This is a genomic window from Aurantiacibacter marinus, assembly GCF_001021555.1.
GTDB lineage: Bacteria > Pseudomonadota > Alphaproteobacteria > Sphingomonadales > Sphingomonadaceae > Alteraurantiacibacter > Alteraurantiacibacter marinus.
Genome location: NZ_LDCP01000001.1, coordinates 114,642 through 339,290, shown reverse-complemented (window position 1 = coordinate 339,290; position 224,649 = coordinate 114,642). Strand labels below are relative to the sequence as shown.

Below are 224,649 nucleotides of genomic sequence, written 5' to 3'. Positions count from 1 at the left end.
CGCGGCAGCGTTGCGGCGGCGGCGCGATCCTCAGCCGAAAGATAGGCATTGCGGCTGCTCATGGCGAGGCCGTCTGCCTCGCGTATGGTCGGGACACCGTGAATTCGGTCGACGCTCGGCAATACGAGATCGAGATCGCGCGCCATGCGGCGGATCACGGCGAGTTGTTGCCAATCTTTCTCCCCGAACAGGGCGAAATCGGGCCGGACCTGATTGAACAGCTTGCATACCACCGTTGCCACACCGTCAAAATGGCCGGGCCGGTTTCCGCCGCACAGTCCTGTGCTGACGCCGGACACGCTGATATTGGTCGCATAGCCTGGCGGATACATCACCTCTGCATCCGGCGCCCATAGCAGGGAGACGCCTTCCGCCTCCAACTTGGCAGAATCTTCAGCCAATTGGCGCGGATAGGCATCCAGATCTTCATTGGGCCCGAACTGGCGCGGATTGACGAAGATTGATGCGGCGACATGCTGTCCCACTTTCGCGGCCTCCCGCATCAGGGTCAGGTGGCCTTCGTGCAGCGCGCCCATCGTCGGTACGAGAGCAATCCGCCCGCTCTTGCGCAATTCATCCACAGCTTGGCGCAGTTGCGGCAGGGTGGTCACGGTTTGCATGGGTTAGTCTCTCCGGTAGAACACGATTCCGAGGCTAGCCGCCTCCTCAACCAAGAGAAAGCCCACCAGTGCCCGATTTGCCGATCACTCCCTTGCCATCCGGGCCCCACCGCATCGTATTTGCAAATGAAAAGGGCGGGACGGGCAAATCAACCACTGCTGTGCATGTGGCAGTTGCGCTGGCGTATCAGGGGGCGAAGGTCGCCGCACTTGATCTGGATACGCGGCAAGCCACTTTCTTCCGCTATTGCGAAAACCGCGCCACAACGCAGCTTCGCCGCAATATTGCGTTGCCAGGTCCAGTGTTCGACACCTGCCACGGCGACACGATAGAGGCGCTGGAAGAAGAGGCCGCGCGGCTTTCCGAAGGCGCAGATTTCCTGATTTTCGACACGCCGGGACGCGACGATCCCTTCGCTCGGCATGTGGCTGCCAGCGCCGATACGCTTGTCACCCCAATGAACGACAGCTTCGTCGATTTCGATCTGATCGGGCAAGTCGATGCGGAAACTTTCAAAGTGCGCAAATTGTCCTTTTATGCAGAGCTGATCTGGGAAGCGCGCATCAAGCGCAGCCGTGCCCAGCTGGAAGAACACAGAAGCGAGATGGATTGGGTCGTGGTGCGCAACCGCACCGGCTACACCGACGCGCGCAACCAGCGGCGTATCGAACAGGCACTGACCGAACTTTCCAAACGCGTTGGCTTCCGCGCGGTGCAAGGCTTGTCGGAACGGGTGGTATACCGCGAACTGTTTCCGTCCGGTCTGACCTTGCTGGACAAGGGGCAATTGGGCGAACTGGGCACCAGCCATCTGGTAGCCCGGCAGGAACTGCGCAATCTGGTGCAGAACTTGCGCCTCAAGATGCCGGCAAGGCAGCAGGTCGAAGCGCCAAGTCTGCCAGCCACCAAGCCCGCGCCGGTGCCCGCTTGAGATGTTGAAATTTATTGTTATCGGCGGCGCTCTGCTGCTGTTCTTCCGCTGGATATTCGGACGCTGGCCGTGGCAGCCCAAGGACAGCACCCGCAATCATGCGCTTTCCCGCGCGCGCCGTCTGCTGGGCGTGGAAGCCCGCGCCAGCAGGCCAGATATTATCGCAGCGCACAAGCGGCTTGTCGCAATGGTTCACCCTGATCGCGGCGGATCTAACGAACAGGTGCATGAAGCCAATGCGGCACGCGATCTGCTTCTGGATGAGTTGCCCCGCGAAGTACGCTGAGTTATCGCGCAGCATCTTCGGAAAAGGTGCCTGCTTCTTATGACTTACGACTTCCACCCGACAGTTCTGCGCGAATACGATATTCGCGGTATTATTGGCGAAACGCTCGGGCCGGATGACGCGCGCGCGATTGGCCGCGGGTTCGGCACGCTATTGGTGCGTGATCTGGGGGGCGCAAAGAAGCCACTTGTCGCAGTCGGTTACGATGGCCGGGTCAGCTCACCCATTCTCGAACGTGCCTTGATCGAAGGCCTGACCTCCAGCGGCTGTAATGTGCGCTGCATTGGCATGGGCGCTACCCCGATGCTGTATTATGCTGAAGCCTCAGCCGAAGAGGTGGATGGCGGCATTCAGATAACTGGCAGCCACAATCCCGCCAATTACAATGGCTTCAAAATGGTATTTCGCGGGCGACCGTTCTTCGGCGTCGATATCCAGACGCTCGGCACAATGGCCGCCGAAGGGGATTGGGTCGATGGGTTCGGCGAAGTCGAAAGCGTCGACATCATTGACGCCTATATCGACCGGATGCTGACCGCGCTGGACGGGATCAACCCGGGTACGCTGAGCGGTCTCACCGTGGCGTGGGACGCTGGCAATGGTGCCGCCGGGCCGGCGCTGGAAAAACTGGCCGCGCGCCTGCCCGGAACACATCATCTGCTTTTCACCGAAGTAGACGGAGACTTTCCCAACCATCACCCTGATCCCACTGTTGAAGCTAACCTTGAAGACCTGCGGGCCCTGGTTGCCGAGAAGTCCTGCGACTTCGGAATAGCCTTTGACGGCGATGGCGACCGGATCGGCGCTATCGACGGCGAAGGCCGCGTCATCTGGGGTGATCAACTACTAATGATTTACGCCGAAGACCTCCTGGGGAATCTACCTAATTCGACCATTATCGCCGATGTGAAGGCCAGCCGCGCACTGTTTGACCATGTCGAAAAGCACGGCGGCAAGCCGATTATGTGGAAAACCGGCCACTCGCTGATTAAGTCCAAAATGAAGGAAGTTTCTTCGCCTTTGGCGGGCGAGATGAGCGGGCATGTGTTTTTCGCAGACACTTATTACGGCTTTGATGATGCGCTGTACGCCGGGATTCGCCTGATCGCCGCCGCGGCGCGGCTGGGCAAATCGGTGACGCAGCTGCGCGGCGAAATGCCTGCCATGCTCAATACGCCCGAATTGCGATTTCAAGTGGACGAAAGCCGCAAATTTGCCGCGATTGGCGAAATCGCCGCGCGCATTGCTGCCAGCGACGCGGTGGCTGACACGACTGACGGCGTGCGGGTGACGAACGCGGACGGATGGTGGCTGCTGCGGGCATCCAACACGCAAGACGTGCTGGTTGCCCGCGCCGAAAGCGATACGCAGGAAGGATTGGACCGCCTGCTGGCCCAGATCGACCGGCAATTGCAATTGAGCGGACTGGAACGTGGTGAAAGCGCCGGGCACTGATAGAGTCAAAATCTTGAAGAGCTGGCTCATCGCGGCCGGATACGCTGCAACTATGGACAAATTCCTGGAAAGCGTCATTCTCTCCTGAATTGGGGGGACTTCATGGCAAGCATAGCACTGGCCGGTGATCGGCTTATTCTTACACGCAGCAAGCCGTTACGGCTTCTGACGTTGTTTTTGTTCTACTTTACGCAGGGTTTTCCGCTCGGCGTGTTCTTTTACGCAGTTCCGGCGTGGATGGCTGCCGGGGGTGCCGGTACGGCGGAAATCGCCACTGTAGTGGCTGCTGCGAACCTTCCATGGACGCTGAAGCTGATCGATGGCTTCATCATTGATCGCTACACCTATCTCCCTATGGGCCGACGCCGCGTCTGGATCATAGGTGCACAATCGCTGATCACACTTAGCTTCCTTGCGCTGGCGTTGTTCAATCCTGTGCCGACCGAAGTCACACTGATTGCGGCCATGGCCTTTGCCGCGAATGTCGCGGTCACTTTCCAGGATGTCGGCATAGATAGCCTCGCTGTGGACATAATGGAGGAGGAAGAGCGGTCGTACGCGGCCAGCATGATGATGGCATCGCAACTTCTCGGTCTAGCCCTTGCGACCTGGGCTGGCGGGCAGCTGTTCGAGGCGTTCGGCCTGCCGATAGGCATTGCTATCCTGTCCATCGTACCGGCAACGGTGATGCTTTACGGGATCGCCATTCGGGAGCGTGGGGGAGAGAAGCGGCTGCCCTGGACCAGCGGTCAAAGCCACCGGGAAAATCTGGAGGTCCAGGTGGATGCATGGCGGCCGTTGATCAAGGGTGCGGCGCTGGCCATGATCCCCTTGCTCAGTATCATCCTTATCCCGGTGATGGCCTCGCGTTCAGTAGCCTATGGCGTGATAGAAGCCTATTTCCCCGAACTCTTCACCCAGCAGGCCGGTTGGACGATGAGCGAGTATACCGACCTCATCTCGCTATCGTCATTATTCAGCGGAATACTTGGGCTGGTTTTGGGCGGCTATGCGGTTCAGAAGATCGGCACACAGCGCGCACTCATCGTGGCAATTTTCGGTTGCGCGGCACTGCCAGCCGCATTCGGACTGCTGCCCGGACTGTGGGCGGAAACGTGGTTCCTGCGCAGCTACGTATTCGCATTCGATCTACTCGCCTTCTTTGTCTTGGCGAGTGCCATTCCCCTATGCATGCGGATGTGTGTGCCGGCCGTCGCGGCAACGCAGTTCACCCTCTACATGGGACTGGGCAATTTGGGGCGACCTGTCGGCAATGCGATGGCCGCCTGGGCTGACGGAATCGGCCAACCGACTCTGATGTTCTTCGGCGCATCCGCAGTATGCGCCGTGTCCGGCACGGCGCTGCTCTTCGTTCGCTATCCGCGGCGCGAATCCATTCGCAAGGCGGTTGCCCAAAAACTGGTGCAGGGCGAAGGCATAGTGCCCCGCCGCGATTAAAATCAGGGCGCTGCATCAGATTCAGGCCGTTCCCTAAAGTGGCTTCCTCTGCGACAAGGGGTTATGATTCCTTGCCGAATTCCTGCTTCATCCGTGTGCCCTTCAAATCAGATCGCGAGTGCGGCACATATTGCCTCGTGGCCCCGTCACACCCGTGCAAGAAAATGCATAGCCGGATGAGCGAGCCCGGCGTCCCCCCGGAGATCACGGCGTGGTTCAAAGGGCGCGGATGGCGCGTCCGCCGGCATCAGGCCGAAATGCTGGGCACAAGTGATGCAGGCAAGCACGCCATGCTGGTGGCCGACACGGGCGCGGGCAAGACATTGGCAGGATTTCTGCCAACGCTCGCTGCGTTCTGCCCCTCGCGCATTGGTGATGGCGCGCCTCCCGCAGGCCTGCACACACTATACATCTCGCCGCTGAAGGCCCTGGCGCATGATGTGCAGCGCAACCTGATCACTCCGGTGGAGGAGATGGGGCTGGACCTGCGCATTGAGACGCGCAGCGGCGATACATCGTCCGACAAAAAGAAGCGGCAACGCAGCAAGCCGCCGAATATCCTTCTGACAACGCCGGAAAGCCTCTCTCTGCTGCTCAGTTACCCTGAAAGTTTTGAGTTGTTTGCTGGGCTGAAGCGTGTGGTGGTGGACGAAATCCACGCCTTTGCCACGCAGAAACGCGGTGATCTTCTGGCGCTGTCGCTATCCCGCCTTCAGGCCATTGCCCCAGATATGCAGCGCGCGGCGCTTTCTGCCACAGTCGCCGATCCTGAATCCTTCGCTGCTTGGATCGCGCCGTGGGGAGACATGGATGCCGTCGATTTGGTGCGAGGCGAACAAGGTGCCGAGCCGGAGGTTGAAATCCTGCTGCCCGTTGAAGAGCGGGTGCCGTGGGGCGGCCATGCGGCGACATGGGCGATTCCCCAGCTGTATGAGCGTATCCGCAAGAACAATACGACGCTCGTTTTCACCAATACCCGCTTTCTGGCCGAATATATCTTCCAGAACCTGTGGGATGCGAATGACGACAATCTGCCCATTGGCATCCATCATGGCTCGCTATCAAAAGAAGCCCGCCGGAAGGTCGAAGACGCTATGGCGCGCGGCGAGCTGCGGGCGCTGGTGTGCACGGCCAGCCTCGATCTGGGGGTAGATTGGGGCGATATTGATCTTGTGGTGCAGATGGGCGCGCCCAAGGGGTCCAGTCGTCTGCTCCAGCGGATAGGGCGCGCCAATCATCGGCTCGACAGCCCCAGTCGCGCGTTGTTGGTGCCCGGCAACCGCTTCGAGTTTCTCGAGGCTACTGCGGCGATGGATGCCGTCGACGAAGGCCAGCGCGATGGCGAAGATTTCCGCCCGGGCGGTCTGGATGTCCTGGCCCAGCATGTGATGGCCTGCGCCTGCGCTGCACCGTTTGAAGAGCGTGCGCTGTTGAATGAAGTGCGATCTTGCTGGCCCTACGCTCAAGTGGATGATGCCACCTGGATTCGGGTTCTCGAATTTGTGGCGACCGGGGGATATTCGCTCAAGGCTTATGACAAGTTCAAGCGTATCACCCGCGACAAGGACGGCACATGGCGGCTGACCCATCCTGATCAAGCTTACCGGCACCGGATGAATGCGGGCATCATTATTGATTCAGAGATGTTGGAGGTGCGCTTTCGCAACGGGCGTTCGCTTGGCCGGGTGGAGGAGCGCTTTGGCGCCGGCCTGAGGCCGGGAGACACATTCCAGTTCAGCGGCGTAAATGTTGAGGTCGAGCAGATCAAGGACATGGAACTGATCGTGCGCGCCAGCAAGAAGTCCGCGATGATCCCTTCCTACGGTGGCCTTCGCCTGCCGCTCACCACCCATCTGGCGGAGCGTGTGCGCGGATTACTGACCAACCGCGCAGGATGGTCCCGCTTCCCCGATGATGTGCGCGAATGGTTGGAGGTACAGGATTGGCGCAGCCAGATGCCGGGGCCGGACAATTTGCTCGTGGAAAGCTTCCCCCATGCGAAGCGGCATTATACGGTATATTATACTTTCACCGGCTGGAACGCGAACCAGTCGCTCGGCATGCTGATTACGGCCCGGATGGAAGCTATGGGCCTGATGCCCGGTGGTTTCGTGGCCAATGATTACTCACTGGCAGTGTGGGGGCTGAAGCCGGTGGAGGATCCGCGGCCGCTACTATCGCCCGATATCTTGACCGACGAATTCATAGACTGGGTGCAGGATTCGCACCTGCTGCGCCGTGCCTTTCGCGAAGTCGCTGTGATCGGTGGATTGGTGGAGCGGCAGCATCCTGGCAAACGCAAGAGCGGGCGCCAGGTCACTTTCAGCACCGACCTTATCTACGATGTGCTGCGCAAGTATGAACCCGATCACGTGCTGATCGAGGCGGCCTGGGCCGATGCGCGGGCGCGGATGACTGATATCGGGCGGTTGGGTGATCTGCTGGATACTGCGGAGGCAAGGCTGGAGCACGTTGTCCTCGATCGTGTCAGTCCGCTAGCGGTGCCGGTAATGGTAATGATCGGGCGCGAGTCCGTGCCTCAAGGCGGGGCCGATGATGAATTGCTGCTGGAGGCGGAGACGCTGGCAGGCGCTGCCATGCAGGTGGAAGGTTTGCCCGAGGGGCTGGAATGAAATCAGTATCCGCTGGGCATATCGCAATCCCGACGCTGGAAAGTCGGCAATTCTGAAGGCTGTGGACTTTCATATTGACGATAAAGTGGAGCGTTCGAGAAGCGGAAGCAGCGATCGAGCAGCTGCTTTTCACGCAAGAGCGCTAGCACATGTGCCGCGCTTTCGTATGATGCGTCTCCATCGGGTTCGAACCATAATGCAGGTTGCGGAAATTCGACCATCGTTTGATCGAGCAACTTGCTGAGTTCGCCTTCGCTGACTAATTGCGAATTCCAATAAAGAGTTCCGTCTCGCGCGATAGAAAGTCTGTTACCCACTGTAGAAAGCGACCCCAGATCGCCACTCATCGTCGGCAAAGGCAAGTCGACCAGAATCGCGTGGGCAGGATTGGTGTAAACAGCCATCACCATTGTCGCGCTGATCAGCCAGATCGCCGCCAATGGTGCAAATGAGGGCCGCCAGATCGGCTCGCCATGATCGAAAGGAGGCTGGTGCCTGCTGCGACGATTATTACTCCGCATGGAAGGAGCGGTACTGATGGTTTCGGTCAAAGGCAAAGCGGTGGATATTGGCCTCCCCTAGCAATTGGAGGACCTGCACGGCATCGTTTTAGCTGGTGCTCGCATCGGGTTCGAAACGAATAACCGTCTCCTCTGGGCCGGCCGCGGCCAGCGCGAGACGGGCTTTCAATTCAGGACGGTTCACCTGCTGGCCATTCCATAGCAGCGCGCCTGTGCGGGTTATTGCCAAGGCAATCTCTTGCGTGTCCGTTGTCTGGCGGTCACCCACTGGCAGATCTGCTTCGAGCAGACGGGATCTAATGGCCATGCGCTTCCCCTTTCGCTAACAACGCTGCGCCGGAATGTGATAGGATAACATCACGTCCGAAGGGGTATGTCAAATTGTCAATCGGGGCTTGGGCGAGGCTGAGGCGGGCCACATCGCATTGGCCCAGGCACAAAAAAGGGCGACCTGGGCCGCCCTTTTTCAAACCGATCGGTACGGAGCGACTATGCGCCGCTACCGAACTGGCGGTATTTTTCATTACCCACAAAACCGAACTTCGTGACGCCCGAGGCCTTGATCAGGGTCAGGACCTGGGCTGACAGATCGTAGCTGGCATTCGCTTCCGGTTCGAACTGAAGCTCTGGCTCAACCGCGAACGCCATCGATTGCTGCAAATTGCTGACCAGGCCGCCCTGTGTGATGGATTCGCCGTTCCACAGGATCTGGTTATCTGGTGTGAGCACGATCTTGTTGGTGATCGGGTCAACCTCTGGTGGGTTGCTGTTGGGGTCGGGCGCAGGCAAATCGATGTTGATTGCGTGCGTCGCGACCGGGATGGTGATGATGAACATGATGAGGAGAACGAGCAGGACGTCGATCAACGGCGTCATGTTCATTTCCATCATCGGCGAGCCGTCGTCGCTGCCGCCTGCCATTGCCATGAGTGCGTACTCCTAAAAAAATCGTCAGCCGAGGCCGATGATCGAAGACCGATTAACCGCTGGGGCCGTTCGGATCGACCGGGTTCGAAATGAAGGCGATGGTTGGGTAACCAGCTGCCTGCACATTGAAAATGGTACCAGCAACGCAGCGCCAGGGCGCGTTGATGTCGCCGCGGATGTGCACCTGCGGGATCAACTCGGGATCTGCCATGATGGCTTCGGGGCCGCCGGCACGCTGAACGATCGCGTCCAGACGTTCAAAAGCAGCATCGTACAATTCCGTCGAATCAACCAGCGTGGTGTTGTTGAAGAACACCCGGCATTCGCCATCACGTGTGGCGCCCTCAAACCCGGAACGAATAGTTCCTGGCGTGCGGCCATTCACGTCCGTGGTGGTCACGGTGATCAGAAGGTTTTCGACTTTGTCATCCGATTCCTGAGTCGCAATGATCGGAATCTGCAGTTCTTCGACCGTCTGAATGGCCACCGGAACCGCAATCAGGAAGATGATCAGCAGCACCAGCATGACATCCACCAACGGCGTGGTGTTGATGTCAGACATCGGCCTTTCTTCGCCGCCAACACTGATTGCCATAGTTTCGTCCTATCTCACGTAAGCAGGGAAGCGGCGGGCACCAGCATGTGAAGGTGCCCGCCCTTTCGTATTCGCCTGGATCAGGCCTTGTTCGTCGGCGTGGCCGAGCCAGCCGGACGTGCCGCTGCCGGAGCAGTCTTCGCGGCCTTGGCCGATGCCTGTGTGGAGCTTGCAGTCATGACGGCAGGCTTCACTTGGCCATGCGAAGTGATGTTCGCCTGAAGGTCGGTCGAGAAGCCCGAAAGCATCGCTGCGATGCGACGGTTGCGCGACTGCAGGTAGTTGTAAGCGAACACAGCCGGCACAGCGACGAGCAGACCGATGGCGGTCATGATGAGTGCTTCACCAACCGGACCAGCAACCTGATCGATCGAGGCGGAGCCGGTTGCACCGATCTTGATCAGTGCGCGGTAGATCCCGATCACTGTACCGAGAAGGCCAACAAACGGCGCTGTTGCACCAACCGTTGCGAGGAACGGCAGGCCGCCTGCAAGTTTGGCATTGATGGCAGATTCGGAACGCGCAAGCGTGCCGTGCAGCCAATCATGCGATTCGAGGCTATCGGTCATCTTGGCCGATTCGTCGCCGGCACGGATGCCGTCATCGACGAGCTGGCGCCATGCGCTGTTCTTGTCGAACTTGGTCGCGCCTTCTTTCATGGAACCGGCGCGCCAGAAAGCGGCACGGTTTGTGCGATATTCCTTCATCACCTTGTTCTGTTCAAAATACTTGGTGATCAGGATGTAGAACGATCCGACCGACATGATGATCATGACGGTAAGGATCGACCATGCGACAGGGCCGCCTTCTTCCATGGCTTCCATGAAGCCAAAGGAAGTTTCCGGCGCCGCGTCCGAAGCGGCAGTGGCCAAAAGTTCGATAAACATGCTGTTTAGTCCTCTTCCTAGAGAAAATTCGTATCAGTTAAGCTGGTAAACGATGTTGGTAGCCCAACTTCCCGAAATCGGGTTGCCGGCATCATTGAGAGCGGGATTAAAGCGACCATAGCGTGTGAGATCGTCGCACGCGGCCTGGTCAAGGATTGGGTCGGCTGACCGGGTTACGCGGCAACTCGCCACGCGCCCGTCGGGGCCAACTGTAACCGCAACACCCACCGTGCCTTCGATTTCACGGCGAAGTGCCCGCGAAGGATAGTTCTCGATGATGCGACGGGTCCAACGAGCCTGACCGTCCGGCGACACACCACGTGCCTGCGAAGGCGGTGCTGGTGGCGGTGGCGGTGGCGGCGCGGGCGGCGCTGCTGGTGCAGGCGGCGGAACAATACGCGCAGGCGGTGCCGGCGGCGGAATGTTCGGCTGCGTGCGTACCGGCGGCGGATTCGGCGCGATGCTGATCGGCGGCGGAGGCGCGACCGGCGGCGGCGGAGCCACATTTTCTTCCGGCGGCGGAGGTTCATCCTCCGGCTCCGGTGGTTCCGGTTCGTCCTCAATGTCCACTGTAGTCACCCGCTCTACCGCTTCTTTCACCGCCGAGTAGGCGAGTCCGGAAATCAGCAAATAGCCAATGCCAACGTGGATGAGGGCAACGATGATAATCGCGATAATGCGATTACCGCTCATTTCTTGGTCAGCGTAAGCCATCCAGTCCCTTCACTCCGTTTCCAATGCCGGCAAAGCCGACTTTCGCGACAAACAAGATTCGCACCCTGCCAGTCACAGTGATTTGTTGTCCAGCCAAACTTTCATGGCAGAGGTTTTAACAACCCGCGACACAAAACGTGCCCGTATGGCAACAGCCCTGTTATTTTTCTAATGTTCTCGGGCTGAGGAGGCGCGTCTTAACGTTCCATAAGGATATGGGCAAACGCTTTATCCGTTCAGTGGCAATTCACGGCCGTTTCGCTCAGTACTACCGACCGGCGGCAGCCCGCACTCGATTGCCAGCGGAATTGTCTGTGCTCTTGCCAGCAAAGGGACAGTCGGGGCAGGAGAAGCGTCATGAACAACAGCATCCCAAACTTCCGCATGCCGCAGTTCCGGCAAATCGCCTTCATCATGCTGGCTGGTGCGGTTCTTGCCGCATGTTCCACCACCGTGCCTGCGCAATCGCGCGGCAACGACAGGGGCCCGGTCACTGCCGAACTGGGTCCCGGTGAAGATCCGACCTACGTCGATCTCGTCACCTTCGCGCAGGCTGCTGATCTGGTTGCGATTGTTGGGGTAGATAAGCAGGCAGCTTTTCCACCCGAACGCGTGCCCGACGTGCCGCCGGAGCGCGTACGGCTGTATCTTGAAACGCTCACACGCAATCTGTTGGCCTCCGGCACTGGCGTTGGCCAATCGCTGATTTTTGTGACTGATGTGGACCGCGAGACGGATGGTGATGCGCCCGATCTTGAAGAACGTGACTATATCATTTTTGCCGATCAGGCGCGCGGCAGGCCAGGCGAAGTGCAACTTGTATCCAGCCGGGCGATGTTCCCCGCAGGCCCTGTTTTGGAAGGCCGCGTGCGCCGGGTGCTGCGCCAACTGGCTGCAGCCGATGCCCCTCCTGCGATCATCGGATTGCGCGATGTGATTTCTGTGCCGGGCAATCTGGCGGGCGAATCGGAAACGCAGATGTTCATCGAAACGCGCGACGGAACGCCAGTGTCGCTTAGTGTAATCCGGCGCCCCGGAATGACCCCGCAGTGGGGCGTTTCCCTTGGCGAAATCGTGGACACGTCCGCTCGGCCACCGGAACCCGAATCGCTGGCGTGGTATCAATTCGCGTGCTTCCTGCCCGCTCAGCTGCCCGACAGTTCTTTCTTGCAGGGAGACCGCGAATCGCAGGAGCGCGCACGCCGCGACTACGCCTTCGTGCTGGCCGAGCTTGGCCCATGCGCACGGCGTTACAGCTGAGGGATTAGTCGCGTGCATTCGTTTGCACGCTAGCCAAGCCAGGCATCGCCGATTACCTCGCCACGCAAGTGACATGGCAGGCCATTGGCCGCGCATTATGGAAACAGGGGTCATCATGGCAGAGACATTGCGAATCGCTCTTGCAGGGCTGGGTACAGTCGGGGCGGGCGTGATCCGGCTGCTTGGCGAAAATGGCGGATTGATTGCGCAGCGTGCGGGCAGGCCGATCGAAATCACCGCTGTTTCCGCGCGTGACAGGACGAAAGATCGCGGCATCGATATCTCTTCCTATGCGTGGGAAGACGACATGACCGTGCTTGCCGCGCGTGAAGACGTGGATGTGGTTGTCGAACTGGTTGGCGGCTCTGACGGGCCAGCGCTTGCTTTGGCGCGCAAGGCTTTGGCAGCTGGCAAAGACCTCGTCACTGCGAACAAGGCGATGGTGGCCCATCATGGACTGGAGCTTGGCGAACTTGCCGAATCGCAGGGCGCTGCCATGCGGTATGAAGCTGCGGTGGCGGGGGGCATCCCGGCGATCAAGGGGCTTGGCGAAGGCGCTGCGGCAAACCGGATCGAGCGGATTTACGGCATTCTCAACGGCACATGTAATTATATCCTGTCCGAAATGGAAAGCACAGGCCGCGACTTTGCCGATGTGCTGGGCGAGGCCCAGGCGCTTGGTTATGCCGAGGCCGATCCGACATTCGATATCGAAGGTGTGGATGCCGCGCACAAACTGTCGCTGCTGGCGGCGCTGGCTTTTGGAACGCGGCTGGATTTCGATGCCGTCGCAACCACAGGTATCAGCCGTATTCGCGCTGCTGATATCGCGCAGGCACGCGCTCTTGGTTATGTGATTCGCCTGATCGGGCTGGCCGATTGCGAGAACGCTGATGGCAGCCGCCACCTGTTCCAGCGGGTCGCGCCATACCTCGTACCCGTCAGCCATCCACTTGCAGGAGTTGGCGGGGCGACGAATGCCGTGGTTGCGGAAGGCAATTACTCCGGAAGACTGCTGTTCGAAGGCGCGGGCGCCGGTGACGGGCCGACGGCCAGCGCCGTTGTTGCCGATCTTATCGATATTGCGCGCGGCAATGTGCCGCCGCCTTTTTCCTTGCCCGTCTCCCAGCTTGAAGCCAGCGCTCCTGCTGATCCGGGAAATCGCCGCAACCGCGCGTATCTGCGCTTTCTGGTGGCGGACCGCCCTGGCGTTCTGGCCGAGATTACTGCTGCCATGCGCGATGCGGGCGTTTCGATCGAAAGCATGATCCAGCAAGGCCAGCCGGGTGACGAAGATGATCCTGTCCTGGTCGCCATGGTGACCCATGAAGGGCCCGAAGGCGCTGTCGAACGGGCGATGGAACTGCTTGCGGGTTCTCCTAGCCTGGCTGATGAGCCGCTGGTGATGCGGCTGCTCGGGTAAGGGCTAGCCGCCTTCGGAGAGGTCTATCGGGATCCGCCTGCCACGCACACCTGCGGCATCGGGTTCAGGCTCCACTTCAGACACCAATGCGGCGTCTTCCGCGCTGAGCGGCTCGGGGAAAGCGGTTACGTCGATCATCAACGCAGGTTCCGGCGCATAGCCGAAGCGGATGCAGGATGCTGTGCCGACGGAGGCAGGGTTGGTGACCCAGCATGGCGGATCGGTGAGGCCCGGAATGATCACCCTGTCCGACCGTGTAGGGCGCGGCAGAGGCGACATGTAGCGTTCCGAATCGGTCAGTTCCCGGCACACCAAGATCACGCCTTCTTCCTGAACCTCGGTGTTGCAGGGCTCGGTTGCGTCGGCAGGCAGCGGCGCATCTTCGTCCACTTCAGCTTCGTCAGCGGGGCCATAAGCCTGCTGCGCGTGGGCGCTTGCCGGATAAAGCGGTGCCGCAGCAATCAGCGCGGCCAAGATTCTCGACATTACCGCCCCTCCTGCTTAAGCGAGCCCGGATTGCGCATCGGAGGCTGAATTACCCATGAATTCCACATCAGGCAGCGCCAACGGCGGCGAACAAAGTGTTATCGATCGTGTTCTGGTACTCGAGCTGGTTCGCGTGACCGAAAGCGCGGCGATTGCCGCATCCGCGCTGATCGGACGCGGCGATGAAAAGGCCGCCGATGCTGCTGCTGTAGAAGCCATGCGCCGCGCCTTCGATTCGCTTTATATTGATGGCACCGTCGTCATCGGCGAAGGCGAGATGGATGAAGCGCCGATGCTGTTTATTGGCGAAAAGGTTGGCGGCGCACCGGGCAAGGGGCCGAAGATCGATATCGCTCTCGACCCGCTGGAAGGCACCACCATAACCGCGAAGGCTGGTGCGAATGCGCTTGCCGTGCTGGCGGCTGCGGAAGAAGGATGCCTGCTCAACGCGCCAGATGTATACATGGACAAGATTGCCGTCGGGCCGGGCTATCCCGATGATGTCATCAGTCTGGAAAAAACCGCCACGCAGAACGTTCAGGCCGTGGCAGCAGCCAAGGGTGTGGAACCTGCCGACATTGTCGTTTGCGTGCTCGACCGGCCTCGCCATGCGGACATGATTGCAGAGCTGCGCGGGCTTGGCTGCGGTGTCTATCTGATCGGAGACGGTGATGTCGCTGGCGTGATCGCGACAACCAATCAGGATACGACAATAGACATGTACATGGGCCGCGGCGGAGCGCCTGAAGGCGTGTTGGCTGCTGCTGCGCTGCGCTGCGTCGGCGGACAATTCAACGGGCGGCTGATATTCCGCAATGCCGATGAACGCGCCCGCGCCGAAAAATGGGGCATCGAAGACCTCGACCGCATCTACAAATTGGACGACCTTGCGAAAGGCGACTGCATTTTTGCCGCCACCGGCGTGACCGACGGATCGCTCCTCCAAGGCGTAAAACGCATCCACCGCCCCAATGGCGAACGCAAGATGACGACCGAGACAATCGTGATGCGCTCCAGTTCCGGCACCATACGGTGGGTCAAGAGCGAACATAAGATCTAGCGCCGCCTGCGCGGCTGCCGCAGGGTGATAAAGGTTACACCCTGTCACCATGTAATAATCGCTGTAAATTACTGACTTGAAACACATAATCGCCAAATCCCGAAGGTGACACCCTGCCGGAAATTTCCCGGCCGACGCCGCCACGCAAACAGGACTGCCTATCGATTTTTGGCAAGCTGTAGGAAAGTCGCCCGTCCTTCGTGCGGGAAAACCTCTGCCGCCCTCTGTTGCAATCATGGGGCGCTGGGCTAGGGCGTGCGCACCAGCCAACTACTCAGGATTCGCGCGCCATGAAGATCATGTCCGGCAACTCTAACCTGCCGCTTGCCCGCGCTATTGCCGCATATCTCGAAGTGCCGCTGACCGATGCCAGCGTGCGCCGGTTTGCCGATGAGGAAATCTTCATCGAAATTCACGAAAACGTGCGCGGCGAAGATGTGTTTATCGTGCAGTCGACCAGCTATCCGGCAAACGACAATCTGATGGAATTGCTGATCGGTATCGATGCGCTGCGGCGCGCCTCGGCGAAGCGGATCACGGCGGTTGTGCCCTATTTCGGATATGCGCGGCAGGACCGCAAACCCGGCCCGCGCACGCCGATTTCGGCCAAGCTGGTTGCCAACCTGATTACCGAGGCCGGGGCCGACCGCGTGTTGGCGGTTGATCTGCATGCGGGCCAGATTCAGGGCTTTTTCGATATTCCGACGGACAATCTCTACGGCGCGCCGACCATGGCTGCCGATATTCAGACGCGTTATGGCGGTGAAGATTTGATGGTCGTGTCACCTGATGTCGGCGGTGTTGTGCGTGCCCGGTCCCTGGCCAAACGGCTGGACAATGCCCCGCTCGCCATCGTGGACAAGCGCCGCGATCGCCCCGGCGAATCCGAAGTGATGAACATCATCGGCGACGTAAAAGGGCGCAGCTGCATTCTGATAGACGACATTGTCGATTCGGGCGGCACGCTGTGCAATGCCGCGCAGGCGCTGCTGGATCAGGGTGCGAAAAGCGTCGCGGCCTATATCACCCACGGCGTGCTTTCGGGCGCGGCAGTGGCGCGGGTAAATTCATCCGCGTTGAAAGAACTGGTGATTACCGACACGATCAAGGCAACCGATGCTGCTTTGGATTCGGATCGCATTCGCGTGCTGACGATTGCGCCAATGCTGGGCGAGGCAATCCGCCGCATTGCCGATGAAAGCAGCGTGTCGAGCCTGTTCGACTGATCAATCGGGCTGTTGAAGCGAGCGTGGTTCCGCGTTGGGATCGCGCCACGGACCGATTTCGTCGGGCCTCAGCCGATTAAGCGCATCCAGCCGCCGTCGCTGCCGCACTTCCAGTGAAAGCCGCACGAAAGGGTGCGCGCCGTTCTGCAATTGCGTGGGCGACATATCGAAGAAGCTGCGAACTTCCTTCACGCGGTGTGATTGGTCGAAGTAGCGCAGTTCTATTTCCGGGCGGTCTTCGGGGCGCGCCACTTCCAGCAAGGCAGCCCCCATATCAAGCACCCGTGCGCGCCGCAGCGCCTGTTTCGGGGTCACCCCAAAGGTCTGTTTGATAATGCGTTCAATCGTGCGTTTGGACACAGCATGGCCAGCCGCAAATTCCTCCACCGTGATTTTAGGATCGGAGAGGCACTGGCGTTCAAAATCCACGGCAATCGGATCCGGCAGCTTGTGATTCGCAGCTTCGACCAAAGGGCGCAGGAAACGGTCTTCCAGCGTGGACAGCCATACCTCATAATCCTGATCGAGTGGCACTATCGCGCCCAGCGGAGTTTCGTGACCGAACAATTCATCGATATCGATCACGCGGTCCAGCATTTCGCAATTATTCGGAAAGCCCAGCAAGTTTGCAGCTCCGGCGTTGAAATGCAGCGTTATCGCCACATATTTGCCGGTAATGCTCAGTGGCATACACCTGGTCTGCGGGCCGAAATACAAGGCGCGCCCATGCTCACCCGGTTCCCACACTTGGCTTCCATCAGCGCTGCCCGCCGTCCATGCGTCGTGGTAGATGATGGTCATGCAAGGGTGATCGACTACGCGGCCACAATCGATCTGCATTCCGTCTGGCAATTGGCCTTCGGCGATGCTCCACCAGTAGGCCCAGGGCAGAAGGTCGCTGGCCGGCGCGCGTGATAATGCAAGCGGTGATCCCCCACGCGTTGCGCCAGTCTGCGACTTTATCAGCGGCCCCTTGTTCATTGCGTTAAAGAATGCGGTACAATTGTAATCAAAGCAACTTTTATCAAGTTTTTGAGGAATAAAGATGGTTTCCAGGTCCGATATTGCGCTTCTACATCGGTTGGCCGATGCGGCTCGAGACGAGATACGTCCGCTGTTCCGCACTGCTTTGCAAAGCGAAGCAAAAGGCGATGCCAGCCCGGTAACGATTGCAGATCGCAACGCCGAAGCCGCGATGCGCAAGATTATCGAAGCGGAATGTTCGGCCGACGGAATTCACGGCGAAGAATACGGCGTGAAGGATGGCAAGTCCTCGCGCCAATGGGTGCTCGATCCGATTGACGGGACGACCGCCTTTCTTGCGGGCCGACCGATTTTCGGCACGCTGATCGCGTTGCTGGTCGATGGCTTTCCTGTGGCGGGCGTGATCGATCAGGCAATTCTTGGTGAACGCTGGCTCGGGATTACAGGGCAAGGCACGACTTTCAACGGAGAGCCGGTGAAGGCGCGGCTGTGCACCAAGCTGGCAGAGGCAACCATCGCCACGACCGGCCCGCATTATTTCAGCGTGGAGCAGGGTGACCGCTTCATGGCGCTGGCCGGGCAGACCGATCACAAACGCATGGTGATGGGCGGCGATTGTTATAATTATGCCGCTTTGGCGAGCGGCCATATAGATATCGTCGCAGAGGCCGGATTGAAGCTGCATGACTACGCTGCACTTGTTCCGGTGGTAGAAGGTGCGGGCGGTTTCATGTCCGATTGGGCAGGCGAACCGCTTCATGCAGGCAGCGATGGCACGGTGTTGGCGCTGGGCGATCCGGCCCGGCTGGAAGATGTGCTGGATGTGATCGGAAACGCATAAGGCGTAAATCACCTTGCATTCGCGGCGCAAGACGCTAATTGCGCGGCTTCACTTACACGTGATTCATCTGCCGGTCTGGCCGTTAGGGCTGCCAGGGCTGGTTGGACGTGTTCTAGAACTTAGGAGACGAAAATGCCCAAGCTGAAGACCAAGAGCGGCGTCAAAAAGCGCTTCAAGCTCACCGCCACAGGCAAGGTCAAGCATGGTGTCGCTGGTAAGCGCCACCGCCTGATCAGCCACAATGCGAAGTATATCCGCCAACAGCGCGGCACCAAGACGTTGGCCAAGGCCGACTGGGCTGCCGTGAAAAAGTGGGCCCCCTACGGGCTCGGTTGATTGGAAGAGCGGTCCGTCAGCGGACCGGCACCCAGCATCTGAACAAGGATATACGAAATGCCACGCATTAAACGCGGTACTACCACCCGCACCAAGCATAAAAGACTTTTAGAACAGGCAAAGGGCTATCGCGGCCGCCGGAAGAATACGATCCGCGTTGCTCGTCAGGCCGTCGAAAAGGCCGGCCAGTACGCTTATCGTGACCGCAAGGTTAAGAAGCGCACGTTCCGCGGCCTGTGGATTCAGCGCATCAACGCTGCTGTCCGCGAACAGGGCCTCACTTATTCGCAGTTCATGCACGGCGTGAAGCTGGCCGGGATCGAGCTGGACCGCAAGGTCATGGCCGACCTTGCAATGAACGAAGGCGAAGCTTTCGGCCTCATCATCAAGCAGGCGAAAGACGCGCTTCCAGCGTAAGGCGGTTTCGCTGCCTTATCGATTACAGTGATCGAACATTTCAGGGCGCCGGTATCGATTCCGGCGCCCTAATTGTTTGTGCCGGACACAAAACCTTGTCACTAGGCGCCCTATGGCGTCGCAATCATCGCAAGAATTGACAGGGGCCGGTGCGCCCGCGGTGGAGAGCCGATTCTTCACGCCGCCTGCCGAATTCGAAGGCTGCTTCACCACCTTTTACCGGATGACGCTGATACTTCCCGGCGATACCGTGGTTTCCGATTACATGCAGCCCGAATGGGCGAGCCTCCGTTTCTTTTCCGGCGCTCTCCCGACGGCCAAAATCGGGGACGATGTTCTTTCAGAGTCTCGCTACGCCGCTACCGGTCCGAGTTCAAACCCTGCCCATTTTACCATCGGTTCCACCAGAATGTGGGGAATAGGCGTCTTGCCGCTCGGCTGGGCGCGTCTGTTCGATGCCGATGCCAGCGAATTGGCAAACAGGATGGTGGATGGAACACACCATCCGGCATTTTCCCGCTTCAAACCTCTGGCCGACATCCTGTGCGATGATACCATATCCGACGAAAAGCACTTCTTCGCCATTGTGGAAGCGATGCGCCAGAACATGCGTCCCCACCGTGACGAAGACCGCATCCTGCGCGTGCACCGCGCGCTTCTTGATGAGACTATAAGGACGGTTGCCGACCTGGCAGAACGCACGGGCATCAATCCCCGCTCCCAGGAACGTTTGTGCTGCCGGTACTTCGGTTTCACGCCCAAGATATTGCTGCGCCGCCAGCGCTTCGTACGCAGCCTGTCGACCTTCATGCTGGACAGCGGCGGGAAATGGACCGGCGCAATGGACGCGCACTATCACGACCAGGCGCAGTTCAGCCGGGAGTTTTCCAATTTCATGGGCATGAAGCCAAGCGAATATGCCGCGATGGATCACCCGGTCATGAATTCCTTTGTCGCCGCTCGCGCCAGAATGCTGGGCTCGCCAGCGCAGGCATTGGACGCTCCGGGCGGCTGAGCCTGCGGTGAACCGGCATTGCCACTTTGCCATCGGGGCGATTTAACGCTAGCGGAGCGCCCTTCACGCTGGAAACTGGTTCTCATGACTGAAATGCAATCGAAGACCGAAACTGCCCTCGCTGCTATCGCTGCTGCCAGCGACGTGGACGCGCTGGAAGAACAGCGCCTCGCCGCGCTGGGCAAGAAGGGCTGGGTCAGCGCCGCGCTGAAGACGCTGGGGCAGATGTCACCGGAAGAGCGCACCAGCGCAGCGCCCGCCATCCAGGCCGTGCGTGCACAGATCGCCGATGCGCTTGCCGCGAAAAAAGCCCAGCTCGAAGCCGCTGAGCTTGAGGCGCGGCTGGCGACCGAAACGCTCGACCTGACCTTGCCCGCACCAGAAGCGCCGCGGGGCAGTGTCCATCCCGTTAGCCAGGTGATGGATGAACTGGCGGAAATTTTCGCGGACCTTGGTTTCGCCGTAAAGACCGGGCCGGAAATCGAAGACGACTGGTACAATTTCACCGCGCTCAACATGCCCGAAAGCCATCCTGCGCGCGCGATGCATGATACGTTCTACTTCCCGGACACCGCCCCGAAAGGAGGGCGGATGTTGTTGCGCACGCACACCTCGCCCGTGCAGATCCGCACCATGATGGCGGAAGGCGCGCCGGTGCGCATCATCGCACCGGGCCGCGTATACCGGTCGGACAGTGACGCAACGCACACGCCGATGTTCCACCAGATTGAAGGTCTGGTGATCGACAAGGGCATTCACCTAGGCCATTTGAAATGGACGCTGGAAACCTTCCTGAAGGCGTTCTTCGAAACGGACGATATCGTCCTGCGCCTGCGCCCGAGCTACTTCCCCTTCACGGAACCTAGCGTCGAAGTCGATGTCGGCTTCGCAATCGAAAATGGAAAGCGCATCCTCGGCGGCAGCGGCGATGCCGAAGGTCACGGCTGGATGGAATTGCTGGGCAGCGGCATGGTCAATGCCCGCGTGATTGAAATGTCCGGCCTTGATCCGGCGGAGTGGCAGGGCTTTGCCTTTGGTGTCGGTGTGGACCGGCTGGCGATGCTGAAATACGGGATGGACGATCTGCGCGCCTTTTTCGATGGCGATGCCCGCTGGCTGAAGCATTATGGCTTCTCCGGGCTAGACCAGCCGACACTCTCTGGCGGTGTGGGAGTCATGCCATGAAGTTCTCTCTCGAATGGCTCAAGTACTTCCTTGAAACAGATGCCGGAACCGCGGAAATCGCGGCCAAGCTGAACGCTATCGGCATCGAAGTGGAAGACATCGAAGACCCGGCGCAAAAGCTTGCCGGCTTCTGCGTTGCCGAAGTGCTCACCGCTGAAAAGCATCCCGATGCTGACAAATTGCAGGTGCTTTCCGTCAGCACTGGTGAAGGCGCACCCCTGCAAGTCGTGTGCGGCGCGCCCAATGCGCGTGCTGGCATGAAAGGCGTGCTCGGCCTGCCGGGCGCACAAGTGCCTGCCAATGGCATGAAGCTGAAGAAAAGCGCCATTCGCGGTGTGGAATCGAACGGCATGATGTGTTCCGTGCGGGAACTGGAGTTGGGTGAAGAGCATGACGGGATTATCGAGCTTCCCGCTGACGCGCCCGTCGGTCAGTCTTTCGCCGATTACCATGCTACCTCGCCCGTCTTCGATGTGGCGATCACGCCCAACCGGCCCGATTGCATGGGCGTGCACGGCATTGCCCGTGATCTGGCGGCGGCGGGCCTTGGAACGCTGAAAGCGGTGGAACCTTCGCAGATTGCGGCGAGCTTCCCGTGCCCCGTCGAGATCCGCACCGATGATCCGCAAGGTTGCCCCGCTTTCTATGGCCGCGTCATTCGCGGTGTCACCAACTGCGCTTCGCCTGACTGGATGCAGCGGCGGCTGAAGGCCGCAGGCCAGCGCCCCATTTCGGCGCTGGTGGACATCACCAATTACCTGATGCTCGCCTTTGGCCGTCCGGCGCATGTCTATGATCTTGCCAAGCTGTCCGGCCCGGTGGTTGCCCGCCGCGCTACGGATGGCGAGACCGTCGAAGCGCTGAACGAGAAAACCTACACGCTGGACCCCAGCATGACGGTGATCGCGGACGACAATGGCGTGCACGATATTGCCGGTATCATGGGCGGGGAGCATTCCTCGGTGCAGCCGGCAACCACCGATGTGCTGCTGGAAGTGGCCTATTTCGATCCCGAAGCCATCGGGGTGACGGGCCGCAAGCTTGGCCTTGCCACTGATGCCCGCACGCGGTTTGAACGCGGCGTCGATCCGGCTTTCCTCGATGACGGCCTCGCCATTCTCACCAGCCTGATCCAGCGCATTTGCGGCGGTGAAGCCAGTGAAGTCGTGCGCGCCGGTTCGCCTCCTGCCGATCCAAAAGTGGTCGCGTTCGATCCTGCGCTGACGGCGAAACTTGGCGGTGTGAACATTGCCGATCCCGAGCAGAAGCGCATTCTTGAGGCACTCGATTTCGTTGTGGCTGATGATTGGAAAGTCACCTGCCCGCTGCGCCGCCATGATATTGAAGGTCCCGCCGATCTGGTGGAGGAAGTGGTGCGCATTCACGGGCTGGACGCGGTGGAAAGCATCGCCTTGCCCCGGATGGACGGCGTTGCCCGGCCCACCGCCACGCCTGAACAAAAGCTGGAACGCCGCGTGCGCCGCGCCGCTGCTGCGCGCGGGCTGAACGAAGCGATCACATGGTCCTTCCTGCCCACCGATCAGGCGGCACATTTTTCGGATGGCCAGCCGCTGTGGGTGCTGGACAATCCGATCAGCGAAGACATGAAGACGATGCGCCCCTCGCTCGTCCCCGGCCTGCTGTCTGCCGCCAAACGCAATATGGACCGCGGCGCTGACGGCCTGCGCCTGTTCGAAGTGGGTCGCCGTTACTTGCGCAGTGCTGACGGATCAAGCGACGAGCATCCGACGATTGCGGTACTGCTTGCTGGCGAAAAGACTGCGCGCGGCTGGGCCGACGGCAAGGCGCGTATGTTCGACGCTTATGATGCCAAGGGCGAGGCCGAGGCGCTGCTCGCGGAAGCTGGCGCTCCGGTGGACAAGCTGATGGTGATGGGTGAGGCCGGCGGCCAGTTTCATCCCGGCCAGTCCGGCACTTTGCGGCTCGGCCCGAAAAAAGTGCTCGCCCGCTTTGGCGCGCTGCATCCGGCCACGCTTGCTGCATTTGATGTCGATGGTGCCGTGATGGCGGTGGAAATCTATCTCGATGCGATCCCGCCCAAGAAGGGGAAAGGCGGTTTTGCCAAGCCCGATTACGCCCCGCCCGCACTGCAAGCGGTGAAGCGCGACTTTGCCTTCCTCGTTCCTGCCGATCTGGCGGCTGGCGAATTGCTGCGGTCTGTAAAGGGCGCGGACAAGAACAACATCGTCGATGCGCGCGTGTTCGATGTGTTCGCCGGACAAGGCGTGCCGGAGGGCAAGAAATCGGTCGCGATCGAAGTGACGCTCCAGCCGGGCGAGAAATCGTACAAGGATGACGAGCTGAAGGCGATCACCGCAGCGGTGGTTGCCGCAGCGGCCAAGCAAGGCGCGGAACTGCGCGGATGAGCGGGGCTGTCAGCACGATACGCTCCGGCGGTCTTGAAGCGCAGATTGCGCATTTCGGGGCGGAGCTGGTGTCGCTGAAAGACGGCGAAGGCCGCGAATTCATGTACGACGGCGATCCGGCAGTCTGGACCGGGCGCGCGCCGCTCCTGTTTCCGATGGTCGGGCGCTTGAACAACGGCCAGTACAGACATGCCGGCCACAGCTATGCGATGGACACGCATGGTTTTGCGCGCCGCAGCACTTTCACGCTCGTTTCGCAAACCGGCAGCAGCGTGCTGTTCCGCCTTACCAGCAATGCCGAAACGCGGGCGTCATATCCCTTCGCGTTCGAGCTCGACATGCAGTTTGAACTGGATGGGCTGACGTTGAAGATGCGCGCAACCGTGCGCAATCCGGGTGAGGAGACCTTGCCTTTCAGCTTCGGCTACCATCCCGCCTTTGCCTGGCCCTTGCCCGGCGGCGGGGAGAAGCTGGAGCACCGGATTATCTTCGCCGAAGATGAACCGGCGGATATCAGGCGGCTCGACACCAATGGCGTGATTGTGCGCAGCGAAGCCAGTCCGGTCGCTGACAAGACGTTTGCGCTGCATCCCGATCAATTCGTTGAAGATGCGATGATCTGGGATGAACTTGCCAGCCGTGAACTGGTTTACCAGTCACCCGGCGGACCGGCCTTGGAAATAGCATTCGGCAATCTGCCTATGCTCGGCATCTGGCAGAAACCGGGCGCGAACTATATTTGCATAGAGCCGTGGGCGGGCATTGCGGACGATGCCGGCTTCACTGGCGAGTTTTCCGAAAAGCGCGGGATCATGTCCTTGCTGCCGGGCGCGGCGCGGCACTTCACCATGGACGTTACACTTCGCCCCCGCTAACCGCGCAAGCCATGTCCACATCCGTAAATCCGCGCCGCACCTTCGCCATCATCTCGCACCCCGATGCGGGTAAGACGACGCTGACGGAGAAGCTGCTGCTGCAAGGCGGCGCTATTCATTTGGCGGGTGAGGTCAAGGCGCGCGGGCAGGCGCGGCGGGCGCGGTCCGACTGGATGAAGATCGAGCAGCAACGCGGCATCTCTGTCACGTCCAGCGTGATGACATTCGAAAAAGAGCATGAAGGCCAGGCGATCACCTTCAACCTGCTCGATACACCGGGGCATGAGGATTTCTCCGAAGACACCTACCGCACGCTGACCGCGGTCGACAGCGCCATCATGGTGATCGATGCCGCCAAAGGCATAGAGCCTCAGACGCGCAAATTGTTCGAAGTCTGCCGCCTGCGCAGCGTGCCGATCATCACTTTCGTCAACAAGGTAGACCGCGAAGGCCGCGATCCTTTCGAGACGTTGGACGAAGTTGCGGACATGCTTGCGCTGGATGTCAGCCCGCAGATGTGGCCCATCGGCATGGGCGGACTGTTTGAGGGCATTCTGGATTTCCGCACCGGCGAAGTCGCGCGGCCCGAAGGCGATTCGAAGGAATATCTGGGCAAGCGGGAGGCCAATGCGACCATTCCTGAGCAATATGTCGAGGAATATGAGCTGGCGCAGGCGGGCTATCCGGAATTCGATCTGGAGGCATATCGCAACGGCGATCTGACGCCTGTCTATTTCGGCAGCGCGCTCAAGAACTTCGGGGTGGAGGAGCTGATCGACGCGATTGCCCGCTATGCCCCGCCGCCGCGTCCGCAACCTGCTGGCGAGCAGCAGATCACGCCGGATCATGACGAAGTGACCGGTTTCATTTTCAAGGTGCAGGCCAATATGGACCCGATGCACCGCGACCGTATCGCCTTCATGCGGCAAGTGTCGGGCACGTTCAAACGCGGCATGAAACTGACGCCGAGCGGGCTGGGCAAGCCCATCGCGGTGCATTCGCCAATCCTGTTCTTCGCGCAGGACCGCGAAATTGCCGATACGGCAGAGCCTGGCGATATCATCGGCATTCCCAACCACGGCACCTTGCGCGTTGGCGATACCCTGAGCGAGAAGAACCAGATCCGTTTCACCGGCCTGCCCAATTTTGCGCCGGAAATCCTGCGCCGCGTGCAATTGAGAGACCCGACCAAGACCAAGCAGCTTCGCAAGGCCCTGGATGATCTTTCCGAAGAAGGCGTCATCCAGGTATTTTATCCGGTGATCGGCGGATCAAGCATCGTCGGCGTGGTCGGGCAGTTGCAGCTGGAAGTGCTGATCAGCCGGCTGGAAGCGGAATATAAGGTGGAAGCCGCACTGGAAGCTTCGCCCTTCGCCACGGCGCGCTGGCTGAAAGGCCCGGATGCGGCGCTGGATGATTTTGAACGGTTCAATCAGGGCAATCTGGCGCGCGATCGGGACGGCGATCTCGTGTTCATGGCGAAAAGCCCATGGGATGTCGGCTATCAGGAAGAGAAAAATCCCGATTTGAAGTTTTCGGCAACCAAGGAACGGTGACAGGCGCGGCATTGCCGCGTAGCTTGCGCTGATGGCAGACTTCACCGACACGCTCACCGATAAACACATCGCAATGATCGAAGGCCAGCCGGTCTTCTTCGTGGCCACTTCTGCGCCCGATGCGCGGATCAATTTGTCGCCCAAAGGGTATGACGCGTTCCGCGTGATTTCGCCTGCCCGCGTCGCCTATCTCGACCTGGCGGGTTCGGGGAACGAGACAAATGCCCACCTGCTGGCTGATGGACGCATCACCGTGATGTTCTGCAATTTTCAGAACCCCGCCTTGATCCTGCGTATTTATGGCCGGGGTACGCCGGTGCTTCCTGCGGACAGCGGGTGGAGCGAATTGTCGGAGCAATTCACCTTGCTGCCGGGAACGCGGCAGATTTTCGATATCGCTGTCGAAAGCGTGCAGACCAGTTGCGGCTGGGGCGTGCCGGTTATGGAAATGGAAAAGCCGCGCGACACGCTAGTCAAATATCATTCCGGCAAAGAGCCGGATGTGTGGGCAGATAAGTATTCTCAGTCCAAGCCATCGATAGACGGCCTGCCAACACGCGCCACAGACCGGTACATCGCGGGCGAATAGCGCCGCCTGCCAAGCTCCCGTGCAACTTACCTTCGCCAGCTATAACATTCACAAGGCTATCGGCAGCGATGGGCGACGCAATCCCATGCGCACCCTTGATGTTATTGACCAGCTCGAAGCAGACATTGTCGCCTTGCAGGAAGTCGATATCCGGTTTGGCGACCGGCAAAGCGTGCTCGATCTGCAAGATATCACGCAGCGCGGCTGGCAGGTCGCTGCCATGCCGACGCTGCCGCAAAGCCTGGGTTGGCACGGCAATGCGATATTGGTGCGTGGCGGCATCGAGATTGCTGAAGTCCAGGCGGAAAATCTGCCGCAGATCGAGCCGCGCGGTGCTGTTCGTGCGAAACTGCGAGCGGACACAGCTGAGATTTGCGTCACCGCCATGCATCTCGATCTGTCCGGACTGCGGCGAAAACGGCAATTTGCGCATCTTTGCACTGCCAGCCGCGCACCGGGCCTGCCCGCAGTCATGCTGGGCGATTGCAATGAATGGTTGCGCCCAATTGGCGGGGACCGCGGGCTCGCCGCGCACTGGGAGATGATTACGCCCGGGCGCAGCTTTCCTGCACGCCGGCCGATGCTCGCGCTCGACCGGGTCATGCACACGCCGCATTGGGACGTGATCGATATGCGGGTTCACAACACCGCCTTGGCGCGGGCCGCTTCGGACCATCTGCCGATCCGTGTGACCCTGTCACTATAAGCCCGTCCCTGTAAGCCCGCCCCTGTATACCCGCCCCGGTAAGGCCGTCCCTTCAAGTCTGGCCCTTTAGCCTGGCATATCGGCAGTCTCTGCCCGATTCTTGAGCGGCCATGCACGTTTTTTGTGCGCTGCAATAAAAGCGTGTTCCGAAACCCTTGGGCATTCCCCTGCGAAATCGCGTGATCGCGCGTTTGGCACGAGCTTTGCAGCGTGGTCCTGTGGCCGGGGCAGTCACCGGCACAATATCAGGGGCAGCGCATGAAATTTGTCATCGCCATTATCAAACCATTCAAGCTCGACGAAGTGCGTGAAGCGCTCGCCGCAGTTGGTGTCGCCGGGATGACCGTCTCGGAAGTGAAGGGGTTTGGCCGCCAAAAGGGCCAGACCGAAATTTATCGCGGTGCCGAATATTCGGTCAACATGCTGCCGAAGGTGAAGCTCGAAATCGCGGTCAGCGACGAGATGATGCCGAAGGTGGTGGAAGCGATCCAGCAAACCGCCAGCACACAAAGCATCGGCGACGGCAAGATCTTCGTGCTCGACCTCGCGTCGACCACGCGCATCCGTACCGGCGAAACCGACGAAACCGCGCTGTGATCAGCCACATTGTGACCAGGGGGTCAGGCAATATGAAAAGCACTTTTCCAAAATTCGGCACACTTTTGAAAATGGGCGGAGTTGGCGCGGCAGCGCTGCTTGCATCCAGTCCGGCACTTGCTGCTCCTGTGGCAGAACTTGCAGCACCGGCCGCAGACGCTGTTGGAGGTGGCACGGCCTACATTCTCAATACCCTGCTGTTCCTGATCGGCGGGTTTCTCGTCATGTGGATGGCGGCGGGTTTCGCCATGCTGGAAGCGGGCCTTGTCCGTTCCAAGAACGTGTCGACCCAGTGCCTGAAGAACATCGGCCTGTATTCGATCGCCGGCCTGATGTTCTGGGTCGTGGGTTATAACATCGCCTATCCGGGCTTTGACGGCGCCGGCTGGTTCGGCATGGCCGGCACGATTTACCCGATGCAGGAAGTCGGCTCGGCTGATCTGGATACAGGTTATTCGGTCGCGTCGGACTGGTTCTTCCAGATGGTCTTCTGTGCCACGACAGCTTCGATCGTTTCGGGCACCGTGGCAGAACGTGTGAAGATCGTACCGTTCTTCATCTTCGTGACCGTGCTGACGGGCTTTATCTATCCGGTTGTAGTCAGCTGGGAATGGGGCGCCGGTTCGCTTGATGCGATGGGCTTCTCCGACTTCGCTGGTTCCACACTGGTCCACTCGACAGGCGGCTGGGCCGCACTGATGGGCGCGATCATCATCGGCGCGCGCATCGGCCGCTACGGTCCCGACGGCAAGGTGAACGTGTTCCCCGGTTCGAACATTCCGCTCGCAACCCTGGGTACGTTTATCCTGTGGCTCGGCTGGTTCGGCTTCAACGGCGCGTCGCAGCTTGCGATGGGCACAGTTGGTGACGTGTCGGACGTGTCGAAGATCTTCGTGAACACCAACATGGCTGCTGCTGGCGGCGTGGTGACTGCGATCATCCTGACGCAGCTGCGCTACAAGAAGGCCGATATCACCATGGCGCTGAACGGCGCGCTGGCCGGCCTGGTATCGATCACGGCAGAGCCGCTGGCACCTTCGGTCGGATCTTCGATCCTGATCGGTGCTGTGGGCGGTGCGATCGTTGTCTTCACCGTTCCGCTGCTCGACAAGTTCAAGATCGACGACGTGGTCGGCGCCATCCCGGTTCACCTGTTCGCAGGTATCTGGGGCACGCTTGCTGTGGCCTTCAACACCCAGTCCGAAGTGGACGGCGCGGTGCTGAGCATGGGTGCACAGTTCGGCGTTCAGGCCATCGGTGTGGCCGCGACCGGCGTGTTTGTCTGCCTCGCCTCCGGCATTCTCTGGTTCGCTCTGAAAGCAACCATCGGCGTACGGCCGAGTGAGGAAGTCGAACTGGCGGGCCTCGATGTCCACGAAACCGGCGTCGAAGCATATCCGGGGTTGGCCAACCAGGGCTGATCCGAAACCTAGTTTGGCGGGGCCGGGAACTCTCTCCTCTCTCCCTCTCGATCTCGCCTCACATCGTTCCTCCTGCGAACGTACAACTTTGATGGGCCGGGGCTGACGCTCCGGCCCCTTTTTTTGCACTTTTGGGTTGCCAGTCGGGGGCGTTGCGCCGCAGTAACCTGTGGCCGGACCAAGTTACCGTCGCCAGGGAGAGCCCGAAATGAAGTTTGTTGTCGCCATCATCAAGCCACACAAATTGGAAGCCGTGCGGGAAGCGCTGGCCGCCATCGGAGTATCTGGCATGACCGTGTGCGAGGCGAAGGGTTTCGGACGGCAAAAAGGCCAGACAGAAATCTACCGTGGGGCCGAATATGCCGTGAACATGCTGCCAAAGGTTCGGCTGGAAATCGCCGCGAGCGATGACCTTGCGCCGAAAATCGTCGAGACCATCCGCGAATCGGCAAACAACGGGCAGATCGGCGATGGCAAGATTTTTGTACTGGAACTTGTTTCTGCCACACGGATCCGCACTGGCGAAGAAGGTGAGCTGGCGCTCTAGCTGGCAATTGTAAATATTGCTGCATGCGGCACACGCCGATTGCCCCCCATCGCTTAGGTGCGTAGGGGGCCGACAATCAACGATAATGTTGAAGGAGATTGTCTGTGCGGTACTGGATTAGTAGTGTTAGTGTAATTGCGGCAATGATCGCATCGCCAGCCTTGGCGCAGGACCAATCGGTGGATCGCGGAGTATATGTTGGCCTGGAGGCAGGGGCAGTGCTTCCTGATGATTATCGCACAGATATCGGCCGCTTCCTGAAAGACGCAAATACCTCCAGCGACATAGGCTGGGAAGCCGCGGCCTTGCTCGGCTATGACTGGGGCCGCTTCCGCACCGAAATCGAAGGCAATTACCGGACTTGGGGCGCGGACGAAATTACCTCCGCGCAGGCAGGTATCCCGCAGTCTGCCACAACCACAGCCACTGGCACGTTCGATTATGAAGGCGATATTTCGCTGAAATCGCTCATGGCCAATGCTCTTGTCGATTTTGGCGATGCCGACGGCTTGCAGTTTTCGTTGGGCGCCGGTGCGGGCCGCACGTGGATGGATATCCAGACCAACGCTGCAAACAGCAGTTCCGATTTCCTGGACACAAGCGACAGTGAATGGGCGTGGCAAGGTATCGCGCAGGCTCGCATGCCGGTTAGCGATCGGGTCGATGTGGGTTTGAAATACCGTTATTTCAGCACGTTGGAGTTTGAACCGCAGGACACTCGTGGCCGTGCAATCGATTTTGAAGTCGCTTCGCACTCGGTATCGCTGAGCCTGATGATGATGCTTGGCAGCCGGCCTGCCCCAACGCCGCCGCCGCCAGTTGTGCTGCCTGAGCCGGCCCGCCCTGCGCCGCCTCCTCCCCCGCCGCCACCGCAGGCGCTCCCGTCATGCAACACCGGACCGTACATCGTGTTCTTCGATTTTGACCGATCGGATCTTACGCCTGAAGCTGCGAGCGTGCTCAGCAGTGCATTGTCCGCCTATTCGGTGTGTGGAAGGGCCAATGTCATGCTGGCAGGCCACACAGACCGGTCAGGTAGTGCAGCTTACAACATGGGTCTCGCAGAGCGGCGGAACACTGCAGTGCAGACCTATCTCTCCGGACGCGGCATCCCTTCGGCTGACATCATGACCGAGGCATTCGGTGAAACCATGCCGCGGGTCGCCACGGCAGATGGCGTGCGTGAACCGCAGAACCGCCGCGTGGAAGTGACCTTCGGGCCGGGTTCAGGAAACTAGTCTTTTTGATCCGTCGCCGCTGCGTTCCAGCGGCGGCGGATCATATCTGACGTTTCACGGCTGCCGTCGTGGCTCCAGCCGGGTTCGCGCCACAGGTAGGATAACTTATGCCGCCATGGCGCGCGCCACACGTCGCGCGCTATCGCCAGCCATTCGTGGAACACCACTTTCAGCGGATTAAAGCTGCCGATTTGGTGGACGATGCCGTATCGGATCTGGTCCGCATCGTCTTCGGCTGCAAAAGTGCCGAACAGCTTGTCCCAGATGATGAAAGTCCCGGCGTAATTGCGGTCCAGATACCGCGCGTTCACGGCATGATGGACACGGTGATGGCTGGGCGTGTTCATCACCGCTTCGAACCAGTGCGGCATTCGTTTGATCGATTCGGTATGTATCCAGAACTGGTAGATCAGGTTGAACCCGCCGCACGCCAGGATCATCCCCGGCTCGAACCCTGCAAAAGCCAGCGGCAGGCGGAAGATGAAGGATGCGGCGAAAAAGCCGGTCCAGCTTTGCCGCAGCGCCGTCGAAAGATTGTAGTGTTGGCTGGAATGATGATTGACGTGGCTCGCCCAGAACCAGCGGACCCGGTGGGCGCTGCGGTGGAAGGTGTAATAGGCCAGATCGTCCAGCACAAAACATAGCGGCCAGGCCCACCACGCCCAGCCGATCGACAGCGGTGTTGCCGAATGCGCCCATACCAGCATCGCCAGCACCGCTGCGGCAGTCAGCCCGCCGGCAACCGTGCTGCCCAGCCCGATCGCAAGTGATGTCGCCGTATCGCGAGATTCATATGCCCTTGGCTGTCGCCGCCTTGCCCAGAGCAATTCAGCGACGATCAGCGCCACGAACACGGGTATCGCAAAGGTGACGGGATTAAATTGCATGGTCTGCAGGATAGCAGCACGGCCGCGCGCCGCCCATAGCCATCAGTGTGGTGCCGTTAGTGAAGTGCCACCAGTGTAGGGCCATGAGCGTCAGGCCTGGTTCGTCCAGCCTTGGGCCGCGTTTCCCAAATGCAGGGTGACAGGCTTCCTGCCAGAGGCACTTCCCTCGATCGACAGGCGGTCACCATCGGCAGTCAGCCGCGCGCCCGGTTCCAGAACTCTCGCCACAAATTGCCCACCATGTGGTAGAAGCACAGCCAGCCGCCCGGCACTATCCCGTGCAATCGCGCCGCGCCCCTCTTCGTCAAGACACAGTTCGACAGTCTCGAACCCTCCGGGAGCGAGCGCGAACAGGGCCCGTGCCTCCGTTTCGGTTGCGACTCGGCCTCCGCGTGAAAAGCCAAGAAAGTGCGCCAGTGCAATGACGGCCGCAATCGCGGCCAGCGATCCGGCAAATTGCAGCATCTGACTGTCCATCGCTTGGGCCATTATGTGGCTCAGTCGTCGGCGCGCGCAGCCAGCATATCCAGCGCCTGGCGGATGGGCGTCAGATCGTAACCTGCGGCCATGGCAGCAGCGGCGATTTCGTCCGGGTCATTACCGGCAGTGGCCTGCGCCAGCGCCCACAGAAAGGTGGAGCGTGTGCCGGAGCGGCAATAGGCCAGCACTTTTCCGTCCTTGCCCGCCGCCGCCAATGCAGCGGCCATGGCTGCAATCTGCGCGTCGCCGAAACCTGTGTGATCAACCGGGATCGCCCGGTAATCCATGCCCTGCGCGCGCGCTGCGGCAGCGATCACATCGCCTTCGGGCTGGCCCGCATCTTCGCCATCGGGCCGGTTGTTGATGACCATGGCAAAGCCCTGGGTGCCCGCCTCGGCAACATCTTGTTCGCTGATCTGGGGGCTGGCCCAGAAGGATTCTGACAGTTTGCGAAACTCGCTCATCTAACAATCTCCGTAATTGAATGCGCCGAACACTGCCGCAATAGCTTCCCATGCCAAACGGGTGCGCCGCCGGGCAAGCAAAGTTGCGGATTCGCTACACTGGCAGACCTGCAACCTTAAAGTGTTCGCGTCACCCCAAATTTACGGCTATAAGCCTATGGCTGAGGGAAGTGGGTAGATCCACTGCCTCTGGGCCGGCGGATAATTCGTCCGCATCGCTGGCCAAAGTCGAAGGACGGGATTGAAGGTTTTTTAGGTTCATGGGTTACGACAAAGGACGTCGCGGACGGGGACGCGACAAGCGGGATAACATCGGTGAAGACGGCTTTGACCCGTTCATGGACGGCGCAGCCCCGCCGCCAATGGATGGCGGCGGCGGCGGCTGGCGTGATGGCGGTAACGACCGATTCGGCGGCGGCGGCGGTGGAGACCGCTTCGGCGGCGGAAATCGCGGCGGCGGCGGTGGTGGCGGCTACGGCGGCCAGCGCAGCGGCGGCGGCGGCGGCGGATTTGGCGGCGGTGATCGCGGCCCCCCTCGTGGCGGTGCCGGCGGCGGCGGCGGAATGCCCGCGCAGGTCGTGGGAACTGGCCAGGGCAAGGTCAAATTCTTCAACACGGAAAAGGGCTTCGGCTTCATCCAGCGTGACGAAGGCGGCGAAGATGTGTTTGTTCACATCAGCCAGGTCGAACGTGCCGGTCTCGCAGGCCTCGCCGAGGGACAAGAACTGCAGTTCAATCTTGTCGATCGCGGCGGTAAAGTGTCGGCAGCAGATCTTCAGGTCGTTGGCGATGTTATCGAAGTGAAGGCAGCCGCCGCTCCTCAGCGAGAGCTGACGGGCGAAAAAGCTGTTGGCACAGTCAAATTCTTCAACGCCATGAAAGGCTTCGGCTTCATCACGCGTGACGATGGCAAGGAAGATGCCTTTGTCCACATCAGCGCGGTGGAACGTTCAGGCCTGCAGGGCATCCAGGAAGGCGACCGGTTCGAATTCGATCTCGAAATGGACCGACGAGGCAAGCATTCGGCTGTCAATCTGGTCCCCGTCCAGGCCTGATCAGGCCTGCTTTCGGGAACTACGCGGCGGCCGTTCGTTTGACCGGCCGCCCGCTCCCTCATAAAGAGAGTTCGCAGGCGGTCGGTCCAACAGGGCTGGCCGCCCTTTCTCTTTGTTTCGTTTGAAGGAAACCTGCGATGTCGATTACCCCGTTGATGCCCGTCTACCCCCGGTGCGGCGTACGGCCGGTGCGCGGTGAACACTGCCACCTGATCGACGAGGACGGCACACGCTATCTCGACTTTGCATCGGGCATTGCGGTCAACTTGCTTGGTCATAGTCACGAAGGACTGATCAGCGCGATCCAGCAGCAAGCCGCCACATTGATGCATGTGTCCAACATGTACGGCAGCCCCCAGGGTGAAGCGCTGGCGCAGCGTCTGGTCGACAAGACTTTCGCCGATACCGTGTTCTTTACCAATTCGGGCGCCGAAGCGGTGGAATGCGCGATCAAGGCGATCCGCGCCTATCACCAGCATGACGGGAACGAAGAAAAGTTCGAAATCATCACTTTCAAGAACGCTTTCCATGGCCGCACGATGGCCACGATCAGTGCGTCGAATCAGGATAAGATGCACAAGGGGTTCAGCCCGCTGTTGCCCGGCTTCCGCTATGTCGATTTCGATGATCTCGAAGGCGCAAAGGCCGCCATCGGTCCGCACACTGCGGGATTTCTGGTTGAGCCGGTTCAGGGCGAAGGCGGCATCCGTCCCGCATCCCAGGAATTCATGAAGGGCCTGCGCGATCTCGCTGATGAGCACGATCTGATGCTGGCTCTGGACGAAGTGCAATGCGGTGTTGCGCGCACCGGCACGCTGTATGCCTACGAGCAATACGGGATCGAGCCGGACATCATGGCGAGCGCCAAGGGCATTGGCGGCGGCTTTCCGATCGGGGCCTGCCTTGCCACCGAAAAGGCCGCACGCGGCATGGTGTTCGGCACACACGGCTCCACCTATGGCGGGAACCCGCTGGGCATGGCTGCCGGAATGGCCGTGATGGATGCGGTCGCGAATGACGAGTTTCTTGCCGAGGTACGCGAAAAGGGGGATCGCCTACGCGGCCGGTTGGAACAGTTCATCGGTAATTATCCCGATCTGTTCGAAGAAGTGCGCGGAATGGGCCTTATGCTCGGTCTGAAGATGAAGGGTGAACCTCGCCCGTTCATGGTGCATCTGCGTGATTACCATCAACTGCTGACCGTTGCGGCTGGCGATTCGACGCTGCGCCTGCTTCCACCGCTGGTCATCGGTGACGCGGAAATGGACGAGTTCTTCGACAAGCTTTCTGCTGGAACCGCGAGCTACCACGCTGAAGCTGCTGCATGACAGGCGCGCGTCACTTCCTCGACCTGTCCGATGCTGGTGGCAATACCCTTGCCGCAATGCTGTCCAATGCCATCGACCGCAAGGCCGTGCGCACAGGCTGGCCAAAGGGTCAGGCCGATGCGGACGCTCCGTTGGCGGGCCGCGTTCTGGCGATGGTATTTGAAAAGAATTCCACCCGCACCCGCGTCAGCTTCGACATGGCCATGCGGCAACTTGGTGGAAGTGCGCTCATTCTCGATGCGAGCACATCGCAGCTGGGCCGGGGCGAATCGATTGCCGATACGGCGCGGGTGCTCAGCCGGATGGCCGATGCGATCATGGTGAGGACGGATGATCACGCCAAGATTGAGGAGATGGCGCGATTTGCCACCGTACCGGTGATCAACGGGCTGACGGATCGATCCCACCCGTGCCAGATCGTTGCAGATCTGCTGACTGTGATCGAACATCGCAAAGCTCTGCCGGGTCTGGAAGTGGCCTGGTTCGGAGATGGCAACAACGTGCTGCATTCCATTCTGGAAGCAGCTGCGCTGATGAAGTTCAACGTGCGCGTGGCGACGCCTGCCGGTTTTGAGCCGGAGGATGAATTTGTCATCATGGCGCGGGAGGCGGGCTGCACAGTAGCTCTGACGCAGGATGCGCGCGCCGCTGCTGTTGGTGCCGATGTGATCGTGACCGACACCTGGGTCTCCATGGGTCAGGCCGACACTTCTGAAAAACTGTCTGCCATGCAACCGTACCGCGTAGACGCCGCACTTATGGCGCAGGCCAGGCCTGATGCGATCTTTCTTCACTGTCTGCCTGCGCACGTGGGCGATGAAGTGAGCCAAGAGGTGTTCGAAGGCGCACAATCTGTTGTCTTCGATGAAGCGGAGAACCGCATACACGCGCAGAAGTCCATTTTGCTCTGGTGTTTCGGCAAGCTGGACTGACACGCCTTTCAAAGCGGCGCGCGCTTCCCATATTCACGGACATGAGCACCACACTTAGCCAGACTTTCACCGACCAACTGCTGTCCTTCACAATTCCCGAGCGCGATTGTCGTGGGAGAGTTGTTCGTTTGGGCCCAGTGCTTGAAGAAATCCTCGGTGCGCACGATTACCCGACTGCTCTCACACACTGCTTGTCAGAGGCATTGGTGCTGACCGTACTGATGGGCGGATTGCTGAAAGAAGAGGGTGACCAGCTTACCTTGCAGGCACAAAGCGAAGGCGGCCTCGCCAATCTGCTGGTGTGCGACTACCGCAATGGGGAGTTGCGCGGTTATGTCGAGCACGATGCTGAAAGCGATAATGCGCACGGCGCCAGCGCCTCGCTCGCTACGTTGTTCGGCAAGGGCCACCTGGCCATCACCTTCGATATTGCTAGTACGGGCAAACGGTATCAGGGGATTGTGCCGCTGGAAGGCGAATCTCTGTCTGCTGCTGTCGAAAGCTACTTCGCTCAGAGCGAGCAGGTGCCGACACGGATCAGGACGGCTATAAGAGCAGGACCGGATGCTGTGCTGGCTTCGGGCCTTCTGGTCCAGCACTTGCCAGACGGCGAAGAAGGGCGCGAACGATTGCATGCCCAGCTCGATCATCCAGAGTGGGAACATGTTTCCATCATGGCTGACAGCTTGCGACACGAGGAGTTGGCAGATCGCAATCTGTCACTGGAAGATTTGGTCTGGCGTCTGTATCATGAAGAACGCGAAGTGCGGGTTTCGCCAGGTGCGAAGATCGGCAAGGGGTGCCGCTGCACTGTCGAGCACTTTGAAGAGGTTTTGGCGCGGTTTCCCAAAGCTGACCGGCGAGACATGGAAAATGGCGACGGGATAATTGTCGTCGATTGTGCGTTTTGTTCGAAACAGTTCGAAATTCAGGACTGATTGCCAGTTTCGGCACTGTCGACATTTAACGGCTCATCGTAGAAAAAGGTCAACTCGCCGTTCATGTGTGATGTGTTAAAAGCGAAAACGTACAAGATAAGGATGAGTTCGATGCGTGTAGCAACTGCAGCAAAGATTGCCGGAGGCGCCTTGGCGGCTGCGTTTGCAGTCCTGCCTGCGAATGCACAAAACGCCGAACTAACTATGCTGGATAGCCTCGCTCGCGGGAGCTGGGCGCTGGAGATGCGGGGCGGCGATGCCAGCCAGCGCATTTGTGTGCGCACGGGCCGCGAGTTTATCCAATTGCGCCACCGGCAACCGGGTTGCGAACAATTTGTTGTTCAGGACGGCCCCACCCAGGTGACCGTGCAATATACTTGCCGCGGCAATGGATATGGCCGCACGACTATCCGAAAAGAGAGCAATTCGCTTATTCAAGTCCGCAGTCAGGGCATTCAGGGCGGCTCGCCGTTCTCGCTCGAAGGCGAGGCCCGGCGCGTCGGGAATTGCTGACGCCCAAGCGCGCACTTGCCGCTGGCGAGCGACGCGACTAGCGAAGCGCCATGTCAGAATCAGGAAAAATAGCGACTGTTCTGCTTTCGGGCGGACTCGATTCCATGGTGACCGCGGCCATCGCGCGTGAAAGCGGGTTCAGGTTGCATGCCCTCACGATCGATTACGGTCAGCGCCATGTGCGTGAGCTCAAGTCTGCTTCCAGCATTGCAAAGAAGCTGGGCGTCGAACGCCATGTCACACTGCCGCTTGATCTGCGCGAATTCGGTGGCTCTGCGCTTACGGCCGACATCGACGTACCCAAGACCGGCGTGGCAGATGATATCCCCGTCACTTACGTTCCCGCTCGAAACTTGTTGTTTCTGGCGCTGACGACAGCATTTGCGGAAAGTTCGGGTTCCAGTGATCTGTTTATCGGGGTTAACGCACTGGATTACTCAGGTTATCCTGATTGCCGGCCAGAATTCATTGCCAGCTTCGCCGAAACCGCACGCCTGGGGACGAAGCAGGGGGTAGAAGGCGTTCCGTTCCAGATCCATGCCCCGTTACAGCACATGACCAAGGGTGATATCGCGCGGGAATGCATCAGGCTCTCGCTTGATCCTGCGTGGAGTTGGTCCTGCTACGATCCCAGTCCGCAAGGGATCGCATGCGGCCTGTGCGATAGCTGCCGCCTTCGGCGCAAAGGTTTTGCCGAGGCGCGTGTTGCAGATTCCACGCCTTATGCGGCCGATACTGATGATTGAACGTCAGTTCTGCGCAAAGACGCCGCAGGCAATCCGGCCCCCGGCAGCGCCGGTTGGGTCAGTGCGATAATCGTCCTCACTTTCGTGCACCACGATTGCGGTGCCGTCAGAGTCGAAAATATCACTTCCGACGGAGTTCAGCGTGCCGCGCAAGATCGCGCTCATTGTACCTGATCCGTCAGGCGCAATTGAGACGTTGGGCAGATCGCCCAAATGTGCGCCTTGCGGGTTGCGCGTCCCGTGTTGGTTGCCGCCGGGGTTGAGATGCCCTCCGGCAGAGGTGAAATCGCTAGCGCTGCAATCGCCCGAAGTGTGCAGATGCACAGCCTTGGTGCCTTCAGGAAGCCCGCTAAAGCTGGCGTTAAGGGTTATTTCGCCGCCTAGGGAGTACATGCGCGCCACGCCGACCTGCGTTCCTTGACGATCGAGGATTGCGGCAGATCCAATTGGCGTGGCGGCGCTTTCATAGGCGGTCTGGCAACCAGCCAATGCCAACAGGGCAATCGGAGCAGCAGCGGCGATCAAACGATGGGGCATGAGGGCAATCCTTCTTCTATTCATGCAGTTTAACCGCACAAAACGCGAAAAGGTCCCTCAAACGGCAGGCAGAATGCCCGCGCCCACCAATGCTGTGATAAGTTGGTTGATGGCTGTGCGCGCTTGGATGTCTTCGATTGGACCGCCAGCAGGTTCCGCAATCGTGGCGGCTCTCTGCCAGATGCCATCGTACCGGGCTACGCAAGCCGCGGCCAGGTCATAGACCGACATTCCGGGGGTCGGTTCGACAAAGAGCCAATTTTGCGCCTGCCATAAAGCGATCGCGCCAGGATGATCGGCCCAGTCGCCTATGGGCTGCGCGCCTACAAGCCAGGCCTGCCCTTCATCTGGCGCTGCGGGAGGAACATCGGCTTCAGCTACGATGGCTGGATGCAGCAGACCATCGAGCCGCGCGAGCGCCTCGTTCACGGTGAACTCCTTCTGCGCCTGCGCCACGAAAAGGTTGGGCAGGCCAAAACGCGGTGTAGCGGAAGTGAAACTGATCGGATCTGTCATGGCGTTCCTTAGGAAATTATCGTCAAGAAAAGTGGGTGGGAGCGAGCGAAAGTGCCAATCTGGCGCACCCAAATTACGGCTCCTGAGTGCGCGCTTTGCAGTCGGCTCATGGTTGCGGGGTCAAACGCCAGACTTGGCGAAGATGTTTGCCACGAAAGGGCCGGTGCATCGGCATCGCCGAGGCCCACTTCATAAGCTTCTGTCTGTTCATTGAGCGGCACCTCGACGGTGCCAGCCCAAGTCCACGCCCCGCGAGAGCGGCGGGTCCAACTCAGCAAGAGCGAGCCGTCCGATTGCCTTGCTATGCCGGGATGGACGGGCGTAAGCGGGCGTAAGGCAGTGCCGCTTCCGGCAATCTCGGAAGTGACCGGGTCTGCATCTGCGATGCCGATCGCCGCAATTGCAGCAGCTTGCCCCAATTGTGCGTTGTTGAATACCAGAGGCGCGTCATCAAGCAGCACAAAGCGCGATCCCGCAGGAGAACCAAGCATCGCCTCGTGCTCGCTCCCGCCTCTGCCTCTGATCAAGGTAGATAGCTGCCAATTGCTGTCGCCAAGATGCGTGGCATCGCCGAACTGGATGATCTCGTGGCCGACAAGTGCCCTGTTCGCACCTTGCGCAAGATCTTCGATGCTGCGGCTTTCTAACATCTGATCGACTGATCCAAGTCCGACGACCAAACGGGAGTGACGATCGATTAGCACAGCAGGCATGGCAGGCAGAGGCTGTAATGTGGTGCCGATCACGCTTCGCTGCGTTCCTGTCACGCCGATAGGCGAGAGGCTGCCGCCGCTTTCGGCATACAGCGCCGCCCCTGTCCAACCGGAAGAGGAAGACGAAGCTGCGACGTAAACCTGCCGCTGATCAGATACACCAACTCCATCCCACGGCAGTTCGAACGCTTCCAGCAACGTCGGCGTGGCGATATTGTCAGGCTGGGTAAGCGATCTGCCCGCTGCTGTCGGGCTCGGGATGCCCTTGCGTTGCGGCAAGCGCATCAATTCCAGTTCAAGTCCGTTTTCGCGCCATTCCCACGCCTCGATGCGCCACTTGCCTGGTTTGCCCGGCAGTGCCACGACATCGCCCGGAGCAATTAGGGGATCAATCTGGGCGATACGATACGCGAGCCGGTCCTGCGACCATCTGGCGCGTGCAGCCGCATTATCTGCAAGCGACTTGGCGTTCGCGGCCTGCAACGCTCCGGGAAACTCGATAATGCGGTTGCGGCCAGGACTTGCACGTCCTCCCGCCCGCTGCAATCCCGCCTGAAAATCGCGTCCGACATCATAGTATCGCAGGCCCGCTGGGATATTTGTTTCATCTGCACGCGTGCGCTGCGCCTTGCCGCTGGCACCGCCAAAACTGTCTCCCTGCCCGTCGACAATCGCTTCGGGTAAGGTCGCAATCGGTGCGCCAGAAGGATCGCCATCGCCAAGCACAAGGCGATCGTTTCCGGCATTGCTGGCGAGCGGATACAGACGATCAATGGACGCCAATATTTCGACCAGAGAGCCTCCATCGTCAGAATATCCTTCAAGCGCGGGTAGCGCTCTGCCGATTGTCACATCGGCCGCCGCCGGCACCACGAGCTCGGTCAGGCTGACATCGCCATTGTCGGCCACTACTTCAAAAGTAAGAGCCGGAATGCGGTTGCCGAAATCGGCGAGTTGCAGTTCTTCAAACACACAATAGGCAAAGCCGCGAAAGCCCGGCGCTTCGTTTCCTTCGGCACTGGCGATCAGCGGATCGGGCTGCTGATCGCCCCTGCCGGTGTAGAGACGCATCTGGCCGCCAACTTTCAGGTCGCCTGCTGCCCCGCGCAGCAGATTGCCATCGGCCCAAATCCGTCCAAGGCTTGCAATAGGGCGGCTGGCCAAAGCTACGGCGAAGGATGAAGAATAGCTGAAGGTTGTCGTAGAAGGACTTCCTTTGCCTCCGCTGGTTTTCTCTTTGTTTTCCTTGAGATCAGTCGCCCAGATGATTGTCCCGGCAGCCCGCATCCTTCCAAAATGGCGCGATATCGGTGCGCCATAGCTTGAGGTTGTGACCTTCAACTCGGACAGGCGCGGGCCTTCGCGGTCGGGCGGGCCGAACAGTGAGGCATCGATTTGGCTGCCAATCAGCGAACCAATGGAGCCTCCGATGGGCCCGGCGATTGCCGTGCCCGCCGCAGAGAGTATCAAAGTAGCCATGAAAGGCCTTTCAATTCAGAAGAGGCGCCAGTGCTCTGCGTTCAGAAGTGGAGCAGGCGCGGGAGTAACGACGACACGGCCCAGCCCTGCATGGGCGTGGATCAAACGTGCGCCAGTTTCTGCGATAGCGAGATGGTATTGGCCAGGAGACGGTTTCAGGATCACAAGATCACCCGTTTCCAGTCCTCCACAGGTCTTGCGAAAACCCGCTTTGGGAACCAATTCCAAGAGGGGGCCAGCTTCGATATTGCGCAAGGTGTAATGCGGCGTGCGCGGCGGCGTGCGTCCAATTGCCGCAAGTGCGCAAATGACCAGTCCCACGCAGTCTATTCCTGTCACAGGGTTGCGCCCGCGCAGACGAAAGCGGCACCCCACCAAAGCGCGCGCCGCTATTGCAAGCTCATGAGATTCCCGGGTCATCCTGAACTGGTCGGATACCGGGCGAGCAGATCGTTGCCGGGTAAATGCGGCTCCCCCCGAAAATTCACGGCATTGCCAAAACGCGTGTTACAGGTAGAAATGGTGTGGTCGCATCCTTCGCGCAGGTAAGCGAGTTGGCCTGGAAGTACCTCCACCGAAAGCGGTTTGTCCAGCACGACACCTGCCGCATCAGCATCGATCACCTGCATTGTCACACCGGCAAGCGCACCATCAAGCCATTTGACCTGACCATCGCGCATGTCTGCAGCATGGGGCGCACCTGCAAAGCTGACGCTGTTCCGTTCCAGATCGACTGAGATGACCGGGCACAGATGAGTAAAGCGCGCGGCATTTGCTCCGCATTGGTAGTCACAGAAACTGGCGCGGCACGTCGGGCTGGTGCGCGGCACGAGGTCGATTTCCAGACGCGCCTTGGCTGATCGCAGTTCGGCGGAAAAGGCCCCGTCTTCTTGCGATACGCTGCCAAGAGTGCCGTGGAAAAGCGTGGCGTGTTCCAGAGTCTCCCAATCCACCAGGCCAATGGCCACACGCGCGTCAGCAAAGCGGCCAGCCTCCAGATCTTTTTGCGAGATGGAGTTGTGGGAAAGAACGCCTTCAACCTCGACTGCATCGCGCTCAAGACTGGCAGTGCGGCGTATGGCGGATGGGATCATGCCCGGTGCAGCGCGATAGATCATGTCGCCAAATGCAAGGTTTTGGTTATGGCTGGTAAAACCCAGTGACACGCCGTCGCGCCGCTTGATGCTCCACCATGTCACTACGCCTTCAAGTTCGCGGGCGAAGAAAATATGGCTCATATTTCCTCACGCAATTCGATCAGCGGTACTGAAGGCGCTTCGCCTGCAGCAAATGTGGTTCTGGAAATATCGAGACGATCTTCGGCAAAGCGAACCGGAACATCGAAGAGGAAGCCGGCGCGAATTTCGGCGTTTTGTGCAGGCGCCATTGTGAATATGATTTTCCCGCCATCAACCAATGTCCAATCATTCGTCGCGGCGCCGTCGATGCTGATCAAGATTGTTTGGCCACGTGGGCGAGTTATGAAGCGGCGCTGAGGATCAACGCCTCCGCCATAGGATTTGGCCAACCGGAAGGTGGCGGCAAGTCCGTCGCCAATGCCAATGATCTGGTCGGTCATCATCGGCGTGCCGGTCAGGCCGTTGGAGCTGTAATCGAAGGGATCGGAAAGGCGAAAGCCCCGTGCTGGCCCCCTGCGGGCTCGAAAGAATTCCAGCAGCACGCCCAGTTCCGCTTCAGAGCGAATGCCTGGCCCCACATCGAAATTCAGACGAGCGTCGCTCCACTGGCTGTTGCGCCGTTCGTGGCCAGAAGCTGTGAGCGAAATGGAGGTTGAGAACTCTGGACTTACACCGGTGTCCCGGCCCAGGTTCAGCGGGTAAAGCACATCATCGAAGGCTTGCATTTCTTTCTCCTCGAAAGGCAGGCGGACATATCCGTCACGGGTGATTTGCGGCAGCGCCCAGACAAAGGCGCGATCCACGCCGCGGGCCAATGCTTCATCAATCCCCGCGTCGATCCGGGCCCAGAATGTGTTGGCATCTTCCGGATCCAATACGAAGCCGCCAAGATAATGCTGTGCGGCGAGCGGGTAACCGAAGCGATTGTCCAGTTCTGTATAGGCGGCTCTTCGCAACGCTTCGGCACCGTCTGTAAGCCAGTCGTAATCCTCGACCTGCAGCACGTCGAAAGCGTCCCACGAAAGGCTCGCATCGAGATTCATTGCGGCGATTGCTGGTCGCTTCGGGTCGAGCAGTGTGGGTGTGAACAGCAGCACATGCGTTTTGGCTTCACCTTGCGCGGTCAACTTGGCGCGGCTTGCCATGCGCTGCACTGCTGTTGCCAATTGCAACGCACACCAATCGAGGAAGTCACGTTCCCGAGAAACATAGTTGACCGAGAGATCGGAAATTTCCGGTGGGTCGCCATAGGCTGCCCGTGCTTCACTATCATAAATGCACGGTAGGCCATCGGGGTTGACCCACCACCACGGCTCCCCAACCTGAAACTGGGCCTCCAGCCCGCTTGCCAGCTGTATTTCCGTGAACGCCTGAGCGACGTCTTCGAGATAACTGACCGCATCGTTCACTACGGGAGAAAGCAAGGTCGAAGGCGGCTCCCACCCGGTCAGTGCAGGATTGCCATTCCAGTCGCGCTGCTTCCAGCTTTCAGGGCAATGCGCATTGAACAGTTCGAACGATAGCGAGATTATTGGCTGCATTCGCAGCGCCACGCAGCCTGCGAAAAAGGCCTCGTGCCATTTTACGCATGGCGTACAAAGCAATGTGTCAGGATCGGCAATAAGCTTGCCGTTTGCATCAGCTGCCAGCCTGAAGAAATGGCTCATTCCGACATAATGCACCAGCGTGCCGCGATACCCCAGATGCAGCGCATTTCGCAGCATGCGAGCAGGCGTCTGGTTGTAGCTGTCGTCATAGGCAGTCGAAATGCCGATGCCATGCGGGGGCAGCACTGCATCGCCAATCGTCAGCATTGCAAATTCACCGTCACAGGCAATTTCTGTCAACTCCACCCAGCCATCCTGGCGCGATGGCAAAAGGTCTGCGTTGGCCGGATCGTAATCAGTGGGCGCCAGCGAAATGAACAGCCGGTCTATGTCACCCATGGGCACCGGCGCGCCTTCTGCCGTCCAGCCTTCGCGCAGTTCCGAAAACCGCAAGGTGATCCGTGCATCGTCGGGGTCGCCGGCGGCATAGTTCCACAGACGGACGTACCAAGTGCGGGCCGTGCCCGCCGCATCGCGGCCTTCGATTGTCAGCGTTGGCCCGTGCACGGCATCCAGTGGAAGTACGCCCGAAGACCGCCAAAGGAATGTTACCGTAGTGTTCCCGTAATTACGATTCGTATCGTAACTGAGCAACGGGTGGTCGAAGCGGTCTTCGCTCTCCCAGATCAATCCGGCAAGAGCATCGTGGTTGTGAAATTCACAGTCCACCCGCAGCGCTGCGGGACCGGTTGTGATGACACTTGCGATCATCGGGCGCGGGAAGTCGACCGTCCAGAAGCGCGGGTCAAAACGCTGGATTGTATCGGTGTCCTGCCCTTCACGGGCTTTCGCTAGCCAATATGCCATCGTCCAGCCTCCTCAGCCTTCACGCATTGCGCGGGCAACGGCGCTTGCCACTTGACGTGACGAACGCCGCAGCATGATTGGTCCCTCCGTTCCGCGTGGTGCGGCCAGGTTGATCGCCACATGCACATCGCGGCGGCCGCCATTGCCGCCCATCCCGTTTTCGACCCGGCCGGCGCTGGTGGGAACGAAAACTTCCGGGCCGCGCTCGCCGACAAGATAGGCAGAGCCAGGCGATACCGGCCCGCCGGTGGCGCGTCCCGGCAGACCCATCAGGGAACCGAAAAGACCGTTCAGCAGAGACCCGATGCTGGTGCCGCCGCCGACTGGCGAAGAGCCGCCGAACAAGCTGCCAATGCCGGATTGGATGGCCTGGGCTGCAACCTCGTTCATCGTGCTGAGTGCGATGGATTTAAGTTCGTCAAAGCCAAGCTTCCCGCGCCGGATGGCCGACAGAAGGCTGCGTTCCAAAACGTTGCCTGCCTTTTCGAATCCGTCGACAAGTGTCGTATCCATGGCGCTGCGCATCGTTTCGATATCCGAACGGAACCCGCTGGTGCTGGCCCGGACTTCAATCATCAGTGTTTCGATTTCATCGTCCATCGCGCTCATTCTCCATCATCTGTTCAAGTGTCTGGCGGCTCATTCCGCTGTCCGTATCCTGGTCTTCGGCGCACAGGATCGCAGCCAGTTCGGCTGGGGTTGCATCCCAGAACCAGTCTGGCGGCCAGTTCAGCAATCGCCCCGCAATTCCCGCAAGGCGGCGCGCCCCGGCAGCAAAGCTTTCGCTCATGCACGGCCCTGAAGGATTTGCGCGAGCAGCGTCCGCAGGGGCGCACTTGCGGCAGCAAGGCCTGCTTGCATGACTGCTTCGCCCACATCTTCACGAGTGATCGCGCCGGGTTCTGTCAGGCAATGCCAGAACAATGATGTGATCTCGCAAAGGCGAAGCTGACCTTCACTTGCCCGCTCCACGAGCGCAAACAGCGGTCCAAGTTCCTCTTCGGCAGCAACCATGGCGGCAAAAGTCGGGCGAAGAATGCGCGGGCTTCCGGCAACCGCGAAGGCAGCTTCACCGCGCTGGATGTTGGCATTGTTCTTGGCGCTACCGCCTGCAACTGCTTGAACGCTGTTCATGCAGGCACCACTGCGCCAGAGCTTTCAAGCTGCATGGTGTAATTGCGCTCCCCGTTGAAATCGCCTGCGTAATCGAGGCGTTGCACAAGGAAGCGCCCGCGCAGACGTTCACCGTCTTCGAATGACAGTTCATATTCTTCGATCGTGCCTGCGAGTGCATGGGCGCGGATGGAATTTTCGGCATCGCTGGCAAGGAAAATGCCTGCAGCACTGACCGAAACAGAGCGCACTCCAGCTCCCGAAAGCAGATCGCGCCAACCGCCCGATTCCTTGTGCGTGACGACGACGGCATCGCCATTGATCGACATTTGCGTGGTTCTTAAGCCCGCGACGGTTTGATAGGTGGGAGGCTGTGCGCCATCCCCGATTTTAAGAAGGAAGGCAGAGCCTTTCTGGGCTGTCATGGATCAGTTCTCCGTTGGTAGGAATCGTGTTTCGAACAGGCGGAAACGGTATTCGAGCAGGACAGCGCGGCGATTGGGCTGGCGCTGCTCTGCCCGGGCGCGAAGGAACTGTGTGGTCACTATGTGGAAGCTTTCCTGCATTCGCGGCAGCAGCTCGATCCGTTCCTCAATGGATGTGACCAGCAATGCGGTTTCGGCCGCCTCCTCGCCGCGTGTGTGCAGTTCGAATGCGATGCGCACTTCGCGCCCTCTTTGTTGCTTTGTGCTCCAGTCCGCGCTGGCGCTGGCCGATATGCCAAGCCAGGGCGGCGCGCTGCGTGAAGGAGCTTCTTCGGTGATATCGTTGAGCGTAGCGGACAGCGCCGGATCTGCCGCAAGCCACGCGATCAGCGCGGTTCGTAACTGTGTTTCCATAGTCAATTATCCCTGCTGAAAAGCGGCCAGAGCAGCCGGGCGTTGCGCCAGCGGGAGCCTTCTTTCTGGTGACTGCGAACTCGGGATTCCGCACCCGCCGCGGCGAGGAGGCGGGCACGGTAGGCAAGGCGCACGGCAAAGCTGCCACGGATGTTCGTCTTTGCCTTGATCATGCGATCCGCATCCGCCGCCATGGTTGCCAAAGCGCGGCAATGGCAGCTGGCGGAGAACGGCTTGTGCTGCCTTCATTGCGTTCACGGTAAGCGTATGATGCCAACCGGATCATGCCGTGGCGCAGCCCTTCGGGAAGGGTATTCCAATCGGATGCCAGCCCTGCCGTAAAACGCACAGCCACCCGGTTTTCAGCCGGCGGTGCGAGCAGATTGATCCGTCCGCAGCCATCAGCCGTGATATCAAACAGATAATGTCCCGGATCGACATCGGTCCGGGTGCCATCTGAACCGATGGACACAAGCGATGTGATGGCTTGCACTGGTGTGGTGGCAATATCATGCCAACCACGTGTGGCAGGCAGCACTTCTTCGCATGAGGTTGACAGCGGGATTTGCCGAGTGAACCCCTCGCATGTGTCGAGAGATGAACGCAGCAGCGCAGTAAGCGCCGCATCATCGCGGGTAGTGGTAATCGCGAGCCATTGTTTTAGCTCGTCGAGGGCCTCGACCGAAAGCGTCGGGGAGGAAATCAATTTTCGTCTCATGAAGCTGCCCTCTCGTGGGAACCCAGTAAAATGGTCCCATTCGGGCGGCGCAGCTGACCGCAAGGCCAACCGGCCGCCCGCAGGTGCCCCGCAGTGAAGCGGAGGGAACGGCACCAGTGGCGCTCACGCGGATGCGTGAGCGCAAAGGTGATTACATCTCGATCTTCATCAGTTTGATCGCAGAACTGTCGAGCACCTGGCCTCCAACGCGCTTCGTGGCGTAGAAGTGCACGAAGGGCTTGTTGGTGAAGGGATCGCGCAGAATCTGCGTCGCGCTGCGTTCGGCGATGATGTAGCCCGCCTTGAAATTGCCGAATGCAATCGGGAACGCGCCCGCTGCCACATCCGGCATATCCTCAGCTTCGATTACCGGATAACCAAGCAGGCGATCCGGCTGGCCTTCGACCATGCCCGGCTGCCACAGGAACGCGCCATCGCTGGTCTTGAGCTTGCGCACGTCGGACAGGGTGGATGAATTCATGACCCAGCTTGCGCCCTGGCGATGACCGGCCTTCATCGTGTGAACCAGATCGATCAGGCGGCTTTCCGGATTGGCATCAAAGCCGTCGGCATCGCCAGAACCGATGTATTGCAGTGAGCCGAACGGCCGCACAGCATCACCGGCCAGCGAAGTTGGCGAAGACAGGAAGCCGAGCGGCTGATCCACGCCATTGCCGCCGACAAAGGCAGCGCCTTCTGCGCGTGCAAATTCCATCGCGACTTCGCTCGCCAGCCAGCCTTCAAGGTCGAAGGCGGCGTCATCCAGCATGGACTGGCTTGCTGCCGGATTGGCATAAAGTTCACCTGATGGCGGGGCGATTTCGGCAAATTCCGGCGTGTCGGTTTCGGGCCGTCCAGCGGTCTCGCCAACCCAGCCCGACGATGTCCCGCCGGTGGTGATAAGCTTGCGGTACCCTGCGCTGCCAACCTGCACGACCTGAGCCAAACTGCGGATCGGAGAGATTTCCTTCAGTTCGCTGGCGATCATAACGTCGATTTCGCGAGGGACGGCATAGCCGCCATCCTGCGGCACCGCGCCGGAAATGGACTTGATCTCGGTTTCGCGGCCACGGCGCAGATAGCCATCGACGAAGCCTTTGACCTCGGCGCTTGGTTCAACCGTTGCAGCGCCAGCAATGGCCGGACGGGCAGCTGCACGGCCAACCTTTTCGAGGCGGGCCTTCACTTCATCGACATCGGACCGCAGGACGGTGATCTTTTCGTCAGCTGCATCCTGGCGGGCGACGATATCAAAGCTGCCAGCCATCGTATCGCTGGTTACGGTTGTGGTGGTGGGGATTTGAACTTCCATAGGGGTATTGCCTTTCTTGGGGGATGATTTTTGACGTGACATTCGGATGCGCAGCGTCCGCAAGCGCGAAGGCGCGCCCGGAGCGAGGATAGCCAAGCGGCCGAATGGCTCCGCTGGCGATTGAGGCTAAGAGACGAAGTGCACCCGCGCCCCGTGCTGGAGCGGGTGCGTGACGAGGCTGATTTCAAACAGGTCGATATCTTCGAGCACACGGCCTTGCGGGCTGCGCCTGAATGCGCGCGCCCGGTAGCCGAAGCTGAGCCCGTTCACGGATTTGGAAAGCAGGGCGCTGGCCGCTCGGCTCTGCGGATTGTCGATCCTGGCAATGACGCGCAGACCGCGCGTGTCTTCCTCCACCAGTTCGACGGAGCCGATCTGTTGTTCGGGCCGGTGCTGCCAAAATAGCGGTAAAGGATGGCTGCGCTCGCTGAGAGACCGCGCAAAGGCGCCAGGGCGGATGGTATCCTTTGCTCCGTCAGCAATGTCGAACAGGGCTGCGTAACCGGCGATCTTCAACGCAGCATTCCCGGCACGCCAAGGCGCACTGCAATGCCGATCAGCAGCAAGGCGCCGACAATGCGGACGAACCAGTCCACCGCCGCCTTCCACGCACTGGTCTTTGCCACCCGCCATGCGCCGAGCAGATCGCGCAGTTCGTCCAGATCGCCCTGCGCATTGTCATCCGCCAGGCCGAGCCGGTCGAGCACGCGGCGCGCACCCACTTCGCTCGATTCCTCCACGATGGCGCGCAGGGTAACCAAATCGGCCCCGCCGCCCTGCGCCTGCGCCATCAGCGCAGTCAGCATAGTGTCACGGTTCATTTCAAGCCTCCTTCTTTGATGCCGAGCATCGCGCGTTTCTCTTCCGGCTCGAGGAAATCAGCCTCGCTCACCTGCTTCCACAGGCGCTCCCGGTCTTCGGAAAGCGCCGGAATACGGTCGAGATCGATGGTCAGGTCGAGATCGGGGAACCACGGCCCGAGGCCCTCCTCCAGACCCGACAGGATCTTGGTGGCGAGCGGCAACAGCGTGAGCCGCCACAGGGCGCGGTTAGCCTCCCGGTAATTGGCGTAGGTGTTGTCACCCGGCAGGCCGAGCAGCATCGGCGGCACACCAAATGCCAGCGCGATGTCCCGCGCCGCTGCCGCCTTCAGCTCGGCAAAGTCCATGTCTGCGGGGGAGAGCGAGAGGCTCTGCCATTTCAGCCCGCCTTCCAGCAGCATGGGCCGCCCGGCATTGGCGCCGCCCTGATAGGCCTGCGACAGCTCTGCCTTCAGCCGGTCGAACTGATCAGTGGTAAGGCCCGCCGCGTCTGCGCCGCCATCATAGACAAGCGCCCCCGAAGGCCGCGCCGCGTTTTCCAGCAGCGCACGGTTCCAGCCAGCCGCAGCATTGTGAATGCCCACCGCTTGCTCCGCCGCTGAAAGGCAGCCTGCGCCGTAATGATCGTCTACCGGGTGGAAGGCTTTCAGATGGATCAGGCACGGCCAGCCATCCTCATCCTCCACCGGAATTTCGAGCGTGCGATCACCCAGCTTGTACCGATAGGCGCGCGGCCAGCCATCATCGCCTGGCACCACCGAGACACGTTCTGGCCGCAGGGCAAAAAGCTCCACCGGCTTGCCAGCGCCGTCACGCGCAATCTGCACAAAGCCATTGCCATGCAGCAGCAGATGCGCGGCGAGCGTTTCCAATAGCGATTGCCCGGCGCTTGTCGCGCGGACCAGGGACAGCGCCTGCGGATCAGCATCGTTCAGCGGCGCGCTGCCCACGCCCTCCGCCACAATCCGCACCGCACGCTGCGCCACGGGATTGTCGAGAAAGGCATGGCGGACGGCGGTGCGATATTCGAACGGAGCCCGCGCGCCGCCGTTTTCGAATGACCATCCCCAGGGGGACTGAAATGTGCGCGCCAAAGGCACACGTTCCCCGCCACCGCCCTTAAAGGCGGTGCGGAGCGTGTCGATGAAGGACATGCTGTTTCCTTTGCTATTGTCTCTTAAATCTGGCGGACAGCGGGCTTTGCCTGCCTGCCCAACATCAATTCCGTCAGCGCCCACACCAGCGCATCCGCCCTGTCAGGCGAGCGTCCCGGCCCTTCGTACGAGCCGCCGGCCATGATCCCGCAAAGCTGGTCCTCCAGCTTTGCAAACTGGCCGACATGCGCCACGCGGCCCGTCTCATACAAAGCGGCGACCGGCTCTGCGCGGGCTGACTTGCCGCGGCTTGCGTGGACCAGCTTGATCGGCATCTGGCAGTCGGCGGCGCGCAGCACGCTGGCCACCATATCGCCGCCCTGGTTGGCTTCGGCGACCACGCGGTCTGCTTTCCATGTCTCGCACACAGCCGACACTTTGCGCGCCCATTGCTCCGGGCTGGCGCGGGCGAAGGATGCATCGTCCAGCACATGCGCCTGCCCCTCTGCTGTAACGCCAGCGACCACGATGCCGCATTCATCCCCGCGCGCAGAGGCCGGCGGATCGACTGCCACCACGATGCGAACATGATCCTCCAGCGTAGCCGGTACGCGGCACCGCTCTATCATGGAGCGAGTCCACAGCGCGCCTTCCACGTCGGTCAGCAGTTCCCCATCCAATTCCTGCCGCCCCAGCGCAGTCTGGCCGTATTGCCGCTGCATCGCGCGAACAAAGTCCTGCGGAAGGTTTTCCGCATTGTCATAGGTGCTACCTCTCAGCACCGCGATATCCGGGTCGGACGGGTCGCCCATCAGGCGCTGCATGATCGGCACCGCCCGCGGGGTTGTCGTTGCGAGAATTCGCGGACGCTCTCCCAATCTCAGGCCGAGCTGAAGGTTGTCCCAAGCCATCATCGCCCGCTCCGATGCGTTGTCCCACTTGGCAATTTCGTCACACCATGCATGACTATGCTGAGGGCCGCGGAGGGATTCCGGTTCGCCTGCTGAATACAAGGTGGCCTGGGCGCCGCTTGGCCAGCTCAATCGCCGCAGCGATGGTTCGAAAATCGGGCGGTCCTCCTCATCATGGCAGGCGAGCAACCCGCTCTCTCCCTCGACCATCACCGAACGCGCTTCGCCCACGCTGCGAGCAACCAGGGCGATATGGGCTTCCTCATTCTCCTCTGCGATATGGCGGACCCATTCTGCGCCTGCCCGTGTCTTGCCAAAGCCGCGTCCAGCGCAGATCAGCCAGATGCGCCATTCACCGGGCGGCGGCATTTGCTCGCGCCGCGCCCACAATGGCCAGTAGGCCTGCAGCCGCTCGCGTTCGGCCCCCGACAGTTCGCCGAGGAAATCCATGCTCTCCCGTGTGTCCAGGCTGAGCAGGGCCTCCCTACGCTCAATCGCGGTCATCGTGTACCTTGCCTTCATGGGTCAACAGCAACTGAGTGGCCGCTTTACGCTCTCGCATCCGGTCCAGTTTGGCGTTTAGGCTTGCGAGAACGGCGTCCTTATCCCGCTTACCGCGCCGTGCCTTTTCCTTCGCTGCGGATTCGCGGTGTACGGTGAGCAGCCGAAGGGCATTGGGTATGTCGAATTTCCTGTCGTCAGGGCTGGTGCCGAAGCGCAAGCGTTCAAGCGTCTCCATTTCCAGATGTTCGTATCCTTCCAATAGCGCTGCACCCCAATTCTTGCGGAATTCGGTGTTCTCGCGGCGCAGCTTGTATGCGCGGGAGGGACTTGCTCCAGACACTCTGGCCGCTTCGCTGACATTCGATGTTTCGGCGAGAGTTTCCAGAAACAGCCCGCGCCAGTGGCGAGTGAGGCCTCTCTCTGTTGCTTTCTGCTCCGGGCGCAATTTGGTTCGCTTGGTTCGTTTTGGCATTCGATCCCGTTTCGTTTGGCGCGGGTCCGAGCCAGACATGCAAAAGGGCAGCTCCCTCTCGGGGCCGCCCTGAATGCCGGTCTTGGCCGACTCGGTTTATCGCGATGTTCCGTTTCTATAACCAAACAGTGTCACGATGTCAATGTAAAAGTGCCATATAGGTTACTTTGTTGGATTACGTGCAGACTTGCACGCCGACTTGCGCGGGGGGGCTGGCTGGCCTAGTGGCGCAAAACTCTCCGCAAGAAACGGGATTACGGCGTATGATGGGTTTGCTGCGCGGCCTTTACGAATGGACCATGGCCAAGGCCGCCCATCCCAAGGCGGAATGGTGGCTGGCGTTCTTCGCGTTTGTCGAATCGAGCTTTTTCCCGATCCCGCCGCATCCGCTGCTTGGCCTGATGTGTCTGGCGGAGCCGAAGAAGGCGATCCGCTTTGCTCTGGTCTGTACCGTTGCATCGGTTCTGGGCGGCCTGTTCGGCTATGCCATTGGCTATTTTCTGTACGAAGCTGTTGGCGTGTGGCTGATCGGCGCGCTTGGCCTGACCGAAAGCTTTCCGGTTGCCGCATGTTATATTCGTGAACAGGGGGCGGCTGCGGTATTCCTGGCGGCTGGAACGCCGATCCCGTTCAAACTGATGACGATCACCGCCGGCTTTATCGAGATGAACCTGCTGACCTTCGTGCTCGCCGCCATTGCTGGGCGCGCGCTGATTTTCATGGTGGTGGGGGTGCTGTTTCAAGTCTTCGGCGCGCCGATCAAGCGCATCATTGATGAGTATTTGGGCACGGTGACAACGGTTTTCGTAGTGCTGGTGGTCGCGGGCATCTTTGCTGTCACGCAGCTGGCCGGCAGCGATGACGGGGCTGATGCATCCGCCGATCCCTGTACCCAGGTCACCAGCCTCGAGCGAAGCTGAATCAATAAGCCTGCCCGTCTGGCCACTTAACATAGTGGTCTAGACGGGCGGTTCTTCAATCAGCCTTCAAAGCTGGTTTCCAGAGTGATCTGTGTATCAAGCAGCTTCGAAATCGGGCAGCCTTCCTTCGCTTCGCCCGCAAGCTTTTCGAATGTGGCCTGGTCCATGCCCGGCACTGTGCCCTTCGTGGAAAGCGCCGATTTGGTGACCGTGAAGCCGCCATCATCCTTTTCCAGCGTCACTTCGGCCTTGGTTACGACCGTGCCGTTTTCATGTCCTGCCTCTGCCAGCTTGAAAGACAGGGCCATCGTGAAACAGCTGGCATGTGCCGCAGCGATCAGTTCTTCCGGATTGGTGCCGGGTTCATCTTCGAAGCGGGTCATGAAGCCGTAAGGCTGCGCCGCGAGCGCGCCTGAGCCGGTGGACACATGGCCCTTGCCGCTCTTGCCGAGGCCTTCATATGTTGCGCTGCCGGTGTTGATGGTTTTCATAATATGGGGATCTCCGTTGCCAGAGAGAGACGCTTGAAACGACAGATCCGTTCCGCTCGTCGGCATGCGAGGCGTTCCTTTACGATTTAGCGGTATAGCGGAGCACTCCAACTATGCCGAAGATATTCGAACTCCTCACGCCCTTCATGCACATCGCGCGCGATGTGGAAGGCGAGAATCAGCGAAGCCGGGATGCCTTTGCGCCATACGCCGACCCTGACCTGTCCTGGACGGCTCAAAGAGCGGCATTCAACGAATTGCAGGACATTCTTCAACACAAGTTGCCTCGGCATGCACCGAACCTTGAAGCAGAGTTGGCTGGCATTCTCAAAACTCTACCCGGCCGGCTTGAAGACGCTGCCCGGCACATAGCTGAGCGGCTGAGTGTAGCGGCCCAAACGCCCCCCTATGCGAGCAAACCGGGAAACAGGTTGCATGCTCTTTCGGACCTGCAAGCAGAGCATTCGCTTGATTGGCATCTCGGTGGCGCGAGGCATCGATGGCAGCGATCGATGACCAGCTTGGCTCTTGCCGGACAAAAAACTGCTCAAGAGGCCAAGGATGCGCTTCAAAGGGAGGTGAAGGAATGCACTGTCCGGTCTCGGCAGACTCCATTTCTTCATCGAATGGCGCGGCATTTCAATTTCGCCGCGTCTGGCGAGGAGGCAATGCGTCAGTTAGACATCTTACTCCACGCGTTCCTTGAAGCGATAGCTGATACGGAAGAATGGGCCGAAAGCCATTTCGCAACTTATGGCGCGCAGCAAATGGCGTTCATTGCTGCCGAATATGATATATTGAAAACGGATTGCGACCCTCTGAACTTGGCAGAATACCTTTCACATGCGCGCCCTGCGCTCGCCATTTTCCGCGCTCATATACCCACATTTCCGCTACCCCGATCGCGCAGGGGAGGCTTGCCATGGCTGCCGCGCGATACTCCGTGGCCGGTGGGCAAGCATGGCAAGCCGCTGAACTTCCTGATGCAGATAGACCTTTCTGAAAATGAGGATGGTCCGCCGACGCTTCCTCGGTCCGGTACGCTGCTGTTTTTTGCCGATGCTGAAAACAGGTCTGAGTTCGGCGGCGGGGCAGTAATCCATGATCCGGAATCCTCCGGCTTGGAAAGGCCCGCGCCCGCCGATCTTCCGGAGGTGCGGGGCGATGTTTATAGCCAATCGATGTTCGAAAAGAACGAGCCACTCAAAACAGCCATTTTTCCGCTGGTTGGCATGCGATTGCGATCAATCACGACTTTGCCTTTTCCAGCAGCGCATGAGTCCGGCGCCGTTTACAATCCCGCGTTTGCTGCGCGCTTTCGCGCCTTTCATCAGAGTTTGCGAGAGGCAAGCCCTGATCCTGGAAGCATGGGAACGTGTTTTTACGAGCCTCCGATCCCTGCTACAATTGATCTTTGGCGGCTTGTCCACTTTGTGTCGGCACGGTTGGCCTTGGCCTATGATGATAAGGAATTGGGCGCAGAATTTGCCATCTGGGCGGAGCGTGCGGCGCAGCAGAACCCGTATGGGAAACTCTCGCCTGATGACCTCGCAGATTTTGCCATTCCTTTATCGCAGGCAGCAAAGCTGGATATACTTGAAACCCGCAAGGACTATCACAGGGTCTTCCATTTGCGCGATGCATCCGTCGCTGCGTCAAACGCTGCGTATCTTGAAGCTGAAAGCAATCCGGCAATGGCCGAAGCTCTGGCGTCGCAGCGGTCGGAGCCTTCGCCGGACATTCAGCGAATAGCGTCTCAATATTCGCAGATGATGGGCCATAGCTGGGCGCCTGGGTCCGATGCAGGTGAGGGACCGGATGACGAATTGCTGCTGCAGATCATCCCCGACTGGGCGTTCGGCATCAAGCATGAATACCGCTTCACAATTGCCAAACGGGACCTTGCCGACACCAATTTTTCGGCGGCGAAGGTAACGCGGCACCCTGCTTACATGGGACCGTTGCTGATCTAGCAGAAAACGCCGCGATGCATCAGATGATACCCACGGCCTTTCCGGCGCGTTCGAACATGCCAAGGATCGTTTCGACTTCCTCTGCAGTGTGTTCAGCACAGAGCGAACAACGCAGCAGCGTCATATTCGCTGGCGTTGCCGGGGGACGGGCGAGATTGACGTAAAGCCCCTCGCTCAGCAGCGCGCTCCACATGGCGGCGCCCTTCTCCAGATCGGGCATGATGACCGCGACAATGGCGCTTTGCGGGATATCGGTGCCCAGCGTGAAGCCCAGGTCTTGCAGGCCGCCATGCAGCCGCCGTGAGCTCTGCCACAGGTTTGCCCGCTTGTCCGCCGCACCCATCAGCTTGCGGATAGAGGTAGCAGCTGTCGCGACCACGCTCGGCGGCAGGCTGGCAGTGAAGACGTAGGGACGGCACATCAGCCGCATGATTTCAAACTTGGGATGGTTGGAAACGCAAAAACCGCCCACGGTCCCTACGCTTTTGGAAAAGGTGCCGATGATCAGATCGACATCGTCCATGACGCCAGCGTCTTCCACAACGCCGCGGCCATTCTCACCGATGAAGCCCATGGAATGCGCCTCATCCACCAGCACCATTGCGCCGTTTTCCTTGGCGATCTTCACCATTTCCTTCAGCGGTGCGACATCGCCCAGCATCGAATAGACGCCTTCGAGCACAACCAGCTTGCCAGCGCCTTCAGGAATTCGCTTCAGGCGCTTTTCCATCGCGGTGATATCATTGTGCTTGAACGGCACGATTTCGGCATTGCCCATCGCGCAGCCGTCCCAGATGCTGGCATGGCTATCGATATCAAGCACAACATAGTCGCCCTTGCCGGCGATGGTGGAGATGATGCCGAGGTTGGCCTGATAGCCGGTCGAGAACACCATGGCATGATCCATGCCATAAAATTCACGCAGTGCGTCTTCGCATTCCTTGTGGCCCTGGTAGGTCCCGTTGAGAACGCGGCTGCCGGTAGTGCCGGTGCCAAAATCGCGCAGCGCCTGGATCCCCGACTCGATCACTTCGGGATCGAACGTCATGCCCATGTAATTATACGTGCCGAGCAGGATCGTATCGCGCCCGTTGCACACCGCCCGGGTAGGCGAGAGCACCTTTTCCATCACCAGCGAGAACGGGTCTTCGACACCGCTCGCCAGCAGATTTGCCCGCATTGCGATCGTGTCATCGAATTTGGAGAAAAGGTCTGTGCCTTCGCCGTCCAAAACCTGCGGCTTGTCAGCCTGCATCACGCCTTCGCTCATGAAATTACTCCGCCGCCATCTTGGTAACGGCATCGACGAGCTGCCCGTAGGTCTCGATTTCAGCCTGCTGGTTCATGGAAATGATGATGTCGAATTCATCTTCGATTGCAGCGACGAAATCCATGACGGTCAGGCTGTCAAATTCCAGATCGCCTGCAAAGGTGGTCGCGTCTGTGACGGCGACTTCCTTCTTGTTGAAAGGCTCCAGTATCGAACGAATACGTGTATCGATTGCGGCACGGTCCATGAAAGGTCCAATCCTTGATAATTGTCTCACCCGAACTTTAGGGCAAGGTGTTCCGCGGGCAAAGCTTTACCACCGCCGCTTGTCAAGCACGCCAGGTGGTGGCAGCGTTCCCGCCCTGTCCAACAAAACATGCCGAGGGGGCACGGAATGGACGATAAGTCACTGCTGTCAGATCAATTGTCGGCGGGCAATACCGCACAGGGTCCAGCGACCTTCAGCCTGCATTCTGTGCATATGCTGCGCACGGTACAAAACAATACCCTGCAACTGTCACAGATGGCGGACCAGAAAGCGTCCATTCTGATGGGGGCAACATTCCTTGTGTTTTCCATCGCCGTCAGCCGGTCGCTGACAGGAGATTTGCCGTGGTCGTTGGGAATCCTTGCCGTCTTCGCTTTCCTCAGTTCGCTGCTGGCGGTGCTGGCTGTCCTGCCGTCATTTCGGCCACCCACAGAGGCCGTAACGCTCAATCCACTGTTCTTCGGGCATTTTTCAACGATGGATGAGGAGGAGTGGACTTCCGCCATGTTGGACACGTTGGGTGCGGACGAGACGGTATTCCGGTCCATGTTGCATGATATCTATCAAAACGGAGCGGTCTTGCAGCGGCGAAAATACCGATATCTGGGGTATGCCTACCGCGTCTTTATCGTTGGATTGGTGGTCACGCTGGCCACCTTCGCAGTGGAATTTGCCACATCCACCTAGGCGGCAGCGTCTACCAGGCCTTTAACTGCGGCCATGAAAGGTCCGATGCTTACGGGTTTGGAAAGGTAGCCCTCGGCGCCTGATTCGCGAATGCGCTCTTCATCGCCTTTTCCGGCGTAGGCTGTCACAGCCAGAACCGGCACGTTCGACAGATCGCTGTCATGTTTGAGTATTGCGATGAGATCGAGACCCGAGACATCCTGCAGCTGAATATCCATCACCACGAGGTTGGGAGCGAAAATGCGCGCACGTTCAATCGCCATATTGCCATCAGCCACAGGCTCCACGGAGAATCCGCCCGCCTGCAGCACATCGCAGAAAAGTTTCCGGTTCAGATCGTTGTCCTCGACAACAAGGATTCTCTTCGTCATTGCGCCCCCGTCTGCTTCGTTTGGTCAGTCCATGCCCAGAAGCCTCTCACGCTCATTACCCCTTAACCGGAAATGTTACAATTCGCGGCGATTGTAAAAAAATGTATAAAGACAGCTCATCTTTAGCACTTGGTGCACTCGCATGGATTCTCGCCGATCAGGCCCGTGCAGAGCGTTTTCTCGATTTGACGGGTCTGACACCTGATGGCCTTCGGGGTGCTGTGGGCGAAGTTTCGACGCACCGCGCAATATTCGATTTTCTGGCCTCTCATGAGCCTGATCTGGTCGGCGCTGCGCAAGCATTGGACGTATCTCCGGAAATCCTGATCCGTGCGCAAGAGGAGTTGACGCGATGAACCGACCGCTAGTGGTAACCGATTGCGATGAAGTGCTGCTGCACATGGTGCGCCACTTTCGCGACTGGCTGGATACGCAGCACGACATCACTTTTGCATTGGAGGGCAACCCCTTTGTCCAGTCGATGACCCGGCGCGGTAGCGGTTCTCCGATAGAAGAACGTGAAGTTTGGCAATTGCTGGGCGGTTTTTTCGACACTGAAATGCACACCCAGGAACCGATTGTCGGCGCGCTGGAAGCCATGGCGGAATTGCGCCGCGATGCGGAGGTCGTGGTGCTGACCAATCTGACCGATGAGCGAAACGCTGCGCGCACACTGCAATTGCAAAAACTGGGCATGGATGTGCCGGTCTTCACCAATCAGGGCCCAAAAGGCGGCGCGCTGAAGCGAATCGTGGAAGATCACGTCGCCAATCATGGGGCGGGCCGAGTGGTCTTTATCGACGATATCGCGCAGCATCACGCTTCCGCCAAGGCAGAAATCCCGCATGTGAAACGGCTGCATCTGTGCGGTGAACCAGCCATTGCCCCGCATGTCCCGTGCGCCCACATTGCCGGCGATGCTGACGCACGGATAGACAGCTGGGATATGGCTCTGCCATGGGTGCGCGAAGCATTGCACGCAGGAGAATGACATGGGTATCGAAGCACGCTTGACTGAGCTTGGCATTACATTGCCACAGGCCGCAGCCCCCGTGGCGGCGTATGTCCCGGTCGTGGTTGCGGGCAATATCGCCCATGTTTCCGGTCAGCTGCCCTTCATTGATGGCGCGCTGGTGACAGGGCGGCTGGGCGATGATGTTTCGCTGGAAGAGGGCCAGGCGGCCGCCCGCGCGTGCGGGCTGATGATCCTGGCGCAGCTCAAGAACGCGGGGATAGAACTCGACCGGGTGGAGCGGATCGTCAAGCTAGGCGCTTTCGTCAATTGCACTGGCGATTACACCGATCAGCCGAAGGTCGCCAATGGCGCATCGGAATTGATGTTCGATGTGTTTGGCGAAGCTGGCCGCCATGCCCGCGCCGCAGTTGGCGTACCAGCGCTGCCGCTTGGCGCTGCGGTAGAGGTTGATGCGGTGATTGCGCTCACCGATGGCTAAGACCCCAGGGTGGCTTCAGCGGCAGGCCTATGCCCACCGCGGGCTGCACGCAGCTGCCGTACCGGAAAACTCGCTTGCTGCTTTCTCTGCCGCGATCGATGCAGGACTTGGCATTGAATGCGACCTGCGGGTCAGCGCAGACGGACGCGCAATGGTGTTCCACGATGCCGAGCTGGACCGTTTGACCGGGACGCCCGGCGAGCTTGCGGCGATGACCGTAGGCGATCTGACGGCACTAACCTTTACCGGCAGCGCTGAAACCATCCCCACATTGCGTGACATGCTGGAACTGGTCGCTGGCCGTGTGCCGTTGCTGCTTGAACTCAAGACAGAGGCGCGGACTAGCGTTCACAAGCTGTGCCGTGCGGTCCGGCGCGATGTCGAAGGCTATGGCGGCGAAGTCGCTGTAATGAGCTTCGATCCGCGCATCGCCAGCTGGTTCCGCTCCCATATGCCTGATGTGCCGCGCGGGCTTGTGATTACCGAGCAGGACGCGCGCACGCTTTCGGGCGCGTTGAAACGGCGCATTGCCCTTGCCAAGGCAAGACCGGACTTCCTGGCTTACGATATTCGCGACCTGCCCAGCCGGTTTGCGAAACAGCAGGCGCGGGCCGGATTGCCGGTGCTGACGTGGACGGTGCGCAGCGCAGCCCAGCTTGAAACTGCATCGGGATGCGGCGCTGTGCCGATTCTGGAAGGTGCAGGGGTGGCGGCTTGGGGGCAGGCTTCCTAAGTTGCTGCAATGCCCGAAGCCGCGCTGACTGCACGCATACTCCCGTCCGTAAGTGACATCCCCAAGCTGGACTGGAACCGGCTGGCAGGAGATGCGAACCCGTTTGTGTCCCACGATTTTCTCACTCTTCTTGAACAATCGGGAAGTGTGGGGCGTCTTGATGAAGGCGGGAGTACAGGCTGGCAAAGCGCGCCGCTGGTGCTGGAGGATGAGGCTGGCAAGCTGATCGGCGCGATGCCCAGCTATCTCAAACAGCACAGCCAGGGCGAATATGTCTTCGATTACGCATGGGCCGATGCCTACCAGCATGCTGGCGGGTCCTATTATCCCAAGCTGCAAATCAGCGCGCCATTCACGCCTGCCACGGGGCCTCGTCTGCTGCTTGAAGATCCGGCCCATGCCCCGCATCTGCTGCGGGCAGCCGAGCAATTGGTGGCCAGCAATGGCTGGTCCAGCGCCCATGCAACTTTCGTGGAGCCAGCGCAGGTTCCGCTGTTCGAGGACGCAGGCTGGCTGCGGCGGGAGGACATCCAGTTCCACTGGACCAATCACGAATATGGCAGTTTCGACGATTTCCTCGCCACGCTGACCTCTCGCAAACGCAAGGATTTGCGCAAGGAACGGCGCGCGGCAAATGAGGGAATTGCGATCAAAGTGCTGAGCGGCGCAGATATTCGCCCGGAGCATTGGGACGCATTCTGGCTGTTCTATCAGGATACCGGCGCGCGCAAATGGGGCACGCCCTATTTGACGAGAGCCGCATTCGATATGTTCGGGGAACGGATGGCCGACAGCATCCTGCTGTTACTGGCGTTTGACAATGGTCTGCCGATTGCAGGCGCGCTCAATTTCATTGGCGCAGATGCGCTTTATGGCCGGTATTGGGGCTGCCTTGCGGACAAGCCCTTCCTGCATTTCGAGCTGTGTTATTATCGCGCGATCGACGCCGCGATAGAGCGGGGCCTTAAGCGGGTAGAAGCAGGCGCACAGGGCGGGCACAAGATGGCGCGCGGGTACGGACCTGTGGCGACCACATCGATGCATTACATCCGCGATCCCGGCTTCCGCGATGCCGTGGCCGAATTTCTTGTCGCAGAACGACGCGGGGTCGCGATGGACCGGCAGCACCTGTCGCGGCGCATGCCTTTCCGAAAAGGCTGACTTGTCTCGAATCAGGCGGCGCGGGAAATGCCTGCACGAAGCCATTCGCGCGCACGGCGCTGGGCTTCGGAAATTTCCACTGCGGTCATCTCGTCCGAAACATCGGCGCGGCACCAGCTGGCAGCTTCGTGGCCGGTGGATGCGGCAAGGTTGAACCATTTGTGCGCTTCCACAAGGTCGCAGTTCACACCGTGGCTGCCGGTCGAATAGGCGACGCCGAGGTCGTAGTAGGCGTTCACATCACCATCGGCAGCAGCCGCAAGGCAGCGCGCTACCATCATGTCGGCGCCGCTCGTATCGGCGGTCTCGACCTTGGCAAATGTCTCGATCTTGGTGAGTTCCATGATCGTTAGTCCCCTGTTTCATACCCGGGCACTGTGTTGCCGGGCTTCCTGAGAACCGATGTTTTGACGAACGTGGTCAAGAAATGGTTAACGCCGGCGCTACTTTCGCATCGATCGAATTGGCGATCAGGGCTGAATGGCCTCCCCAAACCAGCCGATTGCTCCCTGATGGGGGTCACAGCCAGATTCGCGCTTGTGCCAGTAGGTTGCGATCCTTATACGCCCGCCGGACCAAGGCCTTTGCAATGCGCGTTTTCAGAGCTGAAAAACCGGGAATGCGTCACCGCAACAGGAAAGGCCAAGTGGATGGGATCGGGAGTATCTGATGGCCGCTGCCACATTTGACGATATTGATATTCTGACCAAGGCGAAGCGGTCCCTGCCGCGCGATTACACGCCGGTCGAGGATGAAGAGTTCATGTCTGCCAAGCAGCTCAACTATTTTCGAGTGCTGCTGCTTGAATGGAAAAAATCAGTGGTTCTGGCGTCCGAAGGCACGTTGCAGAGCCTGCAGGATGGCCCGATCCGCGAACCCGATCTGAACGACCGCGCATCTAGCGAGACCGATTGGGGCATCGAGCTGCGGACACGCGATCGCCAGCGCAAGCTGATTTCCAAAATCGATGCAGCTTTGCGGCGGATTGATGACGGTGAATACGGCTGGTGCAAGGTGACCGGTGAGCCCATTGGCATCAATCGGCTGATTGCCCGCCCTATCGCTACCATGACAGTGGAAGCCCAAGCAGCGCACGAAAGACGCGAAAAGATTTCCCGCGACGATTGACCCGCTTCGGGACAGTTTTACAACTTGTAACAGAAGTTAACTCTCGGTTAGCCTCTGCCCCTGCATTGCCATGGCACGGCAAATGTCCGCGAGGCCGAACGCGCGTTGCGTTGAGAGCGGTTGGATAGCGAAGACACGAGAGAGCACCATGAGCAATGTCGATACCCGTCAGGTCGGCCGTGACAGCCTGTTCCTGTTGGCGCAGGTGCGCATCGATGGTCAGGATAATCCTGTTCGTGTGAAAGTTCGTAACCTGTCTGCCGGCGGCATGATGGCCGAAGGCGATGCCCGTGTCCTGCGCGGCGCGCGCGTTGATGTTGAACTTCGTAACATTGGTTGGATTAACGGTTCTGTCGCCTGGAAGCAGGACAACCGTTTCGGTATCGCCTTTGCTGATGAAATCGATCCCAAGCTTGCCCGCGCCCCCGCCGGCAGTGCTGTTCCGCATCCAGTCAGCGATTTTGAGAAGCGCGGGCCAATTATGGCTGCGCCCAAAGGTGATGGATCGCTGCGCAAGCTTTGATCGCGCAGTTTCGGTTGAAGCGCGTCGCGCACCGGCCTAACCATCACGGATGAAAGCCGCTTCACGTATCCTCTCCACTTTCGTCAGTATTGTGTTGCTTGCCGGATGCGGCGGCAGCAATGATGGCGCGCTGGATGTTGCGCTGATCGGCACACAGGACGCGGTATTTACCGATAGTGCGCGCCTTTCCATAGGTGCACAGCACCTCCGTGCTGCAACGGACAGCGGCCTGGTAACTTTCAATGCCCAAGGCGAAACCGTTCCTGCGCTGGCAGAACGCTGGATCGTAACCGAGGACGGCCTCAGCTTCATTTTTCGGCTGCGCGATACCACTTGGCCTGATGGCAGTCCGATGACAGGCGAAAGCGCTCGGGCAGCGCTGCTTTCGGCAATCGGCCAGCTTGAGGGGACATCGCTGGCATTGGACCTTGCTCCAATTGAAGAAATCCGCGCGATGGCGGGCAGGGTGATCGAAATCCGCCTGACCTCACCCGAACCTTACCTGCTGACCCTTCTGGCCCAGCCTGAGCTTGCCTTGCGCCGCGATGGCGGGGGCACTGGTCCGATGGTGCTCGACCGGATTGACGAAGCGCATGATGGAGGCCGGCGCCAGATTGCCCGATTGGATTTCAAGCCGCCGCAGGAGCGCGGTTTGCCGATTGATGAAAACTGGGAAGAGGACGTGCGCCAGATCGACCTTTTCGTTGTAGATGAGCCGGAAGCCATCCGCATGTTTGACGCTGGCGAAGTCGAACTGGTGCTGGGCGGAGATCTCGGCGGCTTCCCGCTGGTCGATACCGGCCCGCTGGCAACCGGCACGTTGCGTGTGGATTCGCCAGTTGGCTTGTTTGGCTTGCAAGTTCGCAGCGAAACCGGCCTGCTTGGCAATGAAGGCGTGCGTGAAGGCATCGCTATGGCGATTGACCGCGAAGCGCTGCTGGCGCGCTACAACGTCGGCGGCTGGAATCCCACTACGCGCCCGGTTTCGCCCGGTCTTCCCGGCGATCCGGGCCTGGTTAGCGAACGCTGGCTGGACATGGACATCGAAGATCGCCGCACAGAGGCATCCGCGCGCATTTCGGCGTGGCGTCGGCAATTCGACGATGGCGACACGTCCCAGCCTGTGGTCGTTACCGTGGCGTTACAGGAAGGGCCAGGCTGGGACCTGCTGCTGCAAAACCTTGCCAATCAACTGGCTGGTATCGGCATTACGATCGAGCGGGCTGAATCCCGCGCTCAGGCGCAGCTTGTGGTGATCGACCGCATCGCCCGGTTCCCGGCCCCTCGCTGGTTCCTCAACCAGTTCAATTGCACTTTGCGCCGCGGCCTCTGTAGCGAGGAAGTGGATGCACTGGTGGCGCAGGCCCTGGCCGAGACAGACACGACTGCGCGGGCTATGCTAATGGCTCAGGCAGAGGCTGAATTCACGCTGGAGAATGTGTATATTCCAATTGGTTCACCGCTGCGCTGGTCGCTCTTGAGAGGCAGCGTCGATGGGTTCGAAGCCAATCCTCACGCTTTCCATCCCTTGCCGCCACTGGCGGAAATACCCAGATAGGCGCTGAGGAGACCTGCCGATATGGCCGAATTTCAGAAGCCTGTACCCATCCAGCCCGATCCGGTTCGCCCTGAGCCTATCCGCCCCGACCAGCTTGGCATTGACTTGCCGCTGGGCAAGGATGTGCATTCGATCCGCCGCCGGATCGAAGCGATGGAGGTGGTGCTGGAACGCAGTTTTGTGATCCCCGGTATCAACCGGCCCGTGGGCCTGGATTCCATCATCGGCCTTGTGCCTGTGGTCGGCGATATTATCGCCATGGGAATGGGCGCCTATATCGTTTGGGAAGCGCGTAACCTGAATTTGCCCAAGTGGAAGCTGCTGCGCATGGCGAGCAATGTCGCGTTCGATACTGCCGTGGGCGCGGTGCCGGTCGTGGGCGATGTGTTTGATTTCATGTTCCGTTCAAACACCCGCAATTTGCGGATCGTGAAGAAACACCTCGACAAGCATCATCCCGAAACTCGGGTTATCGATCAATAATCGCAGCGTAGTTTCATTCGTGACCGCTCTGGCCTAAAGCTTGCGCCTATGGCGAAAACCGATGTCACCTATGCCTCGTATCTCGATCTCCCCCGCATCCTGTCGGCGCAGCATCCTGCGTCGGATGCGCATGACGAGTTTCTGTTCATTATCGTCCACCAGGCGAGCGAGCTGTGGCTGAAGCTGTGCTTGCATGAGCTGGAAGCTGCGCGTGAGCTGATCATTGCCGATGACCTCGCGCCGGCCTTCAAGATGCTTGCCCGCGTGGCGCAGGCGCAGCGGCAGCTGATTTCCAGCTGGGACGTGCTGGCGACGATGACGCCGCATGATTATTCGCTGGTCCGTCCGCATCTGGGCACATCGAGCGGGTTCCAGTCTGCGCAGTACCGCCTGATGGAATTCATCCTGGGCGGGCGCAATCCCGACATGGTGACGATGCACGAAGCGGTCCCTGAAGTGGCGGCGAAGCTGACTGCGGAACTCGACCGGCCAAGCCTGTACGACGAAGTGCTGCGCCTGCTGAAACGGCGCGGCTTCGCTATTCCAGAAGATGTTCTGGCACCCGATATCCGCGCGCCGCATGTTTCAAACGATGTCGTGGTTAAAGCTTGGGCAGAGGTCTATCGCCACCCCCGCAAACATTGGGATTTGTATGAACTGGCAGAAAAGCTGGTCGATCTGGAATATCACTTCCAACGCTGGCGCTTTGGTCATTTGAAGACTGTAGAGCGGGTAATTGGTTTCAAACGAGGCACCGGCGGAACCGCAGGTATTCCGTATCTGGAAAGCGTTTTGAAACTGGGCTTTTTTCCTGAATTGCTGGCAGTGAGAACCGAGCTGTGAAGACGCTGATCGAACAGGCCGCCAACCTCGACGCGGCCGACCCGCTCGCGAAATGGCGCGGTGAATTCCTGCTGGATGATGCCATCGCTTATCTTGATGGCAACTCGCTGGGCGCGCTGCCCAAGGCCACGCCTGACCGGATTGCGGAGGTTGTGCGACGGGAATGGGGTGAAGACCTGATCTCGAGCTGGAATACCGCAGGCTGGATCAATTTGCCGCAGCGGCTGGGCGCCAAGATCGCTCCGCTGGTGGGCGCGAAATCCGATGAAGTGATCGCGGCAGACAGCGTATCTGTAAACCTGTTCAAGCTGATCAGCGCGGCGCTGAAACTGCAGTCCCAGAACGGTCAGCGCCGCAAGGTCGTGCTGTCCGAACCGGGCAATTTCCCGACTGACCTCTACATGATCGAAGGGCTGGAAAGCCAAGGTCTTGCGGAGCAGAGGCTGGCGGACCGCGGGGATATCGAAAGCGCTTTAGGCGATGATGTCGCGCTGCTGATGCTGACCCATGTGCATTACAAATCGGGCGAGATGTTCGACATGGCCCGGCTGACCAAGGCAGCGCATGATGCGGGCGCTTTAGTGTTGTGGGACCTTTCCCATTCGGCAGGCGCAGTGCCGGTCGATTTGAACGGCGCAGGCGCGGATTTTGCGGTTGGTTGCGGGTATAAATACCTCAACGGTGGCCCGGGTGCGCCTGCCTTTGCCTATGTGGCGCAGCGGCACCAAAGCGGCATTGAACAGCCTTTAAGCGGCTGGATGGGTCATGCAAAGCCGTTCGACTTTACCGATGAGTATGCGCCTGCACCCGGCGTGGACCGATTGCTTTGCGGCACCCCGCCAATCCTTTCGATGAGCGCGATGGAAGTGGGCGTGGACCTGATGGCGAGCATCGGCATCGCGCCGCTGGTCGAGAAATCGAGTGGCCTGTCAGAATTCACCCGCGCTGCGATGGCAGAACATATTCCCGAACTGGAGTGCATCTCCCCCGCCGATCCGGCAGTGCGCGGCAGCCAGCTCTCGTTCCGGCATGAAAACGCCTACGAGCTATGCCAGGCCCTCATCGCCCGCAAAGTTATCGGAGACTTCCGCGCGCCTGACGTACTGCGCGTAGGCTTCGCGCCAGCCTACGTCCGCTACGCCGACTGCGCGCGGCTGGTGAGTGAACTGCGCGATATGCTGGACAGCGGCGAGTGGCGGAAAGCGGAATATGCGGAGCGCGGGGCGGTGACTTGAGCGGGCGGCTCTGGCCTTATCTTCGTGTTTGGCATGAGTGTGGACTGGGTCGCTTGGCTCGTATTCGCCAAATGGATGCCTTGGTACTACGTGGCTGTAATTGCGCTGATCTGGCCTTGGATAATGGTGCGGCTCACCTGAGACCAACCCCTCAAGCCTCCAGCTCGATATCCCAGTACAGCCAATCGCGCCAAGTTTCGTGAAGGAAGTTCGGCGGGAAGCTTTTGCCTTGCTGTTGCAGCTGCCACGAAGTCGGGCGGATCGGCGTGTATTGCAGGTGCATCCCGGCCTCTTTCGGCGTGCGGCCACCCTTCTTCATGTTGCACGGCGCGCAGGCGGTGGCGATGTTTTCCCATGTGGTCTTGCCGCCCTGCCGCCGGGGGGTGACGTGATCGTAGGTCAAATCCTTCGGACTGCCGCAATATTGGCAGGCGAAGCGGTCGCGCAGGAACAGGTTGAACCGTGTAAAAGCCGGAAACTGGCTCGGCTTTACATATTGCCGCAGGGCGATCACGCTTGGCACCGCCATGTCGAGCGATTGCGAATGCACCGCGCGGTCATAGGTCGCAACGATATCCACCCGCTCCAGAAACACCGCCTTGATCGCGGTCTGCCACGGCCACAGGCTGAGTGGATAGTAGGAAAGCGGCGTGTAATCCGCGTTCAGCACAAGGGCGGGGCAGCTTTCCAGAGAGCGCACAGGATCACCCTCGGCGCTTTTGAATACCGCAGCACGTTCAATCAGTTCGGTCTTGAACACTTTTGGTGTCCTCCGTGATTCTGCTTGAAATGTGCATTTACACAGCGAAGCGTCAACCCTGTTACAGACAGGCTTTCCACAGGGATGTGCACAGCGCGCGCGATCTGGCATGAGCTTGCGAAGCCATGATAACGCCCATGACCACCACGCGCTTTGCCCCCAGCCCCAACGGCCCGCTGCATCTGGGCCATGCCTATTCTGCCATAGTGGCGCACGATCTTGCGAAGGAGGCGGGCGGACGTTTTCTGCTGCGGATCGAGGATATCGACGGTGCGCGGTCTCGCCCGGAACTGGCCGATGAATTCCGCCGTGATCTGGAATGGCTGGGGCTGGAATGGGACGAAGTGCCCGCGCAATCGACTCGGCTGGATAGCTATCATGCGGCGGCGGAGCGGCTACGAGAAATGGGGGTTTTGTATCCTTGCACCTGCACCCGTGCGGAAATTGAGGCGCTGGCGCCGCGTTTATCGCCCGGTGGGATGATCTATCCTGGCAGTTGCAAGGGAAGCCACCATGACCTGACCCGCCCGGCAGCGATGCGGCTCGATCTGGAAAGCGCGCTGGCGCTTGCAGGCGAACTGGAGTGGGAGGACGATAACGCAGGTATCCAGCGAGCCGACCCGCGCGAATTTGGCGATGTGGTGCTGGTGCGCAAGGATGCGCCCGCCAGCTATCATCTGGCCGCCACGCTGGACGATGGGGCGGATGGGGTAACGCTGGTTACGCGCGGGGCAGATCTGTTTTCGATGACGCACATCCACCGCCTGCTGCAACAGCTGCTGGGTCTGCCCGTGCCGCGCTGGCACCACCATGCGCTGCTGCTGGATGATACGGGCGAGAAACTGGCCAAACGGCGCGGCTCGCCGTCACTTTCGGATCGCAGGGCAGCGGGTGATGATGGCAAGAAGCTGGCGCAAAGCCTCCGCATGGGCCAAATGCCGTGTGGTATTACCCTGTCCGGCTTCCCACATGGTGTCTTATGAACGCACTCTTTATCATCCTGATCGCCATTTTCTGTATCATGGTCGTGGTGTCGCTGGTTCGCGGCATCATCGCCTTCTTGCAAACCACGAAGATCGACCTCGAAAACGGGACCGATAATTCGCAGGCCATGCAGGCGAAGCAGAACCAGGCGATGTTTGCCCGGATCAAATATCAGGCGCTGGCAATTGTTGTGGTTGCCGTCCTTCTTGCCGTAAACAGCTAATTTGTTTTGCGCACCCGCATCCGCGGGTGCATCCTCGCAGCTGTTCCTTTCCCCTGAAACAAGTTCAGGGTGCGGGGCTGCTGCGGGCGGGCCTTCGCCCTTGCGGTTTGTTTTCAACCAACCGTTTGCATCGCAATTTTCAGGGCTTAGTGAGAGACCATGGTCAAGCTGAACAAGATTTACACGCGCACCGGGGACGATGGCACCACGGGTCTGGTCGATGGATCGCGCCTGCCCAAGCACGCCGCGCGCATGGAAGCGGTTGGCGCAGTGGATGAGGCCAACGCGGCGCTCGGATTTGCAGCTGAGGCGATGGACGGCGCGCACCGCGATGACGTGGTGCGGCTTCTCAATGATATGTTCGACCTTGGCGCTGATCTGGCCACGCCTGCGGGCGAGGACGAGGACTTTGCTCCGTCGGAAATGGTTCTTCGAATTGTGCCCGCTCAGGTAAAATGGATCGAAGACCGGATTGACGCCGTGAACGCCGAACTGGAGCCGCTCACCAGTTTCATTCTGCCAGGCGGAAGCGAAGCTGCCGCGCGCCTCCATCTGGCCCGTACTTCGGCGCGCCGGGCGGAACGTGCGGTGTCTGCGTTGGCGGCGCAGGAGCCAGTCAATCCAGCAGCTGCCCAATTCATCAATCGGCTGTCGGACTACCTTTTCGTCCTCTGCCGCGCGGTCAACAATGGCGGAGCGGGTGATGTTTTGTGGACTCCCGGCGCGAACCGGTAATTTGGAACCAGCTCCGCTGCCTGCCCGTTGGTAAAGCAAAGGAGATACCACATGACCGATACAAAACCGCAGAGCCCCAACCTCAGCCAGGAACAGCGCCAGGCAGGCCTCGCGCCCGAAACGCATAATGATGAGCAGGATGATCACCGCTCCCAGGCGCAGGAAGTTGCCGAGCAGGCGAAGGCTTTGACAGAAGAGACCGGTAGCCCGACCGAAAGCACCAAAAGCAAGAATCCATCAGGCTTGATGGGCGATTCCACGCAGGACACCGTCGATCACATGCGCGACATGGAAAGTTCTGGCCGGATCGACATGCACGCGTTTGACGGAGAGCCGAACCACGATGACAATGTCGACAAATACGGCAAGGGCCACAATCCAGACGGCCTGCGCGGTGACGGCAGCTAATCGCCTGCTAACCGCCCGCTATCCACTTTGCGCTAGCGTTCCGTCATTGAGCAGCCACAGCGCTACGATCAAAACAGCGGCGCCTGCCGAAATCGAATAAGCGACCAGCTTGATATTGGGCAATTTTGGCGCGTCTACCGCGTGTGAGGACAATCGTTCGAACGCGCGGCAGGCGCGCCTTTCCGCGCTTATCGCAAACACGATGGCCAGCACGATGAACATTGTCGCGATGGCCTTGGCCAGCCATGGCGGATCAAATTCCCCGAACAGCGCGCGAAAACCGATGCCGATTGCGATGGCGGCGAAGGCAGTGCGCATCCATCCGGCAAATGTCCTTTCCAGCGCCATGATCGTGCGATCTTCCGCCCAGTCGGTGCGGTTTTCCGCCCATCTGGTGGATTTGTCATCACTTTTGAGCTCGGGATCGTCCTGTGCCATGACCGCAGGATAGGTGACGCAGGCGCGAATGCCAATGCGGTCAATCAGTTATCGCCGGCCTCGCGTTTCAGGCGATACAGCATGTCGAGTGCATCGCGCGGTGTGAGCGCGTCGATATCGAGCGAATTGAGAGTATCGCGCAGCCCGTCGCGTTCTACTTCCGCAGCTTCCAGAGCCGCAGCAAACAGCGGCAGATCACCAAGGCCAGCGGCCAGCCCGCCCGTTTCGGCGCGACCTTTTTCAAGCTTGTCGAGCACGGATTTGGCGCGTTTGACCACCGGCGCAGGCACGCCCGCCAGCTTCGCAACCGCGAGCCCGTAACTGCGATCTGCCGCCCCTTCCGAAAGCTCGTGAAGCAACACCAGATCGCCTTTCCACTCCTTCGCGCGGACATGGTGCAGACTAAGCGCGTCGCAGGTTTCCGCCAATCGCGCCATCTCGTGATAATGCGTGGCGAACAGACAGCGGCAGCGGTTGGTTTCGTGGATGGCCTCAGCCACAGCCCACGCCAGCGCCAGCCCGTCATAGGTTGATGTACCGCGCCCGACTTCGTCCAGGATCACAAAACTACGCTCGCCCGCTTGGCTAAGGATCGCAGCAGTTTCGACCATCTCGACCATGAAGGTGGAGCGGCCTCGCGCCAGATTGTCCGACGCGCCAACACGGCTGAACAATTGATCGACAAGGCCGATATGTGCTGACCGGGCAGGTACGAACCCGCCTGCCTGCGCGAGCAGAATGATGAGCGCGTTTTGCCGTAAGAACGTCGATTTACCGCCCATGTTCGGTCCGCCCACCAGCCACAGCCGGTCGTTGCTCGACAGAGCGCAATCATTGGCGACGAAGCGTTCTCCGCTGGCTGCAAGTGCCGCTTCGACAACCGGATGGCGGCCGGCCTCGATATCGAGCACCGGATCATCGCTGATCTGCGGGCGGCACCATTCGCCTTCGGATGCGCGCTCTGCCTGCCCTGTCGATACGTCGAGCCGCGCCAGGGCGGCAGCGGTGCCAGCGATGGCTTCACGGCGCGCGGCCACCGCTTCCATCAGCTCCTCGAAATGCGATTCTTCCGCTGCCAGAGCGCGCCCGCCAGCCTCGGCAATGCGGCCCGCTTCTTCGTGCAGGGTGAGCGAGTTGAAGCGCACCGCATTGGCCATCGTCTGGCGGTGAGTAAAGCCGCTGTCAGGTGCCATCAGCTTGTCGGCATGTTTGGCAGGCACTTCGATAAAGTAACCGAGCACGCCGTTGTGCTTGATCTTGAGCGAAGGCGTGTCGGTATCCGCCCGGTAGCGCGCTTCCATCGCGGCGATGGCGCGGCGGGCATTGCCCGATACCTCGCGCAATTCATCCAGCGCGTGATCATACCCTTCGGCGATGAAGCCGCCGTTTTGCCGTTCTGTTGGCGGGGACGGCACCAACGCGCTGCCCAGCAGATCGGTAAGCTCCGCATGGCCGGTCAGCGAAGGCAGCAGCGCCTCCAGCATCGCAGGCCGATCAGCCCTGTCTTTCAACATATCATGAATACGGCGCGCCCCGCTCAGGCCATCGCGTATCTGGCCAAGGTCACGCGGACTGCCGCGGCCTGCAACCAACCGGCCCAATGCGCGGCCAATATCAGGGAGCGCTCGCAGCAATCCGCGTAAATCCCCGCGCAGCAGCGGATCACTGAAAAGATATTGCACCAGTGCCAGCCGCGCCTCGATCGCGGGCTTGTGCGCCAGCGGAGCGGAAAGGTCTTCAGCAAGCAACCGTGCGCCAGCCCCGGTAACGCAGCGGTCCACTGCCGCAATCAGCGAATGGGCGCGCCCGCCTTGCTGGCTGGCGAGGATTTCAAGACTGGCGCGCGTGGCCTCGTCCATTGCCATGTGCCCGTCATGAGACCGTGCAAAGGGTGGCAGCAGGAGCGGCATATTGCCGCGCCCGGCATGGTCCAGATAGGCAAGCAATCCACCCGCTGCGGCCAGCATCGCTCGGCTGAACCCGCCAAACCCGTCCAGCGTCGCGACGCCGTGAATGGCCTTCAGCTGAATCTCGCCCGCGTCGCTCGAGAAGGTGCTTACCGCACGCAATACCATTTCGGCATTTTCGCCCAGAGCGCGCGTTGCCCAACCTTCCGGTGCCACAATCTCGCTCGCCCCGATCCGCGCCAGCACAGCAGGCAGCCGTTCGGGGATGCATTCTTCCAGCATCATTGCGCCGGTCGAGATATCGCATGCCGCCACGCCGCAGGTGCCGCGCACATCGCACACAGCCGCCAGCATATTTGCCCGGCGCGGTTCGAGCAGCGCCTCCTCAGTCAGCGTGCCCGCCGTTACGAAGCGCACGATATCCCGTTTCACCAGCACCTTTGAGGAGGGTGTGCCTTCGCGCTTGGCCCGCGCCTTGGCCTCGCCAGGTGTTTCCACTTGCTCGGCAATCGCGACCCGGCATCCGGCCTTGATCAGCCGTGCGAGATAGCCTTCGGCTGCGTGCACCGGCACCCCGCACATCGGCACGGGCTGACCATTGTTTTCGCCCCGCGCGGTCAACGCGATATCAAGCACGCTGGCCGCCTTTTTCGCATCGTCGAAGAACAGTTCGAAAAAGTCGCCCATGCGATAAAACAGCAAACAGTCCCCCGCCTCGGCCTTGAGACCGAGGTACTGTTTCATCATCGGAGTAGCGGTGCTGGCCATACTCCTGCGGCGGTAGCGTGCCAGCGTCCGATTCGGGAAGGCGTGCGCGCAACCTTTCCCCTATCCCCGCCGCGCACATGCCTCTATGCGGGACGCCATACAGGAGAGCGAGCCTTGGACGAAAAAGAGAATAAAGGTTTCACCGAGCGCGAAGCGCTGTTTTATCACGAAACCATCCGCCCCGGTAAGATCGAGATTATCGCATCGAAGCCGATGACGACTCAGCGCGATTTGTCGCTCGCTTATTCCCCCGGCGTTGCTGCACCTGTTGAGGCCATAGCCAGAGATCCTTCGCTCGCGGCAAAATATACCGCCCGGGCCAACCTTGTGGCGGTGATTTCCAATGGTACGGCCATCCTCGGCCTCGGCAATCTGGGCGCGCTTGCATCCAAGCCGGTGATGGAAGGCAAGGCCGTTCTGTTCAAACGGTTCGCGGATGTCGATTCCATCGATATCGAGCTCGATACCGAAGATCCTGAAAAGTTCATCGAAGCGGTTGCCTTGATGGAGCCGACTTTTGGCGGCATCAATCTTGAAGATATTGCTGCGCCCGAATGCTTTATCATTGAACAGGCTCTGCGCGACCGGATGAATATCCCGGTCATGCACGATGACCAGCACGGCACGGCGATCATCGCCGCCGCGGGCTTGCTGAACGCGGCATTCCTTACCGGGCGCGAGCTTAAAGATTGCAAAATGGTGGTGAACGGTGCGGGCGCATCTGCGCTGGCCTGTACCGCGCTGATCAAGGCGATGGGCATCCCCCACGAAAATGTGATCGTGTGCGATCGGACCGGTCCGATTTATCCCGGCCGCGAGAATGTGGACCAGTGGAAAAGCGCCCATGCCGTTCCGACGCAGGCGCGCACCCTGGAAGAGGCGCTGGACGGCGCGGATATCTTCCTCGGCCTGTCTGCTGCCGGTGCGTTGAAGCCGGAATGGGTCATGAAGATGGCGGACAGCCCGATCATCTTTGCGATGGCCAATCCCACGCCCGAAATCATGCCCGACGAAGCGAAGGCCGTGCGCCCCGATGCGATCATCGCAACCGGCCGCAGCGACTTCCCCAATCAGGTGAACAATGTGCTCGGCTTTCCCTTCATCTTCCGCGGCGCACTGGATGTGCGTGCGACTGCGATCAATGAAGAAATGAAAGTTGCCGCTGCAAAAGCTATTGCGGAACTGGCGCGGGAACGTGTGCCCGAAGAAGTGGCTGCCGCATATGGCATAAACCACAAGTTTGGGCGCGAATACATCATTCCAGCCCCTTTCGATCCGCGCCTGATGGAACGTGTTTCCTGCGCTGTCGCCAAGGCCGCGATGGATTCTGGCGTAGCACAGGACCCGATCGAGGATTTCGACGAATATACGCTGCGCCTGCGCAGCCGCCTCAATCCCACGACTTCTGCGCTGACCCGCGTTTACGAAGACGCGAAGGCCAACCCCAAACGCATGGTATTTGCCGAGGCAGAAGAAGATGTCGCGCTGCGTGCGGCCATACAGTTCCGCGATTTCGGTTACGGCACGCCTATTCTGGTCGGACGAACCGAGAAGGTGCTGGAAAAGCTGCGCGAGCTCGCAGTGGACGATCCGGAAAGCTACGAAATCGCCAATTCGGCCAATTATCCCGATATCGAACCGATGGTGGAGTATCTTTACAAAAGGCTCCAGCGGCGCGGTTATACGAAGCGCGACGTGGGCCGCATGGTCAATCAGGAACGTAACGTGTTCGCCGCTCTGCTGGTGGCGCTTGGGCACGGCGACGGGATGATTTCCGGCCTTACCCGCACATTCAGCCAGACTGCGCGTGAAGTGGCCCGGGTGCTTGATCCCAAGCCAGACGCAACGCCGTTCGGTATCCATATGATCGTGGGCAAGAACCACACCACTTTCCTTGCCGACACGACCATCAATGAACGGCCAACCGCGCCGCAGCTGGCCTATATCGCCAAGGAAACAGCCGCTGTTGCACGCCGGATGGGGCATGAACCGCGCGTGGCCTTCATGTCCTATTCCACCTTCGGCAATCCTGCTGGCCAATGGCTTGGCAATGTGCGCGATGCCGTGGCCATTCTGGACGCTGAAGATCCCGGCTTTGAATACGAAGGCGAAATGGCGCCCGATGCCGCGCTGAACCCGAAGGTCATGGAGCTGTATCCGTTCAGCCGCCTGTCGGGCCCTGCCAACGTCCTGATCATGCCCGGTCTGCAAAGCGCCAATCTGTCAGCGAAGTTGCTGCGTGAATTGGGCGGCGATGCGACGATCGGGCCGATGCAGATCGGTATGGAAAAGCCGGTGCAGATCGCTGCGATGACTGCCATTGCTCCAGAGGTGCTGACACTGGCCGTTTTGGCAAGTGCGGGCATCCTCGGCTGACGAGACAATCTGCGACAATTTGGTACGCCTGTATTCAGGTGGATGCGGTATGTGTGTGTCCATGACGGACACAGCAAGCATCGCGAATGATCGGTTTGGACTGGGTGCGACACCGCAAACACGCGTGCCGGGTGACGTCCGCGGCTGGCTTGCCCAGCAATTGCAGGACTTCGATCCTGCGCCAGCCGGTATGCCGCGATTGCTTTCTATCGAAGACTTGATCCTTGGCGTTGCAGACGTCCGCAACGAGACGCAGATGGCGCGCCGGTCAAACGATATGGCGGAGCAGGAGGCGGCGAGAGAGAGCCGCCGCGATGTCAGGCAGCGCGACCGGCGTAATTTGTTCGAGGCCAGCGCTGCACGGCTGCGTATTGCAGCGCAAAGCGAAACACCATTTGCAGAGCGTCTGGTACATTTCTGGTCCAACCATTTCGCCGTGTCGGCAGAGCGGCTGCCAGTATATTCGCTTGCCGCCGAATATGAATTTTCGGCCATCCGGCGCAATCTCAGCGGAAATTTCGCCGATTTGCTGCGCGCTGCGGTTTTCCATCCTGCCATGCTGCTGTTCCTGGACCAGACCCGATCGGCAGGCCCCAATTCTACCCTGATACAGCGGATCAACAGGCGTCGCCGCAATGCGCAATTGGGCCTGAACGAGAATCTGGCGCGCGAAGTTCTGGAACTGCATACGATGGGCGTGCGAAGCGGATACACTCAGGACGATGTGGTCGAGCTGGCGCGCGCGCTGACCGGCTGGACCGTTGCTGGCCTTGGCCCCAACGGCATGCGCCGGATCATTGAAGGGGCACCTGGCGAAACCGCGTTTGTGGAAGATCTGCACGAACCCGGTACACGCACCGTAATCGGCAACCGGTATTCCCAGAATGGCGCTTTGCAAGCGATCGCGATTCTTGGTGACCTGGCAATGCATCCAGCCACAGCGCGTCATCTGGCGACTAAGCTGGCGCGCCACTTCATCGCTGATACTCCGCCCGAAAGCGCCATTGCGCGGCTCGAGCGCGCTTATCTGGACAGCGGCGGGGAGCTTTCTGCCGTATATTCTGCCCTTATCGATGCGCCCGAGGCGTGGTCAGCCCCGCGCACCAAATTCCGCACCCCGTGGGACTGGATGACGGCGTCTGCCAGAGCGCTCGGCCCAGAAGCGATCCCGCGCAATGCGCAAGGCGTGCACCGTCTGATGGATATGCTCGGCCAGCCTGTCTGGTATCCGGGCAACCCTTCTGGCTGGGGAGATATTGCAAGCGACTGGGCTTCTCCCGGCGCGCTTCTGACCCGTGTGGAAGTCGCCAATCGGTTGACCGCCAATGGCGTACGCGGCGCCGATCCGCGCAGTCTTTCGGCAGCTGTCCTGGGTGAAGCTTTACTGCCTTCCACCGCGCAGGCAATTGCGCGGGCCGAGGCCCCCACAATGGGCATGGCACTGCTGCTTTCCAGCCCTGAATTCATGCGGAGATAGGATGTGAAATTGAATCTCACCCGCCGCCATATGCTGCTTGCCTCTGCCATAGCGGGGGCTGGTATCGCCTTTCCGCGCACTGCGTTTGCAGCAGGGCAGGATAAGCGTTTCGTGTTCGTGCTCCAGCGCGGTGCCGCAGACGGACTGGCGCTGGTCCAGCCGCATGGCGACCCGGCACTGCGATCGTTGCGCGAACGGCTGGTGAATGAAGATGCGCATCCGCTGGACGGCTTTTTCGCGCTGCATCCGGCGCTGGTCCGGACCGCCCAGATGTTTGACACGGGCGAGGCCCGGGCATGGCACGCTGTTGCCACAGGCTATCGGCAGCGTTCGCACTTCGATGCGCAAAATGTCCTCGAAAGCGGCAATCCGCGACCTTACGCTTCGCGCACAGGCTGGCTTGGCCGCCTGTTGCCGCTGCTCCCTGGTGCACCCGGCCCGCTTGCGCTGTCCGCCGCTGTCCCGCTGACGCTGCGCGGTGATATCCAGGTGGGAACCTATGCACCAAACCGGCTGCCTGATCCCAGCGAAGACCTACTGAACCGCGTCGCCATGATGTATGGTGAAGATGCGGCGCTTGGCCCCCTGTGGGACGAGGCCATGCGGACCCGCATGCTGGCGAGTGATATCGGCGACAATGCCGGTCGTGGCGGACAGCAAATTGGCGAACTCGCATCCTCCTTGATGATGGCCGAAGGCGGCCCGCGCGTAATGATGGTGGAAACCGGCGGCTGGGACACGCACCAGGGCCAGCCGGGACGGCTCAATCAGCAATTGCGGGGGCTCGACGGACTGCTTGGCTCGCTGCGCGACGGGCTTGGGGATGTGTGGAACGACACAATCGTGCTGGTGGCGACCGAATTCGGCCGGACTGCCGCAATCAACGGATCGCTCGGCACGGACCATGGTACGGCGTCTGCCGCATTGCTTCTGGGCGGAGCGTTGCCCAGTGGTGCCAAGGTGATTGCTGACTGGCCGGGCCTTGCCTCCAACCAGCTTTACGAAGGCCGCGATTTGCGCCCGACAGGCGATCTTCTGGCGCTGGCTACTGGCGCGGTTGCCGAACATTTCGGCATCGACCCGGCCCGCGCACTCGCTGCTTTGGGCTCTGCCTAATAGAACAACGTAATGGCGGTACAGACCGCCGCGCCGACTGCGAGGTTCATTGGCACGCCGATTTTCAGAAAGTCAGTGAAGCGGTAATTTGCCGCGCCGTAAACCAGTGTATTTGTCTGGTATCCTATCGGCGTCGCAAAGCTCGCGCTCGCGCCAATCATCACGGCCACCACCAATTGCCGCGGATCGATCCCGGCAGCCTGCGCCAGTCCGATGGCGATCGGCGTCATGATGACCGCCACGGCATTGTTGGTGACGGTTTCTGTCATGATACTGGTGATCGCATAGACCAGCACCAGCACCAGCAGCGGTGATCCTCCGGCAATAAGCGGCTGAAGCCAATCGACGATCAGCTGCATCGTGCCTGCATTGGACAGGCCCTGACCGAAGGCCAGCATGGCGAAGATCAGCACCAGTGTACTGCCATCAAGGCTGGACCATGCCTCATCCGGTTCGACGCAGCGTGTGAGGAGTACTACGGCCACGCCCATAATCGCCATCGCCTCTATCGGGAAACCGAACAGCGCAGCACCGATGACGACTGCGGCCAGCGTCGCGATCGCGATTGGCGCCTTGTCGCGGCGGAACGAACGGATGCCGCTTTCGGTGACATGGGTCAGCTGGACATTGGCCTGAAGCGACGCCGCCGCGTCCGATGTGGCGGCGATCAGCAGACGGTCGCCCGCGCGAACCCGCACATCGGCCAGTGTCGGCCCGGCAAGATGGCGAGGGCGTGCAATACCGAGCACACGAACTTGCAATCGCGACAGCAACGGAATTTCGGCCAGTCGCCGGCCGATGATCGGATGCGATGCGGAAACCACCGCCTCTACCACGCGAAGGTCGGCCGGTCGCCGATCCTTGCGGGTGACAACGCCGCCACCAAGTCCGACCAGTCCGATCCGGAAATCCACCGCTTCGGCAAGCGAGGCAAGCTCTTCAGGAGATGCGGAGATGACGAATTGATCGCCTTCTTCCAATGGGACATTTTCAATAGACGACCGGTCAAGATCGCGGCCGTTCTGCTTGGCCAGAAAATTGAGGCCCGGTCGCCGCGCAAAACTGGTGTCTGCCAGCGCCTTGCCCGTCATGCGGCTGTGTTCCTGCACTGTCAGGTGCGAAAGATAGAGATCGCTCTCGCTCTCTTCATCCTCTGCGCGCGGACCGCGTGCGGGAAGCAGGATGGGCGCAAGAATGGCAACAACCACCAGGCCCGCCGCCGCCGCCGCAAGACCAGCAATGGTGATTTCAAAGATGCCGAACGGCTCCAGCCCAGCTTCCTGCGCCACGCCGTCCACCAGCAGGTTGGTGGACGTGCCGATCAGGGTCAGCGTACCGCCAAGGATCGACAGATAGCTGAGCGGGATCAGCAACCGGGTGGACGCCATCTTGAGCACCCGTGCAAGGCGTTTGACGATAGGGATCATGACGATCACGACCGGCGTATTGTTCATGAAGGCGGACGCAATCAGGGTCCCGCCGGCGATCTCTCCCAACGCCAGCGCGGGGCGGCGCAGCGTGCGGCGGATAACCCAGCCGGAAACAGCCTCCAGCGCGCCGGTGCGCAGCAATGCACCTGACAGGATGAACATCGCCGCAATGGTGATCGGGGCAGAATTGCCGAACACGGCCAGCATCTGGTCGCTCGGCAAATATCCCAGCACCATCATGGCGGCGGCACCCATGATCGCCACGACCACGGGCGGGCGGCGCTCCAGAGCAAAAGCAACGAACAGGCTGACCAGCAGCGCAAGCCCGATAGGGGCCGAATATTCGGTCAGCATCCGGACAAATCATTCATCGGCATAGGTTTTGCACTTTGTCCAAATCGCGTGGCCTGTCCATTGGATTCGCCAATCATGCCAGTGCTACCAGGGAACGGAGCTGCCATCGTAATTTAGGAATACGTGGCGTGGTTCTCGTTCAGCTTCCAGCACGTCGACCATACCGGTTACACTGGTATCCACATCCAGCGGAGCATCTGGCCCGCCCATATCGGTTTGTACCCAGCCGGGATGCAATGAAATCACGCCCACGCCGCGGTCCTTCGCATGGTTTTCGAACAGCGAACGGGCCAGCATGTTCTGGGCTACTTTGGAGATGCGATAGAGGTTCATTCCGCCAGAAGAATCGTCGATGGAGCCCATCTTGCTGCTCATCATGGCGATTGTTCCGCCGCGCTTCAGCAGTGGCAGAAGGGTAAGAGCGCACTGGATCGGTGCGGTGGCGTTGGTGTGCAGGATATCGGCTACATTGCCGTGGGCAAGGTCGGTAAGCCCCTGTTTGCGGCCGCCGTAGACACCGGCGTTAACAACCAGCAAATCGATTGAGCCATCGGCACATTTATCACGGATAGCTGCGACGCTGTCTGCACCGGTCACGTCACACTTCACGATTTCGATTTGCGAACCGGTCGTCTCGGCAGCCTGGTGCAGATCGCCGCTTTCGCTGCGCTCCGTGGCGATGACCTTGTAACCGCGCCCGGCCAGTTCCTTGGCATAGCCAAGCCCAAGTCCGCGCGACGCGCCGATGATGATTGCTGTCTTGTCGCTCATGTCATGCTCCGTTTGTTCACAAGGGAAAGCGAGCGAACGCTGCGCAAGTTCCGCGGCCTAGCGTTTGCGGAAGCGGAAATACCAGACTTCATGTTTGAAGGTATTGCGCGCCTTGTATTCGTACCGCGTTTCGGGCCATCCGGATGGGCGATTGCGGAAATCGTCAGGGCCGTCGATCACCCATTCGAAATCATCGCGGAAACGGCGCATCACCATCAGCGCGTGGCGCACATAGATGTCGTGATCGGTGCCGAAGCGAAATTCGCCGCCGGGTTTCAGCTTGTCCGCGATCATGCGTACCGGGCCATCGTTCATCATGCGCCGCTTGGCATGACGCGCCTTGGGCCAGGGGTCCGGGTGGAGCAGGTACACCATCGTTAGCGAGTTGTCGGGAATGCGCGCCAGCACTTGCAGCGCGTCTCCGTGGTGCAGGCGGACATTGGCGAGCGTGCCGTCACGGACATGGGTCAGCGCCTGTGCCACGCCGTTCAGGAATGGCTCTGCCCCGATGAACCCGTGGTTGGGGAGCAGATCAGCGCGGTAGGCGAGATGTTCGCCGCCGCCGAAACCGATTTCGAAATGCATCGGGCAATCTTCGCCGAACAGGCTGGTGGCCGTCACCTCGCCTTCCTCCGGTACCGCGATTTGCGGCAGCAGATTGTCGACCAGATCCTGCTGTGCGGCGCGCAGGGGTTTGCCCTGGCTGCGGCCATACAACCGTTTCAGCGTGGTCGGATCGCCTTCCTTGTGTGCACTCATTTGCCAGCCTCTTAGAGAAAACGGGGCCGTAAAGAAAAAGTCCCCGGAAGCGCAAGGACATTGCCCTCGCTAACTTCCGGGGTACTTTCGGGTACCCCCCGTCCACCAGGGACGAAATAGGCTAAATCAGTCGGCTTTTCAGGCAGCCTCGGCCTCTACGTCGGGATCGCGCAGCACATAGCCCCGGCCCCATACGGTTTCGATATAATTGTCCCCGCCGCATGCGCTGGAAAGCTTCTTGCGCAGCTTGCAGATGAACACGTCGATGATTTTCAGTTCAGGCTCGTCCATGCCGCCATACAGGTGGTTGAGGAACATTTCCTTGGTCAGCGTGGTGCCCTTGCGAAGCGAGAGCAGTTCCAGCATCGCATATTCCTTGCCGGTCAGGTGAACGCGGGCGCTTTCGACTTCGACAGTCTTGGCATCCAGGTTCACGGCCAGCTTGCCGGTGCGGATGATCGACTGGCTGTGGCCCTTCGAACGGCGCACAACGGCGTGGATGCGGGCGACCAGTTCGTCGCGGTGGAATGGCTTGGTCACGTAATCGTCTGCGCCAAAACCGAAGGAGCGGATCTTGCTGTCCATTTCGGCAATGCCGGAAAGGATCAGAACCGGCGTCTGCACCTTGGCAACGCGCAGCTTCTTCAGCACGTCATATCCGTGCATGTCCGGCAGATTGAGGTCGAGCAGAATGATGTCGTAATCATACAGCTTGCCCAGATCGAGGCCTTCCTCGCCCAGATCGGTCTGATAGACATTAAAGCCTTCAGTGGTGAGCATGAGTTCAATCGCCTTGGCGGTTGTTGGCTCGTCTTCGATCAGCAAAACACGCATTGTAGGGTCCCCTTACAGTTCCCGAGAAATTATCTGTCTCGTGGTAACCCCCCGGTAGGAGGTGTTGCCATGAATTAACCACGACACTTCTCTCCAAAAAAGGTTAACAATCGGTTTCGCACGTTAAGACTTTTTGGTGAGTCTTCCTTGCCACAGGGGAAAGGCGTTAATTTCGCGGCCGTTCGACGCCCAAGAATGTGAAGGTTTTCGCGCTTTGCATCGCGATGATGGCTTGCTGCAACTTTGTCGCCCATGGCCCGGCCTCTGGCCCGCACGGCGCAAGCAACCCGGACAACCAGCACAGGAACGCTAATCTCCAGCAACCGTTGCGAGAATGAATTTCAATTTCGTCGCCATTGCATCCCATACACCCCGGAGATGTGATCATCTGTCGCGGCCTCACGGGAGCTTTCGATGACCAAGATACAAACATGCAATCCTGCCACTGGCGAAACACTGGCAACATACGACCTCATGTCCGAGCAGGAAGCGTTCGGCAAAATCGAACATGCACAGAGCGCCTTTCTGGACTGGCGCGAGAAGAGCCATGAGGAGCGGGCGGAGTATCTTCGCCAGATTGCCAAGGTTCTGCGCGGCAATTCCGACAGGATTTCGCAGCTTATGACGCGCGAGATGGGCAAGCTGCTGCGCGACGGCGCAACCGAAGTCGAACTGTGCGCCGGCATCTTCGAATACACTGCTGAGAACGGCCCCGCTGAACTTGCCGATCAGGAGCGCGAGTATAGCGGCGGTGAAAAGCGCGGCATTGTGTCGTTTGCGCCGATCGGCATTATCTACAGCGTCCAGCCGTGGAATTTCCCGCTGTATCAGCCCGCGCGCGTCCTTGCGGCCAATCTGATGGCGGGGAACGCTGTAATCCTGAAGCACGCATCCATCTGCACCGGCAGCGGACTGCTGCTGCGCGATCTGTGCCTTGAAGCTGGCCTGCCTGCGGGCCTTTTCGACGTGGTTCTTGTTGGCCATGATCTTTCCGACAAGATCATCGAGCACAAGCTCATTCGCGCCGTCACCATGACAGGAAGCGATGGCGCGGGCAGCCATATTGGCGAACTTGCAGCCAAGAATTTGAAGAAGACCGTGCTCGAGCTGGGATCAAACGATGCCTATCTCGTGCTGGCAGACGCGGATATCGAGCTGGCAGTCAAAACCTGCGTGCAAGGCCGCCTTTATAATAACGGCGAGACATGCGTATCGGCAAAGCGCTTCGTTGTGGTCGATGCCGTGTATGACGCGTTTGTATCCGCCTTTGTCGATCAGATGAAGGCTACCAAGATGGGTGATCCCAACGATGAGGATACTCAGCTTGGACCAGTAAGCAGCAAGGAACAGTTCGATACGCTGGTCGAGCAAGTCGGCAAGAGCGTTGACGGCGGCGCGACCCTGCTGTGCGGCGGTGACCCTGAGGAGGGGCGCGAAGGGTTCTATTATCCAGCCACCGTTCTGGCCGATTGCAAGCCCGGCACCCCCGCCTATGACGACGAATTGTTCGGCCCGGTCGCCTCGGTCATCCGTGCAAAGGATGATGAAGACGCCATGCGTATTGCAAACGACAGCCGCTATGGCCTCGGCGGCGGTATTTTCAGCAAGGACGAGGACAAGGCGATCAAATTGGCCCGTGATCATTTCGACACCGGCATGGTCCGCATCAATTCGTTTGGAGCGGCCGATCCAAACATGCCGTTCGGCGGCGTGAAAGATTCCGGATACGGGCGTGAACACGGCGGTTTCGGCATGAAGGAATTCGTGAACACGAAGGCCATCTTCCTGCCCTGATCACGGCGAACGCCGGACACGCACAATCCTATCTGGAGAATACCCAATGCAAATCCTCATCGCCGGATCGACCGGCAAGACCGGCCAGCACCTCGTTCGCGAACTGCAAGGCAGGGGGCATGCCCCCGTCGCGATGGTACGGCAAAGCTCCGACACCAGCGGCCTGCCAGACGGTGTCGAACAACGCGTCGGGGATCTGACCGATCTTGCCGATGACATTACCGATGGCTGCGAAGTCGTGGTGTTTGCTGCAGGCGCGGGCGGCGGATCGTCGGAAGAGATGACTGACAAGGTCGACCGTGATGGCGCAATGGCGCTGATCGACCTGTCAGTCTCGAAAGGCGTGCGCCGCTTCGTCATGTTGAGCAGTGTTGGGGCCGGTGATCCGGACCCGGACAGCGATCTTGCGCATTACCTTGAGGCAAAACACGCCGCGGATGAGCACCTGATGGCCACGCCATTGGAATATGCGATCCTGCGGCCCGTCGCATTGACGGATGACGCAGTCACGGGCGAGGTGCGACTTGGTGAGAATGCAGATCCGTCCGGAAAGGCCAGCCGCGCAGAAGTTGCCAAACTGCTCGCCGATGCTGCGGAAGCGCCTGAGTGGGTGGGCAAAGTACTAAGGATGGAAAGCGTGATTTGAGCTACGGGGGATGTGCCGCCATCAGTGGAGGATCACATCCCCGCCAGCTTCTTCGCCCGCCTTCTCTGCACTGAAGAACCAATCCCGATAGCTTCGCGGTATTTCGCTACGGTGCGCCGCGCCAGATCGAACCCCTCCGCCTTCAAAAGCTCAACCAAAGCATCGTCCGACAGCACTTTCTTCGGGTCTTCCGCATCGCACAATGCCTTGATGCGCGCCTTGACTGCCTCCGCACTCGCGCCTTCGCCGCCCTCTCCGCCGCCGACGCCGCTGGTGAAGAAGTATTTCAGTTCAAACGTGCCGCGTTCGCAGTGGAGGAATTTGTTGCTGGTGACGCGGCTGACGGTGCTTTCGTGCATCTCGATCGCCTCGGCCACTGTCTTCAGTGTCAGCGGGCGCAGGTGCGACACGCCTTTGCGGAAGAACCCGTCCTGCTGCTTCACGATTTCGGCGGCGGTTTTCAGGATCGTCTTTTGCCGCTGGTCCAGCGCCTTGATCAGCCAATTGGCATCGGCCAGTTTTTCGGAAAGCCAGCCACGCGCTTCCTTGCCGGGGCAACCGTCCCGCATTTCCAGGTAATAGCTGCGGTTGACGACCAGTTTGGGCAGGGTGGCCTCGTTCAGTTTGATATCCCAGCCGCCATCTGCCCCGGCGCTGATCAGAATATCGGGCACCACGGCCGCACTCGTGCCGCCGCCGAATTGCAGGCCGGGCTTGGGATCGTAGCTGCGCAGCTCGGTCAGCATTTCGGCAAGGTCTTCCTCATCCGCACCGCAAATGCGGCGGATATGGGCAAACGCGCCCTTGGCCACGAGATCGAGGTTGTCGATCATCACTTCCATGCAGGGATCGTAGCGGTCAGCTTCCTTGGCCTGCAACGCGAGGCATTCGGACAATGTGCGCGCGCCGACGCCTGTAGGGTCAAGCGATTGGACGCATTCGAGCGCGCGCTCCACATCGGCAATAGGCACGTTCAACGCCCCGGCAATTTCGCGAAGTGGAGTGGGCAAATATCCCGCCTCGTCCAGCAGGCCGATAATATGGCGCGCAATGAAGGCGGCGTGTTGGTCCGGCGCGCAGGCGCCGACTTGCGCTTCCAGATGATCGGCCAGCGAAAGCTCTGCGCCTTCGCGGTTTTCAAGGTCCGGTCCGTCCTCCCCGCCGCCGCTGGACATTTGCGCGGACCAGTCGCCCGTATCGCGGTCCCGGTCGAGCGCGCTGGTGTCTATATCAAGCGCGCGTTCCCCCTCGGCAGACGTTGCATCGCGGGGTTCGGCCTCCACAGGGGCTTCCCGCTCTTCGCTGCGAATTTCGCCTGCCTCCAGCAGCGGATTGCTTTCCAGCGCATCGCCGATGAAGGTTTCAATTTCCAGATTGGACAATGCCAGCAGCTTGATCGCCTGCTGCAACTGCGGCGTCATCACCAGCGATTGGGATTGGCGCAGGTCTAGGCGGGGACCGAGGGCCATTAGTTTTGCCCGCTATCGCTCGAGCGGTGCCAGCCTGTGGGCTGACACCGCGCCCCAGCCTGCGGGCTGGGATGAAGCATCATAGGGTAAAGTTGTCGCCGAGATACAGGCGGCGCACATTCTCGTCTGCGACCAGTTCCTGCGGGCTGCCGGCGAACAGCACCTGCCCACCGTAGATAATGCAGGCGCGGTCCACGATTTCCAGCGTTTCGCGAACGTTGTGGTCGGTGATCAGCACGCCGATGCCGCGGTTTTTCAAATCCGCCACCAGATCGCGAATATCGCTGATCGACAGCGGGTCGATTCCGGCAAAGGGTTCGTCAAGCAACATGATGGAAGGGCTGGCCGCCAGGGCGCGCGCAATTTCGCAGCGCCGCCGTTCACCGCCAGAAAGCGCCATCGCGGGGCTGGAACGCAGGCGGGTAAGGCCAAATTCATCGAGCAGCCGTTCCAGTTCGCGGGCGCGGGTGGCCTTGTCCGGCTCTACCATTTCCAGCACGCAATTGATGTTCTGTTCCACCGTCATCCCGCGAAAAATACTGGTTTCCTGCGGCAGATAGCCCAGGCCCAGGATTGCGCGGCGGTACATCGGCAGGCGCGTTACATCGACGCCGTCCATCAGGATGCGGCCGCTGTCAGGCTTCACCAGCCCCATAATCGAATAGAAGCACGTCGTCTTGCCCGCGCCGTTGGGGCCGAGCAGGCCGAGCACTTCGCCCTTCCCGACACTGAGCGATATGTCGGAGAGCACGCTGCGCTTGTCATAGCTTTTGGCGATGGACACGACTTCGAGCCCGCCTTCCGGCGGCAGTTTCGGGGCCGCATGGGAAGGGGCCTCTGCGATGGCTTGCACCAAGGCATCTTCGTCAAGAGTTTCGTTATCGAGAGGGCTCATCCCACCACTTCTAGCATGTGAAGCACGGGTTTGAAGAGTGTTTGGCAAGATTCGTGCATGACTTGTCCCAAAATCTCTCAACCGTTCGCCTGATTGGCAGCCAAGCTTGAATTGTGCCAGCAAATTTGAAATACAGTTAAACAAGGACTGGAAAGGGGATTCTGATGGCAAAAGCGCTTTCGCACCGATCGCACGGGCAAGAGCCGGCGGTTGCGCAATCGGAAACAGGGATAGACTGGCGCCGCAAGGTAAGCGATCACGTGGCGTTCGGCCTGCTGGTTTACACCGGCCTGCACATTTTCCTGACCATGCAGGAACTTAAGACGGGCCATGGCTCTGTTCTGCCGTATTTCGCGCTTATCGTGCTGGTTGCCGCCATTATTCCGGCTTGCCGCTGGCTTGAAATGCGCTGGGAACGGCTCACTGATTCAGAAGCGACCGATCCGGATCTTGCGCCCGTTTTCCGCAAGGAAATGATCTTGCTGTGGTGCGCGGCAATCGGCCTTCCTGTGGCGCTGACATTCGGCTTCCAGGGTATCGCCGCACTCTTCTGAAAACACTCGCACGCCTTTTTGCCCCGCTCCTGCTGGTCCTCCCGTTAGCTGGGGGCGTTGCAACTGCGCAGGCAGCGATTGTGCCAGATGCCCCCGCGTCCGAGGCCGTGCCGAACGCGCCCGAAGCGGGATCCATCGAGGTCGAACAGGTTGACGGCGCGGATGATCGCATCGCCGCGCGCCTCGCCGATATTTTCGCCAACGTGCCCAGCCTTTCTGCTGTGACGGTCAGCGTATCCGAAGGCGTCGTTTCCCTGACAGGCACTGCGCCCGATGCGGAGGCCGCGGCGAGGGCGGAAAGCATCGCCATCGGAGTGGACGGCGTGGTAACGGTTGAAAATGCGATCGAACGCGATGTTTCGGTGAACATCGGTGCGGGCGTAGGCGGGCTGGAGGACAAGCTTCGGGACGCCTGGCGGATGGTGCCCTTGGTGGGTTTTGCGGTGGTGGTTGGCCTGCTGATTGCAGGTTTCGGCTATTTGCTCGCGTCCTTTCGCGGCCTGTGGACCCGGATCGCGCCCAATGTCTTTCTGGCCGAGCTAATCTCCAGCGCACTGCGTTTCATATTCGTTATTCTCGCCGCGGTGGTTGCGCTCGATATGATCGGTGCGGGCGCTCTGATGGGCGCGGTACTGGGCGGTGCAGGCGTGATTGGTGTCGCCCTGGGCTTTGCCATGCGCGACACGATCGAGAATTATGTCGCCAGCCTGATGCTCAGTTTGCGCCAGCCGTTCCGCGCCAATGATCACGTTGTGATCGAGGGTCAGGAGGGCCGCGTGATCCGGCTGACCAGCCGCGCCACTATAATGATGACGCTGGATGGCAACCACCTGCGCATTCCCAATTCCACCGTCTTCAAAGGCACGATCCTCAACTACACCCGCAACCCTCAGCGACGGTTCGATTTTGTGCTGGGCGTGGATGCGGATGACGATGCAGAGGCTGCGCGCTGCCTGGGGCAGGAAACACTTGGTGGCTTGTCTTTCGTGCTGAACAATCCAGCTGCCGAGGTACGGATTGTCGAAGTAGGCGATTCCAACGTGGTTCTAAGGTTCCTTGGCTGGATCGATCAGCGCGAGGCCGATTTCCACAAGGCCAGAAGCCGCTCCATTGCAGCCTGTAAGGGCGCGCTGGAGGACGCAGGCTTCGCTTTGCCGGAACCGATTTATCGCCTGCGCTTCGACCAGCGCACTGCCAGCCTGCCATTCGAAAACGTCAGCGAGCGTCCCGCGCCTTCGCCCGCACCGCCGCCCGCGCCGAAAGCTCCGAAATCGCCAGCCCGCTCACTTGAAGAAGAAGACGTCGCGCCCGAAAACGAAGTCGAGCGCATGGTTGATGCGGAGCGGCAGGATGCGGGAGAGCAGAAGAACGACCTGCTCGATAGCGACAGACCAGTGGAGTAGAGTTCACGCTCGTTGAAATGCGCGCAAACTGGCGAAAACCAGATTGATCGCCTCGGGCTAGATTGGTTGAAGATCTGCCGTGGCATTTCCCACTGGAGGCGCAATTTTCTCGCGCAATGGGACTGCGCCATGATGGATGGCCGTTCCGGCCATTGTGGCCAGCAATCCCACAACCAAGCTGTCGAAGACCATAAGACCCCAAACAAGCGCGTCGGGTGCGCCGAATGCCCAGTCGTGGTTCTTGCTGTGCAGAAACTGCAGTGGCAGCCAAACCAGTGCAGCGAAGACGAGAATTCGTATGGCCGCCAGCCAGCCATTTCGAAATACGCTGCCCAAGCTGCTTTCCCGGTTGCCGGAAAGCCCGTGCACCAGCAAGACGATGAGTGGCAGCGTGGCCAAACCGAGGGCAATATCGATCCATCCCGCTTTCTCTTCCCCGATACTACTTTCAAGAAGTTTTCCGGGTAACGAAGTCAGCACAGTCAGAACGATAGCAATGCCAACATTGCGCCAGCCAATGGCCGAGAGATCCCACCACCGCTGTCCGGTACGTAACCCTCCCCAGAAACGGACCGCCGCGAATATCGCCAGAACCAATCCGGCTATCTTGATGTACCCGAAGGCCCACCGTGTAGGATCATCCGCCAAAGCCACCCCGGCATCGCGGCTTTCGAACATGCCTATCTGTATCTCGGCGATGTGTTGAGCAAATTCAGGCAACACAATCAGCGCAGGAATAAGCGGGGCCATTCGCCAGATGCGCAACCCGTCGCGCAGGACTTCTGCCATTCTATTCAAGAGCAATCGAACCATGCCTGTTTCCCATTGCGATACGTCCAGTCCGGCCCGACACTTTTCTGCCGTAGCGATCTACGTTTAGCGCAGCGTCGCGAATGTTTGCAAACAGCTTGATAACAGGCAGTTTTTTTACCCTACCCCTTCGCGCGCTCAATCGCTTCAATCACAACCTGCTTGGCTTCAGCAGTGTCGCCCCACTTACCGACACGGACCCACTTTTCAGCTTCGAGATCCTTGTAATGGGTGAAGAAGTGCTCGATCTGCTGCATGATGATGCTCGGCAAATCCTTCGTTTCGGCAACGTCCGAATAATACGGGAACGTCGTGTCCACCGGCACGCAGATCAGCTTTTCATCGCCGCCATGCTCGTCTTCAAGGTTCAGCACGCCGATGGGACGGGCGCGGACAACGCAGCCTGCGATGAAGGGGGAACGGGCAATCACGAGCGCGTCCAGCGGATCGCCGTCGGGGCTGAGTGTATGCGGCACGAAGCCGTAATTGGCCGGGTAACGCATCGGCGTATGCAGGATGCGGTCCACGAACAACGCGCCCGAAGGCTTGTCAAATTCATATTTCACCGGTTCGCCGCCCGTTGGGACTTCGATGATGACGTTAAGGCTTTCCGGCGGATTGTCGCCCGTCGGGATATGTTCGATGCGCATAATAAGTCTCACTTGCAGGGCGGGAGCCGCGCTCCGCCATCAGGCTGAAAATACAGGGCGCGCCTAGCTTAAGCGCGAGAGCATTGCCAGTGCGGCGTGCGGACCTTAAGTGCCGCCCCATGGCAAAAGGCAATACACCACAAGCAATTCGCGGGACGCAGGACATTTTCGGGCCGGAGGCGGAGGCGTTTGCCTTTGTGGTCGAAACATTTGAGCGAGTGCGAAAGCTTTACCGTTTCCGCCGCGTGGAAATGCCGGTGTTCGAAAAGACCGAAGTGTTCAGCCGCGCGATTGGCGAGACGACCGATGTTGTCTCCAAGGAAATGTATTCGTTCGAGGATCGCGGCGGCGACTCGCTCACCTTGCGGCCCGAATTCACCGCCGGGATTGCGCGCGCGTATCTATCCAACGGCTGGCAGCAGCACGCGCCGCTGAAGGTGGCGACGCACGGCCCGCTGTTCCGGTACGAGCGCCCGCAAAAGGGCCGCTACCGCCAGTTCCACCAGATCGATGCCGAGATCATCGGCGCAGGCGAACCGCAGGCCGATGTGGAGCTGCTGGCGATGGCTGACCAGTTGCTGAAGGAGCTGGGCATCGAGGGCGTGACCCTGCACCTCAACACGCTGGGCGATGGGGACAGCCGGGAGGCATGGCGCGCGGCGCTGGTCGAGTATTTCAGCGCGGTGAAGGATGAGCTTTCCGAAGATTCGCAGGAGCGGCTGGAGAAGAACCCGCTTCGCATTCTCGACAGCAAGGACCGCCGCGACCAGAAATTCGTGGCCGATGCGCCCAAGATCGATGCGTTCCTGTCCGATGAGGCGAAGGCGTTTTTCGAGGCCGTGACCAGCGGGCTGGATGCAGCGGGCGTCAAATGGAAGCGCGCCGAAAGCCTTGTGCGCGGGCTGGATTACTATCGCCACACGGCGTTTGAATTCATTCCCGACGAAGGCTCGGCAGCGGCGGATGCTCTGGGTTCGCAGAGCACCATCTTGGGCGGTGGGCGCTATGACGGACTGATGGAATCGCTCGGCGGCGCGCCAACGCCTGCGGTCGGCTGGGCCGCCGGGATCGAGCGGCTGGCTATGTTGGTTTCCGTGCGACCTGAGGTTGCAGAGGTCGCCATCGCAGCGGAATCGGACGAGCGCGTTGGCGAAGCGTACGAGCTTGCACAACACCTTCGCAAAGAGGGGCTTTCGGTCGAGGTCTTTGCGAGCGGTGGCAAGCGCAAACGTTATGACAAGGCGAGGAAATCAGAACCGCTGAACCTCATTTCGATGGATTTCCGCGATGGGGAGGCATCCACGAACATCGCTTCTGATGATACTGATGATGTACGAGCAAGTCGGTTGGAACGACTGGTCGAGGAATTTCGACGGGCTCGAAAATGACCATCCCCGCCGAACGCCTGCGACAGATCGCCAACCGCTTTGCCGAGCTTGAGGCGCGCATGGCGTCGGGGCAGCTTGAGGGCGAGGAGTTCGTTCAGGCGTCGCGCGACTATGCCGAGCTGGAGCCGGTCGCCAAATCCTCTGCCGAAGTGCAGGCCATGCGCGAGGAAATTGCGGGCCTGACAGAAATGCTCGCCGATCCCGAAATGAAGGCCATGGCGGAGGAGGAGCTTGCCGCGATCCAGCAGCGCCTGCCGCTGGCCGAAAAGCAGCTGGCGCTCGCCATGCTGCCCAAAGATAGCGCGGATGCAAAGCCGGCCATGCTGGAAATCCGTGCAGGCACGGGCGGCGATGAAGCTGCTCTGTTCGCCGGCGATCTGTTCCGCATGTACGAACGTTTCGCGGCGGAATGCGGCTGGAAGGTGGAGACGGTCAGCATGAATGCCGCTGAAGTCGGCGGCTTCAAGGAAATCGTCGCCAACATCAAAGGCACCGGCGTGTTCGCCAAGCTGAAGTTTGAAAGCGGCGTCCACCGGGTGCAGCGTGTTCCTGTCACCGAAAGCGGCGGGCGGATTCACACCTCTGCCGCCACCGTGGCCGTCCTGCCGGAGCCGGACGAGGTTGACATCCATATCGACGCGACGGATCTGAAAATCGACACCTACCGCGCCAGCGGGGCGGGCGGGCAGCACGTGAATACTACCGACAGCGCGATTCGCATCACGCATGAACCAAGCGGCATCGTCGTCACCTGTCAGGATGGCCGCAGCCAGCACAAGAACAAGGAAAAGGCGATGCAGGTGCTGCGCGCGCGCCTGTACGAACAACAGCGCGAAAGCGTGGCTGGGGCAGAGGCAGAGGCGCGCAAGGCGATGGTCGGCAGCGGCGACCGCTCCGAACGCATCCGCACCTACAATTTCCCGCAAGGCCGCGTCACCGATCACCGCATCGGGCTGACCCTGCACAAGCTGGAAGAAGTGCTTGCTGGTCCGGGCCTGCGCGAACTTACCGACGCGCTCATTGCAGAGGACGAGGCCAAGCGGCTGGCGGCGATGGATGAGTGATGAGTGATGGGTGATGAGTGACGGGACACGCGTGACAGTCGCCGCTGCGATCAGGGATGCTGCACAGCGCCTTTCACAAACCTCTGGCACAGCAAGGCTTGATGCAGAATTGCTCATGGCCCAAGCGCTGGGTTCATCCCGCTCCGATCTGTTGCTGCGGCACATGCGGGATACGGCGCCCGGCGCCTTCGAGGCGCTGATCTCTCGCCGCGCGGCAAACGAACCCGTGGCCTACATCCTCGGCGTGCAGGAATTTTACGGCCGTGAGTTCATGGTAACGCCGGATGTGCTGATCCCCCGAGCGGACAGTGAAAGCGTGGTTCAGGCTGCGCTCGAAGCAGCACCGGAGCCCAGACGAGTGCTCGATTGCGGCACAGGGTCAGGCGCGTTGCTGCTGACGTTGCTCGCAGAACGTTCCGATGCCCGCGGCGTGGGGATCGACAGTTCGCCAGCCGCGCTGGAGGTGGCCAGACGCAACGCCGTTGCCCTTGGTGTTACGCAGCGCGCGCAGATGCTGGAGAAAGACTGGACCAAAGCAGGGTGGGCGGATGCTTTCGGTACTTTCGATCTCATCATCGCCAATCCGCCCTATGTCGAGGTCGACGCTGATCTTTCCCCCGATGTGCGCGCATATGAGCCCCCGCAGGCGCTGTTTTCCGGACCCGAAGGGCTGGACGATTACCGAATTTTGATCCCGCAATTGCCGCAATTGTTGACAGAAACGGGCGTAGCAGTGCTTGAAATCGGGCATATGCAAGCCGCCAGCGTCATGAAAATCGCTTCAGAGCAAGGCTTTGCAGCCGATGTTCGTGTAGATCTGGCCGGACGGGACAGGGCAATTGTGTTGCGATTAAAGCTTGGCAAAGGCGAATCGAATAGCTAACTCTAATGCAAGGCCTCGGTTGCAGGGAATTGCCCGGGTCCTTAAAACTCCTACATTTGCCTGACAGGGGGCGGTCTACCGCTTTCATTCGCGCAGATGATGGGCGAACTGCAATCCATGTGGGATGCGTTCGATAAGGGGTCATCTGATCGCATGCGGCCAAAAGGCTGCCGATCGAGACAGGAAGCGGAATTCCTTTGAACAACAATCGCAATAACAATCGTCGCCGGGGCCGCGGAAGCAGCAATAGCAGCAACCGTGGTGGTGGTGGCGGAAGCCCGAACCAGGCCAACCGGATCGACAGCCGGTCGCGCGGCAATGCGCCGCAGATGCTGGACAAGTACAAGAAGCTTGCTCACGAAGCGCAGCTGAATGACGACAGGGTGCAAACCGAATATTATCTGCAGTTCGCGGATCATTATTTCCGCGTCCTGGCCGACATCAAGGCGCAGAAAGACGAACAGCGCGCGAAGCGTGATGGCGAACGCGGCGATTCTGACAGTTCGGACGACCGCGATGACGATGATGATGATGATCGCCAGAGTGGCCGCAGCAACGACCGCGGCGGCGACCGCAACAACGATCGTGACAATGACCGCGGTAAGCCGCGCCGGAACCCCCGCCAGCGCAGGGATTCGAATGAACCCGAGCAGGGTAATGAAGGCGACGAAGGCGATCAGGATGATGGCGAAAACCCGTTCACCCGCGATGCGCCAAAACCGCGTCAGCCGCGCAAGCCGCGTGTGGAGAAGGATTCGTCAGACGGGCCCAAATCAGACGGGACCAAGTCAGACAGGCCGCGCGCTGCACGCCCTCGCAAGAAGGCTGTGACGGAAGATGCCGCGAACAATGATGGCAGCCTTGATCCAAGCATGCTGCCGCCAGCCATTTCGCGTGGCAGCGCAGCTGCCTCCGGTGATGCTGACGAATCGCCAAAGGCAAAGAAGGGCCTTCGCCCTCGCCGCCGTCCGCGTGATGAAGACGGTGAAGAATCGCTCGAAGCCGTCGGCTGATTGCCCGGTTTCCGGCGCGCCGCACTTGCCTGTCGCATGACCTTGATTGGCCGCTCGTTTCCGATAATCGATCATAGCCCTGCGCGCAGCTGGCTTTGGGCGCTCGCGCTCGGCCTGCTGAGTGCTGCGGGCTTTGAGCCGCTGGGCCTGTGGCCTGTAGCCGCGGTCGCAGGGGGGCTGCTCGTTGTGCTCGTTTCACGGGCAGAAACCCGCAAACAGGCCTTATGGCTCGGCTGGCTGTTCGGCTGGGCGCATTTCACACTCGGCAACAACTGGATTGCCACCTCTTTCACTTACCAGGCGCAAATGCCGGAGGTGCTTGGCTGGTTCGCCGTGCCGCTGCTGGCAATTTATCTTGCGGCTTATCCCGCCTTGGCGGCGCTCATCGCGCATATCATCGGCCGCAAAGGCCAGGGATGGGCCTTTGCTCTGGTGTTTTCCGCTGCGTGGATTGTGACCGAATGGCTGCGCGGGTGGGCCTTTTCCGGTTATGCGTGGAACCCCTTCGGGATGATATTGCTCGGCCCGTTCGACCGTCCCGGCCTTGCTGCACTGTCCCCGCTCATGGGCACTTATGCCCTGTCCGGGATCGCCATGCTGCTGGGCACAGCGGTAGTTCTGTTGGCGGGCGAGAGGCGACTGCGCGTAATGGCGCTGGTGGCGGCATTGGTGACAGCAGGCATGTATTGGCCAGCGCCCGCTCCTCGAGAGGGCGATCTGCTGGTCACCATTGTGCAGCCCGATATCTTGCAGGAAACACTTAACGATCCGCGCGCGTTTGAGCCCAACTTCCAGCAATTGGCGGGTCTTTCACTGCCGCTCGATAGGCAGGACCCCAGGCCACGCATTGTCCTTTGGCCCGAAAGCGGCATGGTCGATTATCTGCGGGAAGGCTATCCGCAGCGCTATTATGACCGGACAACTGCGCTGGGCAGCCCGATTTTCGCGCGTCGCCGCCTTGGCCAATCGGTTGGTGCCGGCAGTGTCTTGCTGACGGGTGCGGTCGATCTGGAAATCGGCGCGGATGAAAGCGGCATTGAACGGGCGATCGGCGCGCGCAACGCAGTGACAGCGGTCTCTGCCCAGGGTGAATTGCTGGGCGGTTATGACAAGGCGCATCTGGTGCCATTTGGTGAATATCTGCCGATGCGCGAATTGCTGGAGCCGCTGGGTCTGTCGCGTCTTGTGGCGGGCAGTATTGATTTCTGGCCCGGACCGGGACCGCAAACGCTCGATCTGGGCGAATATGGTAAGGTAGGCCTGCAAGTTTGTTACGAGATTGCCTTCCCCGGACAGGTGACAGACCGCGCCAATCGGCCGGACTTTATCTTCAATCCTTCCAGTGAAGGCTGGTTCAATGGCTTCGGTCCTCCGCAGTTTCTGGCGCAATCGCGCATGCGGGCAATCGAGGAAGGCCTGCCAGTGCTGCGCGCCACGAACAAGGGTATCAGCGCAGTTATCGATCCGCGCGGTGTCGTCCGTAACTATCTCGGGCAGAATATGACGGGCCGGATCGACACGGTTGTTCCCCCTGCAGCTGCGCCAACTCTGTTTGCCCGGATGGGCAATCTGCTGTCGCTGATCTGGGCGGCGATCATCCTGCTGACCGGCATCGTTGCCATGCGGCGAAAGGCTCGTTAGAGCCGCGCATCAAATCCATTCCAGATCCACGAGAAGGCAATCTCCAACATGCGCCAATCCTACCTGTTTACTTCCGAAAGCGTTTCCGAAGGTCATCCTGACAAGGTTTCTGACCAGATTTCCGATGCCATCGTCGATATGATGCTGGCAAAAGATCCTGAAGCCCGCATCGCCTGTGAAACAATGACCGCGACCCAGCGCGTTGTTCTGGCTGGCGAAATCCGCTGCAAGGGCGTGTATGAAAACGGCGAATGGGCCGATGGCGCCCTGCAAGAGATCGAGCAGATCGTCCGGAATACCGTTCGCGACATCGGTTACGAGCAGGACGGCTTCCACTGGGAAACGCTGACGTTCGAAAACCACCTGCACGGCCAGAGCGCGCACATCGCGCAGGGTGTTGATGCCAGCGGCAACAAGGACGAAGGCGCTGGCGATCAGGGCATCATGTTCGGCTTTGCCTGCGATGAAACGCCCGACCTGATGCCGGCACCGATTGATTACAGCCACAAGATTCTCGAACGTCTGGCAGCTGACCGAAAGAGCGGCGCAGCGCCATTCCTTGAACCCGATAGCAAAAGCCAGGTCACGCTGCGTTACGAAAACGGCAAGCCGGTTGCTTGTACTGCGGTGGTTGTGTCCACCCAGCATGCCGAAGGGTATGACGAAGGCGAAAAGGAAGCTGAATTGCACGCCTATGTGAAGGGCGTCGTCACTGATATCCTGCCGGAAGGATTCGTTTCCGACGCAACCGCGTGGCACATCAACCCGACCGGCAGCTTCGTGATCGGCGGTCCCGATGGCGATGCAGGCCTTACGGGCCGCAAGATCATTGTTGACACCTATGGCGGCGCAGCCCCCCATGGCGGCGGTGCATTCAGCGGCAAGGACCCTACCAAGGTTGACCGCAGCGCGGCCTATATCACCCGCTATCTGGCAAAGAATATTGTTGCAGCCGGCCTTGCCACGCGCTGCACGATTCAACTCGCCTACGCCATCGGCGTGTCCAGCCCATTGTCGCTTTACGTCGATACGCACGGCACCGGGACGGTGGATGATGCTGCCCTGGAAGAGGCAATCAAGGGCATCGAGAAGCTGGGCGGCCTGACGCCGCGCGGCATCCGTACGCATCTCGGCCTGAACAAGCCGATTTATCGCAAAAGCGCGGCCTATGGCCATTTCGGTCGCATTGCCGAGGGTGATTTCTTCCCTTGGGAGCGTACAGATCTGGTGGACGACCTGAAGGCCGCTGTGGCCTGATGTGATGGACGGGGCATGGTGAGCGTAGAAGGAACTCCGCTCACCGCCTCCGTGCTTTCCCCTGATGGCAAGCGCATCACCGCGCTCGACGCTTTGCGCGGGCTGGCGGTGATCGGCATTGTGCCGATGAATGCGATCGCCTTTTCCATGCCGCCCGCCGCCTATTTCAATCCGCGCGCCTTTGGCGGGGATGGCCCGCTGGAAACGGCGCTCTGGGCGATCAGCTTCCTGTTGATCGAGGACAAGTTCCGCACCCTGTTCGCCATGATGTTTGGCGCGGGCGTGGCGATGCTACTCGGCAAAGCGCGTGAGCACCCCTTGCGCGGACACTACGCCCGCATGCTGGTGCTGCTCGCGATTGCCATGGTCCACGCGATCATGCTCGCCAACAATGATGTGCTGCGCAGCTATGCGGTCGCAGGCATGCTGTTGCCGCTGGCGGCAGGGTGGCAAGTGCGGACCCTGCTGTGGGCCGCAGGCGCAATCATGGCGGCGCAGCTTGCGGTGTCGGGATGGTTTGCGTGGGACTGGCTGGCCTATTGGTATGAGCGAGCGAGCGGCGCAATGGTCGATCCGGCAGCGCATCTTCAGGCGGAGCAGGATTACGGATACAACCCGCAGGCCATTGCCGCTGCAGTAGAGCGCGCTGGCGAAGGGCTGGGTGAACGGATGTTCCGGCGTTTGACGCAGGCTCCGCAGCAGATCAGTTTTGTGATCGCGTCTCTGCCGTCCGCTTTGGCCGCGATGCTTGTGGGCGTTGCCTTGTGGCGCAGCGGATTGCTGGCAGGACAGTGGGAGGCGCGCCGTGCGCTCACTTTGGGAGCACGCTGTGCTGCGATTGCTGTGCCAGTTCTCGCAGGCCTTGCTGCATGGTCCATCACTACCGGCTTCGATCCGATTGTGACGACCGCCAATGCGCTTGTCTGGAGTGCCCCGTTCGACCTTCTCCTCGGCATCGGCTGGGCTGCACTGGCGATGGCGCTGTTTGGCAGCGCCTGGCGAGGCACTGCCTTGGTTACACGCCTGGCCGCCGCCGGACGCATGGCGCTGACCAATTATCTCGCGACCAGTCTGATCTTCGCCATCCTTTTCATGGGCTGGGGGCTTGGCCTGTTCGCCGAGGTTTCGCGAGGGCAAGCGCTGCTGCTAGGCCTCATCCCGATTGCCGCGATGCTGCTATGGTCCCCGCCATGGCTCGCCCGTTTCCGGCAAGGTCCGGCGGAATGGCTGTGGCGCAGTCTTTCGAGCGGCACGCGCCTGCCCTTCAAACGCTGACGACGCGCACAGCATCGCCATCGGCGCGCAAATGGCGGGCGGCGATGAAATAATGCGCTGCGGCCCAAAGATACACCGCGCCGCAGCTGGCCATCGCCAGCGCCAGTCCTTCGGCAGCACCATAATCGCGCGCCAGACGGTCACTCAGCCAGCCGAGCAGTGACGGGCCAAGCCCGCCCGCGATCCCGTAAATCCCGGTCAATGTGGCTGATGCGGTGGCGCGCATTCTGGGATGCATCAGGTTCTGCAGGCTCGCATAGGTGATGCCGAGATAGGCGAAGTTGCAGAAAGTGGCGAAGCTGACCAGCACCAGCAGGAGGTCAAGCTCGTCCCGCAAAATGGCAAACGCATACAGCGGTCCGCCAACCAGCATGGCGATGGCCGGGATCAGGGCGTAAGCAGCGGGATTGCGCTCTCCCAAGCGGTCTCCAAGCCAGCCGCTGCCGATTACCGATAGCGCGGCCGGGAGACTGGCGGTGATGCCGGCGTAAAGCCCCGCCTCGGCCAGCCCCAGCCCGAATTTGCGCACCATCAACGAGGCAAAGAAGAACACCAGACCAAAACCAAGCATGGCTGCAAGAGCGGACCCGGCAACAAAGTTGCGCGCGCTTGGCAGGCCAAACAGGCGCGCGAACACGGCGGAGATTGGCGGCACGTCCTCTCCCGCGCCCGGATCAAATTGCCCGCGCTTCGGCTCCGCCACGAAAACCCATGCCACCACCCCTAGGATCAATCCGGGCACGGCAGCCACCAGAAAGGTCATCCGCCAGCCAAATTCCTGCGCGACCCAGCCGCCGCCCAGAAATCCAAAGAATGCGCCAAGCGGTGGGGACAGCAGCAGCACAGACATCGCCAGCCCTCGCTTGTTGGCGGGGAAATAGTCCGCGATCACAGATTGGTTGCCCGGCAGGCCGATGGCTTCTCCAAGCCCCACGCCCATCCGCGCGACCAGCAATTGTATCCAGCTTCCCGCCGTACCGCACAGCGCCGTGGCCACGGACCAGATGATTGTGCCTGCTGATATCAGCGTCAGGCGCCGCACGCGTTCTGCAATGCGCGCCACCACCAGTCCCGCGCCGATGTTCAGCGCGGCAAAGGCCCATGCCATCAGGCTGACCTGCAGGTCGGTAAGGTCAAATTCGGCCTTCACAGGCTCGACCAGCACGTTCACCACGATCCGGTCGATAAAGCCTACCGTGCCGATGGCGGCCAGTACGATAAGGGCGAACCATGGCGAATGCCTTTGGGATTTCATGCAGCATATCTCACGTCTGCGGGCATAGACTGCGATGCGCGTGAAGCGGAAACGAAAATGGCGGCTCTCCCCAAAGTTACCTCACGAGTAAGCCGCCATTTCAGTGTGCGATACGCCGGCCGTCAGGCAGGCACGCCGTCCTTGTTCTCTCGCACCCAGCGCCCGACCTTGCCGCCAAACCTGGCTATCGCGTGCATATTGAAGAAGTGCCAGAAGCCCAGGACCAGTACCGCCAGCCCTACCTTGGTCGCGACGAAGCGGATCGCCTCGGCATAGGTCTCCGGCTCTGCGCCAAGGCTGATGGTCAGCAGGATGAAACCGATGTTGACGAGGTAGAACCCCACCACCAGCAGGTGATTGGTGCTGCGCGCCAAAAGTTCATCATGGCCGAAGCAATCGATCAGGAACACTTCGCCATTGGTGCTGAGAGTGCGGGCGACCCAACCGGTCATGCCGATGGCGATCACGAGATAGGCGAAATAGCTGGCTTCGATCATTGTTCGTCTCCTTGCTCAAAACAGAAGGTCGTGAATTGGGTTGGTGCGGGGTTCTGGTTGCGGCGTATTTGCATCCGAGAGCAGCCGCATTCGGTGCCTTGCCCACACGAAGCTCGCTGTGAGCCCCGCAACTAGTCCGGCAGCTCCGAATATTCCGAGGGCCTCCCAACCCACACTATCGCCGTAAAACGCTGTCGCGATCAGTCCGAAGAGCACTCCGCCTAACGCCCCGACGGCGAGGTAGGCCTTGAGCCTTTCGGCGCGGCGCGCACGAAGTATTCGTGTGGTCGGAAGCCCGATCATCAGCATTCCGGCGAGGACAAGCGGCACGGCAATCACGATCGGTGCAAACGCCAGCGTGAGGCGTGAAAGGACATCATTCGACGGGCCGAGGTCCAGGGCGACAAGGATGGTAACCACCGTGAAAGGCCCGCCGCCCACCAGCGTCCCCGCAGCGACCGCGCGCAAGAGGGCCACGATGCACGAAGGCTTCGCGAGTGCCTGTGATTTCTGTAAATTAAGAAATACCTGGTCGGAGTTCGGCTGGATTGTCATTTGCCAGTCCTTTCGATTGAGGTCTTAGTGCTTGGTCGGTTTGGTGCCGCGAGACGGGATGAAGCGCGCGACTTTGCCGCCCATCTTCATCAGCGAGACCAGCGTCGATTTTGGCAGGCGGCGCACGTCATCATACCAGCCGCCCAGAGTGCCGAGGAACTGGTGCATCCGGCCAATCCGCTCGCGAATATGGGCAGGCACATCCTTGCGGCCCTGCAGCTTGTCGGAAAGCTCTGCCAGTACCGCGATAGTCGGGTCGATCTCGCGCTTCTTGCGCTCCACCGCGATCTTCATCAGCATGTCCCACAGATCGGTTTCGGCAGTGAAGTGGTCCCGCCGGTCGCCGATCACATGGGTGCGCTTTACGATGGCATAACCCTGCAATTCCTTGAGCCCGGTAGATACATTGCTGCGCGCCAAGCCCAGCGTCTCGCAGATTTCCTCCGCATTCAACGGGCGGTCGCTGAGATAAAGCAAAGCATGGATCTGGCTGACCGAGCGGTTCACGCCCCAATGGGTGCCCATTTCCCCCCAATGGAGAATGAAGGCTTCGGCCTCTGGGATGTCTGTGACTTTCAAGACTCGGTGCCGCCTTTTTCTATTTCTGTAAATTCAGAAATAACGGGAACGGCTGGGGAGTCAACCCGCTTCTGGTAAGCCGCGTGGGCCTGTCCGGAAATCCTCGATCAGCTCGCCGCTCTCGCCAATCTCGGTCTCATGGCTCGGCTCACGCCAGTCTTCCGCCAATGCCTCGGCTTCCCATTGCCGCATCGCCGGATGCGCGAGGATGTGGTCCACCCACGCCTGGCCTTTACCAACGTCGAGTCCATGTGACCGGACGCGGAATGCCACCGGCGCGAAGAACGCATCGAGCGCGGTGAAGTCCGGCCCGGCCAGCCATGGCCCGCCAAAGCGCTCCAGCCCTTCCTCGAACAGCTCTGTCAGCCGCGCCACATCCTTGTTCAGCGCCGCGTCGTGCGGGCCCATGCGCACGCGCACGCCCACATTCATGGGGCACTGATTGCGTATCGCAGAGAAACCGCCGTGCATTTCTGCTGTGCCGCACATGGCAAAGGCCCGCGCGGCCTCGTCTATCGGCCAGACCCCGTCATGCCGCTCCGCCAGATAGAGCACGATGCCGAGCGAATCCCACACGGTTTGCTCACTATCCAAAAGCACCGGCACCTGTCCGGTCGGGGAGAAAGCGCGAAACTCGTCGTAGTTCACAGCGCTTGCAAACGGCTCGATCCGGTCGGCAAAGGGAATGCCCAGCGCCTTCATCAGAACCCATGGGCGCAGGCTCCAGCTGGAGTAGTTCCGATTGGCAGTGATGAGGGTGTAGCCGGACACGGATCTCAGCTCACATAATGCGCAGTGGTTTTCTCCGCGACTTCCTCCGCCGTCACACCGGGTGCCATTTCCACCAGCTTGAACGGGCTGTCATGATCGGGACGGCGGAATACCGCGAGATCGGTGATGATCATGTCGACCACATTGGTGCCGGTCAGTGGCAGGGTGCATTCGGGAATAAATTTGGGGTCACCGTGCTTGCTGGTGTGCTCCATCACCACGATGATCTTTTTGACGCCTGCGACCAGATCCATCGCGCCGCCCATGCCTTTCACCATCTTGCCCGGGATCATCCAATTGGCGATGTCGCCATTCTGCGCCACTTCCATCGCGCCCAGGACAGTAAGGTCGATATGCCCGCCGCGGATCATGCCGAAGCTGGTCGCGCTGTCGAAATAGGCACTGTGCGGAAGCTCGCTGATGGTCTGCTTGCCCGCGTTGATCAGGTCCGCATCTTCCTCGCCTTCATATGGGAAAGGGCCGATGCCGAGCATGCCGTTCTCGCTCTGGAGCGTGACCTGCATTCCTTCGGGTATGTGGTTGGCGACCAAGGTGGGGATGCCGATGCCAAGATTGACGTAATAGCCATCCTCCAGCTCCTGCGCGGCGCGGGCGGCCATTTGATCGCGGGTCCAGCCATGCGATTCTTCGGACATACAATATTTCCTTCAGTCGAGCGGATTGGGGATAAGAAACCATCCATCGCCGATCATCGGCTCAAGGCCGCCAGCAGAGGATGGGTCGATCAGATACAAATACAGATCATCAAAATCGCGCACGTCGTCGCCCGCGATGGCAATCGGACAATGGGTTTCAAGCAGGGCCTGCCGGCGCGACTGCTTCAGCTCGCCAGGATAGCGCTGCACGAACAGCGGGTCGCGGGCAGTTGGATCAAGACGCGTTTCAAGCAGTCGCTGACGGATTGCGCCTGCATCCTGCGGCTCCCGGTCGGTGATCCACGCGACCGCCACGCCTTCGCGGCGTAATGCATCAAGCAGGGGAACGAGCGGAGAATTCTGCGCATTCGTTCCAGACAGTTGGACAAGCCCGCCTATCGGATCCAGATCGATCAGGATCGCTGGCACTCCGGCTTCGCATTGTGAGCGCGTGGGTTGCAGACTGGCCGGATTGGCGAGGAGCGCGGAAAACTGCCCGTCCATACCGGCAGCCAGCGCGGCCAGGGCATGCATACGCAATTCGCCAAACGGGCCATCAATGGGCGCAGCGGCAACAGGTGCGGGAAGCAAACTGCCCTCCACCAGGGCATATTGCCCCAATGATGCCACCGCGATGCTATCGGGGTCGATTGCATTGCCTTCGGCGATCGCCTGCCGTGTCCGTTCCCCGGTAACCGCATTGCGCACGACTGCACCTGTCGCGAGCAGCGGCACGGCTGCTGCGGCAAGCACGCATCCTTGCAGGCTGACCGCTGCGGCAATCAGCACAATTGCCCGGATGAAAGGCGCGCGCATGAAACTCAATTGGCGCACCTCGATGTGCCGCGCCCCAGCATTACGCCGCCTGCCGTGCGCGGGTGGTCGTGAACTCGATTTTCTTGTCGTACGGTGCGCCCACGACCATGCGCTGGACAAAGACGCCGGGCAGATGGATGCAATCGGGATCGAGCGCGCCTGCGGGCACCACTTCTTCCACTTCCACCACGCAAATCTTGCCGCAGGTGGCGGCAGGCTGATTGAAATTGCGCGCCGTCTTGCGGAACATCAGATTGCCCGTTTCATCCGCCTTCCATGCTTTTATGATGGAAAGGTCAGCAAATATGCCGTGTTCGAGGATATAGTCTTCGGGTCCATTAGGGCCTTCAAAAGACTTCACTTCCTTGCCCTCGGCAACCTGCGTGCCAACGCCGGTCTTGGTGTAGAAGCCGGGAATGCCCGCCCCGCCTGCGCGCATGCGTTCTGCCAGCGTACCTTGGGGGCAGAATTCCACCTCCAGCTCTCCGGCGAGATATTGGCGTTCAAATTCCTTGTTCTCGCCGACATAACTGGAGATCATCTTGCTGACCTGCCGCGTGCGCAGCAGCTTGCCGATACCTTCATTGTCGATTCCGGCATTGTTGCTGGCGAAGGTCAGGTTTTTCACTCCGCTGTCCTGTATTGCACCAAGCAGCCGTTCAGGGATGCCGCACAGGCCAAAGCCGCCCGCTGCGATCAGCATGTCATCATGCAATATTCCGTCGAGGGCGGCGGCGGCATCGGGAAAAAGCTTCTGCATCAAAGATCCTTTGGCGGCTAACTGCGTTCCTTTTGGCGATTAGAAGCTGGCGCCCCGATTGTCACCCCGTTCGAATCAATGCTGCAGCGCGGCATATGCTTCGGGAAATCAGCGTTTCCGGTTTCAATTCGAGACCCGGTTGGCTTTGTATGGCGACCAAAAAGCCATACAATTCAATGCCTGCATAATTCTGTTGCGCTATTTGCAACATAGATTGCTCTTTTCGCACTTGCGAAATGAACGTTCTCCCAGCATATCTCTCCTTGCCTTTCAGGCATCCTCTCCCAAAACTTCCAAGGCCCGGTCGGCTTCGACCGGGCCTTTTTTCTTGTCCGATTTCTGCCTGCCTGCGGCACCATGATGTCGCCCGGTGGTTTGTAATAGGCCGGATGGCTACCTAGGTTCCCGGTTCAATTGTTTGACACAAGGATTGGGCGATACATGGCTGAAGACGCAAGCGCAGACATCGAAACGGGCACGGTAAGATTGCAAGTGGCTGCGGCGCGGCAGGAAGAGTCGGGGCGGGGCGTGGTTCGTATGCCGCGCAGCGCCTTTCAGACGCTTGGGATTACCGAAGGCGATTTCGTCGAGATCGAAGGTAAGCGTGTCACCGTTGCCATTGCTGCCGCTGCCTATGACGAGGACGAAGCCCTCGATGTAATTCGGTTGGACGGGTTGCAGCGCGGCAACGCCGAAACATCGTCCGGCGAACATGTCATCGTGCGCCGCGCGACAAGCAAGCCTGCGACACGCGTGGTGTTTGCACCTTCGCAGCGCGAAATGCGCCTGCAAGGCCCGACCGAAGCGCTGAAGCGCGTGTTCTTCAAGAAGCCCCTGACTGCCGGCGATCTTGTAGCAACGCATGGCCAGCAGCCGGTGCAGAACGTGCCCGCCGAAGTGCGCCGCATGTTCAACGCACCTGCCTATGCGCTCACACAAATTCGCCTGCAGGTTGTGTCGACCACACCCAAGGGCATCGTCCATATCGACGAAAACACCGAAGTCGAACTGCGCGCCGAATTCGAAGAACCCCGCGATGCACGCGGCATGATCAATTACGATGATGTCGGCGGCATGGAAGACACCATAAAACAATTGCGCGAAATGGTGGAACTGCCGCTGCGCTATCCCGAACTGTTCACCCGTCTTGGCGTCGATCCGCCCAAGGGCGTGTTGCTGCATGGCCCTCCGGGCACTGGCAAGACACGTCTGGCGCAGGCCGTTGCGAACGAATCCGATGCCGAGTTTTTCATTATCAACGGGCCGGAAATCATGGGCAGTGCCTATGGCGAAAGCGAAAAGCGGCTGCGCGAAGTGTTCGAAGAGGCCGAACGCAGCCAGCCGGCGATCATCTTCATCGACGAAATTGATTCCATCACACCCAAGCGCGAGAATGTGCAGGGAGAAGCTGAAAAGCGCCTTGTTGCACAGTTGCTGACACTGATGGACGGGCTGCACGCGCGTGCCAATCTGGTCGTGATTGCCGCCACCAATCGTCCCGATGCCATCGACGAGGCGCTGCGAAGGCCGGGCCGGTTCGACCGCGAAATCATTATCGGCGTTCCCGATGACAATGGCCGCCGCGAAATCCTTGCCATTCACACGCGCGGAATGCCGCTGGGTGAAGGCGTGGATCTGATGGAGTTGGCCCGCTCCACCCATGGTTTTGTCGGTGCCGATCTTGCCGCACTGACGCGTGAAGCTGCGATCGAAGCGGTCCGCCGCATCATGCCGAAAATCGATCTCGACGCGCGCGAAATTCCGCCCGAAGTGCTGGACGAGCTGTGCGTTGAAAAGGGCGACTTCCGCGAAGCTCTTAAACGTGTGCAACCATCGGCCATGCGCGAAGTGATGGTGCAGGCTCCAACCGTCGGATGGAGCGATCTGGGCGGGCTCGATGAAGCCATCGACAAGCTGAAAGAAGGCGTCGAACTGCCGCTGAAAAACCCGCAGGCATTCGAAGCGATTGGCATTCGTCCGGCGAAAGGCTTCCTGCTTTATGGCCCTCCCGGCACCGGCAAGACCTTGCTGGCGAAAGCTGTTGCGAAGGAAGCGGAAGCCAATTTCATCTCGATGAAAAGCTCTGACCTCCTCAGCAAATGGTATGGCGAAAGCGAGCAGCAGATCGCCAAGATGTTCGCCCGCGCCCGCGCCGTTGCGCCGTGCGTCGTGTTCATCGACGAAATCGATTCGTTGGTACCCGCGCGCGGTTCAGGCGCAGGCGAACCGCAGGTAACGGCGCGCGTGGTCAACACCATCCTTGCCGAAATGGACGGGATGGAAGAACTGTCGTCCATCGTGGTTATCGGCGCGACCAACCGCCCGACACTGGTGGATCCGGCCCTGCTGCGACCTGGCCGCTTTGACGAATTGGTCTATGTCGGTGCGCCGGATGAGGCAGGCCGCAACCATATCCTGAAAATTCACACCAAGAATATGCCGCTGGCTGATGATGTCGATCTCACCAAGATCGCTGCCGAGGCCGAGAGGTTTACCGGAGCGGATCTGGAAGACGTGGTGCGCCGCGCCGGCCTCAGCGCTATCCGGCGGTCCGAGGGCGCTCCGAAGAATGTGACAGCCCAAGACTTTGTGGAAGCGATGAAGGACAGCCGTGCAACCGTGACTGCCAAGATGGAAGCAGAGTACAAGAAGATGAAGGGAGAGCTGAAAGCGCGCGCGATGGAAGTGCGTCCGATCGGCTTCCTGACCGACGATATGCTCAAATCAACGCGCGACGAAAAGCATTAGGGGTCTTGCGCTCCGGCATCCGCCGGAGCGTCCTCCCTGCTGCTCCTTCCATCTGGACAAGTTCAGGCCGCGGGGCCGGTCCGGGCGGCCATTCGGCTTTTGTCGTACGCTTGCTGCGCATGAATCCAAAATTGTCTCAGGGAGTAGTCGCGAGGCGATGGCTTATCGCGCGCCCGGCAGCATGGCTCAGGGCGCGTTGGGTTCGCCTGCTTTGGCGTGGCCGCCAGGTGCTTCCAGCCTGTGGCGGATAAGCGCGTCCGGCATGTTTTCGCGCAGCCAATCCAGCATATGCTCGCGCACTGCGCATCGCAGATTGAAGACATTGGCAATGGTGGAAGCGCTGACTGAAATGCGCAGCTCTATGCTTTCGGGATAAGCTTCCGTCATAAGAACGGCAGCAGTCCGCCCGTCCCACAGTTCGTGATCCTTGACGAAGCGTTCGAGTTCCGCACGGATGGGCGGCACATGGGTCGCCGGATCAAGATGCAGGAACACAGGCCCGGTGAGCATCTCGCTTTTGCGGGACCAGTTTTCGAAACTGGAATCCAGCACCTGCGCGGTCGGCACCACCACCGCACGTTCATCCCAGGTGCGCACGATGATAAATGCCATGTGGATCTCCTCCACCCGGCCCGTATGCCCTTCGATCACCACCAGATCGCCCAGCCGCAACGGTTCTGTAATGGCTATCTGCAACCCTGCGATCAGCGATTTCAGGGCTGGCTGCGCGGCAGCACCCACGGCCAGCGCCGCAAGACCGGCGGACGCGAGCAAGGTCGCCCCTATGGTCTGCACAGCCGGGATCGTGAACAGCATCAGGCCAACGGTGATGACGATAATGGCAATCGTCGCGGTCCGCGAAAGAATCGCGATGCGCGTGCGGCGGCTGCGTATCGCGACCGGATCGCTCGCCGCCTCCATCCGCATTTCCATCGCTGCAGTGTAAGCTTTGATCAGTGAATAGGCGATCCAGCCAAGCAGGGCAGGCCTCAGGAACTGCCCCAGCGGTTCCCACACGTCTGCAAGCGTGGGATCGATCTGCGCCGCGATTGTGATCGCAATTGCAATCAGCGACCATTTGATCGGTCTGCGGATCCGCCGCACAAGCATGTCGTCCATCGGCGAATCCGATGTACTTGCCAGTTTGAGCACGATGGCGAAGGCGAGCCGGTAGATCAGCCAGGCAAGCCCGATCGCGATGGTAAGCACAACGGCGGCTTCGCCGATTTCGATCCAGCCGATATTCCAGTTTTGCGGGTTCAGTTCTTCAAACATGCGCGCGACCTAGAGCGGCGCAGGCAATGTGACAACAACAGTCGGTAGACGCGATCAATGCGCTGCATCCCAGCTTGGCCCGGTACCGATTTCTATTCCCAGCGGCACGTCGAGCCGGACCGCGGGCAGGGCGGCGTCGGCCATCACCTGTTTTATCACCTCGCTGGCGGCTGCAACATCGCTTTGAGGAAGTTCGAACACCAGTTCATCATGCACTTGCAGCAACATGCGCACATCGGGCAGGCCCGCATCGGCCAGTGCTGGCAACATCCGCACCATCGCGCGCTTTATGATATCGGCGCTGGTGCCCTGTATCGGCGCGTTGATAGCGGCGCGTTCACTGCCTTGGCGCTCTGCCTGATTCTTGGAATTGATGCGCGGGAACCACGTCTTGCGGCCAAACAGCGTTTCGGAATAGCCCTTCTCGCGCACCTCTTCCAAGGTGCGAACGATGTATTTCTGGATGCCGGGGAAGCGTTGGAAATAGGTGTCGATCATGGCCTGCGCCTCATCCGCTTCCACGCCGAGCCTTCCGGCAAGCCCCCAACGGCTGATGCCGTACAGGATCGCGAAGTTGATCGTCTTGGCCTGCGCGCGCGTGTCCCGCGTCACTTCGCCGTACATTTCCTTCGCGGTGCGGGAGTGGATATCTTCCCCGCTGGCAAATGCCTCCTTCAGCGTGTCAACATCGGCCATGTGCGCTGCCAGTCGCAGTTCGATCTGGGAGTAATCGGCGGCAAGCAGGACGTTGCCATCTTCGGGCACGAATGCCTTTCGAATCTGCCGCCCGATTTCGGTGCGGATGGGAATGTTCTGCAAGTTCGGATCGGTAGAGGACAGCCGCCCGGTCTGCGCACCCACAAGGCTGTAACTGGTGTGGACGCGGCCGGTGCGGGTGTTGATGGCTTCCTGCAAGGCATCGGTATAGGTGCTCTTTAGCTTGGACAGCTGGCGGTATTCCAGCACCTTGTTGGCGATGCCCGCGCCTTCATTTGCCAGCCGCTCCAGCACGCTGAGGTCGGTGGAATATTGCCCGCTCTTGCCCTTCTTGCCGCCTTTGTAGCCCATCTTTTCGAACAGCACTTCGCCCAGCTGCTTGGGGCTGCCGATGGTGAAGGGCTCGCCCGCTGCCTCGTGGATTTCGCCTTCGAGCCGGCCAATTTCACCGGCAAACGTTTCTGACAGGCGCGCCAGTTCGGTGCGGTCCACCTTGATGCCCTCGCGCTCCATATGCGCAACGACGGGGATCAGCGGGCGGTCGACGCGCTGGTAAATGCGCACTGCGCCTTCAAAGGGCATGCGGTGAGAAAGAAGCGCGTGCAGCCGCCATGTCACATCGGCATCTTCAGCGGCATATTCGGTCGCGCGGTCCAGCGGCACTTCGCCAAAGGAAATGGCCTTCTTGCCGGTCCCGCAGATGTCCTTGAACTTCAGGCAGGTGTGACCAAGATGACGCTCTGCCAGTTCATCCATGCCGTGCCCGCCACCGATGCCGTCCTGGCTGCGGCCGGCATCCAGATCGAAGCTCATGATCATTGTGTCATCGACCGGGCTGACCATGATATCGTGGCGTGCGAGGATGTTGATATCGTATTTGATATTCTGCCCGATCTTCATCACCGCATCGCTTTCCAGCAGCGGTTTCAGCGCCTGCATTGCGGTCTTGCGGTCCACCTGCTCCGGCTTTTGGGCGAACATGTCGCTGCCGCCCCCTCCTTCATTCAAATGGGCGAGCGGAATGTAGCAGGCATCATTCGGGCCGAGGGCGAGGCTGACCCCGACCAGATCGGCGGAAATGGCATCAAGCGCGCTGGTTTCGGTATCGACCGCGACCAGCCGCGCAGCAGTTGCGCGGGCAATCCAGTGCTCCAGCCGCTCCATTGTCTGCACACATTCGTAGGCACTGCGATCGACCGCGGGCATTTCTGGCAGCGGCTGCGAATCGCCATGTGCCGCAGGGTCTGCGCCCGCCGTGTCAGGCGTGGCGGGATCGAGATTGGTCTTGCGCCCCGGACTGCCGGCACCAGCGCCCAATCGCTTCAGCAATGAATGGAAGCCGTGTGTTTCCAGAAATTCAGCCAGCGGTTCGGGCGGAATGCCTTCAAGCTTCATGTCATCCAAGGCGATAGGCAGTGGGCAGTCAGATTTCAGTTCCACCAGAACGCGGCTCAATTCCGCCATTTCGCGGCCTTCCAGCAGGCGCTCTTTCAGCTTCGATTTCTTCATGTCTGGCGCGGCATCCAGCACTGCGGTCAAAGATCCGTTCTCGGCAATCAGCTTTGATGCGGTTTTGGGGCCGACACCGAAAATGCCGGGAATATTGTCTGCCGTATCGCCCATCAACGCCAGCACATCACCCAAAAGCTGTGGTGGGACCCCGAATTTTTCCTCAACTTCGGGAATGAAGACGCGGACGTCTTTCATCGTATCGAGCATGTCGATGCGGGCGCCGTTTTCCTCGCCCACCAATTGCATCAGATCCTTGTCGGACGATACGATGGTTACGTCCCACCCTTCGCGCTGCGCGGCGAGGGCGTAGCTGGCGATCATATCGTCTGCTTCGACATCAGGTTCTTCGATCATGGGCAGTGAAAACGCGCGGGTCGCATCGCGAATCAGCGGGAACTGCGGGACCAGGTCTTCAGGCGGCGGCGGGCGATTCGCCTTGTATTCGCTGTAAATCTCGTTGCGGAAGGACTTGCTGGATTTGTCCAGAACGACCGCCAGATGCGTTGGCCCATCGGCATCATCCAGATCCTGCGCCAGCTTCCACAGCATGGTGGTATATCCGTAAACAGCGCCAACAGGCGTGCCTTCCGGATTGGTTAGCGGCGGGAGCCGGTGATATGCGCGAAAGATATAGGCCGAACCATCGACCAGGTAGAGATGCTGTTTATCGGCCATATCCGCCTGCTAGCACGCTGTTCGCGCTCGGTCAGCAAACAAGTTTTTACGGATAGAACGCCATGTTTGTGACATTATTTTGCCCCAATTGCGCCATATTTCACTTGCGGATGGTCAATTGTGGCCTTAATTAGGCAATCAAGTCGACCAGGAAGGTCGGCTCCAGGATCGGCGAGTTGCCATTCCTGAATAATCGCTAATTAAAGGGTTTATACCTATGCGTAAGATCGTTTTTGCTGCCGCAATCGCCGGCGCCGCTCTCAGCCTCTCCGCTTGTTCGGAAGCTACTGAAGAAAATGCTGAAGCCACCGCTGAAGGCGCAATGGCTGACATGGAAACCAATGCCGACGCCGCTGGCGACGCTGTTGAAGGCATGGCTGAAGAAGCCGGCGCCGAAATGGACGAAGCTGCTGCTGAAGTCGACGCTGCTGTCGACAACGCCGAAGCTGAAATGGAAGCAGAAGTCGCTGAGTAATTAACTCAGCGGATTTCTTCCGACAAAAATCGGGGCGTGGCCAGCGATGGCCGCGCCCTTTTTTTTGGCAGAGAATTGATATCGCGGCAGGATGCATATGATTTCACGAAAGGAATCTGATATCAAACTTTGTCAGCAGTGCCCTGAGTGTGCGGCTGCCGTTCCGTTCAGCAAGACCCAGATGCATCTTGGAAAGCCGTTCAAATGCGGTGGTTGCGATCGGGCATTAAGAATTGATCGCAATTACTGGATTCCACTGTTGGCGCTGGTAACCTTCTTCCGCTTCAAAAACGATATTTCGGGCTTTCTGGAAGGGGCCATACTGGTCCTGAGTCTCTTCGCAGCGATCTATGCCCTGACGGCTATTTTCATGCAGCCCAAGTTAGTGAAGTCATGATTGCTGGCTGACCCTTCGTGGCAAGCGAGCAGAATTAACGCGGCGCTGCAGCGCTGCGGTATTCCGCGCTGGTGTAATTGCGCGCTGCTTCTTCCTGATAGCCATCATAAATACCGCGCGCGATCGAAGCGATGCGGCGTTCCCGATTCAGGCGGCTACCTTGCCCGGTGACATAAATCGCCACGGCAATGGAGCGGCCATCCGGACCTGTGAGGATACCAATATCGCTGGACGTATTGTTCAGCGATCCGGTCTTGTGTGCCACTGTCACATTGTCCGGCATCAGCGCGGGAATGCGGCGCGTTCCGGTTCGGCAACGTTCCATCGCATCGATGATAACTTCGCGGCTTGCACTGTTTAGCCAGCGGCCCTGATAAATTCCTGCAAGCAATTGCACCATGGTTTCAGGTGAAGCGCTGTCGCGCACGTCGATATGACTGGCCGGATCAAATTCGCCATCGTCGCGGACCAGCGTGGCAATATCACGGTCGAGACTGAAATCGCGCAGGCCGGCGCGGCGCGCCCAATCATTAACTGCGGCAGGCCCGCCAACTGCGGCCAGCAGGGCGTCCGTTGCGGGATTGGAACTGCGCGTGATCATGATGTCGATCAGTTGAAGCGCTGTCATATACTCGCCGCGCCGAACCGGAGCGGCATTGGTGGAAAACGGACGGGAACGAACTGCCCAAAGCAGCGGAAACTCGCTCGTCAGGCTCCAGCGGCCTTGCTCGACACCTTCCAGATAAGTCGCGGCAATTGCGATCTTGCTGGTGCTGGCCATGGGGAAACGCTGATCGCCAAGGACCGAAATAGTCTGCCCGGTCGCCAGATCTACCGCGGCCACGCCTATGCGGCCTTCGCTGCCATTGGCGAGCTGGGCAATCCGCGCTTCGAGCGCATTGTTGAGATCTGGCGCGTAGCTGCGTGGAGTGCGGACTTCGGTGCCAAAGGCATTATCGAAGGCACTTTCAAAACCGTCCGACTGGGCATGAACAGGCGCTACCGGCGCAAGGGCAAGCGCCAGCAGGGTAACGAAACGACCTATCCGAACAAATTTCATATCAACGCCATGGCAGAAACATGCTTTGCGTTTGCTTAACATGTAAAAGATTGACGATAGCCGCGCGACGAAATGCGCTCAATTGACGATGTGTTGAGTCGTTTTGGGTAAAAAGCGCCCGGTCCGGGACCAATCAGGCTGCTGCGATGGCCTTCTCGATGCGGTCGAGCGGTTCGCCGGTCAAAGCCTTGTCGATCTCCCCCACCAGCCGCTTCTCCAGTTCCTTGTGATAATGGCGGCGCATTTCACCCAGGGTCTTGGGATCGGCAATGACCACAAGGTCGTCCATCTCGCCGCCAAGGGCTTTCGCGTTCAACCATTCTGCCGCAGCAGCGGCATGGGCCAGTTCGTCAAGATCGGTCTTGCCCTTCATCTGGCTTCCCGCGTCCTGATGCTTCACTCCGGCACTGAAGTTGGTTGCTTCGAGCGCTGGCTCGGCAACTTTGGTCAGCCTGGGTTCGAAAATCTGACCATCATTGCGCAGCAATACGAAGCGTTCTCCATCAACGAGTGCGATATGGGCTTTGTGCGGACATTTCATGATGGGATCCCTGTTCAGAAAAAGTGTCACTTGCCAAACGGCCAAGCGACAGGAAAGTGCCGGAAATCAGGTCTACTGCGGCTTGCGCAGGCGCCAGGCAAACTGATCGGTGCGGCCGCGAATGGTCGCTTCGAAAACATTTTCATCACGCGGATCGTCTGGCCGCGCATAGAGATCGCTTTCTGCATCCATTTCAAATCCGGCAGCTGTCAGCGTGGCCAAGGCAAGATCGGCATCCATGCGGTGGAGTGTATTGGCAGCTTCTGCCCCGGCGCCGTCCGCTGCCAGATGATCGACAACCACCAGCGTACCTCCGGGTTTCAATGCATCGAACAGCATCGCTGCCGCTGCATCCGCAGTTCCTTCGGGGAATTGATCGAGATACAGATCGTGGAAGTTCATGACCGTGATGATCGTGTCGAGCGGTTCCGGCCAACCCGGCTGGGTTAGCGGAGCGCGCAGCGGAAAGACCGTGACCGGATTCCCGTCATCATCCGAATACCGCCGGACAGTATCATCCTGATCCTGAGCATAGTCGGGATTGAAACCGATAAATTCGTCTGGCTGGAAAGCGTAAACGCGGCCGTCCGCGCCAACGGCAGTGGCAAGCAGGCGCGTGACATAGCCGCCGCCCATGATGAAATCACCGACCACGTCGCCCCTGTCGATCTGGGCAAAGGCAAGCAGTTCGCCGGGTTTGCGCGCGGCATCCTGTTCCTGATCATCCATCCGCGAAATATCGTTGATCGCCTGCATATACTGGCGCGCGCTATATTCGTTGGCGGGTGCTTCGGCTTCGCTCTGCTTGTTGGAACTGCAGCCGGCCAGCACCGGCATGCTGGCGAGCGCGGCGATGATCAATAGGTTTCGCATTTCTCTTTCCCCTTGGTCCTGCCGGTACAGAATAAACCGTGGGCAGGCGGGAGGCAAACCCAATACTGTATTGACGCAGCGCACCGATATGGGCTTGGTGCGCGCCGTCGCATTCTCAATCAAAATCATGCCTCTTTTATTGGAGCCTTCGATGATCGCACGTCGTCCCACGCAGATTACCCTTTCGCTCGCCGCAATGCTGCTCGCCTCTACCGCGCCAGCACTTGCGCAGGATGTGCGCATTGTGCAGCCTGGCGCTCCCGGCGTTCAGCCGACGGTATTGAGCGAAGACGAAGCGACCAATCTGGCGCGTATCGATTATCTGCCTGCCGATATCGACTTCATGCAGGGCATGATTGTCCACCACCAGCAGGCTGTAGAAATGGCCGGTCTGGTGGCGACACGGACCAACGACGAAACTGTAACGGCAGTTGCCGGCCGCATCGACGCATCCCAGCAGGATGAAATCAATTTCATGCGTGAATGGCTTGGCGGCATCGGCCAGCCTACCGCAATGGCGGGCATGGGCCATGCTGATCATGTCGGGATGGCGGGCATGGCTTCGCCTGCGCAATTGGCCGAGCTTGCCGCTGCACGCGGTGTGAATTTCGATCGCCTGTTCCTGTTGATGATGATCAATCACCACGAAGGCGCAATCACGATGGTGGATGATCTGCTGCGGTTGCAAGGCACGGCGACCGATCCTGTTCTTTATGACTTCACCAGCGAAGTGAAGTCTGATCAGCAGGCCGAAATCGATCGTATGAAAACCGCGCTGGCGGCCTTGTCTGACGATCCGCGCACGGGCCTTGCCGGCGGATTGTTCGATGCAGAGGAAGCGATCAGCAATTTGCGCCACGTAACTTCGCTGCGCAAGCCTGCGGGCTTCTTCGATCCGGCCAATCCCAGCGGAGGCCGAATGGTCCTTCCTCCGGTCGAAGTGTCGGCGCCAGAAGTGTCGGATGATGCAGACCCGCATGCCGGGCACAACATGGCTGCGATGGATGATCCATCCGCAGCGATGGAAGCGGCAACAGAAGCGGCTGCAGAAGCTGCTGAAGAAGCGGTCGCAGAAGCGATTGAAGAAATAACCGAGCCCGAACCGCGCTATGCCCAGCGTGGCGGATTGCTCAGCTTCGCCAACACCGACATGGCATTTTCGGGCGATTTGATGGTGGCCGGCAATTATCATGGCTTCAATGCCTACCGCCTCGACGGTGAAGGCGTGCCGCAATTGGTAAGTTCGGTCGTGTGTCCCGGCGGGCAGGGTGACGTTTCCATCGTTGGCAACATCCTGATCATGAGCGTCGAGCAGGAACGTGGCCGCGTCGATTGCGGGCGTGACGGCGTGGCGCAGGACGTAAGTGAAGAACGCTTCCGCGGCCTGCGTATTTTCGATATTACCGACATCCGCGCACCGATGCAGGTCGGGCAGGTGCAGACCTGCCGTGGCAGCCACACGCACTCTGTCGTCAGTTCCGACGACACGCGGATTGTGGTCTATAATTCCGGTACGGCTGGCGTTCGCGACGGGGAAGAGCTGGCGGGCTGCGTCGGTTATGTCCCCGGTGACAATCGCACTGCACTGTTCAGCATCGACGTGATCGAAATCCCGCTCGCCAATCCTGCTGCGTCACGCATCACTTCCAGTCCGCGCGTCTTTGCTGATGACGAAGGCAACATCGCCGGTCTGTGGCTGGGCGGCGATCATGGCGACGGCACGCAAAGCACCAGCCAGACCAACCAGTGCCACGATATCACCGTCTTCCCGGCCTTGAACCTGGCAGCAGGCGCGTGTTCGGGCAACGGTATCATCATGGACATTTCCGATCCGTACAATCCAGTCCGGCTGGATGCGGTAACGGATGATGGCTTTGCCTATTGGCATTCCGCTACCTTCAACAATGATGGCACGGTCGTATTGTTCACCGATGAGTGGGGCGGCGGTGGCCGTCCGCGTTGCCAGGCTGCCGATCCGCGCAGCTGGGGCGCCAATGCATTTTACGAAATCGTCGATGGCAAGCTGGAACGCCGCGGGACCTACAAGATCCCCGCTGCGCAAAGCGAAATGGAAAACTGCGTTGCACACAATGGCTCGATAATTCCGGTGCCGGGGCGCGATATCTTTGTGCAGGCCTGGTATCAGGGCGGCTTGTCGGTAATGGACTTTACCGATCCGAACAATCCGTTCGAAATCGCCTATTTCGATCGCGGTCCGATTGATGAAGATCAGTTGGTCACGGGCGGATACTGGTCTGCCTATTGGTACAATGGCCGCATCTACGCGACAGAGATTGCCCGCGGTGTGGATGTGTTCGCACTCGAGCCGAGCGAGCATCTTTCCGCTGCAGAAATCGCCGCTGCCGAAGCAGCCATGATGGGTGACACCTTCAATCCGCAAACACAGGTTCCTGTAACCTGGAGCGCAGAGCAGATCGACGCGGTCGAACGCAGCCGGATGGGCGGCTGACCTAGAAAAAAGTACGCAGGCCAATCATGAAATTCACGCCGCCGGGGTCTTCTCCGGCGGCGCGGATGATTTCTGCTGTGCGGCCTGTCGCGGTTTCGTATTCGATGCCCACATAGGGCGCGAATTCGGGTACGAATTCGTATCGCAGCCGCAGCCCGGCCTCCACTTTGGGCAGTCCTGCGCCGATGCCGCGTTCGGGAATATCCTGCGCTGACAGTTCAAATTCGATCCGTGGCTGCAATACCATCCGCTGCGTCAGGCGCATATCGTGCTCCGCCTCGACCCGTGCGGTCAATTCGCCATTGTCGGAAACGAAAGCAGCGGCATCGAGGTGGATCATGTACGGGGCAAGCCCCGCCACACCGAGCGCGAGATAGGCTGCGGTGTCAGGCTCCACATCCAGCCGTACGCCCGCCTGAAGATCGAACCAGGGGCCGATCGCGTGGCCCCACAATAGCTGCACTTCGGCATCTTCTATGCCGCCGCCAATCTCCCCTTCGCCTTCGGTCTTGAAGACGATGCGTTGCGTCGGGGTACCGTACCAGCCGGACACATCCCACAGATAGGCATCCTCCCCTGACGTGATACGCGCTTCCAACCGCTCTGCCAGTATCGTGGCATAGCGGGCATTGCCGTGCGTCACCCGGCTGTAGGCACGGGCGCGGGCCATGCGCTGCGGATCGAAGATCGCATCGGCGGCGTGCAGTGGACCTTCAAAGGCGCGGGCTGGCGGCGGGCCGGAGGGGACATCGGTGCCGTGGTTCATGGCCTCGTGGTCCATTGCCGAATGGTCCATCGTGCTATGATCCATCTGGCTGTGATCCATCGCCTGATGAGTCTGCGGAACGACGCGCGGCGGGGCCGGACGGCGCAGAGTGCCGAGCGGGTTTGCCTGCGCTTCCGTCGGAGTGGCGGCTTCTTCCTCTGTCTGCGGCGGTGCCTGTTCTTCCGGGGCCGGGCCAGTATGTCCGGTGTGGCCGGAATGATCCTGCGCGGCCGCGGGGACAGCGAACAATGCCGCGACACCTGCCAGCAAAACAACGCGCATCATTCGCCGTCAACCGGGAAAGGCCGCACGGTCACGGTCTGCATCATGCCGGCGTGCATGTGATACAGCAGGTGGCAGTGGAAGGCCCAGTCGCCCGGCTCGTTGGCGGTCAAATCGAAAGTCGCGGTGCTACCGGGTTGCACCACGACCGTGTGTTTCAGCGGCTGGTTCATCATGCCCGCACCATTCACCAGTTCGAAGAAATGGCCGTGCAAATGGATCGGGTGCGCCATCATCGTGTCGTTCACCAGCTTTACCCGCACCCGTTCGTCATAGCCGAATCGGATTGGATCGTCGGTGACCGCGCTGAACTGCTTGCCGTCGAACGACCACATGTACCGTTCCATATTGCCGGTGAGGTGAATTTCCAGCTGGCGTTCGGGCATGCGGTGCGGATTGGCGCGCTTTGCCTTCAGGTCCGTATAACGCAGCACGCGGTGCGGCACATTGTCGAGGCCGAGGCCGGGGAAATCCATCCGGTCCATCGGCATGGCGCTGACCATGTCGACGCCCGCATTCACTTCGACGCTGGCGGGCAACAGCGAGGTATCGCGCATGGAGTGTTCCATTGCTGGCATGTCCTGGGCGGGCGTGTCCTGGGCGGGCATCGCATGGCCCATCGCGGAATGGTCCATCCCTCCATGATCCATCCCGCCCATACCCATGTCGACCATTGTCAAAGTGGGGGTTTCACGCAAAGCAGGCGGTGTGGCGCGCTGGCCTGGGCGGGACGATAGGCTGGCGATGCCCATGCCTGATCGGTCCATTGCCTCTGCCACCAGAGCGTGGGCACCGGCTGGTGGGGTAACGATAACGTCATAGGTTTCCGCCGTGCCAATCTGGAATTCATCGACTTCAACATCATCCACATATTGCCCGTCCGCTGCAATCACTGTCATCGGAACGCCGGGAATGCGGACGTTGAAAAAGCTCATGGCAGAACCGTTGATAATGCGCAGGCGAATGCGTTCGCCCGGCTCGAACGCGAACTCCAGATCATCTGCCGGGCCGTGGCCGTTGATGAGATAGGTGTAGGTCGCGCCTGTCACATCGGCGATGTCGCGCGGGTTCATCCGCATCGCGCCCCACATCAGCCGGTCTTCCATGCTCATTGCGCCGTCGGTCACAGTTTGCATCTGCCGGTTGAAGTAGTGTTCACCGGTGGCGAGCAAGCGCGCAATGTCATGCGGGTGCCGCGGAGTGAACTCGCTGAGCAGCACAACATAATCGCGGTCATAACGCGGGTCCGGCTCTGCTGCATCGATCACCAGCGGGCCGTAATGCCCTGCCTGTTCCTGCAGCCCCGAGTGGCTGTGCCACCAATATGTGCCGTTCTGGCGAATGGGGAAACGATACTGGAAGGTTTCGCCCGGCGCGATGCCCGGGAAGCTGATGCCGGGCACGCCGTCAAACTGGAAGGGCAACAGCAGGCCGTGCCAGTGGATGGAACTGTCCTCTGACAGATGATTGGTCACGTTCAGCGTGACGTCCTGCCCTTCACGCAGACGGATAAGCGGGCCGGGGACGGTGCCGTTGACGGCAAAGGCATGACCGCTGCGACCGCCGGTGCTGAAGTGATGATCGCGGATAGAAAGGTCGATAACCTCGCCCGATACTTCACCAAAACCATTGCGCGCATGAGTAAGCGACTGCCCGCGCGCCCATGCGGGTACGGCGAGGCCAGATGCGGCGAGCAAGCCGGAACCTGCGAGGAATTTGCGTCGCGATGTAATCATGCAGCTGAAATAGGTCTTCAATCCTCTGCTGCAAAGGGGCCGTAGGTCCGTGCCTACGCGCCCCGTTTGCAGACGGTCAGCTGAAGGCCCGTTAGCCGGCCTGCTCGCTGGCAATCCAGCTGTCGATCCGCTGTTCAAGAATGGAAAGCGGCATCATGCCGCCGCCGAGCACGGTATCGTGGAAGCCGCGAATATCGAAATCGTCACCCAGCGCCTCGGCTGCGCGGGCGCGCAGTTGCTGGATTCGGATCTGGCCGATCTTGTACGATGTCGCCTGTCCCGGCAGCACGAAATAGCGCTGCACTTCGCTGCGCGCCGTGGTTTCCGGGTTCGATGAATTTTCGAGGCAATAGGCAACCGCCTCGTCCTCGGTCCAGCCCTTCGCGTGAATGCCGGTGTCGACAACCAGCCGGATCGCGCGCCACATCTCGCTCTGCAACCGGCCAAGCTCGGAATAGGGGTCTTCATACCCGCCCATTTCCTTGGCCAGCGCTTCTGAATACAGCGCCCAGCCTTCACCAAAGGCAGAAAGATAATAGCCCTGCGTGCGGAAGCGCGGGATGCCTTCAAGCTCCTGCGCGATGGAAATCTGCATATGGTGGCCGGGATTGCCTTCGTGATAGGCGATGGCTTCCAGCTGCGGGATTGGCATTGCGGCCATATCGGACAGATGCGCGTAGTAGATACCGGGGCGCGAGCCGTCTGGCGTGCCAGCCTGGTAATGCTGGGCCGCACCATCCTGTTCGCGGAAAGGTTCAACCCGCCGCACTTCCAGCGGAGCTTGCGGCAACGTGCCGAAGAATTCCGGCAAGCGCTCGGTCAGTTCATTAATGTGCATTTCGGCGCGGTCGATATACATCTGCGCACCGGCTTCATTTTCAGGGAAATAGAACTGCGGATCTTCGCGGGTGAACAGGAAAAACTCCTGCAATGTCCCTTCAAAGCCGACTTGCTGCTTGATCGCTTCCATCTCGGCGCGAATGCGAGCGACTTCATCCAGACCAAGCTGGTGAATCTCATCCGCCGTCATGTCGGTCGTGGTCATCTGGTTGAGGCTGTAGGCGTAAAACTCCTCTCCCCCCGGCAGCGTAGTGACGCCGCGTGCCACTTCATCAGTGTTGGGGAGGTCTTCGGTGAACCAGTCGACAGTGCGCTGATAAGCCGGTGCCATCTGCTGCGTCAGCGCAGTACGTGCCTCTTCACGCAGTTCGTCGGCGCGTTCATCACTTATCGCCCCGGCTTCAACCAGTTCGGCCAGCCGTTCCTGCGTGCCAGTCCACAATGCTGATGGTTCGCCATCGTCAAACGGCGCACCGTTGATAAGGGCCTGCGATTCCTCGATCACGGCATCATAGGAGAAGCGCGGCGGGCGCACGCCTGCCTCGGCATTTGCCTGCGCCCGTGTCAGCAATTGATCCATTGCCGTGCCAAGCGCGCCAAGCCGCGCGATGAACGCAACCATGTCACTTTCATCTTCGACTGTATGCTGACTGAGAATGAAGCTGGGCAACCCTGATTGCGCGCTGCCCATCTGATGCAGGATATACTGCTGGTCCATGAACTCGCCCGCACGCGATGCCATTTCCACCCGGTAGCGGAACACGTCAAAGGATACCTGCGCGTCCGGCGTCAGTTCGTCATAGTCGAAATTGGCTTCCATTTCGTCCAGGGCCTGCTCGCCCCAGGCAATTTGCTCTTCGGCGGCGGCAAGGCTGAAATCGTCGAGCTTGTCATAATCGGTCTTGATGCCGAGCGAGGTCTGCAACATCGGGCTGAATGCCAGCATCTCCTCAAACTTGTCATCAAACCAACCATTAAGGCATTCAGTCTGCGTAGTCGCGCAGGCGATTGTTGCGACGGCGCTGGATTGCCCGCAACCCGTAACGGCAACAGAGGCAAGAAGAAGTACGGCAAGTCTTTTCATGGCGGATGATGTCCTTGAGGCAAAGCGATCCCGCACGGACCATGCCGGTGTGATGCGCAAAAGAAAAGGCCTGCCATGCTCCCTCGCTGAACGCCGCTCCAGCGTTGGGCCGCAGCTTTGCTACCAGTTGAACGCGACCGAGACTGATGCCGGTGAAGCCGTTGCCACAGGAAGGGCACCGCCGGGATCTTGCGCCGCGGCCCGCTCAAGCTGGGCATAGGCTTGCAGCAGGCTGCCGGGCACGCTGATCGCTGCGCGCGCTTCTGCCTGCTTTTCGGCGGTGTCATCGGCGAAGAGCTTTTCCGGTGCCTTGGCATCCCGGCGCGCGGCCAGTTCCATCGCGCCCAGCATGGCGCTGTCCGGTGCAATGCGGAAGTGCGGCAGGATCGCTGTGGTCATGGCACTGGGCAGATGCGTGTAATTGAGGAACAATCCGTTCGGGTCGCCCCGGCCCGCCAATGCCGCCCGGCAAACATGCTCTGTCACCCATGCGGGATAGGCGTCCGCAGCAACCCTGTCGCCATCGTGGATGCCGAGCGAATCAAGTGGGTGGAAGCCTTGCTGCACATGCAGCCCCGGAAGGCGGCGATGCGAGACGAGAACTTCACCCGGATCGCGGTAAAGGAACACCCACGGCACATGCGGGAACACGCGGCGGAGCATCGGCAGGGCGAGGCTGTGCAAAGCATCGAGCTTGATGAAGCCGCGCCGGTTTGTGCCTTCGCGGTAGCGCATCAGGGCTGCCGCTGCGGCGTGGACCATGTGTTCCGGCACCGCGCCAACGGATGCCAGCTGCACGATATTGTCGAACAACGGTGCTTCGGACACCACCACATGATCGAGCGAGGCAGAGAGCATCTGCGATACCAGCGTCGAACCGCACCGCGACATGTGGAAGATCAGTCCATCGGGCGGCGGTGCCGAGGCGAAGCGGTCCAACGCGGTGAGCGGCGTGGTGCAGCGCAGGAGGGCATTGATCGGCAGCAGGTCTGCGCGCTCGGTTGATCGGTAGTAGAACGGCTTTTGCAGCCCATCTGCCCCCAGCCAGAGCCATTCGAGCGCCAGTTCGCCGTCCATCAGGATGACGCCGACGGGCAGGAAATCTGCCGGAGGAATGTCTTGTAAAATGAGGTGCGGAGGCGGCATCCCAGGACCGCGAATGACAGGTTCCAGTGCTCCAGCCAGTTGGTCAGGCGTGCCATCAGCATATGTTCTGCACAGCCACAGCGCGGCTGCGAGCGGGTCCTCAAAGGTGCCCAATTGCTGGCGCATTTCTGGATCGCCCATCAGGCTGGCGCGCAATTCTGCGAGCGCTTCTTGTCGCACTACCGAACCTCCATTCGTGTTCTGGACGGTGGCTGGCAAAGGCGCAGGAGGCAAACAAAAAGGCCCGGCGGATCGCTCCGCCGGGCCATTCTTTTGTTTGGTAACGAAGCGCCCGGGCTTAGAAGCCCATGCCGCCGCCCATACCGCCCATGCCGCCCATATCGGGCATGCCGCCACCGGAAGATTTGTCTTCCGGAATTTCGGCAATGGCTGCTTCGGTGGTGATCAGCAGGCCAGCAACAGATGCCGCGTCCTGCAGAGCAATACGAACGACCTTGGTCGGGTCGATCACACCAGCTGCAACGAGGTTTTCGTAAACATCGGTCGCAGCGTTGAAGCCCATGCTTTCATCGCCTTCGCGCAGCAGATTGCCCGAAACCACCGCGCCATCATGGCCGGCATTGGTGGCAATCTGGCGAACGGGTGCGAGGATCGCCTGACGCACGATTTCGATACCGCGGGTCTGGTCATTGTTGTCACCCTTCAGGCCTTCCAGGGCCTTCGTGGCATACAGCAGAGCAGTGCCGCCGCCGGGGACGATACCTTCTTCAACAGCAGCGCGGGTAGCGTGGAGCGCATCATCGACGCGGTCCTTGCGTTCCTTCACTTCAACTTCCGAAGCGCCGCCAACCTTGATCACGGCAACGCCGCCAGCAAGCTTCGCGAGACGTTCCTGCAGCTTTTCCTTGTCGTAGTCGGACGAAGTCGTCTCGATCTGCGCACGGATCTGCTCAACGCGGGCCTTGATGGTTTCCGCATCGCCCGAACCGTCAACAATGGTCGTGTTGTCCTTGTCGATGGTGACGCGCTTTGCTTCACCCAACATGGACAGGCCGACGTTCTCCAGCTTGATGCCGAGGTCTTCGGAAATCATCTCGCCATTGGTCAGGATCGAAATGTCCTGCAGCATCGCCTTGCGGCGATCGCCAAAGCCCGGAGCCTTCACTGCTGCAACCTTCAGGCCGCCGCGCAGCTTGTTGACCACGAGAGTAGCCAGCGCTTCGCCTTCGATGTCTTCTGCAATGATCAGCAGCGGACGACCGGCCTGCACCACAGCTTCCAGAACAGGCAGCATGGCCTGCAGATTGGAAAGCTTCTTTTCGTGGATCAGGATATAGGGATCGTCGAGTTCGACGGTCATCTTTTCCGGATTGGTCACGAAGTATGGTGACAGGTAACCGCGATCGAACTGCATACCTTCAACGGTTTCGAGTTCGAATTCGAGGCCCTTGGATTCGTCAACGGTGATGACGCCTTCCTTGCCGACCTTTTCCATGGCTTCAGCGATCTTCTCGCCGACTTCCTTGTCGCCATTGGCGGAAATGATTCCGACCTGTGCGATTTCGGAAGAGCCGGATACGTCCTTGGAACGGGCCTGCAAGTCAGCAACAACCTTGGTCACAGCGAGGTCGATACCGCGCTTCAGATCCATCGGGTTCATGCCGGCAGCAACCGCAGTCATGCCTTCGCGAACGATGGCCTGAGCAAGCACGGTGGCAGTGGTGGTGCCGTCACCGGCAGCATCATTGGCCTTGCTGGCAACTTCGCGCAGCATCTGTGCGCCCATGTTTTCGAACTTGTCCTTAAGCTCGATATCCTTGGCGACGGTTACGCCGTCCTTGGTGATGCGGGGTGCGCCGAAGCTCTTGTCGAGCACGACATTACGGCCCTTGGGGCCGAGCGTGACCTTTACGGCGTTGGCGAGCGTATCAACGCCCTTGAGGATGCGTTCGCGAGCGTCGCGACCGAACTTTACGTCCTTGGCAGCCATGTTGGTTTCTCCTGAGTTAGATTTCTGTGTTGGAAGCGTTCAAAGGTGACCGGCTCAGCCGATCACCCCCATGATGTCGCTTTCCTTCATGATCAGCAGGTCTTCGCCTGCGATCTTGACTTCGGTGCCGGACCACTTGCCGAAAAGCACGCGGTCGCCTGCCTTTACGTCGAGCGGAGTAACGGTGCCGTCTTCGGCCTTGGAGCCATTGCCAACGGAGACGACTTCGCCTTCGCTTGGCTTTTCCTGGGCGCTATCGGGGATGATGATGCCGCCGGCCGTTTTTTCTTCGGCTTCGATGCGGCGGACCAGCACGCGGTCGTGCAGTGGACGGAATGCCATAATTATGACCTCTTCCTGAGTTGAGTGTTGTGTCAATTGGCACTCTCCGGTTGAGAGTGCCAGCAGCGCGGAAGTGGTGTTGAAGGGCCGTAGAGTCAATGGGGGGAGCGGACAAAAATTTGCCCCGCCTGGTGACTTTGTGTGCGCTCCAGATAATTACGCGGCGCGCGTGGTCAAGCCCAGCTTTTCCCGGTTTTTCCAGCGGTGCAGCAACAGTACAGCGGCAAAGGCCAGCCCGGTCGCCAGCCCGAGCCAGACACCGGTTCCGGCAAGCGGCGTATACAAGCCAAGACCAGCCGCCAGACCGAAGCCCGGCACCCAGTAGGAAAAGATCGCGATCCACATCGGAATGCGCGTATCCTGAAGCCCCCTGAGCGCGCCCGCTGCCACCGCCTGCACCGCGTCTACCAGCTGGAACGCAGCGGCGATCAGGAGAAAGCCTATGGCAAGCGACACAAGCTCTTCATTGGCTGGATCGAAGGGATCAATATAGACGGACAGCAGCGCCTCCGGCGTGAATACCATTGCCGCGCAGGTCAGCACCATGAAGCCCGTGCCCATCGCGACGCTGGTCCATCCGGCACGCGCCATGCCGACCGCGTCGCGCGCGCCGAAGAAATAACCGACCCGGATGGTCGCCGCCTGTCCGACGCCGAACGGCACTTGAAAGGCAAAGGCGGCAAGGTTGAGCGCCAGTGTATGCGCCGCCAGCTCCAGCCCGCCGATGCGGCCCATCAGGAATGCTGCTGCGCCAAACACGCCTGCCTCGGCAATAATGGTGATCGAAATCGGCGTGCCGATCCGCACGATATCCTTGAAGCGCGCCCAGTCCGGCCGCCAGAAGAAACCCATGATGTGATAGCGGTGCAAGCGCGGATCGAAGCGGATGAAGGCCGCATACATCGCCACAATAGCCAGCGATGTGATGAAAGTCGCCACGGCTGCTCCGGGCAAGCCCATTTCGGGCGCGCCCAGATTGCCGAAGATAAAAACCCAATTGCCCAGAGCGTTCACGCCGATACCGATGGCGGTGATCAAGGTGGCGAAAATCGGCCTGCCCAAGGTGGAGACATAGCTGCGCAAGACACCGGCAAGGACCATTGGCGTAACCGACCACAGCATTACGTTCATGTAGGACACGGCGAGCTCGGTGATATGCGCCTCCTGCCCGGTTGTCCTCATCAATGGCCCGGCCAGCGCGCACAGTCCCATTCCGAATATGGAGACTATCAGGCTGAGCCACATGGCCATGCGCATGGCGCGGCGGACCGGACGCAGGGCCGGGCCGCGCGCGCCAAGTTCTGCAGACATGATCGGCGCGACCGCTCCGGTAAGAGCCTGCAGGCTCCAGACGATCAGTCCGAACACTGCGATGGTGAGCGCAGAGGCGGCCAGCTCGTCCGCACCAAGCCGCGCGATGAACATCACGTCGATCGCGTAGGTAAGCATCTGCAGCAAATTGGCGAGCGCCAGCGGCCCGGCAATGCGGAAGCTTTCGCGCGTCTCGGCTTTCCAGCTGGGCGTGGGAGGGTGGGCAATGGGCCGCATAACTTGTGTCGCTGCGATCCTGTGGGGTGTGCAGCCGGTCCGGATAGGCGCAGGGGCAAGCGGCGTGAACCCACTGCGCAGGGGCAGCGGGCGATTGCGCGAATGCTGAGGCTCTGCCGCAACATGATCGGACTGCCACATGAATTCGGCCGCCACAGGATTGCGCAACCACATTTTCTGCATCTCGGTCAGCTTGGCGAAAGCGCAGTGTTGCCAATGCGCTTGCCATGAGAAAGATCATTGCCTTTGCTGCGCTTTGCGCTGTGAGTATCGCCCTGCCTGACGCCGCCCGTGCGCAGGAGGTGTTCGGCGGGGTCTATGCCCACGCCGTTGATACGCCATTTACGCTGGAGACCACCGAAGGCGGCTCTGTCGATATCGCCGCAGGCGTGCGGTTCGGCGGGATCGAGGCGTTGAGCTTCATCGGTTCGCCGGAGCCTTACATTCTCGGCTCCCTCAACACTTCAGGTGACACGTCCTTTGCAGGCGTCGGCGTAGCATGGACCATCGGCAATGGGCCCGTTTACGTGCGCCCCGGCATCGGGATCGTGGTCCATGACGGGCCGGAATTCCGCGTGAACGAAGCATCCGGCTTTCGTACAGACCTTGGCAGCCGCGTGCTGTTCGAGCCAGAAATCGGCGTCGGCTACCGGGTGAGCGAGCGCACTTCTGTAGAAGCGCACTGGATGCACATCAGCCAGGGCCAGATCTTCGACGGGCAGCAAAATCCCGGCATCGACATGATCGGGATGCGGGTGAACTTGAAGCTGTAGGCTCTTTTCCGAAGCAATCCCTGTGCATCCCGTGCGCACTCGCGTAGGTCTTCGATCAGTTAATTGTGGGAGCGCGCGCCGTGAAGCAGATTATCTACTATTCACGCCCGTTCGGTTTCGACCGCGCGATGCTGGCAGGCATTCTGCTGCAGGCGCGTCGTAACAACAAGCGCGATGAAATCACCGGCGCGCTGATCTGCCGTCAGGATATGTATCTGCAGCTGGTCGAAGGACCAGCAGCCGCAATCGATGACTTGTATCTCAATATCACGGCTGATGATCGCCATTGCGAAGGCACACTGGCCTATTCCGCCACTGTCGATCACCGCCTGTTTCCCGATTGGGAAATGCTGGATGACAGTATGCCCGGTGTCACGTTTTCGTGCGAAGGCATTACAGGTAGCGAGATCGGGGATGCTTCCCCTGAGGCTTTGCTCGCGGTGTTCGAACAGATCGCTGCCAAAGCGCGCAATTGACCGAAGCGCTCCGAGGACGATATCTCTCGCGCGATGACCGAGTGGTACCGCAATACTGACTGGAATGAAGAGATCGAGGCGATGTTTTTCGCCAAGCTGGAGAAGGCCCGCTCCCAGCGTGACCAGTATATCGTCCTGCAGGCGCACCACATTTCGCAAAGCCACCCCAAGGTCGCGCTGCGTCTGATCGACCTGTATTTCGACACCCGCACTGACGATTTCGATGATGGCCGCGCGCACCGCGTGGCCGCAGCGGCACAGTTTGCATCCGGCGGATATGTCCAGGCGCTCGATAATTACCTGAAGCTTCTGAAGGGGCAGGAGGCGAATGAGGACATCTATGTCGGATCGCCGCTGGAGTTCGCCTTCCTCACCGCGCGTTTCCGGTCAGATGGTCATTACGATGCGGCGCTGGAACAATTGGCCGGCCTTGAGCAGCCTTCCGAGAAAGAGCCTGAGCCGCGTTTCCGGTACTGTGCAGCAAGCGCGCTGATCACGTCCGAAACGGGCCGCGATCCTGCGAATGCATTGGCGATGGCGCGGTCGGCGCTGGATATGCCGCAGGAGGTGTTGGACGTGTATTCGGATGTCGCCTGGCGGCTGCGCGGAATTACGCGGAGCTGAGTGCTTAGGACCATCTGGAATTTAGAGATCTTTCAACTCGGCCTTAAGGGCACAGAAGAACTTGGTGCCTTGCCGTTCTGGTGCCCTCTTCTTCAGGCCCCACACCTGAATTTGGTTTCCCGCCCCATCACTGCTTTGCTCGTATTGCGACTCAACAAATTTCCCAATTGAATCGTTGGCCTTCAATCACCCGCTGTAGGAAAGCAAAAGGGCGGCACCTTGCGGTACCGCCCTCCTATCCGCAGGCGCTTCAAGACACCCACGACATTTGCTTAAAGGCTAGCCTGAGCAAGCCTTGAATTACTTGAGTTCAACCGTGCCGCCAGCGGCTTCGATCTTGCCCTTGATTTCTTCGGCTTCTGCCTTGTTCACGCCTTCCTTGATGGGCTTAGGCGCGCCTTCGACGAGGCCCTTGGCTTCGGTCAGGCCGAGACCCGTGATCGCACGGACTTCCTTGATGACCTGGATCTTCTTGCCACCGTCGCCGGTGAGAATGACGTCGAATTCGTCCTTCTCTTCAACAGCTTCGCCAGCAGCGGCAGGACCGGCAACAGCAACAGCTGCGGCAGCGGAAACGCCCCATTCTTCTTCGAGGGTCTTGGCAAGCTCTGCAGCTTCCATGACAGTCAGTTTGCTAAGTTCTTCAACAAGCTTGGCGATATCGGCCATGATGCTTTACTCCATTTGGGCGGGACAATTTCGTCCCATATTGTTTCGTTTCGAATTCGAAAAAGCGTCTCTTAAGCCGCGTCTTTTGCTGCAAATGCACCAAATACACGGGCCAGCTTGGCAGCTGGTTCACTGACAACGCGGACGATTTTCGTCGCCGGTGCGTTGACAAGACCAACAATTGTGCCGCGCAGTTCGTCGAGGCTTGGCAGCGAGGCAAGAGCCCGCACGCCAGCTTCGTCGAGTGTCTGCGTGCCCATCGAGCCACCAACGATTTCGAGCTTGTCGTTTGCTTTCGCAAATTCGACAGCAGCCTTGGCAGCTGCGACCGGGTCTTGCGACCAGGCCAGACCGACGGGACCGGTGAGGAATTCCTCGAGGCCCGTGTAATCGGTGTCTTTCAGGGCGAGCTTGGCGAGACGGTTCTTCGCAACCTTGTAAGTCGCACCAACTTCACGCATCTTCCCGCGCAGATCGGTGGACTGGTCCACCGTCAGGCCGAGGTTGCGGGTGACTACCACCACACCAACTTCTTTGAAGACTTCGTTCAGCTGAGCGACCGCTTCGGATTTCTGCGAACGATCCATGCCGTACTCCTTCACTATGATCGCCGAGGCAGATGCCCTGGCGACCGGCTCAAAACCACCACACCGCTCATGCGGCGTGGCTTAGGTCCGTTGATGGGGAAGGAGCATGCGCGAAGCATGTTGAAAGCGGAACGTTAAAGGACCGCAATAAATCTCTGTCCCCGTCTAGGCTGGAAATTAAGACCGGCATATTCCGGTCACCAACTGTCTCGGACGGATAACCGGCAAACAAAGGCCCGCCGGTCAGGGCGGGCCTCTACGGATTTGGGCGGGCGAGTCAAGAGCTATGCTTGGTTCTCGGCCTCAAACCATGTGCCGGGTTGCGGGCGCCGAACGGCGCCCGCGTCCGATCAGATTTCGTCAGCTGCGTCTTCGAGAGCTTCAGCTTCGGCTTCGAGTTCGGCAGCTTCGCCGGTATCGCCAGCTTCTGCGGCCATGTCGGACTGGGCATCAAGAACGTCGGACTGTTCGTCCATTACTTCAGCCTGTGCTTCGGTAACATCGTCCATTTCTTCGCCAACTTCTTCCGCGGGTCCGTCACAGGCGGTAAGTGCGAAAGCGAAAGGTGCTGCGACCAGCATAATTTTTTTCATTATAGCGTCCCTTGATTGATAAACTTCATATGTGAAGCGGCAGCCGCTATAGGCGAACTGCCGCCGCACGCAAGTTTGGTCACCTGGCATCATAGCCCAGCAGATCGCCCGGCTGACAGCCAAGCTCCCGGCAAATGGCCTCTAGCGTGGAGAAGCGGATCGCCTTTGCCTTGCCGGTTTTCAGGATGGAAAGATTGGCAAGGGTGAGGCCGACGCGCTCTGCCAATTCGGTCAAAGTCATGCGGCGTTCGTGCAGCAGATCATCCAGTTTCACCACGATATTGGTTCCTTCTGTATCGTTACCCATCAGACGGTCCCTTCCAGATCTTCGCGCATTGCAGCGCCGATACGGAACACCCGGGCAAGGATGAACAGGACGATCACCATCAGGATGCCGGACAGGTCCAGCCCCGCATCAACGGTGATATTGGCGTTGTCCACCTGGTCTGCCCATTTGGAAAGGAACAGGGCGAGGCCGATTGCGGGTACCGTCAGCAAATGTACGCTGAGCAGCAGCCAGGCCATCAGGTTGAGCCGGTTGGCGTTTTCCGGCAGGAATGGGTCACCGTCACCGACTGTGTTGATGATGCGGCGCAGCCGGTCGAAGAAGAAATACAAAGCTGCGACAATGGCCAGGCCGACAAGCATGATGCCTGCCAGAGCCAGGCCGGGCAATGCGCCTACATCGTCGCCGAATTCGGCCGCAGCTTCGGCAGCTATTTCTCCGCTGAAGATCAGCAGTGCACCGGCAGCAATCACCAGAGCGACTGCGGCTATGGCCATGACGACCTGCATGAAAATCGCGAGCGCTTTTCCGACGAGGAGAAGCAGATCGTTGGGGCGGCTTGAAATGGTCATATCGGATACTCCGGGCAAAGGGGCCGATCAGGCCAGCAATGGTGCAGCGGCGATGGCCATCTGCCGTTGATCAGGCACCTGTGTGATTGCCGTAAGGCTGCTGGCAGTGATGACAACGGCAACGAGCGCGGCGAAAGTGTTGGAAGCGAAACGGGTCATTTATCGATCTCCTTGAATGGGGTTATTGAAATTCGATATGTCCGAGTCGCTTCTTATTGTCAATCAATAATATTGAAAAACAATATGTCGCTTATCGTTTCACGCTGAGTATGGGGCGGGAAAGGGTGACAAAGGTTACACCCTGTCACCCCGATCCGGAGCGCAAAACACCAGTATTTGTGCGGCTTTGCGGCGGATACGGACAGGGTGACACTTTGCTGCAGAAAAACGCGCAACGCGGCTGCACGCGAATGCGTAGGGAGCGAGGATGAGAAAGAGCCTGTATTTCCTGCAACGGGAGTAGACAGGCCCTAAACGCTCTGATTCGGCGTAGGAAAGCGCGCCCGGGCGCGGCGCGCTAGTCTTCCCGCCAGAAGGCCTCGAAAGCGTGGTGTGTGACCTGCTTTTCCGGCGGCGGCGGCGTCATGTAATCGCCGTAGAGCTTGCTCAGGATGCGATCATAGTCCCGCGGCGCGGGGATCTTGCGACCTTCGAATTCGACATCGACCAGCTCCTCAAAGTGGCGTGCATCGACAATCTCGCGTTTGCCGTAAGGTCCTAGGATGCTGGCAGCGCGCACATTGTGCTGTGCGTTCATGCTGCGCGCCAATCCATTGATTTGTCTGGCAAGCAACGTAACCGGGAACAGGAACAGGGCTGCCTTTCCGGCAGACAGCACGGCATTCTTGTGCAAGGCCCGAGAGGAGGACAGGCTGACGACCTTGAACGCCTGCGCGCGTTGCAGCAATTGTATCGCGGCCATCTTCATGCGGCCCGAAAAGCTGTTCTCGTCAATCAGATCGATGGGAAATATGTCGACATTGACGCCCAGACCCTGCGCATGAAAATCAATGCCCTCTTTAACCACGGTCCGGGTGTCGCACAGCTTCACGAATGCGTATGGGCTGCCGTGCCCGCTCTCCGGAGTAATCAGGCGAAGACCGTGCTGTTCCCAGTTGACGGTTTGCAACGCGTCAAAACTTTCGCGCGGCATGGCAACGTCGATATCGTCGTCCCAGGGTATCATGCCCTTGTGCCGGATCGCGCCGATCAGGGTTCCGTAATACAGAAAGAATGTCAGGTCTTCACGCTTGCTGACGCTGGCCAGCCTATCAAGGACGTCCAGCTGCACCGATCGCAATTCTTCGGGGCTCAGCCGTTTCATCTCCGCTGTCAGGAAATCGGCGAAAGAACGAACCGCGCGACATGCGCGTCGTCATCCCGAAACTTGGCGTAACCGAAACCTTCGGCGTGATATTCGGCAGTGTAGCCCGCAAGGTTTGCGCGCCGCAAAAATCCCAGCGGCTCTACGAAACGGCGAAAATGCGTCGCTGTGACCTTGCTCAGATCCTGATCCCGATTGGTGCGGAATTCGACCGCAATGGCACCGGATGCGCCGCAAATCGCATTTGCCAAATCAAAGAAGCGGGCTTCCTGTTCTTCGGTTATCGCGTGCAGGAAGAAACGTGCATACAAGACAACCAGACGCCCGCCGGCAGCTTCATTGATCGTTGCGCTGAGATGTTCGTCTGCCAGATCTGCGCAGATGAAGTCGATGTTTTCCTTGTTGCCGATGTGGCTCTTGCAATCAGCGATCGCAGATTCGGACCCATCGACACCAATTACCCGGAAGCCGCAATTGGCAAAAAAGTGGGAATCACGGCCATTTCCGCAGCCCACATCGACGATGAGGGGGTCGCTTGCGCCAAGTTCGGTCGCAAGAAATGCTGCGAATTGGGAGGGCACGCGCGGCGCGGCGCGGTCGGCAGCATCTGCGTAGTACGTATTCCAGTAATTATCACTCATGTCGCAAGACGGGCCTCATTCCTTATGAAGATCAAGCAGCTAAACGCGCGGAGAGTTCCGCGCAAGTGCGATAGTTTTGGCGCGCAAGTGCGACTGTATTGGCTGCCGCGTGGACCGGGATAGAATCACGCACGGCCCGCAATCGCGGATTTGGCGTGCCGAGCGATTGGCCCCAAAGATCAGCGCACCCGGGGTCAATTGGCAGGTTTCGCCCCATTGACCCTCGGTGCGCTCCTGCCTATATGGATCGCATCGCCGAAGAGCTTCGAGCAAGGTGTGCCTTACGCGGGGGTGCACCATAGGACGGAAGTTTCGGCATCTGCGTGAGACAAACGAATCAAGGCTGCGAAGGCGGTGCCGAAGGGCGCGCGCCCTCTTGCGGCCTTTATTGCGTACACATCTCACGCTGGATTTCCCGCTCCAACACATTCCCAGGCACCGGCAACGCGCCGGCGCTCACACGCGAAGAAGAGGCAACGGCCCTATTATGGCGACGAAAGCTAAGGCTCCCGAACAAACCGGCGGCAAGTCCAAGCGGATCCGCAAGATCTTTGGTGACATCCACGAAGCCGTGCAGATGCCCAATCTGATCGAGGTTCAGCGCGAAAGCTATGAGCAGTTCCTGCGCTCCGATCCGTCGATCGATTATGTCTCCGGTCTCGAAAAGACGCTGCGCAGCGTCTTCCCGATCCGCGATTTCGCCGGGACTGCCGAACTCGACTTCGTCAATTATGAACTTGAGCCGCCGAAGTACGACACCACAGAGTGCCGTATGCGCGGTATCACTTACGCAGCTCCCATGAAGGTGACGCTGCGCCTGATCGTGTTCGAAGTCGATCAGGAAACCGAAACCCGTTCCGTGCTCGATATCAAGGAGCAGGACGTTTACATGGGCGACATGCCCCTGATGACGGGCAACGGCACGTTCATCATCAACGGCACGGAACGTGTGATCGTTTCGCAAATGCACCGTTCGCCCGGTGTGCTGTTCGATCATGACCGCGGCAAGACGCACTCCAGCGGCAAGTTCCTGTTTGCTGCCCGCGTCATTCCGTACCGCGGTTCGTGGCTCGATTTCGAATTCGATGCCAAGGATGTCGTGAACGTACGTATCGACCGCAAGCGCAAGCTGCCTGTTACCGCGTTGCTGTTCGCGCTCGGCCTTGATGCAGAAGGCATTCTTGATCACTTCTACGACAAGGTTACCTGGAAGCGTTCGTCCGGCAAGGCTGGTGAAGGCTGGCAGATTCCTTTCGTGGCTGAGCAATGGCGCGGTTCCAAGCCGTCCTTCGCTCTGGTTGATGCGAAAACCGGCGAGGAAGTGTTCCCGTCCGGCCAGAAGGTCAGCCCCCGGGCTGCCAACAAGGCGGAGAAGGATGGTCTGAAGACCCTGCTGATCCCGACCGAGGAAATTTTCGGCCGTTATTCCTGCGTCGATCTGATCGACGAGAAGACGGGCCGCATCTACATCGAAGCCGGTGAAGAAGTGTCGCCGGAAAATCTCGAGATGCTCGATGCTGCGGGGATCGACCAGCTCGATCTGCTGGATATCGATCACGTCAACACCGGCCCGTGGATGCGCAATACGCTCGACGTGGACAAGGCTGAAAACCGTGAGGAAGGCCTTGAGGCGATCTACAAGGTCATGCGTCCGGGTGAGCCGCCAACCAAGGAAACCGCTGAAGCTCTGTTCGAAGGCTTGTTCTTCGATCCGGAGCGTTACGACCTTTCCGCTGTTGGCCGCGTAAAACTGAACATGCGTCTTGAACTGGACGCCGAAGACACTGTCACCACATTGCGCAAGGAAGATATCCTCGCTGTGGTGAAGGAACTTGTCGACCTGAAGGACGGCAAGGGCGACGTTGACGATATCGACAATCTCGGCAACCGCCGTGTGCGTTCTGTGGGTGAGCTGCTGGAAAACCAGTACCGTGTCGGCCTGCTGCGCATGGAGCGCGCCGTTAAGGAACGCATGTCCAGCGTGGACGTGTCGACCGTGATGCCGAACGATCTGATCAACGCGAAGCCCGCCGTGGCTGCCGTGCGCGAATTCTTCGGTTCTTCGCAGCTGTCGCAGTTCATGGATCAGACCAACCCGCTGTCCGAAGTGACCCATAAGCGCCGCGTTTCGGCGTTGGGCCCTGGCGGTCTGACGCGTGAACGTGCCGGCTTTGAAGTCCGCGACGTTCATCCGACCCACTATGGCCGGATCTGCCCGATTGAAACGCCGGAAGGCCCGAACATCGGTCTGATCAACTCGCTCAGCACCTTTGCCCGCGTCAACAAGTACGGTTTTATCGAAACACCGTATCGCAGTGTGAAGGACGGCGTTGTCTCCACCGAGGTGAACTACCTTTCCGCAATGGAAGAGCAGAAGCACACGGTCGCGCAGGCATCGGCTGCTACTGATGAAAACGGCAAGTTCATCGAAGAACTCGTCTCGGCCCGCCAGAGCGGCGAATTCGTGATGAGCCCGAATGAACAGGTCACGCTGATGGACGTTTCGCCCAAGCAGCTGGTTTCGGTCGCCGCATCGCTTATTCCGTTCCTGGAAAACGATGACGCCAACCGCGCGCTGATGGGATCGAACATGCAGCGCCAGGCTGTGCCGCTGGTTCAGGCCGAAGCGCCTTGGGTCGGCACCGGCATGGAAGAAACCGTGGCGCGCGATTCCGGCGCTGCGATTGGCGCAACCCGCGGCGGCGTGGTCGATCAGGTGGATGCCACCCGTATCGTTATCCGCGCCTCTGGCGAAGTGGATGCCACCAACCCCGGCGTCGACATTTACAGCCTGCAAAAATTCCAGCGGAGCAACCAGAACACCTGCGTAAACCAGCGTCCGCTGGTGAAGGTCGGTGATGTGGTTGCGCAGGGCGATATCATTGCCGACGGTCCTTCGACCGATCTGGGTGAGCTGGCACTGGGCCGTAACAGCCTCGTCGCCTTCATGCCGTGGAATGGTTACAACTACGAAGACAGTATCCTGATCTCCGAACGCATTGTGAAAGACGACGTCTTCACCTCGATCCACATCGAGGAATTCGAAGTCATGGCCCGCGATACGAAGCTTGGTCCGGAAGATATTACCCGCGACATTCCCAACGTCGGCGAGGAAGCCCTGCGCAACCTCGACGAAGCGGGCATCGTCTATATCGGTGCAGAGGTGCATCCGGGCGATATTCTGGCGGGCAAGATCACGCCCAAGGGCGAAAGCCCGATGACGCCGGAAGAAAAGCTTCTGCGCGCCATCTTCGGTGAAAAGGCCAGCGACGTGCGCGACACCTCGCTCCGTCTGCCACCGGGCGTTGCCGGAACTGTTGTGGAAGTTCGCGTCTTCAACCGTCATGGTATCGAGATCGACGATCGTACCCGTGCCATCCAGAACGAGGAAATCGAACGCCTCAAGAAGGATAGCGAAGACGAACGCAACATCCTGAACCGTGCAACCTACAACCGTCTGCGCGACATGCTTGACGGCCAGACCGCTTCTGCTGCGCCCAAGGGCGTGAAGAAGGGCATTGTCATCGACGGCAGTGTGCTGGACGAAGTAGACCGCCACGAATGGTTCAAGTTCGCCGTTGCCGATGACAACATGCAGGCCCAGCTCGAAGCTGTGAAGGGCCAGTATGACGAGGCGCAAAAGGCCATCAAGGACAAGTACGACGACCGTAAGGAAAAGCTGGAGCGCGGCGATGAGCTGGCTCCGGGCGTCCTGAAGATGGTCAAAGTCTTCGTCGCGGTGAAGCGCAAGCTGCAGCCGGGTGACAAGATGGCGGGCCGTCATGGTAACAAGGGTGTGATTTCGCGCATCCTGCCAGCCGAAGACATGCCGTTTATGGAAGACGGTACGCCGGTCGATATCGTGTTGAACCCGCTGGGTGTGCCTTCGCGCATGAACGTCGGGCAGATCTTCGAGACGCACCTCGGCTTCGCGGCTCGCGGTCTGGGTATGCAGATTGCGGAGCAGCTGAACGAATGGCGCGAAGCCAATCCCGATGCTGCCAGCGACTATTCGGCAATCAAGCCTCCGGAAGCCGTCGTTGCCAAGCTGAAGGATGTGTACGGCGAGCAGTATCATGCTGACATCGACAGCCGCACGACCGAAGAAATTGTCGAGCTGGCGCACAACGTTCGCAATGGCGTGCCGATGGGCACTCCGGTGTTCGATGGTGCCAACGAAGGCGATGTCACGGATATGCTGCTGAAGGCGGGCTATGCCTCATCCGGCCAGTCCACCCTGTATGATGGCCGCACCGGGGAAGCTTTCGACCGTAAGGTTACAGTCGGCGTGATCTATATGCTCAAACTGCACCACCTTGTGGACGACAAGATTCACGCGCGTTCCATCGGCCCCTACAGCCTCGTCACCCAGCAGCCGCTGGGCGGTAAGGCGCAGTTCGGCGGACAGCGTTTCGGCGAAATGGAAGTCTGGGCACTGCAGGCATACGGCGCGGCTTACACCTTGCAGGAAATGCTGACGGTGAAATCCGATGACGTGATCGGCCGTACCAAGGTCTACGAAGCGATCGTCAAGGGTGACGACACCTTCGAAGCGGGCATTCCGGAAAGCTTCAACGTGCTCGTCAAGGAAATGCGCTCGCTGGGCCTCAATGTCGAACTCACCAGCCTAACGGATGGCGATGACGACGAAGGCTTTAGCCAGATCGCTGCTGAATAACAGGGGTCGGCGGCCCCAAGCTCGAAACGGCCGGGCCGCCTCCCCTCCAACCCCTGTTAATCCCCTCAAGGGAATGTGAAAAATGAACGAACTGACCAAATTCACCAACCAGCTCTCCAAGCCGGAAACCTTCGACCAGATCCAGATCGGTCTGGCTTCGCCAGAGCGTATCCGCAGCTGGTCCTTCGGCGAAATCAAGAAGCCGGAAACCATCAACTACCGTACGTTCAAGCCTGAGCGTGACGGTTTGTTCTGTGCCCGCATCTTCGGTCCTGTGAAGGATTACGAATGCCTGTGCGGCAAGTACAAGCGCATGAAGTACAAGGGCGTCGTCTGCGAAAAGTGCGGCGTTGAAGTCACCGTCACCAAGGTGCGCCGCGAGCGTATGGGCCATATCGAACTGGCCGCGCCGGTTGCGCATATCTGGTTCCTGAAGTCGCTGCCAAGCCGCATCGGCCTGCTGCTCGACATGCAGCTGAAGCAGCTTGAGCGTGTGCTGTATTTCGAAAGCTACATCGTCACCGAACCCGGCCTGACGCCGCTGGAAAAATTCCAGCTGCTGACCGAAGACGAACTGCTCGATGCGCAGGATGAATACGGTGAAGATGCCTTCACTGCCAGCATCGGTGCCGAAGCGGTAAAGGTCATGCTGATGGACCTCGACCTGGAACAGGAAAAGGCCGATCTTCTGCATGAGCTGGAAGTCACCAAGTCCAAGCTGAAGCCAGCGAAGATCATCAAGCGTCTGAAGGTCGTCGAAAGCTTCATCGATTCGGGCAATCGCCCTGAATGGATGATCCTTGAAGTCGTGCCGGTCATCCCGCCGGAACTGCGCCCGCTGGTGCCGCTGGATGGTGGCCGTTTCGCGACGTCCGATCTCAACGATCTGTATCGCCGCGTGATCAACCGTAACAACCGCCTGAAGCGCCTGATGGAACTTCGCGCGCCGGACATCATCGTGCGTAACGAAAAGCGCATGTTGCAGGAATCGGTCGACGCATTGTTCGACAACGGCCGCCGTGGCCGCGTGATCACGGGTGCCAACAAGCGTCCGCTGAAATCGCTCAGCGACATGCTCAAGGGCAAGCAGGGCCGCTTCCGTCAGAACCTTCTGGGTAAGCGCGTCGATTATTCGGGCCGTTCGGTCATCGTGACCGGCCCCGAACTGAAGCTGCACCAGTGCGGCCTGCCGAAGAAGATGGCCTTGGAACTGTTCAAGCCGTTCATCTACGCACGTCTTGATGCAAAGGGTCTTTCGATGACCCTGAAGCAGGCGAAGAAGTGGGTCGAAAAAGAGCGTAAGGAAGTGTGGGACATCCTTGATGAGGTGATCCGCGAACATCCTGTGATGCTCAACCGCGCCCCAACGCTTCACCGTCTTGGCATCCAGGCGTTCGAGCCTGTGCTGATCGAAGGCAAGGCCATCCAGCTTCACCCGCTGGTATGTTCGGCATTCAACGCCGACTTCGACGGTGACCAGATGGCCGTCCACGTACCGCTTTCGCTGGAAGCCCAGCTGGAAGCACGCGTGCTGATGATGTCGACCAACAACATCCTCTCGCCTGCAAACGGCAAGCCGATCATCGTGCCTTCGCAGGATATGGTCCTCGGACTGTACTATCTTTCGATGGACCGCGAAGGCGAGCCAGGCGAAGGCAAGATCCTTGGCGACATCAACGAAGTGCATCAGGCACTGCACGTTGGTGCGGTGACCTATCACTCCAAGATCACCACTCGCGTTCCGCAAACGGACGAGGCTGGCAAAACCTACATGCAGCGCGTGAATACCACACCGGGCCGCATGCTGATCGCTGAATGCCTGCCGAAAAACCACAAGGTGCCCTTCGAGTTCGTCAACAAGCTGTTGACCAAGAAGGACATCGAGAACGTGATCGATCAGGTCTATCGTCACACCGGTCAGAAAGACACGGTGCTGTTCGCCGATGCCATCATGACGCTGGGCTTCCGCCACGCGTTCAAGGCGGGCATCAGCTTCGGCAAGGACGATATGATCATTCCGGACAGCAAGGACGGCATGATCGATGAAACCAAGGCGCTGGTTGCCGATTACGAGCAGCAGTACCAGGACGGCTTCATCACCCAGCAGGAAAAGTACAACAAGGTGATCGACGCCTGGAGCCGTTGTGGTGACCAGGTTGCGGCCGCCATGATGGAAGAGATCAAGGCCACGCCCAAGGATGAAAACGGGCGCGAGGCACAGATCAACTCGATCTACATGATGAGCCATTCGGGCGCGCGTGGTTCCCCCGCGCAGATGAAGCAGCTTGCCGGTATGCGCGGTCTGATGGCCAAGCCTTCGGGCGAGATCATCGAAACGCCGATCATCTCGAACTTCAAGGAAGGTCTGACCGTTCTTGAATACTTCAACTCCACCCACGGCGCCCGCAAGGGTCTCGCGGATACGGCGCTGAAGACGGCAAACTCGGGTTACCTGACGCGCCGCCTGGTCGACGTGTCGCAGGACTGCGTCATCGTGCAGGAAAACTGCAAGACCGATAACGCGCTGGAAATGCGTGCCATCGTGCAGGGCGGCTCCGTGATCGCCTCCATCGGTGAACGTATTTTGGGTCGGACCCTGGCAGAAGACATCGTGAATGCTGCAACGGGCGAAGTTATCGTCAAGGCCGGCACTCTGGTGGACGAGCCTATGGTTACGCTGATCGAGGAGGCCGAAACACAGGTCGCCAAGATCCGCTCGCCACTGGTTTGCGAAGCCGAGCAGGGCGTTTGCGCGACTTGCTATGGCCGTGATCTTGCTCGCGGTACGCCGGTCAACATCGGTGAAGCTGTCGGCGTTATCGCTGCGCAGTCCATCGGTGAGCCGGGTACGCAGCTGACGATGCGGACGTTCCACATCGGCGGTGCGGCGCAGGTCAACGAAACCAGCCACCTTGAATCCATCTCCGACGGTAAGGTCGTTTATCGCGACATGCCGAGCATCAAGGACAAGAAGGGCCGCCGCCTGTCACTCGCCCGCAATGGCGAAATGGTCGTGGTCGATGCGGAGGGCCGCGAACGTGCGATCCACCGCGTGCCTTACGGTACCGTGCTGATGTTCGAAGACGGTGCAAAGGTGAAGGAAGGCGATCGCCTTGCTGAATGGGATCCGTTCACCCTGCCGATCATCACCGAACAGGCAGGTGTCGTGCGCTATCTGGATCTTGTCGAAGGCAAGACGCTGGAAGAGCAGATGGATGATGCCACCGGTATCGCTCAGCGCGTGGTGACAGAATTGCGCACCACGGGCCGCGCCAATAAGGAAGATCTGCGTCCGCGCCTGACTCTGCTGAGTGAGGACGATGCAGCCGGAAAGGGCAAGACCAAGAAGGAAGAGGAAACCGAAGCACAGCGTTATATGCTGGCTCCGGGTACCACGCTTTCGGTCGAGGACGGTCAGGAAGTGCAGGCAGGTGACATCCTCGCCCGTGCTTCGCGTGAAGCATCGAAAACGCGCGACATCACCGGTGGTCTGCCGCGTGTTGCCGAGCTGTTCGAAGCGCGCATCCCGAAGGACGCCGCGGTTATTGCCAAGATCAGTGGCCGGATGGAATTCATCCGTGACTACAAGGCAAAGCGCAAAATCGCGATTGTGCCGGAGGAAGGCGAACCAGTCGAATATCTGGTCCCCAAGACCAAGGTCATCGACGTGCAGGAAGGCGATTTCGTCAAGAAGGGCGATACGCTCATCTCCGGCTCGCCTAATCCGCATGACATTCTTGAAGTTCTGGGGATTGAGGCGCTGGCCGAATATCTCTGCACTGAAATTCAGGAAGTCTACAGGCTGCAAGGCGTGCGCATCAACGACAAGCACATCGAGGTGATTGTTCGCCAGATGCTGCAGAAGGTTGAAATCACCGATGGCGGCGACACCACGCTGCTGCCGGGTGAGCATGTCGACGAAGACGAAATGAACGAAGCCAATGCCAAGCTGACCCGCAGCAAGAAGCCTGCCACTGGCAAGCCGATCCTGCTGGGTATTACCAAGGCCAGCTTGCAGACGCGTTCGTTCATCTCTGCCGCTTCGTTCCAGGAAACCACGCGCGTGCTGACGCAGGCCGCGGTTGAAGGAAAGAAGGACACGCTCGTCGGTCTCAAGGAGAACGTGATCGTGGGCCGCCTGATCCCGGCTGGTACGGGTGCCGGCATGAACCGTATGCGCGTGACCGCCAATTCACGCGATGCGGCGATCCGGGCTCAGTACAAGAAGGCTGCAGACGCACTGGTCGCTGCCGAAGAAGCCGAAGCTGCTGAAAAGGTTGCTGCACAGGAAGCTGCGATCATCGCCGCTGACTCCGCAGCAGAGCAGCACGAAGCTGAACTGGCACAGGGTGCAGAAGCTGCCATCGGTGACGATCCATTGGCCGCTGTCGAGGGCGAAACCCATGGCACGGACGCGGACGCCGGCGATTACCTGCGCGAAGACGAAGGCACTGAGCCGGAAGCCATCGTGAAGGAAGAGCAGGCTGAAGAGGCCCCTGCTGAAGAAAAGCCCGAGGACGGCGACGCGTAAGCCGCCGTTCATCGCAAAACATTGAAAAGGCCCCGGAAGTTACCGCTTCCGGGGCTTTTTTCGTGCGCGCGGCTTCGTTTGTTTTGGAAGGGTTGTCTCCATGAAGTTTGCTTTTGCTCTGGTCACGATCATGCCGCTGGCGTCGCTCATACTTGCCTGCTCACCCGCGCCCGGTCCTCAGCAACGCTCCGTTGAAGAGGTTATCGCCGCACGCTCTATCGAGGGAGAATATGTCGTCACCTTCGTCAACGAAGCGGTGCCGCTCATCAACATCGAAGACCATGAGCCCACAATCACCATCGATGCCGAGCGGATCCATTTTCAGTCGCAATGTATCTATCATGATTGGGCATACGAACGCGACGCAGAGCGCCTGCAAACACGCCCGTGGACATATCCCGAAAGTGGCGGGGTAGTGGGCATGTGCGCCCGTGGTCTGAGCGCAGGAGAAACAGCGATCATCGAAGCCGTCGGCGGGGCCGACACAATCCGGTTCGTCCCGCGCGGGCTTTGGCTGACTGGTGATGGCGGCACCTTGCAGATGCGTTTTGTGCCCAGCGACGATCAGCTTGCGGCCCGCGACGTCGATCTGACGGGATCGTGGAACGCGCAGGCCCTGGACGGCAGCGATCTCCCTGTCGGAATTGATCTGGAGGCCAGCTTTGATGCGATCTGGTGGGAGCCCGGATGTGCGGGTCAGGGCATATCCTATACCATTCAGGGGGAGCGCTTTTCTGCGCCTGAGCCCGGCAATCCCGGGATGGTCTGCGATATCGGCTTTCCGCCCGAACTTACCGCAATCTGGTCCGCCATGAGTGAGGCAGACACGATTGAGCAGACAGTAAACAATGGCGTGCTGATATCGGGCAATGGACGCAGCGTGTTGTTGGCACCTAACAGGGGAGAGGCCAGGTGAGGATCGTTCTGCCTGCCGCCGCCACTTTGCTTCTGACGCTTTCTGCCTGTAGCCAGAACGCGCCAGATACCTCGGCCCCTTCCGATGGGCCGCAGCCGGGCGATGCCACGGCTCCCGCAAATGCCTCCGCCGGAGAGGAACCCGCAGGCCAGCCCGGGACCGACCTGCCATCAAATATTACGCCGCCCAATCTGCTGCCGCCAATAGCCTTGCCGGTCGAAAGCATCGCCGGTCGATGGCGCCTATCCAGCATCGACGGCGAAACTGTGCCCGCGGCGGCACGGACGATCTTCGATATTGGCTGTGACCGCGTGGAATTCGGCAATTGCCAGCTTGTTGCATGGAATTACCAGTTGGCGTACGGCGATCTCACCCTGTCGCGAACCGAGGCGATTACGATCGATATTGCGCCAAAGCCCCTGCCATGTGCGGCGCCCTTTCCCCCACCAGTCGCGCGCGCGGTAGGCATTCTTGATAATGCGCGCCGCGTAAACCGTGCAGGAAATGGCAGCATCACCATTTCGAGCGAATCGGGGCGCATGATGCTGGAGCCGGTGTCGTGAAAGCCGTTCCGGTTCTTGCGATTACGGCCCTGCTCCTGGCGTGCTCTCAGCAGCCCGCCGCAACTGGCAGCGATAAGGCCAAGGCTGCCCGCTCTCCCGCTCCCGCTCCGGCCACTCTTGCAGGCGAATGGCGCGTTGCGGGCATCGATGGGGAGCCGCTGGACGAACCTTATGGGATTGCGTTGACGGCAGATGCGCAGGAAATCTGGTGGGAGCCGCGCTGTGCCGGGATGGTCCTCAGCTACTCGATTGACGGCAACGTCCTGATGACCGGCCCCCGCAGCAGCACGCCGCCTGCCCCGACCTCCACACCGGCACCAGTATGTCTGGTCGGGCATCCTGCGCGCCTGAAGGACGTAAGCCAGGCTCTCCAACTTGCTGAGCGGATTGAAATGACACCCGCCAATGGCGTGCTCATCAGCGGCGGCGGACACTCACTCACGCTGTTTTCGCAATAGAGCGGCGAAGCCTTACTCCACCGCGCCTTCAAACGGCACTGACGGACCTACCACCAACCGCGAAAAGCTGACCTGCGTATAATCGCCATTGGTGCGGTCGACTTGCCAGTCGCCGGTGCCAGCGCAGCCTGCGTACCAGAAGCCATCCTGAGTACGGGTGGAGCACTGGTTGTACGCGCCCGCCTTGAAATACAGCGAATCGCCGCCGTAGCTTTGCGCATTATCGAGCTCATCCACGCCCTGCACCAGGCTGACAGCATGGCCGACTGTACCCAGCCGTTCGTTGGTGAAGGTGACGTACATCGTGTTGTTGTGGACGTTGATTTCGTAAGTGAAGTCTTCGCCGAGCGCGATGCCGTTTTCGCCCGGATCTTCCGCGTTGTCCCACAGATTGCCGAACACCGGCACGGCGATATCACTGCGGTCCGGATTGTCGCGCGCCAGATTGCGCTCATAAGTCCAGAAGACCGACCCTGTCTCGTGACCGGGCCACTTCTTGTAATAGATCTTGATCGGTTCGTTACCGAAGCCAAAGCCGCTGCTGGTATCGTCATAACCAACCGAGTGGATTTGCCCGACCACCACCGAATAGGCTGGATTGCGATCAGGATGCATGGCGTTCACCGCCACATGGTCGACCCGCAGCGTTGCCTGCATCCGGCCACCAATGGACCCATACTGATCCGAATCGCGCCGGGCGCGCACCGCAAAATTGTTGCCCGGTGCATGCGTGCCGATGCGGGTGTTGGAGCCGCGCAGCATTTGCCGCAATTCGCTGCGGGTGTTGGAAGAATTTGCGGTGGTTATCGCGCGATTTGGTGCGGTGAAGACCATGCGGCCATCGGTGTCGAGATAGAAGAAGTCGGGATGCGAATAATCGTCAATATCGCCAACCGCGACTTCATCAGGCCGATTATCGCCATCATCATCCTGCGGCAGAGTGATTTTCCAGTGACTGAGGTCAAACATGCTACCGGGGGCAGGATCATGGAGCTGGCCATGGCCTTGGCCATGTTCCTGACTGGCGGCAACAGCAGCAGGCACTGCCAGCAGGCCGAACGCCGCGATTGCAGCTTTGGTGCGATGAAACGTCACAGATTGGCCCTCTCGATTGGTCTAGTCTTTTGCCGCTCTTATCAAATTTTATCTGAATGCCAAGTTGCACAAATGCGTGCGCCGAAGCGACGCGCCTTCTGGCAAAGCTGCACCGCCTGCGCTAACCGCTCAAACCATGACCACGATCACCCGTTTCGCCCCTTCGCCCACCGGCCGCCTGCATGTCGGCAATATCCGCACAGCGCTGCACAATTGGATGCTCGCCCAAAAAGCTGGCGGGCGTTTCATGCTGCGTATCGACGATACCGATGCGGAACGGAGCGAGGAACATTTTGTCGATGCGATCCGCACTGATCTCGCGTGGCTGGGCATCACCCCTGATGGCGAAGAACGCCAATCGGCGCGCATGCACCTGTATGAAGCTGCGTTCGAAAAGCTGAAAGCTACGGGCCGCGTCTATCCTGCCTATGAAACCCAGCGGGAACTGGAACTGAAGCGCAAAATCCAGTTGGGGCGGGGTTTGCCGCCGATTTACGACCGCGCTGCCAAGTCACTCACCGAAGAAGAACGCGCCGCAAAAGAGGCTGAAGGCATCGCGCCGCATTGGCGCTTCGCGCTCGACCATGAAGAGGCAATCACCTGGGATGATGGCGTTCGCGGGACTGCCAAGTTCGATCCGGCGCAATTGTCCGATCCGGTGATCCGGCGCGCCGACGGGTCATGGCTGTATATGTTGCCCAGTGCAGTGGACGATATCGACATGGGCGTGACCGATGTCCTGCGCGGGGAGGATCACGTGTCCAACACTGCCGTGCAGATCCAGATGTTCACCGCCATGGGCAGCGCCCCGCCGCGTTTCGCGCACGAAGCACTGCTGGTGGGCAAGGAAGGCAAACTGTCGAAGCGGCTCGGCTCGCTGGGCTGCGATTCCTTCCGGGAGCGGGATATAGAACCGCAAGCTATCGTCGCCATGCTGGCGCGGCTTGGTACCAGCCTGCCGGTAGAACCGATTGCAGATCGCGCTGCCTTGCTCGAAACATTCGACCTGTCGACATTTGGCCGTGCACCTGCCCGCTTTGACGATGACGAGTTGGACAGGGTCAACAGCGCTATCGTTCACCAGATGGACTACGCTGGCGTTGCGGGCCGTCTGCCCGAAGGCATGGACGAAGCTGCATGGCACGCCATTCGCCCGAACCTGAGCCACGTGAACGAGGCATCGCAGTGGTGGCTGCTTGTCACCGGGCCGATCTCGCAGCCGGAATTTTCCGACGAAGACCGCGCCTATCTGGCGCAGGCCGCAGAAGTGTTGGAATGGGGCGAAGATCCGTGGCGCGCACTGACCAACTCTCTGAAAGAAAGCACCGGCCGTAAGGGCAAGGCGCTGTTCCTGCCGCTGCGCCAGGCGCTGACCGGGATGGACCACGGCCCTGATATGGGCGAGTTGCTGCCCCTGATCGGGGAGCAGGAAGCAAGGGCGCGGCTGGCCTCGGCCTGAACATTCCCGCCGTCCATCGTATGCAATTTGCCCTTTGCCGATTGCGTGCCACAAAGGGGTTGACCTGCTGTTCCATCGCGTTAGTGGCGTGATGATATGTTGTTACCCCATAGCAGGATTCCCCAACCCATGAAAACACTCGCCCTGACCTTGCTTGCCACGGCTGCCATGCCACTTGCAGTCATGCCACTTGCCGTCATGGCACAGGATGCCCCGGCAACTGACGATCCGCAGGAACAGGCTGAAGCTGACAGCGACAGGGATGAACCATCGAATGATGATTTTCACAATGTGATCTACGTCCGCGCCGCCGGTGTTGACCGGCTGGATCTGGTCGCGGGCACTTCCGTCATCACCGGCATCGCCTTGCAGCGGGAAAGCAGCGGCCAAGTTGGGGATATTCTCGCCAGCCTTCCCGGCGTTTCGGCCAGCGGATTCGCTCCCGGCGCCTCCCGTCCGATCCTGCGCGGTTTTGGCGGAGACCGTGTGCGCGTACTGAACGATGGGATCGGCACTCTCGATGCCTCTGGCGCATCGGACGATCACGCCGTTGCCGCTGACCCGCTGATTGCCGAACGGATCGAAGTCCTGCGCGGCCCCGCCGTTCTGCTTTACGGCAGCCAGGCAATTGGCGGCGCAGTGAATGTGGTGACGAAGCGCATTCCCCCGCGCATGCTGGATGAACCGATCCATATAGACGCGCTTGCCGGCTTCGACACTGCCAGCAACCTGCGCGAAGGCGGGCTGTCGGTCGATGTGCCGCTGGGATCATATGTCTCGTTCCACGCGGATGCCTCCTATCGCAACACAGACGATATCGAGATACCTGGTTTTGCCGCCTCCGACCTGCTCCGCGCAGACCTGCTTGCCGATGCGGCTGAGGAGGAAGAGGAAGGCGAATTCGAAGAGGCCGAAGAACTGCGCGAAGCTGCGAATATCAGCGGCGTGCTGCCCAACAGCTACAGCGAAACATGGTCGGCAGGTGCAGGCGTGGCCGCCTTTGTCGGGCAGAACAACTTTGGCGTATCCTTCGACTATTACGACACCACTTATGGCGTCCCCGGCGCCCCCGGCGCGGGCCATCATCACGGCGAGGAAGAAGGCGGCGCAGAGGTTGAAGAGGAAGAGGGCGAGGAAGCCGTATCCATCGGCCTCCGACGTTACCGCTTTGACATGCGTGCCGAATTTGACCTTGGCACAGGGTTTTTCGATGCCGTCCAGACCCGTGCGGGCTGGTCCGATTATACCCACACCGAATTCGAAGGATCGGAAGTGGGCACCGTGTTCGACGTTGGCGGCGTGGAAGGCCGCGTGGAACTGGTCCAGACCCGAAGGAACGGTTGGGGCGGTTCCATCGGCGCGCAATATTCCAGCATTGATTTCAATGCCGTGGGTGAAGAAGCCTACATCCCGCCCAATGTGACCGACACCTTCGCGCTGTTCACTTTGCAGGAGGTCGATTTCGGCCGGTTTGAACTGGAGGGCGGCGCGCGGTTTGAAACAACCAGCGTAACTGCCGATACGCTGGGGCTGGAGCGCAGCTTCGACACATTCTCCGCAGCCATCGGCGGCGGTTTCAACCTGTTTGACGATTTCCGCGTCGGCGCAAACCTGTCTCGCACGCAGCGCGCCCCCACGGCAGCAGAACTGTATGCCGAAGGTCCGCACATCGCGACGCAGCAGTTCGAAGTCGGCGATCCTGCGCTGGGCATTGAATCGAGCTGGGGCGCAGAAGGTTATGTGCGCGGAGAGGTGGGCGAAGTGAAAATCAACGCCAGCATCTACCGCAACTGGTTCAGCGATTTCATCTTCCTGTCCGCCACTGGCGCGGAAGAAGACGATTTGCCGGTATTTACCTTTCGCCAGCAGGATGCGGACCAATGGGGCGCGGAAGCGCAGGTGACCTTCCCGCTGGTCGAAGGGCGCGATTTCTCGCTGCTGGGCGATCTGCGCGGTGCCTATACTCATGCGGAACTGGACAGCGGTGAGGCCGTGCCGCGGATCCCGCCGCTCAGCCTGTATGGCGCACTGGAAGGCCGCTGGGCGCACTTCGACCTGCGCGGCGAAGTCGAATGGTATGACGACCAGACGAACCTCGCGCCGCTGGAAACGCCGACCGAGAGCTTCGCCCACGTGAACCTCTCGCTCGCCTGGCATCCGTTCGAAGGCGAACAAAACTTCACTCTGTTGGCACAGGTGAACAATGTGTTCGATACAGAAGGCCGCCGTGCAACCAGCTTTACCAAGGATTTCGTCCCGCTGCCGGGCCGCAATTTCGTCCTGAGCGCGAGAACTTCTTTCTAGTTGCGAAGCCGCATCCGCAGGTGCGCCCTCCCGGCTGTTCCCTTCGCTTCGCGGCGGGGCCGGTCCGGGCGGGCCTTCGCCCTTGCCGGCCCAAGAGGGCCGGATTGACACCACGGTTTGCTTGGCGCTGATCTCGTTGCCGACCAGGCAACGACAGAGCCCGACTGGGCGACCGCAGGTGCCCCGCAGCGCAGCGGAGGGAACAGCCGGGAGGACGAAGCGGCGGATGCCGCTTCGAAAAACTAAAGCTTAGGCAACGTCACTCCGCGCTGGCCCATATATTTGCCCGCGCGGTCCGCATAAGTGACTTCGGGCCGTTCATTGCCCTGCAGGAACAGGAACTGGCATGCGCCTTCATTGGCATAGATTTTTGCAGGCAGCGGTGTGGTGTTGGAAAATTCCAGCGTCACATGGCCTTCCCAGCCCGGTTCCAGCGGAGTCACATTCACGATAATTCCGCAGCGCGCATAGGTGCTTTTGCCAAGGCAGATCACCAGTACATCATCGGGAATGCGGAAATATTCGACTGTGCGGGCAAGCGCAAAACTGTTGGGCGGGATGACGCAAACGTCGGTCTGCCGGTCCACCAGAGACTCGCTGTCGAAATTCTTGGGGTCGACCACGGAAGAATTCACATTGGTGAAAATCTTGAACTCATCCGCCACCCGCGCATCATAGCCGAAGGAGCTGAGGCCGTATGAGATACACCCGTCCCGCCGCTGCGCCTCGGTAAACGGCTCTATCATGCCGTGATTTTGCGCAGCGGTGCGAATCCATTTGTCTGAGAGAATTGCCATTTGAAAGAGATTCCCGATGTGGCGTGCGGGGGCAAGAGCAGCGCCGGATTATCCCCCGCACAGCGCCCGCCGAGCATTTTGTCGCTGTGATACAAGGTCGGTGTCGCCCGTCCTTTTAAGGTAGTTTTTCGGATCGCAAAATCGAGGGCAAGACATGGTAAAATTGGGTCACGCTAGTGTCGCCGTTCTGGCGAGCTTCCTGCTGGTGTCATGCGGAGGGGACGATTCCAGCCCAACGCCGACAGGCTCGGCAACGCCGACGCCAACACCGCCACCTGCTCCTCCTCCGCCGACATTTACGTATACGCAGTTTGCTAATCTGACCGGAGTGCAGGATTTTGCCACTGCCTGCATCGAATACGGACAGGCACTTGATGGCGTGCCGCGTCTTGTTCAGGCCTTTCCCTACTCCGGTGGTGGCAATATCGATCTTGATGCTGGCACGGCCATCTGGACAGTCACTGAATTTGGCGGCGGCGTTTCGGCAAGCTTTGGACCGGGCGATATTGTAAGTCAGGCTGCGGACCGGGTCCGCTATGATTTGAATACCACCCCGCTTCCGACACGGCTGTCGATTTTCCAGTCGACGGTTGCCGGGACCCCTGCTGCCTACGGCCGAAGGACCGGTTATCTCCTGCCGACAGGCAACGGGCTCCAGACAGCGTTCTGTACGCTTGGGGTGCCAACCGACCCCGACGATATACCGGCAGCCACCACGGTGACCTATACTGACCTCGCGATGGATGGCTTCCTGATCCAGCGCAATCCTGCGGGCGGCAATTCGATAACCTCACAGATCGTCAGCGGCACTGGCACGATTAGCGGAAATACAACCAACGGTTCGATCAGGTTCTCGATTTCCTATGTTGTTGAGGACTCGGCTGGAGCACGGCGGACGGTCGGACCGATTTCGGGCGATGTCGATATCGATTTGTCGGGGACTGATCGGGCCGGATATTTCGGGCTTCTCAATTTTGGTGGAATGCCGGAATATCAGATTACCGGTGGCTTTTATGGTCCACAAGGGCGCGAAACAGGCTTCGTCGTTGCGGCGCAGCTTGATCAGGATTCCGACGGCCGCCCAGAGGAGTTCCTTTTGATCAATGGCTACGCCACGCGGTAGGCGAAGCGCTCATCCCCCGGCCAGCAAGCTCGCATTGCCGCCCGCAGCTGTCGTGTCGATTGTCGTGACGCGTTCGGTGGCAAACCGCGTTACATAATGCGGACCGCCTGCCTTGGGGCCGGTGCCGGACAGGCCTTCGCCGCCGAACGGCTGGCTGCCGACCACTGCCCCGATCTGGTTGCGGTTGACGTAGAAATTGCCGACGCGGGCGTGGGCTTCCACGAACGCACGGGTTTCCGCGATGCGGCTGTGCAGGCCAAGCGTCAGGCCGTATCCGGTGGCGTTGATATCGTCGATCACTTGCCGCATCGTGCCGACGGGATATCGGACGACATGCAGGACGGGGCCGAACTGCTCCTCATCCAGATCGAGGATTGACCCGATTTCGATGATGGTCGGGGCGACGAAGTGGCCGTCCTTGCAAATCTCGGGCAGCGGCAGGCGCGTGACGGGGAAGCCGGCTGCCTGCATTTCTGCGACATGCGCTTCCAGCTTGGCCTTCGCTTCTTCGTCGATCACCGGGCCGACATCTGTGGCGAGGTCCACCGGATCACCCACTACCAGCGCGCGGAAAGCGCCCTTGATCATGGTGAGCATGGTGTCGGCCACGTCTTCCTGCAAATACAGCACGCGCAAGGCGGAACAGCGCTGCCCCGCGCTTTGGAAGGCTGCCGCGATTACGTCCCGCGTCACCTGCTCTGGCAAGGCGCTGGAATCGACGATCATCGCGTTCTGTCCGCCGGTTTCCGCAATCAGGATCCCGATCAGCCCTTCACGCGCGGCGAGCGAGCGGTTGATTTTCTGTGCGGTGCCGGTCGAGCCGGTGAAAGCTACGCCCGCAATACGCGGGTCAGAGGTCAGCGCAGCGCCAACAGTGCCATCGCCCGGCACCAATTGCAGCACATCTGTCGGGATGCCGGCCTGATGGCACAGATCAATGGCCAGCGCGGCAATCAGGGGGGTCTGCTCGGCAGGCTTGGCCAGCACGGAATTGCCCGCCGCCAGCGCGGCTGCGGTCGGCCCCATGAAAATCGCCAGCGGGAAATTCCACGGACTGATTGTGGCAAACACACCGCGGCCATGCAGACGCAGCAGGTTTGTCTCTCCAGTTGGTCCGGGCAACGGCTGCGGGGCGCCGAACAGCATCCGCGCCTCGCACGCGTAATAGCGCAGGAAATCAACTGCCTCGCGCACTTCCAGCACCGCATCGGGCAGCGATTTGCCGGCCTCCCGCTCACACAGATCAAGCAGGCGCGCGGTATTTTCTTCCAGCAAATCGGATGCGGCTAGAAGCAGATCGGCGCGCGCCTCTCCGCCAAGGGCATCCCATGTCGGCTGCGCGGCGACCGCGCGGGCAATCGCGAGGTCTATGTCCCTGGATGTTGCCGGGATGCACTGGCCCACAACGCGGCCCGAGAAAGGCGAGTGCACATCTGTGCGGGCGCGGTCGCGTTCGGCGCGCAAGGTGGATCGCGCAATGGGATCATCGGTGCGCCAATGCTCCAGATCTTCCACCAACGGTGCCAGCGCCAGCGGATCGGCCAGATCGACGCCTGCGGAATTGCGGCGATTGGGATAGATGTGCGCGGGCAGGGGGATCGTCGGATTGCGGCGCGGGGTCATCGCGGCCAGCTCTGCGACAGGGTCCGTCACCATATCCGCCACCGGCACATCGGCATCGGCCATGCGGTTCACAAAGCTGGAGTTCGCCCCGTTTTCCAGCAGACGGCGCACCAGATACGCAAGCAGTTCCTTATGCCCGCCAACAGGCGCGTAAATGCGCACGGTGGTAAGATCATTGCCTTCGAGCTGCGCGAGCGTGTCATACACTTCCTCCCCCATGCCGTGCAGCCGCTGGAACTCATACGCCCTCCCGGCACTTTTCTGGCCTATCGCACCGCTGCTTGAGGCCATGTCATCCGCCAGGGCCTTGATCGCGCCCACGGTGTAGGCGTTGTGCGTGGCGAAAGCAGGGAAGATCACGTCGTCCGCTTTAAGAAGTTCGCGCGCGCAGGCGAGGTAAGACACATCCGTGGCGATCTTGCGGGTGAACACGGGGTAGTCGGTATGCCCGCCGACCTGACTGAGCTTGATCTCGGCATCCCAATAGGCACCCTTGACCAGCCGCACGAACAGCTTTCGGTCATGCTTGCGCGCAGCCCGCGCGGTCCAGCGGCAAAGCTCCACCGCACGTTTCTGATAGCCCTGGATGGCGAGGCCGAAACCGTCCCACTGCGTGCCGTCTGCCTTGGTGAACAGCGTATCGTCCGCCAACAAATCTTCGAAAATATCCATGCTGAGTTCCAGCCGCTCGGCTTCCTCGGCATCGACGGTGAAGTGGATATCCGCCTCCCGCGCCTGCTCTGCCAGTTCGCGCAAGACAGGAACGATGGCTTTGCGCGCAGCGGCGGCGTGGAGAAAATCGTATTTGGGATACAGCGCGGACAGCTTCACCGAAATGCCCGGCCCGCCGTGTACGCCGCCCGGTTCCTTGGCCAGCCGTTCGATCGCGTGCCAATAGGCGCGGGCGTAGTTTTCGGCATCCTCAAACGTCATCGCCGCTTCGCCCAGCATGTCGAAACTGTGGGCGATGCGTTTCTTGCGCTCCGGCTCGGCGCGTTTCATCGCCTCTTCGATGGTACGCGCATAGACGAATTGCCCGCCGAGAATTTTCATCGCCTGCTGCACTGCCTGCCGGATCACCGGCTCTCCCAAGCGCCCCGTGGTGCGGCGCAAGGTGTTCGCAAGGCCAGCTTCGCTGCGCACACCGCCGCGCAGGACTTCGCCTGTCAGCATGAGCGAGAAGGTGGCGGCATTGACGAACACCGACTTGCTTTCCCCAAGATGCTCCGCCCAATCGACATTGGCCAGCTTGTCCCTAATCAGCGCATCAGCTGTCTGCTGGTCCGGAATGCGCAGCAATGCCTCTGCCAGGCACATCAGTGCGATGCCCTCTTCGGTGTTGAGGCCGTAGCTGGCGAGGAAGGCATCGAGCCCCTTGCTGGTGCGTTTGCGCGCACCCTCGATCAGCTTCGTGGCGAATGCCGCAGCATTGCCATGAAGGGCGGATACGGGAGCAGCCTGTTCCAGCCGCTGGGCGATGCAGGCTTCTTCTTCCATGCGGTAAGCCTGGCGAAGCGCGAGTCGATCAATAGTCATCTGCGCAGCCCTTTCGCATATGGTTTCATCTGCAAGCAAGCAAAGTTGGCGCATTGCAGCGGCAATGGTGTTGGCGCAGGGTATATGACATGAAAATCATTCTCAGCCGAAAGGGTTTCGACAGCAGTTCCGGCGGCGGGCCTTCGCCGATTGTGGACGGGCGCGCCATCAGCCTGCCGATCCCGGATACGCAGGGAATTTCGCGGACGAGTTATGGTGCGCTGGGGCTTGGTGATCATGCGGGGCGAGCCAGTCGCGGCAGGCTGACGGGCCATGACAATTGCCATAACGATCCGATGTTTACAGGTGCGGGCCGCGCCTATCTTGGCCAATGCGGCGCGGCGCAGACGCATCTTGCCAATCATGGCGTGGGCGCGGGCGATCTGTTCGTGTTCTTTGGCCTGTTTCGCGATGGCAAAGCGCCCGCGCACCACCGCATTTTCGGTTTTCTGGAAATCGAACAAGTGGTGCATCTGGCTACTTGCGACGCGGGTCAACGCGGCGAATTGGTAGCTCTTGACCATCCGCATGCGTTGGGAATGCATGCCAGCAATGATGCAGTGTATTGCGGACGCGGCGTCAGCAATGCTCCGGCATGTTCAGAGCTGCGCCTCACCGTTCCAGGAGGCCCGCCAAGCCTGTGGCAAGTGCCAAGCTGGCTGCACGCGGCCGGGTTGAGTTATCACAGCAAGCCTGATCGCTGGCTGCCGGATCACCGTCTGCAAAGCGTGGCGCGGGGGCAGGAATTCGTTGCCGATGTGGGGGACCGGAAAGACGCGCACCGCTGGGCCGCGCAAATCATCGCCTTGATTATCGGCTAGGCCACTTCGCCTGCTGGCGCACTTGCGATCTGCGGGTCGCCATTCAGGGTATTGATCGCTTCATGCACCCGGCGTTCCACTTCCTCGCGGGGGAGGCCGGGTTCGATAGCCTCGCCGAAATGCCAGGTAACCGTGCCTTTCGGTTTCCAGAACCGGCGGTAGATAGGGCCGCTGTTGATCGCGACTGGCACCACCGGCAGGCGGAACAGCTTGTACAGGCCCGCAAAGCCGGAGCGCAGTTCACGGTGCTCGCCATGCGGAACGCGGGTGCCTTCGGGAAAAATCACGATGGAGCGGCCTTGCGCGATTGCGGATTTGCCTGCCCTGAGCATGGCCCGCAGCGCTGTCGCACCCTGATCGCGCGCGACCGGAATCAATCCGTAGGCCAGCCCGGCACGGCCCCAGAACGGCAGATCGAACAGCTCCGCCTTGGCAACGCCAGCGGGATGATCGAAAGTGTGCGCCAGCGCAATCGCTTCAAAAAAGCTTTCATGCTTGATGGCGTAGAGCACGGGCATCGTGGGCCGCGTGCCCGTTTCGCGAATGGTGATGCCCAGCAGGCGGGTGCAGCACCAATGGTGCCAGCTGGACCATGTGTCGCAGATTGGCCGCACCCATATTGGGCGGACATAGGTCGCTGCCGCCGCTGCGACCGAAATCAGCAGGGACCCGCCATAAAAAGCGATGTAAAAAGCGATATTACGCGGCACGATCATCGGTTGGTTATCCCAGGGCCTGCAGCGTCCAGACCACGATAAACTTGTGATATTCCACAAACAGCGTCGACAGACTTACCTCTGATCGTACAGCATCGCGCTCGATAGAAACACCCTCTGGCAATTGGTCGGCCAGTTCTGCGGCGGCTCTGCGCATGTGCCAGTCTGCCGTCACAAGGCGCAGCGAATTATACCTGCGCTCTTCCATCCAGGCAGCCGTTTCCCGCGCATTGCCGCGTGTGTCGAGGGCGGAAAAGCCCAACGTGACGCAGCAATTCATCAGCCTGTCCGGAACGTTGAATTCAACCTGGAATTCACCCGGCAGCACCGATGGGTCCACGCCGGTTACCAGCATTTGCTCCGCTGCACCCAATTGCAGCACTTCCAGCCCGCGCTGGATGCGCCCGCCGCTGCCGGTAGGCACGACGATAGCGTCGGTTTCAGAAGGCTCTGCCGGCTGCGGCAGGGCGATTGCAAACCAGAAAAACCCCAGTGCCCAGGCAATAAAAGGAATGGCGATCAGAGTTCGGAGCAACAGGTCGGCCTTATATCATGCGCCGCAATGCAGCGATTACGGTCAAGCGCGCGGTGATCACGGCAAGTACGATGCCGATAACAGGAATTGCGGCAATCGCCAGCCAGTCCAGCGGGCCAAGTCCCCCGCCTGCGACGAGGCCTGATCCCAGTCCAGCAAATTGCTGGCCGAGCATGAATACGGCCGCCAGTCCCAGCAGCAATCCGGCGGCTCCGCCCAAAGCTGCGTCCCAGGCGATGGAGCGTTGGAAAATGCCTGCGATCTGCCCGTCTGTGCCCCCCAGATGATGGATCACCTCAATCGTTTCTCGGTTGGAGCCCAGGGCACTGCGCGCTGCGAGCCACACGGCGGCGGCGCTGGTCAGGGCAAGCAGGGCGATAAGTCCAATGGCGAGGAATTGCAAAGACCGCACCGCGTCGAAAACCGGCCCCAGCCAGCTTGCCTGCGCATCAATTCGCGCAGCCGGTGCCTGCGCCAGTAGCTCGTCGCGCATGTTGCGCAGGCGCTGTGCGGTGACAGGACCGGACAGCCGCACATCTACAAGCGCGGGGATGGGTACGCCGTCATCTTCCGCCGCGCCGACATCACCCAGCCACGGGGCAAGCAATGCAGACAGTTCCTCGTCAGGCACGCGCCTGACCGATGCGACATCTTCCCGGTTGGAAAAATAGGACACCGCACGCTCTGCCTGCCGGTCACGCTCGATCGGCGCGCCCTCCACGATCTGCACGGTAATCCCGCCAGCAATTTCATCTCTCGCGCTGCCGGCGATATTGTTCAGTGCCAGTCCCGCCGCCGCTGCCATGACGGTCAGCGCGATCATGATGGCGATTACCCATGGCATCGGCCCGGCAATGCGCGCTTGCTGCAGCAACCTTGCAGAATCGCCGAAACGCGGGGCACCGCGGCGGATAGGCGAAGGCGTGCTCATTTACGCGGAAGCTCCCGCTGCGGAACATCGCGGCTGGGAAGATCACGTTTGGGCAGATCACGCTTGGGCGGGTATCGCAGCGCGCCGGTGGGGTCGGACAGCTTGCCCTTGTCCAGCCGCATGATCAGCGAATCGGGTACCTTGCGCAGCAAGTGGACATCGTGGGTGGCCACAACCACTGTCGTGCCCAGCCGGTTAAGCGCTTCGAATAACCGCAGCAGTTTGACCGCCATTTCGGGATCGACATTGCCGGTCGGCTCATCCGCCACCAGAATTTCCGGGCGGGCGATCACGGCCCTGGCAATGGCGGCGCGCTGCTGTTCTCCGCCGGACAATGTCTCTGGCCGGGCTTCGCTGCGGTGGTCGAGGCCGACCCATTCCAGCATATCGGCTACCGGTTTCTGCAACCGTTCTTCCGACATACCCGAAATGCGCAGCGGCAAGGCGACGTTATCGAAGGTTGAAAGATGCGGAACGAGGCGGAAATCCTGAAACACCACGCCAATGCGCCGCCGCACACCCGGCAGGCAATTGCGCGGCAGTGTGATCACATCCTCGCCGAACATGGAAATAATTCCGCGGCTGGGCCGCTGCGCCAGATACAGCAGTTTGAGCATCGAGGTTTTGCCCGCGCCGCTGGCTCCGGTGAGGAAATAGAAGCTGCCGGGATAGAGCGTGAAGGAGATGTCGCTCAGCACTTCACGGTCGGTGCCATAGCGCAGCCCGACGTTGGCAAATTGGACAATTGAACTTTCGGGATCGCTCATGGTGCCTAGCTAAAGCCTCGGGTGGGCGACGGGAAGGGCACAAAAGCCATGCAAAGCGCGTATATACGCTGGCGCTTGTGGAAAAAAGCCGCAAGATAGCGCTTCTTGCAGTGTGACAATCTTGTTGCATGCGATTGCTCAGCGTAGGCACATCGACGGCCCATGATTATTCAGTGCCCTGCCTGCACGACACGCTATGCCGTGCCAGATACCGCGATTGGTGTGGGTGGTCGAACTGTGCGCTGCGCGAAATGCCGCCACAGCTGGTTTCAGGATGGCCCTGAACTTGATCTTCCGCCCCGCGGTGAAAGCGACAATGCGGACGAGGCTGAACCTGCGCCAAACCCGCAATCCTCGACCCAAGCGCCACCAGATCCGGCCCAACCGGATACGAGCGAGCCAGATTCCGATGCCAGTGGCGCGCAGGCGGGAACCGAGACGGCCCACTCTGAAACCGTCCAGTCTGAAACCGTCCAGCCGGACGCAGTCTCGTCCGATCCCCCACTACCCCAGCCGCCAACGGAAGGCCCTTCACGGTCATCCTTGCGCGACGAGATCCGCCCGCCACGCGCGGCATCCACCGATTTCGGCGATCCGCCCGCATCTGCTTTCGATCCAGAGCCTCCGTTCCGCCCGCGCCGCAACCCGCTGAAGGTGTGGACCTGGGCCGCGGGTATTTTCGCGGTCGTGGCAGCAGGCCTGATCTTCGCGGTGTCTTACTGGGGCCTGCCCGACTGGGTGCCTGTCGAACGCCCGACTTTCGCTGTTGGAGAGCCGGATCTGCAGCTTGATTTCCCACGCGAACAGCAGGAACGGCGCACTTTGCCCAATGGCACGGAGTTTTTCGGTGCGAGCGGGACGATCACCAATATCGGGACTACCACTCGCACGATCCCGACGATCCTGATCGTGCTGCGCGATTCGCGTGACCGCATTGTTTACAGCTGGGAAGTGCCACCGCCGCAGCGCACGATCGCTCCGGGAGAAAACGTGCCTGTCAGCGAAGCGGTAACCGATATTCCGCGCTCCGCACGCGAAGTGCAGATCGGCTGGAAGCCCGAGTAACTGCGCCCCGGCGCGCGGTACTTGTGCCTCACCGCAATACACTGCTTGCAGCGGGGAAACCCTTTTGCTAGTGGCGCGCTCCTACCGGGGTGGGCCATTGGTCCGCACTCCAACCGATGTGCGGTCGTGGCGGAATTGGTAGACGCGCAGCGTTGAGGTCGCTGTGGGAGTTAAATCCCGTGGAAGTTCGAGTCTTCTCGACCGCACCATCAGTCTGAATTGTCTCAGCAATTTGTCAGTTGTGGAACCTGTACCCTTTGTCATCCGTTGGGGGCAAAAGGAGACAATCATGATTGGCAAGATTATTGGCGCCGGCGTAGGCGCAGCACTCAGTAAACAGACACGCAGCATTGGCGGCACTACTGGTGCCGTACTCGGCACAGTTGCAGTCCCTATCATTTCGCGCATGAGCCTTCCGGCCATGCTGGCGATTGCGGCTGGCGGATACGTCGTGAAGAAATTTGCGGACAAGGGCCGGACAGGCGCACCGCGCGCAAACGTCTGATCCATGCAACAGATTGAACGAAAAGGGCGGCCCGCTGTGGCCGCCCTTTTTGTATTCAGCGCCATAAGCGAGATGGCCAGCGCTTGGGATGAAACCGAGTGACCGCTTGATGCGAATGTCTCCGAACATTACTTGCCAACATCAAGCAGCAGACAGATTCGGAAAAACTCATCATGGCTACCCACAAGACCCGCATGCTCATCATCGGCTCCGGCCCGGCTGGTTATTCCGCCGCCATTTATGGCGCGCGCGCCGGGATGGAACCGATTGTCGTGCAGGGCCTGCAGCCCGGCGGCCAGCTGACCATCACTACCGACGTTGAAAATTATCCTGGCTTTGAAGACGTAGTCCAGGGCCCGTGGCTGATGGAGCAGATGCAGAAGCAGGCAGAGCATGTCGGCACGAAGATGATGTGGGACACGATTGTCGAAGTGGACTTGGCAAACGGCTCACCGTTCACCGCAATCGGTGACAGCGGGGACGAATATATCGGCGATGTTCTGGTGATCGCAACGGGCGCGCAGGCCAAATGGCTGGGTGTTCCGGGCGAAATGGAGCTGGGCGGCAAGGGCGTGTCCGCCTGCGCCACGTGCGACGGGTTTTTCTATCGCGGCAAGAAAGTCGCCGTGATCGGCGGCGGGAATACGGCTGTTGAAGAAGCGCTCTACATGACCAACCATTCGGACGACGTGACGCTGATCCACCGCCGCGATGAACTGCGCGCTGAAAAGATCCTGCAGGACCGCGTTTTTGCGAGCGAAAAGATTACCACCATGTGGAACAAGACGGTCGAGAGTTTTGCAGCTGGAGAGGACGGCAAGCTGGGGCTTCTTAATCTGGTCGACACGGTGACCGGCGAGAAATCGACGCTCGAGGTGGACGGAGCCTTCGTGGCTATCGGCCACGCGCCTGCGACGGAACTGTTCAAAGGCAAGCTGCCGATGGACGATGGCGGCTATCTGCTGGTTGAGGCAGGCACACCGAAAACCAGCATCCCCGGCGTGTTCGCCTGCGGCGATGTGATGGACCACACCTACCGTCAGGCCGTGACGGCGGCTGGCACCGGCTGCATGGCCGCGCTCGATGCAGAGCGGTTCCTGGCGACGCTGGAGTTTGCCGAGAAGGAAGCTGTCGCGGCGGAGTAGGGGCTCTACACCAATGCGAAAACGGCGACCTCACACGGCAGTATTTGCCTGCATCGGCTTGATGGGGCTAGGCCTCATAACCATCCCGCTCACGCAGAGGTTTGAAGGTGAGGTGATTTCCGGCGTGCTGTTTTTGACAGGTATGATTGCGTTAGTGATTGTGAGCCTTGCCATGCTCGCGAGAAGTCTCTGGTAATAAAGACAGCGCCGCTCGTCCTGAGCGGTGATGTTCGCTACTCATGCCCCCGCCCGAAGTCGGGCCGCGCATCGTCCTGGCCCTGTTCCAGAATGCTGCGGCGGATCGCGCGGGTGCGGGTGAACAGGTCGAACATCGCCTCGCCGTCGTCTGCTTCGATGGCGTCGCGCATTGAGCCAAGATCGGCCTGAAACCGGTCCATCATTTCCAGCACTGCATCCTTGTTGTGCAGGAAAACATCGCGCCACATGGTCGGATCGCTGGCGGCAATGCGGGTGAAATCGCGGAAGCCACCAGCGGAATATTTGATCACTTCGCTGCGCGTCACCTCTTCCAGATCGCTGGCTGTGCCCACGATGGTGTAGGCGATAAGGTGCGGAATATGGCTGGTAACTGCTAGCACCATATCGTGATGCGCCGCGTCCATGACTTCGACTGTGGAGCCGAGGCTTTTCCAGAATTTGACCAGCGCCGCGACCTTGGCCGCATCTGCGTCTTCGGGCGGAGTGACGATGCACCAGCGCTGGTGAAACAGGCTGGCAAAGCCCGCGTCCGGCCCGGATTGTTCCGTACCCGCAACGGGGTGGGCGGGGATCACGTGATGGCCGGGCAATTCCTCGGCCAGCGCTTTGCCGACGCGTTGTTTGGAAGATCCGACATCGCTGATGATGGCATCCTCTGACAGGCCCGGCGCGATGGCCTGCGCGGCGCCGCGCATTGCCCCGACGGGCACACACAGCACCACCAGATCGGCACCGCGTACGGCCTCTGCCGGATCGTCTGCGATGGTCTGCGCAAGATCCAGCTCGCGGGCGCGTTCACGCACTTCGGAATCGGCGTCATAGCCGGTGGTGGCGACACCAGGCAGATGTTCACGCACCGCCAGCCCGATAGACCCGCCGAGCAGTCCCAGGCCGATGATCGCGACCTTACGAAAGGGCATTCGCGCCGCCTGTCACGTCAGCCAGGACATCGGCAATCGTGTCCATATCGGCCCGGCTGCCAATGGTTATGCGCAGGCCATCGCCAAGGCCCTGACCCGGTAAATGGCGCACGGCAAAGCCTGCATCGGCAATCGCGTGCAGCGCTGTTTCTGCGGTCACCTCGCCCCCGAACATCACCAGCAGGAAATTGGCCTTGCTCGGCACAACGCAAAGCCCGCGGTTGCCCAGCATCGTGATGCGCGCCTCGAACCGTTCACGCTCGATGCGGTTGTGGTCGCGGCTGCGTTTCACGAAGTCCTGATCGCCCGTCGCTGCCAAGGCCGCGCGCTGCCCGCTCGAGGTCACGTTGAACGGGCCTCTGATCCGGTTCAACGCGTCGATTATGTGCGGCGCGCCCGTAGCCCAACCGATGCGTTCGGCGGCAAGGCCGTAAATCTTGGAAAAAGTCCGTGTGACCAGAACATTCTCATGCGCTGCCGCCAGTTCCATACTGCCGTCGTCTTCTTCCGGCTCAAGATATTCGGCATAGGCCTGATCCAGCACCAGCAGCACATCGGCTGGCAGACCTGCGTGGAGCCGCGCAACTTCTTCGCGCGGCAAATACGTGCCGGTGGGATTGTTGGGATTTGCCAGGAAGATGACGCGGGTGCGCGGGGTGACGCGGGCCAGCAGCGCATCGACATCGGCGGCGTAATCGCGGTCGTCCACCTCAACCGCATCCGCGCCGCAGCGCTTGGCGGCGATATCGTACACGGCAAAGCTGTAACGGCTGAACATCACCTCGTCGCCCGCCCCGGCATAGGCCTGCGCCGCGAGATTGAGCAGTTCGTCAGATCCCGTGCCGCACACAATGCGCGCCGCATCAATGCCATGCAGTTCGCCAATCGCTTCGCGCAAAGCGGTCGCGCCGGGATCGGGATAATCATTGGGCGAACCGGCAATTGCCAAAGCATCCAGTGCCACGGGAGAACAGCCCAGCGGGTTCTCGTTTGCAGACAGTTTCACCAGCGGCTTGCCATCGGACGCACTGGATTTCCCCGGCACATAGGCATGGATCTGCGCCACATAGGGCTTCATCTGCGGGCGGGCGTTTGCGGTCTTGTCAGTCACGGGGCCTGCGCATACCGTCACTCGGGTACGATTGACAGCCTGCAACACCTCCCCCAAGTCGATTTCCAGACCATTATGGCCCCTAACACCGCACCTTCTTTCCGCAAAAAGGCGCTGCCTGACCCGCTTCCTCTGGATAGCGGGCGTGAACTGGCGGGCGTTGAAATCGCGTTTGAAACCTATGGCGAGCTAAATGTGGATCGCAGCAATGCAATCCTTGTGTTCCACGCGCTGACCGGGGACCAGTTCGTTGCAAGCGAGCATCCCGTCACCGGAAAACAAGGTTGGTGGGAACGCATGGTCGGCCCTGGCAAGCCGATCGACACGGCCCGCTATTACGTTATCTGCGCCAATGTTCTGGGCAGTTGTATGGGATCAACGGGGCCGGCCAGCCCTGATGCTGACGGCAAGCCGTATGCCAAGCAATTCCCTGTCATCACCATTCGCGACATGGTGCGCGCGCAAATGCGATTGCTCGATGTGCTGGGTATCGAAACGCTCCACGCTGTCGTCGGCGGATCGATGGGCGGGATGCAGGCGCTGAGCTGCGCTGCCAATTTCCCGGAGCGTACAAACCGCGTTCTCGCCATTGCGACAACCGCGCGGCACAGCGCGCAGAACATCGCCTTTCACGAAGTGGGGCGCCAGGCGATCATGGCTGATCCCGATTGGCAAGGCGGGGCCTATTACGGCAGCAACACGCCGGACAAGGGCCTTTCCGTCGCGCGAATGGCGGCGCATATCACCTATCTTTCCGAAGCCGGCCTGACCGAGAAATTCGGGCGGCGATTGCAGGACCGGGACGAAAAGAGTTTCGGTTTCGATGCCGATTTTCAGGTGGAGAGCTATTTGCGCCACCAGGGCATCAGCTTTACCGACCGCTTCGATGCGAACAGCTATCTGTATATCACTCGCGCGATGGATTATTTCGATCTGGCGGAGGAGCACGGCGGACGCTTGGCGAATGCCTTCCGGGCGGCGAGCGATACGCGCTTCTGCCTCGTCAGTTTCGACACCGATTGGCTGTATACGACCGCCGACATGCGCGAGATCGTCCATGCCCTGAACGCGGTCGCCGCGCCGGTCAGCTTCGTTGAACTGAGCGCGCCCTATGGCCATGACAGTTTTCTACTGGATGTGCCCGCGCTGGACCGTGTCGTGAAAGGTTTCATCGGATGAGCAATTTGCGCCCCGACCTCGCCAAAATCGCAGCACAGGTTCCGGACGGCGTGCGCGTACTGGACATCGGCTGCGGCGATGGCGCTCTGATGGCCGAATTGCAGACCGGCAAGGGTGTCGATGCACGCGGGATAGAGATTGACCCGGAGGAAGTAGAAAAGGCCGTCGCGCGCGGACTTTCCGTTGTGCAGGGCGACGCGAACCGCGATCTGGCCGATTATCCCGACGGGGCTTTCGATGTCGCGATCCTGAGCCAGACCTTGCAGACCGCAGAGCGGCCCGACTGGCTACTGGATCAATTGCTGCGTGTCGGGCGGACCGCCTTCGTCAGCTTTCCCAATTTCGCCTATTGGCGCATGCGTTTTGCGCTGCTGCTGGGCGGGAAAATGCCGGTGGTGCGGCACTTGCCGGTCAGCTGGTACGCCACCAGGAACATTCACCACCTCACGGTAGAGGACTTCCGCCTGCTTTTGACCGAGAAGGGTGTGACAGTGGAAGACAGCTGGTACTTTGCAGGCGGGCGCGAAATTGGCGGGGCGAACGCCAATTGGCGCGCCGAGCATGCGGTCTTCCGGTTGAGCAAATAGCGCGGCGTTAGAACGCAGACCCTGCGCTTACCGCCAGAGTGATCGCTGGCAAAAGGCCGAGCAGAGTGGCGAAGGCGAATGTGCGGCCGGTAATCGGGGTTGCAGCGCAGCCCGCCGCGATCAGCACGTGCGGCACGCCAGCAAGCCGTGCACCTGCGACATAGATCGGTCCGCGCCGTTCAAGATGACCTCCCACCTCGTCCAGCTGCGTACCGAAACGGCGGCGCATGCCGGCAGCGAACCAGCGACGCGATGCGAGGAACAGGATGTGGCTGCCGATTACGGCACCCAGCGCGACGACCAGTATCCCGCCGAAGCCGAGCAACAATCCGCTGAGAAAAGCCGTTGGCGTAAGCGCGCCGGGAATGGAAAAGGCCATGATGGACGCGGTGGTTAACGCGATAAGCGCAGAAACTGCCACGCTTCCAAAGGGCATGGCAGCAACCGCCTCGACGAGGCCAAGCGGTAACCATTGAGCAATAACGGAGTCCATATACCTCCAGCGCCGGAGATTGCGGCAGGTTCCGGCGTATCTTGAATTACGCTCTAATCGTTACTGAAATGCAACTCTGGAAAGGCTCAGGCCTTCAACAGTTCGGCATGCCAGCCGATGTGGTCTGCCATGAAGGTGGAGACAAAGAAGTAGGAGTGGTCATAACCCTCGTGCATGTGCAGATCGACTGCCATCTCCGCGGCGCTGCAGGCATCGGTGAAGAGATGCGTTTTGAGCTGACCGTCGAGCCATTCGTCGGCAGTGCCTTGCTCGACGCGGCAATTGTCGATCCGCGCGCCATCTTTGATCAGCGCCACGGAATCATACTCCCGCCAATCTGCCCGGTCTTCTCCGAGATAACCTGTCAGCGCCTTGTCGCCCCACGGGCAATTGAGCGGCGAGACGATGGGCGCGAAGGCTCCGGTGGAGCGGAAGCGCCCGGGATTGCGCAGCGATACGGTCAGCGCGCCGTGGCCGCCCATGGAATGGCCGGAGATACCCTGCCGCTCCATATCGACCGGGAAATTCGCCGCGACCAGCTTGGGCAGTTCATCCTCGACATAGGTGCGCATCTGGTAATGCGCGGCCCATGGCTCCTGCGTGGCATTTACGTAAAATCCTGCGCCCTGGCCGAAATCATACTCCTCATGGTCGGCCACTTCCGGCCCGCGCGGAGAAGTATCGGGGCAAATGAAGATGATCCCGTGCTTTGCGCAGGCCGCCTTGTATTCGCATTTGTTCATCGCGTTTTCGTGCGTGCAGGTAAGACCCGAAAGCCACCAGATGACCGGCAGCTTGGTCCCCGGCGCATGGTCGGGGACGTAGACTGCGAAGGTCATCGGAGTGCCGGTGCTGGTGCTTTCGTGCCGCCAGACCTGCTGCTCACCCGTGTAAGAGCGAGAGGTGGAGATGTGTTCCAATGTCATCAGCCTGGCCGGTGAATGCCGCAGATCTTGTGGCCGTCCAGGTCGAGGAAGTAACACAGGTGCAGCGTGCCCAGTGCTCCGCCATCGCGCGGACCGGGCGGGTCTTCGATACTGGTACCGCCTGCGGCCACGGCTGCATCGTGCAGTTCCTTCACCTGTTCTGGCGAACTGCAGCGCAGGCCGATTGTGGAACCATTGGCGCAGTTGGCAGGATTGCCGTCGATCGGCGTGGTGAGGATAAGAATGGACCCGTCATGGACGAACAGGGCGCGCGTCTGGCCGGTGGCGTTATCGTGCATCATGGGTGCCCCGGCACCCAGAACCCCGAGGACTTTCTCATAAAACGTGACGGACTTTTCCAGATCGTTGGTTCCCACCATAACGTGGCTGAACATGCTGTATTCTCCTAAAAAATGACGACGCTGCGGATGCTTTCCCCTGAATGCATCAGGTCGAAGCCTTTGTTGATGTCTTCCAGCGTCAGCGTGTGGGTGATCATCGGGTCGATGGCAATCTTCCCGTTCATATACCAATCGACGATCTTGGGAACATCCGTGCGGCCCTTGGCCCCGCCAAATGCCGTCCCGCGCCAGTTGCGGCCTGTGACCAGCTGGAACGGGCGGGTGGCGATTTCCTTGCCGGCCTCCGCCACGCCGATGATGATGGAAGTGCCCCAGCCCTTGTGGCAGCATTCCAGCGCCTGACGCATGACGTCGGTATTGCCGGTGCAATCGAAGGAGTAATCCGCCCCGCCGTCGAGCAGCTCAACCAGATGTGCGACCACATCTGCGGTGTCCTTCGGGTTGACGAAGTCGGTCATGCCAAACTTCTCGCCCCATTCCTTCTTGGCCGGGTTGAGATCGACGCCAACGATCCGGTCTGCGCCTGCCATTCGTGCGCCCTGAATGACGTTCAGGCCGATGCCGCCAAGGCCGAACACAACCACATTATCGCCCGGCTGAACCTTGGCCGTGTTCACCACCGCGCCCACGCCTGTCGTCACGCCGCAACCGATGTAGCAAGAGGTTTCAAACGGCGCGTCGGTGCGGATTTTCGCAAGCGCGATCTCGGGCAGCACGGTGAAATTCGAAAAGGTGGAACAGCCCATGTAGTGGTAGATCGTCTCGCCTTTGTAGGAGAATCGGCTGGTCCCGTCGGGCATCAGGCCCTTGCCCTGTGTTTCCCTGATCGCACTGCAAAGATTGGTCTTCCCGCTCAGGCACATTTTGCACTGGCGGCATTCGGGCGTGTAGAGCGGGATCACATGATCGCCCGGTGAAACACTGGTGACGCCCGCACCCACTTCGCGCACAATACCTGCGCCTTCATGGCCCAGAACGCTGGGAAACAGGCCCTCGCTGTCGAGCCCGTCCAGCGTGTAGGCATCGGTATGGCAGATGCCCGTCGCCATGATTTCGACCAGCACTTCCCCCGCCTTCGGGCCTTCCAGATCAAGCTCCACAATTTCCAGCGGCTTCTTCGGTTCAAAAGCGACGGCGGCACGGGTCTTCATATATTGCAGATCCTTGGAAGTGAGGGCGGCTCAGCTCCGGCTGAGCGTGAGGTTGACTGATATGCATATCGGGACCGTCTTGCCACCGATGATTGCGTTCTGTGTCTTGCTGCAATTCACCAGCGTGCCACTTTGCTGAGATCGCGCCAATACTGTTGCGATGGACGCTTCAGCGATCGAGGCGGACCAATGCGTTGCCAAGGTTGCTGACGTAAACCGTACCGCCGCCGGGTGACAGGATGACACCGGTCAGAATGCCGGGCATCGGCCGATACAGATCTTCGTTCAGCATGGGCGTTACTGGTTCACCTGCGGCACGTCTGCGCAAAAATTCGCCTTCCACATTTTGGGTATTCTCCGGCGTTGGCGTGAAGACAGGCTGCACGGTTCCGCTATCAGGATTGATTACCGATACCTGGTTCGTAAGCGGCTGCGCTACCCAGATATTACCGTCTGAGTCCACCTCCAGATTGTCCGGCGAGAACACGTTGAAAGTGGACCGCGCCCCGTTCAAGTTACCGCTGGCGAAGTCCACCGGGATTATGTCCACGAGATTTGCCATCGTTTGGGCCACGTAAACAACCCCGCGGCTTTCATCGAGCGCTACTCCATTCCCGAAATCAAGGCCGCCAACGACTTCGCTGGCTTGCCAGGCGTCATCGGCATCTCTGGCGAGACGGTAAAGCGCGCCGTCGTTCAGAACTTTGTCCACCGCCTGCCACATGCGTGTCTGCGAATCTGGCCCGCTGCCATTGCGGGTGGACTGGGTGAACCAGATTGCGCCGGAGCTATCGGCGACGGCTGTGTTGACCCCGAATTCATGATCGAAAACCAGTTCTACATCGCCAGTTTGCGTGTTCGCGCGGAAAATCTTGCCTTCCACAATATCTGCGACAAGCACGTGGATTCCGTCCGGCTCCAGCGCGACGCCGTTAGGATTGCTCCAGCCCGCTGCAGGTCCGACGATGAACCCGGCAGCTGCGAAATTGCCGAAAGGGGTCTTCGTGCCATCCTCTGCCAGTGTGACGAGGCCATGTTCTGCATCGCCGACCAGCAGGCGACCATCCGGCAGGACGACCCCATCCTCTGCATGGAGAAGCGACCCGTCTGCTGGGAAGAGGCTTACATCCTCCAGCGTCCATTGCGGCAGGTCACCCGCACCCGCTTCTGCAGTTTCAGTATCGGCTTGCGCGCAGGCTGACGCGCCCGCCAGCAGAACGACGGCGATGATGTGTTTGCGAATGCTCATATGCCCCCCCAGCTATTTCTTGATGAAAGCGTGGCAGCGGGCCGGGCCGTTGGCAAGCGTGGATGGTGCAGGTCAGCCCTCGTGAATGGCCTTTACGACCATGCAGGCCATCACGCCTTCGCGGCCATCCTCGCTGCCGTATCCCGACCATTTGACCCCGCCAAACGGCGCATCGACGGTGGACACGCCGCCGGTGTTAATCGCCAGCATTCCGGCCTCCACCTCTGCGGCAAGGCGGCGGCGGCGTGCGGGATCATTTGTCCATGCATATGCTGCTAGGCCGTATGGCAGGCGGTTCGCTTCTTCGATCATCGCAGCTTCGCCGGGCATCGCATTGAGGATGGCGACGGGGCCGAAAGGTTCATTGTTCATGATATCGGAATCAAGCGGCACTTCGCTCAGCACGGTAGGTTGGAAGAAGAAGCCCTGATTGCCGATCCGCTCTCCGCCGGTCAGCAGGTTTGCGCCCTTGTCCTGCGCATTGGCGATCAGCTTGGCGATATTGTCGAGCCCGCGGGCATTCGCCATCGGGCCCATATCGGTGCCCTTGTCCATGCCATTGCCGACCGTCAAAGCCTTGGCGCGTTCCACAAAGCCGTCCCGGAATTTATCGAAAATGTCTTCTTCGATTAGGAAGCGGGTGGGGCTGACGCAAACCTGGCCGGCATTGCGGAATTTGTTCGCAACCATCGTGTCGAGCACTTTGGTCAAATCACTATCGTTAAACACCAGCACCGGACCATGTCCGCCCAGTTCCATGGTGGCGATCTTGAGATCGTCTGCAGCCATCTTCGCCAATTGCTTGCCCACCGGGGTGGAGCCGGTGAAAGTGATTTTGCGGATGATGGGGGAGCCGATCAATTGCTCGCTCACATCACTCGGCACACCGAACACGCATTGCACTACGCCGCCGGGAACGCCGGAATCGAGCAGGGCCTGCACCACGGCGATGCCGGATGCAGGTGTTTCTTCGCTCGGCTTGACGATCACGGAACAGCCCGCTGCCAGCGCGCCGCCGATCTTGCGCATCACATTGATCGCGGGAAAATTCCACGGAGCGAAGCCTGCGATGGGGCCGACGGGGTGATATTGCACTTCGGCACGCGCACCTTCGCCGCGCACCAGCGTGCGGCCATAGATGCGCTTGCATTCCTGTGCGTAAAATTCCAGCAGATTGGCTGAATAGCTCGCTTCGCCGCGCCCTTCGGCAACTGGCTTGCCCTGTTCCAGGCAAAGCGTTTCGCCAATTTCCTTCGCCCGTTCCCGGATCAGGCCTGCGGCCTTGGTCAGGATGGAAGCGCGCTTGTCCGCCGAGGTCCGCCGCCATTCGTGAAAGCCGCGCTGCGCCGCTTCCAGCGCGCGGTCCAGATCGGCAGGCGTCGCATGGGGAAGCGTGCCGAGCACTTCTTCGGTTGCCGGATTGATAACATCTTCGGTCTTGCGTCCGTCGCCGGAATGCTGCTCGCCATCAATCAACAAGTGGAGCGTGGGATAATCGGTCATAAAGTCTCCTGTTGCCGCCCATATCCGCATCGGCCCGCCGGGCTTCAAGGTATTTCCTTGTGCGCGGGAATATTCGTGAAGCCAGCGTTCAGATCGTTCTGCTATAGATCAGGGCATGACGCTGCTTGTGCCCCTGCTCGCCCCCTTTCTTGCCCTTCTTGCAATTCCTCAGGAAGCTGTCCCGCAGGATAGTGCTTCGCGGGAGGATGCACCCTCCCTCAGTCTGGAGCACCGGATGCTGGTGCGGTGTTCAGCCGCATTTGCCTTGACCGCGAACGGGCAAGTAAACGGGCAGGCAGGCGCGCTGCGTTACCCCGCCATGGCGGAGCGCGGGCAGGAATTTTTCGTTCGTGCCAGCGCGCAGGTTATGGACGAGGCCGAGCTTGACCGCGCGCAGATTTCGGCCGCGCTGTCCGCCGAAGCGCAGCAATTGCGGGACAATGGCACAATTGACGATGTGATGCCCGCGTGCCTGGGGCTTTTGCCCGCCGAATAGGCATTCACCGGCGGCTCATCCGGCTCGTGCGACAAATGCACAACACCGCTATTGCTGGAGACTGACGCGATGCGTTTGCCCTTGATCACCGTGGCCCTGTTTTTCGGGGCCGCATCCACGCCGGCCTTTGCGCAAGCTGCCGGGGAAGCGCCTATGGCGGCAGTTGCGGAAGCTCTGGAAGATCCAGCTACGCAGGACCAGGTGGCGCTGACTGCCGCTGCTCTGGTCGGTGTGCTGATGGAACTGCCCGTTGGTACTCTGGCGCAGGCCGCTTCAGAAGCGACGGGAGAGGGTGGTCCGGCGATCGATCCCGATGCGCGGGTGCGCGATCTTGTCGGTATGGAAGGCCGGGACGCTCCGCAGCAGGTAGCACAGCGGTTGCCTGAAATGATGACGGCGCTGGCTGGCATGGCAGGCGCACTCCAAGGGATGCTTCCGCAATTGCGCGAATTGGCCGATCGCTTGCCCGAAATGCTGCCTGAAACATTGTCGGCAGAACGCGCCGAATAAACAGCACTGATTGCATTACTGAATTGAGATGCTGGACCGCCGCGCGCCGTTGAGGCAATAGCGTCAGCCAACCATGTGGCACCTCTATCATTTCCCGCTCTGTCCTTTCAGCCGCAAGGTGCAGCTCGTCCTGGGCGAAAAGTCGATCGCCTATGATCCGATCACGCTGTATCCGTGGGATGCGGGCGAAGAATTCCGTCGCCTGAATCCTGCTGGCCGCGTGCCCGTGCTGCACGATTCGGTGCGCAATTGGGCACTGATCGACAGTCAGGCGATTTGCGAATATCTGGAAGAGACAGTGGCGGAACGCCCGCTGATCCTTGGATCGGCCCGCGCGCGCGCGGAAGTGCGGCGGCTGGTCGCTTTGTTCGATGAAAGTTTTTTCGGCGATATCACCGGGCCATTGCTGCATGAAAAGATGCGCAAGCGGCTGGTTCTGCGGCAGTCGCCCGACAGCAAGACCTTGCGCGAAACATCACGGCTGCTGCACGAATATCTCGATTACATCGACTGGCTGGTGGACAATCGCCGGTGGCTGGCAGGTGAACAGTTGAGCCTCGCCGATTTTGCCGCGGCTGCGCAGATTTCCGTGGTCGATTACCTGGGTGATATGGACTGGTCCGACCATACCAGTGCGCATGAATGGTACCGGGTGATGAAAAGTCGCCCAAGTTTCGGCCCGCTACTGCGCCAGAAGATGGATGGCCTGCCTCCGCCAAAGCACTATGCGGACGTGAATGATTGATTCTCACGGCAAGCCGGGTTTGGGCGGCCTTGCGGTTTGCTGGCCGCAAACCGATATACACAGACACGATAGATAGCTCGCCCAAACGGTCGTGCAGCGACCGCGAGGCCGAATGGCCGCCCGCAGCGTGGGCAGCTTGCCTGCCCGAAAGCGAGGAAAGCCAAGGGGCCGGATGGCCCCGCCGGCGCTTGAGGAGAATATTATGCCAGACAAAGTCGAACTCACCGAAGCGCAGTGGCGCGAAAAGCTGACACCGGAACAATACCACGTCTTGCGCGAAGCCGGGACGGAGCGGGCTTTCACCGGCAAGTACGAAAAGAACAAGGCAGCGGGCATCTACAAATGCGCTGGCTGCGGTCTGCCTGTGTTTGAAAGCGACACGAAGTATAACAGCGGTTCGGGCTGGCCCAGCTTTACCGATCCCACATCTGCCGATGCAGTCGACGTGCATCAGGATGAAAGCCTCGGCATGGTCCGCACCGAAGTTGTGTGCGCAGCCTGCGAAGGCCATCTCGGCCACGTTTTTCCCGATGGACCAGGCCCCGAAGGCCTGCGGTATTGCATCAACAGTGCGTCGCTCGCGTTCGAACCGGAGGATAAAGCAGGCGATTGAGCGCGATGGCCGTTCACGCCTTATTATATTTGCCTTATACAATGTGGCTCTTCACAGGGTGGCAGGGGCGCGCGAAGCGTCCAGTTGCAGGAATATAAGGGCTGATGGCCAAACGTCGGGGCACTCGCTCCAGCACACAAAAAATGCGGGATACGGCTCCGCGCGGCTGGAAGGCCGGGATTTGGCGTTGGACCAAGCGTCTGACCGTGGGCGGGTTGTTGCTCGCTATCCTTGGTGCGATTGGCCTGTTCACTTCGGTGTATTTCGCCGCGCAATCCATGCCGTCTTATGCAGAGCTCAAGCAGAGCCAGAATGGCCAGACCATTCTGGTGCGCGCCCGCGACGGATCCGAGATCGTCGAGCTTGGGCCAAGCTATGGCCAATGGCTGGATGCCGATGAGATTCCGCAGGTAATGAAGGATGCGATGGTCTCTGTAGAAGACCATCGTTATTATTCCCATTTCGGTGTGGACCCGATGGGGCTGGCGCGTGCGGTATACAATGCCGCGGCCGAGGACCGGCAGGTCAGTGCGACCTCCACCATCACGCAGCAGCTGGCCCGCAACGTATTCCTCAATTCGAACCGCACGATGGGCCGCAAGGCGCGCGAGGCCGTGCTGGCGATGGCGCTGGAGTGGAATTTTACCAAGGACGAGATTCTCGAACTTTATCTCAACAAGGTCTATTTCGGCGGCGGCGCATACGGCATCGACAGCGCGAGCCGCAAATTCTTCAGCCATTCTGCAACGACTCTCAGCCTGGAAGAAGCCGCGATCATCGCCGGTCTTGTAAAAGCGCCCAGCCGATATTCACCCACTGCCGATGTCGAGGCCGCGGTTGGCCGCGCCAATGTCGTGATCGGGCAGATGGTGCGTTATGGCGGCCTTGATCCCGCAGTGGCGCGCGAGGTGAATGTAGAGGCTGTCAATCTGCGCGAGGAGATGGGCCAGAATTCGATCCGCTATTTCACCGATTGGGCGCTTCCCCAGCTTGATCTGTTGCTGCCAAACGGCACGTTCGAACCGATCGAGGTCTGGACCACGATCGATGTCGGGATGCAGCGTGCGGCCACTGCTTCTGTGCAAAGCAATGCGCCGGAGGGGGCGCAGGGTGCGCTGGTCAGTCTGGACCGGGACGGGGCGATTCTGGCTTTGGTCGGCGGTACAGATTACGTAACCAGCAATTACAACCGCGCGACCGATGCGATGCGTCAGCCCGGATCATCCTTCAAGCTGTTCGTTTATCTGGCGGCGCTGGAGGCAGGTTATACGCCTGACGATAATGTGCAGGACGTGCCCGTCACCATCGACGGCTGGAGTCCGCGCAATTCCGGCGGCAATTATGCCGGCCAGATCGATGTGCGCACGGCATTCGCCTATTCCAAGAACTCGGTTGCGGCGCAGCTTGGTAATGAAGTGGGCTTCTCCAACGTTGCCAGCATGGCACGGCGTTTCGGCATCACGACGCCGATTGCCACCGTCCCTTCGATGACACTGGGGTCTTCCGAAGTTCGGCTGATCGATATGGCCCGGGCCTATGCCGCCGTTTCTGCAGGTGGCCAATCGGTTGAGCCTTACGGTATCTTGCGCGTGACCACGCCTGATGGTGAGGAAATATACCGCCACTCCAATGCCCGCAGCTACCGCCTTGTGCCCGATTACGTGGCGGCCGGAATCACCGATCTGCTGCAAACCGCTGTGGCCACCGGCACGGGCCGCGCGGCGCAGATCGGCAGGCCGGTGGCGGGCAAGACCGGCACGACCAATTCCAGCCGCGACGGCTATTTCGTCGGCTTTTCCAGTGGCGTCACCACCGGCGTCTGGATGGGGCGTGACGATAATGGCCGTGTTGCAGGCTTGCAGGGCGGCACTGCGCCGGCGCGCGCGTTTGCTGCCTATATGCGATACGCCGTGCGGGATCGCCCGGTGGAGGAATTCGATACCGATCTCAAGCTGCCGGACTGGGAGTTGGAGCCTGACGATGAGCTGTATTACGGCGAGGAAGGCGATTATTATTACTACATCGACGAGCAGGGCAATCTGGTCGAGCCGGGTCGCACCAATCGTGCGCGGGACGAAGGTTTCGACGTGGAAGGCGAAGGCAGCGATATCCGCCGTGATCCGCTCGATCCGCGCGGGATGGATGAACAGCGTGGCGGCACCCGCAGTCCCAATCGGCCTGCTGGCGGACAAAGCCCGCAGAAGCCTCCGCAGGCCGCGAGCGATGATTTTCTGGAGCAGGCGACCGGGCAGGACTTGCCGAGAGACCAGCCCCGGCAACGCCGCATGGCCGATGATCTGATCAACGAACAGCGGTTTTAACCAGAGGTTCGCAGCTGGCCTGTGATCGCGGGGGCCTCAGCCTTGATCACCACGCTTGCCCACAAACGAAAACGCCCGGCAAACCGCATGGGCGGCGCCGGGCGCTTTTTCGAAAAGGCCGGTTTCTCTATTCGTCGTTGAGACGAACAGGAACAAGCTGGGGCTGGCCGCGGCGCGCCTGCACCCGCAGGAGAACTGCATTGCGGCCCGCAGCGCGCGCATCGGCAATAACCTCCTCCAGTGCTTCCAGGGTCGGAACCGCCCGGCTGTTGGCGCTCAGGATCATAACCCCGCGTGAAAGCCCGCGCCTTGCCGCATCGGAATTGCCGTCCACACCGGTGATGGCAAGGCCCTGCGTATCGGATGGGACGCCAAGCTGGCGGGCGATGGTTGCATCGATCGGGATGGCCTGAATGCCCAGAGCACTCTCGACCAGACTGCTCGAATCGCCCGGCGTCATGCCGCTGTCCGGCTCGTCGTCATCATTGAACATCTGCTGCTGCGCGAGCTCTTGTTCGCTCGGGCGGCGGCCCACGGTCACGTTCGTACGGCGGCGTTCGCCATCGCGGATGTAGGTCACTGGCACAGTTGTACCGGGCGCGATATTGGCAACAATGAACGACAAGGTCCGGTCGGGCGTGATGTCTTCGCCATTGACCGAAAGCACCACATCGCCCGAACGCAGGCCAGCTTGCTGCGCAGGCTGGTCCGGCTGGACCATCTGCACCAGTTCGCCGCGGTTCTTCGCGATACCCAGCGCGTCGGCGATATCTTCATTCACCGGCTGGATTTGAACACCCAGATAACCACGCTGGATTTCTTCGCCTGCGATCAGCTGGTTGACGATTGGCTCTGCAACCTCGGCCGGGATCGCCAGACCAATTCCGACGCTGCCGCCCGATGGTGACAGGATGGCATTGTTGATGCCGATCACATTGCCCTGCATGTCGAACAGAGGGCCGCCCGAATTGCCGCGATTGATCGCCGCATCTGTTTGCAGGAAGCGATCATACGCGCCGGAGCCGACGTTGCGCAGCACACTGGAAACGATCCCGCTGGTTACTGTGCCGCCAAGGCCGAACGGATTGCCGATGGCGATCACCCAGTCACCCACGCGGGCCTGGCTGGAATTGCCGAAGCGGACGAAGGGAAACGGCTCTGCGCGCGTGATTTTCAGGACGGCGAGATCGCTCGCGGCATCTGTGCCGATCAGCTCGGCTTCATATTCCGTGCCATCGGGCAGGGTAACGGTGACCTCTTCCAAGGTCGCTCGCGCGTCCGGCGAAACAACGTGATTGTTCGTTACGACATAGCCATCCGCTGAAACGAGGAAGCCGGAACCCAGCGAAGTCGCTTCGCGTGTCTGCGGGGCAGAGGGCGCCTGTTGCTGTTGCTGACGGCGCCCGAAGAACTGGCCGAACGGCGTGCCGGCAAAGGGGTTGGCCTGCTGCTCTACCGTTACTGTCTGCCTGGTCGAGATGTTGACCACCGCAGGCTGCAATTGCTCGGTCAGATCGGCAAAACTGGCAGGTGCTCCGGCGCTCGGGACGACATTGTCCATCTGGATGCGGTCGTTCTGGGCCACCTGGGCTCCAGCCGGGTTGCCGGTGATAAGCGAAACAGCAGCGCCGCCAACAAGCAGGGCTGAGGTGATAGCGTAGGAATAGCGCACTGGCTTCACGTCCTTGTTATCCTCTTTGTTCAAATCTGTATCCGTCCCAGGTCCTTTGCAGCGCAAGGCGGCTGAACCATGCTTTAACGACAGCTGTAGTCGGAGACCTATCGGCCGCCGCGGAACTGCCGCAGATATTCATTATCGCCGTCCATCACGATGGAGCTTTGACCGGCATCTTCGCCTTCGCGAGCAGGGCCAAAGGTTGTGCGATAGCTCTGCATGGCGCGGAAGAAATCGTAGAACTGCGGGTCCTGGTTATAAGCCTCGGCATAAATCTGCGCAGCTTCGGCTTCTGCTTCTGCACGAATGATCTGCGCATCGCGCCGCCCGCCCGCACGGATCGTCTCGGCCTCTTCCTGCCGTTCCGAAACCATTCGGGTGAAGGCCGCATTCAGCGGAGTACCTTCGGGAAGATCGGCCCGTTTGATCCGCACATCAAGGATCTGCGCACCATATTGCCGCGCCTGCGTGTCGAGCGAATCGCGAATGTTGGTCATCGCATTGCCGCGTTCGGCGGTCAGAAGGCTGGCGAAGGTCCGCCGGCCAAGCTCCTGACGCAGCACCGAAGTGAGAATCTGTGCCAGCTGTGTCTGCAGCCGTTCTTCGCTGCCCACGCGTTCGACGAACAGGACCGGATTATAAATGCGGTAACGTGCATAAGCGTTCACTTCGAGACGCTGCTGGTCATTCGACAGTACCGTTTCATTCTCCATATCAAGATCGAGAATGCGGCGGTCGACCATCTGGATGCGTTCGATTACCGGAATGCGATACGTAAGGCCGGCACCTGTCTGACCGAAAGTCTGCGAAGGATCGAAACGGTTGATGACCGAAACCGGTTCACCCGTCCGGATCTTCACTGCCTGATGTGTTTCAGGGACAATCACTATCGTGCTGAGCGCGGCAATGATTGCCACCAGCACGGCAATCACCGTCAATTTATGGTTTTGCCAGATCTGTTCCATTTTACTGGCCTTCCTGCGGTGTCACGGTGATTGCAGACCTGCTGTTCTGCGCGCGTCGCTGAACTTCGGGAAGCGGCAGATAAGGGGTTACACCATCGGCTTCGATAATTGTCTTGTCGGTCCCGCGCAGCACGGTTTCCATGGTTTCATAATACAGGCGTCGCCGTGTCACCTCTGGTGCGAGACGGTATTGCCCGTAGATTTCGTTGAACTCCGCTGCCGAACCCTGCGCCTGGGCGAGCATTTGTTGTTCGTACCGACGTGCATCGTTCATCAGCTGCTCGGCGTTCTGACGTGCGGCAAGCACATCGTTGAACGCTTCGATCACCTGCTGTGGCGCTTCTGTCCGGGCAATTTCGACACCCTGCACGGCGATACCGGCATCATAGGCATCAAGGATTGACTGCATGCGCTGGCGTACGCGGCTTTCCACCTGAGCACGGCCGGAACCGGACAGGACCGTGTCCAGATTGGTTTCGGCAATGGATTCGCGCATCGCTGATTCAGCAACTTCCTGCACGGTTTCGATGGGATCACCCAGTTCGAACTGATATTGCACCAGATCCTTGATGTTCCACCGCACCAGATAGCTGAGATCGACGAGGTTCTGGTCACCGGTCAGGATGAGGTTTTCACCGCCCGCACCGATTTCTTCCAGTCTGATTTCGCTCACATCCAGAACGTTGACAGTCTGGAACGGGAAGGGAGCGGTAAATTCGGTACCGGGATTGAGAGTACGGGAATATTGCCCGCCCATCCACGTTACCACGCCTTGTTCGCGCGGCTGGATAAAGTGCACCGATGTGGTGGCAACCCACACGGCAACAATTGCGATCATCGCAATCGGGAACCAGCTGCCGCCGCCAGGACGCTCCGGCATGCGGAAGTTCGGGCCGCCGCCGCCGCTGCCACCGCGGCGCGGGCCTTCGGGTCCGCGATTGCGGAAGATGTCTTCTATATTGGCCGAACGGCGCGGGCGCTCACCATTCTTGGCGCCATTGTCACCGCTCCCGCCTCCGGGCAGCCACGGGTTCCGGGGGCCATCGCTGCCGGATGGAGACGTATCGTCACCATCGGAGCCATCGCCGCCGCCTCCGTCATTGCCGCCACCGCGACCACCGTCGCCAGTGGGTTTTCCCCACGGGTTGCGCTTGCCAGCCATAGCCAGCCCAAATCTCTCGATAAATCCGCCCAATCGTTCCATGCACTCTTCTATAGGTAGCCGTTTGACAAAAAACAGGGGTTTCGCAGCGCAAAATTGCTGACCGCGCGTTGCAGAGCCGCTAGCACGCGGGTCTATGACCTCTGATACAGCCATTCGGGCAGCTATTCCTGCCGAGCTTTCCGCAACCGTTCGTTCCGTCACTTTGCGCGAAGGCGTGGCAACGATCGTGGCCGATGCCAGCGGGCTTGGCCGGTCAGCGGCAGCGCAGTTGCAACGTGAGCTGTCAGAGGCCGCCTCTCTGGTTGAAGGCGTGTCCGAAGTGCGCGTGGCGCTGATGGCGGACAAGGCTCCGCGGCGGATCATTGCCGTGGGATCGGGCAAGGGCGGTGTCGGCAAATCGACGCTGACGGCCAATCTGGCCGTAGCGCTTGCCAAAATGGGGATGAAGGTCGGCGTGGTCGATGCCGATATTTACGGGCCATCGCAGGCGACCTTGCTGAATGGCAAGGGCAGCAAGCTGCGCGCCGAAGGTCAGACGCTGATCCCGCATGACAGCGATTTCGGCGTGAAGTTCGTGTCGATGGGGCAGCTGGTAGAACCGGGCAAGGCCATTGCATGGCGCGGACCGATGGTTGGCAGCGCGCTGGGCCAGTTGATGGAAGCGGACTGGGGCGAGACCGAACTACTGCTGGTCGATATGCCGCCGGGCACGGGCGATGTGCAATTGACGATGATGCAGAAGTTCAAGCCTGCGGGCGCAGTGGTGATTTCTACACCGCAGGATCTCGCTTTGATTGACGCTACCCGCGCAATTGATCTGTTCCAACAGGCCAAGATCCCGATTGTCGGAATTGTCGAGAATATGGCGGGATACCTCTGCCCCCATTGCGGAGAGGCAAGCGAGCCGTTCGGCCATGGCGGGGCCGAAAGTGCGGCGAAGGATATCGACGTGCCGTTTTTGGGCCGGGTTCCGCTCGCGATGGAAATCCGCACGGCAAGCGATGGCGGACAGCCGCCTGCCGCGGGCACCAGCGAAGTGGGCGCACCTTTCACGCAGATTGCTGCGCGCTTGAAAGATTGGCTGGAACACGCCGGATGAGGGCGCGCCGATGAATATCTCTCGGCGCGGCGTGCTGGTCGGTGCAGCGGTAGGCGGCGGACTGCTCGTGGCGTGGAGCCTGTTGCCGCGCAATTTCGACAATCCGCTGGACCCGGGACCGGGCGAAATCGCCTTCGACGCCTGGTTGAAGATCGCAGATGACGGCGTGGTCACCGTGGCCGTGCCGCAGCTCGAAATGGGGCAAGGCGTGACCACCGTTCTGCCGCAGATCGTGGCGATGGAACTGGGCGCCGATTGGCGGCAGATTGCGGTCGAGCCTGCACCCGTCAACGGTGCCTACGCCAATATTCCGCTGGCGGCGCGCTGGGCCCCTTTATGGAGGCCGCTGATCCCCGCGCTGGCAGACGAGCCCGGTGATCTGCTGCTGGAACGCTGGGCGCAGGACAATCGCTTTACCGTGACTGCAGAAGGCACACAGCTCGCTGCGTATGAGGCCGCCTGCCGCGATGCCGGTGCCTCTGCGCGCGCCGTATTGGCTATGGCGGCGGCGGAACGCTGGGGCGTCGATTGGGAACAGTGCACGGCAGAAAACGGGTTCATTTATAACGATGAAAACCGTGCCAGCTTTGCCGAACTTGCGCTGGATGCGGCGCGCTTTGATCCTCCGGACCTGCCGGCCTTACGTCCCGAAGCGCCAGCCGAAAATTTGCTGGTTATCGGCGAAGAAGAGGCCGGCGAACGATTGCTCGACTGGCCCAGGCTCGACCTGCCCAGCAAGGTCGACGGAAGCTACATCTTCGCCGCCGACGTGCGCCTGCCCGATATGGTTCACGCCGCCATTCGCCATGGCCCGATGGACGAGTCCACTCTGCTGGATTTCGATGCCAGCCTGGCTTCCGGACAGCAGGGGCTGATCAAACTGGTGCGCGGGAAGCGCTGGTTGGCGGCACTGGCCGACAATTGGTGGGCGGCCGAAGAAGCTCTGCGGCGTATTGCCCCACGCTTTGCTGTCAGCCGGAGCGTGGAAAGCGAAGAAATTGTTGCCGCGCTGGATGATGCTGTGCGGCGCGGCACGCCTGCCTTCACCGAGACGCGCGGAACGGGTGGCACTGATTATACGCCGGACTTCGCGCTGCGATATGATGTCGCCCCGGCGCTGCACGCTCCGCTCGAAACCACGACCGCTACTGCGCGGCTCAGCGATGGGGTGCTGGAGATGTGGCTGCCGACACAGGCCCCTGAAGCGGCGCGTGAAGCGGCAGCCAGGGCGCTGGGAATTTCGTCCGGTAATGTCGTGCTTTATCCGGTAGCGGCGGGCGGAAGTTTTGACCGGCGGCTGGACAATCAGGTGGCCATCGAAGTCGCGTTGCTTGCGCGCGAGGCAGGCCGTCCGGTGCAACTGACATGGTCGCGCTGGCAGGAACATCTCGCCAGCTATCCGCGTCCGCCGATTGCTGCTTTGATGGGTGCAGAACTGATGCAGGAAGGCTCTATCAAGTGCCTGCGTGCACGTATTGCAGCGCCTTCTACCATGCCTGAATTCGGACGCCGGCTGTTCGCCAATTCGACCAGCTGGGCCGCGATCGACGCGGTCGCGGGCGACGCGGACCCGATGGCGGTGGAAGGAATGATGCAGAGTTACGGCATCCCGGACATGTTCGTGGAACATATCCCCGTAACGCTCGATCTGCCGACCGCCCGCATGCGCGGCGGCGCGCATAGTTACACCTGTTTTTTCCGTGAAAGCTTCGTCGACGAAATCGCGGTGCGGCATGAACGCGAACCCCTGAGCTACCGCATTGCCATGCTCGGGCAGGATGCGCCGATGGTGGATGTGCTGCAACGCGCCGCGCGGCTGGCGGAATGGGATGGCGGTATCAGCGGCAGCGGGCAGGGACTGGCATGTCACCGGATGGACGCGGGCGGGGCGACAGGCCGCATCGCTGTCATCGCGCAAGCCAGCGCGGGCGAAGGCGGCGTGCGTGTGCGGCGGATATTTGCAGCTGTAAACATTGGCCGCATCGTGAACCGCGACATCGCCTTGCAGCAGATCGAAGGCGGATTGGTTTTCGGCCTCGGCCTGGCTTTGGGCAGCGCCACGGAATATGCCGAAGGCCTGCCCACGCATCAACGCCTTGCCGCGCTGGGCCTGCCTACCTTGGCCGACTGCCCAGAAATTACCGTGGAGCTTGTCCAGAGCGCAGACGAACCCTTCGATCCGGGTGAAATCGGGGTCCCGCCAGTGGCCCCGGCAGTCGCCAATGCGTTTTTTAGTGCAACAGGCCTTCGCCTTCGCCGCCTGCCGCTGCTATCGGCCTCGCCATGACAGACCCCACTTCAGGCGCCTTTTCAGGGCAGGAACAGCATCTTCCGGCCGATCACCCCCCTGTGAAGACCGGACGAATCGGCGTGTTGCTGGTGAATCTCGGCACGCCTGAGGCGCCCGAGACAGGCCCCGTGCGGCGCTATCTGGCAGAATTTCTGTCCGATAAACGCGTGATCGAGATCCCGTCTGTTATCTGGCAACCTATCCTGCGCGGCATTATCCTGACCACACGGCCCAAGAAAAGCGCCGCTGCCTATAAGGAAGTGTGGACAGAAAAAGGCTCCCCGCTGGCTTTCATAACCTGCGATCAGGCGGAAAGGTTGCAACCGCGCTTTGGCGACAGCGTGATGGTCGAATGGGCCATGCGATATGGCGAACCGTCCATCGGCCCAAAACTGGACGCGATGAAAGCCGCCGGGTGCGAACGCATTCTGCTGGCGCCAATGTATCCACAATATTGCGCGGCGACCTCTGCCACGGTGGTGGACAAGGTGGGCGACTGGCTGCGTGAACAGCGCTGGCAGCCGGCGATGCGGACCATGCCGCCATATCATGATGATCCGTTGTATATTGCAGCACTGGCGAAGGATATCGGCGCGCAGCTGGATGCGCTGGATTTCACGCCCGAAGTGCTGCTGCTCAGCTTCCACGGGATGCCGCTGCGCACGCTCGGGCTGGGTGATCCCTATCACTGCCACTGCCAGAAGACCGCGCGTCTGTTGACGGCCGAACTGGCGCGGCCCGACATTCGCATCCAGGCGACCTTCCAAAGCCGCTTTGGCCCCGCCAAATGGCTGGAGCCCGCCACCGACGATACGATTATCGCAGAGGCCGAGAAAGGCACGAAGCGCATGGCCATCGTTGCGCCGGGCTTTTCCGCCGATTGTCTGGAAACGCTGGAAGAACTGGCGATGCAGGGCCGCGAAGAATTTGTCGAAGGCGGCGGCGAACAATTTGCAGTGCTGGAATGCCTCAACGCCCGCGAGACGAGCATGGACATGATCGAGGCGATCGTGCGGCGGGAACTCGCCGGCTGGATGTAACGGGAGGTTCGCTACGCCGATGCAGGAATATCTCATTCTTTTTGCGATCGTATTCGGCGTAAACCTGCTGCCCGCGTTTGGCCCGCCGACTTGGGCGATCATCGTATTTTATGGCCTCACCAGCGATCTGCCTTTACCGGGTCTGGTGGTGACAGCGGCGCTGGCTTCGTCCTCAGGACGTTATATTCTCGCCCATGGATTTCGCCTGCTCGCCAGCAGGGTTTCAGAGAAGACCCAGAAAAGCCTCGCTGCGGCCCGCGCTGCTTTCGAACGCCGTCCCCATCACAGTTGGCTCGCACTGGTGTTCTTTGCTGTCTCGCCCTTACCCTCGGCCCAGCAATTCGCCGCCGTCGGCCTTGCGGGCGTGCGTATTTTTCCGTTCACCCTCGCATTTTTCGCCGGGAGGCTGGTGTCCTACAGCTTTTATGCCGGAACCGCGCAACTGGCCGACCAATACACTGATATCGGTGATATCTTCCGCGCCTCGCTCACCAGTCCGTGGGGCATTGCCCTGCAAATTTTCCTGCTGGGGGGCCTGGCCGTGATGCTGAAAGTCGACTGGACCAAGATTTTCGGACCCGCGCCGGAGCATACCGACCCGGATAGCCATGGGTCGGACTAGAAATCGATTGCGATGCCCTTGTGCACCCAGTCACCGTAGCGGGTGGGGCTGAGTTTTTCGTTCACTTCGCCTTTTTCCGGCGTGGGGACCGGATCATTGGTCCAGTGGGCGGGCTTCTCGAAGCCTTCAGGCCGCTTGGTTGCGCGTTTTGTCATGTGTGTAACATGGGGCGGCTGGCGCTCGGGCGCAACTGGCCTTAAGGGCCAGGCGTATGGAAACGATCCCCGGAAGTGGTGCGCGCAAGGCTGCGCTCAAGATGCTCGATGCCGTGCTGCGGCGCGGTGAAACGCTGGAACAGGCGGGCGGTGCTGCCAATGGCCTGCCCAGCTTCGCCGACCGTGCACTGGCCCGCGCCATATCGGGCGAAGTGCTGCGCTGGCTGGTCGATCTCGATGCGCTGATCGATGGCGTTACTGCCAAGGAATTGCCTGACGATGCCAAGCCGCGCATGGTGCTGCGTATGATGCTTGCCCAATGGCTGCGGCTGGAAACACCGCCGCATGCAATTGTGGCGACTGCCTTGCCACTGCTTGCTGGTGGTCCGAAGCGGCTGGCGCACGGCGTTTTTGCAACCCTGACGCGGGCCGAGGCCAAGCTGCCCGATGTGCCAACGCTGCCGCCCGAAGTGGCGGAGCGTTGGGGCGAGCGGGCGGAGGCGATTGCGGGAGGTCTTGCGCAGCCGCCATCGCTCGACCTGACACTGCGGTCGGAAGATGCGGGCGAGGGCCTTGAGGGGCCAAGCCTTGCGCCGCTGCATCGCCGCTTGCCGCGCGGGACGCGGGTCGAAGACCTGCCCGGTTACGATGATGGCGCGTGGTGGGTGCAGGATCTGGCCGCTTCGCTTCCCGTTCGATTGCTGGGTGCAGGCGAAGGACGCAAAGTGCTGGACCTGTGCGCCGCGCCGGGTGGCAAGACATTGCAACTCGCCGCTGCCGGTTGGAATGTGACCGCGCTCGACAATTCATCGCGCCGGTTGGAGCGCCTGCGTCAGAATCTCACACGCACTGGCCTTTCTGCTGATATCGTGGAAGCCGATGCCATGGGGTGGGAGCCGGACGAATTGTTCGATGCCATCCTGCTCGACGCGCCTTGCACCGCCACGGGCACGTGCCGCCGCAATCCGGACGTGATCCACCGTATCGGTCCGCGCCAGATTGAAGCGATGGCAGTGCTGCAAACGCAGTTGCTGGAGCGCGCCGTGAACTGGCTCGCGCCCGGCGGAAGGCTAGTTTACGCAGTCTGTTCGCTGGAACACGAAGAGGGCGAAGATATCGCAGCCAAATGCGAATTGACGCCCGATCCGATTGTAGCGGAAGAATTGCCCGCAGGACTTCGGCCAACGCCCGAAGGTTGGCTTCGCACACATCCCGGACTGCTTGCCGAACACGGCGGGATGGACGGGTTCTTCCTGGCGCGGTTCAAGGGTTGATCCAGCTGGCCGGACTGGAACCGCCGCTGCTCAGTCGCCGCCGACCGCATAGGGGCCTACCACCAGCCCGGTGAACAAACCGGCGTAGACCGACGCGAGCGGTTCGACGTGGATTGCGTCTCCGACCTGCTGCCAAACGCCGCCTGTCTCCAGCTGTGCATGGACTGTGCCCTGTTCGAAACGCAGGCGCAGGCCTACCGGGCCGGCCGAAGGGACCATGCGGCTGGCGACAACGACGCCCTCCTCTGGCTCATCCTCACCAGCGCGGCGACGGACGGTCACCAAACGCTCTCCTTCGTCAAGTTCGACCCCGACCGACAGGAAGTGGCTTTCGTCCACAAAAGCGAGAAGTCCGGCCTGCTGGCCCTGATCGGTGGGCGCGAAATCCACCTGTGTTTCAAACTGCGCTTCATGGTGGCGCATCCTGCGGCCGACGAATGCCGGTTTGCCAAGGGAGCCCGGGCCATCCGAACCTGGCACGAGTTGCAGGGTGCCATCCAGCAAAGCGGCACGTTGTACGGCTGCCGGCGTGCGGATACCGATCCATTCCAATCCCAGCGCATCAGCATCGAATTCGTCGCGCCACGCGGACCAGTCGGTGCCGGCAGATGCTGGCAGGTCCGGTGCCCCTATGACCGGCGGAACAGCTTCGCCGGGACGAAGGAAATAGGGCCAGCCATCCTCCCATCTGACAGGCAACAGGAAAGTTTCGCGTCCCAGCAAGGTCGATTGGCCAGCGAACGGCCGCGTCGCCAGAAATACGCCCCACCAGCTGCCATCGGCGAGCTGCACGAAATCGGCATGACCGGTCGCTTCCACCCGGTCTGGCCTTTCAGGGGAAAGGCCGCGCTGAGTCAGGATCGGATTGAGCGGTCCAGCTTCGTATGGCCCTTCCAATGCACGCGAGCGGTAGATCGTTTGCGAATGCTGGTCTGCTGTACCGCCTTCGGCAGCCAGCAGATAATACCAGCCATCGACGCGGTAGATGTGTGGGCCTTCTGCCCAGACCGGCTGGTCCGCCAGATCAAGGCCGCCGTTCACAAGCAGCGTGCGGCGCGGCATCATCTGCATCGTCACCAGATCAAGCTCTTGCAGCCAAAGTGCACGGTGGCCCTCGTACAGGGGATCACCGGGCGGAGCATCGTTATAGACAATCCACGCGCGGTCATCTTCGAAGTACAGCGAGGGATCGATGCCGCCAAAGTCGAGCCACTTGGGATTACTCCACGGGCCTGCCGGATCATCAGCGGTGATCACGAAATTGTTGCCGCACTCGATGCAGGTGTTGGCAATCCAGAAGCGGCTTCCATCATGTGCAATGGCAGGGGCGAACAGGCCGCGATTGGTCCCAAGGCCCGCAAAATCGACCTGGCCTGGTCGGTCGATTGCGTTGCCCACTTGCCGCCAGTTCACCAGATCACGGGAATGGAATACCGGCAGCCCCGGAAACCACGCGAAAGTCGAGGTGACAACGTAGAAATCATCGCCCACTTGCACGATGGATGGATCAGGATGAAACCCCGGCAGTACCGGGTTTCGGAATTGCCGGGGTTCCAGGGCTTCCGCTTTATTCAAGGCATGATAATCGACATAGTCGAAACGCGCCGTCGGGGCAGGATCGGCCAGTGCAGGCCCAGCGTTTGCCGCAGCCAGAAATGCACCTGTTAATATCAGTCCGTAACGCCGCATCTGCCTATCTCCCCGAACAATTCCAACCGGAATGATAGCGCTACCATAAGAGGTTCGATTGACAAGACCCGATTGGAAACTGGCCGCGGATCAGCCCTGTTTCACCTTGCCAGCAAAGCTCTTGCGCAGCTTCATCAGCTTGGGCGGGATCACCGCCATGCAATATGGATTGCGCTGGCCTTCGCCTTCCCAGTATTCCTGGTGGTAGCCTTCCGCCGGATACCATGTGGCGGGGCCTTCGATGGTGGTCACAGCGGTTCCGTCATGGCTGTCATTCCAGCGGGCAATCGCTGCTTCGGCCTCGGTGCGCTGCTCGTCTGACAGCGGGAAGATGGCGCTGCGATACTGCGTGCCGACATCGCCGCCCTGACGGTTCAGCTGGGTCGGATCATGCGTGCCAAGAAACATGTCGAAGATTTCGGGCATGCTCACCTGTGCCGGATCGAATGTGACCTTTACGCCTTCGGCATGGCCTGTAGTGCCGGTGCACACCTGCTTGTATGTCGGGTCCGCCACATCGCCGCCGATATATCCGCTTTCGACGCTTTCGACGCCGATCACATCCTTGAACACCGCTTCTGTGCACCAGAAGCAGCCGCCGGCAACAATTACTGTTTCACTCATAACCCTATTCTCCTTTGCAGGTGAGATGGGGACCAAGGCACGTCTTGTCATCCCGCCAATGGTCTGTAGTGGTTTGCGCCAACATCTTACACTGGGAGAACTCCGATGCGTATTACCCCCCTTCTTGCCGCCGCAGCATTTGTGCTGGCTGCGCCTGCCGCCGCTCATGAACATGAGCATCATCATTCCATCGAAGACATTCTGGCAATGGAATCGCGCGCCGATGATGCTGCCCGCGATCAATATCGCCATCCCGCCGAAACGCTGGCTTTCTTCCAGGTAGAACCAACGATGCGCGTGGCCGAGTATGGCCCCGGCGGCGGTTGGTATACCCGTGTGCTGCTGCCCTATGTCGCTCCGCAAGGCGCATATATGGCGTTGCAGCGTGACACTGGCGCTCGTGAAGAGGGCGCAGCCACTTGGGCCGAACAGTTCATGGCCGCAGCGACCGAAAACGGCATGGCTGCGATGGGCAATGTCAGCGCATTCGAAAGCGATGAAATTCCCGCCGACGTGGCAGGCACGGTGGACCGCGTATTGGTGTTTCGCTCCATCCACGGCCTGATGAACGGCAATGCCGCCGATGCAGAGCTGCGCGCCATTCGCACGCTGCTGGCCGATGATGGCATGGTCGGCGTGGTCCAGCACCGCGCCCCCGAAGATGCCAGCTACGAAGCCGCACGCGGCTCTCGCGGCTACATGCGCCAGTCGGACGTGATCCGTCTGTTCGAACTGCACGGTTTCGAACTTGTCGAAACGTCTGAAGTCAATGCCAACCCGAGCGACACGGCAGACTGGGAAGGCGGCGTGTGGACCCTGCCGCCAACACTGCGGTACGGCGACCAGGACCGCGCCCGCTATGAAGCCATTGGCGAAACCGACCGCATGACTTTGCTGTTCCGCAAGCGGGACTGACATCGGCATATCTGGCGCTGCCCCGATCTGGGCAGCGCAGATAAGCGCTGTCAGGTTGATATACATCAATTGACATAGTGTAACCTCGATGCTCCTAATGTGATATTATTACATTAGGAGCATCGCTATGAATTATCGTAACTTTTCACTTGCCCTGTGCGCGCTGTCATTAACGGCCTGCGGAGATACGGTTTACGATCCGCGCGGCGTCGAGAAGAGCGAGACGCTGCTTTCGGTCAGCGCAACCGGGCAGGCTGACATGCGCCCCGACGAGGCGCGTTTTCAGGCAGGTGTGCAGAATTGGGCGCGCAATGCCGCCGATGCCTCTGCCGAAACGCAGCAGGATATCGACGCAATTGTCGCTGCTTTACGCGAACTGGGCGTGGCTGAAGAAGATATCCAGACCAGCGCAGTCAATGTCCAGCGCATCGATTGGGGCGACCGGCGGGGCCAATTCCAGGCGTTCAACACGCTGACTGTAAGGGTGCGCGATATCGAAAAGGCGGGCGCTGCGGTAACTGCGGTAACCGGCGTGGGCGCAAATATCGTGTCCGGCCCGGAACTGCGCCTTTCCGATCCGGAAGCTGCCGCCAACACCGCCTATTCCAACGCCTATGCCGCAGCACTAGCCCGCGCAGAAGCCTACGCCCAGGCAGCGGGAATGGAAGTCAGCCGTGTGCTGTACATTCGCGATGCAGGCGGATCGCAAGGTGGCCGCTACTTCTCCGGCGCGCAAGCCACGGCGGTGGACGCAGCCAGCTATAGCCGCACTCCGCCGCCGCCAGTGGCACCGCCGCCGCCTGTCAATCTTGCTATTGCGCCGGAAGAGCAAGCAGGAGTGTCCGCCACCATCATGCCCGGACAAACGACCAGTGCGGTCACTGTGCAGGTCGATTTCGCACTTGTGGAGCAATAGGCTCCCCAGTAATTGCCAGGCATGACAAAACTGAAAACCGCCGCGCTGCAGCTTGCCTTAGGCTCGGATGACGAGGCGGAAAACATCGCGGCGGTCTCCTCTTTGATAGAGGAAGCCGCCGGCAAAGGCGCGCAGGTCATCCTGCCGCCGGAATTGTTTTCAGGCCCGTATTTCTGCCGCGAGGAGAAGGACGAATTTTTCGCTCTGGCATGTCCGACGGCGGAGCATCCCTCCGTTATCGCCATGCAGGCGCTCGCGGCGAAACTGGGCGTGGCGATCCCGACCAGCTTCTTTGAACGGGACGGGCATCACTATTACAACACGCTCGCAATGATCGGCCCCGATGGGGACATCATGGGCACTTATCGCAAAAGCCACATCCCTGACGGGCCGGGATATGAAGAGAAGTTCTATTTCCGCCCCGGCAATGACGGGTTCAAGGTGTGGGATGTTTTTGGCGCGCGCATTGGTATCGGCATCTGCTGGGACCAGTGGTATCCCGAAACCGCGCGCGTGCTAGCGCTAAAGGGCGCTCAGGTCCTGTTCTATCCCACGGCCATCGGTAGCGAGCCGAAGGATGCGGAGATGGATACCAGCCGCATGTGGCGCCGCGCCATGATCGGTCATGCGGTCAGCAATTGCATGCCGGTGGTTGCCGCCAACCGCATCGGCCATGAAGGCGGCGCGGGTGATGGCACCAGCTTCTACGGCCACAGCTTCATCGCCGACGAGTGGGGCGATATACTGGCCGAATACGGCGCGGCGGAAACCGGCGTTCTGGTGGCAGAGCTGGACCTTGATGCCGCCCGCCAGCACCGTGCCAGCTGGGGCTTCTTCCGCGACCGCCGACCGCAGCTTTATGGCCGCATTGCGGAGGACATCTGATCGCCCTGCCGCGCTCATCAGCCAGGCAGACGGGATACGGCACCGCGCGTGACGATCACACCTATCTGATCGCAATCGGCAGCAATCAGCGCCATCCGCTGTTTGGCAGACCGCGCGACATAGTAGCGCTGGCGATGGAACTGCTGCACGAAACCCTTGGCGAGGTTACCGCCTGCTCCGCCATTACGGCCAGCGCACCTGTTGGCCCGTCGCAGCGGCAATATGCCAATGCTGCGCTGCTCCTCCAAAGCAGGCTTAATCCGCGCAGCCTGCTGAATGTCCTGCAGGATACAGAGGCAATGCTCGGGCGCGTGCGCCGGGGGCAGCGATGGCAGGCCCGTACGCTGGATCTTGATATCGTGCTGTGGAGCGGCGGGATTTTTGCCGCACCAGAGCTGATCATCCCGCACCCGCTGTACCGGGAACGCAGTTTCGTGCTTGGTCCCGCAGCGCAAATCGCGCCGCTCTGGAGAGATCCGCTTACCGGACTGACGATCCGCCAAACCGCGGCCCGCCTCTCTAGATGGAAGCGCAAAGCCTAATCAACGATGTAGGTCGTCCCGCTCACCACAATTGCCTGCCCGATTTCAACTGTCTGCCGCTGCAAGCCAAATTGCAGGGCGACAATGGCATCGTTCCTAAAGCCGCGATCGGCCTGGGCGGTGACTTCGTAAAAACCCCATTCTGGACCGATCGAGACGAGTTCTTCGCCAAAGCCGGGATACGGCTCCCGGTTTTGCTGGAAGCGCACCTGTACCCTGCCCTGGCCGTCTGCAGACGCGCTTGAGATCGTCCGCGCGAAAAAGCCTATCGTCAATTGATCTCCGGAAACGACAGGTGCCAGCAGGGGAATATTCAGCCCGCCGGAATATACTTCGCCCGGCTGTGCAATCATGACTCGCAAGGCCGCACCGCCACCGGGATAGGCCTCGTCCACGATAAATTCACGGGTCAGATGAGTGCCGTATGTGTCCCAGACAAGATCGGTGGGATCATTCATCAGCCCGCCCGGCAGCATCTGATCGATGGCGTGAAGATGGGTAGGCAGGCCCGCGGTATTACGCTGTTCGGCAGCGGCTGCATCCTGCGCGGCGGCGGGTGCTGCGCTCGCCAGAAACAGCGCGGTGATCAGGGCGGGGGTGCTAATTTGAACAGGTATCATCGACTCTCTCGGTTGTTGTTTTGGTAGCGCAACCGTATCGCGAATAAGGCCCGCTGCAAGTCCTGAAAATCGTCGTCATCGACTCAGACACGCAAACCAAGCTTGACCGCCACCCGCCCGATGCCTAGGTGACGCGCCGCAGAGAGATTATCTCTCGGGCCCTTAGCTCAGTCGGTAGAGCAACTGACTTTTAATCAGTAGGTCGCTGGTTCGAACCCAGCAGGGCTCACCACCTTTTGTGGCAGAATTTTTACCGACACCGGTTGCCACTCATCCACCCGAATTGACTGTAAACGCGTCCCGTGCAACGGCCTCTTCATAAAAGAGGAGCGCCAATGTCTGCCAATATTGCCGAAATGGAACGCCGCCGCGACGCTGCCCTGATGGGCGGCGGGCAGAAGCGTATCGATGCCCAGCATGCCAAGGGCAAGCTGACCGCGCGCGAACGGCTTGATGTGCTGCTGGATGAAGGCAGCTTTGAAGAGCTTGATACTTACGTCGAGCATGACTGCATCGATTTCGGGATGCAGGACCAGAAAATTCCGGGCGACGGCGTTGTCACCGGCAGCGGTACGATCAACGGGCGGTTGGTCTATGTCTTCAGCCAGGATTTCACCGTCTTCGGCGGCTCCCTTTCCAAACGTCATGCGGAGAAAATCTGCAAGGTGATGGACATGGCGATGAAGGTCGGTGCGCCGGTTATCGGCCTCAACGACAGCGGCGGCGCGCGTATTCAGGAAGGCGTGGCCAGTCTTGGCGGATATGCCGACGTGTTCCAGAAAAACGTGCTGGCATCGGGCGTGATCCCGCAACTCAGCCTGATCATGGGACCATGCGCGGGCGGTGCGGTGTATTCACCCGCGATGACCGATTTCATCTTCATGGTGAAAGACAGCAGCTACATGTTCGTGACCGGCCCCGAAGTGGTGAAGACGGTCACCAATGAAGAAGTCACGCAGGAAGAACTCGGCGGGGCAGTGGTGCATACCACGAAGACCAGCGTGGCCGATCTCGCGCTGGAAAACGACATCGAAACGCTGATCGCGGCGCGTGATCTGATGGGCTTCCTGCCCGCCAGCAACCAGTCCGAACTGCCCGTGCTGCCCACCGACGATCCGTGGGACCGGCAGGAGGACAGCCTCGACATGCTGATCCCCGCCAATGCGAACATGCCGTATGACATGCATGAACTGATCGCGAAGGTGGTGGACGAGGGGACGTTCTTTGAAATTCAGCCCGCCCACGGCGCGAACATCATCACCGGCTTTGGCCGCATCGAAGGGAGCCCGGTGGGCTTCGTCGCCAATCAGCCGATGGTGCTGGCGGGCGTGCTGGATATCAACGCCAGCCGCAAGGCTGCGCGTTTCGTACGGTTCTGCGATGCCTTCTCCATTCCGATTGTGACGTTTGTGGATGTGCCCGGCTTCCTCCCCGGCACGGCGCAGGAGCATAACGGCATTATCAAGCACGGCGCGAAACTGCTGTTTGCTTATGGTGAGGCGACCGTGCCCAAGATCACCGTCATCACCCGCAAGGCGTACGGCGGCGCGTATGATGTGATGGCGAGTAAGCACCTTCGCGGTGATCTCAACTACGCATGGCCCACGGCAGAAATCGCGGTGATGGGCGCGAAGGGCGCGGTGGAGATTATCTTTCGGGGCGAACGCGGCGATGCGGAGAAGATCGCCGAGAAAACGAAGGAATATGAAGACCGCTTCGCCAATCCGTTTGTGGCGGCTTCACGCGGTTATATCGATGAAGTGATCCACCCGCATTCAACGCGGCGGCGGATTGCTCTGGGGCTGCGGAAGCTGCGGAACAAGAACCTCGAGAACCCGTGGAAGAAACATGATAATATGCCGTTGTGATGGAAGCCATTGTACCAGTCTTGGTGGGAGGCCTGCTAACCCTTGCGGGAGCTCTGGTAGCACCATTCTTCCAGAGGAAGCATGAGAAATGGCGAGCCGAAAGAGAGGATTCACAACTCATTCGCGAGAAAGCCGCTGAATTGTTTGATGAATTGGACCGAATGGTTGCCGAATCTCACTCTGCAAACATAGCGGTGTTCCGGAACCTCGCCGAAAAGAATGTCCCTCCATCACCCTTGCCAGATCTCGGAAGGATCAGAATGCTTGTGGGAATATATTTTCCTGAAGCTATGCCAACAGTCGAAGGTTACGAAGAACGATGTGCAGTAGTGTCTAGTTCTGTAACCAAGGATCTAGATGGCGCATTGAAATCTTCGGATGGTGGCGATCGTATAAAAGCACTTACCGCCGTGATGGTTAGCTCTCAAAATGAAGAAACTCGCAAATTTGTGCGGAACTTGCGAGCGGAAGTAGCTCAAAACATACCGAGGCTAAAATGAAACTAGGACGTCTCAACCACATCGGTATCGCCACTCCCTCCATCGCGGAATCCGTCGCACATTTTCGCGGTACGATGGGCGCGACCAAAATCCACGAACCGTTCGATCTCGAAGCTCAGGGCGTGAAAGTCTGCTTCGTCGACACGCCCACGGACAGCGGAATGAACGGCACGCAAATCGAGCTGATCGAGCCTTTGTCCGATAGTTCTCCCATCGCCGGTTTCCTCGCCAAGAACCCATTGGGTGGGCAGCATCACATTTGTTTCGAAGTCGAGGACATCGAGGATGCGCGAAAGTGGTTCGAGGAGCAGGGCAAGCGTATCCTCGGCCCCACCCGCATTGGCGCGCACGGCACGCCGATCTTCTTCCTCCACCCCAAGGACATGATGGGCCAGCTGACCGAAATCATGGAAACGCCGAAGGAAGGGGCGCATTGGTCGAATTGACCCGCGCCGCGCACTGGAACCCAATATGACCAAATCGACCAAAGCCGACTGGCAGGACCGCGCAGCCCAAGAAGTGAAGGGCCGTGACCTGACGTGGCACACGCCCGAAGGCATCGCCGTGCAGCCGCTCTATACGGCAGAAGACGCGCCGACCGATCCTGGATTGCCCGGCTTTGAACCCTTCACGCGCGGTCCCTACGCCAGCATGTACACGGGCCGCCCGTGGACGATCCGGCAATATGCGGGCTTCTCCACCGCCGAGGAATCGAACGCCTTTTACCGCCGCAATCTGGCGGCGGGCCAGAAGGGCCTGAGCGTCGCCTTCGATCTCGCCACCCATCGCGGTTATGACAGCGATCACCCGCGCGTTGTCGGCGATGTCGGCAAGGCGGGCGTGGCGATTGATACCGTGCGCGACATGGAAATCCTGTTTGACCAGATCCCGCTCGATACAATGAGCGTGTCCATGACGATGAACGGCGCGGTGCTGCCGGTGCTGGCGTTCTATATCGTGGCGGCAGAGCGTGCGGCCGTTTCGCAGGACAAGCTCAGCGGCACGATCCAGAACGACATTCTGAAAGAATTCATGGTCCGCAACACCTACATCTATCCGCCTGCGCCCAGCATGCGGATCGTGTCGGATATTATCGCCTACACCTCTGCCAATATGCCAAAATTCAACAGCATTTCGATCAGCGGCTATCACATGCATGAAGCCGGGGCGACGGCAGTGCAGGAACTGGCCTTCACCATCGCGGACGGCAAGGAATATGCGACCCGCGCCATAGAAGCGGGGCTGGATATAGATGCCTTCGCTCCGCGCCTCAGCTTCTTCTGGGGCATCGGCATGAACTTTTTCATGGAAATCGCCAAGATGCGCGCTGCGCGCACTTTGTGGCACGATGTCATGACGGAGCTTGGCGCGCAGAACCCGAAATCCAAAATGCTGCGCACACATTGCCAGACTTCGGGTGTGAGCCTGCAGGAGCAGGACCCCTATAACAACGTCATCCGGACCACGCTGGAGGCGCTGTCTGCCGTGCTTGGCGGCACGCAATCGCTCCACACCAATGCGCTGGATGAAGCCATCGCTTTGCCGACCGATTTCTCCGCCCGCATCGCCCGCAACACGCAGCTGATCCTGCAAGAGGAAAGCGGCGTGTGCAACGTTGCCGATCCGCTGGGCGGCAGCTATTATATCGAGGCGCTGACCGCCGAGATTACGCAAAAAGCGCGCGAGCTGATTGCCGAGGTGGACGAAGCGGGCGGGATGACCGTCTATGTCGCCAGCGGCAAGCCCAAGGCCGCCATCGAAAGCGCCGCCGCCGCAAAACAGGCAAGCGTTGACAAGGGCGAAACCGTGATCGTGGGTGTGAACAAATATCGCCGCGAGACCGAAGACGAAATCGACACGCTCGACATCGACAATCACGCCGTGCGCCAGTCGCAGGTAAAGCGCCTCGAACGCGTCCGTCGGGAACGGGACGAGGAAGCGGTAAAGGTCGCTCTGGCTGCACTGACCCGTGGTTCGCGTACCGATCCGGCGGATGCCAGGGCAGAGGCCGAGAAGGGCCGCGACGAAAACGGAGTGCCACTGCCACCCTCGCAGATCGCACGGCTGGAAGGGCTGAGCGAGACCAATCTGCTGGCGCTTGCCGTAGAGGCCGCCCGCGCCGATGCGACGCTGGGTGAAATCTCGTCCGCGATGGAAGCCGCCTTTGGCCGCTACGAAACCGTGCCGACCCCGGTGAAGGGTGTTTACGCCGCTGCATACGAGGGCGACGCGCGTTTTGCGCAGGTGGTTGCCGGAGTGGAAGCCGTGGCCCGCAGGCTGGAGCATAAGCCGCGCATTCTGGTCGCGAAAATGGGCCAGGACGGGCATGATCGCGGCGCGAATGTGATCGCAAGTGCCTTTGCCGACATGGGTTTTGAAGTGCTGTCCGGCCCGTTGTTCCAGACGCCCGAAGAAACCGCGAAAATGGCAATAGAGCAAGATGTGGATGCAGTAGGCGCCAGCTCTCTGGCAGCAGGCCACAAGACGCTGATCCCTGAAATGATCCAGCACCTGCGCGATGCAGGCCGCGCCGATATCAAGGTGGTGGCAGGCGGCGTCATCCCGCCGCAGGACTATGATTTCCTGAAGAAAGCCGGCGTGCAGGGCATCTACGGCCCCGGCACCAATGTGGTCGAAGCCGTGGCCGATGTGCTGCGCCTGCTCGGCCACAATATGCCGCCTGCCGGTGAAGAGATGGAGGCGGCTGAGTGACAACCCGCCACAAACTCCGCATGGCGTTCATTACTATTGTGCTGCTGCCCACATCCTGCCTTGCGGGAAAGTCCGCGTCGGATCAGCTCGATCTGCGCACCGAGGCAGGCCGCGTTTTTGCTAGCCCGAGCTGGTATGAGAATGTTCTGTGGCTCCTTGCCCTCGTGCTGATGCTGGTCTGGGCATGGGCGATGAATCGGCTATGGAATTCCGCAGACAAATAACGCCCGCAGCGCCCGCATATTCGCACAACAAGGTTTGACCCAATGACTCACAAAATCGAAACGCTCACCATTCACGCTGGCCAGCAGCCTGACCCCGCCACAAATGCGCGGATCACGCCGATCTATCAGACGGCAAGCTACGTCTTCAACGATGCAGAGCATGCTGCGAACCTGTTTGCGCTGAAGGAATTCGGCAACATCTACTCGCGCATCATGAACCCGACGAACGATGCGCTGGAGCAGAAGATCGCCGCGCTGGAAGGCGGGGTGGGCGCGCTGGCGGTGGCATCGGGCCATGCAGCGCAATTGCTGGCGTTCTTCACGCTGATGGAGCCGGGCTGCAATATCGTCGCGGCGAAGAAGCTGTATGGCGGATCGCTCAACCAGATGGGCGAAAGCTTCCGCAAGTTTGGCTGGGAAACGCGCTTTGTCGATGCCGATGATCCGGAAAATATCCGCGCGGCGATGGATGACAAGACGCGCTGCGTGTTTATTGAAAGCCTTGCCAATCCGGGCGGCGTGGTCAGCGACATTCAGGCCATTGCCGATGTTGCCCACGCAGGCGGCGTGCCGCTGATCGTGGACAATACCATGGCCAGCCCCGCGCTGTGCCGTCCGTTTGAACACGGCGCGGATATTGTGACGCATTCGACCACCAAATTCCTCAATGGTCACGGTAATGCCGTTGGCGGGGTGATCGTGGATTCGGGAAAATTCGACTGGAAGGCACAAGGATCAAAATTCCCCAGCCTTACCGAGCCGAACGGTTCGTATCACGGCGCGGTGCTGGTCGATGCTTTGGAGCCGATTGGCCCCATCGCCTTCATCATCGCTTGCCGCGTGTTGGGCCTGCGCGATCTTGGCCCGGCGATGGCGCCGCAAAACGCTTTCCTTGCGCTGACGGGCATGGAAACGCTGGCGCTGCGAATGGAGCGGCATTGCGACAATGCGCTTAGCGTCGCCAAATGGCTGGAGAGTCACGAGAAGATCGCGTGGGTTTCCTACGCTGGACTGCCCGATAATGCGTACAAGCCGCTGGCCGACAAATACCTTGGCGGGAAGGGCGGTGCCGTGTTCACCTTCGGGCTGGAAGGCGGATATGAGGCGGGCGTGAAGCTGGTGCAATCGGTGGAGCTGTTCAGCCACCTTGCCAATATCGGCGATACGCGCAGCCTTATCATCCATCCCGCGTCCACCACCCACAGCCAGCTTTCGGAAGATGAGCTGGTGGCAGCCGGTGCAGGGCCGGATGTGGTGCGTATTTCAGTGGGCATTGAGCACGTGGACGATATCATCGCCGACCTGGAACAGGCGCTGGCGGGGATTTGATGTTCAGGAACATCCTTCTAATGATAGCCGCCCTCGCTCTCGCCGTCCCGGCGGCGGCTCAGGATGCTGGCACCCCGATCACGATCGGGCGGTCACATCTCGTCAGCTATGGCGGTGAAGAAACAGCACGCGCGATCAACGTCTATTTACCGCAAGGTTATGGCGAGGGTGAGGAAAGCTATCCCGTTCTCTACCTGATCGACGGCGGGATGGATCAGGACTTCCTGCACGTCAGTGGTACATCGGCGCTCAATGCGCTTTGGGGCCGCTCGCAGCCTGCCATTGTGGTCGGGATCACCACGCGGGACAGGCGCGCGGAACTGATCGGCACGCCGGGCACTGCGGAGGAGCGCGAGGCCTTTCCGACGGCAGGCAATGCCGCCAGCTTCCGCGCCTTTGTCCGGGACGAGGTCAAGCCGCTGATCGAGGCGAATTACCGGACCAATGGCATGAATGCGGTCATCGGGGAATCGCTTGCCGGACTGTTTATCGTCGAGACGTGGCTCACCGAGCCGGAGCTGTTTGACGGATACGGCGCGATCAATCCCAGCCTGTGGTGGGACGGTCAGGCGCTGGCGCGTTCGGCCACCGCTGCGCTTGCCGATGGCAATGCGCGGGGGAGGCTACTGGTCAGCTATTCCAACGAAGGGCCAGACACGCAGGAGCCGATAGAAATGGTCGCTGCCGCCGCTGGCGAGGGCGCATGCCTTCTCGCCACGCCTGACCTGACCCACGCTACCGCCTATCACACCCTGACACCGACAGTGCTGCAGTACCTGCTGCCGACCGGCTATGACTTCGAACCCGAATGGGGCTTCACCGTCCCGTGTGCTCAACAAGGGGCCGCCGAATAATGTTCAAAAAAATCCTCATCGCCAATCGCGGCGAAATCGCGTGCCGGGTTATCAAGACGGCGCGGCGTATGGGCATTGCCACGGTTGCGGTCTATTCTGATGCTGATGCGCGCGCGCCTTTTGTGCAGATGGCGGATGAGGCGGTGCATATCGGGCCAGCGCCTGCCAGCGAATCCTATCTGCTGCCTGAAAAGATCATCGCCGCCTGCAAGCAGACCGGCGCAGAGGCGGTGCATCCCGGCTATGGCTTTCTATCCGAGCGGGCCAGTTTTGTGGAGGCGCTTGCCAAGGAAGGGATCGAATTTATCGGCCCGCCTGCGGGTGCCATCGCGGCGATGGGCGACAAGATTGAATCCAAGAAGCTCGCCAAGGCAGCAGGCGTCAACACCGTCCCCGGATCAGAAGATGCTATCGACACAACCGAGGAAGCGCTGACCGTCTCGAACGACATCGGCTATCCGGTGATGATGAAGGCCAGCGCGGGCGGCGGCGGCAAGGGCATGCGGCTTGCGTGGAACGATCAGGACGTGAAGGACGGGTTCGAGGCAACCAAGCGCGAAGGGCTTAATTCTTTTGGCGACGACCGCGTTTTTATCGAGAAATTCATCCTCGATCCGCGCCATATCGAAATTCAGGTGCTGGGCGATAAGCACGGCAATGTGCTGTATCTGAATGAGCGCGAATGCAGCATCCAGCGCCGCCACCAGAAGGTGGTGGAAGAAGCGCCTTCGCCCTTCGTCACGCCGGAAATGCGCCGCAAGATGGGCGAGCAGGCCGTCGCGTTGTCGCAGGCCGTGGGATACCATTCGGCTGGCACGGTAGAGCTGATTGTCAGCGGGGCGGACCCGACGGGCGAGAGCTTCTTCTTCCTCGAAATGAACACCCGTCTGCAGGTGGAGCATCCCGTTACCGAAGCCATCACCGGCATTGATCTGGTCGAACAGATGATCCGTGTTGCGGCGGGTGAAAAACTGGAAATGACGCAGGACGATATCGGCATTGACGGCTGGTCCATGGAAACGCGCATCTACGCCGAAGATCCTTATCGCGGATTCTTGCCCTCAACCGGGCGGCTGGTGCGATATTCCACTCCGGTGGAAAGCTGGGACGGCGACTTGCGCGGTATAGGCGGCGTTCGCGTCGATTCAGGGGTGCAGGAAGGCGGCGAGGTTTCGATCTTTTACGACCCGATGATCGCCAAGCTGGTAACATGGGGCGAAACCCGCGACGAAGCTGCCGATTTGCAGGTGCAGGCGCTGGACCGCGTGGTGCTGGAAGGGCTCGGCCACAATGTCGATTTCCTCTCGGCATTGATGCAGCATCCGCGCTTCCGCAGCGGCGACATCACGACCGGCTTTATCGCGGAGGAATATCCCGAGGGCTTCGAAGGCGCGCCTGCCAGCGAGCGCACTATGTCAGTGTTGGCAGCGGTTGCAGGCATCATCGCGACTGCTGATGCCGACCGCGCGCGCCGCGTTACGGACCAGCTCGACGGACCGCTCCCCCCGCCGGGAGACTGGACCGTGCGCATCGGTGACATCGATCACGAGGTTGTTCTGGGGGAGGACGGCATCATGGTTGATGGCGAGCAAGTGACGCTCGAGTTCAACTACACGCCGGGGGATCGGATGGTGGATGTCGCGCTGTTTGCAAACGGTGCGGGAGAAGATGACGCTCCGCTCGGCACCTATGGCATCAGGCTAAACAGGCGGTTGCTCGGCTATCACATGACCACGCGCGGGGCGCAGCATGATGTTCGCGTGCTGGAAGCGCGGCTGGCCACCCATGCCGGTCACATGATCGAAAAGGTGCCGCCTGATACCTCCAAGCTGCTGCTGTGCCCGATGCCCGGCCTGCTGGTGAAACTGCACGTCGAAGCAGGCGCTGCGGTGGAAGCCGGGCAGCCGCTTGCGACAGTTGAGGCCATGAAGATGGAGAACATCCTGCGCGCCGAAAAGGCTGGCACGGTCGCCGTCATCAACGCCGCCGAAGGCGAAACGCTGGTGGTGGACGCGGTTATTCTCGAGCTGGAATAGCTTCGCCTACTTGCCCCCGGAATCCCTACTCGCCCTTGAAGCTGGGCAGGCGTTTCTGGATGAAGGCCATCACGCCTTCGCGGAAATCATGCGTCTTGCCTGCGATCGTCTGATGGCCGCGTTCTGCCGCGAGTGAATTCTCCAGATCGCCTTCGAGAGTAGCGCGCACCTGCTTGCGGATCATGCCCAGCGCCTTGGTCGGCATGGCGGCGAGCTTTGCGGCCACCTTCGCCGTTTCTGCCTCAAGCGCCTCGTCATCAACGACGCGCGCGATCAGCCCCTGCGCCGCCGCATCTTCGGCGCTCATTTCCTCGGCCAGCAGCATCATTTCGAGCGCTTTCGCCCGGCCAACCGATTGCGCAAGCATCCACGTGGTGCCAGCATCCGGCACAAGGCCAATCCGCGCAAAAGCGCAAAGCAACTGTGCCGAGCGCGCAGCAATCACGATATCGCCAGACAGGGCAAATCCAAGGCCCGCGCCCGCCGCAATGCCATTCAAAGAAGTGACAATCGGAATATCGCTATCTGCCATCGCCCGCGCTGCAGGGTCGTAATACTTTTCAATCACTGCGCCCAGATCGCCATCGCCCGCAAAAGACGGGTCCAGCCGCGCACCGGTGCAGAATGCGCGGCCTGTTCCGGTGATCACGATACAGCGCGCGCCATCCTCATGCGCCTGCGCAATCGCGGCGACCAGACCGGTGAGCATTGCTGGTGCGAGAGAGTTCAGCTTGTCCGGCGCATTCAGCGTGATGCGTGCGATATTGTCCACCACGCTATATTGCAGTTCATCGGTCCCGGTCGTCATGCTCAATTCTCCTCGTTTGGCGATGCGATAGGCGTTTGAGCCGCAATTGGCGATGGTCTTTGCGGCCACTGTGCTCACCACTGTGCTCACCACTGTGCTTGCACCAAGGGCCGCAACATGATTGTAGCTGCGAAAACATTCATCCGAGCGGAGAGTAACATGGCGTTTGAGACAATCACCAGCGAAACGAAGGGCGCAGTCACGCTCATCACACTGAACCGGCCCGACGCCCTGAACGCACTGAACACCACCGTGCTGAACGAACTGCAGCAGGCTTTCGCTGCTTTCGAAGCAGACGATAGCCAACACTGCGCAGTCGTCACCGGATCAGGCGAAAAGGCCTTTGCAGCAGGCGCCGACATCAAGGAAATGGTCGACAAGCAGGCGGCGGATTTCTTCCTCGAAGATTTCTTCTCCGGCTGGAACGAGATGACAGCGAAAACCCGCAAGCCATGGATCGCGGCGGTGAACGGCTTTGCGCTGGGCGGCGGGTGTGAACTTGCCATGATGGCTGATTTCATCATCGCTTCGGAAAACGCGAAATTCGGCCAGCCCGAAATCAAGCTGGGCGTTGCACCGGGCATGGGCGGCAGCCAGCGCCTGACCCGCGCCGTGGGCAAGTCCAAGGCGATGGATTTGTGCCTCACAGGCCGCATGATGGACGCCGCCGAAGCAGAGCGTGCAGGTCTTGTCGCGCGCATCGTGCCGCATGATCAGCTGATGGACGAAGCCATGAGCGCAGCCGAGGCCATTGCCTCCATGCCGCCCATGGCCGCGATGGTGAACAAGGAACTGGTCGACGCCGCATTCGAAACAACGCTGGCACAAGGCCTGACGCACGAACGCCGCCTGTTCCAGATCCTGACGGCTACGCAGGACAAGTCCGAAGGCATGTCAGCTTTCGTAGAAAAGCGCGCAGCGAACTGGAAAGGCCGCTAAGGCGGAACCGCCAGCGCACGCGCGGCATTGATAACGCAAGAGCCCGGCAACGGGCCGAGATTTTTTGAGAGCTAACGGGAGAAGCGGACATGCGGCAGGTCGATCATTTCATTCAGGGTGGCTCAGGTTCGGGCAGCGGACGGACGCACAAGATCTGGAACCCTTCGACAGGCGAAGTACAGGCTGAGGTCGCGCTTGGTGATGCCGCGCTTCTCGACCGCGCGATGGAAAACGCCAAGAAGGTGCAGCCCGAATGGGCGGCAACCAATCCGCAAAAACGCGCCCGCGTGATGTTCAAGTTCAAGGAACTGATCGAAGCCAATATGCAGGATCTGGCCGAGCTGCTTTCGAGCGAGCACGGCAAGGTGGTGGACGACGCCAAGGGCGATGTGCAGCGCGGGCTGGAAGTGATTGAATATGCCTGCGGCATTCCGCAGGTGCTGAAGGGTGAATATACCCAAGGCGCAGGTCCGGGCATCGACGTATATTCCACGCGTCAGCCGCTCGGCATTGGGGCCGGCATTACGCCGTTCAACTTCCCGGCAATGATCCCGATGTGGATGTTCGGTATGGCGATTGCCGCTGGCAATGCGTTCATTTTGAAACCGTCGGAGCGTGACCCATCCGTGCCGGTGCGTCTCGCTGAACTGTTCCTTGAAGCTGGCGCGCCGGAGGGCCTGCTGCAGGTCGTCCACGGCGATAAGGAAATGGTCGACGCGATCCTCGACCATCCGGATATTGCCGCCGTCAGCTTCGTGGGAAGTTCCGACATTGCGCAATATATCTACTCGCGCGGCACCGCCAATGCGAAGCGGGTGCAGGCCTTTGGCGGCGCGAAGAACCACGGCGTTGTGATGCCTGATGCCGATCTCGATCAGGTTGTGAATGATCTTGCAGGCGCCGCTTTCGGCTCTGCGGGTGAACGCTGCATGGCGCTGCCCGTGGTGGTGCCGGTGGGCGAGGATACCGCCAATCGTTTGCGCGAAAAGCTGATCCCGGCGATCAATGCCCTGCGTATCGGGGTGTCGAACGATCCTGACGCGCATTACGGTCCGGTCGTCACGCCCGAACACAAGGCGCGCATCGAAGAGTGGATCACCACGGCAGAGAACGAAGGCGGCGAGATCGTCGTCGATGGCCGCGGTTATTCGCTGCAAGGCCATGAGAAGGGCTTCTTTGTGGGCCCAACGCTGATCGACCATGTCACGCCTGAGATGGAAAGTTACAAGGAAGAGATTTTCGGTCCCGTGCTGCAGATCGTGCGCGCCACGGACTTCGAACATGCCCTGCGCCTTCCCAGCGAGCACCAATATGGCAACGGCGTCGCCATCTTCACCCGCAACGGCCACGCCGCGCGCGAATTCGCCTCCCGCGTGAATGTCGGCATGGTCGGTATCAACGTGCCGATCCCTGTTCCAGTCGCCTATCACAGCTTCGGCGGGTGGAAGCGTTCGGGCTTTGGCGATATCGACCAATATGGCACCGAAGGCCTGAAGTTCTGGACTAAGACCAAGAAGGTCACCCAGCGCTGGCCCGATGGGGGCGGTGATGGCTCCAACGCCTTCATCATCCCGACGATGGGGTGATGGGCAGCACGGGAAGAAAGGTCCGCTGGCTCACCTGCCTGCTGATCGCTGCAATGCTTTCCGCCTGCGCGACGGCCCCCGCATCATCGCCTGAGCCCCCGCTTGGGCCGACACCGGCGGATAAGCGTATCGCGCTGACATTCGACGATATTCCGCGGCACGCCGGAGCCTTCCTCGAACCTGACGAGCGCGCGGCGATTTTGCGGCAAACCTTGCGCGATGCCGGGGTTGCGCAGGCTGCATTCTTCATCAATCCCGCCAGGCTGCATGATCGGCCGGGCGGCGTCCAGCATGTGATGGACTATGCCGCAGACGGGCATGTTCTTGCGAACCACACGGCCACCCATCCCAACCTGAGCGATCTTACCCTCGAGGATTACGTCGCGGATATTGATATTGCCGAAACTTGGCTTTCCCAACTTGAGGGTCATAGGCCGTGGTTCCGCTATCCCTTTCTCAACGAAGGGCGCGACGATGTTGCCAAGCGCGACGGTGTGCGCGCGGCGCTGGCCCAGCGCGGTCTGAGCAATGGTTATGTCACCGTCGATGCAAGCGACTGGTTCTACGAACAGGCCGCGATTGAGGCACAGCAGGGCGGTCATACGATGGATATGGACGCTTTCCGCGACCTGTTCGTGGAAAGCCATGTCGAGGCGGCGGAATTCTTCGATGGCCTTGCGCGAGCTGCTTTAGGCCGCTCGCCTGCGCACGTCATGCTGCTGCATGAAGCCGATGTAACAGTGCTGTTTCTCGGCGACCTGATCGATGCGCTTGAGGCGCGCGGCTGGACCGTCATCACCGCAGATGAGGCCTATGCCGATCCCTTCAGCCAATATGCCGCGACGTACGACACGCCATCCGCGCAAGGTACGCTGACGGAGCAAGTGGCATGGGAACGCGGCCTGCCAGCGCCGCGCTGGTATGCGCGCAACAATGTGGACTTGGCCCGCGAGGAATTCGAACGCCGGGTATTACACCAGGCAGCAGAATAGCGCCCGCTAGCGTTCCGTCAGCCTGACCAGCCCCATTCCGCCAAACATGGCAGCGACGAAGATGGCTGCACCCAGTGGCTCTATCGCCAGTGCGGCAAATCCGGGACCGGGGCACAGTCCCGCAATGCCCCAACCAACGCCGAACAACGCCGCGCCGCCGATCAGCTTGGGCGTCAGATCGTTGCGGGTCGGTACATGAAAGTCGTCTTCGAAAATGGGCCGGGCCATGCCTGGCACAAAGCGCCATGCAATCGCCATCACTATCAGCGCGCCGCCCATGACGAAGGCCAGCGTCGGGTCCCAATCGCCCAGCAGATCCAGAAAGCCGCGCACCCGCGCCGGATCGGTCATGCCGCCAATTGTCAGGCCTGCACCGAATATCGTGCCCGATAGCAGGGCGATAAGAGGACGCATATTCATGACAATACCTCCCAGCCGGCCGCATTCATCAGCGCGACTGTCGCAATGCCAGTGGCCATGAAGACCCCTGTTGCCACAATGGAACGGGCGGAAAGCCTGCTCATCCCGCACACCCCATGGCCGCTGGTGCAACCGCTGCCCAATCGTGTGCCCACGCCGACAATGACGCCTGCGATGACAAGTGGCACGGTGCCGGCAAAGCTGGGATCACCTCCGCCGCCAGCCAGCATCACCAGAAAGGCGCCCAGCGGCAGGCCGATGACAAAGGCAAATGCGCCCGTCCGGCTCATCCCGCTGCCACCAAGGCCGGCAGCCTTTGCGGCAATTCCGGATACGCCGGCGATACGGCCGAGGCCAAGCAGCATGATAGCCGCCGCCAGCCCGATCAAGCCGCCGCCGATCAGGCCGTCTACAGGGGCTGCATCAGGGAAGCCCGGAAGTGTGAAGGTCGCCAGCATCATACTGCGTTCACAGGGATTTTGATGTAACTCACGCCGTTGTCCTCCGGTTCGGGCAAATGTCCGCCGCGAATGTTCACCTGCACGCTTGGCAGGATCAGCGTGGGCATGGCCAGGTTGGCATCGCGCGCGGTGCGCATCGCGACAAATTCGTCCTCTGTCACACCGTCATGGACGTGGACATTGTGCGCGCGTTGTAGCTTTACCGTGCTTTCCCAGGCAAATTCATCGCGCCCCGGTGCCTTGTAATCATGGCACAGGAACAACCGCGTTTCGTCCGGCAGGCGTAGCAGGCGGTGGATTGACTGGAACAATTGCCGCGCATCTCCGCCAGGGAAATCGGTGCGGGCAGTGCCGAAATCGGGCATGAACATGGTGTCGCCGATAAAGGCAGCATCGCCGATGATGAAGGCCATGTCAGCGGGCGTATGGCCGGGCACATGGAGCGCAATGCCATGCAGATTGCCTATGCGGAATGTCTCGCCATCGGTGAACAGGTGATCGAACTGCGATCCATCGCGCTCGAACTCGCTTCCGGCATTGAACAGCTTGCCGAACACATCCTGCACGCGGATGATCTCCGCCCCGATAGCCAGCTTTCCGCCCAGTTTTTCCTGCAGATAGGGCGCGGCAGAAAGGTGATCGGCGTGGGCGTGGGTTTCGATCAGCCAGGTCACCGTGAGATCATTGGCGCTCAGATATTCGATCACCCGGTCGGCCGATCCGTGGGACGTGCGCCCCGATGCGGCTTCGTAATCGAGCACGGAATCGATCACTGCCGCTTCCCGCGTTGCAGGATCGCTGGCGACATAGGTGATCGTGTTGGTCGCTTCATCGAAAAAGCCCGCAATGGTCGGTCGCAGAGCCTTGTCGGCCTGCGCCTGCGCAATTTGCGCTGCTGCGGCGGTAATGGCGGCGTCGGTCACTCTGTTTCCTCCTGTCCTGCCAGCATAGCGAGCAAAGCAAAACTGGCGAGCCAATGGGACCCCATATAGTCACCATCGATTGCATCTTCTGACGCCTTGATATGGCGATGCGCATTGCGCTCATCAAGGCCCAGCATCCGCCAGCACCAGCTCCGTGTGAAGTTCACGCCGTCCAGATGCGCCGCCTTGCCATCGGTAGGATCGCTGACCTGCGCGGGGATGAATAGTGCGCGCGGTTCCCCTTGCTCCAACTGTGGTAGAAAATGTCCGAACCACTGCGCAAAGGTATCGGCAGGCAGAACCTGCTTCATCAATGCGGCCTCTGTAAGAGTGGGCGAGAGAAATTCGTCACCGCCCGGCTCCCAGCACTGCGCCGCGCGGTCCTCAATGAAATAGCGCTGTGCCGCTTGCTTGATCAGCGCCGCCAGTTCCTGATCAAATACCCGCGCCCATTGAAGGCTGAGGTTAAGCGCGAAGGCAGTGTTCGCGTGCGCTCCGTGCCGGATTGGATGGCGCAAAATGCCGAGATAATCGCGCCAGCCGGTAGCAAAATGATGCGCCAGCGGGGAAAGCCTTTCGGCCCAGGCCTGGTCGCCGTGTCGGCTCGCCTCCAGATGCAGATACAGCAGCCACGCCCAGCCATAAGGCCGCTCGAATCCGCGTGCTTCCAGTATCTGCGCATAGGCCAGTTCAGCGTCGAGATTGGCCTGCGAAAGCGTTTCTTCGGCCCGCGTTTCGATGGTCGCAGCTTCAGGCAGATCGGGAAACAGGCGTCGGATTGTCAGCAGGGTCCACCAGCTGTGGACGCAGCTGTGCCAGTCGAAACTGCCGTAGAAGGCAGGGTGCAAGTTGCGCGGACTGGCAACTGCATCGGGGCCTGCCATCACATGATCCAGCTTGTTTGGATATTCCTGCCCTACATGCCCAAGCGCAGTGCGGGCAAAGCGGGCTGCTGTGGCTTCATTCAGGATCATGATGCATCTCCATATCCGCCGCCGCCCGGTGTGCGGATGACCACCACATCGCCGGGTTCAACGTCTGCTGCGCCGGTCGCGCCCAGTGTTGTAATAGACCCGTCACCATGTTCGACAAAAGTATCGCCGGGCTGCGCATCGCTGCCGCCCGCGATCCCGCGCGGCGGCACAAGACGGCGATTGGCAAGAATTTGTGCGCGCATCGGTTCGAGGAAGGCAATGCGCCGTTCAACCCCCTCTCCGCCCCGATGACGGCCTTGTCCGCCCGAACCGGTGCGGATGGAGAAGCTGTCTACCCGCACGGGCAGGCGCGTTTCCAGCACTTCGGGATCGGTCAGTCGGCTGTTGGTCATGTGGGTTTGCACGGCAGAGGTGCCATCATGGTCCGGCCCCGCGCCAGAGCCGCCGCAAATGGTTTCGTAATATTGGCGGGTGGCATCGCCGAAGGTGAAGTTGTTCATCGTGCCTTGCGACGGGGCAAGCGCTCCGCAAGCAGCCAGCACGGCATCGGTAACGACTTGGCTCGTTTCCACATTGCCCGCCACGATGGCGGCAGGCGGATTGGGTGCGAGCATGGAGCCTTCCGGGATGCGCAGCGTCACCGGTCGAAGGCAACCGTCATTCAGCGGCACATCATCGTCAACCAGGCAGCGCAAGGCGTATAGCACAGCGGCTCTGGTGATGGCGCTGGGGGCGTTGAAATTGTCCGGCAACTGATCGCTGGTGCCGGTGAAATCGAACACGGCGGTCCGGGCGTCGCGGTCGATCGTGATGGCGACCGAGACCTGCGCGCCATTGTCCATCGCATAAGTGAATGCGCCTTCGGGCAAATGGCCCAGAAGCTGGCGCACGGCGGCTTCGCCATTGTCCATCACGTGGCCCATGTAGGCGGTCAGTATGTCACCGGAATGCTCATCCGCCGCTGCCCGCAAAAGGTCCTCCCCGCGTGCGCAAGCGGCAATTTGCGCTTTGAGGTCGGAGATATTGCGGTCAGGCGCGCGGGCCGGATAATCTCCCGCGCCCAGCAGGCTGCGCATTTCGGCCTCGCAAAAGCGCCCCTCATCCACCAGCAGCACATCGTCCAGCCGCACGCCTTCCTCGTCGATTGTGCGGCTGTCAGGCGGCATGGAGCCGGGCGCTATCCCGCCGATATCGGCATGGTGGCCGCGTGCCGCCACATACGCATCGGGCGCAGTGCTCGCATCGCTCCAGAACACCGGGACAATCACGGTCACATCGGGCAAATGAGTGCCGCCGTGGTAGGGATCGTTGACCACATAGGCATCGCCGCGCCGTATACCGCGTGTGCTTGTAGCGCGGTTTTCGATCACCCGCCTTATGCTCGCCCCCATGCTTCCCAGATGCACCGGAATATGCGGCGCATTGGCGATCAGCGCGCCTTCTGCGTCGAACAGGGCGCAGGAAAAATCGAGCCGTTCCTTGATATTGACCGAACTCGCCGTGGCTTCCAGCACCACGCCCATTTCCTCTGCAATGGCCATGAACGCATTGTTGAAGATGGCGAGGCGGACGGGATCCACCGCCGTGCCTGCCGCAGGTGCGCGTTCTCGCGGCGCTGTGCGGGTCAGGACAAGCGTTCCCTCGGCAGCGCGTTCGGCTATCCAGCCCTCTTCCAGAACTGTGGTGGAGCCGGATGCGGGAATGATGGCGGGGCCGGTGATTGCCTCGCCGCGCGGCAGATCTTCGGCCTCGAAGTCGCCAAGCCCGCCGCTGGTTCCTTGGGCCTCAACGCTCAGGGCTTCCAATACGATCGGCGCGGCATCGTCCGACCAGCCGAAACGGCGGCGATGTTCGGCGCGGAAGGCGCTGTCCGCATTATCGCCCAGCGGCATGTCGATGGTGGTATCGCTGCCAGCAAAGCGGAGGCGCAAACGCGAGGTCAGCGTGATCCGGTCTGCGGCGATATTCTGGGCCAGCAAGTCTTCGCGCGCCTGTTCTTTGAGCGCCGCCAGCGCTGCGGAAAAATCATTCTCCAGTGGCTGCACCGCGCCCGCTTCCCGGATGGCAATGATCGGTGCCAGGCCAATGCCATAGGCGCTGAGCATTCCGGCAAGTGGGTGGACGAGCACTGTGTCCATGCCCAGCTCGTCTGCCACACGGCAGGCAAATTGCCCTCCCGCTCCGCCGAAGCACGCCATCGCATGGGTCGTGATATCATGGCCGCGTGCGGTGCTGATCTTGCGGATGGCATTGGCCATTTCGTCCACCGCGATGGCGAGGAAGCCCTCTGCCAGATCGCGAGGCGTCATCGGTTCAGGCAGGCTGGCCGCGACCTCTTCCAATCGCGCTCGGGAAGCTTCGGGATCAAGCGGCTGATCGCCTTCAGGGCCGAACACATGCGGGAATTCATCGGGATCAAGCCGGCCCAGCAGCAGATTGCAATCGGTCACCGTCAGCGGGCCGCCTTTGCGATAGCAGGCAGGGCCGGGGTCCGCGCCCGCGCTTTCCGGGCCGACACGCAGGCGCGATCCATCGAACCGGCACACAGATCCGCCGCCTGCCGCCACCGTATGCACCTGCATCATCGGTGCGGCGATGCGCACGCCGGCAACCACGCTGTCGCCGGTCCGCTCATACTCGCCTGCATAATGGCACACATCGGTGCTGGTGCCGCCCATGTCGAAGCCGATCAGGCGGGTGTGGCCGAGCCGCCCCGCTGTCTCCACCATGCCCACAACGCCGCCTGCCGGGCCGGAAAGCACTGCATCCTTGCCGCGAAAGGCGCGAGCATCGGCAAGGCCGCCATTGGATTGCATGAACCGCAGCGAGCCATGCTCCGGCAACCGGTCAGACAATTGTTCGACATAGGCGCGGATCACGGGGGAGAGATAGGCATCCGCCACGCTGGTATCGCCGCGCGGAACCAGCCGGATCAGCGGAGAGACTTCATGACTGGCGCTGACCTGCGTAAAGCCGAGTTCACGCGCGATCCGCGCCACCTGCGCCTCATGCCCGGTGTATTTCCAGCCATGCAGCAGCACGATGGCGAGCGCATCCACGCCCTGTTTGCGCAAAGCCGCAAGATCGCGCCGCGTGGTATTGTCATCGAGCGGCACCAGCACCTCGCCATCCGCACCCACGCGCTCGGCGATTTCCACCACATGCCGCTCCAGCCGTTCCGGCAGTACGATGTGGCGGGCAAAAATATCGGGCCGCGACTGGTTGCCGATCCGCAGCGCGTCCCGGTGCCCCGCCGTGATTGCCAGCGCGACCTGTGCGCCCTGCCGCTCAAGCAAAGCATTCGTGGCAATTGTCGTGCCGATCCGCAGCTCTGCAATAGGCGCCCCGGGATACTTCGGGCCGGTCTCGGCCAGAATGCGCCGGACGGCTTCGCTTGCTGCATCGGGGTAATGATCGGGGTTGCTGGACAGCAATTTGGCCGTCACCAGCTTACCATCCGGCAGCTGGGCGACCACATCGGTAAATGTGCCGCCCCGATCAATGGCAAATCGGTATGCGCTCGTCATATCGCGTAACCTAGGGACCGCGCAGCGCCGCGTCGAGCCGGATAGCGCGGGCCTGCAAAACCCGTGTCACCTTGCAAATTCTTCCATTTCACTTCAGGTCCTTTGCGGGGTGCAATTGCAGGGAATGAGATGGCGGACGAACTTGATCTTTATCCGAAGACGGGAAGGTTTCTCGAAGGGCGGCTTCGCGATGCGATGAGCGAAGAGGAGAAAGCGACGGTTGAATCGCTGGTCGAGGAAACCGCCGAATTTGAGTCGCCCGAAGTTATTCTGGAGCGCGGAGTCCTGTGCAATCGCTCCACCATGCTCATCGAAGGATTTGTCCTGCGAACAATCAATTCGGGCGAAAAGCGCTATGTTGTCGGGGTTCAGGTGCCCGGAGACTTCGTTGACCTTCACGCCTTTGCGCTGAAACGGCTGGACCATAATCTGGTGACGATCGGCAAGGCCAAAGTCGGGTTCACCACACATGACCGGATCAAGGACGTGATGTCGGACAACCCGCATCTTGCCCGTTTGCTATGGTTTTCCACCCTGCTGGACGCGGCCATTCACCGCGAATGGATCATGAAACTGGAACAGCTGCGCGCGCCGAAACGCGTGGCGCATGTGTTCTGCGAAATCTGGCAGCGTCTTGATTTCGTCGGGCTGGGGCGTGACGGGGGCATTGATACGCCGCTGATCCAGCAGGATCTGGCCGAAATGTGCGGCACCACAGCCATCCACATGAACCGCGCGCTGAGCCAGCTGCGGGAAGAGGGGCTGGCCGATTTCCGCCGTGGCCGGATCGATGTGCCGGATCGCAAGCGGCTGGAAAAATATGCCACATTCGATTCGACCTACCTGTATGGCGAAGGCGTGCTGGGTATGCGCGGCGAGCTCAGCCTGAGCACGCCCTGAAGCGGCACGTAGGATAGCAAAACGATGGCGGATGGCGCCTACACTGCGAAACGCAAGCGGCTGAACTGGAAGCTGATTGTCCTGATCGGCCTGCTTCATATCGTGGCACTGGCCGGTCTTGCGCGGCTGCTTGCGCCGGAATTTACCGCCAGCGTCATCGAAACCGCAACTTCGGTCGTGACCGTAACCGTGCGCACATATGAAGAGCCTGAAACGGAGCCTAGCATCGCGCCGCCGCAGCCTGATGAAGGCGCGGCGGGAGAGGAAGGACGGCAGGCGACGCCGCGCGCTGTGGTCGCGCCGGAGCAGCCGCTTCCCCGGCCTTCACCAGCACCGCGCGCGTCTTCCACCGGGGCGGCCAACCAATCGGGTGCGCGCGAACAGGGCGACGGAACAGGCGCAGGTGGCACGGGCGACGGCACAGGCAGCGGGCGGAGTGGATCGGGCACAGGCGGCGCGGTTGCTGTTGGCCCATCGGTTCGATCGGGAGAATTGAACGAGGCCCGCGATTTTCCCATTCCCGAAGGCGGGCGGGCGGCCAGGCTTGGCCTTGCTGTCACTGTACATTTCACCGTCACCACAGATGGCCGCGCGCGCAATTGCACGGTTGCGAGCACGCAGGTCGATGCTGCGACAACAGCACGCGTTTGCCCGCTGGTGATCGAGCGTATCCAGTTCAATCCGGCAACGGCGGCTGACGGAACTCCGGTAGAGGCGCGCTACGGCTACCGCGTCGATTTTCGCGCGCGTTCTTAGGGCGAACGCAATATTGGGCTTGCAGGAGTCCTGCGAATTCCACAGGTGCAGGACATGAACAAAATCTATCCCGTAATCATGTGCGGCGGCAGCGGCACCCGTCTGTGGCCGCGCAGCCGCAAGGTAAAGCCGAAGCCGTTCCTGCCGCTGGTCGGCGATACGACCTTGTTCGAGCAAACGCTGGCGCGGTGCAGCGATGCAGGCCAGTTTGCGCCCCCTACCATCGTGACCGGCACTGGGCATCTTGATCATGTCGAGGCGCAGCTTGGCGGCACCAAGGCGCGCATTGTGGTAGAGCCAGAGGCGAAGAATACCGCCGCTGCCATCGCTTTGGCCGCTTGGCTCCTGCCCGATGATGCCGTGATGCTGGTGTGCCCGAGCGATCACCATATTGCCGACGTATCGGCCTTCCGCGCGGCCGCTGATGCAGCTGCGTCTTTGGCAATGGAAGACCGCATGGTTGCCTTCGGCATCACCCCTACACAGCCAGAGACAGGCTATGGCTATATCCTTCGCGGAGACGGGCTGACCGGCGGATTCGCTGTAGAACGCTTCGTGGAAAAGCCTGATCTGGAGCGCGCAACCCAGTTCCTGGCGCATGGCGGCTACAGCTGGAACGGCGGCATTTTCGCCTTTCGCGCAGGTGCCTTCAAAGCCGAGCTGGAACGCCATCGCCCGCGGATTGCCGATGCCGTGGCCCGTTCTGTCAAAGAAGGGCGCGAAGACGGCGCGCGGTTCCATCCGGCGGCTGCAACATTTAGCGAAATTGCATCTGAATCGGTCGACTACGCCGTAATGGAAGAAACAGACCGCGCCGCGATGGTGCCCGTTTCGATGGGCTGGTCCGATATCGGCAGCTGGCAATCCTTGCGCGATGCACGGCCCGCCGATGCGGGCGGCAACCGCATGCAAGGCAAGGTTGATCTGATCGATTGCGAAGGCGTGCTGGTGGAAACCGATGGACCACGCGTATCTGCGATCGGCCTGAAAGACGTGGCGATCGTGGTGAACGGTGACGATGTTCTCGTCACCACCATGGCAGGCACGCAAAAGGTCGGCCAATTGCCCGGCGCGGCGAAGCAGTAGGGCGGGTGAGATGGACCTGTTAGCGCCCGTAGCCGGCACGATGCTCGCTCAGACAATTCAGCTCGCCCTTGCGCCGGTTTTTGTGCTGGTCGCCATCGGCAATATCATCTCCACGCTGACCCAGCGGCTTGGCCGGGTGGTAGATCGCAGCCGCGATTTGCAGGAACGCCACGGCGCGACCCAGAACATGGAACACGATATGGTCGTGCGGGAAATCCGTTCGCTGGATAAGCGGATCGCCCTGATCGGCGCGGCGATGCGATTGCTGGTTATGGCGAGCATTGCCATCGGCTTGACAGTAGTGATGCTGTTCGTTGCAGAATTTGCCCATATCGGGCTGAACCCGGTCGCTGCTGGCTTATTCATCACGGCCATCGGACTGCTGATGTGGGCGCTGGTGCTGTTCCTGCGGGAAACACAGCTTGCAACAGAGGCGTTACGGATCCCCGAAGAATTCCTGGAAAAAGAACGCGAGCTTTAGATCATCCTGGCCGCGCTTAATCCCGCGGCGGCCCCAGCAGCTTCTGCCCGCCCTGCCGGATCGCGCCTTCGACGATTGGCTTCAGGAACCCGAGAGCAGGCGGCATTTCCATGTGGAACAGAACCTGATCGTCATGGATGTCGATGTGGCCGGTGATCATCTGGCCCACTGCGTTGATGGACATGAACATGCGGTCCTCGCTCGGCCAGCTGGTGTCGACATCGGCCATGCCGCCAGGAATGGCATCCGCGATTTCGTGGCTGCTGGCGTGGAGGCGGCGGCGGACTTCTTCGCGGCCCAGCTGGTGCGGTATGGCGATTTCCATCAATTCTTGCTCTTTTCTCGGTTGAAATCGGGCAGCGGTATGCCTGAGCCTTCATCGGCCAGCGGCACACCGGCATCCTGCAGCTCGGGCGAATTTCCGGACGGCAAACCTTCGGCATCGCCGTATTTGTAATCGAGATAGCGACTGCGGATCGCCAGATCGTCCAGCGAACCTTCGGCCAGTTGCCGCGTTACGTGGTCGATTTCCTTGCTGATCTTGCCGAGGCTTTCCACCAGCTGTTTGTCCGGCGTGGATCCGGCGCGTTCCTCGCCGCGAAGGTGCGCCGGAATGCGCTGATAGCCTTCCACCGTTTCGGGCAGATACTCGCCCACCAGCTTGCGGGTTTCCTGCGCTGCCGGGTGCGCGGGATCGACATGCGCCAGCTGCTTGCCCAGTGCATCCAGTTGCACGCCCAGATCATCCACCAGTTTTGCCGCAGGCGGCGGCAGGGCGGCGCGCTGATGTTCCAGCCACAATTCGGTACGCGCGACCAGTTGACCCGCATCCTGCGTGCGCGAGAGATCGGCGCGCTTGGGCGTTTTGACCTTGGGGAAATTGGCGAAGATGAAGGCTGCGATGGCGATGGAAAACGCCGCTGCCATTATGCCGGCAAAGCCAATGCCATTCAGGATCATCCCGGCAACGCTGAAGGCTGCAAAAATCGCCAGCACCGCCGCTCCGAAATAGCCCGCACGCTTCAGCAGGTTCTTTGTCTTGAGGCTTTGCGAACCGCGCCCGATAGAGCGCCCCTCCAGCCGGTGCCGCCCGCCGGTCTGATTGTCGCGCAGGACAGCGCGGCTATCAGACAGAATGCGGTCGCTTTGCTGGGTCAGGTCCTCTGGCATCAGCCCTCCAGGCTCAGCAAACCGCTGTCATTCACTTGCTTTGCAGCCTGTGCCTGGCCTTCGGCGCGGGCGATGTAGCCTTTCGACTTTTCGACTTCGACCGAAAGGACATCCACAGTCTGCTTCATGGAATCGAGCGCGCGCAGCTTGAAGGTGTCGACCTCGTCCATTGTGTCATAGATGTTCTGGAAGGCGCGTTGCAGCGTTTCCATCGGGATAGTGCTGCTGGCGGCCTGTTCGTGAATTTGCGCGGTGTTGGCCCGCAGCAATTCGCCAGTGGAATCGATGATCCCGGCAGTCGTCTGGTTGAGCGCAGTGATCTGGCCCAGAACCAATCGCTGATTGGTCATTGCCTGCGCCACGGTTACGGCAGTGCGCAGCGCGCCCACGGTGGTGGTGCTGGCGCGGTCCACGCCTTTCACCAGTTCGACATTGTTCTTCTTGACCAGATCAAGCGCAAGATAGCCCTGCACCGACACGGCCATTTGGGTGAGCAGGTCCTGCGTACGCTGGCGCACATAGAACAGCGCGGTTTCGCGGATGGCCTTGGCCTTTTCCGGATCGCTGGAATCCAGCTCTGCCGCCTTTTCCTCCAGCTCTCCGTCCAGCGCCTTGGCGATGTGGATCATCTGTTCCAGATTGCCCATGGCTTCCCACAGTTTCTGACGCTCCACATCAATGGCGGCATTGTCCATCAGCAATTCGTCCTTGCCGCTGGAAAGCCGGGCGAGGATCGACTGGATATGGCCCTGTGCGCTGGTGTAGCTGTCAAAATAATTCTTCAGCTTATTGCCGAAGGGGATGATGCCGAACAGCTTGCGGCCACGCATCTTGCCTTTGCGGCCCGGGTCGAGATCTTCGACCGTGCGGCGCAGCTCCGCCAGATCGGTGCCGACACCCGATTCCTGATCCATCGCACGGACGGGGCGATCAAGGAAACGGTTGGACATCTGGCTGGCCGCCATGATTTCCTTGCGGCCCATATTGGTAATCTGGTCCACTTTCTTGCCGAAATCGGGCGAATTGGCATCGAGCGCGATCAGTTCATTGACGAAGCCATCGACCTTTTCCTGCAGGGCGGTGCGCTTTTCCTCGCTGACGGGAACGAGGCCCGCAGCTTTTTCAGGCGCAACGGCAGGCACCGGATCGGGCGGTGTCAGCTCCAGCTCGTTGACAGTCTTTGTGGCGGTCTCGTTGCTCGTGGCCATCGCGGCGGTTTTCCCTTTATTCCCTGCCTTGAACTTCAATCTACTGTATTAGGGATACAAGACACGTAATTCAAGTTGCAGGCATTTCAAACTTTGTGCAGCCGAGTTTCCGCGATAATGGTCGCCAATGCAAACACCAAACGCGAGCACGACTGAACCTGTGGCCGATAGCGAGATCAGCGCCGACGTTAAGCCTGTGCACCAGGGCTTTGGCGATGTGCTGTCCAGCCTGAGTGGGTGGTGGCGGCGCGATGTCACCAGCACCGTGGATCAGGTCGCCGTGATCGAGAAGCGCCGCGCCGAATGCACGCTTTCGGCCCGATATCTGCTGATGACCTGCATGTCGGCAGGCATCGCCATTCTCGGCTTGCTGCAGGGTTCGGCGGCGGTGGTGATCGGGGCGATGCTTCTCAGTCCGCTGATGGATCCGATCATGGGCGTCGGCTTTGCGCTGGCCATCGGTGATTTCAAATGGCTGCGGCAATCAGCGAAATCGCTGGCTGTAGGGGTGCTGTGCGCCATCCTGTTCTGCGCACTGATCGTGTTCTTCTCGCCCTTGCAGACGATCACCTCGGAAATCGCGTCACGGACGCGGCCTAGCCTGTTCGATCTTGGCGTTGCAATCTTCTCTTCGGTCGCGGGCGCATATGCGATGATCCGCGGGCGTGAAGGCACGATCGTGGGCGTGGCCATCGCGACTGCGCTGATGCCGCCGCTGGCCGTGGTCGGCTTCGGCCTGGCGACGATGAACGGCACGGTATTCTGGGGATCCCTGTTCCTGTTTATCACCAACTTGACCGCGATTGCGCTGACCGCGACAGCGATGGCGCGCGCTTACGGCTTCAGCACCAGCCTTTCCGAAAAACAGACGCAAATGCAGGCTTTCCTGATCTTTGCAGCCTTCATCTTGCTGGCGATTCCGCTGTTCTTGTCGTTGCGGCAGATCGTGTGGGAAACAAACGCCAGCCGTCAGATCAATACCGTAGTCGAAGATGTGTTCAGCGGGCGCGCGCGCGTTTCGCAGATAGAGGCAAATTATGAAAGCGATCCGATCCAGGTGACAGCGACGGTGCTGACGCCTGAAATCATCGGCGAAGCGGAAGGAGAAGCGCGTACCGCCATAACGCGCCGCCTCGACCGGGAAGTTGAAGTTTCCCTGACCCAGGTACGCGTCGGTTCAAGCCAGGACGCAGCAGAAGAGGCAGAGCTTGCCTCTGCCCGCGCACAGGAAGCCGAGGCAGCCGAACGCGCGGAAGATCTGGCCGACCGGCTGGCATTGCTGGCTGGGGTGCCGCTTGAAGATGTCACTATTGACCGCCAGCGCCGCCGGGCCATGGTGACGGCAAGGCCGCTAGATGGGGCGACCATGGCGACCTATGCCGAACTGGAACGGCGCATCGATTCCACAGAGCCGGAATGGGATATCCGCTTTACCCCGCCGCTGCGCCCATTGCCCAGCATCGCCTTTGACGGGGAAGTGCCAAGTGCTGCTGGCCGCCGCGCGCTGACCTTGGCAAGCTGGGCGCAGGACCGGGTTGGCGTGCCGGTGCGATTGGAAGGGCCGGAAGGATCAGTGGCCCTGCTTCGGGCAATATTGGCCGCCGAAAGCAAGGCCATGTCTGCGCAAACGACAGGCCCCGGTTTTGGTACTGTTACTGTAAGTTGGGCTGTTGAGGAGTAGAATAATGCCGAGCGAAATTACTGTATTGGCGCTGTCGGGCATACTTATGCTCGCCCATATATTTGCCGCCACGCACTACAAGACGAAGCAATACGGCGTCGATTGGAACATGGGCGCGCGTGATGAAGATACCGAACCGCTGAACGATCTTGCCGCCCGGCTGGACCGGGCGCGCGGCAATTTCCTGGAAACATTGCCGCTGGCAATTATCGCCCTGTTCGGCGTGGTTCTTGCCGGAAAGGCAACGGATCTGACCGCCCTCGCGGCATGGGTATGGCTGGGCGCACGACTGGTCTATCTGCCGCTGTACTGGACAGGCGTGCCGAAGGTGCGAACCTATGTCTGGGCGGTCAGCCTGCTGGCGCTGCTGTATGTGCTGGGCGTGTTGCTGCTGGGCTGACGCCTTTACGCCGCCAGCTCCAGCGGAGCGATTTCGCCTGACAAGTACAATTTCTTCGCCTTGGCACGGCTGAGTTTGCCGGAGCTTGTTCGCGGCAAGGTGCGCGGCGGGATCAATTCGACCACGCAGGTCATGCCGGTGACGGCGCGGACCTTGTCGGAAATCTGGTTGCGCAGCTTTATCCGCTCTTCCGGATCGGACACGCGGCAATGCACAAGCACGGCAGGCGCTTCTTCGCCGGTGTCGGTTTCGATCGAGAAGGCGGCGATATCGCCGTGATTGAAGCCGGGCAATTGTTCCACCGCCCATTCGATATCCTGCGGCCAGTGGTTCTTGCCGTTGATGATGATCATATCCTTGGCGCGGCCCACGATGAACAGATATCCGTTCGCCATGTAGCCCATGTCGCCGGTGTCGAGCCAACCGCCGATCAGGCACTCCTCGGTCGCAGCTTCATCGCGGAAGTAGGAATGCATCACGCTGGGGCCGCGGCACCAGACCTTGCCGATCAGGTGATCGCCTTTCAGGTCTTCGGTCTCGCCGCGAATGACCACATCCATATCCGGCAGCGGTTTGCCGCAATTGACGATTGCGCGGTAGCGAGCGGGGCGGGAAAGATCGCGCGGGCTGCCCGACAGGCGCTCTTCTTCCACCAATTCCACGCGGATACCTTCGCCCGGCGGCATCACCGTGACAGCCAGCGTCGCTTCAGCAAGGCCGTAAGATGGGGTAAACGCACTCGCCTTGAAACCAGCGTCGGCAAAGGCATTGACGAATTGCTGCATCACATCGGGCCGGATCATATCGGCACCGTTACCCGCCAGGCGCCAGCGTGACAGGTCGAACCGGTCCGCCACATGGCTTTGGCTGGAAATGCGGCGTGCGCAAATGTCATAACCGAAAGTGGGCGAATAGCTCATCGAATTGCCTTTGTTCCGGCTGATGAGATCAAGCCAGGCGAGCGGGCGGCGCGCAAAATGTTCGGTCTTCAGATAATCGGCGCTGACCTGATTGCCGATCATCGACAGGAAGCATCCGACCAAGCCCATGTCGTGATAGAACGGCAGCCAGCTGACCCCGCGATCATCCTTCCCGATATCCATCGTCGTCGCATGGCCATACAGATTGTGCAGCAATGCGCGGTGGGTAACGGCAACACCGGTGGGAAAGCGGGTGGAGCCGCTGGAATATTGCAGATAGCAAATGTCTTCAGGATCAGCTTCCGGCAGATCGATCCGCGGCGCTTCGAGCGCGGAAAATTCGTCCCAGTCCATGCCGGTGCAGCCCTGATTCTTGGCCGCCACTGACGCCATCTCGCCAATTTCTGCCGGATACAGCAGCATTTTCGGGTCGCTGCTTGAAAGCTGCACGCCCAATTGTTCGATATAGCTGTCCTTGCCGCCGAAGGTGGTCGGCAGCGGCAATGGCACGGGCCATGCGCCAGCATAAACGCAGGCGCAGAACATGGCGGTGAATTCCGGACTGGTTTCCGCGATCAGCGCAATCCGGTCATCCTTCTTCACGCCCATGGCGATGAGTCGGCGAGCGTTCTCCAGCGCATCTTCGCGCATCTCGGAAAACGGGTAGACCCGTTCCAGCGCGGCGCGCGGATCATAAAAATTCAGCCCCTTTTCACTGCGGGCCGCATAATCGATCGCTTCGTTGAACGTGGCGAAATCGGATCGCCTGCGCGGAAGCGGGCAATCATTTGGTGTGGGTGTAAGTTCGGTCATGCTGTGATGCTGGACCCTCATTGCAGCGCGCTCTTATGGCGCTTCCCGTATCCAAAAAGCGGCATCAGAGGTTTCCGACACCGCACATTCTTTTCCCATTTGAAGGGAAGTGTGGCACGAATAAGGCCGCGAAGGCCCCAATGACCAGCAAAGATTACTCATCCCGGCGCGTTAAAAGACCGCCCAAGCCGCTTTCAGCCCCTGCGCTGGAGGAGTTGGCGCTGGCCTATGTGGCGCGTTTTGCCACCAGTTCGGCAAAGCTGCTGCGGTACCTGGAGCGCAAATTGCGCGAGCGCGGGTGGGACAGTGAAAGTGCAGACGACGCGCCGGACCTGCCGGCTTTGGTCGCGCGCTTTGTGGACAAAGGCTATGTCGATGATGAAGCATTTGCCCGAGCGCGCTCTGCCGATCTGCTGCGCCGCGGATATGGCGCTAACCGCGTGCGCCAGGCTTTGGGGCAAGCGGGCATAGCCGCACCGATACGCGAAAAGATGCAGCCGGGCGAGGTACAGAAACGCCGCGCCGCACTGCATCTTGCGAGCAAGCGCCGCTTCGGGCCATTCAGCACTAAACCGGTGCCTCCGGAAAAACGTGAAAAACAGATTGCAGCCATGCTGCGCGCAGGCCACACATTCGACCATGCCCGCGCCGTGTTGGGCGCAGCCGATGCAGACCGCGCGCATGATTGGCTCGCCGAAGCAGAAGAATGGCCAGAGGAAACTGATGATGACGATTTTGCCTAAACTGGCCCAAATGCCGCTGACAGCATTGATGTTGGCATTTACCGCCTGTTCGCCGCAGTCGGCAGAACAGGTGCCGCAGCAAACTTCTGCGGCATCGGCGAATGTCGATCCCGACTCGGGGTTGGAGGTTATTCCGGTCACCGTCACGACGTCCACCGGCACCCATACCTTCCGGACAGAAGTGGCCGCGACGCGCGAACAGCAGAATCGCGGCATGATGTTCCGCAATGAAATGGGCGCGGACGAGGCAATGCTGTTCCCTTATGCAGAGCCTGAAATGCTCAGCTTCTGGATGCGCAACACGGTTTTGCCGCTGGACATCATCTTCATTGATGAAGATCGGAAGGTCATCAATATTGCTGATGGCATCCCTTATAACGAGGAAAGTGTTTTTTCGGACCGTGAAGCCATCGCCGTGCTGGAATTGATTGGTGGACGATCTGAAGAGCTGGGCATTGAACCTGGCGACAGTATCGAGTGGTGAGCTTTTACCTAATGCTTGGCGACCACGCCCAATCCCGCTAATGGCGCAGGCATGAGCATCCTCGGCAAAATTTTCACCTGGTGGGATGGTGCCACTATCGGCACATCCCTGTGGTCTGCGCGCAATGGCGAACATGTGGGCACCGATGCGCAGGGCAACCGCTATTTCCGTTCCAAGAAGGTGAAGCAGGGCCAGCGGGAGCGGCGCTGGGTCATGTATGACGGCGCCAATGATGCCAGCCGCGTACCGCCGGAATGGCATGGCTGGCTGCACGGGTCTTTCGATGATCTTCCGGAAAGCAATCTGCCGC

General features: G+C 60.2%; 224 protein-coding genes, 2 tRNA genes and 1 pseudogene (2 of these 227 running past the window's edge). 118 read left to right on the top strand and 109 right to left on the bottom strand.

The window, feature by feature from the left end; translation table 11 throughout:
• Positions 1-620: the 5' portion of a pantoate--beta-alanine ligase gene (panC, locus tag AB731_RS01650; protein ID WP_047092683.1), read on the bottom strand. The gene continues 229 nt to the left of window position 1, outside the view; the window shows 620 of its 849 coding nt (coding positions 1-620); its start codon is at positions 618-620; its stop codon lies off the left edge, out of view.
• A 92-nt stretch (positions 621-712) separates the two neighbouring features.
• Here panC and AB731_RS01645 point away from each other — a divergent pair, with 92 nt between their 5' ends.
• The 5 genes from AB731_RS01645 to AB731_RS01625 all read left to right on the top strand — a co-directional run bounded on the left by AB731_RS01645 (position 713) and on the right by AB731_RS01625 (position 7,384).
• Positions 713-1,552, top strand: coding sequence for a division plane positioning ATPase MipZ (locus AB731_RS01645; protein ID WP_082126305.1), 840 nt, complete (start codon positions 713-715; stop codon positions 1,550-1,552).
• A gap of 1 nt (position 1,553) precedes the next feature.
• On the top strand, positions 1,554-1,838 hold the full coding sequence (locus AB731_RS01640) for a J domain-containing protein (RefSeq protein ID WP_047092684.1): 285 nt from the start codon (positions 1,554-1,556) through the stop codon (positions 1,836-1,838).
• Positions 1,839-1,877: 39 nt separating this feature from the next.
• The gene (gene pgmG / locus AB731_RS01635) at positions 1,878-3,293 is read left to right on the top strand and encodes a phosphoglucomutase/phosphomannomutase PgmG (RefSeq protein WP_047092685.1); all 1,416 of its coding nucleotides are present in this window, start codon (positions 1,878-1,880) and stop codon (positions 3,291-3,293) included.
• Between the two features lie 102 nt (positions 3,294-3,395).
• Complete coding sequence (locus AB731_RS01630; RefSeq protein ID WP_047092686.1) at positions 3,396-4,751, top strand: MFS transporter; 1,356 nt, start codon at positions 3,396-3,398, stop codon at positions 4,749-4,751.
• Positions 4,752-4,927: 176 nt separating this feature from the next.
• Complete coding sequence (locus tag AB731_RS01625; RefSeq protein WP_047092687.1) at positions 4,928-7,384, top strand: ligase-associated DNA damage response DEXH box helicase; 2,457 nt, start codon at positions 4,928-4,930, stop codon at positions 7,382-7,384.
• A gap of 2 nt (positions 7,385-7,386) precedes the next feature.
• Here AB731_RS01625 and AB731_RS01620 read toward each other — a convergent pair whose 3' ends face one another.
• The 6 genes from AB731_RS01620 to AB731_RS01595 form a co-directional block, all read right to left on the bottom strand.
• Positions 7,387-7,905: an ExbD/TolR family protein gene (locus AB731_RS01620; RefSeq protein ID WP_047092688.1), complete on the bottom strand. Its 519-nt coding sequence runs from the start codon at positions 7,903-7,905 to the stop codon at positions 7,387-7,389.
• Between the two features lie 88 nt (positions 7,906-7,993).
• The gene (locus AB731_RS01615; RefSeq protein WP_047092689.1) at positions 7,994-8,212 is read right to left on the bottom strand and encodes a hypothetical protein; all 219 of its coding nucleotides are present in this window, start codon (positions 8,210-8,212) and stop codon (positions 7,994-7,996) included.
• Between the two features lie 182 nt (positions 8,213-8,394).
• Positions 8,395-8,832, bottom strand: a complete 438-nt coding sequence (locus AB731_RS01610) for an ExbD/TolR family protein (protein ID WP_047092690.1) — start codon at positions 8,830-8,832, stop codon at positions 8,395-8,397.
• Positions 8,833-8,884: 52 nt separating this feature from the next.
• Entirely contained in the window at positions 8,885-9,427 is a 543-nt protein-coding gene (locus AB731_RS01605; RefSeq protein WP_047092691.1) for an ExbD/TolR family protein, read from the bottom strand.
• Between the two features lie 80 nt (positions 9,428-9,507).
• Positions 9,508-10,314 (bottom strand): MotA/TolQ/ExbB proton channel family protein, encoded by an 807-nt coding sequence (locus AB731_RS01600; RefSeq protein ID WP_047092692.1) that lies wholly within the window; start codon positions 10,312-10,314, stop codon positions 9,508-9,510.
• 33 nt (positions 10,315-10,347) lie between these two features.
• Positions 10,348-11,028, bottom strand: a complete 681-nt coding sequence (locus tag AB731_RS01595) for an energy transducer TonB (protein ID WP_047092693.1) — start codon at positions 11,026-11,028, stop codon at positions 10,348-10,350.
• A 357-nt stretch (positions 11,029-11,385) separates the two neighbouring features.
• On the opposite strand from AB731_RS01595, the gene AB731_RS01590 reads away from it, so the two are divergent.
• Positions 11,386-12,288 carry a hypothetical protein gene (locus tag AB731_RS01590; RefSeq protein WP_052768906.1) on the top strand — a complete coding sequence of 301 codons (903 nt, stop codon included), beginning with the start codon at positions 11,386-11,388 and terminating at the stop codon, positions 12,286-12,288.
• 115 nt (positions 12,289-12,403) lie between these two features.
• Positions 12,404-13,711 carry a homoserine dehydrogenase gene (locus AB731_RS01585; protein ID WP_047093168.1) on the top strand — a complete coding sequence of 436 codons (1,308 nt, stop codon included), beginning with the start codon at positions 12,404-12,406 and terminating at the stop codon, positions 13,709-13,711.
• Positions 13,712-13,714: 3 nt separating this feature from the next.
• On the opposite strand, the gene AB731_RS01580 is transcribed toward AB731_RS01585, so the two are convergent.
• Positions 13,715-14,197 (bottom strand): hypothetical protein, encoded by a 483-nt coding sequence (locus AB731_RS01580; protein ID WP_047092694.1) that lies wholly within the window; start codon positions 14,195-14,197, stop codon positions 13,715-13,717.
• 55 nt (positions 14,198-14,252) lie between these two features.
• On the opposite strand from AB731_RS01580, the gene glpX reads away from it, so the two are divergent.
• Both glpX and AB731_RS01570 read left to right on the top strand, forming a co-directional pair.
• Positions 14,253-15,257 (top strand): class II fructose-bisphosphatase, encoded by a 1,005-nt coding sequence (glpX, locus tag AB731_RS01575; RefSeq protein WP_047092695.1) that lies wholly within the window; start codon positions 14,253-14,255, stop codon positions 15,255-15,257.
• A 290-nt stretch (positions 15,258-15,547) separates the two neighbouring features.
• Positions 15,548-16,483 carry a ribose-phosphate pyrophosphokinase gene (locus AB731_RS01570; RefSeq protein WP_047092696.1) on the top strand — a complete coding sequence of 312 codons (936 nt, stop codon included), beginning with the start codon at positions 15,548-15,550 and terminating at the stop codon, positions 16,481-16,483.
• Here the strand turns inward: AB731_RS01570 and AB731_RS01565 are convergent, their stop codons facing one another.
• On the bottom strand, positions 16,484-17,464 hold the full coding sequence (locus AB731_RS01565; RefSeq protein WP_047092697.1) for a helix-turn-helix transcriptional regulator: 981 nt from the start codon (positions 17,462-17,464) through the stop codon (positions 16,484-16,486).
• 64 nt (positions 17,465-17,528) lie between these two features.
• Here AB731_RS01565 and AB731_RS01560 point away from each other — a divergent pair, with 64 nt between their 5' ends.
• The 14 genes from AB731_RS01560 to AB731_RS01495 all read left to right on the top strand — a co-directional run bounded on the left by AB731_RS01560 (position 17,529) and on the right by AB731_RS01495 (position 31,177).
• Entirely contained in the window at positions 17,529-18,308 is a 780-nt protein-coding gene (locus AB731_RS01560) for an inositol monophosphatase family protein (RefSeq protein WP_047092698.1), read from the top strand.
• Between the two features lie 132 nt (positions 18,309-18,440).
• A complete protein-coding gene (rpmI, locus tag AB731_RS01555; RefSeq protein WP_047092699.1) occupies positions 18,441-18,644 on the top strand; it encodes a 50S ribosomal protein L35 in 204 nt (67 codons plus the stop codon).
• Positions 18,645-18,701: 57 nt separating this feature from the next.
• On the top strand, positions 18,702-19,061 hold the full coding sequence (rplT, locus tag AB731_RS01550; protein ID WP_047092700.1) for a 50S ribosomal protein L20: 360 nt from the start codon (positions 18,702-18,704) through the stop codon (positions 19,059-19,061).
• A gap of 112 nt (positions 19,062-19,173) precedes the next feature.
• Positions 19,174-20,076, top strand: coding sequence for a helix-turn-helix domain-containing protein (locus tag AB731_RS01545; protein WP_047092701.1), 903 nt, complete (start codon positions 19,174-19,176; stop codon positions 20,074-20,076).
• An 84-nt stretch (positions 20,077-20,160) separates the two neighbouring features.
• Entirely contained in the window at positions 20,161-21,261 is a 1,101-nt protein-coding gene (gene pheS / locus AB731_RS01540; RefSeq protein ID WP_047092702.1) for a phenylalanine--tRNA ligase subunit alpha, read from the top strand.
• A complete protein-coding gene (pheT, locus tag AB731_RS01535) occupies positions 21,258-23,648 on the top strand; it encodes a phenylalanine--tRNA ligase subunit beta (protein ID WP_047092703.1) in 2,391 nt (796 codons plus the stop codon). The genes pheS and pheT overlap by 4 nt, the downstream gene beginning before the upstream one ends.
• On the top strand, positions 23,645-24,523 hold the full coding sequence (locus AB731_RS01530) for an aldose 1-epimerase family protein (RefSeq protein ID WP_047092704.1): 879 nt from the start codon (positions 23,645-23,647) through the stop codon (positions 24,521-24,523). Before pheT ends, AB731_RS01530 begins: the two co-directional genes overlap by 4 nt.
• An 11-nt stretch (positions 24,524-24,534) precedes the next feature.
• Positions 24,535-26,079 carry a peptide chain release factor 3 gene (locus AB731_RS01525; RefSeq protein ID WP_047092705.1) on the top strand — a complete coding sequence of 515 codons (1,545 nt, stop codon included), beginning with the start codon at positions 24,535-24,537 and terminating at the stop codon, positions 26,077-26,079.
• 31 nt (positions 26,080-26,110) lie between these two features.
• Positions 26,111-26,668, top strand: a complete 558-nt coding sequence (locus AB731_RS01520) for a pyridoxamine 5'-phosphate oxidase family protein (protein WP_047092706.1) — start codon at positions 26,111-26,113, stop codon at positions 26,666-26,668.
• Between the two features lie 19 nt (positions 26,669-26,687).
• Complete coding sequence (locus tag AB731_RS01515) at positions 26,688-27,374, top strand: endonuclease/exonuclease/phosphatase family protein (RefSeq protein ID WP_047092707.1); 687 nt, start codon at positions 26,688-26,690, stop codon at positions 27,372-27,374.
• A 258-nt stretch (positions 27,375-27,632) separates the two neighbouring features.
• Positions 27,633-27,971 (top strand): P-II family nitrogen regulator, encoded by a 339-nt coding sequence (locus tag AB731_RS01510; RefSeq protein ID WP_047092708.1) that lies wholly within the window; start codon positions 27,633-27,635, stop codon positions 27,969-27,971.
• Between the two features lie 32 nt (positions 27,972-28,003).
• Positions 28,004-29,392: an ammonium transporter gene (gene amt / locus AB731_RS01505; RefSeq protein ID WP_231638801.1), complete on the top strand. Its 1,389-nt coding sequence runs from the start codon at positions 28,004-28,006 to the stop codon at positions 29,390-29,392.
• A gap of 208 nt (positions 29,393-29,600) precedes the next feature.
• Entirely contained in the window at positions 29,601-29,939 is a 339-nt protein-coding gene (locus AB731_RS01500; protein ID WP_047092709.1) for a P-II family nitrogen regulator, read from the top strand.
• A 143-nt stretch (positions 29,940-30,082) separates the two neighbouring features.
• Entirely contained in the window at positions 30,083-31,177 is a 1,095-nt protein-coding gene (locus tag AB731_RS01495; protein ID WP_047092710.1) for an OmpA family protein, read from the top strand.
• On the opposite strand, the gene AB731_RS01490 is transcribed toward AB731_RS01495, so the two are convergent.
• From AB731_RS01490 to AB731_RS01480, 3 genes are all read right to left on the bottom strand, one after another.
• Positions 31,174-32,064: a sterol desaturase family protein gene (locus tag AB731_RS01490; protein WP_047092711.1), complete on the bottom strand. Its 891-nt coding sequence runs from the start codon at positions 32,062-32,064 to the stop codon at positions 31,174-31,176. The genes AB731_RS01495 and AB731_RS01490 overlap by 4 nt on opposite strands.
• Positions 32,065-32,154: 90 nt before the next feature.
• Positions 32,155-32,553 (bottom strand): hypothetical protein, encoded by a 399-nt coding sequence (locus AB731_RS01485; protein ID WP_052768907.1) that lies wholly within the window; start codon positions 32,551-32,553, stop codon positions 32,155-32,157.
• An 8-nt stretch (positions 32,554-32,561) separates the two neighbouring features.
• The gene (locus tag AB731_RS01480; RefSeq protein ID WP_047092712.1) at positions 32,562-33,008 is read right to left on the bottom strand and encodes a TIGR01244 family sulfur transferase; all 447 of its coding nucleotides are present in this window, start codon (positions 33,006-33,008) and stop codon (positions 32,562-32,564) included.
• Positions 33,009-33,268: 260 nt separating this feature from the next.
• Here AB731_RS01480 and AB731_RS14275 point away from each other — a divergent pair, with 260 nt between their 5' ends.
• From AB731_RS14275 to queC, 6 genes are all read left to right on the top strand, one after another.
• A complete protein-coding gene (locus tag AB731_RS14275; RefSeq protein WP_047092713.1) occupies positions 33,269-34,063 on the top strand; it encodes a cold-shock protein in 795 nt (264 codons plus the stop codon).
• A gap of 137 nt (positions 34,064-34,200) precedes the next feature.
• On the top strand, positions 34,201-35,391 hold the full coding sequence (locus AB731_RS01470) for an aspartate aminotransferase family protein (RefSeq protein WP_047092714.1): 1,191 nt from the start codon (positions 34,201-34,203) through the stop codon (positions 35,389-35,391).
• A complete protein-coding gene (gene argF / locus AB731_RS01465; RefSeq protein ID WP_047092715.1) occupies positions 35,388-36,323 on the top strand; it encodes an ornithine carbamoyltransferase in 936 nt (311 codons plus the stop codon). Before AB731_RS01470 ends, argF begins: the two co-directional genes overlap by 4 nt.
• A 41-nt stretch (positions 36,324-36,364) precedes the next feature.
• Positions 36,365-37,261, top strand: coding sequence for an Hsp33 family molecular chaperone HslO (hslO, locus tag AB731_RS01460; protein WP_047092716.1), 897 nt, complete (start codon positions 36,365-36,367; stop codon positions 37,259-37,261).
• Positions 37,262-37,372: 111 nt separating this feature from the next.
• Complete coding sequence (locus AB731_RS01455) at positions 37,373-37,774, top strand: DUF3617 domain-containing protein (RefSeq protein ID WP_047093171.1); 402 nt, start codon at positions 37,373-37,375, stop codon at positions 37,772-37,774.
• 50 nt (positions 37,775-37,824) lie between these two features.
• Entirely contained in the window at positions 37,825-38,520 is a 696-nt protein-coding gene (gene queC / locus AB731_RS01450) for a 7-cyano-7-deazaguanine synthase QueC (protein ID WP_047092717.1), read from the top strand.
• Between the two features lie 3 nt (positions 38,521-38,523).
• Here the strand turns inward: queC and AB731_RS01445 are convergent, their stop codons facing one another.
• From AB731_RS01445 to AB731_RS01355, 19 genes are all read right to left on the bottom strand, one after another.
• Positions 38,524-39,057 carry a superoxide dismutase family protein gene (locus tag AB731_RS01445; protein ID WP_047092718.1) on the bottom strand — a complete coding sequence of 178 codons (534 nt, stop codon included), beginning with the start codon at positions 39,055-39,057 and terminating at the stop codon, positions 38,524-38,526.
• A gap of 57 nt (positions 39,058-39,114) precedes the next feature.
• On the bottom strand, positions 39,115-39,573 hold the full coding sequence (locus AB731_RS01440) for a DUF2793 domain-containing protein (protein WP_047092719.1): 459 nt from the start codon (positions 39,571-39,573) through the stop codon (positions 39,115-39,117).
• Positions 39,574-39,581: 8 nt separating this feature from the next.
• Positions 39,582-41,765 (bottom strand): phage tail protein, encoded by a 2,184-nt coding sequence (locus AB731_RS01435; RefSeq protein ID WP_047092720.1) that lies wholly within the window; start codon positions 41,763-41,765, stop codon positions 39,582-39,584.
• 15 nt (positions 41,766-41,780) lie between these two features.
• Complete coding sequence (locus AB731_RS01430) at positions 41,781-42,185, bottom strand: NlpC/P60 family protein (RefSeq protein ID WP_047092721.1); 405 nt, start codon at positions 42,183-42,185, stop codon at positions 41,781-41,783.
• Entirely contained in the window at positions 42,182-43,003 is an 822-nt protein-coding gene (locus AB731_RS01425; RefSeq protein ID WP_047092722.1) for a DUF2163 domain-containing protein, read from the bottom strand. The genes AB731_RS01430 and AB731_RS01425 overlap by 4 nt, the downstream gene beginning before the upstream one ends.
• Positions 43,000-45,318 carry a DUF2460 domain-containing protein gene (locus tag AB731_RS01420; RefSeq protein WP_047092723.1) on the bottom strand — a complete coding sequence of 773 codons (2,319 nt, stop codon included), beginning with the start codon at positions 45,316-45,318 and terminating at the stop codon, positions 43,000-43,002. Before AB731_RS01420 ends, AB731_RS01425 begins: the two co-directional genes overlap by 4 nt.
• Before the next feature lie 12 nt (positions 45,319-45,330).
• Positions 45,331-45,918, bottom strand: coding sequence for a phage tail tape measure family protein (locus AB731_RS01415; RefSeq protein WP_047093172.1), 588 nt, complete (start codon positions 45,916-45,918; stop codon positions 45,331-45,333).
• Positions 45,908-46,108, bottom strand: a complete 201-nt coding sequence (locus AB731_RS01410; protein WP_047092724.1) for a phage tail assembly chaperone — start codon at positions 46,106-46,108, stop codon at positions 45,908-45,910. Before AB731_RS01410 ends, AB731_RS01415 begins: the two co-directional genes overlap by 11 nt.
• Positions 46,105-46,452, bottom strand: coding sequence for a gene transfer agent family protein (locus AB731_RS01405; protein ID WP_047092725.1), 348 nt, complete (start codon positions 46,450-46,452; stop codon positions 46,105-46,107). The genes AB731_RS01410 and AB731_RS01405 overlap by 4 nt, the downstream gene beginning before the upstream one ends.
• Positions 46,449-46,856 (bottom strand): phage major tail protein, TP901-1 family, encoded by a 408-nt coding sequence (locus AB731_RS01400; protein ID WP_047092726.1) that lies wholly within the window; start codon positions 46,854-46,856, stop codon positions 46,449-46,451. The genes AB731_RS01405 and AB731_RS01400 overlap by 4 nt, the downstream gene beginning before the upstream one ends.
• A 3-nt stretch (positions 46,857-46,859) precedes the next feature.
• Positions 46,860-47,270, bottom strand: a complete 411-nt coding sequence (locus tag AB731_RS01395) for a DUF3168 domain-containing protein (RefSeq protein WP_047092727.1) — start codon at positions 47,268-47,270, stop codon at positions 46,860-46,862.
• Positions 47,271-47,272: 2 nt separating this feature from the next.
• A complete protein-coding gene (locus AB731_RS01390; protein WP_156167324.1) occupies positions 47,273-47,443 on the bottom strand; it encodes a hypothetical protein in 171 nt (56 codons plus the stop codon).
• A complete protein-coding gene (locus tag AB731_RS01385) occupies positions 47,440-47,988 on the bottom strand; it encodes a head-tail connector protein (protein WP_047092729.1) in 549 nt (182 codons plus the stop codon). The genes AB731_RS01390 and AB731_RS01385 overlap by 4 nt, the downstream gene beginning before the upstream one ends.
• A gap of 151 nt (positions 47,989-48,139) precedes the next feature.
• Positions 48,140-49,300, bottom strand: a complete 1,161-nt coding sequence (locus AB731_RS01380) for a phage major capsid protein (protein WP_047092730.1) — start codon at positions 49,298-49,300, stop codon at positions 48,140-48,142.
• Between the two features lie 126 nt (positions 49,301-49,426).
• Positions 49,427-49,816 carry an HK97 family phage prohead protease gene (locus tag AB731_RS01375; RefSeq protein WP_047092731.1) on the bottom strand — a complete coding sequence of 130 codons (390 nt, stop codon included), beginning with the start codon at positions 49,814-49,816 and terminating at the stop codon, positions 49,427-49,429.
• A complete protein-coding gene (locus AB731_RS01370; protein ID WP_047092732.1) occupies positions 49,813-50,121 on the bottom strand; it encodes a DUF6127 family protein in 309 nt (102 codons plus the stop codon). Before AB731_RS01370 ends, AB731_RS01375 begins: the two co-directional genes overlap by 4 nt.
• Positions 50,118-51,275: a phage portal protein gene (locus tag AB731_RS01365; protein WP_047092733.1), complete on the bottom strand. Its 1,158-nt coding sequence runs from the start codon at positions 51,273-51,275 to the stop codon at positions 50,118-50,120. Before AB731_RS01365 ends, AB731_RS01370 begins: the two co-directional genes overlap by 4 nt.
• A gap of 23 nt (positions 51,276-51,298) precedes the next feature.
• On the bottom strand, positions 51,299-52,630 hold the full coding sequence (locus AB731_RS01360) for a DNA-packaging protein (protein ID WP_052768908.1): 1,332 nt from the start codon (positions 52,628-52,630) through the stop codon (positions 51,299-51,301).
• Positions 52,617-53,102 (bottom strand): hypothetical protein, encoded by a 486-nt coding sequence (locus tag AB731_RS01355; protein ID WP_047093174.1) that lies wholly within the window; start codon positions 53,100-53,102, stop codon positions 52,617-52,619. The genes AB731_RS01360 and AB731_RS01355 overlap by 14 nt, the downstream gene beginning before the upstream one ends.
• Positions 53,103-53,368: 266 nt before the next feature.
• Here AB731_RS01355 and AB731_RS01350 point away from each other — a divergent pair, with 266 nt between their 5' ends.
• The gene (locus AB731_RS01350; RefSeq protein WP_173425743.1) at positions 53,369-54,022 is read left to right on the top strand and encodes a YqaA family protein; all 654 of its coding nucleotides are present in this window, start codon (positions 53,369-53,371) and stop codon (positions 54,020-54,022) included.
• A 59-nt stretch (positions 54,023-54,081) separates the two neighbouring features.
• Here AB731_RS01350 and AB731_RS01345 read toward each other — a convergent pair whose 3' ends face one another.
• Positions 54,082-54,513 (bottom strand): OsmC family protein, encoded by a 432-nt coding sequence (locus AB731_RS01345; RefSeq protein WP_047092734.1) that lies wholly within the window; start codon positions 54,511-54,513, stop codon positions 54,082-54,084.
• An 86-nt stretch (positions 54,514-54,599) separates the two neighbouring features.
• Positions 54,600-54,806: a hypothetical protein gene (locus AB731_RS14055; protein WP_162199463.1), complete on the bottom strand. Its 207-nt coding sequence runs from the start codon at positions 54,804-54,806 to the stop codon at positions 54,600-54,602.
• A 375-nt stretch (positions 54,807-55,181) separates the two neighbouring features.
• Here AB731_RS14055 and AB731_RS01340 point away from each other — a divergent pair, with 375 nt between their 5' ends.
• Entirely contained in the window at positions 55,182-56,486 is a 1,305-nt protein-coding gene (locus tag AB731_RS01340) for a DUF1963 domain-containing protein (protein WP_162199464.1), read from the top strand.
• Positions 56,487-56,505: 19 nt separating this feature from the next.
• Here the strand turns inward: AB731_RS01340 and spt are convergent, their stop codons facing one another.
• Positions 56,506-57,756: a serine palmitoyltransferase gene (spt, locus tag AB731_RS01335; RefSeq protein ID WP_047092736.1), complete on the bottom strand. Its 1,251-nt coding sequence runs from the start codon at positions 57,754-57,756 to the stop codon at positions 56,506-56,508.
• A gap of 4 nt (positions 57,757-57,760) precedes the next feature.
• Positions 57,761-58,003 (bottom strand): acyl carrier protein, encoded by a 243-nt coding sequence (locus AB731_RS01330; RefSeq protein WP_047092737.1) that lies wholly within the window; start codon positions 58,001-58,003, stop codon positions 57,761-57,763.
• A gap of 147 nt (positions 58,004-58,150) precedes the next feature.
• Here AB731_RS01330 and AB731_RS01325 point away from each other — a divergent pair, with 147 nt between their 5' ends.
• Positions 58,151-58,711 (top strand): Pycsar system effector family protein, encoded by a 561-nt coding sequence (locus AB731_RS01325; protein WP_047092738.1) that lies wholly within the window; start codon positions 58,151-58,153, stop codon positions 58,709-58,711.
• Here AB731_RS01325 and AB731_RS01320 read toward each other — a convergent pair.
• Entirely contained in the window at positions 58,708-59,082 is a 375-nt protein-coding gene (locus AB731_RS01320) for a response regulator (protein WP_047092739.1), read from the bottom strand. The two genes, AB731_RS01325 and AB731_RS01320, sit on opposite strands and share 4 nt — an antisense overlap.
• Positions 59,083-59,183: 101 nt before the next feature.
• Here AB731_RS01320 and AB731_RS01315 point away from each other — a divergent pair, with 101 nt between their 5' ends.
• The 5 genes from AB731_RS01315 to AB731_RS01295 are packed head-to-tail and all read left to right on the top strand — an operon-like array spanning position 59,184 to position 62,430.
• On the top strand, positions 59,184-59,438 hold the full coding sequence (locus tag AB731_RS01315) for a DUF3572 family protein (protein ID WP_047092740.1): 255 nt from the start codon (positions 59,184-59,186) through the stop codon (positions 59,436-59,438).
• Positions 59,435-60,073 carry a hypothetical protein gene (locus AB731_RS01310; RefSeq protein WP_047092741.1) on the top strand — a complete coding sequence of 213 codons (639 nt, stop codon included), beginning with the start codon at positions 59,435-59,437 and terminating at the stop codon, positions 60,071-60,073. The genes AB731_RS01315 and AB731_RS01310 overlap by 4 nt, the downstream gene beginning before the upstream one ends.
• Before the next feature lies 1 nt (position 60,074).
• The gene (locus AB731_RS01305; protein ID WP_047092742.1) at positions 60,075-60,536 is read left to right on the top strand and encodes a RidA family protein; all 462 of its coding nucleotides are present in this window, start codon (positions 60,075-60,077) and stop codon (positions 60,534-60,536) included.
• A complete protein-coding gene (locus tag AB731_RS01300) occupies positions 60,529-61,269 on the top strand; it encodes a glycerophosphodiester phosphodiesterase family protein (protein ID WP_047092743.1) in 741 nt (246 codons plus the stop codon). Before AB731_RS01305 ends, AB731_RS01300 begins: the two co-directional genes overlap by 8 nt.
• A gap of 9 nt (positions 61,270-61,278) precedes the next feature.
• Complete coding sequence (locus AB731_RS01295; protein WP_047092744.1) at positions 61,279-62,430, top strand: GNAT family N-acetyltransferase; 1,152 nt, start codon at positions 61,279-61,281, stop codon at positions 62,428-62,430.
• Positions 62,431-62,441: 11 nt separating this feature from the next.
• Here AB731_RS01295 and AB731_RS01290 read toward each other — a convergent pair whose 3' ends face one another.
• Positions 62,442-62,774, bottom strand: coding sequence for an SEL1-like repeat protein (locus tag AB731_RS01290; RefSeq protein WP_047092745.1), 333 nt, complete (start codon positions 62,772-62,774; stop codon positions 62,442-62,444).
• 325 nt (positions 62,775-63,099) lie between these two features.
• Between AB731_RS01290 and dksA the strand changes: the two genes are divergently transcribed.
• From dksA to kynU, 6 genes are all read left to right on the top strand, one after another.
• The gene (gene dksA / locus AB731_RS01285) at positions 63,100-63,558 is read left to right on the top strand and encodes an RNA polymerase-binding protein DksA (protein ID WP_047092746.1); all 459 of its coding nucleotides are present in this window, start codon (positions 63,100-63,102) and stop codon (positions 63,556-63,558) included.
• 148 nt (positions 63,559-63,706) lie between these two features.
• The gene (locus AB731_RS01280; RefSeq protein WP_047092747.1) at positions 63,707-64,081 is read left to right on the top strand and encodes a PilZ domain-containing protein; all 375 of its coding nucleotides are present in this window, start codon (positions 63,707-63,709) and stop codon (positions 64,079-64,081) included.
• A 49-nt stretch (positions 64,082-64,130) separates the two neighbouring features.
• Positions 64,131-65,639, top strand: coding sequence for an ABC transporter substrate-binding protein (locus AB731_RS01275; RefSeq protein ID WP_047092748.1), 1,509 nt, complete (start codon positions 64,131-64,133; stop codon positions 65,637-65,639).
• Positions 65,640-65,660: 21 nt separating this feature from the next.
• Positions 65,661-66,122 carry a DUF4112 domain-containing protein gene (locus tag AB731_RS01270; RefSeq protein ID WP_082126303.1) on the top strand — a complete coding sequence of 154 codons (462 nt, stop codon included), beginning with the start codon at positions 65,661-65,663 and terminating at the stop codon, positions 66,120-66,122.
• A gap of 48 nt (positions 66,123-66,170) precedes the next feature.
• Positions 66,171-66,965, top strand: a complete 795-nt coding sequence (locus tag AB731_RS01265; RefSeq protein WP_047092749.1) for a tryptophan 2,3-dioxygenase — start codon at positions 66,171-66,173, stop codon at positions 66,963-66,965.
• 5 nt (positions 66,966-66,970) lie between these two features.
• Entirely contained in the window at positions 66,971-68,200 is a 1,230-nt protein-coding gene (gene kynU / locus AB731_RS01260; RefSeq protein WP_047093177.1) for a kynureninase, read from the top strand.
• 151 nt (positions 68,201-68,351) lie between these two features.
• Here kynU and AB731_RS01255 read toward each other — a convergent pair whose 3' ends face one another.
• On the bottom strand, positions 68,352-68,960 hold the full coding sequence (locus tag AB731_RS01255; protein ID WP_047092750.1) for an HNH endonuclease: 609 nt from the start codon (positions 68,958-68,960) through the stop codon (positions 68,352-68,354).
• A gap of 137 nt (positions 68,961-69,097) precedes the next feature.
• Between AB731_RS01255 and gluQRS the strand changes: the two genes are divergently transcribed.
• The 4 genes from gluQRS to AB731_RS01235 all read left to right on the top strand — a co-directional run bounded on the left by gluQRS (position 69,098) and on the right by AB731_RS01235 (position 71,310).
• Positions 69,098-69,943, top strand: a complete 846-nt coding sequence (gluQRS, locus tag AB731_RS01250) for a tRNA glutamyl-Q(34) synthetase GluQRS (RefSeq protein ID WP_047092751.1) — start codon at positions 69,098-69,100, stop codon at positions 69,941-69,943.
• Complete coding sequence (locus tag AB731_RS01245; RefSeq protein WP_047092752.1) at positions 69,940-70,167, top strand: HIG1 domain-containing protein; 228 nt, start codon at positions 69,940-69,942, stop codon at positions 70,165-70,167. Before gluQRS ends, AB731_RS01245 begins: the two co-directional genes overlap by 4 nt.
• Before the next feature lie 159 nt (positions 70,168-70,326).
• Entirely contained in the window at positions 70,327-70,902 is a 576-nt protein-coding gene (locus AB731_RS01240) for a cob(I)yrinic acid a,c-diamide adenosyltransferase (RefSeq protein ID WP_047092753.1), read from the top strand.
• Between the two features lie 51 nt (positions 70,903-70,953).
• Positions 70,954-71,310 carry a hypothetical protein gene (locus AB731_RS01235; protein ID WP_047092754.1) on the top strand — a complete coding sequence of 119 codons (357 nt, stop codon included), beginning with the start codon at positions 70,954-70,956 and terminating at the stop codon, positions 71,308-71,310.
• An 18-nt stretch (positions 71,311-71,328) separates the two neighbouring features.
• Here the strand turns inward: AB731_RS01235 and AB731_RS01230 are convergent, their stop codons facing one another.
• Entirely contained in the window at positions 71,329-71,748 is a 420-nt protein-coding gene (locus tag AB731_RS01230) for a YidH family protein (RefSeq protein WP_047092755.1), read from the bottom strand.
• A 44-nt stretch (positions 71,749-71,792) separates the two neighbouring features.
• On the bottom strand, positions 71,793-74,423 hold the full coding sequence (mutS, locus tag AB731_RS01225) for a DNA mismatch repair protein MutS (RefSeq protein ID WP_047092756.1): 2,631 nt from the start codon (positions 74,421-74,423) through the stop codon (positions 71,793-71,795).
• Between the two features lie 114 nt (positions 74,424-74,537).
• Here mutS and AB731_RS01220 point away from each other — a divergent pair, with 114 nt between their 5' ends.
• From AB731_RS01220 to AB731_RS01210, 3 genes are all read left to right on the top strand, one after another.
• On the top strand, positions 74,538-76,799 hold the full coding sequence (locus tag AB731_RS01220; protein WP_047092757.1) for an NADP-dependent malic enzyme: 2,262 nt from the start codon (positions 74,538-74,540) through the stop codon (positions 76,797-76,799).
• Positions 76,800-76,860: 61 nt separating this feature from the next.
• Complete coding sequence (locus AB731_RS01215) at positions 76,861-78,276, top strand: DUF1800 domain-containing protein (RefSeq protein WP_047093178.1); 1,416 nt, start codon at positions 76,861-76,863, stop codon at positions 78,274-78,276.
• A 3-nt stretch (positions 78,277-78,279) separates the two neighbouring features.
• The gene (locus AB731_RS01210; RefSeq protein WP_231638799.1) at positions 78,280-79,392 is read left to right on the top strand and encodes a DUF1501 domain-containing protein; all 1,113 of its coding nucleotides are present in this window, start codon (positions 78,280-78,282) and stop codon (positions 79,390-79,392) included.
• Here AB731_RS01210 and AB731_RS01205 read toward each other — a convergent pair.
• The 4 genes from AB731_RS01205 to ctrA all read right to left on the bottom strand — a co-directional run bounded on the left by AB731_RS01205 (position 79,389) and on the right by ctrA (position 83,540).
• A complete protein-coding gene (locus tag AB731_RS01205; protein WP_047092759.1) occupies positions 79,389-81,176 on the bottom strand; it encodes an SLC13 family permease in 1,788 nt (595 codons plus the stop codon). The genes AB731_RS01210 and AB731_RS01205 overlap by 4 nt on opposite strands.
• A gap of 84 nt (positions 81,177-81,260) precedes the next feature.
• Positions 81,261-81,947 (bottom strand): SDR family NAD(P)-dependent oxidoreductase, encoded by a 687-nt coding sequence (locus AB731_RS01200; RefSeq protein WP_047092760.1) that lies wholly within the window; start codon positions 81,945-81,947, stop codon positions 81,261-81,263.
• 57 nt (positions 81,948-82,004) lie between these two features.
• Positions 82,005-82,706 (bottom strand): tRNA (guanine(46)-N(7))-methyltransferase TrmB, encoded by a 702-nt coding sequence (gene trmB, locus AB731_RS01195; RefSeq protein ID WP_047092761.1) that lies wholly within the window; start codon positions 82,704-82,706, stop codon positions 82,005-82,007.
• A gap of 138 nt (positions 82,707-82,844) precedes the next feature.
• Positions 82,845-83,540, bottom strand: coding sequence for a response regulator transcription factor CtrA (gene ctrA / locus AB731_RS01190; RefSeq protein WP_047092762.1), 696 nt, complete (start codon positions 83,538-83,540; stop codon positions 82,845-82,847).
• A gap of 414 nt (positions 83,541-83,954) precedes the next feature.
• Between ctrA and AB731_RS01185 the strand changes: the two genes are divergently transcribed.
• Positions 83,955-85,334 carry an NAD-dependent succinate-semialdehyde dehydrogenase gene (locus tag AB731_RS01185; RefSeq protein WP_047092763.1) on the top strand — a complete coding sequence of 460 codons (1,380 nt, stop codon included), beginning with the start codon at positions 83,955-83,957 and terminating at the stop codon, positions 85,332-85,334.
• Positions 85,335-85,380: 46 nt separating this feature from the next.
• A complete protein-coding gene (locus tag AB731_RS01180; protein WP_047092764.1) occupies positions 85,381-85,980 on the top strand; it encodes an SDR family oxidoreductase in 600 nt (199 codons plus the stop codon).
• 32 nt (positions 85,981-86,012) lie between these two features.
• Here the strand turns inward: AB731_RS01180 and rpoN are convergent, their stop codons facing one another.
• On the bottom strand, positions 86,013-87,449 hold the full coding sequence (gene rpoN / locus AB731_RS01175) for an RNA polymerase factor sigma-54 (protein ID WP_047092765.1): 1,437 nt from the start codon (positions 87,447-87,449) through the stop codon (positions 86,013-86,015).
• A gap of 79 nt (positions 87,450-87,528) precedes the next feature.
• The gene (lptB, locus tag AB731_RS01170; protein ID WP_047092766.1) at positions 87,529-88,344 is read right to left on the bottom strand and encodes an LPS export ABC transporter ATP-binding protein; all 816 of its coding nucleotides are present in this window, start codon (positions 88,342-88,344) and stop codon (positions 87,529-87,531) included.
• Between the two features lie 164 nt (positions 88,345-88,508).
• On the opposite strand from lptB, the gene AB731_RS01165 reads away from it, so the two are divergent.
• Both AB731_RS01165 and AB731_RS01160 read left to right on the top strand, forming a co-directional pair.
• Positions 88,509-88,898, top strand: a complete 390-nt coding sequence (locus AB731_RS01165) for a hypothetical protein (RefSeq protein WP_047092767.1) — start codon at positions 88,509-88,511, stop codon at positions 88,896-88,898.
• Between the two features lie 80 nt (positions 88,899-88,978).
• On the top strand, positions 88,979-90,301 hold the full coding sequence (locus tag AB731_RS01160; RefSeq protein ID WP_231638798.1) for a mechanosensitive ion channel family protein: 1,323 nt from the start codon (positions 88,979-88,981) through the stop codon (positions 90,299-90,301).
• Positions 90,302-90,358: 57 nt separating this feature from the next.
• Here the strand turns inward: AB731_RS01160 and AB731_RS01155 are convergent, their stop codons facing one another.
• Both AB731_RS01155 and ppa read right to left on the bottom strand, forming a co-directional pair.
• Positions 90,359-91,090 (bottom strand): hypothetical protein, encoded by a 732-nt coding sequence (locus tag AB731_RS01155; RefSeq protein WP_047092768.1) that lies wholly within the window; start codon positions 91,088-91,090, stop codon positions 90,359-90,361.
• A gap of 143 nt (positions 91,091-91,233) precedes the next feature.
• Positions 91,234-91,761: an inorganic diphosphatase gene (gene ppa, locus AB731_RS01150; RefSeq protein WP_047092769.1), complete on the bottom strand. Its 528-nt coding sequence runs from the start codon at positions 91,759-91,761 to the stop codon at positions 91,234-91,236.
• Positions 91,762-91,880: 119 nt separating this feature from the next.
• Between ppa and hisS the strand changes: the two genes are divergently transcribed.
• The 7 genes from hisS to AB731_RS01115 all read left to right on the top strand — a co-directional run bounded on the left by hisS (position 91,881) and on the right by AB731_RS01115 (position 100,282).
• Entirely contained in the window at positions 91,881-93,149 is a 1,269-nt protein-coding gene (gene hisS, locus AB731_RS01145; protein ID WP_047092770.1) for a histidine--tRNA ligase, read from the top strand.
• Positions 93,146-94,213, top strand: a complete 1,068-nt coding sequence (prfA, locus tag AB731_RS01140; protein WP_047092771.1) for a peptide chain release factor 1 — start codon at positions 93,146-93,148, stop codon at positions 94,211-94,213. The genes hisS and prfA overlap by 4 nt, the downstream gene beginning before the upstream one ends.
• Before the next feature lie 13 nt (positions 94,214-94,226).
• Positions 94,227-95,096 (top strand): peptide chain release factor N(5)-glutamine methyltransferase, encoded by an 870-nt coding sequence (prmC, locus tag AB731_RS01135; RefSeq protein WP_047093180.1) that lies wholly within the window; start codon positions 94,227-94,229, stop codon positions 95,094-95,096.
• A gap of 197 nt (positions 95,097-95,293) precedes the next feature.
• On the top strand, positions 95,294-96,109 hold the full coding sequence (locus tag AB731_RS01130; protein WP_047092772.1) for a DUF4167 domain-containing protein: 816 nt from the start codon (positions 95,294-95,296) through the stop codon (positions 96,107-96,109).
• Between the two features lie 36 nt (positions 96,110-96,145).
• Entirely contained in the window at positions 96,146-97,750 is a 1,605-nt protein-coding gene (gene lnt / locus AB731_RS01125; RefSeq protein WP_047092773.1) for an apolipoprotein N-acyltransferase, read from the top strand.
• A 48-nt stretch (positions 97,751-97,798) separates the two neighbouring features.
• Positions 97,799-99,007, top strand: a complete 1,209-nt coding sequence (gene metK / locus AB731_RS01120) for a methionine adenosyltransferase (protein WP_047092774.1) — start codon at positions 97,799-97,801, stop codon at positions 99,005-99,007.
• A gap of 15 nt (positions 99,008-99,022) precedes the next feature.
• Entirely contained in the window at positions 99,023-100,282 is a 1,260-nt protein-coding gene (locus AB731_RS01115) for a DUF418 domain-containing protein (RefSeq protein WP_047092775.1), read from the top strand.
• Here AB731_RS01115 and AB731_RS01110 read toward each other — a convergent pair.
• From AB731_RS01110 to AB731_RS01075, 8 genes are all read right to left on the bottom strand, one after another.
• Positions 100,272-101,537 (bottom strand): MFS transporter, encoded by a 1,266-nt coding sequence (locus AB731_RS01110; RefSeq protein WP_052768911.1) that lies wholly within the window; start codon positions 101,535-101,537, stop codon positions 100,272-100,274. The genes AB731_RS01115 and AB731_RS01110 overlap by 11 nt on opposite strands.
• 122 nt (positions 101,538-101,659) lie before the next feature.
• A complete protein-coding gene (locus tag AB731_RS01105) occupies positions 101,660-102,034 on the bottom strand; it encodes a hypothetical protein (protein WP_047092776.1) in 375 nt (124 codons plus the stop codon).
• A 15-nt stretch (positions 102,035-102,049) separates the two neighbouring features.
• Positions 102,050-102,589 carry a hypothetical protein gene (locus tag AB731_RS01100; RefSeq protein ID WP_047092777.1) on the bottom strand — a complete coding sequence of 180 codons (540 nt, stop codon included), beginning with the start codon at positions 102,587-102,589 and terminating at the stop codon, positions 102,050-102,052.
• Between the two features lie 24 nt (positions 102,590-102,613).
• On the bottom strand, positions 102,614-103,114 hold the full coding sequence (locus tag AB731_RS01095) for a GbsR/MarR family transcriptional regulator (RefSeq protein WP_407921636.1): 501 nt from the start codon (positions 103,112-103,114) through the stop codon (positions 102,614-102,616).
• Between the two features lie 114 nt (positions 103,115-103,228).
• Positions 103,229-103,939, bottom strand: coding sequence for a glutathione S-transferase family protein (locus AB731_RS01090; protein ID WP_047092779.1), 711 nt, complete (start codon positions 103,937-103,939; stop codon positions 103,229-103,231).
• 5 nt (positions 103,940-103,944) lie between these two features.
• Positions 103,945-104,595, bottom strand: coding sequence for a CoA transferase subunit B (locus tag AB731_RS01085; RefSeq protein WP_047092780.1), 651 nt, complete (start codon positions 104,593-104,595; stop codon positions 103,945-103,947).
• Between the two features lie 12 nt (positions 104,596-104,607).
• Positions 104,608-105,420 carry an HAD family hydrolase gene (locus AB731_RS01080; protein WP_156167323.1) on the bottom strand — a complete coding sequence of 271 codons (813 nt, stop codon included), beginning with the start codon at positions 105,418-105,420 and terminating at the stop codon, positions 104,608-104,610.
• Positions 105,421-105,451: 31 nt separating this feature from the next.
• Positions 105,452-106,171: a CoA transferase subunit A gene (locus tag AB731_RS01075; protein ID WP_047092782.1), complete on the bottom strand. Its 720-nt coding sequence runs from the start codon at positions 106,169-106,171 to the stop codon at positions 105,452-105,454.
• 441 nt (positions 106,172-106,612) lie between these two features.
• Between AB731_RS01075 and AB731_RS01070 the strand changes: the two genes are divergently transcribed.
• On the top strand, positions 106,613-108,919 hold the full coding sequence (locus AB731_RS01070) for a CDC48 family AAA ATPase (protein ID WP_047092783.1): 2,307 nt from the start codon (positions 106,613-106,615) through the stop codon (positions 108,917-108,919).
• Between the two features lie 186 nt (positions 108,920-109,105).
• Here the strand turns inward: AB731_RS01070 and AB731_RS01065 are convergent, their stop codons facing one another.
• Positions 109,106-110,194: a mechanosensitive ion channel family protein gene (locus tag AB731_RS01065; protein WP_047092784.1), complete on the bottom strand. Its 1,089-nt coding sequence runs from the start codon at positions 110,192-110,194 to the stop codon at positions 109,106-109,108.
• 54 nt (positions 110,195-110,248) lie between these two features.
• Complete coding sequence (gene polA / locus AB731_RS01060) at positions 110,249-113,098, bottom strand: DNA polymerase I (protein WP_047092785.1); 2,850 nt, start codon at positions 113,096-113,098, stop codon at positions 110,249-110,251.
• Between the two features lie 217 nt (positions 113,099-113,315).
• Between polA and AB731_RS01055 the strand changes: the two genes are divergently transcribed.
• Together AB731_RS01055 and AB731_RS01050 are read left to right on the top strand one after the other, a co-directional pair.
• A complete protein-coding gene (locus AB731_RS01055) occupies positions 113,316-113,573 on the top strand; it encodes a hypothetical protein (protein WP_047092786.1) in 258 nt (85 codons plus the stop codon).
• Positions 113,574-113,670: 97 nt separating this feature from the next.
• The gene (locus AB731_RS01050) at positions 113,671-113,970 is read left to right on the top strand and encodes a hypothetical protein (protein WP_156167322.1); all 300 of its coding nucleotides are present in this window, start codon (positions 113,671-113,673) and stop codon (positions 113,968-113,970) included.
• Positions 113,971-114,004: 34 nt separating this feature from the next.
• Here AB731_RS01050 and AB731_RS01045 read toward each other — a convergent pair whose 3' ends face one another.
• The 3 genes from AB731_RS01045 to AB731_RS01035 form a co-directional block, all read right to left on the bottom strand.
• A complete protein-coding gene (locus AB731_RS01045) occupies positions 114,005-115,030 on the bottom strand; it encodes a serine hydrolase (RefSeq protein ID WP_047093182.1) in 1,026 nt (341 codons plus the stop codon).
• Between the two features lie 133 nt (positions 115,031-115,163).
• The gene (locus AB731_RS01040) at positions 115,164-115,571 is read right to left on the bottom strand and encodes a baeRF12 domain-containing protein (protein WP_047092787.1); all 408 of its coding nucleotides are present in this window, start codon (positions 115,569-115,571) and stop codon (positions 115,164-115,166) included.
• Positions 115,572-115,643: 72 nt separating this feature from the next.
• Positions 115,644-116,444, bottom strand: coding sequence for a class I SAM-dependent methyltransferase (locus AB731_RS01035; protein ID WP_047092788.1), 801 nt, complete (start codon positions 116,442-116,444; stop codon positions 115,644-115,646).
• Between the two features lie 151 nt (positions 116,445-116,595).
• On the opposite strand from AB731_RS01035, the gene AB731_RS01030 reads away from it, so the two are divergent.
• Positions 116,596-118,914, top strand: a complete 2,319-nt coding sequence (locus tag AB731_RS01030) for a DUF305 domain-containing protein (RefSeq protein WP_047093183.1) — start codon at positions 116,596-116,598, stop codon at positions 118,912-118,914.
• A gap of 1 nt (position 118,915) precedes the next feature.
• On the opposite strand, the gene AB731_RS01025 is transcribed toward AB731_RS01030, so the two are convergent.
• The 7 genes from AB731_RS01025 to AB731_RS00995 all read right to left on the bottom strand — a co-directional run bounded on the left by AB731_RS01025 (position 118,916) and on the right by AB731_RS00995 (position 128,792).
• A complete protein-coding gene (locus AB731_RS01025; RefSeq protein WP_047092789.1) occupies positions 118,916-119,965 on the bottom strand; it encodes a copper resistance protein B in 1,050 nt (349 codons plus the stop codon).
• The gene (locus AB731_RS01020; protein ID WP_047092790.1) at positions 119,962-121,698 is read right to left on the bottom strand and encodes a copper resistance system multicopper oxidase; all 1,737 of its coding nucleotides are present in this window, start codon (positions 121,696-121,698) and stop codon (positions 119,962-119,964) included. Before AB731_RS01020 ends, AB731_RS01025 begins: the two co-directional genes overlap by 4 nt.
• Before the next feature lie 91 nt (positions 121,699-121,789).
• Complete coding sequence (locus AB731_RS01015) at positions 121,790-123,622, bottom strand: DUF885 domain-containing protein (RefSeq protein WP_047092791.1); 1,833 nt, start codon at positions 123,620-123,622, stop codon at positions 121,790-121,792.
• Between the two features lie 120 nt (positions 123,623-123,742).
• Positions 123,743-124,948: a sulfotransferase family protein gene (locus tag AB731_RS01010; protein WP_052768912.1), complete on the bottom strand. Its 1,206-nt coding sequence runs from the start codon at positions 124,946-124,948 to the stop codon at positions 123,743-123,745.
• A 118-nt stretch (positions 124,949-125,066) separates the two neighbouring features.
• Positions 125,067-126,719: a chaperonin GroEL gene (gene groL, locus AB731_RS01005; RefSeq protein WP_047092792.1), complete on the bottom strand. Its 1,653-nt coding sequence runs from the start codon at positions 126,717-126,719 to the stop codon at positions 125,067-125,069.
• A gap of 54 nt (positions 126,720-126,773) precedes the next feature.
• On the bottom strand, positions 126,774-127,061 hold the full coding sequence (groES, locus tag AB731_RS01000; RefSeq protein ID WP_047092793.1) for a co-chaperone GroES: 288 nt from the start codon (positions 127,059-127,061) through the stop codon (positions 126,774-126,776).
• 156 nt (positions 127,062-127,217) lie between these two features.
• Positions 127,218-128,792, bottom strand: coding sequence for an MATE family efflux transporter (locus tag AB731_RS00995; protein WP_231638797.1), 1,575 nt, complete (start codon positions 128,790-128,792; stop codon positions 127,218-127,220).
• A 44-nt stretch (positions 128,793-128,836) separates the two neighbouring features.
• On the opposite strand from AB731_RS00995, the gene AB731_RS00990 reads away from it, so the two are divergent.
• The 3 genes from AB731_RS00990 to AB731_RS00980 all read left to right on the top strand — a co-directional run bounded on the left by AB731_RS00990 (position 128,837) and on the right by AB731_RS00980 (position 130,482).
• On the top strand, positions 128,837-129,382 hold the full coding sequence (locus tag AB731_RS00990; RefSeq protein WP_047092794.1) for an acyloxyacyl hydrolase: 546 nt from the start codon (positions 128,837-128,839) through the stop codon (positions 129,380-129,382).
• Positions 129,383-129,462: 80 nt separating this feature from the next.
• Entirely contained in the window at positions 129,463-129,858 is a 396-nt protein-coding gene (locus AB731_RS00985; protein ID WP_052768913.1) for a BLUF domain-containing protein, read from the top strand.
• Positions 129,859-129,891: 33 nt separating this feature from the next.
• Entirely contained in the window at positions 129,892-130,482 is a 591-nt protein-coding gene (locus AB731_RS00980; protein WP_047092795.1) for a hypothetical protein, read from the top strand.
• A 300-nt stretch (positions 130,483-130,782) separates the two neighbouring features.
• Here the strand turns inward: AB731_RS00980 and rplL are convergent, their stop codons facing one another.
• From rplL to AB731_RS00945, 8 genes are all read right to left on the bottom strand, one after another.
• Positions 130,783-131,151 carry a 50S ribosomal protein L7/L12 gene (gene rplL / locus AB731_RS00975; protein WP_047092796.1) on the bottom strand — a complete coding sequence of 123 codons (369 nt, stop codon included), beginning with the start codon at positions 131,149-131,151 and terminating at the stop codon, positions 130,783-130,785.
• 71 nt (positions 131,152-131,222) lie between these two features.
• Positions 131,223-131,738 (bottom strand): 50S ribosomal protein L10, encoded by a 516-nt coding sequence (gene rplJ, locus AB731_RS00970; RefSeq protein ID WP_047092797.1) that lies wholly within the window; start codon positions 131,736-131,738, stop codon positions 131,223-131,225.
• Positions 131,739-132,088: 350 nt separating this feature from the next.
• A complete protein-coding gene (locus AB731_RS00965; protein WP_047092798.1) occupies positions 132,089-132,331 on the bottom strand; it encodes a hypothetical protein in 243 nt (80 codons plus the stop codon).
• A gap of 79 nt (positions 132,332-132,410) precedes the next feature.
• Positions 132,411-132,638 carry a helix-turn-helix domain-containing protein gene (locus AB731_RS00960; protein ID WP_047092799.1) on the bottom strand — a complete coding sequence of 76 codons (228 nt, stop codon included), beginning with the start codon at positions 132,636-132,638 and terminating at the stop codon, positions 132,411-132,413.
• Positions 132,638-133,189: a DUF2975 domain-containing protein gene (locus AB731_RS00955; RefSeq protein ID WP_047092800.1), complete on the bottom strand. Its 552-nt coding sequence runs from the start codon at positions 133,187-133,189 to the stop codon at positions 132,638-132,640. The genes AB731_RS00960 and AB731_RS00955 overlap by 1 nt, the downstream gene beginning before the upstream one ends.
• Before the next feature lie 27 nt (positions 133,190-133,216).
• Positions 133,217-133,348, bottom strand: a complete 132-nt coding sequence (locus AB731_RS14270; protein WP_269429494.1) for a hypothetical protein — start codon at positions 133,346-133,348, stop codon at positions 133,217-133,219.
• 358 nt (positions 133,349-133,706) lie between these two features.
• Positions 133,707-134,513 (bottom strand): LicD family protein, encoded by an 807-nt coding sequence (locus AB731_RS00950; protein ID WP_047092801.1) that lies wholly within the window; start codon positions 134,511-134,513, stop codon positions 133,707-133,709.
• Between the two features lie 8 nt (positions 134,514-134,521).
• Positions 134,522-135,154: a class I SAM-dependent methyltransferase gene (locus AB731_RS00945; RefSeq protein ID WP_047092802.1), complete on the bottom strand. Its 633-nt coding sequence runs from the start codon at positions 135,152-135,154 to the stop codon at positions 134,522-134,524.
• A gap of 487 nt (positions 135,155-135,641) precedes the next feature.
• On the opposite strand from AB731_RS00945, the gene rpoB reads away from it, so the two are divergent.
• The 5 genes and pseudogenes from rpoB to AB731_RS00920 all read left to right on the top strand — a co-directional run bounded on the left by rpoB (position 135,642) and on the right by AB731_RS00920 (position 146,300).
• The gene (gene rpoB, locus AB731_RS00940) at positions 135,642-139,832 is read left to right on the top strand and encodes a DNA-directed RNA polymerase subunit beta (RefSeq protein ID WP_047092803.1); all 4,191 of its coding nucleotides are present in this window, start codon (positions 135,642-135,644) and stop codon (positions 139,830-139,832) included.
• A gap of 82 nt (positions 139,833-139,914) precedes the next feature.
• Positions 139,915-144,049, top strand: a pseudogene (gene rpoC / locus AB731_RS00935) (DNA-directed RNA polymerase subunit beta'); the annotation flags it as partial.
• Positions 144,050-144,463: 414 nt separating this feature from the next.
• On the top strand, positions 144,464-145,279 hold the full coding sequence (locus AB731_RS00930) for a hypothetical protein (RefSeq protein ID WP_047092804.1): 816 nt from the start codon (positions 144,464-144,466) through the stop codon (positions 145,277-145,279).
• Positions 145,276-145,842: a hypothetical protein gene (locus AB731_RS00925; RefSeq protein WP_047092805.1), complete on the top strand. Its 567-nt coding sequence runs from the start codon at positions 145,276-145,278 to the stop codon at positions 145,840-145,842. Before AB731_RS00930 ends, AB731_RS00925 begins: the two co-directional genes overlap by 4 nt.
• Complete coding sequence (locus AB731_RS00920; protein WP_047092806.1) at positions 145,839-146,300, top strand: hypothetical protein; 462 nt, start codon at positions 145,839-145,841, stop codon at positions 146,298-146,300. Before AB731_RS00925 ends, AB731_RS00920 begins: the two co-directional genes overlap by 4 nt.
• A gap of 12 nt (positions 146,301-146,312) precedes the next feature.
• On the opposite strand, the gene AB731_RS00915 is transcribed toward AB731_RS00920, so the two are convergent.
• Positions 146,313-147,395: a polysaccharide lyase family 7 protein gene (locus tag AB731_RS00915; protein WP_052768914.1), complete on the bottom strand. Its 1,083-nt coding sequence runs from the start codon at positions 147,393-147,395 to the stop codon at positions 146,313-146,315.
• 136 nt (positions 147,396-147,531) lie between these two features.
• On the opposite strand from AB731_RS00915, the gene gltX reads away from it, so the two are divergent.
• Together gltX and AB731_RS14265 are read left to right on the top strand one after the other, a co-directional pair.
• The gene (gene gltX, locus AB731_RS00910; protein WP_047092807.1) at positions 147,532-148,854 is read left to right on the top strand and encodes a glutamate--tRNA ligase; all 1,323 of its coding nucleotides are present in this window, start codon (positions 147,532-147,534) and stop codon (positions 148,852-148,854) included.
• A 129-nt stretch (positions 148,855-148,983) separates the two neighbouring features.
• Entirely contained in the window at positions 148,984-151,158 is a 2,175-nt protein-coding gene (locus AB731_RS14265) for a TonB-dependent receptor (protein ID WP_047092808.1), read from the top strand.
• A 242-nt stretch (positions 151,159-151,400) separates the two neighbouring features.
• Here AB731_RS14265 and dcd read toward each other — a convergent pair whose 3' ends face one another.
• Positions 151,401-151,955 carry a dCTP deaminase gene (gene dcd, locus AB731_RS00900; RefSeq protein WP_047092809.1) on the bottom strand — a complete coding sequence of 185 codons (555 nt, stop codon included), beginning with the start codon at positions 151,953-151,955 and terminating at the stop codon, positions 151,401-151,403.
• A 163-nt stretch (positions 151,956-152,118) separates the two neighbouring features.
• Here dcd and AB731_RS00895 point away from each other — a divergent pair, with 163 nt between their 5' ends.
• Positions 152,119-153,078 carry a hypothetical protein gene (locus AB731_RS00895; protein WP_197076207.1) on the top strand — a complete coding sequence of 320 codons (960 nt, stop codon included), beginning with the start codon at positions 152,119-152,121 and terminating at the stop codon, positions 153,076-153,078.
• A gap of 9 nt (positions 153,079-153,087) precedes the next feature.
• Here the strand turns inward: AB731_RS00895 and putA are convergent, their stop codons facing one another.
• Positions 153,088-156,237 (bottom strand): bifunctional proline dehydrogenase/L-glutamate gamma-semialdehyde dehydrogenase PutA, encoded by a 3,150-nt coding sequence (gene putA, locus AB731_RS00890; RefSeq protein WP_047093189.1) that lies wholly within the window; start codon positions 156,235-156,237, stop codon positions 153,088-153,090.
• A gap of 89 nt (positions 156,238-156,326) precedes the next feature.
• Between putA and AB731_RS00885 the strand changes: the two genes are divergently transcribed.
• Entirely contained in the window at positions 156,327-157,058 is a 732-nt protein-coding gene (locus tag AB731_RS00885; protein ID WP_047092811.1) for an Nmad3 family putative nucleotide modification protein, read from the top strand.
• Here the strand turns inward: AB731_RS00885 and AB731_RS00880 are convergent.
• From AB731_RS00880 to ftsE, 4 genes are read right to left on the bottom strand one after another with little or no spacing between them, the layout of a single operon-like run.
• Complete coding sequence (locus AB731_RS00880) at positions 157,055-157,774, bottom strand: lysophospholipid acyltransferase family protein (protein ID WP_047092812.1); 720 nt, start codon at positions 157,772-157,774, stop codon at positions 157,055-157,057. The two genes, AB731_RS00885 and AB731_RS00880, sit on opposite strands and share 4 nt — an antisense overlap.
• A gap of 7 nt (positions 157,775-157,781) precedes the next feature.
• Positions 157,782-158,309, bottom strand: a complete 528-nt coding sequence (locus AB731_RS00875) for a YdcF family protein (protein ID WP_047092813.1) — start codon at positions 158,307-158,309, stop codon at positions 157,782-157,784.
• 10 nt (positions 158,310-158,319) lie between these two features.
• A complete protein-coding gene (locus tag AB731_RS00870) occupies positions 158,320-159,240 on the bottom strand; it encodes a cell division protein FtsX (RefSeq protein WP_047092814.1) in 921 nt (306 codons plus the stop codon).
• Entirely contained in the window at positions 159,237-160,007 is a 771-nt protein-coding gene (gene ftsE, locus AB731_RS00865; protein ID WP_047092815.1) for a cell division ATP-binding protein FtsE, read from the bottom strand. The genes AB731_RS00870 and ftsE overlap by 4 nt, the downstream gene beginning before the upstream one ends.
• Positions 160,008-160,169: 162 nt before the next feature.
• Here ftsE and AB731_RS00860 point away from each other — a divergent pair, with 162 nt between their 5' ends.
• From AB731_RS00860 to trxB, 4 genes are all read left to right on the top strand, one after another.
• Complete coding sequence (locus tag AB731_RS00860) at positions 160,170-161,072, top strand: zinc-ribbon domain-containing protein (RefSeq protein WP_047092816.1); 903 nt, start codon at positions 160,170-160,172, stop codon at positions 161,070-161,072.
• A gap of 120 nt (positions 161,073-161,192) precedes the next feature.
• Positions 161,193-161,281, top strand: a tRNA-Leu gene (locus AB731_RS00855).
• Positions 161,282-161,361: 80 nt separating this feature from the next.
• Positions 161,362-161,577 (top strand): hypothetical protein, encoded by a 216-nt coding sequence (locus tag AB731_RS00850; protein WP_047093190.1) that lies wholly within the window; start codon positions 161,362-161,364, stop codon positions 161,575-161,577.
• A gap of 173 nt (positions 161,578-161,750) precedes the next feature.
• A complete protein-coding gene (gene trxB, locus AB731_RS00845; protein WP_047092817.1) occupies positions 161,751-162,722 on the top strand; it encodes a thioredoxin-disulfide reductase in 972 nt (323 codons plus the stop codon).
• A 233-nt stretch (positions 162,723-162,955) separates the two neighbouring features.
• On the opposite strand, the gene AB731_RS00840 is transcribed toward trxB, so the two are convergent.
• Both AB731_RS00840 and AB731_RS00835 read right to left on the bottom strand, forming a co-directional pair.
• Positions 162,956-163,861 carry a prephenate/arogenate dehydrogenase family protein gene (locus tag AB731_RS00840; RefSeq protein WP_047092818.1) on the bottom strand — a complete coding sequence of 302 codons (906 nt, stop codon included), beginning with the start codon at positions 163,859-163,861 and terminating at the stop codon, positions 162,956-162,958.
• The gene (locus AB731_RS00835; protein WP_047093191.1) at positions 163,848-164,939 is read right to left on the bottom strand and encodes a pyridoxal phosphate-dependent aminotransferase; all 1,092 of its coding nucleotides are present in this window, start codon (positions 164,937-164,939) and stop codon (positions 163,848-163,850) included. Before AB731_RS00835 ends, AB731_RS00840 begins: the two co-directional genes overlap by 14 nt.
• Positions 164,940-165,047: 108 nt before the next feature.
• On the opposite strand from AB731_RS00835, the gene metX reads away from it, so the two are divergent.
• The gene (gene metX, locus AB731_RS00830; protein WP_047092819.1) at positions 165,048-166,151 is read left to right on the top strand and encodes a homoserine O-acetyltransferase MetX; all 1,104 of its coding nucleotides are present in this window, start codon (positions 165,048-165,050) and stop codon (positions 166,149-166,151) included.
• Complete coding sequence (gene metW / locus AB731_RS00825; protein WP_047092820.1) at positions 166,148-166,738, top strand: methionine biosynthesis protein MetW; 591 nt, start codon at positions 166,148-166,150, stop codon at positions 166,736-166,738. Before metX ends, metW begins: the two co-directional genes overlap by 4 nt.
• A 7-nt stretch (positions 166,739-166,745) precedes the next feature.
• On the opposite strand, the gene AB731_RS00820 is transcribed toward metW, so the two are convergent.
• The 6 genes from AB731_RS00820 to AB731_RS00795 form a co-directional block, all read right to left on the bottom strand.
• Complete coding sequence (locus AB731_RS00820; RefSeq protein WP_047092821.1) at positions 166,746-167,231, bottom strand: VTT domain-containing protein; 486 nt, start codon at positions 167,229-167,231, stop codon at positions 166,746-166,748.
• A gap of 86 nt (positions 167,232-167,317) precedes the next feature.
• On the bottom strand, positions 167,318-168,157 hold the full coding sequence (gene fghA / locus AB731_RS00815; RefSeq protein ID WP_047092822.1) for an S-formylglutathione hydrolase: 840 nt from the start codon (positions 168,155-168,157) through the stop codon (positions 167,318-167,320).
• The gene (locus tag AB731_RS00810) at positions 168,157-168,552 is read right to left on the bottom strand and encodes a VOC family protein (RefSeq protein WP_047092823.1); all 396 of its coding nucleotides are present in this window, start codon (positions 168,550-168,552) and stop codon (positions 168,157-168,159) included. The genes fghA and AB731_RS00810 overlap by 1 nt, the downstream gene beginning before the upstream one ends.
• Before the next feature lie 11 nt (positions 168,553-168,563).
• Positions 168,564-169,670, bottom strand: a complete 1,107-nt coding sequence (locus tag AB731_RS00805) for an S-(hydroxymethyl)glutathione dehydrogenase/class III alcohol dehydrogenase (RefSeq protein ID WP_047092824.1) — start codon at positions 169,668-169,670, stop codon at positions 168,564-168,566.
• A 169-nt stretch (positions 169,671-169,839) separates the two neighbouring features.
• Positions 169,840-170,919 carry an SMP-30/gluconolactonase/LRE family protein gene (locus tag AB731_RS00800; protein ID WP_047092825.1) on the bottom strand — a complete coding sequence of 360 codons (1,080 nt, stop codon included), beginning with the start codon at positions 170,917-170,919 and terminating at the stop codon, positions 169,840-169,842.
• A gap of 72 nt (positions 170,920-170,991) precedes the next feature.
• On the bottom strand, positions 170,992-172,422 hold the full coding sequence (locus tag AB731_RS00795) for an NAD-dependent succinate-semialdehyde dehydrogenase (protein ID WP_047092826.1): 1,431 nt from the start codon (positions 172,420-172,422) through the stop codon (positions 170,992-170,994).
• Positions 172,423-172,537: 115 nt separating this feature from the next.
• On the opposite strand from AB731_RS00795, the gene AB731_RS00790 reads away from it, so the two are divergent.
• The 5 genes from AB731_RS00790 to AB731_RS00770 all read left to right on the top strand — a co-directional run bounded on the left by AB731_RS00790 (position 172,538) and on the right by AB731_RS00770 (position 177,107).
• A complete protein-coding gene (locus tag AB731_RS00790; RefSeq protein ID WP_052768915.1) occupies positions 172,538-172,918 on the top strand; it encodes a hypothetical protein in 381 nt (126 codons plus the stop codon).
• Positions 172,919-172,987: 69 nt separating this feature from the next.
• Entirely contained in the window at positions 172,988-173,428 is a 441-nt protein-coding gene (locus tag AB731_RS00785) for a hypothetical protein (RefSeq protein WP_047092827.1), read from the top strand.
• A 73-nt stretch (positions 173,429-173,501) separates the two neighbouring features.
• A complete protein-coding gene (locus AB731_RS00780) occupies positions 173,502-174,173 on the top strand; it encodes a glutathione S-transferase family protein (protein WP_047092828.1) in 672 nt (223 codons plus the stop codon).
• Between the two features lie 202 nt (positions 174,174-174,375).
• Positions 174,376-174,786, top strand: coding sequence for a peptide-methionine (R)-S-oxide reductase MsrB (msrB, locus tag AB731_RS00775; protein ID WP_047093193.1), 411 nt, complete (start codon positions 174,376-174,378; stop codon positions 174,784-174,786).
• 104 nt (positions 174,787-174,890) lie between these two features.
• Positions 174,891-177,107: a transglycosylase domain-containing protein gene (locus AB731_RS00770; RefSeq protein ID WP_082126299.1), complete on the top strand. Its 2,217-nt coding sequence runs from the start codon at positions 174,891-174,893 to the stop codon at positions 177,105-177,107.
• Between the two features lie 127 nt (positions 177,108-177,234).
• Here the strand turns inward: AB731_RS00770 and AB731_RS00765 are convergent, their stop codons facing one another.
• From AB731_RS00765 to hflK, 3 genes are all read right to left on the bottom strand, one after another.
• Entirely contained in the window at positions 177,235-178,812 is a 1,578-nt protein-coding gene (locus AB731_RS00765) for a Do family serine endopeptidase (protein ID WP_231638796.1), read from the bottom strand.
• Between the two features lie 74 nt (positions 178,813-178,886).
• Complete coding sequence (gene hflC, locus AB731_RS00760; RefSeq protein WP_047092830.1) at positions 178,887-179,747, bottom strand: protease modulator HflC; 861 nt, start codon at positions 179,745-179,747, stop codon at positions 178,887-178,889.
• A gap of 1 nt (position 179,748) precedes the next feature.
• Positions 179,749-180,951, bottom strand: coding sequence for a protease modulator HflK (hflK, locus tag AB731_RS00755; protein WP_231638795.1), 1,203 nt, complete (start codon positions 180,949-180,951; stop codon positions 179,749-179,751).
• Positions 180,952-181,045: 94 nt separating this feature from the next.
• On the opposite strand from hflK, the gene AB731_RS00750 reads away from it, so the two are divergent.
• Genes AB731_RS00750 through AB731_RS00735 form a run of 4 tightly spaced genes read left to right on the top strand, consistent with a single transcriptional unit; the run spans position 181,046 to position 185,963 of the window.
• Positions 181,046-182,011, top strand: coding sequence for an Mrp/NBP35 family ATP-binding protein (locus AB731_RS00750; protein ID WP_047092832.1), 966 nt, complete (start codon positions 181,046-181,048; stop codon positions 182,009-182,011).
• A 10-nt stretch (positions 182,012-182,021) separates the two neighbouring features.
• A complete protein-coding gene (locus tag AB731_RS00745) occupies positions 182,022-184,298 on the top strand; it encodes a molybdopterin cofactor-binding domain-containing protein (protein WP_047092833.1) in 2,277 nt (758 codons plus the stop codon).
• Positions 184,295-185,341 carry a ferrochelatase gene (hemH, locus tag AB731_RS00740; RefSeq protein WP_047092834.1) on the top strand — a complete coding sequence of 349 codons (1,047 nt, stop codon included), beginning with the start codon at positions 184,295-184,297 and terminating at the stop codon, positions 185,339-185,341. Before AB731_RS00745 ends, hemH begins: the two co-directional genes overlap by 4 nt.
• Before the next feature lie 19 nt (positions 185,342-185,360).
• Positions 185,361-185,963 (top strand): hypothetical protein, encoded by a 603-nt coding sequence (locus tag AB731_RS00735; protein WP_047092835.1) that lies wholly within the window; start codon positions 185,361-185,363, stop codon positions 185,961-185,963.
• On the opposite strand, the gene AB731_RS13725 is transcribed toward AB731_RS00735, so the two are convergent.
• Positions 185,960-186,118: a DUF1674 domain-containing protein gene (locus AB731_RS13725; RefSeq protein ID WP_064971801.1), complete on the bottom strand. Its 159-nt coding sequence runs from the start codon at positions 186,116-186,118 to the stop codon at positions 185,960-185,962. The genes AB731_RS00735 and AB731_RS13725 overlap by 4 nt on opposite strands.
• A gap of 56 nt (positions 186,119-186,174) precedes the next feature.
• Here AB731_RS13725 and AB731_RS00730 point away from each other — a divergent pair, with 56 nt between their 5' ends.
• The gene (locus AB731_RS00730; RefSeq protein ID WP_047092836.1) at positions 186,175-187,392 is read left to right on the top strand and encodes an RsmB/NOP family class I SAM-dependent RNA methyltransferase; all 1,218 of its coding nucleotides are present in this window, start codon (positions 186,175-186,177) and stop codon (positions 187,390-187,392) included.
• A 30-nt stretch (positions 187,393-187,422) separates the two neighbouring features.
• Here AB731_RS00730 and AB731_RS00725 read toward each other — a convergent pair whose 3' ends face one another.
• On the bottom strand, positions 187,423-189,081 hold the full coding sequence (locus tag AB731_RS00725; protein WP_047092837.1) for a glycoside hydrolase family 43 protein: 1,659 nt from the start codon (positions 189,079-189,081) through the stop codon (positions 187,423-187,425).
• 90 nt (positions 189,082-189,171) lie between these two features.
• Positions 189,172-189,705: a peptide-methionine (S)-S-oxide reductase MsrA gene (msrA, locus tag AB731_RS00720; protein WP_047092838.1), complete on the bottom strand. Its 534-nt coding sequence runs from the start codon at positions 189,703-189,705 to the stop codon at positions 189,172-189,174.
• 105 nt (positions 189,706-189,810) lie between these two features.
• On the opposite strand from msrA, the gene AB731_RS00715 reads away from it, so the two are divergent.
• From AB731_RS00715 to aguB, 3 genes are all read left to right on the top strand, one after another.
• On the top strand, positions 189,811-190,620 hold the full coding sequence (locus AB731_RS00715; RefSeq protein ID WP_047092839.1) for a class I SAM-dependent methyltransferase: 810 nt from the start codon (positions 189,811-189,813) through the stop codon (positions 190,618-190,620).
• Positions 190,621-190,747: 127 nt separating this feature from the next.
• Positions 190,748-191,536 carry an SIMPL domain-containing protein gene (locus AB731_RS00710; RefSeq protein WP_047092840.1) on the top strand — a complete coding sequence of 263 codons (789 nt, stop codon included), beginning with the start codon at positions 190,748-190,750 and terminating at the stop codon, positions 191,534-191,536.
• Positions 191,537-191,557: 21 nt separating this feature from the next.
• Positions 191,558-192,421: an N-carbamoylputrescine amidase gene (gene aguB, locus AB731_RS00705; protein WP_047092841.1), complete on the top strand. Its 864-nt coding sequence runs from the start codon at positions 191,558-191,560 to the stop codon at positions 192,419-192,421.
• A gap of 17 nt (positions 192,422-192,438) precedes the next feature.
• Here the strand turns inward: aguB and AB731_RS14260 are convergent, their stop codons facing one another.
• A complete protein-coding gene (locus AB731_RS14260; RefSeq protein WP_269429492.1) occupies positions 192,439-192,570 on the bottom strand; it encodes a hypothetical protein in 132 nt (43 codons plus the stop codon).
• Between AB731_RS14260 and folK the strand changes: the two genes are divergently transcribed.
• Positions 192,520-192,963, top strand: a complete 444-nt coding sequence (gene folK, locus AB731_RS00700) for a 2-amino-4-hydroxy-6-hydroxymethyldihydropteridine diphosphokinase (protein ID WP_231638858.1) — start codon at positions 192,520-192,522, stop codon at positions 192,961-192,963. The genes AB731_RS14260 and folK overlap by 51 nt on opposite strands.
• On the opposite strand, the gene AB731_RS00695 is transcribed toward folK, so the two are convergent.
• Positions 192,960-193,583, bottom strand: coding sequence for a hypothetical protein (locus tag AB731_RS00695; RefSeq protein ID WP_047092843.1), 624 nt, complete (start codon positions 193,581-193,583; stop codon positions 192,960-192,962). The genes folK and AB731_RS00695 overlap by 4 nt on opposite strands.
• 156 nt (positions 193,584-193,739) lie before the next feature.
• Between AB731_RS00695 and AB731_RS00690 the strand changes: the two genes are divergently transcribed.
• From AB731_RS00690 to AB731_RS00650, 9 genes are all read left to right on the top strand, one after another.
• Positions 193,740-193,815, top strand: a tRNA-Lys gene (locus AB731_RS00690).
• Positions 193,816-193,918: 103 nt separating this feature from the next.
• Positions 193,919-195,451, top strand: coding sequence for an acyl-CoA carboxylase subunit beta (locus AB731_RS00685; RefSeq protein ID WP_047092844.1), 1,533 nt, complete (start codon positions 193,919-193,921; stop codon positions 195,449-195,451).
• Positions 195,451-195,951: a hypothetical protein gene (locus tag AB731_RS00680; protein WP_047092845.1), complete on the top strand. Its 501-nt coding sequence runs from the start codon at positions 195,451-195,453 to the stop codon at positions 195,949-195,951. Before AB731_RS00685 ends, AB731_RS00680 begins: the two co-directional genes overlap by 1 nt.
• On the top strand, positions 195,948-196,397 hold the full coding sequence (gene mce, locus AB731_RS00675) for a methylmalonyl-CoA epimerase (protein WP_047092846.1): 450 nt from the start codon (positions 195,948-195,950) through the stop codon (positions 196,395-196,397). The genes AB731_RS00680 and mce overlap by 4 nt, the downstream gene beginning before the upstream one ends.
• Before the next feature lie 25 nt (positions 196,398-196,422).
• Entirely contained in the window at positions 196,423-198,663 is a 2,241-nt protein-coding gene (gene scpA / locus AB731_RS00670) for a methylmalonyl-CoA mutase (protein WP_047092847.1), read from the top strand.
• Positions 198,660-198,887 (top strand): hypothetical protein, encoded by a 228-nt coding sequence (locus AB731_RS00665; protein WP_156172341.1) that lies wholly within the window; start codon positions 198,660-198,662, stop codon positions 198,885-198,887. The genes scpA and AB731_RS00665 overlap by 4 nt, the downstream gene beginning before the upstream one ends.
• 42 nt (positions 198,888-198,929) lie before the next feature.
• Positions 198,930-200,216 (top strand): O-acetylhomoserine aminocarboxypropyltransferase, encoded by a 1,287-nt coding sequence (locus AB731_RS00660; protein WP_047092849.1) that lies wholly within the window; start codon positions 198,930-198,932, stop codon positions 200,214-200,216.
• 20 nt (positions 200,217-200,236) lie between these two features.
• On the top strand, positions 200,237-201,070 hold the full coding sequence (locus tag AB731_RS00655) for an alpha/beta hydrolase (RefSeq protein ID WP_231638794.1): 834 nt from the start codon (positions 200,237-200,239) through the stop codon (positions 201,068-201,070).
• A complete protein-coding gene (locus tag AB731_RS00650) occupies positions 201,070-203,106 on the top strand; it encodes an acetyl-CoA carboxylase biotin carboxylase subunit (protein ID WP_047092851.1) in 2,037 nt (678 codons plus the stop codon). Before AB731_RS00655 ends, AB731_RS00650 begins: the two co-directional genes overlap by 1 nt.
• A gap of 25 nt (positions 203,107-203,131) precedes the next feature.
• Here the strand turns inward: AB731_RS00650 and AB731_RS00645 are convergent, their stop codons facing one another.
• Positions 203,132-203,914 (bottom strand): enoyl-CoA hydratase-related protein, encoded by a 783-nt coding sequence (locus AB731_RS00645; RefSeq protein ID WP_047093195.1) that lies wholly within the window; start codon positions 203,912-203,914, stop codon positions 203,132-203,134.
• 159 nt (positions 203,915-204,073) lie between these two features.
• Here AB731_RS00645 and AB731_RS00640 point away from each other — a divergent pair, with 159 nt between their 5' ends.
• From AB731_RS00640 to AB731_RS00630, 3 genes are all read left to right on the top strand, one after another.
• On the top strand, positions 204,074-204,853 hold the full coding sequence (locus AB731_RS00640; protein WP_047092852.1) for an enoyl-CoA hydratase-related protein: 780 nt from the start codon (positions 204,074-204,076) through the stop codon (positions 204,851-204,853).
• A gap of 89 nt (positions 204,854-204,942) precedes the next feature.
• Positions 204,943-206,439 carry a CoA-acylating methylmalonate-semialdehyde dehydrogenase gene (locus tag AB731_RS00635; RefSeq protein ID WP_047092853.1) on the top strand — a complete coding sequence of 499 codons (1,497 nt, stop codon included), beginning with the start codon at positions 204,943-204,945 and terminating at the stop codon, positions 206,437-206,439.
• Positions 206,439-207,431, top strand: a complete 993-nt coding sequence (locus tag AB731_RS00630; RefSeq protein WP_082126297.1) for a polysaccharide deacetylase family protein — start codon at positions 206,439-206,441, stop codon at positions 207,429-207,431. The genes AB731_RS00635 and AB731_RS00630 overlap by 1 nt, the downstream gene beginning before the upstream one ends.
• 6 nt (positions 207,432-207,437) lie before the next feature.
• On the opposite strand, the gene AB731_RS00625 is transcribed toward AB731_RS00630, so the two are convergent.
• The 5 genes from AB731_RS00625 to AB731_RS00605 are packed head-to-tail and all read right to left on the bottom strand — an operon-like array spanning position 207,438 to position 213,697.
• On the bottom strand, positions 207,438-207,845 hold the full coding sequence (locus AB731_RS00625; RefSeq protein ID WP_047093197.1) for a DUF6691 family protein: 408 nt from the start codon (positions 207,843-207,845) through the stop codon (positions 207,438-207,440).
• A gap of 2 nt (positions 207,846-207,847) precedes the next feature.
• A complete protein-coding gene (locus AB731_RS00620) occupies positions 207,848-208,312 on the bottom strand; it encodes a YeeE/YedE family protein (RefSeq protein WP_231638793.1) in 465 nt (154 codons plus the stop codon).
• Positions 208,309-209,235 (bottom strand): MBL fold metallo-hydrolase, encoded by a 927-nt coding sequence (locus AB731_RS00615; RefSeq protein ID WP_047092854.1) that lies wholly within the window; start codon positions 209,233-209,235, stop codon positions 208,309-208,311. The genes AB731_RS00620 and AB731_RS00615 overlap by 4 nt, the downstream gene beginning before the upstream one ends.
• Entirely contained in the window at positions 209,232-210,209 is a 978-nt protein-coding gene (locus AB731_RS00610; RefSeq protein WP_047092855.1) for a DUF2891 domain-containing protein, read from the bottom strand. The genes AB731_RS00615 and AB731_RS00610 overlap by 4 nt, the downstream gene beginning before the upstream one ends.
• Positions 210,206-213,697 (bottom strand): hydantoinase B/oxoprolinase family protein, encoded by a 3,492-nt coding sequence (locus AB731_RS00605; RefSeq protein ID WP_047092856.1) that lies wholly within the window; start codon positions 213,695-213,697, stop codon positions 210,206-210,208. Before AB731_RS00605 ends, AB731_RS00610 begins: the two co-directional genes overlap by 4 nt.
• 129 nt (positions 213,698-213,826) lie before the next feature.
• Between AB731_RS00605 and AB731_RS00600 the strand changes: the two genes are divergently transcribed.
• The 4 genes from AB731_RS00600 to AB731_RS00585 are packed head-to-tail and all read left to right on the top strand — an operon-like array spanning position 213,827 to position 216,920.
• Positions 213,827-214,597, top strand: a complete 771-nt coding sequence (locus AB731_RS00600; protein ID WP_047092857.1) for a Crp/Fnr family transcriptional regulator — start codon at positions 213,827-213,829, stop codon at positions 214,595-214,597.
• 24 nt (positions 214,598-214,621) lie between these two features.
• Entirely contained in the window at positions 214,622-215,353 is a 732-nt protein-coding gene (locus AB731_RS00595; RefSeq protein ID WP_047092858.1) for an energy transducer TonB, read from the top strand.
• A gap of 54 nt (positions 215,354-215,407) precedes the next feature.
• A complete protein-coding gene (locus AB731_RS00590; protein WP_047092859.1) occupies positions 215,408-216,439 on the top strand; it encodes a mannose-1-phosphate guanylyltransferase in 1,032 nt (343 codons plus the stop codon).
• 10 nt (positions 216,440-216,449) lie between these two features.
• Positions 216,450-216,920: a DUF2721 domain-containing protein gene (locus AB731_RS00585; RefSeq protein ID WP_231638792.1), complete on the top strand. Its 471-nt coding sequence runs from the start codon at positions 216,450-216,452 to the stop codon at positions 216,918-216,920.
• Positions 216,921-216,936: 16 nt separating this feature from the next.
• On the opposite strand, the gene AB731_RS00580 is transcribed toward AB731_RS00585, so the two are convergent.
• Genes AB731_RS00580 through AB731_RS00570 form a run of 3 tightly spaced genes read right to left on the bottom strand, consistent with a single transcriptional unit; the run spans position 216,937 to position 219,298 of the window.
• The gene (locus AB731_RS00580; protein WP_047092860.1) at positions 216,937-217,245 is read right to left on the bottom strand and encodes a polyhydroxyalkanoic acid system family protein; all 309 of its coding nucleotides are present in this window, start codon (positions 217,243-217,245) and stop codon (positions 216,937-216,939) included.
• On the bottom strand, positions 217,245-218,090 hold the full coding sequence (locus AB731_RS00575) for a hypothetical protein (RefSeq protein ID WP_047092861.1): 846 nt from the start codon (positions 218,088-218,090) through the stop codon (positions 217,245-217,247). Before AB731_RS00575 ends, AB731_RS00580 begins: the two co-directional genes overlap by 1 nt.
• On the bottom strand, positions 218,090-219,298 hold the full coding sequence (locus AB731_RS00570; RefSeq protein WP_047093200.1) for a toxic anion resistance protein: 1,209 nt from the start codon (positions 219,296-219,298) through the stop codon (positions 218,090-218,092). Before AB731_RS00570 ends, AB731_RS00575 begins: the two co-directional genes overlap by 1 nt.
• A gap of 127 nt (positions 219,299-219,425) precedes the next feature.
• On the opposite strand from AB731_RS00570, the gene AB731_RS00565 reads away from it, so the two are divergent.
• Together AB731_RS00565 and AB731_RS00560 are read left to right on the top strand one after the other, a co-directional pair.
• A complete protein-coding gene (locus tag AB731_RS00565) occupies positions 219,426-220,979 on the top strand; it encodes a TIGR00341 family protein (RefSeq protein WP_052845680.1) in 1,554 nt (517 codons plus the stop codon).
• Positions 220,980-220,983: 4 nt separating this feature from the next.
• Entirely contained in the window at positions 220,984-221,379 is a 396-nt protein-coding gene (locus AB731_RS00560; RefSeq protein WP_047092862.1) for an MAPEG family protein, read from the top strand.
• Positions 221,380-221,384: 5 nt separating this feature from the next.
• Here the strand turns inward: AB731_RS00560 and AB731_RS00555 are convergent, their stop codons facing one another.
• On the bottom strand, positions 221,385-223,112 hold the full coding sequence (locus AB731_RS00555; RefSeq protein WP_082126373.1) for a fatty acyl-AMP ligase: 1,728 nt from the start codon (positions 223,110-223,112) through the stop codon (positions 221,385-221,387).
• A gap of 140 nt (positions 223,113-223,252) precedes the next feature.
• Between AB731_RS00555 and AB731_RS00550 the strand changes: the two genes are divergently transcribed.
• The 3 genes in view from AB731_RS00550 to AB731_RS00540 are tightly spaced (at most 51 nt apart) and all read left to right on the top strand, a layout consistent with a single transcriptional unit that may run on beyond the window.
• On the top strand, positions 223,253-223,855 hold the full coding sequence (locus tag AB731_RS00550; RefSeq protein WP_047092864.1) for a regulatory protein RecX: 603 nt from the start codon (positions 223,253-223,255) through the stop codon (positions 223,853-223,855).
• Complete coding sequence (locus AB731_RS00545) at positions 223,779-224,339, top strand: DUF192 domain-containing protein (RefSeq protein ID WP_231638791.1); 561 nt, start codon at positions 223,779-223,781, stop codon at positions 224,337-224,339. Before AB731_RS00550 ends, AB731_RS00545 begins: the two co-directional genes overlap by 77 nt.
• Before the next feature lie 51 nt (positions 224,340-224,390).
• Positions 224,391-224,649, top strand: partial view of an NADH:ubiquinone oxidoreductase subunit NDUFA12 gene (locus AB731_RS00540; RefSeq protein ID WP_047092865.1) — the 5' portion only. 140 nt of this gene lie beyond the right edge of the window; 259 of the gene's 399 nt are visible here — the first part of the coding sequence; it begins with the start codon at positions 224,391-224,393; its stop codon lies off the right edge, out of view.

Bases quoted from the DNA above. Each gene is read 5' to 3' on its own strand.
- AB731_RS01640 (WP_047092684.1), top strand. From the start codon at position 1,554: ATGTTGAAATTTATTGTTATCGGCGGCGCTCTGCTGCTGTTCTTCCGC.
- pgmG (WP_047092685.1), top strand. From the start codon at position 1,878: ATGACTTACGACTTCCACCCGACAGTTCTGCGCGAATACGATATTCGC.
- AB731_RS01630 (WP_047092686.1), top strand. From the start codon at position 3,396: ATGGCAAGCATAGCACTGGCCGGTGATCGGCTTATTCTTACACGCAGC.
- AB731_RS01625 (WP_047092687.1), top strand. From the start codon at position 4,928: ATGAGCGAGCCCGGCGTCCCCCCGGAGATCACGGCGTGGTTCAAAGGG.
- AB731_RS01620 (WP_047092688.1), bottom strand. From the start codon at position 7,905: ATGCGGAGTAATAATCGTCGCAGCAGGCACCAGCCTCCTTTCGATCAT.
- AB731_RS01615 (WP_047092689.1), bottom strand. From the start codon at position 8,212: ATGGCCATTAGATCCCGTCTGCTCGAAGCAGATCTGCCAGTGGGTGAC.
- AB731_RS01610 (WP_047092690.1), bottom strand. From the start codon at position 8,832: ATGGCAATGGCAGGCGGCAGCGACGACGGCTCGCCGATGATGGAAATG.
- AB731_RS01605 (WP_047092691.1), bottom strand. From the start codon at position 9,427: ATGGCAATCAGTGTTGGCGGCGAAGAAAGGCCGATGTCTGACATCAAC.
- AB731_RS01600 (WP_047092692.1), bottom strand. From the start codon at position 10,314: ATGTTTATCGAACTTTTGGCCACTGCCGCTTCGGACGCGGCGCCGGAA.
- AB731_RS01595 (WP_047092693.1), bottom strand. From the start codon at position 11,028: ATGGCTTACGCTGACCAAGAAATGAGCGGTAATCGCATTATCGCGATT.
- AB731_RS01590 (WP_052768906.1), top strand. From the start codon at position 11,386: ATGAACAACAGCATCCCAAACTTCCGCATGCCGCAGTTCCGGCAAATC.
- AB731_RS01585 (WP_047093168.1), top strand. From the start codon at position 12,404: ATGGCAGAGACATTGCGAATCGCTCTTGCAGGGCTGGGTACAGTCGGG.
- AB731_RS01580 (WP_047092694.1), bottom strand. From the start codon at position 14,197: ATGTCGAGAATCTTGGCCGCGCTGATTGCTGCGGCACCGCTTTATCCG.
- glpX (WP_047092695.1), top strand. From the start codon at position 14,253: ATGAATTCCACATCAGGCAGCGCCAACGGCGGCGAACAAAGTGTTATC.
- AB731_RS01570 (WP_047092696.1), top strand. From the start codon at position 15,548: ATGAAGATCATGTCCGGCAACTCTAACCTGCCGCTTGCCCGCGCTATT.
- AB731_RS01565 (WP_047092697.1), bottom strand. From the start codon at position 17,464: ATGAACAAGGGGCCGCTGATAAAGTCGCAGACTGGCGCAACGCGTGGG.
- AB731_RS01560 (WP_047092698.1), top strand. From the start codon at position 17,529: ATGGTTTCCAGGTCCGATATTGCGCTTCTACATCGGTTGGCCGATGCG.
- rpmI (WP_047092699.1), top strand. From the start codon at position 18,441: ATGCCCAAGCTGAAGACCAAGAGCGGCGTCAAAAAGCGCTTCAAGCTC.
- rplT (WP_047092700.1), top strand. From the start codon at position 18,702: ATGCCACGCATTAAACGCGGTACTACCACCCGCACCAAGCATAAAAGA.
- AB731_RS01545 (WP_047092701.1), top strand. From the start codon at position 19,174: ATGGCGTCGCAATCATCGCAAGAATTGACAGGGGCCGGTGCGCCCGCG.
- pheS (WP_047092702.1), top strand. From the start codon at position 20,161: ATGACTGAAATGCAATCGAAGACCGAAACTGCCCTCGCTGCTATCGCT.
- pheT (WP_047092703.1), top strand. From the start codon at position 21,258: ATGAAGTTCTCTCTCGAATGGCTCAAGTACTTCCTTGAAACAGATGCC.
- AB731_RS01530 (WP_047092704.1), top strand. From the start codon at position 23,645: ATGAGCGGGGCTGTCAGCACGATACGCTCCGGCGGTCTTGAAGCGCAG.
- AB731_RS01525 (WP_047092705.1), top strand. From the start codon at position 24,535: ATGTCCACATCCGTAAATCCGCGCCGCACCTTCGCCATCATCTCGCAC.
- AB731_RS01520 (WP_047092706.1), top strand. From the start codon at position 26,111: ATGGCAGACTTCACCGACACGCTCACCGATAAACACATCGCAATGATC.
- AB731_RS01510 (WP_047092708.1), top strand. From the start codon at position 27,633: ATGAAATTTGTCATCGCCATTATCAAACCATTCAAGCTCGACGAAGTG.
- amt (WP_231638801.1), top strand. From the start codon at position 28,004: ATGAAAAGCACTTTTCCAAAATTCGGCACACTTTTGAAAATGGGCGGA.
- AB731_RS01500 (WP_047092709.1), top strand. From the start codon at position 29,601: ATGAAGTTTGTTGTCGCCATCATCAAGCCACACAAATTGGAAGCCGTG.
- AB731_RS01495 (WP_047092710.1), top strand. From the start codon at position 30,083: ATGATCGCATCGCCAGCCTTGGCGCAGGACCAATCGGTGGATCGCGGA.
- AB731_RS01490 (WP_047092711.1), bottom strand. From the start codon at position 32,064: ATGCAATTTAATCCCGTCACCTTTGCGATACCCGTGTTCGTGGCGCTG.
- AB731_RS01485 (WP_052768907.1), bottom strand. From the start codon at position 32,553: ATGGCCCAAGCGATGGACAGTCAGATGCTGCAATTTGCCGGATCGCTG.
- AB731_RS01480 (WP_047092712.1), bottom strand. From the start codon at position 33,008: ATGAGCGAGTTTCGCAAACTGTCAGAATCCTTCTGGGCCAGCCCCCAG.
- AB731_RS14275 (WP_047092713.1), top strand. From the start codon at position 33,269: ATGGGTTACGACAAAGGACGTCGCGGACGGGGACGCGACAAGCGGGAT.
- AB731_RS01470 (WP_047092714.1), top strand. From the start codon at position 34,201: ATGTCGATTACCCCGTTGATGCCCGTCTACCCCCGGTGCGGCGTACGG.
- argF (WP_047092715.1), top strand. From the start codon at position 35,388: ATGACAGGCGCGCGTCACTTCCTCGACCTGTCCGATGCTGGTGGCAAT.
- hslO (WP_047092716.1), top strand. From the start codon at position 36,365: ATGAGCACCACACTTAGCCAGACTTTCACCGACCAACTGCTGTCCTTC.
- AB731_RS01455 (WP_047093171.1), top strand. From the start codon at position 37,373: ATGCGTGTAGCAACTGCAGCAAAGATTGCCGGAGGCGCCTTGGCGGCT.
- queC (WP_047092717.1), top strand. From the start codon at position 37,825: ATGTCAGAATCAGGAAAAATAGCGACTGTTCTGCTTTCGGGCGGACTC.
- AB731_RS01445 (WP_047092718.1), bottom strand. From the start codon at position 39,057: ATGCCCCATCGTTTGATCGCCGCTGCTGCTCCGATTGCCCTGTTGGCA.
- AB731_RS01440 (WP_047092719.1), bottom strand. From the start codon at position 39,573: ATGACAGATCCGATCAGTTTCACTTCCGCTACACCGCGTTTTGGCCTG.
- AB731_RS01435 (WP_047092720.1), bottom strand. From the start codon at position 41,765: ATGGCTACTTTGATACTCTCTGCGGCGGGCACGGCAATCGCCGGGCCC.
- AB731_RS01430 (WP_047092721.1), bottom strand. From the start codon at position 42,185: ATGACCCGGGAATCTCATGAGCTTGCAATAGCGGCGCGCGCTTTGGTG.
- AB731_RS01425 (WP_047092722.1), bottom strand. From the start codon at position 43,003: ATGAGCCATATTTTCTTCGCCCGCGAACTTGAAGGCGTAGTGACATGG.
- AB731_RS01420 (WP_047092723.1), bottom strand. From the start codon at position 45,318: ATGGCATATTGGCTAGCGAAAGCCCGTGAAGGGCAGGACACCGATACA.
- AB731_RS01415 (WP_047093172.1), bottom strand. From the start codon at position 45,918: ATGGACGATGAAATCGAAACACTGATGATTGAAGTCCGGGCCAGCACC.
- AB731_RS01410 (WP_047092724.1), bottom strand. From the start codon at position 46,108: ATGAGCGAAAGCTTTGCTGCCGGGGCGCGCCGCCTTGCGGGAATTGCG.
- AB731_RS01405 (WP_047092725.1), bottom strand. From the start codon at position 46,452: ATGAACAGCGTTCAAGCAGTTGCAGGCGGTAGCGCCAAGAACAATGCC.
- AB731_RS01400 (WP_047092726.1), bottom strand. From the start codon at position 46,856: ATGACAGCCCAGAAAGGCTCTGCCTTCCTTCTTAAAATCGGGGATGGC.
- AB731_RS01395 (WP_047092727.1), bottom strand. From the start codon at position 47,270: ATGGAAACACAGTTACGAACCGCGCTGATCGCGTGGCTTGCGGCAGAT.
- AB731_RS01390 (WP_156167324.1), bottom strand. From the start codon at position 47,443: ATGATCAAGGCAAAGACGAACATCCGTGGCAGCTTTGCCGTGCGCCTT.
- AB731_RS01385 (WP_047092729.1), bottom strand. From the start codon at position 47,988: ATGAGACGAAAATTGATTTCCTCCCCGACGCTTTCGGTCGAGGCCCTC.
- AB731_RS01380 (WP_047092730.1), bottom strand. From the start codon at position 49,300: ATGGAAGTTCAAATCCCCACCACCACAACCGTAACCAGCGATACGATG.
- AB731_RS01370 (WP_047092732.1), bottom strand. From the start codon at position 50,121: ATGAACCGTGACACTATGCTGACTGCGCTGATGGCGCAGGCGCAGGGC.
- AB731_RS01365 (WP_047092733.1), bottom strand. From the start codon at position 51,275: ATGTCCTTCATCGACACGCTCCGCACCGCCTTTAAGGGCGGTGGCGGG.
- AB731_RS01360 (WP_052768908.1), bottom strand. From the start codon at position 52,630: ATGACCGCGATTGAGCGTAGGGAGGCCCTGCTCAGCCTGGACACACGG.
- AB731_RS01355 (WP_047093174.1), bottom strand. From the start codon at position 53,102: ATGCCAAAACGAACCAAGCGAACCAAATTGCGCCCGGAGCAGAAAGCA.
- AB731_RS01350 (WP_173425743.1), top strand. From the start codon at position 53,369: ATGGGTTTGCTGCGCGGCCTTTACGAATGGACCATGGCCAAGGCCGCC.
- AB731_RS01345 (WP_047092734.1), bottom strand. From the start codon at position 54,513: ATGAAAACCATCAACACCGGCAGCGCAACATATGAAGGCCTCGGCAAG.
- AB731_RS14055 (WP_162199463.1), bottom strand. From the start codon at position 54,806: ATGCCGAGGCAACTTGTGTTGAAGAATGTCCTGCAATTCGTTGAATGC.
- AB731_RS01340 (WP_162199464.1), top strand. From the start codon at position 55,182: ATGCGTCAGTTAGACATCTTACTCCACGCGTTCCTTGAAGCGATAGCT.
- spt (WP_047092736.1), bottom strand. From the start codon at position 57,756: ATGAGCGAAGGCGTGATGCAGGCTGACAAGCCGCAGGTTTTGGACGGC.
- AB731_RS01330 (WP_047092737.1), bottom strand. From the start codon at position 58,003: ATGGACCGTGCCGCAATCGATACACGTATTCGTTCGATACTGGAGCCT.
- AB731_RS01325 (WP_047092738.1), top strand. From the start codon at position 58,151: ATGGACGATAAGTCACTGCTGTCAGATCAATTGTCGGCGGGCAATACC.
- AB731_RS01320 (WP_047092739.1), bottom strand. From the start codon at position 59,082: ATGACGAAGAGAATCCTTGTTGTCGAGGACAACGATCTGAACCGGAAA.
- AB731_RS01315 (WP_047092740.1), top strand. From the start codon at position 59,184: ATGTATAAAGACAGCTCATCTTTAGCACTTGGTGCACTCGCATGGATT.
- AB731_RS01310 (WP_047092741.1), top strand. From the start codon at position 59,435: ATGAACCGACCGCTAGTGGTAACCGATTGCGATGAAGTGCTGCTGCAC.
- AB731_RS01305 (WP_047092742.1), top strand. From the start codon at position 60,075: ATGGGTATCGAAGCACGCTTGACTGAGCTTGGCATTACATTGCCACAG.
- AB731_RS01300 (WP_047092743.1), top strand. From the start codon at position 60,529: ATGGCTAAGACCCCAGGGTGGCTTCAGCGGCAGGCCTATGCCCACCGC.
- AB731_RS01295 (WP_047092744.1), top strand. From the start codon at position 61,279: ATGCCCGAAGCCGCGCTGACTGCACGCATACTCCCGTCCGTAAGTGAC.
- AB731_RS01290 (WP_047092745.1), bottom strand. From the start codon at position 62,774: ATGGAACTCACCAAGATCGAGACATTTGCCAAGGTCGAGACCGCCGAT.
- dksA (WP_047092746.1), top strand. From the start codon at position 63,100: ATGGCCGCTGCCACATTTGACGATATTGATATTCTGACCAAGGCGAAG.
- AB731_RS01280 (WP_047092747.1), top strand. From the start codon at position 63,707: ATGAGCAATGTCGATACCCGTCAGGTCGGCCGTGACAGCCTGTTCCTG.
- AB731_RS01275 (WP_047092748.1), top strand. From the start codon at position 64,131: ATGAAAGCCGCTTCACGTATCCTCTCCACTTTCGTCAGTATTGTGTTG.
- AB731_RS01270 (WP_082126303.1), top strand. From the start codon at position 65,661: ATGGCCGAATTTCAGAAGCCTGTACCCATCCAGCCCGATCCGGTTCGC.
- AB731_RS01265 (WP_047092749.1), top strand. From the start codon at position 66,171: ATGGCGAAAACCGATGTCACCTATGCCTCGTATCTCGATCTCCCCCGC.
- gluQRS (WP_047092751.1), top strand. From the start codon at position 69,098: ATGACCACCACGCGCTTTGCCCCCAGCCCCAACGGCCCGCTGCATCTG.
- AB731_RS01245 (WP_047092752.1), top strand. From the start codon at position 69,940: ATGAACGCACTCTTTATCATCCTGATCGCCATTTTCTGTATCATGGTC.
- AB731_RS01240 (WP_047092753.1), top strand. From the start codon at position 70,327: ATGGTCAAGCTGAACAAGATTTACACGCGCACCGGGGACGATGGCACC.
- AB731_RS01235 (WP_047092754.1), top strand. From the start codon at position 70,954: ATGACCGATACAAAACCGCAGAGCCCCAACCTCAGCCAGGAACAGCGC.
- AB731_RS01230 (WP_047092755.1), bottom strand. From the start codon at position 71,748: ATGGCACAGGACGATCCCGAGCTCAAAAGTGATGACAAATCCACCAGA.
- mutS (WP_047092756.1), bottom strand. From the start codon at position 74,423: ATGGCCAGCACCGCTACTCCGATGATGAAACAGTACCTCGGTCTCAAG.
- AB731_RS01215 (WP_047093178.1), top strand. From the start codon at position 76,861: ATGACGGACACAGCAAGCATCGCGAATGATCGGTTTGGACTGGGTGCG.
- AB731_RS01205 (WP_047092759.1), bottom strand. From the start codon at position 81,176: ATGCTGACCGAATATTCGGCCCCTATCGGGCTTGCGCTGCTGGTCAGC.
- AB731_RS01200 (WP_047092760.1), bottom strand. From the start codon at position 81,947: ATGAGCGACAAGACAGCAATCATCATCGGCGCGTCGCGCGGACTTGGG.
- trmB (WP_047092761.1), bottom strand. From the start codon at position 82,706: ATGAGTGCACACAAGGAAGGCGATCCGACCACGCTGAAACGGTTGTAT.
- ctrA (WP_047092762.1), bottom strand. From the start codon at position 83,540: ATGCGTGTTTTGCTGATCGAAGACGAGCCAACAACCGCCAAGGCGATT.
- AB731_RS01185 (WP_047092763.1), top strand. From the start codon at position 83,955: ATGACCAAGATACAAACATGCAATCCTGCCACTGGCGAAACACTGGCA.
- AB731_RS01180 (WP_047092764.1), top strand. From the start codon at position 85,381: ATGCAAATCCTCATCGCCGGATCGACCGGCAAGACCGGCCAGCACCTC.
- rpoN (WP_047092765.1), bottom strand. From the start codon at position 87,449: ATGGCCCTCGGTCCCCGCCTAGACCTGCGCCAATCCCAATCGCTGGTG.
- lptB (WP_047092766.1), bottom strand. From the start codon at position 88,344: ATGAGCCCTCTCGATAACGAAACTCTTGACGAAGATGCCTTGGTGCAA.
- AB731_RS01165 (WP_047092767.1), top strand. From the start codon at position 88,509: ATGGCAAAAGCGCTTTCGCACCGATCGCACGGGCAAGAGCCGGCGGTT.
- AB731_RS01155 (WP_047092768.1), bottom strand. From the start codon at position 91,090: ATGGCAGAAGTCCTGCGCGACGGGTTGCGCATCTGGCGAATGGCCCCG.
- ppa (WP_047092769.1), bottom strand. From the start codon at position 91,761: ATGCGCATCGAACATATCCCGACGGGCGACAATCCGCCGGAAAGCCTT.
- hisS (WP_047092770.1), top strand. From the start codon at position 91,881: ATGGCAAAAGGCAATACACCACAAGCAATTCGCGGGACGCAGGACATT.
- prfA (WP_047092771.1), top strand. From the start codon at position 93,146: ATGACCATCCCCGCCGAACGCCTGCGACAGATCGCCAACCGCTTTGCC.
- prmC (WP_047093180.1), top strand. From the start codon at position 94,227: ATGAGTGACGGGACACGCGTGACAGTCGCCGCTGCGATCAGGGATGCT.
- lnt (WP_047092773.1), top strand. From the start codon at position 96,146: ATGACCTTGATTGGCCGCTCGTTTCCGATAATCGATCATAGCCCTGCG.
- metK (WP_047092774.1), top strand. From the start codon at position 97,799: ATGCGCCAATCCTACCTGTTTACTTCCGAAAGCGTTTCCGAAGGTCAT.
- AB731_RS01115 (WP_047092775.1), top strand. From the start codon at position 99,023: ATGGTGAGCGTAGAAGGAACTCCGCTCACCGCCTCCGTGCTTTCCCCT.
- AB731_RS01110 (WP_052768911.1), bottom strand. From the start codon at position 101,537: ATGAAATCCCAAAGGCATTCGCCATGGTTCGCCCTTATCGTACTGGCC.
- AB731_RS01105 (WP_047092776.1), bottom strand. From the start codon at position 102,034: ATGATCGAAGCCAGCTATTTCGCCTATCTCGTGATCGCCATCGGCATG.
- AB731_RS01100 (WP_047092777.1), bottom strand. From the start codon at position 102,589: ATGACAATCCAGCCGAACTCCGACCAGGTATTTCTTAATTTACAGAAA.
- AB731_RS01095 (WP_407921636.1), bottom strand. From the start codon at position 103,114: ATGGGCACCCATTGGGGCGTGAACCGCTCGGTCAGCCAGATCCATGCT.
- AB731_RS01085 (WP_047092780.1), bottom strand. From the start codon at position 104,595: ATGTCCGAAGAATCGCATGGCTGGACCCGCGATCAAATGGCCGCCCGC.
- AB731_RS01075 (WP_047092782.1), bottom strand. From the start codon at position 106,171: ATGCAGAAGCTTTTTCCCGATGCCGCCGCCGCCCTCGACGGAATATTG.
- AB731_RS01070 (WP_047092783.1), top strand. From the start codon at position 106,613: ATGGCTGAAGACGCAAGCGCAGACATCGAAACGGGCACGGTAAGATTG.
- AB731_RS01065 (WP_047092784.1), bottom strand. From the start codon at position 110,194: ATGTTTGAAGAACTGAACCCGCAAAACTGGAATATCGGCTGGATCGAA.
- polA (WP_047092785.1), bottom strand. From the start codon at position 113,098: ATGGCCGATAAACAGCATCTCTACCTGGTCGATGGTTCGGCCTATATC.
- AB731_RS01055 (WP_047092786.1), top strand. From the start codon at position 113,316: ATGCGTAAGATCGTTTTTGCTGCCGCAATCGCCGGCGCCGCTCTCAGC.
- AB731_RS01050 (WP_156167322.1), top strand. From the start codon at position 113,671: ATGATTTCACGAAAGGAATCTGATATCAAACTTTGTCAGCAGTGCCCT.
- AB731_RS01045 (WP_047093182.1), bottom strand. From the start codon at position 115,030: ATGAAATTTGTTCGGATAGGTCGTTTCGTTACCCTGCTGGCGCTTGCC.
- AB731_RS01040 (WP_047092787.1), bottom strand. From the start codon at position 115,571: ATGAAATGTCCGCACAAAGCCCATATCGCACTCGTTGATGGAGAACGC.
- AB731_RS01035 (WP_047092788.1), bottom strand. From the start codon at position 116,444: ATGCGAAACCTATTGATCATCGCCGCGCTCGCCAGCATGCCGGTGCTG.
- AB731_RS01030 (WP_047093183.1), top strand. From the start codon at position 116,596: ATGATCGCACGTCGTCCCACGCAGATTACCCTTTCGCTCGCCGCAATG.
- AB731_RS01025 (WP_047092789.1), bottom strand. From the start codon at position 119,965: ATGATGCGCGTTGTTTTGCTGGCAGGTGTCGCGGCATTGTTCGCTGTC.
- AB731_RS01020 (WP_047092790.1), bottom strand. From the start codon at position 121,698: ATGATTACATCGCGACGCAAATTCCTCGCAGGTTCCGGCTTGCTCGCC.
- AB731_RS01015 (WP_047092791.1), bottom strand. From the start codon at position 123,622: ATGAAAAGACTTGCCGTACTTCTTCTTGCCTCTGTTGCCGTTACGGGT.
- groL (WP_047092792.1), bottom strand. From the start codon at position 126,719: ATGGCTGCCAAGGACGTAAAGTTCGGTCGCGACGCTCGCGAACGCATC.
- groES (WP_047092793.1), bottom strand. From the start codon at position 127,061: ATGGCATTCCGTCCACTGCACGACCGCGTGCTGGTCCGCCGCATCGAA.
- AB731_RS00995 (WP_231638797.1), bottom strand. From the start codon at position 128,792: ATGCAGAAAATGTGGTTGCGCAATCCTGTGGCGGCCGAATTCATGTGG.
- AB731_RS00990 (WP_047092794.1), top strand. From the start codon at position 128,837: ATGAGAAAGATCATTGCCTTTGCTGCGCTTTGCGCTGTGAGTATCGCC.
- AB731_RS00980 (WP_047092795.1), top strand. From the start codon at position 129,892: ATGACCGAGTGGTACCGCAATACTGACTGGAATGAAGAGATCGAGGCG.
- rplL (WP_047092796.1), bottom strand. From the start codon at position 131,151: ATGGCCGATATCGCCAAGCTTGTTGAAGAACTTAGCAAACTGACTGTC.
- rplJ (WP_047092797.1), bottom strand. From the start codon at position 131,738: ATGGATCGTTCGCAGAAATCCGAAGCGGTCGCTCAGCTGAACGAAGTC.
- AB731_RS00965 (WP_047092798.1), bottom strand. From the start codon at position 132,331: ATGAAAAAAATTATGCTGGTCGCAGCACCTTTCGCTTTCGCACTTACC.
- AB731_RS00960 (WP_047092799.1), bottom strand. From the start codon at position 132,638: ATGGGTAACGATACAGAAGGAACCAATATCGTGGTGAAACTGGATGAT.
- AB731_RS00955 (WP_047092800.1), bottom strand. From the start codon at position 133,189: ATGACCATTTCAAGCCGCCCCAACGATCTGCTTCTCCTCGTCGGAAAA.
- AB731_RS14270 (WP_269429494.1), bottom strand. From the start codon at position 133,348: ATGACCCGTTTCGCTTCCAACACTTTCGCCGCGCTCGTTGCCGTTGTC.
- AB731_RS00950 (WP_047092801.1), bottom strand. From the start codon at position 134,513: ATGAAACGGCTGAGCCCCGAAGAATTGCGATCGGTGCAGCTGGACGTC.
- AB731_RS00945 (WP_047092802.1), bottom strand. From the start codon at position 135,154: ATGAGTGATAATTACTGGAATACGTACTACGCAGATGCTGCCGACCGC.
- rpoB (WP_047092803.1), top strand. From the start codon at position 135,642: ATGGCGACGAAAGCTAAGGCTCCCGAACAAACCGGCGGCAAGTCCAAG.
- AB731_RS00930 (WP_047092804.1), top strand. From the start codon at position 144,464: ATGAAGTTTGCTTTTGCTCTGGTCACGATCATGCCGCTGGCGTCGCTC.
- gltX (WP_047092807.1), top strand. From the start codon at position 147,532: ATGACCACGATCACCCGTTTCGCCCCTTCGCCCACCGGCCGCCTGCAT.
- AB731_RS14265 (WP_047092808.1), top strand. From the start codon at position 148,984: ATGAAAACACTCGCCCTGACCTTGCTTGCCACGGCTGCCATGCCACTT.
- dcd (WP_047092809.1), bottom strand. From the start codon at position 151,955: ATGGCAATTCTCTCAGACAAATGGATTCGCACCGCTGCGCAAAATCAC.
- putA (WP_047093189.1), bottom strand. From the start codon at position 156,237: ATGACTATTGATCGACTCGCGCTTCGCCAGGCTTACCGCATGGAAGAA.
- AB731_RS00885 (WP_047092811.1), top strand. From the start codon at position 156,327: ATGAAAATCATTCTCAGCCGAAAGGGTTTCGACAGCAGTTCCGGCGGC.
- AB731_RS00880 (WP_047092812.1), bottom strand. From the start codon at position 157,774: ATGATCGTGCCGCGTAATATCGCTTTTTACATCGCTTTTTATGGCGGG.
- AB731_RS00870 (WP_047092814.1), bottom strand. From the start codon at position 159,240: ATGAGCACGCCTTCGCCTATCCGCCGCGGTGCCCCGCGTTTCGGCGAT.
- ftsE (WP_047092815.1), bottom strand. From the start codon at position 160,007: ATGAGCGATCCCGAAAGTTCAATTGTCCAATTTGCCAACGTCGGGCTG.
- AB731_RS00860 (WP_047092816.1), top strand. From the start codon at position 160,170: ATGATTATTCAGTGCCCTGCCTGCACGACACGCTATGCCGTGCCAGAT.
- AB731_RS00850 (WP_047093190.1), top strand. From the start codon at position 161,362: ATGATTGGCAAGATTATTGGCGCCGGCGTAGGCGCAGCACTCAGTAAA.
- trxB (WP_047092817.1), top strand. From the start codon at position 161,751: ATGGCTACCCACAAGACCCGCATGCTCATCATCGGCTCCGGCCCGGCT.
- AB731_RS00840 (WP_047092818.1), bottom strand. From the start codon at position 163,861: ATGCCCTTTCGTAAGGTCGCGATCATCGGCCTGGGACTGCTCGGCGGG.
- AB731_RS00835 (WP_047093191.1), bottom strand. From the start codon at position 164,939: ATGAAGCCCTATGTGGCGCAGATCCATGCCTATGTGCCGGGGAAATCC.
- metX (WP_047092819.1), top strand. From the start codon at position 165,048: ATGGCCCCTAACACCGCACCTTCTTTCCGCAAAAAGGCGCTGCCTGAC.
- metW (WP_047092820.1), top strand. From the start codon at position 166,148: ATGAGCAATTTGCGCCCCGACCTCGCCAAAATCGCAGCACAGGTTCCG.
- AB731_RS00820 (WP_047092821.1), bottom strand. From the start codon at position 167,231: ATGGACTCCGTTATTGCTCAATGGTTACCGCTTGGCCTCGTCGAGGCG.
- fghA (WP_047092822.1), bottom strand. From the start codon at position 168,157: ATGACATTGGAACACATCTCCACCTCTCGCTCTTACACGGGTGAGCAG.
- AB731_RS00810 (WP_047092823.1), bottom strand. From the start codon at position 168,552: ATGTTCAGCCACGTTATGGTGGGAACCAACGATCTGGAAAAGTCCGTC.
- AB731_RS00805 (WP_047092824.1), bottom strand. From the start codon at position 169,670: ATGAAGACCCGTGCCGCCGTCGCTTTTGAACCGAAGAAGCCGCTGGAA.
- AB731_RS00800 (WP_047092825.1), bottom strand. From the start codon at position 170,919: ATGAGCATTCGCAAACACATCATCGCCGTCGTTCTGCTGGCGGGCGCG.
- AB731_RS00795 (WP_047092826.1), bottom strand. From the start codon at position 172,422: ATGACCGATTATCCCACGCTCCACTTGTTGATTGATGGCGAGCAGCAT.
- AB731_RS00790 (WP_052768915.1), top strand. From the start codon at position 172,538: ATGACGCTGCTTGTGCCCCTGCTCGCCCCCTTTCTTGCCCTTCTTGCA.
- AB731_RS00785 (WP_047092827.1), top strand. From the start codon at position 172,988: ATGCGTTTGCCCTTGATCACCGTGGCCCTGTTTTTCGGGGCCGCATCC.
- AB731_RS00780 (WP_047092828.1), top strand. From the start codon at position 173,502: ATGTGGCACCTCTATCATTTCCCGCTCTGTCCTTTCAGCCGCAAGGTG.
- msrB (WP_047093193.1), top strand. From the start codon at position 174,376: ATGCCAGACAAAGTCGAACTCACCGAAGCGCAGTGGCGCGAAAAGCTG.
- AB731_RS00770 (WP_082126299.1), top strand. From the start codon at position 174,891: ATGGCCAAACGTCGGGGCACTCGCTCCAGCACACAAAAAATGCGGGAT.
- hflC (WP_047092830.1), bottom strand. From the start codon at position 179,747: ATGGAACAGATCTGGCAAAACCATAAATTGACGGTGATTGCCGTGCTG.
- hflK (WP_231638795.1), bottom strand. From the start codon at position 180,951: ATGGAACGATTGGGCGGATTTATCGAGAGATTTGGGCTGGCTATGGCT.
- AB731_RS00750 (WP_047092832.1), top strand. From the start codon at position 181,046: ATGACCTCTGATACAGCCATTCGGGCAGCTATTCCTGCCGAGCTTTCC.
- AB731_RS00745 (WP_047092833.1), top strand. From the start codon at position 182,022: ATGAATATCTCTCGGCGCGGCGTGCTGGTCGGTGCAGCGGTAGGCGGC.
- hemH (WP_047092834.1), top strand. From the start codon at position 184,295: ATGACAGACCCCACTTCAGGCGCCTTTTCAGGGCAGGAACAGCATCTT.
- AB731_RS00735 (WP_047092835.1), top strand. From the start codon at position 185,361: ATGCAGGAATATCTCATTCTTTTTGCGATCGTATTCGGCGTAAACCTG.
- AB731_RS13725 (WP_064971801.1), bottom strand. From the start codon at position 186,118: ATGACAAAACGCGCAACCAAGCGGCCTGAAGGCTTCGAGAAGCCCGCC.
- AB731_RS00730 (WP_047092836.1), top strand. From the start codon at position 186,175: ATGGAAACGATCCCCGGAAGTGGTGCGCGCAAGGCTGCGCTCAAGATG.
- AB731_RS00725 (WP_047092837.1), bottom strand. From the start codon at position 189,081: ATGCGGCGTTACGGACTGATATTAACAGGTGCATTTCTGGCTGCGGCA.
- msrA (WP_047092838.1), bottom strand. From the start codon at position 189,705: ATGAGTGAAACAGTAATTGTTGCCGGCGGCTGCTTCTGGTGCACAGAA.
- AB731_RS00715 (WP_047092839.1), top strand. From the start codon at position 189,811: ATGCGTATTACCCCCCTTCTTGCCGCCGCAGCATTTGTGCTGGCTGCG.
- AB731_RS00710 (WP_047092840.1), top strand. From the start codon at position 190,748: ATGAATTATCGTAACTTTTCACTTGCCCTGTGCGCGCTGTCATTAACG.
- aguB (WP_047092841.1), top strand. From the start codon at position 191,558: ATGACAAAACTGAAAACCGCCGCGCTGCAGCTTGCCTTAGGCTCGGAT.
- AB731_RS00695 (WP_047092843.1), bottom strand. From the start codon at position 193,583: ATGATACCTGTTCAAATTAGCACCCCCGCCCTGATCACCGCGCTGTTT.
- AB731_RS00685 (WP_047092844.1), top strand. From the start codon at position 193,919: ATGTCTGCCAATATTGCCGAAATGGAACGCCGCCGCGACGCTGCCCTG.
- AB731_RS00680 (WP_047092845.1), top strand. From the start codon at position 195,451: ATGGAAGCCATTGTACCAGTCTTGGTGGGAGGCCTGCTAACCCTTGCG.
- mce (WP_047092846.1), top strand. From the start codon at position 195,948: ATGAAACTAGGACGTCTCAACCACATCGGTATCGCCACTCCCTCCATC.
- scpA (WP_047092847.1), top strand. From the start codon at position 196,423: ATGACCAAATCGACCAAAGCCGACTGGCAGGACCGCGCAGCCCAAGAA.
- AB731_RS00660 (WP_047092849.1), top strand. From the start codon at position 198,930: ATGACTCACAAAATCGAAACGCTCACCATTCACGCTGGCCAGCAGCCT.
- AB731_RS00655 (WP_231638794.1), top strand. From the start codon at position 200,237: ATGATAGCCGCCCTCGCTCTCGCCGTCCCGGCGGCGGCTCAGGATGCT.
- AB731_RS00650 (WP_047092851.1), top strand. From the start codon at position 201,070: ATGTTCAAAAAAATCCTCATCGCCAATCGCGGCGAAATCGCGTGCCGG.
- AB731_RS00645 (WP_047093195.1), bottom strand. From the start codon at position 203,914: ATGACGACCGGGACCGATGAACTGCAATATAGCGTGGTGGACAATATC.
- AB731_RS00640 (WP_047092852.1), top strand. From the start codon at position 204,074: ATGGCGTTTGAGACAATCACCAGCGAAACGAAGGGCGCAGTCACGCTC.
- AB731_RS00635 (WP_047092853.1), top strand. From the start codon at position 204,943: ATGCGGCAGGTCGATCATTTCATTCAGGGTGGCTCAGGTTCGGGCAGC.
- AB731_RS00630 (WP_082126297.1), top strand. From the start codon at position 206,439: ATGGGCAGCACGGGAAGAAAGGTCCGCTGGCTCACCTGCCTGCTGATC.
- AB731_RS00625 (WP_047093197.1), bottom strand. From the start codon at position 207,845: ATGCGTCCTCTTATCGCCCTGCTATCGGGCACGATATTCGGTGCAGGC.
- AB731_RS00620 (WP_231638793.1), bottom strand. From the start codon at position 208,312: ATGATGCTGGCGACCTTCACACTTCCGGGCTTCCCTGATGCAGCCCCT.
- AB731_RS00610 (WP_047092855.1), bottom strand. From the start codon at position 210,209: ATGATCCTGAATGAAGCCACAGCAGCCCGCTTTGCCCGCACTGCGCTT.
- AB731_RS00605 (WP_047092856.1), bottom strand. From the start codon at position 213,697: ATGACGAGCGCATACCGATTTGCCATTGATCGGGGCGGCACATTTACC.
- AB731_RS00600 (WP_047092857.1), top strand. From the start codon at position 213,827: ATGGCGGACGAACTTGATCTTTATCCGAAGACGGGAAGGTTTCTCGAA.
- AB731_RS00595 (WP_047092858.1), top strand. From the start codon at position 214,622: ATGGCGGATGGCGCCTACACTGCGAAACGCAAGCGGCTGAACTGGAAG.
- AB731_RS00590 (WP_047092859.1), top strand. From the start codon at position 215,408: ATGAACAAAATCTATCCCGTAATCATGTGCGGCGGCAGCGGCACCCGT.
- AB731_RS00585 (WP_231638792.1), top strand. From the start codon at position 216,450: ATGGACCTGTTAGCGCCCGTAGCCGGCACGATGCTCGCTCAGACAATT.
- AB731_RS00580 (WP_047092860.1), bottom strand. From the start codon at position 217,245: ATGGAAATCGCCATACCGCACCAGCTGGGCCGCGAAGAAGTCCGCCGC.
- AB731_RS00575 (WP_047092861.1), bottom strand. From the start codon at position 218,090: ATGCCAGAGGACCTGACCCAGCAAAGCGACCGCATTCTGTCTGATAGC.
- AB731_RS00570 (WP_047093200.1), bottom strand. From the start codon at position 219,298: ATGGCCACGAGCAACGAGACCGCCACAAAGACTGTCAACGAGCTGGAG.
- AB731_RS00565 (WP_052845680.1), top strand. From the start codon at position 219,426: ATGCAAACACCAAACGCGAGCACGACTGAACCTGTGGCCGATAGCGAG.
- AB731_RS00560 (WP_047092862.1), top strand. From the start codon at position 220,984: ATGCCGAGCGAAATTACTGTATTGGCGCTGTCGGGCATACTTATGCTC.
- AB731_RS00555 (WP_082126373.1), bottom strand. From the start codon at position 223,112: ATGACCGAACTTACACCCACACCAAATGATTGCCCGCTTCCGCGCAGG.
- AB731_RS00550 (WP_047092864.1), top strand. From the start codon at position 223,253: ATGACCAGCAAAGATTACTCATCCCGGCGCGTTAAAAGACCGCCCAAG.
- AB731_RS00545 (WP_231638791.1), top strand. From the start codon at position 223,779: ATGCAGACCGCGCGCATGATTGGCTCGCCGAAGCAGAAGAATGGCCAG.